The organism is Pseudomonas sp. stari2, assembly GCF_040760005.1.
Classification (GTDB): domain Bacteria; phylum Pseudomonadota; class Gammaproteobacteria; order Pseudomonadales; family Pseudomonadaceae; genus Aquipseudomonas.
In genome coordinates, this window is the sequence record NZ_CP099760.1 from 1,218,187 (window position 1) to 1,447,812 (window position 229,626).

At 60.4% G+C, this 229,626-nt stretch carries 209 protein-coding genes and 2 pseudogenes (2 of these 211 cut by a window edge); 117 read left to right on the forward strand and 94 right to left on the reverse strand.

Annotated features, from left to right (window positions below):
- The 3 genes from hisG to hisC all read left to right on the forward strand — a co-directional run.
- On the forward strand, window positions 1–444 hold the 3' portion of the coding sequence (gene hisG, locus NH234_RS05395) for an ATP phosphoribosyltransferase (RefSeq protein WP_007953554.1). 192 nt of this gene lie to the left of the window's left edge; the window shows 444 of its 636 coding nt (coding positions 193–636); its start codon lies off the left edge, out of view; the stop codon is at window positions 442–444.
- A 125-nt stretch (window positions 445–569) separates the two neighbouring features.
- Window positions 570–1,895 carry a histidinol dehydrogenase gene (gene hisD, locus NH234_RS05400; protein ID WP_367255870.1) on the forward strand — a complete coding sequence of 442 codons (1,326 nt, stop codon included), beginning with the start codon at window positions 570–572 and terminating at the stop codon, window positions 1,893–1,895.
- A 2-nt stretch (window positions 1,896–1,897) separates the two neighbouring features.
- A complete protein-coding gene (gene hisC, locus NH234_RS05405) occupies window positions 1,898–2,950 on the forward strand; it encodes a histidinol-phosphate transaminase (RefSeq protein ID WP_367255872.1) in 1,053 nt (350 codons plus the stop codon).
- A 48-nt stretch (window positions 2,951–2,998) separates the two neighbouring features.
- On the opposite strand, the gene NH234_RS05410 is transcribed toward hisC, so the two are convergent.
- The 3 genes from NH234_RS05410 to algW all read right to left on the reverse strand — a co-directional run bounded on the left by NH234_RS05410 (window position 2,999) and on the right by algW (window position 7,081).
- On the reverse strand, window positions 2,999–3,718 hold the full coding sequence (locus NH234_RS05410; protein WP_367255874.1) for a DUF4198 domain-containing protein: 720 nt from the start codon (window positions 3,716–3,718) through the stop codon (window positions 2,999–3,001).
- A 12-nt stretch (window positions 3,719–3,730) separates the two neighbouring features.
- The gene (locus NH234_RS05415) at window positions 3,731–5,836 is read right to left on the reverse strand and encodes a TonB-dependent siderophore receptor (protein ID WP_367255876.1); all 2,106 of its coding nucleotides are present in this window, start codon (window positions 5,834–5,836) and stop codon (window positions 3,731–3,733) included.
- An 87-nt stretch (window positions 5,837–5,923) separates the two neighbouring features.
- Window positions 5,924–7,081, reverse strand: a complete 1,158-nt coding sequence (gene algW / locus NH234_RS05420) for a Do family serine endopeptidase AlgW (protein ID WP_085729627.1) — start codon at window positions 7,079–7,081, stop codon at window positions 5,924–5,926.
- A 103-nt stretch (window positions 7,082–7,184) separates the two neighbouring features.
- Between algW and NH234_RS05425 the strand changes: the two genes are divergently transcribed.
- From NH234_RS05425 to cysN, 3 genes are all read left to right on the forward strand, one after another.
- Complete coding sequence (locus tag NH234_RS05425) at window positions 7,185–7,943, forward strand: Nif3-like dinuclear metal center hexameric protein (protein WP_085729628.1); 759 nt, start codon at window positions 7,185–7,187, stop codon at window positions 7,941–7,943.
- Window positions 7,944–8,092: 149 nt separating this feature from the next.
- Complete coding sequence (gene cysD, locus NH234_RS05430) at window positions 8,093–9,010, forward strand: sulfate adenylyltransferase subunit CysD (RefSeq protein WP_007953546.1); 918 nt, start codon at window positions 8,093–8,095, stop codon at window positions 9,008–9,010.
- 9 nt (window positions 9,011–9,019) lie between these two features.
- Window positions 9,020–10,918: a sulfate adenylyltransferase subunit CysN gene (cysN, locus tag NH234_RS05435; protein WP_367255879.1), complete on the forward strand. Its 1,899-nt coding sequence runs from the start codon at window positions 9,020–9,022 to the stop codon at window positions 10,916–10,918.
- A 479-nt stretch (window positions 10,919–11,397) separates the two neighbouring features.
- Here the strand turns inward: cysN and NH234_RS05440 are convergent, their stop codons facing one another.
- The 3 genes from NH234_RS05440 to NH234_RS05450 all read right to left on the reverse strand — a co-directional run bounded on the left by NH234_RS05440 (window position 11,398) and on the right by NH234_RS05450 (window position 14,795).
- On the reverse strand, window positions 11,398–12,303 hold the full coding sequence (locus tag NH234_RS05440) for an acyltransferase (RefSeq protein WP_367255881.1): 906 nt from the start codon (window positions 12,301–12,303) through the stop codon (window positions 11,398–11,400).
- 4 nt (window positions 12,304–12,307) lie between these two features.
- Window positions 12,308–14,407 carry a phosphate acetyltransferase gene (pta, locus tag NH234_RS05445; RefSeq protein ID WP_367255883.1) on the reverse strand — a complete coding sequence of 700 codons (2,100 nt, stop codon included), beginning with the start codon at window positions 14,405–14,407 and terminating at the stop codon, window positions 12,308–12,310.
- Window positions 14,408–14,468: 61 nt separating this feature from the next.
- The gene (locus NH234_RS05450; RefSeq protein ID WP_085729632.1) at window positions 14,469–14,795 is read right to left on the reverse strand and encodes a DUF3565 domain-containing protein; all 327 of its coding nucleotides are present in this window, start codon (window positions 14,793–14,795) and stop codon (window positions 14,469–14,471) included.
- Between NH234_RS05450 and NH234_RS05455 the strand changes: the two genes are divergently transcribed.
- From NH234_RS05455 to NH234_RS05465, 3 genes are all read left to right on the forward strand, one after another.
- A complete protein-coding gene (locus NH234_RS05455) occupies window positions 14,764–15,249 on the forward strand; it encodes a peptidylprolyl isomerase (protein WP_085711766.1) in 486 nt (161 codons plus the stop codon). The two genes, NH234_RS05450 and NH234_RS05455, sit on opposite strands and share 32 nt — an antisense overlap.
- 122 nt (window positions 15,250–15,371) lie before the next feature.
- On the forward strand, window positions 15,372–15,854 hold the full coding sequence (locus tag NH234_RS05460; RefSeq protein WP_367255886.1) for a glutathione peroxidase: 483 nt from the start codon (window positions 15,372–15,374) through the stop codon (window positions 15,852–15,854).
- Between the two features lie 157 nt (window positions 15,855–16,011).
- Window positions 16,012–17,115 carry an NADH:flavin oxidoreductase gene (locus tag NH234_RS05465; protein WP_085729634.1) on the forward strand — a complete coding sequence of 368 codons (1,104 nt, stop codon included), beginning with the start codon at window positions 16,012–16,014 and terminating at the stop codon, window positions 17,113–17,115.
- Here the strand turns inward: NH234_RS05465 and NH234_RS05470 are convergent.
- Window positions 17,084–18,304, reverse strand: a complete 1,221-nt coding sequence (locus tag NH234_RS05470; protein ID WP_085729635.1) for a glycosyltransferase family 1 protein — start codon at window positions 18,302–18,304, stop codon at window positions 17,084–17,086. The two genes, NH234_RS05465 and NH234_RS05470, sit on opposite strands and share 32 nt — an antisense overlap.
- Window positions 18,305–18,346: 42 nt before the next feature.
- Window positions 18,347–19,099, reverse strand: a complete 753-nt coding sequence (cysZ, locus tag NH234_RS05475) for a sulfate transporter CysZ (protein WP_085729636.1) — start codon at window positions 19,097–19,099, stop codon at window positions 18,347–18,349.
- 312 nt (window positions 19,100–19,411) lie between these two features.
- On the opposite strand from cysZ, the gene trxB reads away from it, so the two are divergent.
- Window positions 19,412–20,374, forward strand: a complete 963-nt coding sequence (gene trxB / locus NH234_RS05480) for a thioredoxin-disulfide reductase (RefSeq protein WP_085711762.1) — start codon at window positions 19,412–19,414, stop codon at window positions 20,372–20,374.
- A 62-nt stretch (window positions 20,375–20,436) separates the two neighbouring features.
- Here the strand turns inward: trxB and NH234_RS05485 are convergent, their stop codons facing one another.
- The 6 genes from NH234_RS05485 to NH234_RS05510 form a co-directional block, all read right to left on the reverse strand.
- On the reverse strand, window positions 20,437–20,775 hold the full coding sequence (locus NH234_RS05485) for a HopJ type III effector protein (RefSeq protein WP_367255889.1): 339 nt from the start codon (window positions 20,773–20,775) through the stop codon (window positions 20,437–20,439).
- Window positions 20,768–21,064: a DUF1244 domain-containing protein gene (locus tag NH234_RS05490; RefSeq protein ID WP_085729639.1), complete on the reverse strand. Its 297-nt coding sequence runs from the start codon at window positions 21,062–21,064 to the stop codon at window positions 20,768–20,770. The genes NH234_RS05485 and NH234_RS05490 overlap by 8 nt, the downstream gene beginning before the upstream one ends.
- A gap of 68 nt (window positions 21,065–21,132) precedes the next feature.
- A complete protein-coding gene (gene folX, locus NH234_RS05495; protein WP_085729640.1) occupies window positions 21,133–21,504 on the reverse strand; it encodes a dihydroneopterin triphosphate 2'-epimerase in 372 nt (123 codons plus the stop codon).
- A complete protein-coding gene (gene folE, locus NH234_RS05500; RefSeq protein ID WP_085729641.1) occupies window positions 21,505–22,065 on the reverse strand; it encodes a GTP cyclohydrolase I FolE in 561 nt (186 codons plus the stop codon). It lies immediately after the preceding gene.
- Window positions 22,066–22,086: 21 nt separating this feature from the next.
- Window positions 22,087–22,797, reverse strand: a complete 711-nt coding sequence (gene folM / locus NH234_RS05505; protein ID WP_085729642.1) for a dihydromonapterin reductase — start codon at window positions 22,795–22,797, stop codon at window positions 22,087–22,089.
- A 56-nt stretch (window positions 22,798–22,853) separates the two neighbouring features.
- A complete protein-coding gene (locus NH234_RS05510) occupies window positions 22,854–23,423 on the reverse strand; it encodes an antibiotic biosynthesis monooxygenase (protein WP_085729643.1) in 570 nt (189 codons plus the stop codon).
- A 219-nt stretch (window positions 23,424–23,642) separates the two neighbouring features.
- On the opposite strand from NH234_RS05510, the gene NH234_RS05515 reads away from it, so the two are divergent.
- A complete protein-coding gene (locus NH234_RS05515; protein WP_367255892.1) occupies window positions 23,643–24,602 on the forward strand; it encodes a MerR family transcriptional regulator in 960 nt (319 codons plus the stop codon).
- 3 nt (window positions 24,603–24,605) lie between these two features.
- Here NH234_RS05515 and NH234_RS05520 read toward each other — a convergent pair whose 3' ends face one another.
- Both NH234_RS05520 and NH234_RS05525 read right to left on the reverse strand, forming a co-directional pair.
- Window positions 24,606–25,211, reverse strand: coding sequence for a hypothetical protein (locus tag NH234_RS05520; protein WP_085729645.1), 606 nt, complete (start codon window positions 25,209–25,211; stop codon window positions 24,606–24,608).
- A 54-nt stretch (window positions 25,212–25,265) separates the two neighbouring features.
- Window positions 25,266–25,742, reverse strand: a complete 477-nt coding sequence (locus NH234_RS05525) for a PAS domain-containing protein (RefSeq protein ID WP_085729646.1) — start codon at window positions 25,740–25,742, stop codon at window positions 25,266–25,268.
- A gap of 153 nt (window positions 25,743–25,895) precedes the next feature.
- On the opposite strand from NH234_RS05525, the gene NH234_RS05530 reads away from it, so the two are divergent.
- A complete protein-coding gene (locus NH234_RS05530; RefSeq protein ID WP_367255894.1) occupies window positions 25,896–26,351 on the forward strand; it encodes a flavodoxin in 456 nt (151 codons plus the stop codon).
- On the opposite strand, the gene NH234_RS05535 is transcribed toward NH234_RS05530, so the two are convergent.
- A complete protein-coding gene (locus NH234_RS05535; RefSeq protein ID WP_085729648.1) occupies window positions 26,341–27,228 on the reverse strand; it encodes a LysR family transcriptional regulator in 888 nt (295 codons plus the stop codon). The two genes, NH234_RS05530 and NH234_RS05535, sit on opposite strands and share 11 nt — an antisense overlap.
- A gap of 95 nt (window positions 27,229–27,323) precedes the next feature.
- Between NH234_RS05535 and NH234_RS05540 the strand changes: the two genes are divergently transcribed.
- The 5 genes from NH234_RS05540 to NH234_RS05560 all read left to right on the forward strand — a co-directional run bounded on the left by NH234_RS05540 (window position 27,324) and on the right by NH234_RS05560 (window position 31,266).
- Window positions 27,324–27,710, forward strand: a complete 387-nt coding sequence (locus NH234_RS05540; RefSeq protein WP_085729649.1) for a CidA/LrgA family protein — start codon at window positions 27,324–27,326, stop codon at window positions 27,708–27,710.
- Window positions 27,700–28,386 carry an LrgB family protein gene (locus tag NH234_RS05545; RefSeq protein WP_085608099.1) on the forward strand — a complete coding sequence of 229 codons (687 nt, stop codon included), beginning with the start codon at window positions 27,700–27,702 and terminating at the stop codon, window positions 28,384–28,386. The genes NH234_RS05540 and NH234_RS05545 overlap by 11 nt, the downstream gene beginning before the upstream one ends.
- 131 nt (window positions 28,387–28,517) lie before the next feature.
- Complete coding sequence (locus NH234_RS05550; protein WP_085729651.1) at window positions 28,518–29,300, forward strand: class II aldolase/adducin family protein; 783 nt, start codon at window positions 28,518–28,520, stop codon at window positions 29,298–29,300.
- Complete coding sequence (locus NH234_RS05555; RefSeq protein WP_367255897.1) at window positions 29,300–30,202, forward strand: alpha/beta fold hydrolase; 903 nt, start codon at window positions 29,300–29,302, stop codon at window positions 30,200–30,202. Before NH234_RS05550 ends, NH234_RS05555 begins: the two co-directional genes overlap by 1 nt.
- A 152-nt stretch (window positions 30,203–30,354) precedes the next feature.
- A complete protein-coding gene (locus NH234_RS05560) occupies window positions 30,355–31,266 on the forward strand; it encodes an SDR family oxidoreductase (protein ID WP_085729653.1) in 912 nt (303 codons plus the stop codon).
- A 44-nt stretch (window positions 31,267–31,310) separates the two neighbouring features.
- Here NH234_RS05560 and NH234_RS05565 read toward each other — a convergent pair whose 3' ends face one another.
- The gene (locus NH234_RS05565; RefSeq protein WP_085729654.1) at window positions 31,311–31,568 is read right to left on the reverse strand and encodes an immunity protein; all 258 of its coding nucleotides are present in this window, start codon (window positions 31,566–31,568) and stop codon (window positions 31,311–31,313) included.
- Complete coding sequence (locus tag NH234_RS05570; protein WP_367255899.1) at window positions 31,565–33,802, reverse strand: S-type pyocin domain-containing protein; 2,238 nt, start codon at window positions 33,800–33,802, stop codon at window positions 31,565–31,567. The genes NH234_RS05565 and NH234_RS05570 overlap by 4 nt, the downstream gene beginning before the upstream one ends.
- Before the next feature lie 701 nt (window positions 33,803–34,503).
- Here NH234_RS05570 and NH234_RS05575 point away from each other — a divergent pair.
- The 4 genes from NH234_RS05575 to NH234_RS05590 all read left to right on the forward strand — a co-directional run bounded on the left by NH234_RS05575 (window position 34,504) and on the right by NH234_RS05590 (window position 42,918).
- On the forward strand, window positions 34,504–36,297 hold the full coding sequence (locus NH234_RS05575) for a DUF1302 domain-containing protein (RefSeq protein WP_085729656.1): 1,794 nt from the start codon (window positions 34,504–34,506) through the stop codon (window positions 36,295–36,297).
- A gap of 14 nt (window positions 36,298–36,311) precedes the next feature.
- Window positions 36,312–37,688 carry a DUF1329 domain-containing protein gene (locus NH234_RS05580; RefSeq protein ID WP_367255901.1) on the forward strand — a complete coding sequence of 459 codons (1,377 nt, stop codon included), beginning with the start codon at window positions 36,312–36,314 and terminating at the stop codon, window positions 37,686–37,688.
- A 139-nt stretch (window positions 37,689–37,827) separates the two neighbouring features.
- A complete protein-coding gene (locus tag NH234_RS05585) occupies window positions 37,828–40,374 on the forward strand; it encodes a LuxR C-terminal-related transcriptional regulator (RefSeq protein ID WP_367255903.1) in 2,547 nt (848 codons plus the stop codon).
- Window positions 40,375–40,524: 150 nt separating this feature from the next.
- Window positions 40,525–42,918 carry a DUF6543 domain-containing protein gene (locus NH234_RS05590; RefSeq protein WP_367255905.1) on the forward strand — a complete coding sequence of 798 codons (2,394 nt, stop codon included), beginning with the start codon at window positions 40,525–40,527 and terminating at the stop codon, window positions 42,916–42,918.
- 3 nt (window positions 42,919–42,921) lie between these two features.
- On the opposite strand, the gene NH234_RS05595 is transcribed toward NH234_RS05590, so the two are convergent.
- Window positions 42,922–43,716, reverse strand: a complete 795-nt coding sequence (locus tag NH234_RS05595) for an IclR family transcriptional regulator (RefSeq protein ID WP_085729660.1) — start codon at window positions 43,714–43,716, stop codon at window positions 42,922–42,924.
- 163 nt (window positions 43,717–43,879) lie between these two features.
- Here NH234_RS05595 and hmgA point away from each other — a divergent pair, with 163 nt between their 5' ends.
- The 4 genes from hmgA to NH234_RS05615 all read left to right on the forward strand — a co-directional run bounded on the left by hmgA (window position 43,880) and on the right by NH234_RS05615 (window position 48,613).
- Window positions 43,880–45,175 (forward strand): homogentisate 1,2-dioxygenase, encoded by a 1,296-nt coding sequence (gene hmgA / locus NH234_RS05600; protein ID WP_367255907.1) that lies wholly within the window; start codon window positions 43,880–43,882, stop codon window positions 45,173–45,175.
- Window positions 45,176–45,178: 3 nt separating this feature from the next.
- Window positions 45,179–46,483: a fumarylacetoacetase gene (fahA, locus tag NH234_RS05605; protein ID WP_085729662.1), complete on the forward strand. Its 1,305-nt coding sequence runs from the start codon at window positions 45,179–45,181 to the stop codon at window positions 46,481–46,483.
- A gap of 12 nt (window positions 46,484–46,495) precedes the next feature.
- Window positions 46,496–47,134: a maleylacetoacetate isomerase gene (gene maiA / locus NH234_RS05610; RefSeq protein ID WP_367255909.1), complete on the forward strand. Its 639-nt coding sequence runs from the start codon at window positions 46,496–46,498 to the stop codon at window positions 47,132–47,134.
- Between the two features lie 81 nt (window positions 47,135–47,215).
- Complete coding sequence (locus tag NH234_RS05615; protein WP_367255911.1) at window positions 47,216–48,613, forward strand: MFS transporter; 1,398 nt, start codon at window positions 47,216–47,218, stop codon at window positions 48,611–48,613.
- Here NH234_RS05615 and NH234_RS05620 read toward each other — a convergent pair.
- Complete coding sequence (locus NH234_RS05620; RefSeq protein ID WP_085729665.1) at window positions 48,537–49,340, reverse strand: transglutaminase family protein; 804 nt, start codon at window positions 49,338–49,340, stop codon at window positions 48,537–48,539. The two genes, NH234_RS05615 and NH234_RS05620, sit on opposite strands and share 77 nt — an antisense overlap.
- Window positions 49,341–49,525: 185 nt before the next feature.
- Between NH234_RS05620 and NH234_RS05625 the strand changes: the two genes are divergently transcribed.
- Window positions 49,526–50,545 carry a Glu/Leu/Phe/Val dehydrogenase dimerization domain-containing protein gene (locus NH234_RS05625; RefSeq protein WP_085711736.1) on the forward strand — a complete coding sequence of 340 codons (1,020 nt, stop codon included), beginning with the start codon at window positions 49,526–49,528 and terminating at the stop codon, window positions 50,543–50,545.
- Window positions 50,546–50,716: 171 nt separating this feature from the next.
- Here NH234_RS05625 and NH234_RS05630 read toward each other — a convergent pair.
- Window positions 50,717–50,956, reverse strand: a pseudogene (locus NH234_RS05630) (YebG family protein); the annotation flags it as partial.
- A gap of 293 nt (window positions 50,957–51,249) precedes the next feature.
- On the opposite strand from NH234_RS05630, the gene NH234_RS05635 reads away from it, so the two are divergent.
- Complete coding sequence (locus NH234_RS05635) at window positions 51,250–51,750, forward strand: phosphate-starvation-inducible PsiE family protein (protein WP_003221775.1); 501 nt, start codon at window positions 51,250–51,252, stop codon at window positions 51,748–51,750.
- On the opposite strand, the gene NH234_RS05640 is transcribed toward NH234_RS05635, so the two are convergent.
- The 3 genes from NH234_RS05640 to NH234_RS05650 form a co-directional block, all read right to left on the reverse strand.
- The gene (locus NH234_RS05640; protein WP_085729667.1) at window positions 51,747–52,064 is read right to left on the reverse strand and encodes a DUF3509 domain-containing protein; all 318 of its coding nucleotides are present in this window, start codon (window positions 52,062–52,064) and stop codon (window positions 51,747–51,749) included. The two genes, NH234_RS05635 and NH234_RS05640, sit on opposite strands and share 4 nt — an antisense overlap.
- A gap of 199 nt (window positions 52,065–52,263) precedes the next feature.
- Window positions 52,264–53,565, reverse strand: a complete 1,302-nt coding sequence (locus tag NH234_RS05645) for an HAAAP family serine/threonine permease (protein WP_367255914.1) — start codon at window positions 53,563–53,565, stop codon at window positions 52,264–52,266.
- Window positions 53,566–53,628: 63 nt separating this feature from the next.
- Window positions 53,629–55,005 (reverse strand): L-serine ammonia-lyase, encoded by a 1,377-nt coding sequence (locus tag NH234_RS05650; RefSeq protein ID WP_367255916.1) that lies wholly within the window; start codon window positions 55,003–55,005, stop codon window positions 53,629–53,631.
- Between the two features lie 135 nt (window positions 55,006–55,140).
- Between NH234_RS05650 and NH234_RS05655 the strand changes: the two genes are divergently transcribed.
- Window positions 55,141–56,088, forward strand: a complete 948-nt coding sequence (locus NH234_RS05655; RefSeq protein ID WP_085729670.1) for a LysR substrate-binding domain-containing protein — start codon at window positions 55,141–55,143, stop codon at window positions 56,086–56,088.
- A 200-nt stretch (window positions 56,089–56,288) separates the two neighbouring features.
- Window positions 56,289–56,696: an HPF/RaiA family ribosome-associated protein gene (locus tag NH234_RS05660; RefSeq protein WP_085711730.1), complete on the forward strand. Its 408-nt coding sequence runs from the start codon at window positions 56,289–56,291 to the stop codon at window positions 56,694–56,696.
- Window positions 56,697–56,828: 132 nt separating this feature from the next.
- On the opposite strand, the gene fecA is transcribed toward NH234_RS05660, so the two are convergent.
- The 3 genes from fecA to NH234_RS05675 form a co-directional block, all read right to left on the reverse strand.
- Window positions 56,829–59,162 carry a TonB-dependent Fe(3+) dicitrate receptor FecA gene (gene fecA / locus NH234_RS05665; RefSeq protein ID WP_367255919.1) on the reverse strand — a complete coding sequence of 778 codons (2,334 nt, stop codon included), beginning with the start codon at window positions 59,160–59,162 and terminating at the stop codon, window positions 56,829–56,831.
- Window positions 59,163–59,254: 92 nt separating this feature from the next.
- The gene (locus NH234_RS05670) at window positions 59,255–60,184 is read right to left on the reverse strand and encodes a DUF4880 domain-containing protein (RefSeq protein WP_367255921.1); all 930 of its coding nucleotides are present in this window, start codon (window positions 60,182–60,184) and stop codon (window positions 59,255–59,257) included.
- Entirely contained in the window at window positions 60,181–60,669 is a 489-nt protein-coding gene (locus NH234_RS05675) for a sigma-70 family RNA polymerase sigma factor (protein WP_085730110.1), read from the reverse strand. Before NH234_RS05675 ends, NH234_RS05670 begins: the two co-directional genes overlap by 4 nt.
- Window positions 60,670–60,845: 176 nt before the next feature.
- Between NH234_RS05675 and NH234_RS05680 the strand changes: the two genes are divergently transcribed.
- From NH234_RS05680 to NH234_RS05705, 6 genes are all read left to right on the forward strand, one after another.
- The gene (locus NH234_RS05680) at window positions 60,846–61,151 is read left to right on the forward strand and encodes a DUF3649 domain-containing protein (protein ID WP_085729673.1); all 306 of its coding nucleotides are present in this window, start codon (window positions 60,846–60,848) and stop codon (window positions 61,149–61,151) included.
- The gene (locus NH234_RS05685) at window positions 61,148–62,734 is read left to right on the forward strand and encodes a PepSY-associated TM helix domain-containing protein (RefSeq protein WP_367255923.1); all 1,587 of its coding nucleotides are present in this window, start codon (window positions 61,148–61,150) and stop codon (window positions 62,732–62,734) included. The genes NH234_RS05680 and NH234_RS05685 overlap by 4 nt, the downstream gene beginning before the upstream one ends.
- Window positions 62,734–63,057, forward strand: coding sequence for a DUF3325 domain-containing protein (locus NH234_RS05690; RefSeq protein WP_085729675.1), 324 nt, complete (start codon window positions 62,734–62,736; stop codon window positions 63,055–63,057). The genes NH234_RS05685 and NH234_RS05690 overlap by 1 nt, the downstream gene beginning before the upstream one ends.
- A 4-nt stretch (window positions 63,058–63,061) precedes the next feature.
- A complete protein-coding gene (locus NH234_RS05695) occupies window positions 63,062–63,628 on the forward strand; it encodes an RNA polymerase sigma factor (RefSeq protein WP_367255925.1) in 567 nt (188 codons plus the stop codon).
- Window positions 63,625–64,614 carry a FecR family protein gene (locus tag NH234_RS05700; RefSeq protein ID WP_085729677.1) on the forward strand — a complete coding sequence of 330 codons (990 nt, stop codon included), beginning with the start codon at window positions 63,625–63,627 and terminating at the stop codon, window positions 64,612–64,614. The genes NH234_RS05695 and NH234_RS05700 overlap by 4 nt, the downstream gene beginning before the upstream one ends.
- Window positions 64,615–64,717: 103 nt before the next feature.
- A complete protein-coding gene (locus NH234_RS05705) occupies window positions 64,718–67,147 on the forward strand; it encodes a TonB-dependent siderophore receptor (RefSeq protein ID WP_367255927.1) in 2,430 nt (809 codons plus the stop codon).
- Here the strand turns inward: NH234_RS05705 and NH234_RS05710 are convergent, their stop codons facing one another.
- Entirely contained in the window at window positions 67,148–68,023 is an 876-nt protein-coding gene (locus tag NH234_RS05710) for a helix-turn-helix domain-containing protein (RefSeq protein ID WP_367255929.1), read from the reverse strand. It abuts the gene before it with no gap.
- A 139-nt stretch (window positions 68,024–68,162) separates the two neighbouring features.
- On the opposite strand from NH234_RS05710, the gene NH234_RS05715 reads away from it, so the two are divergent.
- Window positions 68,163–69,065, forward strand: coding sequence for a DMT family transporter (locus tag NH234_RS05715; protein ID WP_367255931.1), 903 nt, complete (start codon window positions 68,163–68,165; stop codon window positions 69,063–69,065).
- Between the two features lie 20 nt (window positions 69,066–69,085).
- On the opposite strand, the gene NH234_RS05720 is transcribed toward NH234_RS05715, so the two are convergent.
- The 3 genes from NH234_RS05720 to NH234_RS05730 form a co-directional block, all read right to left on the reverse strand.
- Window positions 69,086–69,595 (reverse strand): DUF2165 family protein, encoded by a 510-nt coding sequence (locus NH234_RS05720; protein WP_085729681.1) that lies wholly within the window; start codon window positions 69,593–69,595, stop codon window positions 69,086–69,088.
- Window positions 69,596–69,731: 136 nt separating this feature from the next.
- The gene (locus NH234_RS05725; RefSeq protein ID WP_367255933.1) at window positions 69,732–70,706 is read right to left on the reverse strand and encodes a 2-hydroxyacid dehydrogenase; all 975 of its coding nucleotides are present in this window, start codon (window positions 70,704–70,706) and stop codon (window positions 69,732–69,734) included.
- 597 nt (window positions 70,707–71,303) lie between these two features.
- Window positions 71,304–72,272, reverse strand: coding sequence for a LysR family transcriptional regulator (locus NH234_RS05730; protein ID WP_085729683.1), 969 nt, complete (start codon window positions 72,270–72,272; stop codon window positions 71,304–71,306).
- 182 nt (window positions 72,273–72,454) lie between these two features.
- Here NH234_RS05730 and NH234_RS05735 point away from each other — a divergent pair, with 182 nt between their 5' ends.
- The 4 genes from NH234_RS05735 to NH234_RS05750 are packed head-to-tail and all read left to right on the forward strand — an operon-like array spanning window position 72,455 to window position 77,240.
- A complete protein-coding gene (locus NH234_RS05735) occupies window positions 72,455–73,966 on the forward strand; it encodes an efflux transporter outer membrane subunit (RefSeq protein WP_085729684.1) in 1,512 nt (503 codons plus the stop codon).
- A 10-nt stretch (window positions 73,967–73,976) separates the two neighbouring features.
- The gene (locus NH234_RS05740; protein WP_085729685.1) at window positions 73,977–76,169 is read left to right on the forward strand and encodes an FUSC family protein; all 2,193 of its coding nucleotides are present in this window, start codon (window positions 73,977–73,979) and stop codon (window positions 76,167–76,169) included.
- The gene (locus NH234_RS05745; protein WP_015096751.1) at window positions 76,159–76,359 is read left to right on the forward strand and encodes a DUF1656 domain-containing protein; all 201 of its coding nucleotides are present in this window, start codon (window positions 76,159–76,161) and stop codon (window positions 76,357–76,359) included. Before NH234_RS05740 ends, NH234_RS05745 begins: the two co-directional genes overlap by 11 nt.
- 17 nt (window positions 76,360–76,376) lie before the next feature.
- Entirely contained in the window at window positions 76,377–77,240 is an 864-nt protein-coding gene (locus NH234_RS05750) for an HlyD family secretion protein (protein ID WP_085729686.1), read from the forward strand.
- Window positions 77,241–77,284: 44 nt separating this feature from the next.
- Here the strand turns inward: NH234_RS05750 and NH234_RS05755 are convergent, their stop codons facing one another.
- Together NH234_RS05755 and NH234_RS05760 are read right to left on the reverse strand one after the other, a co-directional pair.
- A complete protein-coding gene (locus NH234_RS05755) occupies window positions 77,285–77,683 on the reverse strand; it encodes a nuclear transport factor 2 family protein (protein WP_367255937.1) in 399 nt (132 codons plus the stop codon).
- Window positions 77,680–79,050: an MFS transporter gene (locus tag NH234_RS05760; RefSeq protein ID WP_367255939.1), complete on the reverse strand. Its 1,371-nt coding sequence runs from the start codon at window positions 79,048–79,050 to the stop codon at window positions 77,680–77,682. The genes NH234_RS05755 and NH234_RS05760 overlap by 4 nt, the downstream gene beginning before the upstream one ends.
- A gap of 109 nt (window positions 79,051–79,159) precedes the next feature.
- Between NH234_RS05760 and NH234_RS05765 the strand changes: the two genes are divergently transcribed.
- Window positions 79,160–80,041: a LysR substrate-binding domain-containing protein gene (locus tag NH234_RS05765; protein ID WP_367255941.1), complete on the forward strand. Its 882-nt coding sequence runs from the start codon at window positions 79,160–79,162 to the stop codon at window positions 80,039–80,041.
- Window positions 80,042–80,048: 7 nt separating this feature from the next.
- Here NH234_RS05765 and NH234_RS05770 read toward each other — a convergent pair whose 3' ends face one another.
- The 15 genes from NH234_RS05770 to yaaA form a co-directional block, all read right to left on the reverse strand.
- Window positions 80,049–80,873 carry an SDR family oxidoreductase gene (locus NH234_RS05770; protein ID WP_367255943.1) on the reverse strand — a complete coding sequence of 275 codons (825 nt, stop codon included), beginning with the start codon at window positions 80,871–80,873 and terminating at the stop codon, window positions 80,049–80,051.
- Between the two features lie 35 nt (window positions 80,874–80,908).
- The gene (locus tag NH234_RS05775) at window positions 80,909–81,373 is read right to left on the reverse strand and encodes a multidrug transporter (RefSeq protein WP_085729691.1); all 465 of its coding nucleotides are present in this window, start codon (window positions 81,371–81,373) and stop codon (window positions 80,909–80,911) included.
- A gap of 135 nt (window positions 81,374–81,508) precedes the next feature.
- On the reverse strand, window positions 81,509–82,960 hold the full coding sequence (locus NH234_RS05780; protein ID WP_085729692.1) for a mannose-1-phosphate guanylyltransferase/mannose-6-phosphate isomerase: 1,452 nt from the start codon (window positions 82,958–82,960) through the stop codon (window positions 81,509–81,511).
- A gap of 106 nt (window positions 82,961–83,066) precedes the next feature.
- On the reverse strand, window positions 83,067–83,723 hold the full coding sequence (locus NH234_RS05785) for an alginate O-acetyltransferase AlgF (protein WP_085729693.1): 657 nt from the start codon (window positions 83,721–83,723) through the stop codon (window positions 83,067–83,069).
- A 14-nt stretch (window positions 83,724–83,737) separates the two neighbouring features.
- The gene (locus tag NH234_RS05790; RefSeq protein ID WP_367255945.1) at window positions 83,738–84,913 is read right to left on the reverse strand and encodes an alginate O-acetyltransferase; all 1,176 of its coding nucleotides are present in this window, start codon (window positions 84,911–84,913) and stop codon (window positions 83,738–83,740) included.
- 10 nt (window positions 84,914–84,923) lie between these two features.
- Window positions 84,924–86,489, reverse strand: a complete 1,566-nt coding sequence (locus tag NH234_RS05795; protein ID WP_367255947.1) for an MBOAT family protein — start codon at window positions 86,487–86,489, stop codon at window positions 84,924–84,926.
- 87 nt (window positions 86,490–86,576) lie between these two features.
- Window positions 86,577–87,701, reverse strand: a complete 1,125-nt coding sequence (locus NH234_RS05800; protein ID WP_367255949.1) for a mannuronate-specific alginate lyase — start codon at window positions 87,699–87,701, stop codon at window positions 86,577–86,579.
- A gap of 8 nt (window positions 87,702–87,709) precedes the next feature.
- Complete coding sequence (locus NH234_RS05805) at window positions 87,710–89,161, reverse strand: alginate O-acetyltransferase (protein ID WP_085729697.1); 1,452 nt, start codon at window positions 89,159–89,161, stop codon at window positions 87,710–87,712.
- Between the two features lie 10 nt (window positions 89,162–89,171).
- Window positions 89,172–90,758, reverse strand: coding sequence for a mannuronan 5-epimerase AlgG (gene algG / locus NH234_RS05810; protein ID WP_085729698.1), 1,587 nt, complete (start codon window positions 90,756–90,758; stop codon window positions 89,172–89,174).
- A gap of 26 nt (window positions 90,759–90,784) precedes the next feature.
- Window positions 90,785–92,266, reverse strand: coding sequence for an alginate export family protein (locus tag NH234_RS05815; protein WP_085729699.1), 1,482 nt, complete (start codon window positions 92,264–92,266; stop codon window positions 90,785–90,787).
- Window positions 92,263–93,669 (reverse strand): alginate biosynthesis TPR repeat lipoprotein AlgK, encoded by a 1,407-nt coding sequence (gene algK, locus NH234_RS05820; protein ID WP_367255952.1) that lies wholly within the window; start codon window positions 93,667–93,669, stop codon window positions 92,263–92,265. Before algK ends, NH234_RS05815 begins: the two co-directional genes overlap by 4 nt.
- Window positions 93,670–93,678: 9 nt before the next feature.
- Window positions 93,679–94,848, reverse strand: a complete 1,170-nt coding sequence (locus tag NH234_RS05825; protein WP_367255954.1) for a PilZ domain-containing protein — start codon at window positions 94,846–94,848, stop codon at window positions 93,679–93,681.
- Between the two features lie 35 nt (window positions 94,849–94,883).
- Window positions 94,884–96,365 (reverse strand): mannuronan synthase, encoded by a 1,482-nt coding sequence (gene alg8, locus NH234_RS05830; protein WP_367255956.1) that lies wholly within the window; start codon window positions 96,363–96,365, stop codon window positions 94,884–94,886.
- Window positions 96,366–96,448: 83 nt separating this feature from the next.
- The gene (locus tag NH234_RS05835; RefSeq protein ID WP_085729703.1) at window positions 96,449–97,765 is read right to left on the reverse strand and encodes a nucleotide sugar dehydrogenase; all 1,317 of its coding nucleotides are present in this window, start codon (window positions 97,763–97,765) and stop codon (window positions 96,449–96,451) included.
- A gap of 810 nt (window positions 97,766–98,575) precedes the next feature.
- A complete protein-coding gene (gene yaaA / locus NH234_RS05840; RefSeq protein WP_367255958.1) occupies window positions 98,576–99,355 on the reverse strand; it encodes a peroxide stress protein YaaA in 780 nt (259 codons plus the stop codon).
- Between the two features lie 139 nt (window positions 99,356–99,494).
- Between yaaA and NH234_RS05845 the strand changes: the two genes are divergently transcribed.
- From NH234_RS05845 to NH234_RS05870, 6 genes are all read left to right on the forward strand, one after another.
- Complete coding sequence (locus NH234_RS05845) at window positions 99,495–100,619, forward strand: polysaccharide deacetylase family protein (protein WP_085729705.1); 1,125 nt, start codon at window positions 99,495–99,497, stop codon at window positions 100,617–100,619.
- A 350-nt stretch (window positions 100,620–100,969) separates the two neighbouring features.
- Entirely contained in the window at window positions 100,970–102,364 is a 1,395-nt protein-coding gene (locus NH234_RS05850) for a PhoH family protein (protein ID WP_085729706.1), read from the forward strand.
- A gap of 101 nt (window positions 102,365–102,465) precedes the next feature.
- On the forward strand, window positions 102,466–102,939 hold the full coding sequence (gene moaC, locus NH234_RS05855; protein ID WP_007957321.1) for a cyclic pyranopterin monophosphate synthase MoaC: 474 nt from the start codon (window positions 102,466–102,468) through the stop codon (window positions 102,937–102,939).
- Window positions 102,936–103,178, forward strand: coding sequence for a molybdopterin converting factor subunit 1 (gene moaD, locus NH234_RS05860; RefSeq protein WP_085729707.1), 243 nt, complete (start codon window positions 102,936–102,938; stop codon window positions 103,176–103,178). Before moaC ends, moaD begins: the two co-directional genes overlap by 4 nt.
- A gap of 3 nt (window positions 103,179–103,181) precedes the next feature.
- A complete protein-coding gene (gene moaE / locus NH234_RS05865; protein ID WP_085729708.1) occupies window positions 103,182–103,634 on the forward strand; it encodes a molybdopterin synthase catalytic subunit MoaE in 453 nt (150 codons plus the stop codon).
- Window positions 103,635–103,816: 182 nt separating this feature from the next.
- A complete protein-coding gene (locus tag NH234_RS05870) occupies window positions 103,817–104,593 on the forward strand; it encodes an ABC transporter substrate-binding protein (RefSeq protein WP_085711691.1) in 777 nt (258 codons plus the stop codon).
- 41 nt (window positions 104,594–104,634) lie between these two features.
- On the opposite strand, the gene NH234_RS05875 is transcribed toward NH234_RS05870, so the two are convergent.
- The 5 genes from NH234_RS05875 to NH234_RS05895 all read right to left on the reverse strand — a co-directional run bounded on the left by NH234_RS05875 (window position 104,635) and on the right by NH234_RS05895 (window position 109,824).
- Complete coding sequence (locus tag NH234_RS05875; RefSeq protein ID WP_085729709.1) at window positions 104,635–105,276, reverse strand: PAS domain-containing protein; 642 nt, start codon at window positions 105,274–105,276, stop codon at window positions 104,635–104,637.
- Window positions 105,277–105,367: 91 nt separating this feature from the next.
- Window positions 105,368–106,495, reverse strand: coding sequence for an NAD(P)/FAD-dependent oxidoreductase (locus NH234_RS05880; protein ID WP_367255962.1), 1,128 nt, complete (start codon window positions 106,493–106,495; stop codon window positions 105,368–105,370).
- Between the two features lie 14 nt (window positions 106,496–106,509).
- On the reverse strand, window positions 106,510–107,454 hold the full coding sequence (locus NH234_RS05885) for an ornithine cyclodeaminase family protein (RefSeq protein ID WP_367255964.1): 945 nt from the start codon (window positions 107,452–107,454) through the stop codon (window positions 106,510–106,512).
- 124 nt (window positions 107,455–107,578) lie between these two features.
- Entirely contained in the window at window positions 107,579–109,057 is a 1,479-nt protein-coding gene (gene rhlB / locus NH234_RS05890; RefSeq protein ID WP_085729712.1) for an ATP-dependent RNA helicase RhlB, read from the reverse strand.
- A 110-nt stretch (window positions 109,058–109,167) separates the two neighbouring features.
- Window positions 109,168–109,824, reverse strand: a complete 657-nt coding sequence (locus NH234_RS05895) for an alpha/beta fold hydrolase (protein ID WP_085729713.1) — start codon at window positions 109,822–109,824, stop codon at window positions 109,168–109,170.
- 467 nt (window positions 109,825–110,291) lie between these two features.
- Between NH234_RS05895 and NH234_RS05900 the strand changes: the two genes are divergently transcribed.
- The 9 genes from NH234_RS05900 (at window position 110,292) to NH234_RS05940 (ending at window position 119,143) form a co-directional block, all read left to right on the forward strand.
- A complete protein-coding gene (locus NH234_RS05900) occupies window positions 110,292–111,323 on the forward strand; it encodes an amino acid ABC transporter substrate-binding protein (protein WP_085729714.1) in 1,032 nt (343 codons plus the stop codon).
- 65 nt (window positions 111,324–111,388) lie between these two features.
- Complete coding sequence (locus tag NH234_RS05905; protein WP_085729715.1) at window positions 111,389–112,570, forward strand: amino acid ABC transporter permease; 1,182 nt, start codon at window positions 111,389–111,391, stop codon at window positions 112,568–112,570.
- A 10-nt stretch (window positions 112,571–112,580) separates the two neighbouring features.
- Window positions 112,581–113,678 (forward strand): amino acid ABC transporter permease, encoded by a 1,098-nt coding sequence (locus tag NH234_RS05910; RefSeq protein ID WP_085729716.1) that lies wholly within the window; start codon window positions 112,581–112,583, stop codon window positions 113,676–113,678.
- 11 nt (window positions 113,679–113,689) lie between these two features.
- Window positions 113,690–114,454: an amino acid ABC transporter ATP-binding protein gene (locus NH234_RS05915; protein ID WP_003221897.1), complete on the forward strand. Its 765-nt coding sequence runs from the start codon at window positions 113,690–113,692 to the stop codon at window positions 114,452–114,454.
- A gap of 137 nt (window positions 114,455–114,591) precedes the next feature.
- Window positions 114,592–115,251 (forward strand): FadR/GntR family transcriptional regulator, encoded by a 660-nt coding sequence (locus NH234_RS05920; protein WP_085729717.1) that lies wholly within the window; start codon window positions 114,592–114,594, stop codon window positions 115,249–115,251.
- Window positions 115,241–116,545 carry a CynX/NimT family MFS transporter gene (locus NH234_RS05925; RefSeq protein ID WP_085729718.1) on the forward strand — a complete coding sequence of 435 codons (1,305 nt, stop codon included), beginning with the start codon at window positions 115,241–115,243 and terminating at the stop codon, window positions 116,543–116,545. The genes NH234_RS05920 and NH234_RS05925 overlap by 11 nt, the downstream gene beginning before the upstream one ends.
- 107 nt (window positions 116,546–116,652) lie before the next feature.
- On the forward strand, window positions 116,653–117,126 hold the full coding sequence (locus NH234_RS05930) for a nuclear transport factor 2 family protein (RefSeq protein ID WP_085729719.1): 474 nt from the start codon (window positions 116,653–116,655) through the stop codon (window positions 117,124–117,126).
- A gap of 39 nt (window positions 117,127–117,165) precedes the next feature.
- Window positions 117,166–117,468 carry a GIY-YIG nuclease family protein gene (locus NH234_RS05935; RefSeq protein WP_367255968.1) on the forward strand — a complete coding sequence of 101 codons (303 nt, stop codon included), beginning with the start codon at window positions 117,166–117,168 and terminating at the stop codon, window positions 117,466–117,468.
- Between the two features lie 739 nt (window positions 117,469–118,207).
- Entirely contained in the window at window positions 118,208–119,143 is a 936-nt protein-coding gene (locus NH234_RS05940; RefSeq protein ID WP_367255969.1) for a glutathione S-transferase N-terminal domain-containing protein, read from the forward strand.
- A 31-nt stretch (window positions 119,144–119,174) separates the two neighbouring features.
- Here the strand turns inward: NH234_RS05940 and NH234_RS05945 are convergent, their stop codons facing one another.
- Together NH234_RS05945 and yejK are read right to left on the reverse strand one after the other, a co-directional pair.
- Window positions 119,175–119,525, reverse strand: a complete 351-nt coding sequence (locus tag NH234_RS05945; RefSeq protein WP_085729721.1) for a glutaredoxin family protein — start codon at window positions 119,523–119,525, stop codon at window positions 119,175–119,177.
- The gene (gene yejK, locus NH234_RS05950; protein WP_007957356.1) at window positions 119,525–120,529 is read right to left on the reverse strand and encodes a nucleoid-associated protein YejK; all 1,005 of its coding nucleotides are present in this window, start codon (window positions 120,527–120,529) and stop codon (window positions 119,525–119,527) included. Before yejK ends, NH234_RS05945 begins: the two co-directional genes overlap by 1 nt.
- A gap of 396 nt (window positions 120,530–120,925) precedes the next feature.
- Here yejK and NH234_RS05955 point away from each other — a divergent pair, with 396 nt between their 5' ends.
- Window positions 120,926–121,207, forward strand: coding sequence for an HU family DNA-binding protein (locus NH234_RS05955; RefSeq protein WP_003221909.1), 282 nt, complete (start codon window positions 120,926–120,928; stop codon window positions 121,205–121,207).
- 123 nt (window positions 121,208–121,330) lie between these two features.
- On the opposite strand, the gene rlmF is transcribed toward NH234_RS05955, so the two are convergent.
- From rlmF to NH234_RS05980, 5 genes are all read right to left on the reverse strand, one after another.
- A complete protein-coding gene (gene rlmF, locus NH234_RS05960; protein WP_085729722.1) occupies window positions 121,331–122,353 on the reverse strand; it encodes a 23S rRNA (adenine(1618)-N(6))-methyltransferase RlmF in 1,023 nt (340 codons plus the stop codon).
- A 133-nt stretch (window positions 122,354–122,486) separates the two neighbouring features.
- Complete coding sequence (locus NH234_RS05965) at window positions 122,487–125,333, reverse strand: valine--tRNA ligase (RefSeq protein WP_085697239.1); 2,847 nt, start codon at window positions 125,331–125,333, stop codon at window positions 122,487–122,489.
- Window positions 125,334–125,467: 134 nt separating this feature from the next.
- Window positions 125,468–125,863 carry a DNA polymerase III subunit chi gene (locus NH234_RS05970; protein WP_085729724.1) on the reverse strand — a complete coding sequence of 132 codons (396 nt, stop codon included), beginning with the start codon at window positions 125,861–125,863 and terminating at the stop codon, window positions 125,468–125,470.
- Between the two features lie 8 nt (window positions 125,864–125,871).
- Window positions 125,872–126,300 (reverse strand): DNA polymerase III subunit chi, encoded by a 429-nt coding sequence (locus NH234_RS05975; RefSeq protein ID WP_085729725.1) that lies wholly within the window; start codon window positions 126,298–126,300, stop codon window positions 125,872–125,874.
- 60 nt (window positions 126,301–126,360) lie between these two features.
- A complete protein-coding gene (locus NH234_RS05980) occupies window positions 126,361–127,851 on the reverse strand; it encodes a leucyl aminopeptidase (protein WP_085729726.1) in 1,491 nt (496 codons plus the stop codon).
- Between the two features lie 308 nt (window positions 127,852–128,159).
- Here NH234_RS05980 and lptF point away from each other — a divergent pair, with 308 nt between their 5' ends.
- The 8 genes from lptF (at window position 128,160) to pdxJ (ending at window position 136,575) form a co-directional block, all read left to right on the forward strand.
- Window positions 128,160–129,281, forward strand: a complete 1,122-nt coding sequence (lptF, locus tag NH234_RS05985) for an LPS export ABC transporter permease LptF (RefSeq protein ID WP_085729727.1) — start codon at window positions 128,160–128,162, stop codon at window positions 129,279–129,281.
- Window positions 129,274–130,335, forward strand: coding sequence for an LPS export ABC transporter permease LptG (lptG, locus tag NH234_RS05990; RefSeq protein ID WP_085729728.1), 1,062 nt, complete (start codon window positions 129,274–129,276; stop codon window positions 130,333–130,335). The genes lptF and lptG overlap by 8 nt, the downstream gene beginning before the upstream one ends.
- Window positions 130,336–130,507: 172 nt before the next feature.
- Window positions 130,508–132,304: a translation elongation factor 4 gene (gene lepA / locus NH234_RS05995; RefSeq protein ID WP_085729729.1), complete on the forward strand. Its 1,797-nt coding sequence runs from the start codon at window positions 130,508–130,510 to the stop codon at window positions 132,302–132,304.
- A gap of 9 nt (window positions 132,305–132,313) precedes the next feature.
- On the forward strand, window positions 132,314–133,168 hold the full coding sequence (gene lepB / locus NH234_RS06000; RefSeq protein WP_065261873.1) for a signal peptidase I: 855 nt from the start codon (window positions 132,314–132,316) through the stop codon (window positions 133,166–133,168).
- 182 nt (window positions 133,169–133,350) lie between these two features.
- Window positions 133,351–134,040 carry a ribonuclease III gene (gene rnc, locus NH234_RS06005; RefSeq protein WP_085711665.1) on the forward strand — a complete coding sequence of 230 codons (690 nt, stop codon included), beginning with the start codon at window positions 133,351–133,353 and terminating at the stop codon, window positions 134,038–134,040.
- A complete protein-coding gene (gene era, locus NH234_RS06010) occupies window positions 134,033–134,935 on the forward strand; it encodes a GTPase Era (RefSeq protein WP_039769512.1) in 903 nt (300 codons plus the stop codon). The genes rnc and era overlap by 8 nt, the downstream gene beginning before the upstream one ends.
- Before the next feature lie 163 nt (window positions 134,936–135,098).
- Window positions 135,099–135,785, forward strand: a complete 687-nt coding sequence (recO, locus tag NH234_RS06015; protein ID WP_367255974.1) for a DNA repair protein RecO — start codon at window positions 135,099–135,101, stop codon at window positions 135,783–135,785.
- A gap of 46 nt (window positions 135,786–135,831) precedes the next feature.
- Window positions 135,832–136,575, forward strand: coding sequence for a pyridoxine 5'-phosphate synthase (gene pdxJ, locus NH234_RS06020; protein WP_007957371.1), 744 nt, complete (start codon window positions 135,832–135,834; stop codon window positions 136,573–136,575).
- 43 nt (window positions 136,576–136,618) lie between these two features.
- Here the strand turns inward: pdxJ and mltF are convergent, their stop codons facing one another.
- Window positions 136,619–138,079 carry a membrane-bound lytic murein transglycosylase MltF gene (gene mltF / locus NH234_RS06025; protein WP_085711664.1) on the reverse strand — a complete coding sequence of 487 codons (1,461 nt, stop codon included), beginning with the start codon at window positions 138,077–138,079 and terminating at the stop codon, window positions 136,619–136,621.
- Between the two features lie 285 nt (window positions 138,080–138,364).
- On the opposite strand from mltF, the gene purL reads away from it, so the two are divergent.
- A complete protein-coding gene (gene purL, locus NH234_RS06030) occupies window positions 138,365–142,261 on the forward strand; it encodes a phosphoribosylformylglycinamidine synthase (RefSeq protein ID WP_367255976.1) in 3,897 nt (1,298 codons plus the stop codon).
- Between the two features lie 5 nt (window positions 142,262–142,266).
- Window positions 142,267–142,578 carry a YqfO family protein gene (locus tag NH234_RS06035; protein ID WP_085729732.1) on the forward strand — a complete coding sequence of 104 codons (312 nt, stop codon included), beginning with the start codon at window positions 142,267–142,269 and terminating at the stop codon, window positions 142,576–142,578.
- Between the two features lie 400 nt (window positions 142,579–142,978).
- On the opposite strand, the gene nagE is transcribed toward NH234_RS06035, so the two are convergent.
- From nagE to NH234_RS06070, 7 genes are all read right to left on the reverse strand, one after another.
- Window positions 142,979–144,694: an N-acetylglucosamine-specific PTS transporter subunit IIBC gene (gene nagE, locus NH234_RS06040; protein WP_367255979.1), complete on the reverse strand. Its 1,716-nt coding sequence runs from the start codon at window positions 144,692–144,694 to the stop codon at window positions 142,979–142,981.
- A gap of 23 nt (window positions 144,695–144,717) precedes the next feature.
- Window positions 144,718–147,231 carry a phosphoenolpyruvate--protein phosphotransferase gene (ptsP, locus tag NH234_RS06045; RefSeq protein ID WP_085729734.1) on the reverse strand — a complete coding sequence of 838 codons (2,514 nt, stop codon included), beginning with the start codon at window positions 147,229–147,231 and terminating at the stop codon, window positions 144,718–144,720.
- Window positions 147,232–147,266: 35 nt separating this feature from the next.
- The gene (locus NH234_RS06050; RefSeq protein WP_367257128.1) at window positions 147,267–148,277 is read right to left on the reverse strand and encodes an SIS domain-containing protein; all 1,011 of its coding nucleotides are present in this window, start codon (window positions 148,275–148,277) and stop codon (window positions 147,267–147,269) included.
- Window positions 148,270–149,376, reverse strand: a complete 1,107-nt coding sequence (gene nagA / locus NH234_RS06055; RefSeq protein ID WP_085729736.1) for an N-acetylglucosamine-6-phosphate deacetylase — start codon at window positions 149,374–149,376, stop codon at window positions 148,270–148,272. Before nagA ends, NH234_RS06050 begins: the two co-directional genes overlap by 8 nt.
- Window positions 149,377–149,406: 30 nt before the next feature.
- Entirely contained in the window at window positions 149,407–150,138 is a 732-nt protein-coding gene (locus NH234_RS06060; protein ID WP_007954613.1) for a GntR family transcriptional regulator, read from the reverse strand.
- Window positions 150,139–150,468: 330 nt separating this feature from the next.
- Complete coding sequence (locus NH234_RS06065; protein WP_085729737.1) at window positions 150,469–150,984, reverse strand: L,D-transpeptidase family protein; 516 nt, start codon at window positions 150,982–150,984, stop codon at window positions 150,469–150,471.
- A 103-nt stretch (window positions 150,985–151,087) separates the two neighbouring features.
- Window positions 151,088–151,639, reverse strand: a complete 552-nt coding sequence (locus tag NH234_RS06070; RefSeq protein WP_367255982.1) for an NUDIX hydrolase — start codon at window positions 151,637–151,639, stop codon at window positions 151,088–151,090.
- A 147-nt stretch (window positions 151,640–151,786) separates the two neighbouring features.
- Here NH234_RS06070 and NH234_RS06075 point away from each other — a divergent pair, with 147 nt between their 5' ends.
- The 5 genes from NH234_RS06075 to purT all read left to right on the forward strand — a co-directional run bounded on the left by NH234_RS06075 (window position 151,787) and on the right by purT (window position 154,983).
- Window positions 151,787–152,386 (forward strand): CoA pyrophosphatase, encoded by a 600-nt coding sequence (locus tag NH234_RS06075; RefSeq protein WP_085729739.1) that lies wholly within the window; start codon window positions 151,787–151,789, stop codon window positions 152,384–152,386.
- A gap of 47 nt (window positions 152,387–152,433) precedes the next feature.
- The gene (locus NH234_RS06080) at window positions 152,434–152,958 is read left to right on the forward strand and encodes a gamma carbonic anhydrase family protein (protein WP_011332606.1); all 525 of its coding nucleotides are present in this window, start codon (window positions 152,434–152,436) and stop codon (window positions 152,956–152,958) included.
- Complete coding sequence (locus NH234_RS06085) at window positions 152,955–153,170, forward strand: DUF1289 domain-containing protein (RefSeq protein ID WP_085729740.1); 216 nt, start codon at window positions 152,955–152,957, stop codon at window positions 153,168–153,170. Before NH234_RS06080 ends, NH234_RS06085 begins: the two co-directional genes overlap by 4 nt.
- Window positions 153,171–153,233: 63 nt before the next feature.
- On the forward strand, window positions 153,234–153,701 hold the full coding sequence (locus NH234_RS06090; RefSeq protein ID WP_282317573.1) for a preQ0 transporter: 468 nt from the start codon (window positions 153,234–153,236) through the stop codon (window positions 153,699–153,701).
- Between the two features lie 100 nt (window positions 153,702–153,801).
- Window positions 153,802–154,983, forward strand: coding sequence for a formate-dependent phosphoribosylglycinamide formyltransferase (purT, locus tag NH234_RS06095; RefSeq protein WP_085729742.1), 1,182 nt, complete (start codon window positions 153,802–153,804; stop codon window positions 154,981–154,983).
- A gap of 46 nt (window positions 154,984–155,029) precedes the next feature.
- On the opposite strand, the gene NH234_RS06100 is transcribed toward purT, so the two are convergent.
- From NH234_RS06100 to NH234_RS06110, 3 genes are all read right to left on the reverse strand, one after another.
- Window positions 155,030–156,346, reverse strand: a complete 1,317-nt coding sequence (locus NH234_RS06100; protein WP_085729743.1) for an MFS transporter — start codon at window positions 156,344–156,346, stop codon at window positions 155,030–155,032.
- 235 nt (window positions 156,347–156,581) lie between these two features.
- On the reverse strand, window positions 156,582–157,823 hold the full coding sequence (locus NH234_RS06105) for a transporter associated domain-containing protein (RefSeq protein ID WP_367255985.1): 1,242 nt from the start codon (window positions 157,821–157,823) through the stop codon (window positions 156,582–156,584).
- Window positions 157,824–157,835: 12 nt separating this feature from the next.
- A complete protein-coding gene (locus NH234_RS06110; protein ID WP_085729746.1) occupies window positions 157,836–158,648 on the reverse strand; it encodes an inner membrane protein YpjD in 813 nt (270 codons plus the stop codon).
- A 209-nt stretch (window positions 158,649–158,857) separates the two neighbouring features.
- Between NH234_RS06110 and ffh the strand changes: the two genes are divergently transcribed.
- From ffh to NH234_RS06175, 13 genes are all read left to right on the forward strand, one after another.
- Window positions 158,858–160,234 carry a signal recognition particle protein gene (gene ffh / locus NH234_RS06115; RefSeq protein ID WP_085729747.1) on the forward strand — a complete coding sequence of 459 codons (1,377 nt, stop codon included), beginning with the start codon at window positions 158,858–158,860 and terminating at the stop codon, window positions 160,232–160,234.
- A 249-nt stretch (window positions 160,235–160,483) separates the two neighbouring features.
- Complete coding sequence (gene rpsP / locus NH234_RS06120) at window positions 160,484–160,735, forward strand: 30S ribosomal protein S16 (protein ID WP_003185073.1); 252 nt, start codon at window positions 160,484–160,486, stop codon at window positions 160,733–160,735.
- A 5-nt stretch (window positions 160,736–160,740) separates the two neighbouring features.
- Entirely contained in the window at window positions 160,741–161,277 is a 537-nt protein-coding gene (gene rimM / locus NH234_RS06125) for a ribosome maturation factor RimM (RefSeq protein ID WP_085688896.1), read from the forward strand.
- Window positions 161,278–161,279: 2 nt separating this feature from the next.
- A complete protein-coding gene (gene trmD, locus NH234_RS06130; protein WP_085688893.1) occupies window positions 161,280–162,032 on the forward strand; it encodes a tRNA (guanosine(37)-N1)-methyltransferase TrmD in 753 nt (250 codons plus the stop codon).
- Window positions 162,033–162,077: 45 nt separating this feature from the next.
- Window positions 162,078–162,428, forward strand: a complete 351-nt coding sequence (rplS, locus tag NH234_RS06135; protein ID WP_003175895.1) for a 50S ribosomal protein L19 — start codon at window positions 162,078–162,080, stop codon at window positions 162,426–162,428.
- 91 nt (window positions 162,429–162,519) lie between these two features.
- On the forward strand, window positions 162,520–162,933 hold the full coding sequence (locus tag NH234_RS06140) for an acyl-CoA thioesterase (protein WP_085729748.1): 414 nt from the start codon (window positions 162,520–162,522) through the stop codon (window positions 162,931–162,933).
- Window positions 162,934–162,995: 62 nt separating this feature from the next.
- Window positions 162,996–163,892, forward strand: a complete 897-nt coding sequence (xerD, locus tag NH234_RS06145) for a site-specific tyrosine recombinase XerD (protein ID WP_085729749.1) — start codon at window positions 162,996–162,998, stop codon at window positions 163,890–163,892.
- Between the two features lie 143 nt (window positions 163,893–164,035).
- Window positions 164,036–164,767, forward strand: a complete 732-nt coding sequence (dsbC, locus tag NH234_RS06150) for a bifunctional protein-disulfide isomerase/oxidoreductase DsbC (protein ID WP_085711641.1) — start codon at window positions 164,036–164,038, stop codon at window positions 164,765–164,767.
- A 131-nt stretch (window positions 164,768–164,898) separates the two neighbouring features.
- Entirely contained in the window at window positions 164,899–166,203 is a 1,305-nt protein-coding gene (locus NH234_RS06155) for a homoserine dehydrogenase (protein WP_011332618.1), read from the forward strand.
- 66 nt (window positions 166,204–166,269) lie between these two features.
- A complete protein-coding gene (gene thrC / locus NH234_RS06160; RefSeq protein WP_085729750.1) occupies window positions 166,270–167,679 on the forward strand; it encodes a threonine synthase in 1,410 nt (469 codons plus the stop codon).
- A 121-nt stretch (window positions 167,680–167,800) separates the two neighbouring features.
- The gene (locus tag NH234_RS06165; protein ID WP_085729751.1) at window positions 167,801–169,174 is read left to right on the forward strand and encodes a transporter substrate-binding domain-containing protein; all 1,374 of its coding nucleotides are present in this window, start codon (window positions 167,801–167,803) and stop codon (window positions 169,172–169,174) included.
- A gap of 118 nt (window positions 169,175–169,292) precedes the next feature.
- The gene (locus tag NH234_RS06170; protein ID WP_085729752.1) at window positions 169,293–169,700 is read left to right on the forward strand and encodes a response regulator; all 408 of its coding nucleotides are present in this window, start codon (window positions 169,293–169,295) and stop codon (window positions 169,698–169,700) included.
- Window positions 169,701–169,864: 164 nt separating this feature from the next.
- Window positions 169,865–170,146, forward strand: a complete 282-nt coding sequence (locus NH234_RS06175) for a DUF3509 domain-containing protein (protein WP_085729753.1) — start codon at window positions 169,865–169,867, stop codon at window positions 170,144–170,146.
- Between the two features lie 173 nt (window positions 170,147–170,319).
- On the opposite strand, the gene NH234_RS06180 is transcribed toward NH234_RS06175, so the two are convergent.
- Window positions 170,320–171,300, reverse strand: coding sequence for a TIGR02285 family protein (locus NH234_RS06180; protein ID WP_367255988.1), 981 nt, complete (start codon window positions 171,298–171,300; stop codon window positions 170,320–170,322).
- A complete protein-coding gene (locus tag NH234_RS06185) occupies window positions 171,227–172,426 on the reverse strand; it encodes a CaiB/BaiF CoA-transferase family protein (RefSeq protein ID WP_085729754.1) in 1,200 nt (399 codons plus the stop codon). Before NH234_RS06185 ends, NH234_RS06180 begins: the two co-directional genes overlap by 74 nt.
- 146 nt (window positions 172,427–172,572) lie before the next feature.
- Between NH234_RS06185 and NH234_RS06190 the strand changes: the two genes are divergently transcribed.
- The 4 genes from NH234_RS06190 to NH234_RS06205 all read left to right on the forward strand — a co-directional run bounded on the left by NH234_RS06190 (window position 172,573) and on the right by NH234_RS06205 (window position 176,851).
- Entirely contained in the window at window positions 172,573–173,115 is a 543-nt protein-coding gene (locus NH234_RS06190; RefSeq protein ID WP_011332624.1) for a YaeQ family protein, read from the forward strand.
- 54 nt (window positions 173,116–173,169) lie between these two features.
- Window positions 173,170–174,879, forward strand: coding sequence for a single-stranded-DNA-specific exonuclease RecJ (gene recJ / locus NH234_RS06195; protein WP_367255990.1), 1,710 nt, complete (start codon window positions 173,170–173,172; stop codon window positions 174,877–174,879).
- 240 nt (window positions 174,880–175,119) lie between these two features.
- Window positions 175,120–176,226: an NADH:flavin oxidoreductase/NADH oxidase gene (locus NH234_RS06200; RefSeq protein ID WP_367255991.1), complete on the forward strand. Its 1,107-nt coding sequence runs from the start codon at window positions 175,120–175,122 to the stop codon at window positions 176,224–176,226.
- A gap of 91 nt (window positions 176,227–176,317) precedes the next feature.
- Window positions 176,318–176,851: a GNAT family N-acetyltransferase gene (locus NH234_RS06205; RefSeq protein WP_085729757.1), complete on the forward strand. Its 534-nt coding sequence runs from the start codon at window positions 176,318–176,320 to the stop codon at window positions 176,849–176,851.
- A gap of 12 nt (window positions 176,852–176,863) precedes the next feature.
- On the opposite strand, the gene NH234_RS06210 is transcribed toward NH234_RS06205, so the two are convergent.
- Window positions 176,864–178,492 carry a glucan biosynthesis protein D gene (locus NH234_RS06210; RefSeq protein WP_085729758.1) on the reverse strand — a complete coding sequence of 543 codons (1,629 nt, stop codon included), beginning with the start codon at window positions 178,490–178,492 and terminating at the stop codon, window positions 176,864–176,866.
- Between the two features lie 402 nt (window positions 178,493–178,894).
- On the opposite strand from NH234_RS06210, the gene NH234_RS06215 reads away from it, so the two are divergent.
- Window positions 178,895–179,080, forward strand: coding sequence for a hypothetical protein (locus tag NH234_RS06215; RefSeq protein WP_007954656.1), 186 nt, complete (start codon window positions 178,895–178,897; stop codon window positions 179,078–179,080).
- 55 nt (window positions 179,081–179,135) lie between these two features.
- On the opposite strand, the gene NH234_RS06220 is transcribed toward NH234_RS06215, so the two are convergent.
- The 9 genes from NH234_RS06220 to NH234_RS06260 all read right to left on the reverse strand — a co-directional run bounded on the left by NH234_RS06220 (window position 179,136) and on the right by NH234_RS06260 (window position 189,967).
- Entirely contained in the window at window positions 179,136–179,621 is a 486-nt protein-coding gene (locus tag NH234_RS06220; RefSeq protein ID WP_367255993.1) for a Bro-N domain-containing protein, read from the reverse strand.
- Window positions 179,622–180,031: 410 nt separating this feature from the next.
- Window positions 180,032–181,516 (reverse strand): APC family permease, encoded by a 1,485-nt coding sequence (locus NH234_RS06225; RefSeq protein ID WP_367255994.1) that lies wholly within the window; start codon window positions 181,514–181,516, stop codon window positions 180,032–180,034.
- A gap of 145 nt (window positions 181,517–181,661) precedes the next feature.
- Window positions 181,662–183,086 (reverse strand): gamma-aminobutyraldehyde dehydrogenase, encoded by a 1,425-nt coding sequence (locus NH234_RS06230; RefSeq protein WP_085697285.1) that lies wholly within the window; start codon window positions 183,084–183,086, stop codon window positions 181,662–181,664.
- Between the two features lie 167 nt (window positions 183,087–183,253).
- On the reverse strand, window positions 183,254–184,063 hold the full coding sequence (locus NH234_RS06235) for an ABC transporter permease (RefSeq protein WP_007954663.1): 810 nt from the start codon (window positions 184,061–184,063) through the stop codon (window positions 183,254–183,256).
- Complete coding sequence (locus NH234_RS06240) at window positions 184,053–184,988, reverse strand: ABC transporter permease (RefSeq protein WP_007954664.1); 936 nt, start codon at window positions 184,986–184,988, stop codon at window positions 184,053–184,055. Before NH234_RS06240 ends, NH234_RS06235 begins: the two co-directional genes overlap by 11 nt.
- Before the next feature lies 1 nt (window position 184,989).
- The gene (locus NH234_RS06245; protein WP_367255995.1) at window positions 184,990–186,027 is read right to left on the reverse strand and encodes an ABC transporter ATP-binding protein; all 1,038 of its coding nucleotides are present in this window, start codon (window positions 186,025–186,027) and stop codon (window positions 184,990–184,992) included.
- A gap of 204 nt (window positions 186,028–186,231) precedes the next feature.
- Window positions 186,232–187,383: a putative ABC transporter substrate-binding protein YdcS gene (gene ydcS / locus NH234_RS06250; RefSeq protein ID WP_367255996.1), complete on the reverse strand. Its 1,152-nt coding sequence runs from the start codon at window positions 187,381–187,383 to the stop codon at window positions 186,232–186,234.
- An 82-nt stretch (window positions 187,384–187,465) separates the two neighbouring features.
- Window positions 187,466–188,953, reverse strand: coding sequence for a gamma-aminobutyraldehyde dehydrogenase (locus tag NH234_RS06255; protein ID WP_367255997.1), 1,488 nt, complete (start codon window positions 188,951–188,953; stop codon window positions 187,466–187,468).
- 99 nt (window positions 188,954–189,052) lie between these two features.
- Window positions 189,053–189,967, reverse strand: a complete 915-nt coding sequence (locus NH234_RS06260) for a LysR family transcriptional regulator (RefSeq protein WP_007954670.1) — start codon at window positions 189,965–189,967, stop codon at window positions 189,053–189,055.
- 176 nt (window positions 189,968–190,143) lie between these two features.
- Between NH234_RS06260 and NH234_RS06265 the strand changes: the two genes are divergently transcribed.
- From NH234_RS06265 to NH234_RS06345, 17 genes and pseudogenes are all read left to right on the forward strand, one after another.
- Entirely contained in the window at window positions 190,144–190,866 is a 723-nt protein-coding gene (locus NH234_RS06265) for a tellurite resistance TerB family protein (RefSeq protein ID WP_367255998.1), read from the forward strand.
- A 246-nt stretch (window positions 190,867–191,112) separates the two neighbouring features.
- On the forward strand, window positions 191,113–192,201 hold the full coding sequence (locus NH234_RS06270; RefSeq protein ID WP_367255999.1) for an acyltransferase family protein: 1,089 nt from the start codon (window positions 191,113–191,115) through the stop codon (window positions 192,199–192,201).
- Window positions 192,198–193,280, forward strand: coding sequence for an acyltransferase (locus tag NH234_RS06275; RefSeq protein WP_256575870.1), 1,083 nt, complete (start codon window positions 192,198–192,200; stop codon window positions 193,278–193,280). The genes NH234_RS06270 and NH234_RS06275 overlap by 4 nt, the downstream gene beginning before the upstream one ends.
- Before the next feature lie 233 nt (window positions 193,281–193,513).
- Window positions 193,514–195,136 (forward strand): methyl-accepting chemotaxis protein, encoded by a 1,623-nt coding sequence (locus NH234_RS06280; protein WP_085729770.1) that lies wholly within the window; start codon window positions 193,514–193,516, stop codon window positions 195,134–195,136.
- Complete coding sequence (locus NH234_RS06285; protein WP_367256000.1) at window positions 195,136–195,672, forward strand: chemotaxis protein CheW; 537 nt, start codon at window positions 195,136–195,138, stop codon at window positions 195,670–195,672. The genes NH234_RS06280 and NH234_RS06285 overlap by 1 nt, the downstream gene beginning before the upstream one ends.
- Window positions 195,669–196,946 carry a CheR family methyltransferase gene (locus tag NH234_RS06290; RefSeq protein WP_367256001.1) on the forward strand — a complete coding sequence of 426 codons (1,278 nt, stop codon included), beginning with the start codon at window positions 195,669–195,671 and terminating at the stop codon, window positions 196,944–196,946. Before NH234_RS06285 ends, NH234_RS06290 begins: the two co-directional genes overlap by 4 nt.
- Window positions 196,943–197,626 (forward strand): chemotaxis protein CheW, encoded by a 684-nt coding sequence (locus NH234_RS06295; RefSeq protein WP_085729773.1) that lies wholly within the window; start codon window positions 196,943–196,945, stop codon window positions 197,624–197,626. Before NH234_RS06290 ends, NH234_RS06295 begins: the two co-directional genes overlap by 4 nt.
- The gene (locus tag NH234_RS06300) at window positions 197,623–199,917 is read left to right on the forward strand and encodes a hybrid sensor histidine kinase/response regulator (protein WP_367256002.1); all 2,295 of its coding nucleotides are present in this window, start codon (window positions 197,623–197,625) and stop codon (window positions 199,915–199,917) included. Before NH234_RS06295 ends, NH234_RS06300 begins: the two co-directional genes overlap by 4 nt.
- Window positions 199,914–200,924 (forward strand): annotated as a pseudogene (locus NH234_RS06305) (chemotaxis response regulator protein-glutamate methylesterase). Before NH234_RS06300 ends, NH234_RS06305 begins: the two are co-directional and overlap by 4 nt.
- A gap of 48 nt (window positions 200,925–200,972) precedes the next feature.
- Window positions 200,973–201,974 carry a PleD family two-component system response regulator gene (locus tag NH234_RS06310; RefSeq protein ID WP_085712805.1) on the forward strand — a complete coding sequence of 334 codons (1,002 nt, stop codon included), beginning with the start codon at window positions 200,973–200,975 and terminating at the stop codon, window positions 201,972–201,974.
- 106 nt (window positions 201,975–202,080) lie between these two features.
- A protein-coding gene (gene prfB / locus NH234_RS06315) for a peptide chain release factor 2 (RefSeq protein ID WP_114881547.1) occupies window positions 202,081–203,176 on the forward strand; the annotation gives its coding sequence in 2 pieces (ribosomal slippage) (window positions 202,081–202,152 and window positions 202,154–203,176; 1,095 coding nt in all).
- 69 nt (window positions 203,177–203,245) lie between these two features.
- Window positions 203,246–204,748 (forward strand): lysine--tRNA ligase, encoded by a 1,503-nt coding sequence (gene lysS / locus NH234_RS06320; RefSeq protein WP_085729776.1) that lies wholly within the window; start codon window positions 203,246–203,248, stop codon window positions 204,746–204,748.
- Window positions 204,749–204,866: 118 nt separating this feature from the next.
- Window positions 204,867–205,571 (forward strand): TetR/AcrR family transcriptional regulator, encoded by a 705-nt coding sequence (locus tag NH234_RS06325; protein WP_085730112.1) that lies wholly within the window; start codon window positions 204,867–204,869, stop codon window positions 205,569–205,571.
- A 46-nt stretch (window positions 205,572–205,617) separates the two neighbouring features.
- The gene (locus NH234_RS06330; RefSeq protein WP_367256003.1) at window positions 205,618–206,178 is read left to right on the forward strand and encodes a hypothetical protein; all 561 of its coding nucleotides are present in this window, start codon (window positions 205,618–205,620) and stop codon (window positions 206,176–206,178) included.
- A 33-nt stretch (window positions 206,179–206,211) separates the two neighbouring features.
- Window positions 206,212–207,489, forward strand: coding sequence for a flavohemoglobin expression-modulating QEGLA motif protein (locus NH234_RS06335; protein WP_085729778.1), 1,278 nt, complete (start codon window positions 206,212–206,214; stop codon window positions 207,487–207,489).
- Between the two features lie 58 nt (window positions 207,490–207,547).
- Window positions 207,548–208,462, forward strand: a complete 915-nt coding sequence (locus NH234_RS06340; RefSeq protein WP_085729779.1) for an alpha/beta hydrolase — start codon at window positions 207,548–207,550, stop codon at window positions 208,460–208,462.
- Entirely contained in the window at window positions 208,459–208,788 is a 330-nt protein-coding gene (locus NH234_RS06345) for a hypothetical protein (protein WP_085697300.1), read from the forward strand. The genes NH234_RS06340 and NH234_RS06345 overlap by 4 nt, the downstream gene beginning before the upstream one ends.
- A 102-nt stretch (window positions 208,789–208,890) precedes the next feature.
- Here NH234_RS06345 and NH234_RS06350 read toward each other — a convergent pair whose 3' ends face one another.
- The 4 genes from NH234_RS06350 to NH234_RS06365 all read right to left on the reverse strand — a co-directional run bounded on the left by NH234_RS06350 (window position 208,891) and on the right by NH234_RS06365 (window position 212,472).
- Entirely contained in the window at window positions 208,891–210,342 is a 1,452-nt protein-coding gene (locus NH234_RS06350; protein ID WP_367256004.1) for a transposase, read from the reverse strand.
- Between the two features lie 171 nt (window positions 210,343–210,513).
- Entirely contained in the window at window positions 210,514–211,302 is a 789-nt protein-coding gene (locus NH234_RS06355) for an OmpA family protein (protein WP_085702562.1), read from the reverse strand.
- A 55-nt stretch (window positions 211,303–211,357) separates the two neighbouring features.
- Window positions 211,358–211,762 carry a DUF4398 domain-containing protein gene (locus tag NH234_RS06360; RefSeq protein ID WP_367256006.1) on the reverse strand — a complete coding sequence of 135 codons (405 nt, stop codon included), beginning with the start codon at window positions 211,760–211,762 and terminating at the stop codon, window positions 211,358–211,360.
- A gap of 365 nt (window positions 211,763–212,127) precedes the next feature.
- Complete coding sequence (locus tag NH234_RS06365; protein ID WP_085729780.1) at window positions 212,128–212,472, reverse strand: pilin assembly protein; 345 nt, start codon at window positions 212,470–212,472, stop codon at window positions 212,128–212,130.
- Between the two features lie 214 nt (window positions 212,473–212,686).
- Here NH234_RS06365 and ppc point away from each other — a divergent pair, with 214 nt between their 5' ends.
- The 6 genes from ppc (at window position 212,687) to NH234_RS06395 (ending at window position 219,243) form a co-directional block, all read left to right on the forward strand.
- Window positions 212,687–215,317, forward strand: a complete 2,631-nt coding sequence (ppc, locus tag NH234_RS06370) for a phosphoenolpyruvate carboxylase (RefSeq protein ID WP_367256008.1) — start codon at window positions 212,687–212,689, stop codon at window positions 215,315–215,317.
- 300 nt (window positions 215,318–215,617) lie between these two features.
- Complete coding sequence (gene adk / locus NH234_RS06375; RefSeq protein WP_096819653.1) at window positions 215,618–216,265, forward strand: adenylate kinase; 648 nt, start codon at window positions 215,618–215,620, stop codon at window positions 216,263–216,265.
- Between the two features lie 94 nt (window positions 216,266–216,359).
- A complete protein-coding gene (tsaB, locus tag NH234_RS06380; protein WP_367256009.1) occupies window positions 216,360–217,034 on the forward strand; it encodes a tRNA (adenosine(37)-N6)-threonylcarbamoyltransferase complex dimerization subunit type 1 TsaB in 675 nt (224 codons plus the stop codon).
- Window positions 217,035–217,207: 173 nt separating this feature from the next.
- Window positions 217,208–217,516 (forward strand): hypothetical protein, encoded by a 309-nt coding sequence (locus NH234_RS06385; RefSeq protein ID WP_085712814.1) that lies wholly within the window; start codon window positions 217,208–217,210, stop codon window positions 217,514–217,516.
- A complete protein-coding gene (locus tag NH234_RS06390; RefSeq protein WP_085729783.1) occupies window positions 217,516–218,376 on the forward strand; it encodes a DUF72 domain-containing protein in 861 nt (286 codons plus the stop codon). The genes NH234_RS06385 and NH234_RS06390 overlap by 1 nt, the downstream gene beginning before the upstream one ends.
- 30 nt (window positions 218,377–218,406) lie before the next feature.
- On the forward strand, window positions 218,407–219,243 hold the full coding sequence (locus tag NH234_RS06395) for an oxaloacetate decarboxylase (RefSeq protein ID WP_367256010.1): 837 nt from the start codon (window positions 218,407–218,409) through the stop codon (window positions 219,241–219,243).
- 12 nt (window positions 219,244–219,255) lie between these two features.
- Here the strand turns inward: NH234_RS06395 and NH234_RS06400 are convergent, their stop codons facing one another.
- Window positions 219,256–219,870, reverse strand: coding sequence for an energy transducer TonB (locus NH234_RS06400; protein ID WP_085729785.1), 615 nt, complete (start codon window positions 219,868–219,870; stop codon window positions 219,256–219,258).
- 96 nt (window positions 219,871–219,966) lie between these two features.
- Here NH234_RS06400 and NH234_RS06405 point away from each other — a divergent pair, with 96 nt between their 5' ends.
- Window positions 219,967–220,746 carry a class I SAM-dependent methyltransferase gene (locus NH234_RS06405; protein ID WP_170931586.1) on the forward strand — a complete coding sequence of 260 codons (780 nt, stop codon included), beginning with the start codon at window positions 219,967–219,969 and terminating at the stop codon, window positions 220,744–220,746.
- Between the two features lie 45 nt (window positions 220,747–220,791).
- Here NH234_RS06405 and NH234_RS06410 read toward each other — a convergent pair whose 3' ends face one another.
- Window positions 220,792–221,427 (reverse strand): TetR/AcrR family transcriptional regulator, encoded by a 636-nt coding sequence (locus NH234_RS06410; RefSeq protein ID WP_367256011.1) that lies wholly within the window; start codon window positions 221,425–221,427, stop codon window positions 220,792–220,794.
- A gap of 94 nt (window positions 221,428–221,521) precedes the next feature.
- Between NH234_RS06410 and NH234_RS06415 the strand changes: the two genes are divergently transcribed.
- The 3 genes from NH234_RS06415 (at window position 221,522) to NH234_RS06425 (ending at window position 227,640) form a co-directional block, all read left to right on the forward strand.
- On the forward strand, window positions 221,522–222,622 hold the full coding sequence (locus NH234_RS06415; protein ID WP_085729788.1) for an efflux RND transporter periplasmic adaptor subunit: 1,101 nt from the start codon (window positions 221,522–221,524) through the stop codon (window positions 222,620–222,622).
- Window positions 222,623–222,628: 6 nt separating this feature from the next.
- On the forward strand, window positions 222,629–225,697 hold the full coding sequence (locus tag NH234_RS06420) for an efflux RND transporter permease subunit (RefSeq protein ID WP_367256012.1): 3,069 nt from the start codon (window positions 222,629–222,631) through the stop codon (window positions 225,695–225,697).
- Between the two features lie 551 nt (window positions 225,698–226,248).
- Window positions 226,249–227,640, forward strand: a complete 1,392-nt coding sequence (locus tag NH234_RS06425) for a Fic family protein (RefSeq protein ID WP_367256013.1) — start codon at window positions 226,249–226,251, stop codon at window positions 227,638–227,640.
- Here NH234_RS06425 and NH234_RS06430 read toward each other — a convergent pair.
- The 4 genes from NH234_RS06430 to plsB all read right to left on the reverse strand — a co-directional run.
- Complete coding sequence (locus tag NH234_RS06430; protein WP_085729791.1) at window positions 227,637–228,326, reverse strand: DUF4197 domain-containing protein; 690 nt, start codon at window positions 228,324–228,326, stop codon at window positions 227,637–227,639. The two genes, NH234_RS06425 and NH234_RS06430, sit on opposite strands and share 4 nt — an antisense overlap.
- A 25-nt stretch (window positions 228,327–228,351) precedes the next feature.
- Window positions 228,352–228,750, reverse strand: a complete 399-nt coding sequence (locus tag NH234_RS06435) for a YbaY family lipoprotein (protein WP_085729792.1) — start codon at window positions 228,748–228,750, stop codon at window positions 228,352–228,354.
- A 45-nt stretch (window positions 228,751–228,795) separates the two neighbouring features.
- The gene (locus NH234_RS06440) at window positions 228,796–229,482 is read right to left on the reverse strand and encodes a hypothetical protein (RefSeq protein WP_367256015.1); all 687 of its coding nucleotides are present in this window, start codon (window positions 229,480–229,482) and stop codon (window positions 228,796–228,798) included.
- A gap of 92 nt (window positions 229,483–229,574) precedes the next feature.
- Window positions 229,575–229,626, reverse strand: partial view of a glycerol-3-phosphate 1-O-acyltransferase PlsB gene (gene plsB, locus NH234_RS06445; protein WP_367256017.1) — the final stretch only. The gene runs 2,447 nt beyond the window's last position; 52 of the gene's 2,499 nt are visible here — the last part of the coding sequence; its start codon lies beyond the right edge, outside the window; its stop codon occupies window positions 229,575–229,577.

Sequence of the window (229,626 nt, forward strand, 5' to 3'; positions counted from 1 at the left end):
GACCTCGGCGTTGCCGGTAAAGACGTGCTGATGGAATACACAGGACAAGGCCTGTACGAACCGCTGGATCTGCAGATTGCCCAGTGCAAACTGATGACCGCCGGCAAGGTCGGCGCGGTCGAGCCAAAGGGCCGTCTGCGCGTTGCCACCAAGTTCGTCAACGTTGCCAAGCGCTACTACGCCGAGCAGGGCCGTCAGGTCGACATCATCAAGCTTTATGGCTCGATGGAGCTGGCACCGCTGATCGGCCTGGCCGACAAGATCATCGACGTGGTCGACACCGGCAACACCCTGCGCGCCAACGGCCTGGAACCCCAGGAACTGATCGCCACGATCAGCTCGCGTCTGGTGGTCAATAAAGCTTCGATGAAAATGCAACACGCCCGAATCCAGGCGTTGATCGACACCCTGCGCAAGGCAGTGGAGTCTCGACACCGCGGCTGATGTACCTGCGCGACGTTAAGTCGCGCCCGTCTATCCGCCTCATAGCCAGAATCTCAGGTGCCCAAGCGGATCGAATGGTAATTTCGGGCGCCTGAGTTTTTTGCCATTCCTATGAGGCTCTCGCTATGACCGCACCGACTGCAATTCGCCGACTCAACGCTGCTGACCCGGATTTCGCGCAACATCTGGATCATCTGCTGAGCTGGGAAAGTGTGTCTGACGACTCGGTCAATCAGCGGGTGCTGGACATCATCAAGGCTGTGCGCGAGCGGGGTGACGCGGCACTGGTCGAGTTCACGCAGAAATTCGATGGCCTCGAAGTCGCCTCCATGGCAGACCTGATCCTGCCGCGCGAGCGTCTGGAACTGGCCCTGACCCGTATCACCGTGGCGCAACGCGAAGCGCTGGAAAAAGCTGCCGCTCGCGTTCGCAGCTATCACGAAAAACAGAAGCAGGACTCCTGGAGCTACACCGAAGCCGACGGCACGGTGCTGGGCCAGAAAGTCACGCCACTGGATCGTGCTGGTCTGTATGTGCCGGGCGGCAAGGCGTCGTACCCGTCGTCGGTGTTGATGAACGCGATTCCGGCCAAGGTCGCCGGCGTGACCGAAGTGGTCATGGTGGTGCCGACCCCGCGCGGTGAAGTCAACGAGCTGGTGCTGGCGGCGGCGTGCATCGCCGGCGTCGACCGGGTGTTCACGATCGGTGGCGCGCAAGCCGTTGCCGCATTGGCCTATGGCACCGAAAGCGTGCCGCAGGTGGACAAGGTCGTCGGCCCGGGCAACATCTACGTCGCCACTGCCAAGCGTCACGTGTTTGGTCAGGTCGGCATCGACATGATCGCCGGCCCGTCGGAAATCCTCGTGGTGTGCGATGGCCAGACCGATCCGGACTGGATCGCCATGGATCTGTTCTCTCAGGCCGAGCACGACGAAGACGCCCAGGCGATTCTGGTCAGCCCGGACGCCGAGTTCCTCGACAAGGTCGCCGCGAGCATCGATAAACTGCTGCCGACCATGGATCGCGCGACCATCATCGAAACCTCGATCAATGGCCGTGGCGCCCTGATCCAGGTGCGCGACATGGCCCAGGCCATCGAAGTTGCCAACCGCATTGCCCCGGAACACCTTGAACTGTCGGTCGCCGACCCGCAGGCCTGGCTGCCGCAGATCCGCCACGCCGGCGCGATCTTCATGGGGCGACACACCTCCGAAGCGCTGGGCGACTACTGCGCCGGTCCGAACCACGTGCTGCCGACCTCCGGCACTGCGCGTTTCTCCTCGCCGCTGGGCGTGTACGACTTCCAGAAACGCTCGTCGATCATCTTCTGCTCCGAGGCAGGTGCTTCGGAACTGGGCAAGACTGCATCGATCCTGGCCCGTGGTGAATCGCTGAGCGCTCACGCTCGCAGCGCTGAATACCGCATCAAAGACGAAGTGAAGGGGAACTGAAAATGAGTAAATTCTGGAGCCCGTTCGTCAAGGATCTAGTGCCTTATGTACCGGGTGAGCAGCCGAAATTGACCCGGCTGGTCAAACTCAACACCAACGAAAACCCGTATGGCCCGTCGCCAAAAGCCCTGGCGGCGATGCAGACCGAACTCAACGACAACCTGCGCCTGTACCCGGACCCCAACAGTGACCTGCTGAAGAACGCCGTCGCCAAGTATTACGGTGTGCAGAGCAACCAGGTGTTCCTCGGCAACGGTTCGGATGAAGTGCTGGCGCACATCTTTCACGGCCTGTTGCAACACGATCAGCCGATCCTGTTCCCGGACATCAGCTACAGCTTCTATCCGGTCTACTGCGGTCTCTACGGCATCACATTCGACGCGGTGCCGCTGGATGCGCAGTTCCAGATCAACCCGGCCGACTACGCCAAACCGAACGGCGGGATCATCTTCCCCAACCCGAACGCGCCGACCGGTTGCCTGCTGGCACTGGAAGCCGTCGAACAAATCCTCAAGGCCAGCCCGGATTCAGTGGTGGTGGTCGATGAGGCCTACATCGACTTCGGCGGCGAGACCGCGATCAGTCTGGTGGACCGTTATCCAAACCTGCTCGTGACCCAGACCTTGTCGAAGTCCCGTTCGCTGGCGGGCCTGCGGGTTGGTCTGGCGGTTGGCCATCCGGACCTGATCGAGGCGCTGGAGCGGATCAAGAACAGCTTCAACTCCTACCCGATCGATCGCATGGCGAACGTCGGCGCGGCGGCAGCGTTCGAGGATCGCGAGTACTTCGACAAGACCTGCGCACTGGTCATCGAGAGTCGCGAGTGGGTGGTTGCGCAGTTGCAGGCCAAAGGTTTTGAAGTGCTGCCGTCAGCGGCCAACTTCATCTTCGCCCGGCATCCGCAACACGATGCGGCGGGGCTGGCGGCCAAACTGCGTGAGCAGGGCGTGATCGTGCGCCACTTCAAGCAGGAGCGGATTGCCCAGTTCCTGCGGATCTCGATCGGCACGCCGGAACAGAATCAGGCGTTGATCGACGGTCTGGGCGAACTCTGAAACGACGCTGATCCCTGTGGGTTCAGTCCCGCAGGGATCAGCGCTGGTTTATTCGTGATGCGGCTCGCCAAGGAACGTCAACGAACTGAACAACCCTCTGCTGCTCACCTCTGCACTGTCCTTCACCGGCACTTCCACCTGCGCCGCAATCACATTCAATCCCTCATTACGCACCAGCACCTGAGCGCGGCCGTCCTTGTCGGTTTCAGTGCTCAAGGTATTCGGCGCGCTGCGGTAGTCACCGATCAACTTCACGCCCGCGGCCGGTTTGCCATCCAGCAACACCCGCACCGGCAATGATTTCCCCGGCCCGACGGTCAGCGGATCGACCTCCGGCAAAATCAGCAATTTGATCTGATCCAGTTTGGGCAACTTCGCTCCGGGCTGATAAATCGCCAGGCTGTACTTGAGGGTCTCGGTCGACTCGATGGCTCCCGGGACTTTGCTACGCCCCTCGTTGACCCATTTCTTGTCGGCGGTTTGCGACCACATGCCGTTGTTCAGGGCCACGGCCATCACCGCCGGCGGTTTCAACGGTTGCAGGCGGGCGTGATCTGCCAGGCGCTGCACACTGACGGGAATCATCTTGCCGCTCGCGTCAAAGGCCCACGCCCCGCTGACTTTCTGCGGTTTGAACGCATTGTCCTCGGCACCGTGGCCGTAGACGACTTCGATATTGCCGCGTCGTTGTTCGGTCCACAAACCATGGGCCGAGGCGTGAGTGGCGAACAGCGCGGCGATGAGCAGCAGGGATTTGCCGTAATGCATTGTGACGTCCTTTTACAGGTTGAGTGTCAGGCTGACCGTGAAATTGCGCGGCTCGCCGGGGTTGACCCAGTAGTTGCTGTACGAGCGCTCGTAATACTTTTCGTCGAACAGATTGTTCAGATTCAGTCCGAGAGTGACGGTGTCGCTGGCCTTGTAATGGGCCAGCAGGTCGACGGTGTGATAGGCCGGCAGCTCGAAATCGCTGCCGGACTCACCCGAGCGGTCACCGACGTAGGTGAACGCCGCGCCGATATCCGAGCCGCGCAAGCGGCCGTCCTGAAACTCGTAGACACCCAGCAGGCTGCCGCTGCGTTTGGCCACCCCGAGGATGCGGCTACCGGCAGGAATCGCGGCATCACCCTTGGTGACTTCGGCGTCGATCCAGGCGAAGGCGCCGATCACCCTGACGGCGTCGGTGACTTGCCCGGTGACTTGCAGATCGAAACCCCGGCTGCGGGCCTTGCCCATGGCGCGGCTGGTGTCGGTGCCCGGGTCGAGGGCGAGGACGTTTTCCTTGTCGATATGGAAGAAGGCGAGGGTGCTGCTTAACCGTTCGTCGAACAGCTCGTTCTTGATGCCGATTTCGTAACCCACACCTTCCTCCGGATCGAAGGATTTGCCAGCCGCATCGAGGCCGTTGTTCGGTTTGAATGAGGTCGAGGCGTTGGCGAACAGGCCGGTGTCCGGTGTCAGTTGATAGAGCAGGCCGGCACGTTGGGTGAGCGCATCGTGGGTCTGGCGGCTGGTGGTGTTGCGGCTGTGGTCATCGATGTTTTGGTCGAAATGCTCGAAGCGCGCACCGATCATCCCGCGCAGTTTTTCGCTGAAGACGATTTGATCCTGCAGGTTCAGCGCATGGCTTTCGACGTGTTCGAAGAAGTCTGTGCCGGAGCGTGCGCCGTTGGGTTTGGGCTGGCCGTACACCGGGTTATAGATATCGATGGCGTAAGGCCCGCCGGCGATGGTGGTGACGCGCTCGTTCTTGCGGAAGTTCTCATACTCGCTGCCGATCAGCAGTTCGTGCTGCCAGGTGCCGAGGTCGAACAGGCCGCGCAGTTCCAGCTGGGTGATGCTGTCGTGCCAGTTGGTATCGCGTTCGCGATAGCGGCGGTTGACTGTGTGGCCATCGGCATTCAAAGGACGGTTTTCGGAGGCGAATCCCCACAGTTTGCCTTCCTTGTAATGGCTGGCCAGGCGCAGTTTCCAGGCATCGCTGAGGTGGTGCTCAAGCGTGGCTTGCAGTCTGTTGTTGTGGTTGTCGATGTTGCCGTCGTTCGGCTCACCCAGGAATGTCGAGCGCGAGACGCCGCTCCATTTATTGTTTGGCGCAACGATGCCGCGGTCGAAGGTCGAGCTATGACGCACGAATTCGCTCTCCACCAGCAGGCTGGTGTCCGGGTTCAACCGCCAACTGAAAGAGGGGGCGACGAAGACCCGTTTGCTGTCGACGTGATCGCGAAAGCTGTTGTTGTCCTCGACCGCGAGGTTGATTCGCGACAGCACATCACCCTGATCATCCAGCGGCGTGTTGACGTCCAGCGCGGTGCGATAACGATCCCAACTGCCGGCACTGGTTTGCAGGGTGGTGAAGGCCTCGGGCTGCGGTTTCTTGGTGACGATGTTGACCGTGCCACCCGGATCGCCTCGGCCGTAAAGGCTGGCGGCCGGTCCTTTCAGCACTTCGATGCGCTCGATGTTGGCGGCGTCCGGTGTGCTCGGGTAACCACGGTTGGCGCTGAAGCCGTCCTGGTAAAACTCGGAGGTGGTGAAGCCGCGCACGCTGTATTCGTAAAGCGTCAGGCCGCCGAAGTTGTTTTGCTTTGAAACGCCACCGGCGAAATCCAGCGCGCGTTCGACGCTGGTGCTGCCCAGATCCTTGAGTACGCTGGCGGGCACCACGCTGATGGCCTGCGGAATATCGCGGATTGCGGTGTCGGTTTTGGTGGCGCTGGACGAGCGCGTGGCGCGGTAGCCATTGACCGGGCCAGTAGGGGATTCGTAATCGGAGGTGACGCTGATGGCGTCGAGTTCGAGCGTTTGCGGTTCATCGGCAAACACGGGATCGCCAAGCAGGCCAAGGGTCAGGCCGAGGAGAGAGGCCTTTTTTCGAGATGACATGTTATGTTGTTCCAATGTGCTAATTGAAACAATATAACATGCCTGTTGAGAATGTCTGTTATTCGCGCCAATGACGCGAACAAAGTCTTACTCTTCCTTTTCCTGTACCGGCGCTGGCGGCGGACGCAGGCCGATTTCAGCGGTCAGCTTCAACTCCTTGCCATTGCGCATCACCTGAATCGTGACCTTGTCGGTTGGCTTGATCCGCGCCACCTGGTTCATCGATTTGCGGCCATCGCCGGCCGGTTCGCCGTCGATGCTCAGAATCACGTCACCCAGTTGCAGGCCGGCCTTCTGTGCCGGACCGTCGCGGAAAATCCCCGCCACTACAATCCCCGGACGCCCGGACAGGCCAAACGACTCGGCCAGTTCCTGCGTCAGCGGTTGCACCTCGATCCCCAGCCAGCCACGAATTACCTGGCCGTGCTCGATGATCGATTTCATCACTTCCATCGCCAGTTTCACTGGAATCGCAAAACCGATCCCTTGCGAGCCGCCGGACTTGGAGAAGATCGCCGTGTTGATGCCGGTGAGGTTGCCGTTGGCGTCCACCAACGCGCCGCCGGAGTTGCCCGGGTTGATCGCCGCGTCGGTCTGGATGAAGTCTTCGTAGTTGTTCAGGCCCAGCTGGTTACGGCCGGTGGCACTGATGATGCCCATGGTCACGGTCTGGCCGACCCCGAACGGGTTGCCGATGGCGAGGGCCACGTCGCCGATGCGGATATTGTCGGAGCGACCGACGGTGATCGCCGGCAGATTTTTCAGATCGATCTTCAGGACCGCGAGGTCGGTTTCCGGGTCGCTGCCGATCACCCTGGCCAGGGTTTCACGACCGTCCTTGAGCGCCACGACAATCTGGTCGGCGCCGGTGGTAACGTGGTTGTTGGTCAGAATGTAGCCTTCCGGGCTCATGATCACGCCGGAGCCGAGACTCGACTCCATGCGTTTCTGCTTCGGTGAGTTATCACCGAAGAAGCGGCGGAACTGCGGATCCTCGAACAGCGGATGCGCCGGTTTGTTGATGACTTTGGTGGTGTAGAGGTTGACCACCGACGGCGCGGCAATGACCACCGCGTCGGCGTAGGACACCGGCCCCTGTTGCACGCTGGTGGTCTGCGGAGCCTGATGCAGGTTGACGTCGAGGCTCGGAAGCCCGACCCACTGCGGGTAACGCTGAATAATCAACAGAGCGATAAGCACACCGGCCAACAGCGGCCAGCCGAAAAAACGCAGCGCCTTGAGCATTAAGCACGTCCTGGAAAGGTTGCAGGCGGGGTCAGACCGCCCATAATGTCGCGCATTATACGAGGCCGCGCGTGCCTCTGAACGGGATTTTCAGGAGTCTTTCATGGCCGTTGCCCTCAGTACCCTGGTCGAAGAAGCCGACCGTTATCTCGGCAGTGCGAAAATTGCCGATTATTGCCCCAACGGCCTGCAGGTCGAGGGCCGTCCGCAGGTGATGCGCATCGTCAGCGGCGTCACCGCCAGTCAGGCGCTGCTCGATGCTGCCGTCGAGGCCGAAGCCGATCTGGTGCTGGTGCATCACGGTTATTTCTGGAAGGGCGAGAACCCGTGCATCACCGGCATGAAGCAGCGTCGTTTGAAGACCCTGCTCAAACACGACATCAGTCTGCTGGCCTATCACCTGCCGCTGGATCTGCACCTGGACGTCGGCAACAACGTGCAATTGGCCCGGCAGCTCGACATTACTGTTGAAGGGCCGCTGGATCCTGACAACCTGAAGATCGTTGGCCTGGTCGGTTCGCTGGACGAGCCGGTGACCGCACGCGATTTCGCCCGTCGTGTGCAGGAACGCATGGGCCGCGAGCCGCTGCTGATCGAAGGCAGCGCAATGATTCGTCGCGTCGGCTGGTGCACCGGCGGTGGTCAGGGCTACATCGACAATGCCATCGCTGCCGGCGTCGATCTGTTCCTCAGCGGTGAAGCCTCCGAGCAGACGTTCCACAGCGCCCGGGAAAACGACATCAGCTTTATTGCTGCCGGCCACCACGCCACCGAACGCTACGGCGTGCAGGCGCTGGGCGACTATCTGGCGAAGCGGTTTGCCCTTGAGCACATCTTCATCGACTGCCCGAATCCGATCTGACTTTCCCCTGAAAAACACCCGAACGAGCGGGCATATTCATATGCCCTTTCGATCTAGTTGGCGTCCTGATTAGAAGGGGGCGCTGTGCTAGGATTCCCCGCTCGAACACGGCCCGCTGGCCGTTCATAAGAAAGCTTTCGTGAGTAGCCATGGTCGACAAACTGACGCATCTGAAACAGCTGGAGGCGGAAAGCATCCACATCATCCGCGAGGTGGCCGCCGAGTTCGACAACCCGGTGATGCTGTACTCCATCGGTAAAGACTCCGCCGTGATGCTGCATCTGGCACGCAAGGCGTTCTTCCCGGGCAAACTGCCGTTTCCGGTGATGCACGTCGACACCCGCTGGAAATTCCAGGAGATGTACAAGTTCCGCGACAAGATGGTCGAAGAACTTGGTCTGGACCTGATCACCCACGTCAACCCGGATGGCGTTGCGCAGGGCATCAACCCGTTCACCCACGGCAGCGCCAAACACACCGACATCATGAAGACCGAGGGCCTGAAGCAGGCACTCGACAAGCATGGTTTCGACGCCGCGTTCGGCGGTGCCCGTCGCGATGAAGAGAAGTCCCGTGCCAAGGAGCGCGTCTACTCGTTCCGTGACAGCAAGCACCGCTGGGACCCGAAGAACCAGCGCCCGGAGCTGTGGAACGTCTACAACGGCAAGGTCAACAAGGGCGAATCCATCCGCGTATTCCCTTTGTCGAACTGGACCGAGCTGGATATCTGGCAGTACATCTACCTCGAAGGTATCCCGATCGTGCCGCTGTACTTCGCCGCCGAACGCGAAGTGATCGAGAAGAACGGCACGCTGATCATGATCGACGACGAGCGCATCCTCGAGCACCTGTCCGACGAGGACAAAGCGCGCATCGTCAAAAAGAAAGTGCGTTTCCGTACCCTTGGCTGCTACCCGTTGACGGGCGCGGTGGAGTCCGAGGCCGAAAGCCTGACGGACATCATTCAGGAAATGCTCCTGACGCGAACTTCCGAGCGCCAGGGCCGGGTCATCGACCACGATGGCGCAGGCTCGATGGAAGACAAGAAACGTCAGGGTTATTTCTAAGGGGTTGTCATGTCGCACGCATCTGATTTGATCAGCGAGGACATCCTCGCCTACCTGGGCCAGCACGAACGTAAAGAGCTGCTGCGCTTTTTGACCTGCGGTAACGTCGATGACGGCAAGAGCACCTTGATCGGGCGCCTGCTGCACGACTCGAAGATGATCTACGAAGATCACCTCGAAGCCATCACCCGCGATTCGAAGAAAGTCGGCACCACCGGTGACGACATCGACCTGGCGTTGCTGGTCGACGGCCTGCAGGCCGAGCGCGAGCAGGGCATCACCATCGATGTCGCGTACCGCTATTTCTCCACCGCCAAACGCAAATTCATCATTGCCGACACCCCTGGCCATGAGCAGTACACCCGCAACATGGCCACCGGTGCATCCACTTGTGACCTGGCGATTATCCTGGTCGACGCCCGTTACGGCGTGCAGACCCAGACCCGTCGCCACAGCTTTATCGCCTCGTTGCTGGGCATCAAGCACATCGTTGTCGCCATCAACAAGATGGACCTCAAGGGCTTCGATCAGGGCGTGTTCGAGTCGATCAAGGCCGACTACCTGAAGTTTGCCGAAGGCTTGAAGATGAAGCCGACGAGCATGCACTTCGTGCCGATGTCCGCTCTGAAGGGCGACAACGTGGTGAACAAGTCCGAGCGCTCGCCGTGGTACACCGGCCAGTCGCTGATGGAAATCCTCGAGACCGTGGAAGTGGCGGGCGACCGCAACTTCACCGATCTGCGTTTCCCGGTGCAGTACGTCAACCGGCCGAACCTGAACTTCCGCGGTTTCGCCGGCACCCTGGCCAGCGGCATCGTCAAGAAGGGCGACGAAGTCGTGGTCCTGCCGTCGGGCAAGAGCAGCCGCGTGAAATCCATCGTCACCTTCGAAGGTGAGCTGGAGCATGCAGGCCCGGGTCAGGCCGTGACTCTGACCATGGAAGACGAGATCGACATCTCCCGTGGCGACCTGCTGGTACACGCCGACAACGTACCGCCGGTGACCGACAGCTTCGAAGCGATGCTGGTATGGATGGCTGAAGAGCCGATGCTGCCGGGCAAGAAATACGACATCAAACGCGCCACCAGTTACGTGCCGGGGTCTATCGCCAGCATCGTCAACAAGGTCGACGTCAACACCCTCGAAGAAGGCCCGGCGAGCGCGTTGCAGCTCAACGAAATCGGCAAGGTGAAGATCGCGCTCGACGCGCCGATCGCCCTCGACGGTTATGACAGCAACCGCACCACTGGCGCGTTCATCATCATTGACCGTTTGACCAACGGCACCGTCGGCGCCGGCATGATCGTGGCTCAGCCAGTTTGCCATGGCACGGCCACCCACCATGGCAAACTGGCTCATGTAGCAACCGAAGAACGCGCCCAGCGTTTCGGTCAGCAACCGGCCACCGTGCTGTTCAGCGGCCTGTCCGGTGCTGGCAAGAGCACGCTGGCGTACGCGGTCGAGCGCAAGCTGTTCGACATGGGACGTGCGGTGTTTGTACTCGATGGCCAGAATCTGCGTCATGACCTCAACAAGGGTCTGCCGCAGGATCGTGCCGGTCGCACCGAGAACTGGCGTCGTGCTGCACACGTGGCGCGTCAGTTCAACGAAGCGGGTCTGCTGACGCTTGCTGCGTTTGTGGCGCCGAGTGCTGAAGGTCGTGAACAGGCCAAGGACCTGATCGGCAAGGAGCGTCTGCTGACGGTCTATGTCCAGGCTTCGCCGACTGTTTGCGCCGAGCGTGATCCGCAAGGGTTGTACGCGGCCGGTGGCGATAACATTCCGGGTGAGTCTTTCCCGTATGACGTGCCGCTGGATGCTGATCTGGTGATCGATACCCAGTCGCTGTCGCTGGAAGAGGGTGTGAAGCAAGTGCTGGATCTGCTGCGCAAGCGTGGCGCGATTTAAGCGTTAGCTGGAAATGAAAAACCCGCCGATGAGTGATTATCGGCGGGTTTTTTATTGGGTTGGTTGGGGTGAATATCCGTTTCTTCGGGTGTTGCGGCTGGCGGTTTCGCCCTTACGGCGAGTCACTTTTGACAAACGCCCGGAATGCCGGCCCAGCCAAAAGTAACCAAAAAGTCTTGCCCCAACGTTCGGCGCCTCGCTGTGGCTCGGCGTTCCTTCGCTCCGGGATTCATCCGGGGGCATCGCCTCCGGTTTGCTTCGCTGCACCTCCTCTCGATGCGTTTGGCTTCGCCAAACGGCGCTGCGCGCCCACCCCCGGATAAATCCCTCCACTCAGCCTTCCGATGGGGCCGGCACGTCAAAAGCGGTACTTGAGCTAACGCTCATCGTGTTGAGTGGTGGGAAGCGAGAAGCGAACTGCTTTTCTGTGGGAGCCGGCCTGACGGCCGGCCAGTTTCTGTCGGGGCTATCTCAAGGGATCAGCGTTGGTTCGGATATTCGCGATGCATCTGCTCCAGCAACGCATCCTTGTCCTGCCACAGCTGGTTGATCCAGCTCTGGAATTGCAGGCGGTATTCGCCGTCCTGGTCGTAGTTCTTGCCGATGAACTGCGGCGGGATTTTCAGTTCTTCAAAATGCACCACCACGTCCCGTACGTTACCGCACAGCAGATCCCAGAAGCCTGGACGCCCGCCCGGGTAGTGGATGGTCACGTTGACAATCGATTCCAGCTGTTCGCCCATTGCATCCAGCACGAAGGCAATGCCGCCGGCCTTGGGTTTGAGCAGGTATTTGAACGGTGATTGCTGCTGCGCGTGTTTGCCTTCGGTGAAGCGTGTGCCTTCGACAAAGTTGAAGATGCCTACCGGGTTGTTGCGGAATTTCGCGCAGGTCTTGCGGGTGGTTTCCAGGTCTTTGCCTTTCTTTTCCGGGTGCTTCTCCAGATAAGCTTTCGAGTAGCGCTTCATGAACGGAAAGCCCAGCGTCCACCACGCCAGACCGATGATCGGCACCCAGATCAGTTCCTGTTTGAGGAAGAATTTTAGCGGCTGAATTTTCCGGTTCAGCACGTATTGCAGCACCAGAATGTCGACCCAGCTCTGGTGGTTGCTGGTGATCAGGTACGAGTGTTGATAGTCCAGGCCTTGCATGCCGCTGAGGTGCCAGCGGGTGCGGCGGACCAGGTTCATCCAGCCTTTGTTGTTGCTGATCCAGGCTTCGTGGGTGTGGCTCATCAGCCAGCGCGAGGCACGGCGTGCGAGGTCGAACGGCAGCACTTTGATCAGGGCCACGAGAAACAGGAACGAGCACAGCAGAATCGTGTTCAGCGCCAACAGCAGCGCGGCGATCACGCCGCGCAAGGGGGCAGGGAGAAAGGCCAGCATTGAGTCAGATATCCAAAGGTCGGTTGGCAGCCTGAATCGCAGTCAGGGCAATGGTGTAGACGATGTCGTCGACCTGCGCGCCGCGCGGCAGGTCGTTCACCGGTTTGCGCAGGCCTTGCAGCATCGGGCCGAGGCTGACGCAATCGGCGCTGCGCTGCACGGCTTTGTGGGTGGTGTTGCCGGTGTTCAGATCGGGGAATACGAACACCGTGGCGCGACCGGCCACCTGGCTGTTCGGCGCCAGTTGCCGGGCCACGGTTTCGTTCGCAGCAGCGTCGTACTGCAACGGCCCGTCGATCAGCAGCGAGTGCTGTTGTTCGTGGGCGAGCTGGGTGGCTTCGCGGACTTTCTCGACTTCTTCGCCGGTGGCCGATTCGCCGCTGGAGTAGCTGATCATCGCCACGCGCGGGGTGATGCCGAACGCGGCGGCCGAGTCGGCGCTTTGCAGGGCGATCTCGGCCAGTTCACTGGCGCTCGGATGCGGGTTCATCACGCAGTCGCCGTAGACCAGCACTTCTTCGGGGAACAGCATGAAGAACACCGACGACACCAGCGTGCAGCCCGGCGCCGTCTTGATCAGTTGCAAGGCCGGGCGGATGGTGTTGGCGGTGGTGTTGATGATGCCGGAAACCAGTCCGTCGACTTCATCCAGCGCCAGCATCATGGTGCCGATCACCACGGTGTCTTCCAGTTGCTGCTCGGCCATCGGCGCGTTGAGGCTTTTGCTCTTGCGCAGGGCGACCATCGGTTCGACGTAGCGCTCGCGGATCAGGTCCGGATCGAGGATTTCCAGCCCCGGCGGCAGCACGATGCCTTGGGCCCGGGCGACGGCTTCGACGTCTGCCGGTTTGGCCAGCAACACACAACGGGCGATCCCGCGCTCCTGACAGATCGCCGCCGCTTGCACGGTGAAAGGCTCGCTGCCTTCGGGCAGGACTATGCGTTTGTTGGCGGCCTGCGCGCGTTGAATCAATTGATAGCGGAACACCGCTGGCGACAGGCGCATTTCCCGTGGCGTGCCGCAACGTTGGTGCAGCCAGTTGGCATCCAGATGACTGGCGACGAAATCGGTGATGATCTCCGCACGCTCGCGGTCATCGACGGGGATTTCCTTGTTCAGGCCGTTGAGCAGGTTGGCGGTGTCGTAGGAGCCGGTGCTCACCGACAACACCGGCAAACCGGCCTGCAATGCGCCACGGCACAGGTCCATGATGCGCGGATCCGGCAGGGTGTCGCTGGTCAGCAGCAAGCCGGCCAGCGGTACGCCGTTGATGGCCGCGAGGCTGACGGCGAGGATGATGTCGTCGCGGTCGCCGGGGGTCACCACCAGCACGCCGGGCTTGAGCAGATCCACGGTGTTGCGCATGGTGCGCGCGCAAATGATGGTCCTGGTCATGCGCCGGGTTTCGTAGTCGCCGGCGTTGAGCACCTGGGCGCCCATCAGGTCGGCGACGTCGCGGGTGCGCGGGGCGTTGAGTTCCGGCTGGAACGGAATGCAGCCGAGCAGACGGAAATCACCGCTGCGCAGCAACGGTGAGTGTTCTTTCAGGCGCGCGGCGAAGGCGTCCATGCTCTCGTCGGTCTTGACCTTGTTGAGGATCACGCCGAGGACTTTCGGGTCTTTCGGCCCACCGAACAGTTGTGCCTGCAACTCGACGCGGCCGGACAGTTCGGTCAGCACTTCGTTTTCCGGCGCCGAGACCAGAATCACCTCGGCATCCAGGCTCTTGGCCAGGTGCAGGTTGACCCGTGCGGCATAGCTGGCGCTGCGGGTCGGCACCATGCCTTCGACGACCAGCACGTCTTTGCCGATGGCTGCCTGCTGGTAGAGCGCGATGATTTCTTCGAGCAGCTCGTCGAGCTGACCGTCGCCGAGCATCCGCTCGACGTGAGCCAGGCCCAGTGGCTGCGGCGGCTTCAGGCCATGGGTGCGTGCCACCAATTCAGTGGAGCGCTCAGGGCCGGTGTCGCCCGGATGCGGCTGGGCAATCGGTTTGAAGAAGCCGACCTTCAGCCCGGCCCGTTCCAGCGTACGCACCAGCCCGAGGCTGATGGAGGTCAGACCCACACCAAAATCGGTGGGCGCGATAAAAAAAGTTTGCATGCGGATTCTCTAAGGGTGCATGGCAAGGGCGTTGGCCTATGGCTGGCCTTCCACCGATTTTTCAGGCGTCAAGGTTAGCGCTAACCGAGCCTTGTGCGCACCAACCGCAAGCAAAGGGTTGGCCTATTTTTTCAATACGTTGCGTTGCGTCCAGCACCCATGCCCGTGACTGCCACGGCGGCTGGTGACGCAGGTGCTGGGTGTGGCCGCAGGAAAGTTCGACCACCCAGTGACCGTCCTCGTCCTGATGGAAGCCTGTGATCGTCGAATCCCGTTTGTCAGGGTTGTGTTCGCTTTCGAGCGATTGCTTCGCTAAACTTGGCCTTTCTATATTCTTATGCAAAAGGTCTCGCCCCATGCTGATCGCCGCCAATAAGGCTGTCTCCATCGACTATACCCTGACCAACGACGCTGGTGAGGTCATCGACAGCTCCGCCGGCGGCGCTCCGCTGGTTTACCTGCATGGCGCAGGCAACATCATCCCGGGCCTGGAAAAAGCCCTGGAAGGCAAAGAAGTCGGCAACGAGCTGGAAGTTTCCGTTGAGCCGGAAGATGCCTATGGCGAGTACTCGGCCGAACTGGTCAGCACCCTGAGCCGCAGCATGTTCGAAGGCGTCGACGAGCTGGAAGTCGGCATGCAGTTTCACGCTTCGGCGCCGGACGGCCAGATGCAGATCGTCACCATTCGTGACCTGGACGGCGACGACGTCACCGTCGACGGCAACCATCCGCTGGCCGGTCAGCGCCTGAACTTCAAAGTGAAGGTCGTTGCCATCCGTGACGCCAGCCAGGAAGAAGTCGCTCATGGTCACGTCCATGGCGAAGGTGGCCATCACCACTGATTTTCTGCGCTAAGCTCAGAGAACTGGAGAGGCGCCCGAGGGCGCCTTTTTAGTCCGCGGCTGTCCTTGGTGGCCTCGCCAAGTGGCTGTTTCGAGTAGAACACGGGAATCTGGAGTTCGTCATGAGTGCTTTTCACGACCTTAAGTTGACAGCCCTGGATGGTCAGGAGCTACCGCTGGCACCCTTCAAGGGCCAAGTCGTGCTGGTGGTCAACGTCGCCTCCAAATGCGGCTTGACTCCACAGTACGCGGCGCTGGAAAACCTCTATCAGCAATACAAGGGCAAAGGCTTCAGCGTGCTGGGCCTGCCGTGCAACCAGTTTGCCGGCCAGGAACCGGGCAGCGAGCAGGAGATTCAGGAATTCTGCAGCCTCAACTATGGCGTGAGTTTTCCGTTGTCGAAGAAGCTCGAAGTCAACGGCCACGATCGCCATCAGCTCTACCGTCTGCTGGCGGGCGAGGGCGCCGAATTTCCCGGCGATATCACCTGGAATTTCGAGAAATTCCTGCTCGGCAAGGACGGTCGCGTTCTGGCGCGTTTCTCGCCGCGCACGGCGCCGGATGATCCTGCGGTGATTACGGCGATTGAAAGAGCCCTGAGCTGAAACGCGAAAATCGCAGCCATCGAGCTGCGATTTTTTTTGCCTGCCTTTTGACCCTTAATCATTCAGATCAATAGTGCTATGAGACTGTTGGTACTCCGCATATTATCGCCGTCATATGAATTCAATGCCCGCCGATTAATTTTTCGTGGAGCCTCCCATGCCTGTTCAAGCCTTGTTCAAACCGTTCCAGCTCGGTGCCCTCGAATTGCCGACCCGCGTGGTCATGGCGCCGATGACCCGTTCGTTCTCTCCGGGCGGCGTACCCAACTCCAAAGTGATCGAGTACTACCGTCGTCGCGCGGCGGCCGGCGTCGGCCTGATCATTACCGAAGGAACCACCGTCGGCCATCAGGCCTCCAACGGTTACCCGAATGTGCCGCAATTTTTCGGTGAGGCGGCACTGGCCGGCTGGAAGAAAGTCGTCGACGCGGTGCACGCCGAGGGCGGCAAGATTGTCCCGCAACTGTGGCACGTCGGCAGCGTTCGTCGTATCGGTACCGAGCCGGATGCCAGCGTCCCGGGTTATGGCCCGACCGAGAAACTCAAGGACGGTCAGGTCGTGGTACACGGCATGACCAAGCAGGACATCCAGGACGTGATCGCGGCCTTCGCTCAGGCTGCCAAAGATGCCCAGACCATCGGCATGGATGGTGTGGAAATCCACGGCGCCCACGGTTACCTGATCGACCAGTTCTTCTGGGAAGGCAGCAACCAGCGCACCGACGAATACGGCGGCAGCCTTGCCAACCGTTCGCGTTTCGCTATCGAACTGATCCAGGCCGTGCGCGCTGCAGTGGGCGAGGGCTTCCCGATCATCTTCCGTTTCTCGCAGTGGAAGCAGCAGGACTACACCGCACGTCTGGTGCAAACCCCGGAGGCGCTGGGCGAGTTTCTCAAGCCGTTGTCCGACGCTGGCGTGGACATTTTCCACTGCTCGACGCGCCGTTTCTGGGAGCCGGAATTCGATGGTTCCGAACTGAACCTGGCGGGCTGGACCCGCAAACTGACCGGCAAACCGACCATCACCGTCGGCAGCGTCGGCCTCGATGGCGAGTTCCTGCAGTTCATGGTCAACACCGACAAGGTGGCGCAACCAGCCAGCCTGGAAAAACTGCTGGAGCGTCTGAACAACGATGAGTTCGATCTGGTGGCAGTGGGCCGCGCGCTGCTGGTCGATCCGGACTGGGCGCAGAAAGTGCGTGAAGGCCGCGAGCAGGACATTCTGCCGTTCAGCCGTGAGGCGTTGATGACGCTGGTTTGATCGCAGTGGGGGGCTTGTCGCGCAGGTCGCGGCAAGCTCCCTGCAAATGCTGTTCAAACTGCTCGATGATCGCCGCCCAGCCTTGACGACTGGCATGCTGGCGGGCGTTCAATCTGACGCAGCGCAAGGTTTCATCTTCCTCCAGCAGCCACTGTGCTGCATCGCAAAACGCTTTTTCATCCCCCGGCATCGCCAGCACGCCGTTGTAGCCGTGGCGAATATGCTGCGCAGCCGCCGCCTGATCGTACGCCACCACGCCAAGACCCGAAGCCAGCGCCTCCAGCACGACGTTGCCGAACGTCTCGGTCATGCTCGGAAACAGGAACAGATCGCCGGACGCATAGTGCGCCGCCAATGCTTCGCCGCGTTGAGAGCCGCAGAAAATCGCGTCGGGCAATTCCTTTTCCAGTGCCACCCGTTGCGGTCCGTCTCCGACGATGATCAGTTTCAGATTGCGCTTTGGATAAGCACTGGTGAGCTTTTCGAAGCAGCGTTTGAGCAAGCCAAGGTTCTTTTCCGGCGCCAGGCGTCCTACGTGAATCACCGCGATGTCCTGCTCGCTCAGTCCCCATTGCTCACGCAGGGCGTTCAGGCGTTTGGTCGGGTGGAACAACTGGCTGTCTACCCCCCGTGACAGCAGCGCCAGACGATCGAAATGCCGCCGCTCCAGTTCCAGTCGCTGGCTGACACTTGGCACCAGGGTCAGCGCAGAACGATTGTGGAACCAGCGCAGATAATGAGTCAGTAAACGCGTCAGCAGGCCGAGACCGTACTGATTGGTGTACTGCTGGAAATTGGTGTGGAAGCCGCTGACCACGGCGATGCCCAGGCGACGTGCCGCGCGCAGTGCTGACAACCCGAGCGGGCCTTCGGTGGCGATGTACAGCACGTCCGGGCGCTGGTGTGTCCAGCGGCGCAGCAACTTGTGCATCGACGACTGACCCCACTGCAACCCCGGATAACCCGGGAGCGGCCAGCCCCGGCACAACAGCAGCGCATCGTCCTCAGTGCGATGCGGATCGTCCCCCTGACGCGGCCGCACCAGTTCCACCCTATGCCCGCGCGCGCGCAAGCCGTCGCACAAGCGGCCAAGGGTATTGGCCACGCCGTTGATTTCCGGTGGGAAGGTTTCGCTGATCAGGGTGATATGTAGAGCTGTCGTCATGGCCTCAGTGTCGGCTGAGGCCATGTCGCGCTTGTGACGTTCGGATGATGGATTTGTGACGCGCGCTCAGCGTTGCGTCACGAGGTTTTCAGCACCGCGCTCGCGTACCCAGAACAACGTTGCCCCGGCCACCGCCGCTGGCATCATCAGGATGTTCACCACCGGGATCAGCAGCGCCAGGTAGACGATCCCCCCGAAGCTCATGCTCTGCCAGCGCTTCTGGCGCAGCCAGGCAAGCATTTCGTTCCAGCCCAGTTTGTGGTTGTCCGCCGGATAGTCGATGTACTGGATCGCCATCATCCATACGCCGAACAGCAGCCACAGCGGAGCGGCGACAATGTTCACCATCGGGATGAACGACAGGATGAACAGGCCGATGGCCCGGGGCAGGAAGTAGCCCAGTTTGCGCATTTCCCGGGCGAGGGTGCGCGGGATCATCGCAATCAGTTCGCCCCAGCTGAAGGCCGGGAAATCGTCGCTGCCACGCACCACGACTTCGACTTTTTCCGCGAGAAAACCGTTGAACGGCGCCGCGATCACGTTAGCCAGCATAGTGAAGGTGAAAAACACCATCAACGCCACCAGCACCACGAACAATGGCCACAGGATGTAGCTCAGGAAGCTCAGCCAGTCGGGGAGCGACGGCATCAGCGAATCGACCCACAGGCTGAACTGGTGGCCGGCGAAATAGATCAATCCGACGAACAGCACCAGGTTGATCGCCAGCGGCAGCAGCACGAACAGGCGCAGTCCTGGACTGAGGACCAGTTTCAGGCCTTCGCGCAGGTATTGCGGGCCGGAGAGAACAGGGGCGGGCATAGGGTGCTCCGAGCAAGGGAAAACGCGCCGACCTTACCGGCTTTGCATAAGCTGGGAAAGCGCGGCAGCGGGATCGACATTCACTGTAACAAAGACGTCCATCTCGTCCGTGTGTCGGCATAGAGACCACCTATGAGCTGGATTGTTAAACCGTATTTCCTTAATCTTGCCCCCCTCGATACGCTGCACCCAACTTTTTACAGGACTGTCGAGCTCACGCCTTCCCCAAGGTTATCCACAGTCCTTTTTTATTCTCGCCGGCAGTCCGGCGTCCGCGCCTGATGTATTGGCCGGTCAACAGGAGACAGGTTCATGTCTGAAGTCCGTCATTCGCGAGTGATCATTCTCGGTTCCGGCCCTGCCGGTTACAGCGCTGCTGTCTACGCTGCCCGCGCCAACCTCAAGCCGCTGCTGATCACCGGCATGCAGGCCGGCGGTCAACTGACCACCACCACCGAAGTCGACAACTGGCCGGGCGACGTCCACGGTTTGACCGGTCCGGTGCTGATGGAGCGCATGCGCGAGCACGCCGAGCGTTTTGAAACCGAGATCGTCTTCGATCACATCAACGCCGTGGACTTCGCTTCCAAACCGTACAGCCTGACCGGCGACAGCGGCACCTACACCTGCGACGCCCTGATCATCGCCACCGGCGCCAGCGCTCGTTACCTGGGCCTGCCGTCGGAAGAGGCGTTCATGGGCAAAGGCGTTTCGGCCTGCGCGACGTGCGACGGTTTCTTCTATCGCAACAAACCGGTGGCCGTGGTCGGCGGCGGCAACACCGCTGTCGAAGAAGCCCTGTACCTGGCCAACATCGCCAGCAAGGTCACCCTGATCCACCGTCGCGAAACCTTCCGCGCCGAGAAGATCCTGATCGACAAGCTCAACGCCCGTGTGGCCGAAGGCAAGATCGAGCTGAAACTGAACGCGACCCTGGACGAAGTGCTGGGCGACAACATGGGCGTGACCGGTGCGCGTCTGAAGAACAACGACGGCAGCTTCGACGAAATCAAGGTCGACGGCGTGTTCATCGCGATCGGCCACACCCCGAACACCTCGCTGTTCGAAGGTCAGCTGGAGCTGAAAGACGGCTACCTCGTCGTTCAGGGCGGCCGTGAAGGCAACGCTACCGCGACCAGCGTCGAAGGCATCTTCGCCGCCGGCGACGTGGCCGACCACGTTTACCGCCAGGCCATCACCTCGGCCGGCGCCGGCTGCATGGCGGCACTGGACACTGAGCGTTATCTGGACGATCTGCAGAACGCTTCGTTCTAAGATCGCAGACATAAAAAACCGGCCAATGGCCGGTTTTTTTGTACCTGCGATTCGCTCGGAAATCAGCGGCGGGTCAGCGGTTGTGCTTCGAACTTCACACCGGCCAGACCGTGCTGGATCAGCGAACGGATATTGCCGTGGTCGCTGCCTTCAGGCGTTGCAACAACCGAACGGTAGTGCTCGCCGAACGCCAGCAGCGCTTCTTCATCGCTCAAGCCTTCCAGCAACGCCAGACCCAGCGTCTTGCACGAACCTTCGTTCTGCCCGGCCGCGTTTTCCAGGCCGCCGTTGTTGAACGCCTGAGGCTGGTAGTCGTAACCGGAGGCGACGAACGCCAGGGTGTCGGCAAAAACGTGTTCGCCGCTCTTGAGGCTGGCGCGCAGGGTGTTCAGATCACTCATTGGGTTTTCCTTTGGCGAACGCCGCTTGTTGTTCGGCGCTGGCTTCTTGCTGATATCGGGCTTTCCACTCGGCGTACGGCATGCCGTAAACCACTTCGCGTGCATCGTCGAGGCTGACGTCGATCTGGCGCTCGTCGGCGGCGGCTTTGTACCACTTGGACAGGCAATTGCGGCAGAACCCGGAGAGGTTCATCAGGTCGATGTTCTGCACATCCTTGCGGCTGTCCAGGTGGGCGACCAGCCGGCGGAAGGCGGCGGCTTCGAGTTCGAGGCGTTGTTGCTCGGTCATGGTGGGCTCTGTGCAGTCAAATCGTGGCGCGGATGATAAAAGTCTGACGCCCGGAGCGCCAGACACGTTCAGCGGCTGGCGGCGAGGGTGATCGACACCGATTCGGCAAAACGCAAGGCATGCGGCTTGTCGACTTCGACTTCGGCGTACAGCACCGATTCGTTGGCCATCACCAGATCCAGCAGCTCCTGGGTCAGGCGTTCGAGCAGCGCGAAACGGTTGCCTTCCACGTGGGCGATGATCGCCTTGGTGATCGTGCGGTAGTTCAGCGCGTGGTCGATGTCGTTGTCACGCACCGCTTCCTGCGCGGCGTACAGGATGGTCAGGTTGATCAGCACATCCTGCTTGTTGAGGATTTCCTCCTCGTTGATCCCGATAAAGGTGCGCAGGCGCAGATCCTTGACCCGGATGCGCGCCATTCCCGGTTGAAGTTGTGGCATTTACTTGCTCCGTCCAATCAATTGCAGGAACTCCTGGCGGGTGTTGCTCGACTCGCGGAAGGCGCCGAGCATGACCGAGGTGTTCATGGTCGAATTCTGTTTCTCGACACCGCGCATCATCATGCACATGTGCCGGGCTTCGATGACCACCGCGACACCGGCGGCATCGGTGACTTGCTGGACCGCCTCGGCGATCTGTCGGGTGAGGTTTTCCTGGATCTGCAGGCGGCGGGCGAACATGTCCACCAGCCGTGCGATCTTCGACAGTCCCAGTACCTTGCCCGTCGGAATATAAGCCACATGGGCCTTGCCGATGAAGGGCAGCAGGTGATGTTCGCACAACGAATAGAGCTCGATGTCGGCGACGATGATCATCTCGTCGGTGTCGGAGGCAAACAGCGCGCCATTGACGATTTCCTCGACGCTCTGTTCGTAGCCGTGACACAGGTACTGCATGGCCTTGGCCGCCCGCACCGGGGTGTCGAGCAATCCTTCGCGGTCAGGGTCTTCACCGAGACCGATCAGGATCTCGCGGTAACTCTCGGGCAGGGAACGGGTCATGGAGCATCCTCGCGGGGCGTATTACTTGACGTGCCGCCCGCCGTTGACGGTCAGGGTCGTGCCGGTGACGTAAGGGTTGTCGAGCAGATAACGCAGGCTCTGATAAATCACTTCGCTGCCGGGTTCGATGCCCAGTGCGGACTTGGCCAGCGCCTTGGCGCGGTACGCTGCGTCGTCGTCGGGATTGAACAATAGCAGGGCTGGCGCGATGCCGTTGACCTTGATTGAGGGCGCGTAGCGCGCGGCGAAGGACAGCGTGAGACTGTCGAGCCCGGCCTTGCTGGCGCAATAGCCGATGTGTTTGCTGCTGCCCTTGCGGGTGACGTCGTCGCTGATATGGATGATGTCGGCGGGGTTCGAGCGTTGCAGCAGGCCGGCGCAATGCAGGTTGATCAGGTACGGCGCCAGCATGTGAACGTTAAACATGCGGCAGAAGGCTTCGGCTTCGCCGTCGTCGGTTTCCGCCAGCCACTGTGAGGCATTGTGCACGATGGCGCGCAGGCTGTCGGTGTGGGTCTTCAGTTCGGTAATGAACGCGAGGATCGAGGCTTCGCTGGAAAAGTCCGCGTGCAGCCCGAGGGCGCCCAGATCCCGCAAAGCCTTCACTCCCGGTCGTTCGCTGCGATAGGTGAAGATCACTCGATGGCCGTCGTCCAGCAGACGCTGCGCACAATGCAGGCCGACCCGCTGGCCGGCGCCGGTGATGAGGATGGGAGCTGTGGGAAAAGTCATGTACGGCTCGCGTCGAAGTCAGAGCAAAAACTATAACAGCGACGCGAGCGACGGCTTCAGCGATTTTGCGTAGAGGGCGCGGCGGGCAGCGGGCGCGCAGGCGCCGGGTTGAGCCAGCCGGCCAGCAGGCGGGTCGACAGCGGAATGAAGAAGTAGACCATCAACGGGGTCAGGCACAGCGTGCTGACGAAGACCCTCGGCAACAGGCTCATTTCAGCGAGCAGCGGCCCCAGCACGAAATTGAACAGCAGCGACACCGGGAAGAACGCCAGCCAGATTGCCACGGCCTGTTTCCAGCGCTGGGGGCGATGACCGGCAGCGCCGAACCAGCCTTCAATGCCGCTGACCCGATGTTCCGTCGGGTGGGCAAACAGATCGCTGCCACGGGCCAGCCATGCGGTGCGCGATGCCGAGTGTTCCCAGGCATGCAGGGTCTGTTCGTCGACGAAGCGGAATATGATCTGGAATTCATCGTCGCCGGGAGGCGGGGCCAGTACGCCGGAGCCGAGGTAACCGGGGAAGTCGGTGGCCAGTTGTTCGCCTTCTCGCAACCAGGCGATCAGATCCTGATAACGACCATTGGTGACGCGACGCGCGACCATCAGCGTGACGGGGGAAGTAGACATTGTGTATCTCCGTATTGCATTGCGTCGCTCCGGGTAGGAGTTTCGCCTGACGCAGCGCCGGGTAGAGGGCTGCGTTTTTCGACAAGCAAGGATTATTCCTCATCTGCGTGACAAACCAGAGACTTTCGTCTCATTTCACCGCTTGAACCGCTCAATGGCATCCGGAGTAGAATGGGATCCACTACGCTCACACTCGCTAACGAGGACGTACCCGCGCAAATGCCTGTCATGACTGACGTTCGTCCTGCTTTCCCGGCCTCTGTTGCGCTGGAGCGCGAAGAGCTTTTCCCTATCCGCGAAGTAGCGCGGCTGACCGGCGTGAACCCGGTTACGCTGCGCGCCTGGGAGCGTCGCTACGGTTTGATCCAGCCGACACGCACCGAAAGTGGGCATCGTTTGTATTCGATGACCGATATCGAGCGCGTTCGCAGCATCGTCGACTGGATCGATCGGGGTGTCGCCGTGAGCAAGATCGGCAGGATTCTGGCCAAGACCGAGCCGATGAAAGTCCTGGCCCCGTTCATATCCGATGACAGTGTGCAGACGGACTACCTGCAGTGGCAGGAACAGGTTCGGCACGCGGTCGGTTCATTCGACGATCAGGCGCTGGATCAGCTCTACGGCCAGATTTTCTCCTCCTATGCATTGCCTGTAGTGTTTCAGGACATCCTGATGCCGTTATGGCTGCAAATGTTGCAGCGTCAGGACGCTTTCGGACAAACCAGCGAGTGGCTGTTCTTCGATGGTTTTCTGCGAGCGAAGGTGCTGCAGCGCATCGTCATGCTACGCGGCTCGCAACCGCGCAAGGTGATCGTCAGCGCACTGGCCGGTCAATGTCGTGAGCTTGAGTTACTGGTGGCGGCGCTGTTTCTCAGCGGCAATGACGCGGGTGTTCGTGTACTCACCACCGGCCAGCCGTTCGATGAACTGACGCTGGTGTGCGAAAAGACCAGGCCTCAGGCGCTGGTGCTGTTTTCCAATCATGCGCCGACTGCAGAGCTGCCACGACGTCTGAATCGTCTGGCCTTGAGTCTGGATTGTCAGTTGATGCTGGCGGGCGATGCCGCCGATCTGGCGCAGGACAGCCTCGCCGGATCAGCGGTCGGCTGCCTGGGCAATGAAGGATCGACCATGCGTCAACGCATGAATCGGTTTCTGGCGGGGACGCTGGATACCTGAGACTCAGGTGTGCATGGCAGGGTGGGTCAGACGATGCTGTTGCAGGATGAACTGGCGCAGACGCTCGGTTTCGTCGGCATCGCTCTGACTTAGCTCGTAAGCATAAAAGCCGCTTTCGGTTTCCCGCTCGAACGTCCCGCGCAGGGAAATCCGCTCGTAGCCCGACGGGCTGAACCACAAGGCAAAATGCTTCGGTGGTTTGGTCTTGTTGCGCACTTCCAGCAGCACACCCTTGTGCGAAACCTCGTGAACCCACAGCGTACCGGGCTGGCCCTTGGCATTTTCCAGTGCCACCGGCTCTTCCAGGGTCAGGCGCCATGGACGCACCATCGGTCCGTCTTCATAGATGCTCGGTACACCCAGGCGCAGGTGCAGGGCGTGGAACTCGTCTTCCACCAGATGCAACGGGAAGGTCATCTGCTGATTTTCGAAGTTGGCCTGGATGGTGACTTGTTCATGGGCCGCCAGGCGCGTGAGCAGGTCACGGATCTGCGAACCACCGTTGACCAGCAGGCTCGACGTCGCATCCCGCACATTGAGCTGCGGGTTGTGTTGCATGGTCTGGATAAAATCCAGCTCGTCCTGGGTCAGGAGGGTGTCGCGTTGCATGGCTAGCTCGAAATAAATAATTACAAAGTCATTGGTGATTGTAGTTAATGACACTTAGTTCGCTGTTTTGTTTGCGCCGTTCGTCGCTTTGATGGCCGCCAGTTCTGCCTCGAGTGCCGCGACTTGGGCTTCCAGCTGCGCCACCCGCTGCTGCGCCTTGACCTGAACGGTCACGTCCTTTTGCACGCCGACGAAGTACGTCTGTCCATCGTCAGCATTTTTTACCGTTGATAGCGACAGCTCGTTCCAGAACGGTGTGCCGTCCTTGCGATAGTTGCGCAGGATCTCGCGGCATGAGCCGCCGTTTCTCAATACGCCGCGAATCAATTCCAGACTGGGCTGATCGCGATCTCCGGCCTGCAGGAAACGGCAGTCCTGATAAAGAATTTCTTCACTGGTATAGCCAGTCAGTTTTTCGAAAGCAGGATTCACGTAAATCAGAATGTTGTCCTGATCGCCTTCCTTTTCCGCCACCACGATTCCATCGTTCGACGCGTTGATCACCATTTGCAGCAGGCTGGCATTGATCATCTTTGAATCCCTTCAGGGTTGTCGGTGGCAGGCATTCTAGAAGATCGATTGGCGCTGTCTACTGGCCATCAGCGCTTATCGAGAGCCAATCGCAACAGGGCGTCGCTGGCTGTTACTATCGCCGCTCTTTTTTTCAGTTTCAGGATCAGATTGATGAAAGTCGCCATCCTCTCCGGCTCGGTGTACGGCACGGCCGAAGAAGTCGCTCGCCACGCTCAGAGCCTGTTGAACGCCGCCGGTTTTGAAACCTTCTACAACTCGCGCGCCAGCCTCGCCGATCTCCAGACTTTCGGCCCCGAGGCCTTGCTCGCCGTGACTTCGACCACCGGCATGGGCGAGTTGCCGGACAACCTGCAACCGCTGTACTCGAGCATTCGCGACCAGTTGCCGGCGGCCTGGCGCGGTTTGCCCGGCGCAGTGATCGCCTTGGGCGACGCCAGTTACGGTGACACGTTCTGTGGCGGTGGCGAGCAGATGCGTGAATTGTTCAGTGAGCTGGGCGTGCGTGAAGTTCAGGACATGCTGCGTATTGACGCCAGCGAAAGCGTCACCCCGGAAACCGACGCGGAGCCATGGCTCGAGCAGTTGATCGCCACGCTCAAGGGCTGATCCCGCGCTCGCGCAGCAGTGCGAGCCAGGCCTGCGCAGCCTTTGACAGATAGGCGCCCCGGCGCCAGATGAACGCGATATCCCAGCGCAGATAGTCGGGCGCCTTCAAGGTCAGGCGAACCACGCCTGGCCGCACCAGACCGCGGGCCACCACGCTGGGCAGCAGCACCACGCCCTGCCCGGCGGCCACCAGTGCCGCAAGAAAATCCGCCTGACCGCTACGGCCACCTTCTTTCGGGGTGAAGCCCATCTGCTGGCACGCCTGAAGCAAACGATCGTTGAGTACGAAACTGCGCTGATACAAAAGGAACGGCGTCTCAGCCAGTTCCTCCAGACCGATTTCACCTTTTGCCGCCAACGGGTGATCCCGCGGCAGCAGCGCATCGAGCGGTTCATCGCAGAATGGCTGGAAGTCGAACTGTGGGTCTTTCGGCCGCAGACTGCCCCCCAGCTCCAGTTCACCACTCAATACCGCCTGTTCGATGTTTCGGCTGCCGCCTTCGAGTAACTGCACACTGATGTTCGGGTAACGCCGTCGGTATTCGGCGAACAGCCCGGCAAACAGTGCATCGCTGCCGAGCAAGGGCAAACCGAGTCGCAGTTCGCCGCGCGCCAGATGACTGAGGTCATCCAGTTCCGTAAGCAATTCATCGCGCAAACGCAGCATGCCTTCGGCCCGTTGCAGCACCACGCTGCCGGCGGCGGTCAGGCGCAATTGCGAACCCAGGCGATCGAGCAGCGGGGTGCCGAGGCTCTGTTCGAGCTGGGCGATCTGTTTGCTCACGGCGGACTGACTGATGTGCAGGGTTTTCGCCGCCTGGGTGAAACCACCCTGATGCATGACTTCGACGAAGCTTTTGAGCTGTTTGAATTCCATGGCCTGATTCCGGATTGGAATGGCTTTGAGTCTAACAATTCGCTTCGGAGATGACAGTCGGGTTCGTAAAATAGGCGCCTGAAAGGAGCCCACCGATGAAAGCCTCGACCCTCAAATACCTCTCTCGCCTGCTGGCCGAACTGGCCGTGCTGCTTGGTCTCTATCTGCTCGGCTGCCAGTTGGCTGCATGGCTGGCATGGCCGATCCCCGGCGGCGTGATCGGCATGGCGTTGCTACTGTTGGCTTTTGCGTTTGGCTGGGTCAAACCGGCGGCGCTGCAAATGGGCGCGGGACTGCTGATGGCCGAGATGCTGCTGTTCTTCATTCCGGCCCTGATGAGCCTGCTGGATTACGGCGCATTGCTGCGTAATGACGGCTGGCGAATTCTGCTGGTGATTGCGGCGAGTACGCTGATGGTGATGCTGGTGACGGCGTTCACCGTGGAACTGGCCGTGCGCCTGAGGCGGTCCCATGAAGTTTGAGCTGATGCCAATGTTCTGGCTGGCGTTCACGCTGCTGGCCTACCTGTTCAGTCGCTGGCTGTATCGCCGGACCGGTCGCTACGTGCTGTCGCCACTGATTCTGGTCCCCGCATTATTGCTGGCCCTCGCCGTGCCGCTGCATACCGCTTATGCGGAATACTCCAGCAATACCCACTGGCTGATGCTGGTGCTCGGCCCGGTCACCGTCGCTTTTGCGGTGCCGATCTGGCAACAGCGGCGTCTGCTGGTGCGTCACTGGTCAGCGTTGCTGCTGGGCATGCTCGCCGGCAGTGCTGCATCGATTGCCACTTCGTTCGGTCTCGCGAAAGCGCTGGCGCTGGACAGCTCGGTGACGCTGTCACTGGTGCCGCGCTCGATCACCACGCCGTTTGCCATGCCGCTGGCGCAGGATCTGGGTGGCGTACCTGAACTGACGGCGGTGTTCGTGATGTTCACCGGGGTGTTCGGCGCGATGCTGGGCGGGGTGTTGCTCAAGTGGCTGCCGCTGCGCAGTGCCCTGGCGCGCGGCGCCCTGTTTGGCGTTGGCGCTCATGGTGCGGGCGTCAGTCGCGCCCATGAAGTGGGGGGCGAAGAAGGTTCGGTGGCGGGGCTGGTCATGGTGCTCACCGGGCTGCTCAATCTGTTCGCCGCACCTTTGTTGGCGTCGTTGCTTTGACATGGATCCAAGCGGTTTGCGCAGCTGACCCGCTCAGTCATCAAGCTGGCTGCCAATGCAACTACGCGAAACCCCGGGGCTGACTAGACTGCTGACACCTGCCGAAAAAAACAAAAACAGAGGTGCATACAGTGAGCGTAGCCCCCGTCCCTTCCTCCTTGAATGTCAAAGATCAGGTCAGTGCCGCGGAGTGGCAGACCCGGGTCGATCTCGCCGCCTGCTATCGACTGGTCGCCCTGCATGGCTGGGACGATCTGATCTTCACCCACATTTCGGCCAAGGTGCCGGGCACCGAAGACTTCCTGATCAACCCGTTCGGCCTGATGTTCCATGAGATCACTGCGTCCAGCCTGGTGAAGGTCGATCAGGCCGGCAACAAACTCATGGACAGCCCCTACGAGATCAACCCCGCCGGTTACACCATTCACAGTGCCGTCCATGAAGTGCGCCATGACGTGGCCTGCGTGCTGCATACCCACACTGCTTCCGGCGTTGCGGTGTCGGCGCAGAAACAGGGGGTGTTGCCGATCAGTCAGCAATCGTTGTTCGTGTTGTCGAGCCTGGCCTTTCACGCTTATGAAGGCGTGGCACTCAATCACGAAGAGAAGGCCCGGTTGCAGGCCGACCTCGGCGAAAACAATTTCCTGATGCTGCACAACCACGGCTTGCTGACCTGCGGCGGCACCATCGCCGACACGTTCCTGATGATGTTCACTTTCCAGCGTGCCTGCGACATCCAGGTCATGGCGCAAACCGGCGGTGCCGAACTGATCGCCATCGAGCCGCAGATTCTGGCAGGCGCCAAGGCGATGATCGCCGGCGTCACCAAAAGTGCTCAAGGCATGGGTGGCGCGCTGGCCTGGCCGGCGTTGCTGCGCAAACTCGATAAACAAGACCCGGGGTATAAACTGTAATGCCTCTCGCCGAGATTCCTCTGAGTGCCTGGCGCAAACGCAGCCAGACGTTTGTCTTTCGTGGCCAGCCGATCCGTTACTGGACGGCCGGGCAGGGCGAGCCGCTGCTGCTGATCCACGGCTTCCCGACGGCCAGCTGGGACTGGCATTACCTGTGGCAGCCGCTGGCCCAGCGCTTTCGGGTGATCGCCTGCGACATGCTCGGTTTCGGCGACTCGGCCAAACCGTTGAACCACACCTACAGCCTGCTGGAACAGGCCGATCTGCAGCAGGCGTTGCTCGCGCATCTCCAGATCGAGCAACCGGTGCATATCCTCGCCCATGACTATGGCGACAGCGTTGCCCAGGAACTGCTGGCCCGGCATTACGAGGATCTGATCGAAGTTGCCAGTTGCGTGTTCCTCAACGGTGGTCTGTTTCCGGAAACCCATCGGCCATTGTTGACGCAAAAACTCTTGCTGAGTCCGTTGGGCTGGATGATCGGCCGCGCTTTTTCCCGCGATGCGCTGGTGAAGAGTTTTCATCAGATCTTCGGCCCGGACACCCGGCCGAGTGAAAGTGAAATGGATGATTTCTGGAGCCTGATCGAGTGCAATCGCGGCCCGCGCATCATGCACAAACTGATCACTTACATCCCCGAACGCCGGGTGCGGCGTGACCGTTGGGTGGCGGCAATGCAGCGCGGCGAGGTGCCGCTGCGGGTGATCGATGGCGAAGTCGATCCGATCTCCGGCGCTCATATGGTCGAGCGTTATCGCGAACTGATTCCCGACGCGGACACCGTGCTGTTGCCCGGCATCGGTCATTACCCGCAAAGCGAAGCGCCAGTGCAGGTGCTCAAGTACTACCTCGAATTTCGTGATCACTTCGTGTTGCCGCCGCGCAAAGTGGCGTGCTCCTGATCGACGGGCGGAGGCGCATTGCGCCTCTGGACCGTTTCATCATCCCCCAGCCTTATCGCGCACCATTCAGCCTCAGTCGTGTTCGTTGTGACCGCACGCGTCGTGCCTGACACTCAGGGACACTGTCCCTCAGGCCTGCTGGAGTTGCCCCGATGAATGAGTCTGTGCGTTTCGAAGATAAAGTCGTGATCGTCACCGGAGCCGGTGGTGGCCTGGGGCGCGCTCACGCTTTGCTGTTCGCCAAACAGGGCGCCAAAGTGCTGGTGAATGACCTCGGCGGCTCGACCCAGGGCGAAGGCGCCAACGCCTCGGCCGCCGACCGCGTGGTAGCGGAAATCCGTGAGGCCGGCGGCATCGCCGAGGCCAACCATGACTCGGTGACCGACGGCGACAAACTGGTGCAGAACGCCCTCGATGTATTCGGTCGCGTCGATGTGGTGGTCAACAACGCCGGCATCCTGCGGGACAAGACTTTCCACAAGATGGAGGATGCCGACTGGGATCTGGTCTATCGCGTCCACGTCGAAGGCGCCTACAAAGTGACCCGCGCCGCATGGCCACACCTGCGCGAGCAAAACTACGGGCGAGTAATCTTCACCGCCTCGACCTCGGGCATTTACGGCAACTTCGGCCAGTCCAACTACGGCATGGCCAAGCTGGGTCTCTACGGTTTGACCCGTACCCTGGCCATCGAAGGTCGCAAGAACAACATCCTGGTCAACGCCATCGCACCCACCGGCGGCACGCGCATGACCGAAGGCTTGATCCCGCCGCAAGTGTTCGAACAACTCAAACCGGAACTGGTCAGCCCGCTGGTGGTGTACCTGGCCAGCGAGCAATGCCAGGAAACCTCGGGCCTGTTCGAAGTCGGCGGCGGCTGGATGGGCAAGGTGCGCTGGGAGCGCAGCCTGGGCGCCGGGTTCGATCCGCGCGTGGGGTTCTCACCGGAAGATGTGGCGGCGCACTGGCAGCAGATTTGTGATTTCGAAGGGGCGGCGCATCCGAAGGACAACATCGAGGCGCTGAAGGAAATGATGGCGAATTTGCAGAAGTATTCGTTGTAGGTGGAGAGGGCCACCCAGTTGATACTGGGTGGCCCGTCGCTCTGCTAAGCGTATTTGTTGTTTGACATGAAATCAGGAGCTTTCCAGTTCGGGCCTTTGGTAGCGATTGGCCCATCACCATTGGCGAGCACGCCCTCCTCGAAAAGCCTGGCGTAGGTTTTCAGTAACTCACCATTTTCGATGACTTCGTATCGATACCGTCCAAACATTCGATCTAGCGACGGAATCGCGGAGCCGAGTGCGAAGACAGTCAGGACATCTTCTACCGTTTCATTTTTGACGATCTGTTCGATGATGCTCACTGCTTGCCTCCTTTTAACAAGTTTCTAAAAAACAATTCGTCTTGTTTGTCCGCAGCCGCTATGGCGTCTTTCGAATAGAGCAGTGACTCATTATCTTCCAGCTTGAAATCTTCCAATGTCGCAGTGTGTGCGTTGTTCCACATGGGAGATTCTCTGTCGGGTCGGAAGGCATCACTCAAGCCCAGCGCTCGAAACCGTTCAAGCTCCCTGTTTTCATGAGTGTAATAGCGTAGATCCGTATCCGTGAAAGCCAGCCGTCCGCTGAGAATTTCTTCTAATCGCTGGATCATCACGTCATTGGCATCTGATTGATCGAGGCGTGCGATATGCAGCTTCACCGCATCGATTCCGGCGCGACTTATGACCGCAGATCGCCAGTCCAGATCAAGTACTGGCCCGCCAGCTTGGTTCGGATTGAAAACGCGGCCACTGAATTTCCCTCTGACGAACGCCCCGTCATAAGGACTGCTGAAAACCACATACAGCGGCGGTATCCCCGACTCAATCGGAAAAACCGTGATAAACCCACCCAACTCATACCGATCCAGTTCAGGAAACGGATCAACCCGCCCCTCTGCAGGAACCACTTCAGCGCCGTCGTAAACCGGCAGTTCCGAATCGACCTGCGGTAAATCCGTCGAGGGATTCAGTGGATTGACCAATGGCGTCCAGGTCAGCGTGGGGCCGTTGGTGTCACTGGCGGTGGAAACATAGGTATTTGTGCGAGCGTCGAAGTGAGCAGCCCTGACGGGCACATTGGCGGGAACAGTCAGACCATCTGTGGTGACTACGACGAACTCGATTTTGTCGCCTATCGTCGACGAACCCAGCCTGACCGGCAGATCGACTTCCCCTCCAATGGCGGCCAACTGATACAGCTCATCGCTGCTCAAGTCGGGTGCCAGGTCTGACAGTGGAACGCTGGCAGAGTAAAGATCGCCGTTGCCCAGTTTCGAGGGCGCGAGCAAAGCGGCGAACCCGACGATCACCGGCGCCGCCGCTGTGGAGATGGCCGCCAGCGCCAGGGACACCGCCGTTCGCAGCGACGTTCTGAGTGCCAGCGTGGTTGCCGGGTTGTTGCCAAAAACACCGAGCGGCCCGGTAAAGGTCGGGCCGAATGCGGCCATCGATCCGGCATTGGCAAAGACGGGAGATTGTCCGCTCAGGGCGTTTTCTGCTTGCCGTCGGGCTTGCTCCCTGGCGGTCTTGCGCGCTTTTTTGCGGCGTCTTTTTTGTGCCTTTCGCAGCGCTTTCTGCTGTTTTTCCTGGCGTGTTTTTTCAGCCAGCAGTTGGCGCTCTTCCATGCGGCGCTGAGCATCGGCCTGCGCTTGCTGGCGTGCCTGTTCGGCAGCAATCTGTTGCGCGGCAGCGTCGGCGGCGATTTGCGCCTGCTCAGCAGCAAGCCGTTGTGCTTCAGCCAGCGCTGCAAGGCGCGCCTCTTCACGAGCCTGGATTTCCTCTTGTTCCTTTTGCTGCCGTGCCGCCTCTGCGAGTGCTTGCTGACGGTGTTGTTCGGCGGCAACTTGCTCTCGCTCGGCCACTACGCGTGCAGCTTGTGCCAGCGCTTCAAGTCGAGCTTGTTCATTGATCCGCGCCAGTTCGGCAGCGGCTCTCTGCGCTTGTTGCTCGGCGGCGATTCGCGCTTGGTCGTTGGCCTGAACGGTCGCCAGCCAGTTGAGTACATTGACTTGCTGCTGGTTGAGCAACTGCAACGATTGCGACAAGAGCCTCGCTTCGTGAGCAGCTCTGTATGAAAACGACCAGGTCTGAAAGGCAATGCCATCTGGCTTGAGAGGGCGCTCCATCGTTCGCGCCCGCGCAGTGAAATCGTTCAACGGCCGGTTCAGGGGATCGCTGCCATAAAACGTGTTGCCCAAGGCGGTCTGGCGATGGAACTCGGCAGTCTTGCGCGCCATCAGCGTATTGCGAACACCGAGCTCGCGAATGATTGCCTCGGCGGGTGGCAGAGGGTGAGTTGGAACTTCAAGTCTGGCGGCGGCAAGTTCATGTTCGAGGGTTTGTGCAAGTTGACTGGATCTGACCTGAAACTCCTGATCCAGCACTTGAGCGGTGCCTTTCACGATATGTACGTTGCCCGCAAACGCAGGCGGCCGTTGAAAGGCGCCGCTACTGCTGACATCAAATGTAGTTGCGGGTAACGGGTTGTAGCCGGGAGGCGCTGGTGCTGTCGTGTGGATAGCTTCGGTCAGCTCCCATGCAGGAGGCCTTTGCATATTCATATCCTTTTGAATGTGCGCTGTTTGAAAGTGATGAGTTGTTCTGCCATTAGAAGTTACAGGTGAACCGTCGGGCGCGGGTCCGAGAGTCCTGTAGGCAGTTACAGAAGAGTGCGGCAGAAAATTCGGTGATAAATAACGAATAGAAGTTGTTCGTTATTTAAATAAGGAAGTTTCCGAAAAGGATTCAGGAAGCATCTGACAGTGGCGAGGGGAGTGACAGATTGCTGACACGACGCGATAAACCATCGCCCATAAAAAAGGCCGCTGCAAACGCAGCGGCCAAGGTAAGACGTTGGATCAAGGAGCTACAAATCAACGTCAGTGAACACCGGGGGCGATGGATCGAAAACGCTTCAAACCATCAGAAATCGGTTGCCGACGACTCGGTCGCGGACTTTCTGCTTCGTGGCGGTCTGCCGTGAAAGCCCGCTCAGAATAAGGGCTTGAAGCCAAAGGAAAAATAGCGATTCCGGACATGCACTGTTACGGGGCATGTAACAGTGTCGCGTCCCGAGGCGGGCATCATCCGTTGAATTGATCATGGGTTATCCAGCCTGCCCATGCCTCGCGGCAAGCCCCGTTCCAGGCGGGGATTCATCCTTTCGAGCGACAGCGCGAATACCTCCTTGGTGCGCTTATCGTCCCCGTGCGGCGGCAGTAGGGTGGGGCCTTCTGTCACTCACCGGGGAAGACGCATGACAAAAACAACAATGCGCGCCATCTTCAAACCGCAGGCGCTGGCGGCTGCGGTCGCCTTGGGTTGCTGTGCCCAGGCCCATGCGGTCGATTTCAACATCGGCGAAATCGAAGGCACGTTCGACTCATCACTGTCGGTCGGCGCGAGCTGGGGCATGCGCGATGCGGACAAGTCGCTGGTCGGCACGGTCAATGGCGGTACGGGCCAGTCTTCGACCGGTGATGACGGGCGCTTGAACTTCAAGAAAGGCGAGACCTTTTCCAAGATCTTCAAGGGCATCCACGACCTTGAACTGAAGTACGGCGACACCGGTGTGTTCGTGCGCGGCAAGTACTGGTACGACTTCGAACTCAAGGACGAAGACCGCGAGTTCAAGCCCATCAGCGACAAGGGCCGAAAGGAAGGCGCCAAGTCTTCCGGCGGGCAGATTCTCGACGCGTTCGTCTATCACAACTACTCCATCGCCGATCTGCCGGGCACCGTGCGCGCCGGCAAACAGGTGGTGAGCTGGGGCGAAAGTACCTTCATCGGCAACTCGATCAACAGCATCAACCCGATCGACGTTTCGGCCTTCCGCCGGCCCGGTGCGGAGATCAAGGAAGGCCTGATTCCGGTAAACATGCTGTTCGGCTCGCAAAGCCTGACTGACAAGCTCTCGGTCGAAGGCTTCTACCAATTGGAGTGGGATCAGACTGTTCTCGACAACTGCGGCACCTTCTTCGGTGTCGACGTCGCGGCGGATGGTTGCAACAACGGTTACACCGTCGGCAGCCCGGCGATTGCTCCGCTGGCGCCGTTGGCCGCTGCCTTCGGGCAACCCATCCAGGTCACTCGCGAAGGCGTGGTCGTACCCCGGGGCGGTGACCGTGATGCGCGGGATTCCGGGCAGTGGGGTACGGCGTTGCGCTGGCTCGGCGACGATACCGAATATGGCCTCTATTTCCTGAACTACCACAGCCGTACGCCCACGGTTGGCACCACCACGGCCGGCCTGTCGACTCTGGCGGCATTGCCGGGGATGGTCAGCACTGCCAACCGCCTCGCTCCCGGCAGCGGTTCCGGGCTGGCGCAAAGCGTGATGCTCGGGCGTGGTCAGTACTACCTCGAATACCCCGAAGACATCCGTCTGTATGGCGCGAGTTTCGCCACCACATTGCCCACCGGCACGGCATGGACCGGTGAGCTCAGCTACCGGCCCAACGCTCCGGTGCAGGTCAACACCAACGACCTGACCCTGGCCTTGCTCAACCCGATCGCCGGCGGCGCGGCATCCCCGCTGACCACCTCGCCGGGCGCCGACAACAAGGGCTACCGGCGCAAGGAAGTGACGCAACTGCAGAGCACCCTCACGCACTTCTTCGATCAGGTGCTGGGTGCCGAACGCCTGACCGTGGTCGGTGAGGCTGCGGTGGTCCGGGTCGGTGGTCTGGAGTCGCGCAGCAAGCTGCGTTACGGCCGAGATTCGGTGTACGGCCAGTACGGATTCGGTGGCGACACTGGCGGTTTCGTCACCTCGACCTCCTGGGGTTACCGCGCCCGGGCCATCCTCGATTACGCCAACGTGATCGGTGGGATCAACCTCAAGCCCAACTTGTCCTGGTCCCATGACGTTTCCGGTTACGGTCCCAACGGGTTGTTCAACGAAGGCGCCAAGGCCATCAGCGTCGGGGTCGATGCCGACTACCGCAATACCTACACCGCGAGCCTCAGTTACACCGACTTTTTCGGCGGCGATTACAACGTTCTCACTGACCGTGACTTCGTGGCCCTGAGCTTCGGCGTGAACTTCTGATCTGCCCGAGAAGGATGAAATCAATGCGCAAGATGATTCTGCAATGCGGTGTCCTGGCCCTCAGTCTGCTGGCCGCCAACGTGATCGCGGCGGTGTCGCCTCAAGAGGCCGACAAGCTTGGCACCAGCCTGACGCCGCTGGGCGCCGAGAAGGCCGGTAACGCTGACGGTTCGATTCCAGCCTGGACCGGTGGCATCCCGAAAAACGCCGGGGCGGTGGACAGCAAGGGCTTTCTCGCCGACCCGTTCGCCAGCGAAAAACCACTGTTCACAATCACCGCGGCTAACGTCGACCAATACAAGGCCAAACTTTCCGAAGGCCAGGTGGCGATGTTCAAACGCTATCCGGATACCTACAAGATCCCGGTCTACCCGACCCACCGCACCGTTGCCGTGCCGCCGGAAATCTACGAATCGGCCAAGCGCAGCGCGTTGAACGTTACCTCGATCAACGACGGCAACGGCCTGGCCAATTTCACCGGCAATCGCTACTACGCCTTCCCGATTCCGAAGAACGGCGTCGAGGTGCTGTGGAACCACATCACCCGTTATCACGGCGGTAACCTGCGGCGGATCATCACACAGGTGACACCGCAGACCAACGGCAGCTACACACCGATCCGCTTCGAGGAAGAGATCGCCGTGCCGCAGTTGATGAAGGATCTGGACCCGCAGCAGGCGGCCAACGTGCTGACTTTTTTCAAGCAGTCGGTGACCGCGCCGGCGCGCCTTGCCGGCAACGTGTTGCTGGTGCACGAAACCCTCGATCAGGTGAAGGAGCCGCGTCTGGCCTGGATCTACAACGCCGGGCAGCGTCGGGTTCGCCGTGCGCCGCAGGTGGCGTATGACGGGCCGGGCACCGCCGCCGATGGCCTGCGTACTTCGGACAACTTCGACATGTTCTCCGGTGCACCGGATCGTTATGACTGGAAGCTGATCGGCAAGAAGGAGATGTACATTCCATACAACAGCTACAAACTCGACTCACCGAAGCTCAAGTACGACGACATCGTCAAGGCCGGGCACATCAATCAGGACCTGACCCGCTACGAACTGCACCGGGTCTGGGAAGTGATCGGCACGGTAAAACCGAGCGAGCGGCACATCTATGCCAAGCGCCACATGTACATCGACGAGGACAGCTGGCAAGTGGCGCTGGCCGATCACTACGACGGTCGCGGACAGTTGTGGCGGGTGGCCGAAGGGCATGCCCAGTACTACTACGATCACCAGGCCCAGGCCTACACGCTGGAAGCGCTCTACGACATCATCGCCGGTCGCTACATTGCATTGGGCATGAAGAACGAGGAGAAGCACAGCTTCGAATTCGGCTTCGAAGCCAAGGCGGCCGACTTCACACCTTCGGCCCTGCGCGCCGAGGGCGTCCGGTAAAGGGAGCGATACACTTGCGAGACAGAAGGCGACCGGCTGGTCGCCTTTTTTATGGGCAGCAATCAGCGTACTGAATACTCGTCAACAAGCATCGGGGAGAGGGCTAGGGTGAACGTACAACGATAAAAAGGCGCACCTGATGACCGCCATGACACCCCTTCTGGATCGACCGGATTTTCTCCCGAGACTGTCTCCCCATCACTTGCCCCGTCCGCGTCTTTGCGAGGCACTGCTCGAGTCCGCGGCACGGGTCCGACTGATCTGCGCGCCGGCCGGTTGCGGTAAAACCGCGCTGCTCACCGAATGCCTGCTGCAGGCCCCCGTCAATTGCACCGTCTGCTGGTTGCCGCTGGCAGGGGCTTCCTTGAGTGTCGGCGAATGTTGCGAACGGCTTGCGCGTGCGATGGGGCTGACAACCTGGGACGAGGCGTCGCTGCTGTATGAACTGGCGCGACGGTCTACTGCTACCTGGGTGCTGATCGACGATTACTGCCGATACCCGGAGCCGGCGCTGGATGCATTGCTCGACCGAATGCTGGCGGTCAGCAGTCCGGCTGTGACGTGGTGGATCGGCACTCGGCGCCGCCCGTCCTGCAACTGGCCGCGCCTGCTGCTCGACGATGCCTTGTACGAATGTGAAGGCACGGCGTTGGCGCTGACCCGGTACGAGATTGCACAAGTGTTGCGCCACTTGCCTCCCGCCCAGGCCGACAGCGTGGCCGGGCGCATCTTTCAGCGCAGCGCCGGTTGGTGCGCCGGAGTACGGATGCTGATGATGCAAAAATGCGACTGGTCGCAAAAGACCCTGCCGCAGCAACGCATGGACACCTTGCTGGATTACTTGCAACACGAACTGTTCAGCGGACTGAGTCCGGAGCTGGCCGAGGCCTGGCGGGTGCTGGCGCAATTGCCGCGCTTCAATGCCAGCCTTTGCGATCACCTGTTCGGTGCCGGGGACGGGGCGCAATGGATGCGTACTCTGCAAACGCTGGGATGCTTTATCGAACCCTGGCGAGGATCTCCGGACTGGTTGCAGGTATGTGCGCCGCTGTCGCGCTTGATGCGTGACGAACCCTGGCCTGCCGGACGTTCCTGGCATCGCCGGGCCTGTCAGTGGTTTGCCGCCGGACAGCATTGGAAATGCGCCTTTGAGCAGGCGTTGCTGGCCGAAGAGTACGAGGTTGCGGTGAGCTTGTTGCAACACTTCAGTTTCGAGCATCTGTTCGAGGAACAGACGGTCGTGCTGTTGCTGCGTCTTTATGAGCAACGCGGTGAAGAATTGCTGCTGGGCTCTGCGCAATTGGTCGGTTTGATCACGGCGGCGTTGCTGTTCGCCGGGCGTTTTGCGCAGGCGGCAGATTGCATCGGGCAACTGTCGCGTTTCTTGCCGCCACCGTCGGCTGGCCAGCAACGGCAATTGATCGCCCGCTGGCAGGCTCAGCAAGGCTGGCTGTTGCACCTGCAAGGACGGATGGAGGAGGCGCGTGAACATTTCGAGCAAGCCTTGATCGATCTGTCGCCGCAGGCCTGGACTGCGCGTCTGCTATGTCTCTCGGGCCGCACACAGCAGGCGTTGCTGTGCGGTGATCTGGAGTTGGCTCACTCGATCAATCGTGAAGCGCTTTGCCTGGCCCGGGCTGAAGGTTCTCTGTTGTTTGAAGCGTTGCTGGAACTTGATCACGCCCAGTTGCTGGAGCAGCGTGGTGGGGCCGCCCGGGCCGAAGAGTTGCTGGCCAATCTTTGCGAAATGCTCGACTCGTCCGTCGAGCGACCGACGCCACTGCTGGGGCGCATCGCCCTGCGCCGGGGGCGACTGGCATTGAGCATGGGGCAACCAGGCCGGGCAGCCGAGTTCTTTCAGCAAGGGCTCGACGACTGTCTGCGCAGCTTTGACAAGCGTGTGCTTTACGGTTTTCTTGGTCAGGCGCAACTGGCCGCCGATCAGGGGAATTACGCTTACGCCTTCATGCGACTGCGGGACGCCGAACGGTTGATGCAGCAGCGACAGATTCCGGACACGGTTTATCGCGGCGTCCTGTTGCAGGTCAGCAGCGAGTTCTGGTTGCAACAAGGACGACCCGAACTGGCTCACGAGGCGTTGAGCCGGGTGCTCAGACATTATCGTGGCCCATGTGCAAGGCAGGCACCGCCGGCGACGCTGGAGCTGATTCCGCGCATAGAGTGTTTGCTGATTCTGGCAGAGGCCCGGTTGCAGCAGGCGCAACAGCCAGTGGTGCGATTGCAGTCTTTGCTCGAGCAGGCTCACGCCAGCCGGATGATCGTGCTTGAGGCCGAGTTGCTGTTGGCGATGAGCGAGGTGGTCTCGCTGCTTGATGACCCGGAGTCGGCCCGCCAGTGCTTTGACAAGGGTCGTACATTAGCCAGTCAATTCAACCTGTCGCGATTGTTGATGAGGTTTGAGGAACAGGCGCCAGGCATTTATCCCGATTCGACACTGGACAAGCAACATCCAGATAATAATAACGATGAAAGTTCATTGAGTTTGCGTGAATCGCAGGTTTTGCGATTAATCGCGTCGGGAAGTTCAAATCAGCAAATAGCGGACAAGTTATTCATCTCATTGCACACAGTTAAAACTCATGTCAGGCGAATTCATGCAAAGTTGGGCGTGGAACGCCGGACTCATGCGGTGGCGCGTGCAAGAGTTCTGGGTTTGTGCGTTTGACGGTTGTGGTTTTTTGTAAAAACATAGTGCGCCGGAATGGATCCAAATTATTTGTGATGATTGTCGGGTGTGTTCGTTTTTTTATCTTGGTTAGTTTATAGGCGGTCAAGCCGAAGCCTGTCTTGCTTTATAACTTCCAAGGGTATTTAAATGAATGTTGCATTGAATGAAAAACTTCTGTCGGAGAGCTATCCAGCCTGGCTGGAACGGTTGGGACAGACGGAAAGGAGAACTTATCTCGAACAAAGTAGGGTGTCCGAACTCAGCGACACCAGACTTCAGGACTTGTTGGCACCTTATACCTCTTTGAAAGACTATGCCCGTCATGTGGTGAGAGAGGTTCTGCAACTTGAGTTCGGACGTGAATTCGACGCCGATGAAATCCAGTGCAGTTGCCGATACACCTTCAGTGTGGGGAATCGGCAAGTCGTTCAGGAGGATACCCGATCGCTGACTGAGCAATTCATTATAGGTCTGCATGAAGAGGAACAGAGGGGGGAGATCTCCATTAAAGGCCGGGATCTTCCTTCAAGCCTGAACCAACAATGGCTGGAGGACATACTCGTTCGTGATGTTCGCTCGGTCTACGGTGCCGAACTCGGCAAATTGTACCAACGTGCTGATGTTATTGACGCCATGAAGAACGCGCTGCGTGAAAAACTCCTGTTAAGCGCATTGGCAGCTCGATATCAGGGCCACATCAGCAAAGACGATTATCTCTCGAGCGTTCAGCGTGCCGTAATGGGGGACAATGCCTTTGTGATAGATGGCATTCGCATAATCGAAGATACGCGACCATTGTCTCAGATGCTGGTCATCGGGGCTCGCAAGGGTAATGGCGAACCATTGTTTCTTTATGCACCTGACTCTCCCGGCGGTCAGACCTGGTACGAATGCCGCAGCTTGCGCCAGGTCGATATCACAGTGATCGACTGGACAAGGGAGCAGGCGGGGCGCGATTTCATTGCTTCCCGCGCTCATGCCTTGAACCGTCGTCAGATTGTGGGCTTTCTGAAAAAGCTCGAGAAAATGCCCAGTCTCTGGAGAGGCATAATTTCGGCATCGACACCGCACATGGCCGACGAGGCCTTGAACGGCATCGTTGAAAATGCTCGTGCCTGGCGGATTTCCGAAGAAGAAAGCCTGCGCCCCTATGGATATCGAACAGCGTCCATAGATCAACGCCAGAGCTATGCCCGCATCAATTGCGAACTCAAGGCATTGCAGACGCTGATGGTGCGTGAAGGCGGTTTTGTCACGTATGAGCGGTTCTGCTTTGATCTGATCAAGGAGCGCGTCGAGCAGGTGCTACTCGAGAAAGGAGAACAGATCACGATCAATCCCGACCGGATTTTCGTTGACGTCAGCCCGCAAGTGCAGATGACACTGACGGAGTTGATCATCACCGAAACCCATTTTTATGCAAACGATGCAGGTTCCCCCTGGAGTTATCCCCGATTCACATTGGCGCATGATCATCTGCCTGTGATGAATCTGGATATCCGCCATATTGCCAGTTGGTCACGAACACTACGCCCGGGTGAAAAATACATTGCAATGCTGCATGAGAAATACCTCGATCCTGACCATGCCGAAGGTGCTCTCAAACGTCTGATCCACAAACAAGTCGCGCGTCGCCATATGCAGATCGGCATTTTGCAGGAGCGCTTTCACGGACGTCTGAGGGCCGCGCAATTCGATCAGCTCATGCGGATTGTTGATGCCAGCGAAAACGTCGATACCCGCCCGTTGTTCTCCATTGGGTTCGAAGAGCCCGGGTTGTTCCAGTTCGAGATAAGGGATCGACCGGTAGTGGGAAACTTTGTTTTTCGCTGGGTGACAGCAGGGCAGGTCGAGAGTTATCTCTTCACTCCGGATGCACCCGACGGTCGTTCGATCCGGCCGTTTTCGGAGTTCGTTTCGGCCGTCAAGACACTTGAGCTTGGGCAGTATTTTTACGAGCGGGTGATGTACAAGGATCAGAAAGTTGTCGGAACCTATATCACCGATCTTGAACAACTGGAAAATTTCACTCAGATGCCGGTTGTTCAGCCGTATGCCCGAGCCACGGACTTCAGTGGTGATTTCGATGGTTTGATCCAGCGGACCATTTCCGATGTCGACGAGAAAACAGAAAGCCTCAATGAGATCATTTTCAAACTGGTCTTCAAAGCGGTGGAAGCAGCGGCTACGGCGATCAGCATAGTCATTCCGCCTGTGGGTATTGCGGTGAGTGTAGCGTTGCTGACAAAAAACCTTTGGGAGGCCGCCGAAGCTTACAAGGATGGCGATCGTGTGACGGCGCAAGTCCATATTTTCTGGGCATTGGTCGAACTGGCTTCGCTGGGCAAGGCCGGTTATAGCCGTCTGGCTCCAACGAAAACGCAGAAGGATCTCATCGGGTTGCTGGGTGATGTCTATACCATCGAGAAATTCTTCTCTCAGGCGACCGGACAGCAGAGACTGCCGTTGCAGGCGCTGGCGATCATTCAGTCAGTTCTCGATGATCCGGATTCCTTCGCCAGCAGGACCTACCTCAGGTAACGGTCAGTCCGACTTGTTCTCGGGTTGATACCCCATCCGCCAACTCACGGCCCGCGTCACCGCCAGCAACCGTTGCGCCGCCGGGCCGTTTTCGTCGGCGTGGAACAACGAAGTCGGGCCGACGATGGTCAACACCGCCTCGATCTGCCCGAGGGCGTTGAACACCGGCGCCGACAGGGCATCGACGCCGGGCATCAGCAAGCCGTGTACATGATGCAGACCGCGTTCGCGGATCTGTTCGCACAGCACTGCATAGGCTTTTTCGTCGGCCAATGGGTGAGCGCCAACAGCGATTTCCTGTTCGCGCAATTCGTCGGTTTCCCGGTGCGGCAGGTACGCGCCGAAGACCAGACCGGTGGATGAACTGAGCAGCGGTAATACCGAGCCAAGTTGTGTCACTACGGTCACCGCGCGCACCGCCGGCTCGATGTGTACAACGGTCGCGCCCTGATTGCCCCACACCGCCAGGAAACAGGTTTCGTTGAGCTCGTCGCGCAGTTCGGCCAGGGGCAGGGCGGCGACTTTCAGCACGTCCATACTGTTGAGTGCCGCCAGGCCAACGCGCAGCGCTTCACGGCCGAGGCCGTAATGGTTGGTGGCGGTGTTCTGCTCGGCGAAGCCGCTGGCGATCAATGCCTGCAGATAACGATGAACCTTGCTTGCCGGCATCTGCACATGTTCGGCCAGACGCGACAGCGAAGTGGACGGCGACAACTCGGCCAGGGCCTTGAGGATGTCGGTGCCGACCTCGGCGGAGCGGACTTTCTGTTTGCCGTTGCTGTCGCTGGTTTTTTCCATGGTGCTGCCGTGTCCCGGAACGAATGGGCGTCTTTATAGCTTGACGCTGGATAGCGAGCAAATTACGTTATGCGTAATTGAATTACGATAAAAATAACCCCGGCGTGCCAAGACCTCCGATCCAGAGCGTCCGGCCATGCCGACTCCCTGTTCAGGAGGCTCCATGAACCTCGATTCAGCCCTGGCTTACCAGTCCGGTTTCGGCAACGAATTCAGCTCCGAAGCGTTGCCCGGCGCACTGCCCGTCGGCCAGAACTCCCCGCAGAAAGCCCCGTACGGTCTCTACACCGAACTGTTCTCCGGCACCGCGTTCACCATGACCCGCAGCGAAGCGCGGCGTACCTGGATGTACCGGATCCAGCCGTCGGCCAATCACCCGGCCTTCGTCAAACTGGAGCGGCAACTGGCAGGCGGTCCGTTGGGTGAAGTGACCCCCAATCGCCTGCGCTGGAACCCGCTGGACATCCCGGCCGAACCCACCGATTTCATCGATGGTCTGGTGAGCATGGCGGCCAACTCCGCTGCCGAAAAACCGGCCGGCATCAGCATCTATCACTATTGCGCCAACCGTTCGATGGAACGCGTTTTCTTCAACGCCGACGGCGAGCTGCTGCTGGTGCCGCAACTGGGTCGCCTGCGCATCGTCACCGAACTGGGTGTGCTGGAAGTGGCGCCGCTGGAAATCGCCGTGCTGCCACGGGGTTTGAAATTCCGCGTCGAACTGCTCGATCCGCAAGCGCGCGGCTACGTCGCCGAGAACCATGGCGCGCCGCTGCGCCTGCCGGACCTGGGGCCGATCGGCAGCAATGGTCTGGCCAATCCGCGAGACTTTCTGACCCCGGTCGCCGCCTACGAAAACCTGCAACAACCGACCACGCTGGTGCAGAAATTCCTTGGCCAGCTGTGGGGCACCGAACTCAATCATTCGCCGCTGAACGTGGTCGCCTGGCACGGCAACAACGTGCCGTACAAATATGACCTGCGCCGCTTCAACACCATCGGCACCGTCAGTTTCGATCACCCGGACCCGTCGATCTTCACCGTGCTGACCTCGCCGACCAGCGTCCACGGCCTGGCCAACCTCGAGTTCGTGATCTTCCCGCCGCGCTGGATGGTGGCCGAGAACACCTTCCGTCCGCCGTGGTTCCACCGCAACCTGATGAACGAATTCATGGGCCTGATCCAGGGCGAGTACGACGCCAAGGCCGAAGGTTTTGTGCCCGGCGGCGCATCTCTGCACAGCTGCATGAGCGCCCACGGCCCGGACGGCGAGACCTGCACCAAAGCCATCAACGCGGACCTGAAGCCGGCGAAGATCGACAACACCATGGCGTTCATGTTCGAGACCAGCCAGGTGCTGCGCCCAAGCCGCTTCGCCCTCGACTGCCCGCAACTGCAATCCACTTACGACGCCTGCTGGGCCACGCTGCCCGCCACGTTCGACCCGACCCGGAGATAACCCATGACTCAGAATTCCATCACCCGCAGTTGGGTCGCTTCGGCCAACGGCCACACCGATTTCCCGTTGCAGAACCTTCCGCTGGGTGTGTTCAGCCTCAACGGCTCGGCGCCGCGCGCGGGCGTGGCGATTGGCGAACATATCTTTGATCTGCAAGTGGCGCTGGAGGCGGGGCTGTTCGACGGCGCCGCGCGTAGGGCGGTCGAAGCCATGCACGGCGGTCAGTTGAACGCCTTCTTCGAACTCGGCCGCGATGCCCGCGTTGCGTTGCGTGAACGCCTGCTGGAGCTGTTCAGCGAAGGCAGCACTCATCGCGGCAACATCGAAGCCCAGGGTGCAAAACTGCTGCCATTGGCCGCCGATTGCCAACTGCATCTGCCGGCGCGTATCAGTGACTACACGGACTTCTACGTCGGCATCGAGCACGCGCAGAACGTCGGCAAACTGTTCCGCCCGGACAACCCGCTACTGCCGAACTACAAACACGTGCCGATCGGTTACCACGGTCGTGCCTCCACCGTGCGTGCTTCCGGCACCGATGTGCGCCGTCCGAAAGGCCAGACCTTGCCGGCCGGTGCGACTGAGCCGACTTTCGGCCCGTGCGCGCGTCTGGACTATGAGCTGGAGCTGGGCATCTGGATCGGGCAGGGCAACGAGATGGGCGAGCCGATTGCCATTGGCGATGCAGCCGAACACATTGCCGGTTTCTGCTTGCTCAACGACTGGTCGGCCCGTGATATCCAGGCTTGGGAATATCAGCCGCTCGGCCCGTTCCTGTCCAAGAGCTTCATCACCAGCGTCTCGCCATGGGTGGTGACTGCCGAAGCGCTGGCGCCATTCCGCATCGCGCAACCGCCGCGCCCGGAAGGTGATCCGCAGCCATTGCCGTACCTGTTCGACAAGCGCGATCAGGATGGCGGTGGCTTCGACATCGAACTGGAAGTGCTGCTGCTCACCGAGAAAATGCGCGAGCAAAACCTGCCGGCCCATCGCCTGACCCTGAGCAACACCCGCTACATGTACTGGACCGTTGCACAAATGGTCGCGCACCACAGCGTCAACGGTTGCCAGTTGCAGGCAGGTGACCTGTTCGGTTCGGGCACTTTGTCTGGCCCTGAAAGCGGCCAGTTCGGCAGCCTGCTGGAAATTACCGAGGGCGGTAAAAAGCCGATCGAGCTGGCGTCCGGCGAAGTGCGCAAATTCCTCGAAGATGGCGACGAAATCATCCTGCGCGCTCGCTGCGCCCGCGAAGGTTTTGCCTCGATCGGTTTCGGCGAATGCCGTGGCACCGTGCTGGCGGCACGCTGACAGGAGCGGGTCATGGAACTCTATACCTATTACCGTTCCACCTCGTCGTACCGGGTGCGGATCGCGCTGGCGCTCAAGGGCCTCGACTATCAGGCGTTGCCGGTCAATCTGATCGCAGCGCCCGGTGGCGAACATCGGCAACCGGCGTATCTGGCGATCAATCCTCAGGGCCGGGTACCGGCGCTGCGCACTGACGAAGGCAAGTTGCTGATCCAGTCGCCGGCGATCATCGAGTACCTGGAAGAGCGTTATCCACAGGTGCCGTTGCTGCCCGAAGACCTCGTTGCCCGTGCCCAGGTGCGCGGTGTGGCGGCGGTGATTGGCTGCGACGTGCATCCGCTGCACAACGTCAGCGTGCTCAATCGCCTGCGCGGGTTGGGGCATGACGAGTCGCAGGTCAACGAGTGGATCGGCCACTGGATCAGTCAGGGGCTGGCGACGGTGGAGCAATTGATCGGCGATAGCGGTTTCTGTTTTGGCGAGTGGCCCTGTGTGGCTGACGTGTACCTGATTCCGCAGTTGTACGCGGCCGAGCGGTTCAGTGTTTCGCTGGAGGCGTATCCACGGATCCGTCGGGTGGCCGCGTTGGCCGCTGAACATCCGGCGTTTATCGCGGCGCATCCGGCGAACCAGCCGGACACGCCGAAGTAGCATTTGATGGCGCCCGTGCAAGGCTCGGGCGCCATTCCGGTTACCCGCAAAAAATCATAAAAACAAAACAGGTACCTTGCGATGCACAACCAGATTGCCAGCTTCCGGGCGGCACTCGACGCCCGTCCTGTGTCCCGCTTTCAGTGGTTGCTCCTGATTCTTCTCGCCTTGCTGCTGGTCACCGACGGCTACGACACCCAGGTGCTCGGTTACGTGGTGCCTGCGCTGGCGCAGGACTGGGGCCTGGAGAAATCGGCGTTCGGCCCGGTGTTCAGCGCCAACCTGCTCGGCCTGACGCTAGGCTCGCTCGCCGTGACGCCGCTGGCCGACCGCTTCGGTGTGCGGCGGATTCTGCTCGCCTGCGTACTGATCTACGCCAGCCTCACCGTGCTGATGGTGTTCGCCGACTCCCTGAATACTCTGATGATCGCGCGCTTCATTTGCGGCATCGGCATGGGCGGCGCGATGCCCAGCGCCATGGCGTTGATGTCGGAGTATTCCCCGCCACGCCTGCGCACGCTGATGGTGACGCTGGCGGCGTGCGGTTTCTCTTTCGGCGGGGCGGCGGGTGGTTTTGTCGCGGCCGGTTTTATCGACCGTTTTGGCTGGCAAGCGGTGTTCCTCGCCGGTGGTGTCACGCCGTTGCTGCTGTTTCCGTTTCTCTGGTGGATGCTGCCGGAATCCTTGCCGCGTCTTCTACGTGATGCGCCGCCCTATGCGCGCCTGCGCAAGGTCACCGCACGCATGCTGCCGGAGTGGCAACCGCCCGCCGCATCGGTCGAGCAGAACGAACGCGAGCAGGGCAGCAAGCTGACCGTGGTGGAATTGTTCCGCAACGGTTATGCGCGTCCGACCTTGCTGATCTGGGCAACCTTTTTTGTCAGCCTGATCCTGCTGTATTTCATGATCAGTTGGCTGCCGTCGCTGCTGCTGGAAAGTGGCTTGCAACTCAATGAGGCGAACCTGGTGACGTCGATGTTCCTGTTCGCCGGTACGCTGGGGGCGATCTGCATGGCGTGGTTCGCTGATCGGTTGAAAAGCAAAGTGCGTCTGCTGTCCGGTGTGCTGGCCGGTGCAGCGCTGTGCACCATTCTGTTGGGCCTGAATCACGACAACCCGCGTTATCTGGTGGCCTGTGTTTTCGCGGCGGGGTTCTGCATCATCGGCGGCCAACTGACTCTGAATGCCTTCGCCAGCAATTTCTATCCGGCCCACGTGCGCGCCACCGGTACCGGTTGGGCGTTGGGAGTGGGGCGTTTCGGCTCGATTCTCGGGCCGCTGTTCGGCAGCCTGTTGCTGGCGATGCATATTCCGGTGGAGCAGATTTTCTTCTTCTGCGCGATTCCGGCGGTGATCGCGGCGTTGCTGATCATTCAGGTGCGTTCGCCAGTTACTGCGCCGTTCAGTGGACAACCGCGTTCGGCGGCAGATGCCCCAGCCGCTCCGTCAGGCGAAGTCGCTGAATCGGGTCGTCACTGAGCAACAGCGCGTGCTCCAGATCGAAACGCTCGGCGTTCGGGCAATCGAGGCGCTGGTACAGACTGGCCCGGGCCAGGTAATCGGCGGCGCTGGCGTTACCCAGTTCGAGTACGCGCTCGGCATCAATCAGCGCCGCGATGAAATCGTCGTGGGTCAGGTGCAACTGGCGCAGGTTGCGTGACAGACGCTGAAGCATCTGCACCGGCTCGGCAGTCAGCAGGTGGTCGGCGTTGAGTTTCATTTGATGGCCGTACTGGCGATGCAACAGTTCGCGGCAATCGTTCGGATACAGGCGCCGTCCGCCGCACGGATCGAGCAGGTGATCGGCTCCGGGCACCTTCAGCAGGAAATGCCCGGGGAAGTTCACGCCAACCAGCGGGATCTCCAGACCACGGGCCAGTTCCAGGGCGATCAGTGCCAGCGCCAGCGGCTGGCCGCGTTTGGTCTGCATGACTTTGTGCACCATCGCGGCCTGCGGACGCAGCGGTACGAAATCATCCTGGGCAAAACCGAGGTCGGTCATGCGCCGCAGCAACGGTTGCGCCAGCTCGCTGACCGGAAGCAACGGCAAGCCATAACTGACTCGCTGCTGCAGTTCCTTGAATTCCTGCAACAGCGCTTCGGGATCGGCTTGTTTGTCGTGTTCGGCGGCCATCCACAACGCGGCTTCGAACAGCGCGGGCGGTGAACGGTGCAGACAATCGAAGAAACGTTGGCGCGGACTCATCTAAATCTCCGGGGCATGCCTCGTTTTAGCCCCGTCTTTGCCATTCGTCCAGTGTCGGGGCCGCTCTGCCATCGGGTTATGCCGCAACACATTGGTCGCTGTCGGGCCTTATTCCCGTGCGCTTCAGCAATTTTTGGGCGCAAGCCTATACTGGCGACTACCAGAAGTGATTCGGGAGCCTGCCGATGTTCGCTCTCATGCAAAGCACTCGCCTGGAATCGCTGCACCTTAGCGTTGATCCGGTCTCCGGATTGAAGGCGGTCATTGCCATCCATAACAGTCGCCTCGGGCCAGCCCTGGGCGGATGTCGCTATCTTGCCTATCCGAATGACGAGTCCGCCGTCGCGGACGCCATACGCCTGGCTCAGGGTATGAGCTACAAGGCCGCGCTGGCCGGTCTGGCCCAGGGCGGCGGCGTGGCCGTGATCGTGCGGCCGGCCCATGTGGAAAACCGTGGCGCGCTGTTCGAAGCATTCGGTCGTTGCATCGATCAACTCGACGGCCGCTACATCACCGCCATCGACAGCGGCACTTCGGTGGCGGACATGGACTGCATCGCCCAGCAGACCCAGCACGTCACCAGTACCACCTCGGCCGGCGACCCGGCACCGCACGCGGCAATGGGCGTGTTCACCGGGATTCGCGCCACGGCCATGGCGCGGTTGGGCAGCGACAACCTCGAAGGTTTGCGCGTGGCGATTCAGGGGCTGGGCAATGTCGGTTACGCACTGGCCGAACAGCTGCATGCCGCTGGCGCCGAACTGCTGGTCAGCGATATCGACCACGGCAAGGTGCAACTGGCGATGGAACAGCTCAACGCTCATCCGATTGCCAACGACGCCTTGCTCAGCACACCGTGCGACATCCTTGCGCCGTGCGGCCTGGGCGGTGTGCTCAACAGCCACACCGTCACCCAGTTGCGCTGCTCGGCGGTGGCGGGGTCGGCCAACAATCAACTGACGCATCTGGATGTGGCCGATCAGCTGGAACGGCGCGGCATCCTGTATGCGCCGGATTACGTGATCAATGCCGGTGGCTTGATCTACGTATCCCTCAAGCACCGTGGCGAAGAACTGACGACCATCACCGCGCATCTGTCGAAAATCAGTTCGCGACTGACCGAAGTGTTTGCCCACGCCCAGGCAGAAAAACGTTCGCCGGCGCGGGTGGCGGATGAACTGGCGGAGAAAGTGTTGTACCGCTGAGGTTTGTCTTGGCATGAAAAAGCCCCTGAGTCTTGCAACTCAGGGGCTATTCAATTCAGGTGTCGATTACTTCGCAGTTTTCGCCGCCTTGGCAGGTTTGGCTGGCGTTTCTACCGGTTCGGCCGCGTCTGCCGTCTCGGTCGCCACAACCGGCGCAGCAGGTGCGTTGATCAGCTCCGACAGGGCATCAGGCTGGCTCTTGAACGCCCGGGCGAACACATCGCGGTTCTTCGCCATGAAGATCCCGACTTCTTCCACTTGCTGCTCGCTCAACGAAGGAACGGCTTTTTCCAGCACTTCGGCCAACAGTTCGGCCAGTTCGAGCATTTTGTCATGACGGTCAGCTTCGGCTTTATCCATGAACAAGCGCTCCAGATCTCGGCTGCTGCGGTATACCACTTCGACGGCCATTCACCACCTCACATGCCTTCACATTAAGTTGTCTTTGCGACTACTGTATCTATATACAGCGAAAAGAATAAGCGAATCCCTGCGCTTTGGGTAGTGGCTTTTTAATGTAGACCGGATTCGGATTTTTTCAGCCCGACGGTTATGTACAGGTGCGACCAAACGCCACGGCGCGGGTTTCGCGGCGCCTCGCCATGATGGCGTGGCCTCTTTTCTGCATGCATATGAGTACGTGTGCAATAACCGTCACGTCCAATGCGCAACATCCGCTCGAACCGGGCTAAGGAACCTTCATCGTGAAAATCAACTGGGCCGAGAAACTGCGGCAAAACGTGCATCAACTGGCCGAGTCCCTGGGCAACCTGTTCGTCGAGACTTTCCACTACCTGGCGCTGTTCGCCATTGGTGCGGTGACTGCCTGGGCGGCGGTGATGGAATTTCTCGGGATGCTCGAGGAAGGGCACATCAAGATCGATGACATTCTGTTGCTGTTCATCTATCTGGAACTGGGGGCGATGGTCGGGATTTATTTCAAGACCAATCACATGCCGGTGCGCTTCCTGATCTATGTGGCGATCACCGCACTGACGCGGTTGCTGATCTCCAACGTCTCGCACCACAACCCGCCAGACATGGGCATCATCTACCTGTGCGGCGGGATTCTGTTGCTGGCGTTTTCGATCCTGGTGGTACGTTACGCCTCGTCGCAATTCCCTTCGGTGAAAATCGAGAAGCCGCAACGCAAGCTCGGTGCGGGCTCCGGTGAACACCCTGAGATCGAGAAAGGCGAGCTCTAAAGACCGATTGACGGCCGGTGCTGCCCCTTGATCTGGCGCGGTGGCGGGGTGAGCCCGTCGCCGCGGGTCATGGCCTCCAGGATCGCCATGGCGCTGTGGCCTTGTTCGATGGCGATGCCGAACTGAATGCTTTGTACCAGCCGTTTCAAGCGCTTGGGATCGTTGCGCTGTTCGGCGCTGATCATCCGTTTGGCGACGATCCGGCCGCTGTTGGAGAGGGTCAGCATGATGCTGCCGTCGAGGCCCTGAATGCTCAGGTTGATCTGATAGTCCGGCGCAAAAGCATCGGTAATGATCTGAAAAGGATTGTCCATGATGCGTCACCGCCTGATTGAACGTGCAGTTGTTGACCGGCCTTGATCGGGTTGGTTCGCCAAACCTGACCGTCGGCCCTTCCGTGGTCCTGTGTACTTCAGCGATGTAGCAAGGGACATGCCGGGAATATTGTCGAACAATGAAACCGGCCAAAAAGAAGGCGAGCCCATGGCTCGCCTTCTTTGTTTGCGGCCCGTTTCAGGGCAGAACCGAATAGATGATCGCCGACAGTGCAATCAGGCCGATCAGCACCACGAACACGTTGGATACCTGGCCCGAATACTGGCGCAAGGATGGCACGCGGCGGATCGCGTACATCGGCATCAGGAACAACAGGCAGGCAATCACCGGCCCGCCGAGGGTTTCGATCATGCCGAGGATGCTCGGGTTGAAAGTCGCCACGGCCCAGCAACTGAGGATCATGAACAGCGCGGTCGCACGGTTCAGCCAGCTCGCCGACACCACCCGGCCACGACCCCGCAGGCTTTTGACGATCATGCCCTGGAAGCCTTCGCTGGCGCCGATGTAGTGGCCGAGGAAGGATTTGGTGATCGCCACCAGCGCAATCAGCGGCGCGGCGTAAGCGATGACCGGGGTCTGGAAGTGGTTGGCCAGGTACGACAGGATCGAAATGTTCTGCGCCTTGGCCGCTGCCAGATCCGCCGGCGACAGCGCCAGCACGCAACTGAAGCAGAAGAACATCACCGTGACGACCATCATGCCGTGAGCCATGGCGAGAATGCCGCTGCTCTTGCGCTCGGCCTGATCGCCATAGCGCTGTTTCTGGTCGACGGCGAACGCGGAAATGATCGGCGAATGGTTGAACGAGAACACCATCACCGGGATCGCCAGCCACAGGGTTTTAATGAACACCGACATTTGCATTGGTTCCTGGGTGCTGGCGAAGAATGCACCGTTCCAGTTCGGAATCAGGCTGATGCCGAGCAGCAGCAACGCGGCGACGAACGGATACACCAGCACGCTCATGGCTTTGACGATCACGCTCTGACCGCAACGCACGATGGCCATCAGGCTGAGGATCAGCGCCAGCGACAGCACCGCGCGCGGCGGCGGGGCGATGTGCAACTGGTGTTCGAGGAAGCTGGTCAGGGTGTTGGTCAGCGCCACGCTGTACACCAGCAGGATCGGGAAGATCGCGAAAAAATACAGCAGCGTGATCAGTTTGCCGGCGCCAATGCCGAAGTGTTCTTCCACCACTTCGGTGATGTCACCGGAGCGGCCCGACAGCACGAAGCGGGTCAGGCCCCGGTGCGCAAAGAAGGTCATCGGGAACGCCAGCAACGCCAGGATCAGCAACGGCCAGAAGCCGCCGACACCGGCGTTGATCGGCAGGAACAGTGTACCGGCACCGATGGCCGTGCCGTACAGGCCGAGCATCCAGGTGGTGTCGAATTTGCTCCAGCCCTTGTGGGCGGTTTCGTCATTGCGTGTGCGGTCTACAGCAGGATTTTCGGCAGCAGGTGTACGTACATCGGTCATCGTTTTTGCCTCGTTATTATTCTTGCTCGGGCTCACGTGTTACGGGCAGTCAGGGAGCGCTCCTCAGCACTCCACCCAGCTCACGGCCAGGCCGCCCCGTGAAGTCTCTTTGTATTTGTCATGCATGTCGGCGCCGGTGTCGCGCATGGTGCGGATGACCCGGTCGAGGGAAATGAAGTGTTTGCCGTCGCCGCGCAGGGCCATTTGTGTGGCGTTGATCGCCTTCACCGCAGCGATGGCGTTGCGCTCGATGCACGGCACCTGCACGAGCCCGCCGACTGGGTCGCAGGTCAGGCCGAGGTTGTGTTCCAGGCCGATTTCGGCGGCGTTTTCCAGTTGTTCCGGGGTGGCGCCGAGCACATCGGCGAGCCCCGCAGCGGCCATCGCACAGGCAGAGCCGACTTCGCCCTGGCAGCCGACTTCGGCGCCGGAGATCGAAGCGTTTTTCTTGCACAGGATGCCGACCGCTGCCGCGCCCAGAAAGAACGCAACCACGTCATCGTCGGACGCGTCCGGATTGAATTTCATGTAGTAGTGCAGGACGGCCGGAATGATCCCGGCGGCACCGTTGGTCGGCGCGGTGACCATGCGCCCGCCGGCGGCGTTTTCTTCGTTGACGGCGAGGGCGAACAGGTTGACCCACTCCATCGCCGACAGGGTCGAACTGATGACGTTCGGCTTACCGATTTCCAGCAGGCTGCGGTGCAATTTCGCCGCACGACGCGGAACATTCAGACCGCCAGGCAGGACGCCTTCGTGACGCAGGCCCTGCTCGACGCACTCGCGCATCACCGACCAGATATGCAGCAGGCCCTGACGGATCTCGGCGTCGCTGCGCCAGGCCCGTTCGTTGGCCATCATCAGTTCGGACACCCGCAGGTTGTGCTGCTTGCACAGCGCCAGCAGTTCGACAGCGCTGGAGAATTCGTAAGGCAACTCGACGTCGCCGGTCGGCGCTACGCCAGATTCGGCTTCGGCCGCTTCGATGATGAAACCGCCGCCGACCGAGTAGTACGTTTGCTCGAACAGTTGCCCGGATGCACCGAAGGCTGTCAGCGACATGGCGTTCGGGTGGTAGGGCAGGCTCTCGTCCAGCAACAGGAGATCGTGCTGCCAGTTGAAGGCAATCGAGCGTTCACCGACCAGAGACAGTTGACCCGTTTCGCGCAGTTGCTGGATGCGTGGCTCGATGGTCGACGGATCGATGCTGTCTGGCCATTCGCCCATCAGACCCATGACCGTCGCGCGGTCAGTGGCATGGCCGACGCCGGTGGCGGAAAGCGAGCCGTACAAACGGATTTCCACCCGCTGCACATCGAGCAGCAAATGTTGATCGATCAGGGCCTGGGCGAAGGTCGCGGCGGCGCGCATCGGGCCGACGGTGTGGGAACTGGACGGACCGATGCCGACTTTGAATAGATCGAAAACACTGATAGCCATGCTAAAGCCTTACAAGCAATGGAGTAGGAATCGCCGCCATTTTTTGTAGGACAAGCGCAATGTCGGCGATACTGCCTACCTCGCTTCAACGTGACTAACGAAACTTCCTAAGTAAGCCTTTAGCAGGACTAAACAATGAGTCGTCAATTGCATGCCCAGACTTACGTCTGGCTGCAGGTGTTTTCCTGTGCCGCGCGGCACCTGTCATTCACCCGGTGTGCCGAAGAATTGCACATCACCCCGGGGGCGGTGAGTCAGCAAATCCGACAGCTGGAAGAGCGTCTGGGTTTTCGCCTGTTTCACCGTCGTGCCCGGGGCGTGGAGTTGAGCGCGGAAGGGCAGCGACTGGCGATCACGGTCAACGAGGCTTACGGCAGCATCGATGCTGAGTTACGTCGTCTGGATGCGGGGATGATCAGCGGGATTCTGAGGGTACGCTCGATTCCCTCATTCCTCAGCAAATGGCTGACCCCGCGTCTGCCGCGCCTGCAACAGCGTTACCCGGACATCCAGCTGCGGCTGGTGGCCGAAGACAGCAGCGTGCCGTTGCATGAAGGGGATTTCGACCTGGCCATCGATCTTAACGACGGCAGCTATCCGGGCCTGTTATCCACAGCCCTGCTCGACGAGCAGATTTTCCCGGTGTGTGCGCCGAGCCTGTTGCGCGGACGGCCGCCGTTGCACGGGCCGGCGGATCTTGTGCATTTCCCGTTGCTGCACGACATCACGGCCTGGCGGGGCAGTTATGAATACGCGGAGTGGGAGTTTTATCTCAACGCCATCGGTTTCGATGGTGCCGACGTACGGCGCGGGCACACGTTCAATCGCAACCATTTGACCATCGAAGCGGCGATTGCCGGGATGGGGGTGGCGATTGCTCGGCGCACACTGCTTAACGATGAGTTGGAGCGGGGGACTTTGATCGTGCCGTTCGGAATTTCGGTGCCCAATCACAAGCGCTATGTATTGCTCTATGCGCCGGGTGCGCTGAGCCATCCGGGCGTGCGCGCGGTGCATGACTGGCTGGTGGAAGAAGCGGGGATTTTCCGCAGCCTGCACCCGTTAAGTGATGGCCAATTGTGAGCAGATTTTTCAGAGCGACGGGGCGATGCAACTCCCGACCTTACCAGCGCTTCACTCGGTTGTCCGGCTTTTTTTGCGTATGAATATTTATCTTTTTTCAGGGGTTGAAATGTTCGTCACACGGGCCGATTGTTGTAATCAAGAGGTCACGAAATCCTGTTCAAGGCCTCTTGCGAGCTAGCTGAAATAAGGGATGAACTATGCAAATCCAAGTCAACAGCGACAACCATATTCAAAGCAGCAAACGACTGGAGGAGTGGGTACGAACCACAATTGAGAGCACGCTCGACCGTTATGAGGAAGACCTGACCCGTGTCGAAGTCCATCTGAGCGACGAGAACGGTGACAAACCGGGTCCCCATGATTTGCGCTGCCAACTGGAGGCGCGGCCAAAAGGCCATCAACCGATTTCCGTCACCCACAAAGCCGATTCGCTGGAACAGGCGATCGATGGTGCAGCCGAAAAACTGGAGCACGCGCTGGAGCACCTGTTTGGCAAACTGCGCGGAAAACCGCGAGCCGCTGTGGTGCCGTTCGAAAGAAAGGCGAATGACCGGTTGCTGGAGGAAGAGTTTCTGGAAAACGAACAGGCAGCGATCAACAGTTGATGCGCTGATTTTATAAGTCACCCAATGAGAACGGGCCTGCGATTGCAGGCCCGTTTCGTTTTATTGGGGGGGGTGATCGGCTCGTATATGAAACCCCTTTCCCTTCGGGAGAGGGCCGGGTGCATTTAGATATCAGAAGGCAACGGATGTCTGCACATACACCGTGCGCGGCTCACCGACATACTTGCCCTTGTTGTTGTCATCGAACGAGCGAGTGAAGTATTGGGTGTTGAAGATGTTCTTCACCCCCACTGCTACGTTCAGGTCCGACAGCTGCGGGCCGAAGTCATAACCGGCGCGGCTGCTGAACAGCATGTAGCCCGGGATCTTGCCGGTGCTGCCGTCGGCGCTTTCCTTCGAGGTGTTGGCGTTGTCGGCGAACTGGTCGCTCTGGAAGCTGCTGTCCAGATTCAGTTTCCACGGCCCTTCGGTGTAACCGACGCCGATCGTGCCTTTGTGTTTCGACGAGAACGGCACACGATTGCCCTTGTTCGGACCGTCCTCGCGGATGGTCGCGTCGACATAGGCATAAGTGGCGTAGACATCGAAGCCGGCCAGTGCCGGACTCAAGTCATCCAGCGCGTAATTGACGCTGGTCTCGATGCCTTGATGGCGGGTTTCGCCACGGGCGATTACCGAATCGTTGGTCTGGTTGCTTTCGTACTGGTTGTCGAAGTTGATCAGGAACGCGCCGATTTCCGCGCGCAGCGCACCGTTGTCGTAACGGGTGCCGAGTTCCCAGGTGCGGGCCTTCTCCGGTTTCACTTCGCCGCTGCTTACGCGGTTGGGCATCTGGCTGTATTGCACGCTGCCGAACGAACCTTCGGTGTTGGCGTACAGGTTCCAGGTGTCGGTCAGGTGATACAGCACGTTCAACGCCGGCAGTGCGGTGTTGTAGTCGCCCTTGTATTTGACGTTGGTCAGGTTGTTGGTCTGCTGCGATTCGATCATCTCGTAGCGCACGCCCGGTGTGATCGTCCACTTGCCGATGTCGATCCGGTCATCGACGAAGAACGCATTGGCCTCGGTGCCGCCACGAGTGTCGCGGTCGTTGCGGCTGTTGGTGGTCGGGAATTCGTTGCTGGCGATCGATGTGCGATAGCGCAACTCGTGGCCGGCCTCGTTGATGTAGCGATAGCCGACACCGACTTCATGGCTGGTCGGGCCGATGTCGAAGCCTTGGGCGAAACGGGTTTCCAGACCGCGAACCCAGTATTCGCGTGGTGACAGCGACAGGAACGTGCCCTGATCCAGATAACCGCTGCGCAGGGTCTTGGTGAAGAAGGTGTTGGCGGTGAATTCGCGGCGATCTTCCTGGTAGCGATAGCCGAAGTTGAACATCGTGCGACGGCCCCAGAACTGGTCTTTCGGCCGGGTCGACTGATACGGGTCGGCATCGTAATCGGCGACATTCAGGCCACCGGGCATGTCGGCCTTGCCTTCGTAATACTGGGCCATGGCGTTGAAACTGTTGGCTTCGTCGAGCTGGTATTTGCCCTTGAGGATCAGGTCGTCGATTTCCGTGTCGCTGTGTTCGCGCCAGTCGCCACCGCGCGTGCCGGAATACAGTATCGCACCGCCCAGTCCGTTCTCGTTGGTGCCGCCGGCCAGCAGGTTGGCGCTGGTCTTGAAGCCGTCATGGCTGGACGATGGACTGGTTTCGGTCTGGAATCCGCCCTTGACGGTCGGCTCGTCCGGAATCGCCCGGGTCACAAAGTTGACCACGCCGCCGACGTTTTGCGGGCCGTAACGCACGGCGCCGCCACCTCGCACGACGTCCACCGCGTCCATGTTGCCCATGCTGATCGGTGCGAACGACAACTGTGGTTGACCGTAAGGCGCGAACGGCACCGGAATGCCGTCCATCAAAACGGTCGAACGTGCGGCCAGGCGCGGGTTGAGGCCGCGTATGCCGAAGTTCAGCGCCATGTCGTGGCTGCCGGTGCCGTTGTTTTCCGGGGCGTTGACACCGGGAATACGATTGAGCACGTCACGGGCCTGGGTTGCGCCCTGGCGTTCGAATTCTTCGCGACGGATCACGTCACGAGCGCCGGGATGTTCAAAAACGTTGACCTGAGCGGCTTCACCCAGCCAGTCGCCAACCACTTTCGAGGTGTCCAGCTCCAGCGCCGTATCGCTCGATGGTTGGAGGCTGAACGCATTGCCGCCTTCGGCGCGGGCTTGCAGGCCGGTGCCTTGGAGCAGCGCGTTCAGACCTTGTTCCGCTGTGTAGTTGCCTTCCAGCCCACGGCTTTTCACACCGCTGGTGACCTGCGAGCCAAACGAGATCAGCACACCAGCCTCACGGCCGAACTGGTTGAGGGCGTTTTCCAGCGGCGACGGGGCGATGTGGTAAGCCTTGGTGTCGGCGGCCTGCGCAAAGGGCAGGGCGCTGAAGCTCAGACTGGCGCCGAGGACGAGATTGCACAGGGTTCGGGCCAGCGGCGTGAGGCGGTTGGAGTGCATGGAAGACGGTCCTGAGAAGGTTGAATCAAGGGGGGGCTTTCCTTCTCTGTCACGCCAGATCTGAAAAACGGCTCATTTATTTTTGCGGTTGATCAAACCTTGGCTTCGACCGTCACCCAGTAACGGGTAAAGCGTTTCACTTTTACCGGCAGGCTGATTTCCAGCAGATCGAGAATCCGCTCGCTGTCGTCCAGTGGATAAGTCCCGGAGATCAACAAGTCAGCCACTTTCGCATCGCAATTGAGCTGCCCGCGACGATAGCGGCCGAGTTCGTCGAGGAAGTCACCCAGGCGCATGTGCGCGGCCACCAGCATGCCGTCGGCCCAGGCGCCGCTGTTGGCGTCCAGCGGTTCGGCTTCGCCGACAGAGGTGGCGCTGAAACTCAATTGCCGTGCGACCGGCAGCAACATCGGAGCGCGATCCTGTGTGCTCAACTCGACTCGACCCTCAAACAACGCAACCTGCGTGCGGTCGGCAAACTGCCGAACATTGATCCGCGCCCCTCGAGTTTTCAGCAGGCATTGGGCGGTTTGCACTTCGAAGGATTGAGTGGCGGTCAGCAGCATTTCGCCTTCGAGCAGACGGATCAGACCGTCACCGCTGACATCCGCCGCACTCGCGGTGTTGAGTTGCAACTGGCCTCCTGCGCCAAGCGAAATCTTGCGCCGCTGACCGATCGGGCTGCGGTATTCGGCCAGCAGTGACGGCAACGGATTGTGCTCGCGCATTCCCCAGGTAACTGCCGAGCCGGCGCCGAGAATCAGCAACAACTTCAGCGCCTGACGCCGGCTATTGGACTTCGGCGCGTTCAACGCGGCATGGGCCAGAGGCGATGACAATCCGCGCAACCGCGAATTGACCCGCTGAATGTGTTCCCAGGCGCGGCGATGTTCGCTGTGGGCGTCGATCCATTGTTGCCAGGCTTGTTGCTGGCGCGGATTCAACGGGCCCTGCTGCATTTCCAGCAGCCAGTGCACCGCCTGCTCGGCGACCTGTGCGGAAAAATCCATCGGCGGGTTCACAGGGCGAAGTAGCAGCGCATTGCCGCTTTGTTCAGATGACGTTTGACCGTGGCCACGGAGATGCCCAGTTCAGCGGCAATCTGCGGGTACGTCAGGCCATCGACCTGTGCCAGCAGAAATGCACGTTTGACCGCACGCGGCAGACCGTCGAGCAACTGATCCAGCTCCATCAGGGTTTGAAGGATGATCGCTTTCTCTTCTTCCGAAGGCGCGACCACTTCCGGCATCTGCGCGAGGGTGTCGAGGTAGGCGCGCTCCAGATCCTGGCGACGGTAATGGTTGAACAGCACGCGCTTGGCCAGGGTGGTGAGAAACGCCCGGGGCTCGATGATCACCGGTGGTTCTCGTGCGGTCAGCACCCGGATGAACGTGTCCTGGGCCAGATCGGCGGCGCTGTCCGGGCAGCCGAGTTTGCGCCGCAGCCAGCCGGTGAGCCAGCTGTGATGGGCCTGATACAGCGATTCGACGGGATGGGCGGACGACAACGGCATCACTCCGGGCGCATGCGGGATGCGTTAGAGAACAAGAATGGTTCGCATTGTAGGGTTGCGAATGCATGCCGGCAATCAGACTCTTTTGCGTATGAGAATATTTATCATTAATATCGCATGCCTGTCGTCTCGGTCAGTTTCCCGGACGTTAACCGTTTCAGGGTCGAAACATGAAAGCCAAACCCGCCGCACTCCCTATGTCCTATCGTCTGGCCGTCACTTCGCGGGTACTCGCGGCGGTGTTTGGTGGCTATCTGGTCGCGGCGCTGGCCAGTGTCACGCTGACCCTGTGGTTGCCGCTGAACCGCGCCGAAGCGGTCATCACCGGCATGACCGTCTCGTTCCTCGTCTATCTGGTAGCCGTGCTCTGGTGCTTCGCCTGCCGCAGCGCTTGGGCAGCGTGGGTCGGCTTGCTGGTGCCGAGCGTCATTCTGGCGACGATCTCCGGCGCCGCTCGGGGTCTGGGTTACGCATGAAAGAAGGTTTTCGCCAGGCGATGGCCTGGCTGCACACCTGGACCGGACTGGTCTTCGGTTGGCTGCTGTTCGCGATTTTCCTGACCGGGACGCTGGCCTATTTCAAGGACGAGACCAATCACTGGATGCAGCCGGAAATCCCGTCACGCCCGCTCAATGCCGAATCGAGCCTGACGCTGGCGCAAGCCTACCTGCAACAGCGTGCGGCCGACGCGCCGAGTTGGCAGATCACACTTCCCGATGCGCGCGAGCCCAGGGTCTCTGTAGGTTGGCAAGCCCCTGGCAAACCCGGCGCGCGCGGCCGATTCACCGAAAAAATCCTCGACGCCCAGACCGGTGCCGAAGTGCCTGTGCGCAAAAGCTTCGGCGGCGAATTCTTCTACCGCTTCCACTTCCAGCTGCAAATGCCTTATCCATGGGGCCGCTGGCTGGCGACCAGTGCCGCGATGGTGATGTTCATCGCGCTGATTACCGGCATCATCACCCACAAGAAAATCTTCAAGGACTTCTTCACCTTCCGTCCGCGCAAAGGCCAGCGCACCTGGCTCGACGGGCACAACGCGGTGGGTGTGCTGGTGCTGCCCTTTCACCTGATGATCACCTACAGCAGCCTGGTGATCTTCATGGCGATGGTTATGCCGGCGAGCCTTTTGGCGTCCTACGGCAACGATCGCAGTGCGTTTTACGACGAAGTGTTTCCCGAAGCGCCGACCCCGAAGCGTGCAGGCGTACCCTCCACGTTGCCGGTGATGGCGCCGTTGCTGGCACGTGCGAGCGAGCACTGGGGCGGCGGACATGCAGCGCGGGTGACCGTGAACAATCCCGGCGACGCCAATGCCTCGGTGCAGGTGTCGCGTGCCAGCTCCGACAAGATCACCTACGAATACGGCAGCGACGTGACCTTCAACGCCGTGACCGGGCAAATCCTCGGTGCGACCCCGGCCAAACCGCTGCCGATGACGATTGCTGGCAGTTTCTATGGTCTGCACATCGGCCACTTTGCCGGCCCGATGCTGCGTTGGCTGTATTTCATTTGCGGCTTGGCCGGCACGGCAATGATCGGTACCGGACTGGTGATCTGGCTTGGCAAACGTCAGCTCAAACATGCCAAGACCGGGGTCATGCCGTTCGAGTTGCGGCTGGTCGAAGTGCTGAACATCGCCAGCATGGTCGGGCTGGTCAGTGCGGTTGCGGCGTTCTTCTGGGCCAACCGTCTGTTGCCACTGAGCCTCGACGGCCGGGCCAATTGGGAAGTGAACGCGTTCTTCATCGCTTGGGGTTTGAGCATCGTGCATGCGTTGCTCCGGCCCGGTCGCAAAGCCTGGGTCGAGCAATTGACGCTGGCAGCATTGCTGTTCACCACGGTGCCGTTGCTCAACGCATTGACCACCTCGCATCACCTCGGCGTGACGTTGAAACAGGGTGACTGGGCATTGGCCGGTTTCGACCTGACCTGCCTCGGCGCCGGTCTGTTTCTGGCGTGGGCTGCCTGGAAAATGCAGTGTGCAGACCACGCCGTTCGAGTGAAAAAAACACCTCGCGAAACACCCCGGCCGATCACGCTTGAGCAGGGGACCCACTGATGCTGCTGGCGTTGTTGCTGTGCTACGCCGGATTCATGTCGCTGTGTCTGTCGATGCCGCGGCATCACGACGAGCTGCTGGGCCACAAGTCTTCCACCCGACGCGCAAAAAGTCTGAAATTCGCCGGTTGGTTGCTGCTGTGCCTTTCACTCTGGGTCGCCGTGGCTGCCAACGGCTGGGGGTTCGGGCTGGTCGACTGGTTCGCTGTGTTGATGTTCAGCGCATTGGTGCTGGTGCTGCTGATGCCTTATCGACCGAAACTGGCATTGGTGCTGGCGGCGTTGAGTCTGTTGGCAACGCCGGTCGCCGCATGGGTATGGTGATGCAATGCTGATCGGTCACCCCCCTGAATCCCGCGACGACGAACCGAGTGGTGCGCGTGCACATTTTCTTCAGGTGTTCCTCTCGCAGCGTCCGCAGATGGAAGCGTTGGTGAACCGCCGCGTCGGTTGCCGGGCGACGGCAGCAGACCTGGTGCAGGATCTGTTCTTGCGATTCTGGCGCCGGCCGCTCGTTCAGGTGGAAGAACTCAGCACTTATCTTCTGCGCTGTGCCGGCAACATCGCCATCGATCATTTGCGCAGCGAAGGTGCGCGGGTGCGGGTCAACGAAGGCTGGCAGCCGGATGAGCCGGACAGCAGTGCCAGCGAACCGCAGGCGGCGCTCGAAGCGGGCAACGATTTGCGCCACGTCGAAGCGGCTTTGCGTGCGTTGCCCGAACGCACGCGGCAGATCTTTTTGCTCAATCGCATCCACGGGCGCAAGTACGCCGAAATCGCCAAGGCCATGGGCCTGTCCCAAAGCGCTGTGGAAAAACATATGATGCGCGCCCTCGAGGCCTGCAAGGCCAGCCTGCGCGAACCCGCGCCACGCCTGCCAGGGAAAGCACCGTGAACAACACCGACCACGTCATCCCGACGCCCGCTCAGGAGCAGGCTGCTTTCGCCTGGCTGAGCCTGCTGCACGACCGCCCGAGCACCGGTGATCAAGTGACTTTCAGCCAGTGGCTGCACGCTGACCCGGCCCACGCCGAGGCATACGCCCAGGCGCAAGTTGTATGGGAAATGAGCGAGGGACCGGCCCGCACTCTAGCCGATGAAGAAGCGTTCGCCCTGCAGGGCTATTTGAATGCGATGGACCGGCCGCGCCGTCCGCAGATTCGACGTTGGGCCGGAGCGCTGGCAATGGCGGCCTGTCTGTTGTTGATGGTCAGCCTCGGCACCGGTTGGCAGCCGCAGCGCTGGATCGATGATCTGGGCGCCGATTACGTTTCGGCACCCGGTGAAATCCGCACCGTGACCTTGGCCGATCAGTCCCTGGTCACACTGGACGCCGACAGCGCCATCGCCGTGGATTTCAGTCATGGCGAACGGCATGTTCAGGTACGTCGGGGCGCCGGTTTTTTCAGCGTGACCCACACCGGCGAGCCGTTCGTGGTCGAGGCCGAAAAGGGCCAGGCGCGGGTGCTTGGTACGCAGTTCGAAGTACGTCTGCAACCGCATGGCACACAAGTCACCGTTCTGTCCGGGCGCGTCGGTGTGACGGCGGCGCGTGATGCCGAACAGCAGGTTCTCACCGCCGGCCAGCAAGTGGCATATGGCAAAGGCATCGCGGAAAAACTGCACGCCGTGGACAGCGAAGCGCAACTGGCCTGGCGTCAAGGTTGGCTGACTTACTACAAGTCGACACTGGCCGATGTGGTGCAGGATCTGCGGCGTTATTACCCCGGACGGATCGTGTTGCTCAACGACGAACTGGGCGCGCGAAAGGTCAGCGGCAGCTTTCCGAGCAAGGATCCACAAGCCGTGTTGACCTCGCTGCAAGGGGTATTGGGATTCGAGCAGCATGAAGTGTTGGGCAAGCTGATCATCCTGCGCTGAAAATATTTTCAAAATGTGATGAGGTAAATCCCGACGCCATCCGTGTAGTGACTGAAACTGCGAGTCATTCGCATCCGTTGCGGTTCTACACAGGTCATGAGCAATGAAGTCCAGGGCAAAATCGGGTTCGGTCAAACAATGGTTCGGTGCCTCGGCGCTGAGTTTTGCGGCGCTGGCGTTGCTGCCGATGAGCGTGGCGCAGGCCGCTGAAAGCAACAGCAGCCAGCCACAGAAACAGTTCAGTTTTTCCCTGGCCGCCAAACCGCTGCCGCAAGCCTTGAGCGACTTCAGTCGCGTGACCGGCCAGAGCGTGGTCTACACCGTCGAAGCGCCGTACGGCCTCGACGCGCCAGCGGTCAACGGGCAGATGAGCGCCGAACAGGCGCTGCAACGATTGCTCACCGGTTCCGGCCTGACCTTCCGCCGCACCGACAGCCATACCCTGGCCCTCGAACCGCAACCGACCGCAGGCGCGTTGAACCTCGGCGCGACGAACATCACCTCGGTCATGGATCAGCCGATGAGTTACCAGCCACCGGAAACCAGTTCGGTGATGCGCTCCTCGGCCTCGCTTCAGGAAATCCCGCAGACCGTCAACGTGATCCCGGCCCAGGTCATTCGCGACCAGGCACCGCGCAATCTCGATGATGCGCTGGCCAACGTCAGCGGCATCACTCAGGGCAACACGTTGGGCAGCACCCAGGATTCGGTGATGACCCGTGGCTTCGGCGACAACCGCAACGGCTCGATCATGCGCGACAGCATGCCGGTGGTGCAGGGCCGTGGCATGAACGCCACCGTGGATCGCGTCGAAGTGCTCAAGGGCCCGGCCTCGCTGCTGTACGGGATTCAGGACCCGGGCGGCGTGGTCAACATGGTCAGCAAGAAGCCTGAACTGACCCAGTACAACGCCTTGACGTTGCGTGGCTCGACCTACGGCGACGGCAAGAACGGCAGCGGTGGTTCCTTCGACAGCACCGGTGCGCTGGGGGACTCCGATCTGGCGTATCGCATGGTGCTGGACCATGAAGACGAAGATTACTGGCGCAACTTCGGTACCCACCGCGAAAGTCTGATTGCGCCGTCGCTGGCCTGGTACGGCGAGCGCACCAAGCTGTTGTTCGCGTATGAGCATCGGGAATTCCTGACGCCGTTCGACCGTGGCACCCTGATCGATCCGCGCACCAACCATCCGCTGGACATCTCGCGCAACGAACGTCTAGACGAGAAATTCAACGACATGGAAGGGCGCTCGGACCTCTATCACTTTGAGGCCGACCACGAACTCAACGACGACTGGAAAGCCCATTTCGGCTACAGCTGGAACCGCGAGACCTATGACGCCAGTCAGGTCCGTGTGACGGCCATCGACACCAAGAAAGGCACCCTGACTCGCAGCATGGATGGCACTCAGGGCGCGATCAGCACCGACCGTTTCACCACCGCCAGCCTCGAAGGCAAGGTCAACGTGCTGGGCATGCAGCATGACCTGGTGTTCGGCGTCGACGACGAGTACCGCAAGATCTACCGCGCCGACCTGATCCGCCAGAAAAGCCTGAGCACTTTCAGCTACGTCAATCCGGTGTACGGCCGTGAAGTCGCCGGCACCACCGTCAGCCCGGCGGACAGTGCACAGACCGATCTGCTGCGCAGTGATTCGGTGTTCCTGCAGGACTCGATTCACCTCAACGACCAGTGGATTCTGGTGGCCGGTGGGCGCTTCCAGGAGTACGACCAGTACGCCGGCAAAGGCGTGCCGTTCAAGGCCAATACCGACAACAACGGTCAGAAGTGGGTGCCGCGTGCGGGCCTGGTGTATCGCTACACCGACGCGTTGTCGTTCTACGGCAGCTACACCGAGTCGTTCAAACCGAACTCGACCATCGCCCCGTTGAGCGGCAGCAGCACCGTGCTCGACGGCAGCATCGCGCCGGAAGAAGCCAAGTCTTGGGAGCTGGGTGCACGCCTCGACATTCCGGGCCGTGTTACCGGCAACATTGCCTTGTTCGACATCAAGAAACGCAACGTGCTGGTGGCCAACGCCGAAGGCCCGACCACGATCTACAGCGCTGCCGGTGAAGTGCGTTCCCGTGGTCTGGAAATGGACCTGACCGGCCAACTCAGCGATCGCTGGAGCATGATCGGCAGCTACGCCTATACCGACGCCGAGGTCACGGAAGATCCGGACTACAAAGGCAACAAGCTGCAAAACGTGGCGAAGAATAGCGGCTCGCTGTCGGCGGTCTACGACTTCGGCAGCGTAATCGGCGGCGACCAACTTCGGGTCGGCGCCGGCGCGCGATATGTCGGCGAGCGAGCGGGTAACGCGGTGAATGATTTCGAGCTGCCGAGCTACACGGTGGCCGATGCGTTCGCCACGTACGACACCAAACTCGAAGGGCAGAAGGTCAAGTTCCAGCTCAACGTGAAGAACCTGTTCGACCGCACTTACTACACTTCGGCGGCCAGCCGGTTCTTCGTGTCGATGGGCGATTCGCGGCAGATTTCTTTGTCGAGCACGCTGGAGTTCTGATCAGCGCAAAAACGCCTGGCGATAGTCGCCGGGCGTTCCACCCAGCACCTGGCGAAAGCGGTTGGTGAAGTGGCTGGCACTGGCAAATCCGCACGCCAGGGCAATCTCACCCAACGGCAACGCTGTGCCCCGCAACAACTCCCGCGCCCGGCTCAAACGCCGCGCCAGCACATATTGATGTGGCGGCAAGCCGAAGCTCACCCGGAACATCCGCGCAAAGTGGTATTCCGACAACGCACATAACCCCGCCAGTTGCCCGAGGCTGATCGGCTCGGCCAGTTGGTTGTCGATGAACTCCACCAGTTGCCGGCGCTGGTGCGGTGCCAATCCACCTTTCAGACGCAAGCCCTGACGCACGCCGACCTGGCTCAACAGAGTATGGCTGATCAATTCGTGGGCCAGGCTGCTGGTCAGCAAGCGCTCGGCAGGCTCGTCCCAGTTCAAGGTCAGTAGCTGGCGAAACCGTTGGGCCTGCTGCGGATCTTCAAGAAAAGTCTGTTCGCGCAGCTGCATTTCCCGAGGCTCGCGATCCAGCAGCGTGACGCAGCCCAGGGCAAATTGTTCGGCACTGAAATACAGGTGAGCGAGGCGAATGTCGCCGTTGATGACCCAACCCGATTCGTGATCGGCCGGCAGGATGCACAGCTTGTCCGGGCCGCCCTTGTGGCCGGGCTCGCCACGGCGAAAGGTGCCGGTGCCGCCGACGATGTAGCAGGAGAGGGTGTGATGGCTCGGCGCTTCGTACTCCTGCGCGTCGTGATGATTGGTCCACAAGGCAGCGGACAGGCCGTCACCCAACTCGGCGCTGTGCACGAGGCGTGCATTGGGCGAGTTGTTGAGGGCTTGGAAGACTTGCAAGGTATCGATGGCGGCCATGATCGGTTCTCTTCAACGCCTTGCATCCTACTCCCTGGGTTTCGCGCTGCCAGCCTGTGGCCCGACAAAAGCGCAAGTTTATGCAAGCGCGGGTAGATGGCGTGGGCGGACACTGAAACCCAATCGAGGAGTGTCTGCCATGAACCTGTCGTTGTATTTGTTGACCGTGCTGATCTGGGGCACGACCTGGATCGCCCTGAAGTGGCAATTGGGCGTGGTGGCGATTCCGGTGTCGATCGTCTATCGCTTCGGTCTCGCCGCACTGGTGCTGTTTGCGCTGTTGTTGCTCAGCCGTCGCCTGCAACCAATGAACCGGCGCGGGCATTTGATCTGCGTGGCGCAGGGCTTGTGCCTGTTCTGCGTCAATTTCATGTGTTTCCTGACCGCCAGTCAGTGGATTCCCAGCGGTCTGGTGGCGGTGGTTTTTTCCACCGCGACCTTGTGGAACGCCCTGAATGCGCGGGTGTTCTTCGGTCAACGCATCGCGCGCAATGTGTTGATGGGTGGGGCGCTGGGGCTGGGTGGTCTGGGCCTGTTGTTCTGGCCGGAGCTGGCGGGGCATCACGCCACTCCCCAAACCCTGCTCGGCCTCGGCCTGGCGCTCTGCGGCACCCTGTGCTTTTCGGCGGGCAACATGTTATCGAGCCTGCAACAGAAGGCCGGCTTCAAACCGCTGACCACCAATGCCTGGGGCATGGCCTACGGCGCGGCGATGCTGTCGGTGTGGTGCCTGGCCAAAGGCATTCCGTTCGAGATGGAATGGACGTCGCGCTACATTGGCGCACTGCTGTACCTGGTCATCCCGGGTTCGGTGATCGGCTTCACCGCGTACCTGACCCTGGTCGGTCGTATGGGCCCGGAACGCGCAGCGTATTGCACGGTGCTGTTCCCGGTGGTGGCGTTGAACGTTTCGGCGTTTGCCGAAGGCTACCAGTGGACGGCGCCGGCGTTGGCGGGGTTGGTGCTGGTGATGCTGGGCAATGTGCTGGTGTTTCGCAAACCCCGCGCACCGATACTGCCGACTCAAGGCAAACTGGCCTGATGCGCATGAGCGCTGAATGTTCAGCGCTCAACTTTCATGACGATGTAAATCAATAACGGAAATATGAAATCGACAATGTGCCGGGCCCAGTCCTTGGCATTCCATGTTTGCGAAGTGTCCATGTCGAACCATTCAACACCGATGGTTTGCAGGCCGACGTAATATACAAACATGGCGATCATCAAGCCAATGAGCGAGAGTTTCTTGGCTTCGTGGAACGCTTCGGCTGAATCGTTGATTTTCTGATAGAGATGATAAGTGCCCAGCAGGCAGCAAACGGTGTAAATTACCTCCAACGTAATGATCAGCCAGTATATGCGGTGGTGCAGCATGGGTGAGGTGATTGCCCGATATCGTATGTTTTCGTTGATCTGGGTTGTGTCCATGCTGAGGATGTGCCCGACATATTCATAGTTTGACGAATAGTCGGTGAAGTTACTGTGCATCACGAGAAGACCGAAGAAGCTGATATAAGCCATGAGTATGACTTTGCTGTAGCGGACAAGTTGATCGGTGGTCAGGCTTTTCAAAGTTGATGTTCTCCAGAAAGTTTTAATTTCTGGAGAGTCTATAGCGACAGTGTCTGTTTCGTTGTTCAGTTCAATTGCAAGTTATGTGTGCCGGATAAATGATCGGGCAAGTGCCGTACAGCACTTGCCCGATTTTTTATACGCGCCAGACCTGTGGGTTGACCAGATCCTGCGGCCGCTCACCAAGCAGGGCGCTGCGCAGATTGGCCAGCGCGCGATTGGCCATGGCTTCGCGGGTTTCATTCGTGGCCGAGCCAATGTGCGGCAGGGTTACGGCATTTTTCAGCTGGAACAGCGGCGATTCGGCCAGCGGTTCTTTCTCGTAGACGTCGAGACCGGCGCCGCGAATGCGGTGGTTCTGCAATGCTTCGATCAATGCCGGTTCGTCGACCACCGGACCGCGGGAGATATTCACCAGAATCGCGCTCGGCTTCATCAGCGCCAGTTCGCGATGGCTGATCAGATGACGGGTCTTGTCGCTGAGCGGCACTACCAGGCAGACGAAGTCGGCTTCGGCCAACAGTTGGTCAAGGCTGCGGAACTGTGCGCCGAGTTCCTGTTCCAGTTCGGTCTTGCGGCTGTTGCCGCTGTAGAGGATCGGCATGTTGAAACCGAAACGTCCGCGACGCGCGACGGCGGCGCCGATGTTGCCCATGCCGACGATGCCCAAGGTCTTGCCGTGCACGTCGCAACCGAACAGCGGTGCGCCGACGCTGGCCTGCCATTGGCCGGCCTTGGTCCAGGCGTCCAGTTCGGCGACGCGGCGGGCGCTGCTCATGATCAGCGCGAAGGCCAGGTCGGCGGTGCTTTCGGTGAGGACGTCCGGGGTGTTGGTGAGCATGATCCCGCGTTCGTTGAAGTAGGCGAGGTCATAGTTGTCGTAGCCGACGGAGACGCTGGAGACCACTTCGAGTTTTGCGGCGTTTTCCAGTTGGGCCTTGCCGAGTTTGCGACCGACGCCGATCAGGCCGTGGGCGTGGGGCAGGGCTTCGTTGAACTGGGCGTTGACGTCGCCGTTTTTTGGGTTGGGGACGATGACTTCGAAGTCCTGTTGCAGGCGTTCGATCATGGGCGGGGTGATGCGGCTGAAGGCCAGGACTGTTTTTTTCATTGGCTTTGGGCTCGGCTTTGGACTTGATGCTAAGCAAGCTAACATTTTCTGTTTGGGGTTGTCTTGGCGGCCTCTGGGCCGACCAGGCTTTTGGGGCTTTGGGGGTATATCCGTTGCTTCGGGTGCTGCGGCTGGCGGTTTCGCTCTTACAGCGACTCCCTTTGGCAAACGCCCCAAAGGAAGCAAAGGTCTGGGCCCCGGCGTTCGGCACCTCGCCTAGGCTCGGTGTTCCTTCGTTCCGGGACTCATCCGGGGGCACCGCCTCCGGTTTGCTTCGCTGCACCTCCTCTCGGTTTGTTCGGCTTCGCCAAACGGCGCTTCGCGCCCACCCCCGGATGAATCCCTCCACTCAGCCTGCCGAAGGGGCCAGCACGTCAAAAGCGGTACTCGAGCTAACGCTCATTGTGTTGAGTGGTGGAAAGCCAAAGCCAAAGCCAAAGCAGGTGCGGGATGTGGGCTTTTTAAGACCCGAATTCACCTCGGTATGTCACGTCGGCGTACCTCTCCCAAACAGCTCGGTCAGTTCCCTCTCCTCGGGGAGAGGGTTAGGGTGAGGGGTGGCGCTCTCAACATCACACCAATTTCAGGAGGACCAACTCAATTCGCCACCCGAACCCCCGCCAGACTCCCACTCATCTCATAAGCCGCCAATTCCGCCTGATGCCCCGCCAGAATCTCCGGCAACGACCCACGAAGGTACTCGACCCAGGTCTTGATCTTCGCATCCAGATATTGCCGCGACGGGTAGATCGCATACAGGTTCAGCTCCTGCGAACGGTAGTTCGGCATCACTCTTACCAACGAGCCATTGCGCAAGCCTTCAATGGCGGCGTACACCGGCAACACGCCGACCCCCATCCCACTGGTGATCGCGGTTTTCATCGCGTCGGCGGAGTTCACCAGGAACGGTGAGCTGTTGATGGTGACCATTTCCTGGCCGTCCGGGCCGTCGAAGGCCCATTTTTCCAGGGGGATCACCGGGCTCACCAGGCGCAGGCAGGCGTGGTTCAGCAGGTCGCTGGGTTTTTGTGCGCAGCCGTTGGCTTTCACGTAGGCCGGGGAGGCGCAGACGATGCTGTAGGTGATGCCCAGGCGTTGCGAGACGAAGCCCGAGTCCGGCAACTCGCGAGCGAGGACGATGGACACGTCGTACCCTTCGTCGAGCAGGTCCGGCACGCGGTTGGCCATGGTCAGGTCGAAGGTCACATCCGGGTGGGTCTTGCGGTAGCGGGCGATGGCGTCGATCACGAAGTGCTGGCCGATACCGGTCATGGTATGCACTTTCAATTGTCCGGCCGGGCGCGCGTGGGCTTCGCTGGCTTCGGCTTCGGCCTCTTCGACGTAGGCGAGTATCTGCTCGCAGCGCAGCAGGTAGCGCTTGCCGGCTTCGGTGAGCGCGATGCGCCGCGTCGTGCGGTTCAGCAGGCGGGTTTGCAGGTGGGCCTCAAGGTTGGAGACCGCGCGCGAGACGTTGGCGGTGGTGGTGTCGAGTTGCACGGCGGCGGCGGTGAAGCTACCCGCTTCGGCAACACAACTGAAGGCGCGCATGTTTTGCAATGTGTCCATGGGGTGCTCTCAAGGGAGATGGCAAATTGTGACACGAAGTTTCAGGGGCTGAGACCCCCGACCAAGGGATTATCTCGTTAACCGTAACAAAGATTCGCAGAAAACCCAGCTTATCGCCGTTCAGGGCGCCCCCTAGAATTGCGCCCACCTCGAAACATCTCCCACCTCAGGAATTCGCAGCAGTGCCGCGTCGCATCAACAGAGCGCTTTTGCCGCTCAGTGTTCTGGCTATTTCGTTAGGTCTCAGCGGCTGCATCGGAACCGGAGGCATTGCCCCGCAGGGCAAGGCTCTGGAGGCCAATGAACTGGCCACCGACGAGGCCATCGCCCACGCCGCCCGTGACGCAAACTGGCCCACCGCCCAATGGTGGCAAGCCTATGGCGACCCGCAACTCGATCATTGGATCGACCTTGCCGTGCAAGGCAGCCCGACCCTGGCGATGGCCGCCGCGCGAGTGCGTCAGGCCCGGTCCATGGCCGGTGTCGCCGAAGCCGCCGAGTCGTTGCAGATCAACGGCGAGTCGACCCTCAAGCGCCACAACTGGCCGACCGACCAGTTCTACGGCCCCGGTGAGCTGGCCAATACCACGACTTGGGACAACAACGCCGCGCTGGGTTTCAGTTACGCCCTCGACCTCTGGGGTCGTGAAAGCAACAGCACCGAGCGGGCGGTCGATCTGGCGCACATGAGCGCTGCCGAGGCGCGTCAGGCGCAGCTTGAGTTGCAGAACAACATCGTGCGCGCCTACATCGAGCTCTCGCTGCATTACGCCCAGCGCGACATCGTCGCGGCGACACTCAAGCAGCAACAGCAGATTCTCGAGCTGGCGCAAAAACGCCTGAACGGCGGAATCGGCACGCACTTCGAAGTCAGTCAGGCTGAAACCCCGCTGCCGGAAACCCATCGGCAACTGGATGCGCTGGACGAGGAAATCGCCCTGAGCCGCAACCAGATCGCCGCGCTGGCCGGCAAAGGCCCGGGCGCCGGTGCGCAATTGCAGCGTCCGACACTGTCGCTTGGCGCGGCGCTGAAGTTGCCGTCGGCACTGCCTGCCGAGCTGCTTGGCCAGCGTCCGGACGTAGTCGCCAGTCGCTGGCAAGTGGCGGCGCAGGCGCGCGGGATCGATGTCGCGCATGCCGGGTTCTACCCGAACGTCGATCTGGTCGGCAGCCTCGGCTACATGGCCACCGGCGGCGGGGCGCTGGAGTTCCTGACCGGCAAGAAGCTCAACTACAACGTCGGGCCGGCGATCTCGCTGCCGATCTTCGACGGCGGGCGACTGCGTGCCGAACTCGGTGAGGCCTCGGCGGGTTATGACATCGCCGTCGCGCATTACAACCAGACCCTGGTCAATGCGCTGAAGAACATCTCCGACCAGTTGATCCGCCGTGAGTCTATGGACAAGCAGCAGACATTCGCTGCCGAGTCCGTGGCTACCGCGCAGAAGACTTACGACATCGCGATGATCGCTTATCAGCGCGGGCTCACCGATTACCTCAACGTGCTCAACGCCCAGACCCTGCTGTTCAAACAGCAACAGGTTCAGCAGCAAGTGCAGGCGGCGCGCTTGAGCGCCCATGCGGAACTGGTGACGGCATTGGGTGGCGGTCTTGGCGCGGGTAAGGACGTGCCGACTGCCGAGCAGACCGCCGCACCGAAAACCCCGGCCCTTCTTCAAGCCCTCGACCACTGAGCAAGCCTTAATGACTCCCTTGCCCGCACCTTTGCGCTGGCTCTACTCCCTGGAATGGCGCCGGGGCTTTTTCGACTGGGCGCGCAGCGACGGCGTGACCTGGGTCTACATCTTCAAGGTGTTGATTGCCGCATTCCTGACCCTGTGGCTGGCGATGCGCCTGGAACTGCCGCAACCGCGCACGGCGATGATCACCGTGTTCATCGTCATGCAGCCGCAGAGCGGTCAGGTGTTCGCCAAGAGCTTCTATCGTTTCCTCGGCACCCTGGCCGGGTCGGCGATGATGGTCACGCTGATTTCGCTATTCGCCCAGAACACTGAACTGTTCCTCGGCTCGCTGGCGATCTGGGTCGGTATCTGCTCGGCCGGCGCCGCCCGTTGCCGCAACTTCCGCGCCTACGGTTTTGTGCTGGCCGGGTATACGGCGGCGATGGTCGGCCTGCCGGCGCTCGCCCATCCCGATGGCGCGTTCATGGCAGCGGTGTGGCGGGTGCTGGAGATTTCGCTGGGGATTCTCTGCTCGACGCTGGTCAGCGCCGCGATCCTGCCGCAAACCGCCAGCGCGGCGATGCGCAACGCCTTGTATCAGCGCTTCGGCGTGTTCGCCCTGTTCGTCACCGACGGCTTGCGCGGGCGCAGCAAACCGGAGTCGTTCGAGGCCAGCAACGTGCGCTTTATCGCCGAAGCGGTGGGGCTGGAAGGGCTGCGCAGCGTGACCGTGTTCGAAGACCCGCACATGCGTCGGCGCAACGGTCGCCTCAGTCGCCTGAACAGCGAGTTCATGGGCGTCACCACCCGTTTCAACGCCTTGCATCAGTTGCTCGAACGCTTGCGCCGCAACGGTGCCGATCATGTGGAAGCGGCGATCAAACCGGGTCTGCAGGATCTGGCCGAAGTACTCGACGGTTTCAGCGGTCGCGCCCTGACCAGCCCGGATGCGGCGCGTCTGGTGCTGGCGCTGACGGCTTACAAGGAAGGCTTGCCGACGCGGGTGCGCAGTCTGCGGGCGGCCTTCCAAGAGAGCGATCCGAGCGACGCCGAGCTGCTGGATTTCCACACGGCGTATGAACTGCTTTATCGCTTCGTCGATGACCTGCACAGTTATGCACAGACCCACGCTTCGCTGGCCGATCACAGCCACGAACGCGAGCGCTGGGACGAGCCGTTCACCCCGCAGACCAGTTGGTGGGCCGCAGCGGCTTCGGGGATTCGTGCCGCGTTCATTCTGGTCGTGCTCGGCAGTTACTGGGTCGCCACCGCGTGGCCGAGCGGTGCGACCATGACCCTGATCGCTGCCGCCACCGTGGGCCTTTCCGCCGCCACGCCGAACCCGAAACGCATGGCGTTTCAAATGGCGTGCGGCACGTTCCTCGGGGCGTTGATCGGCTTCGTCGAAATGTTTTTCATCTTCCCGTGGATCGATGGTTTCCCGCTGCTGTGCGTGATGCTTGCGCCGGTGATCGTGCTCGGCTCGTTCCTCACTTCGCGGCCGCAATACGCCGGTGTCGGTCTTGGCTTGCTGATCTTTTTCAGCACCGGTTCGGTGCCGGACAACCTGACCATCTACAACCCCTACACCTTCATCAACGACTACATCGCCATGGTCATGGGCATGCTGGTCTGCGCGGCGGCGGGGGCGATCATTCTGCCGCCGAACAGCCGCTGGTTGTGGCAGCGTCTGGAACAGGATTTGCGCGGGCAAGTGGTTTACGCGATCAGCGGCAAACTCAAGGGGTTGGCGTCGAGTTTCGAAAGCCGTACCCGCGACTTGATGCATCAGGCTTACGGTCTGGCGGCCGGTCAGCCGCTGGTGCAGAAAAACCTGCTGCGCTGGATGTTCGTGGTGCTGGAAGTCGGCCACGCGATCATCGAGCTGCGCAAGGAACAGGCGATCCTGCCGGTGCATCCGGCCTATGCCGAATCGCAGCCATGGCGCCAGGCAATCCGGGTCATGGGGCGCTCGCTGGTGCGCCTGTTCCTGCAACCGAATTCGAGCAATCTGGAACGTGCGCTGGTGGCGGTCGATCACGCGATCAGCCGGGTCGCCGCCACTGACGAACCGTTCGCGCCGCACTTCGATACCTCGGCCCTGCGGCGGGTGAAAAGCTACCTGCACTTCATCCGCACCTCATTGCTCGACCCGCAATCGCCCCTTGCTGCCTACGCCATCGCCAAGCCCGAAGGACTTGCCCATGCCTCGTGAAATCGCCTTCCACGGCGTGTACATGCCGACCATGACCCTGATGTTTTTCATCGCCGCGGCACTGGCCTGGGCGCTGGATCGGTTCTTGTCCGGGTTCGATCTGTACCGCTTCTTCTGGCACCCGGCGCTGCTGCGCCTGAGCCTGTTTACCTGTCTGTTCGGCGCGATGGCGCTGACTGTCTACCGTTGAGTCTGAGAATTGTCCCGATGAAAAAGTTTTTCAGCCTGCTCGCGACCCTGCTGGTGCTGGCCCTGGCGCTGTGGATCGGCCGCACGTTGTGGGAGCACTACATGAACACCCCGTGGACCCGCGACGGTCGGGTGCGCGCCGATATCATCAACGTCGCCGCCGACGTCACCGGTGAAGTGGTGGATGTGCCGGTACGCGACAACCAGTTGGTGAAGAAAGGTGATCTGCTGATGCAGATCGACCCCGAGCATTACCGCCTCGCGGTGAAACAGGCGCAGTCACTGGTGGCTTCGCGCAAGGCCACCTGGGAGATGCGCAAGGTCAACGCCCATCGCCGCGCCGACCTCGACAATCTGGTGATCTCCAAGGAAAACCGCGACGACGCCAGCAACATCGCCGACTCCGCACTGGCCGATTACCAACAGGCCCAGGCGCAACTGGAAGCCGCTGAACTCAACCTCAAACGCACCGAAGTGCGGGCGGCGGTGGACGGCTACGTGACCAACCTCAACGTTCATCGCGGCGACTACGCCCGTATCGGCGAAGCGAAAATGGCCGTGGTCGACATGAATTCTTTTTGGGTCTACGGATTTTTCGAAGAAACCAAACTGCCTCACGTGCGGGTCGGTGATAAAGCTGACATGCAGCTGATGAGCGGCGAAGTCCTTAAGGGCCACGTGGAGAGCATTTCCCGCGGCATCTACGACCGTGACAACCCGGAAAGCCGCGAGCTGATCGCCGACGTGAACCCGACGTTCAACTGGGTGCGCCTGGCGCAACGGGTGCCGGTGCGGATTCACATCGATGAAGTGCCGGAGGGTGTGCTGCTGGCGGCGGGGATTACCTGCACCGTTGTTGTGAAACAGGAAACTGTCGAGTAATTCGTTGGCGAGGGGGCAGGCTCCCTCGCCATGACCGGGCGGTGTCAGTCTTGGTAAAACGTCTCATGCAGATGCCGCCAGATCACCCGTCCGGATTCGGTTTTTTCAAACACCACGGTTGAACGCCGATCCGTGTGCAATTCACTTGCGTCGGTCTGCTGCTCGCGGTAACTCACCGTTGCACCGTGTTCATGCAAGGCAATCCCTTGAAGCTCGTCGAGTTCGATCCTGAACCCGCTCTTCTTCCCGCCCGCCATTTGAAACAGCGCACGCAACGCCTCGAAATCCAGCACACGTCCCAGCGGCGTCACCATGGAAAACCGTGGCGAAAAACGTGTCAGCAATCGTTCCAGCGCAGCTTCTTCTTCCTCCACCGCAAACCATCGTTCGATGGCCTCGTGGGCCTGGATCACTTCGTCAAAGTAGTCGGTGTAGTCAGTCATGTGGATGTTTCCTGAAGGGGAGGTGAGTTCAGCAGGGCGAACACTTTCGTGGAGTCAAAACGCAGCACGGCGACCATCGGCAACAGCGTCAGCAACGCGGCGGCGAGAAAGCAGTATTTGAAACCGTTGGGGCCCAGTGCGCCCAGCAATGAGCTGAGCAGCGCCGCGCCGAGGCAGAAACCGAGCTGACGGTTGATGTTCCACAGGGCGCTGGAGTGGCCCATTTTGTCTGGCGTGATGCCGACAAACGCCAGGGTCTGCGCGGTGACGCTGCACAGACTGCCGCCCAGTCCCATCAGGGCATAGGCAAGGATCAACGGGCTGCTGGCGGGTTGGTCGATCTGCATCAGCACGACAATGCCCAGGCATTGCAGCAGCATCCCGGCGATCAGCAACGGCTTGGGGCCGATCCGGTTGAAGCTGCGTTTGCCCAACATGATCGCCACGCCTGAAGCCGCCGCCCAGGACAGCATCAGCGCTCCGGTGTGTGCTGCACCGAAACCGAGATCGTGCAGATACAACACGGCGATCATGTTGGTGCCGGTAAAGATGCCGGGCACGAACAGATAGATCAGCATCGCCAGGCGTAACGAGGGGTTCTTGATGAGTTGCAGGTCAAGGACCGCCCCGGGTTTGTCCCAGCCATCACGCAGGTATATCCACAGGGTTATGGCGCTGAGCAAAAGGACACCGCCCGCGAGTCGACGGGTTTCGGGGGCGCTCGCCAGACTGACGGCCATCAACAACAGACTCAGGGTCGACACGGCCAACAGAAGGCCACGTGCGTCCAGTGCCGGGCGTTCGCTCGTTATTTGATCCGCTTTCAACCAGAGCAGGCCCAATCCGAAAGCCAAGAGCGCCACCGGCAGGTTCAGGTAGAAAATCCAGCGCCACGACAACGCTTCTACGATCAAACCGCCCGCCGCCGGTGACAGGGCCGGCACCATCAGCGCTACCAGCAAAACCACACCAGTGAAATGCGCGCGCTGTGTCGCTGGAAACTCTCGATAAGCCAGCGCCTGACCGACCGGCAGCAACAACCCGCCACCCAGTCCTTGCAGCAGTCGCCAGCCGATCAGGCTTTCAATCGAACTCGCCTGAGCGACGAGCCCGGAGGCGATCCCGAACATCAGCAACGAACCGAGGATCAGCCGCCGCTCGCCGATCCTTGCCGCCAGCCACACGCTCATCGGAATGATCAGCGTCAGCCCGAGCATGTAGGCGTTGGTGATCCACGCCAGTTGCGTCACCGAGGCCTGCAATTGCGCGGCAATGTCCGGGTAGGCAATGCTGGCGGCGAACATGTTCAGCAGGTCGAGGGCGAACCCCAACAGATACACCAGCGCGACTTTCGAGCGATAGGCCATGGCAGCTTCCCTGTGATGAAGCGTGCAGGGTAGGGCGCTGGCGGCGATAGAAATACGCTGGTTTGGCTGCTAGTTTGTCAAAATTATTTTGACAGTGAGCGTAGGGAACATGGTCAGTCTGGATCGATTCGATACCTTCAAAGCCGTGGTCGAGGCTGGCTCGCTGACCGCCGCCGCCGATACGCTGGGGCAGACGCGGGCGGTAGTGAGCTTCAACCTCAAGCGGCTGGAAGAAGAGCTGGGCGTCACCTTGCTCACACGCAATACCCGACAACTGGCCCTGACCGATGCTGGTGAGCGTTTTTACCGACGCTGTCTGCGCACGCTGGACGAAGCGCGGCTGGCCATCGAGGAAGCACGTTCGGAGCACTCGCAGCTCAAGGGCACATTGCGCATCACCACGACCGTGGAGTTCGCGCTGGCTCAAGTGGTGCCGGCGCTGGAAGTGTTTCGACAACAGCAGCCGCAACTGAACATTCACTTGTCCACGTCCTCGACCCACGCCGATCTGATCTCCGAACGCTTTGACATGGCGATCCGCCTGGGACGCATGCACGACTCCAATCTTCGCGCGGTGCGGTTGTCGACGTTCGAAGTGTTTGCCGTGGCGGCGCCGGGGTTGGTTGAGCGATTTTCGCCGGTCAACACGCTGGCGGTGCTGGAGTCGATGCCAACGCTGGGACATGGGCGTGTGCCGGAAATGACGGTCAACGACCCGGCCGGCACCGAGCATATCTACCAGTCAAAACCGGGAACCACCGCTATCGTCGCCGACAATTCCGCGACCCTGCGTGCGTTTGCACTGACCGGGCAAGGCGTGGCAATTCTGCCGCAGTGGTTGATTCAGGAAGACCTGGACGCCGGGCGGTTACAGCGCTTGTTGCCGGATTTCCGCTTCGCCCAACAAGGCGTGTATGCGCTGTATCCGGACACCCGGCACCTGCCGCTGAAGGTGCGGGCGTTCATTGATTTCATGAAAGGGTGGGGCTGACTCGATCTCAGAGTTGCCCACGCAAGCCGAAGCGCTTCATCAACGTCGATTCCAACAACCCTTTCGGCAACAGCGTCGCCAGCAACGGCAACGCCCGGCTGCCATTGCCGATGCGGATCAGCCGTGGCGGCTTGCTTTGCTGCACAGCCTTGAGCAACTCGGCGGCAAAGTCGCTGGCCGGCGTTGGTTTGTCCTGGGACGCCTTGGCCCGCGCCCGGATGCCTTCGCGCAGTGGAAACCACGGCGATTGTTCGTTGATCAGTTGTTCGGCTTCATGCCCGGCATTCTTGGCGAAGCTCGATTGAATCGCCCCCGGCTGCACTTCCATCACGCGAATCCCGAACGGTGCCAGCTCCATGCGCAAGGCATCGCTCAACGCATGCACCGCCGCTTTCGACGCGCAATAGGCACCGGCGAACGGCGTGACGAGTACTCCGGAAACACTGCCGACGTTCACCACCAGACCTTTGGCCCGGCGCAGTACCGGGAACAGCACACGGGTCACGCCGACAATCGAAAACACGTTGGTTTCGAACTGGCGCTGCATGGCCGCCACGCCGCCGTCGAGCAGCGGGCCCATGGCGCCGTAACCGGCATTGTTGATCAGCACGTCGAGGCCGCCGTGTTGCTGGTTGATACGCTCGGCGAGTTGCTCCAGCGCTGCGTTGTCATTGACGTCGAGCTGCACGGCCGTGAACCCGGCAGCGGCGAGTGCCGCGACGTCTTCAGCCTTGCGCGCACTGGCCCAGACCTCAAAGCCAGCCGACTTGAACTCATCTGCAAGAGCGCGGCCGATGCCGCTGGAACAACCGGTAATCAACGCAACGGGCATGGCGCATTCCTTGTGCAAAGTGTGAGGGGAGGGGATCAGTCGGAGAAACTACCCTGCAATCGCTCGGCGCGAAACTCCAGGGTTTGCGGGCGATAACCGGGACGCAGCGGCGGCATCGGCAAGCAGTCCTCCCAATTGCCGCCTGCCTGCAGTTCGCCGGGGCCGCGATAGCGTGGGGCGGCGTATTGATTGTCGGCCAGATTCACCGTGTCGCCCGGCGCGTACGCTGCGATGCGCCAGCGCAGTTCGGTCAAAGGCACGTCGTTGCCATTGTTCATCTTCAGCTGCAACGGGCGATCCGCCGGGCATTTCTCAGGTGCGTACGTGATGCGCAACTCAAGCCGCGCCAGTTGTTTTATCTCGCGGTTGTCCAGCCACACCACCCACATCGCCACCAGCCCGAGGCCGACCGCGGCCGCCATGGACACCGGCAAGGCCTTGGCCGGATAGCGCAACAGCAGGATCAGCCAGGTGATGACCAGCAAGACACCGATGAACATGTCGCGAAACCTCGTGGGAAGGGAAGGTTCATCCTACCTAAGCCTGGACGAGGTTGGCGAAAAAAAAGCCCCCGCCCAGCCTGCTGCGGATAGGGGACGCAGCGGGCTGGACGGGGGCTTTTAATTACAGAGCGATCACTGCGCGATGGTTTTCACCGACACGCCGCGTTCGATCGGGGTCGAGCGACCGTAGATATCTTCGAAGCGCTCGATATCGTCTTCACCCAGGTACGAACCCGACTGCACTTCGATGATTTCCAGCGGGATCTTGCCCGGATTGCGCAGGCGATGGACCGAGGCGATCGGGATGTAGGTCGACTGGTTTTCAGTGAGCAGAAACACGTTCTCGTCGCAGGTCACTTCGGCGGTGCCGCTGACCACGATCCAGTGTTCGGCGCGGTGGTGGTGCATCTGCAGCGACAGGCATGCGCCCGGTTTGACCGAGATGTGCTTGACCTGGAAGCGGCCGCCCATGTCCACCGAGTCGTAAGAGCCCCACGGACGGTAGACCTCGCAGTGGTTCTGGGTTTCGCTGCGGCCCTGCTCGTTGAGGGTGTTGACCATCTGCTTGACGCCTTGGACCTTGTCCTTGTGGGCAATCATCATGGCGTCCTTGGTTTCGACCACGACGATGTTTTCCAGACCGATCACCGACACCAGTTTGCCGTTGCCGTGGATCATGCAGTTCTTGCTGTCCTGGATGACCACATCGCCTTTGCTGACGTTGCCATTGGCGTCCTTCTCGTTGACTTCCCACAGCGACGACCAGCAACCGACATCGCTCCAGCCGGCAGTCAGCGGCACCACGCAGGCGCGCTGGGTTTTTTCCATCACGGAATAGTCGATGGAGTTGTCCGGGCAGCAGGCGAAGGTAGCTTCGTCGAGGGTGATGGTGTCCGGGTCCTGAGTGCTGCGCTCGAGGGTCAGCAGGCAGGTGTCGTAGATGTCCGGATCGTGTTTTTTCAGCTCTTCGAGGAAGCGGCTGGCGCGAAACAGGAACATGCCGCTGTTCCAGTAGTAACCGCCGGACTCGACGTATTCGGTGGCGCGTTTGACGTCGGGTTTTTCCACGAAGTGCGAGACGCGGCTGACGCCTTCCGGCAACAGCGAATCGCCAGTGGACTTGATGTAGCCGTAACCGGTTTCCGGTTTGGTGGCGGGCACGCCGAACAGCACCATCTCGCCGTTTTCTGCCGCCACGGTGGCCAGGGCCAGCGCACGTTGCAGGGCTTTCTGGTCTTCGAGAACGTGGTCGGCCGGCAGTACCAGCATCAATTCGTCGCGACCTTCATTGACCAGCATCATCGCGGTCAGCGCCACGGCCGGTGCGGTGTTGCGACCGAACGGTTCCATCAGGATCCGCTGGGTTTCGAGATTGAGGTTGGCCAACTGTTCGTTGACGATAAAGCGGTGATCCTTGTTGCAGACCACGATCGGGGTGTCCATGCCTTCGAACACCAGACGCTCGAGGGTTTGCTGGAACAGCGTGTGTTCGCCGGTAAGAGCGAGGAATTGCTTGGGAAACTGCTTGCGCGAAAGCGGCCAAAGACGTGAACCGCTACCACCTGACAAGATCACCGGAATCATATTGTTTACTCCATAAAGTCGATTGGGTCAGAGCCACGAACGTTGTGTCGTTTCACTCTTGTTGTTATTCCGTACCGGGCAGCGACGGCTGCCCGGTTTCATGTGCTTAGCGGGTCGATACCGGGCGTTTCACCCAGACCGGCGACAGGTTGCTGCCGTTGCCGGTGACGTACAGCACCGCGGCTTCACCGCGCTCCAGGGCGACCGGTTTCACGTCGCCGACTTTCGTTGCGCCGTCGTACAGCGCCAGGCTGACTTTCACCGGGTTGATTTCACGTTCGCCACGGCCCTTGGCGGCCACGTTCGGCACCACATCGGTCTTGCCGTCGGCGGTCTTCAGGGTCAGCGGCTTGTCGCTGAGGTTCTGCACGCGCACCAGGGATTTCTGTTTGTTCTTGAACGGCGGTTCTTCGATCAGTTGCGGCGCGCCGGAGGCGTTGTTGACCAGGGTGTAGTAATGGTCACCGGCGAGTTTCACCGGCAGGGTCTGGCTGCCGACCTTGGCGCTGTAGTCGCCGCCCGGCATGAAACTGAAGTCGCTGCTGGCCAGCGGCGCGACGTCGCTCAGATTGGTGCTGCCAATGGTGGCGCTGACTTCAGCGTTGCTGGCGTTGTAGATGCGTACGAAGGTCGAGCCTTTCGGTGCGGTCGGGCCGTAGAGCGCAGCGTCGCCACCGGCGAACGCCTGGACCGACAGCACGCTCAGACCCGCAACCAGAGCAATGCGTTTGGCGAGACGACGAGGAGTTGTAGTGAAAGTCATGGTGTACCTCTCTTTCAGTTTTGCGCCCGATCGGGCGTCTCGGATTTAGTGTTTATTGCTACGTTTTGTTGGCGCGCGCCGGCTTGTTTAAGCTCTGCGACCCACTGCGGGTCGGCGTCGCCGATTTCGTTGTTCACAGGCAGATATCGTTCAGGAAACTCCCAGATCAGCACCTGTGGCGGGCTGTTCTTGAAGTCATCGCTTTTCAGGTAGCTGAGCATCGGCAGGATCGGGCCGTGGCCGTCTTCGGCGTAGTTGACGACGTCGCTGTGCAGCGCTTGCTTGAGCGCACCGACGAAGTTCCAGTTGGGGTTGGCGCTGTAGCTAGTGCCGATCAGCGCGACCGGCACTTCGCTGTTGGCGAACAGTGCGTCGTCACCGGCAGATTGCTCGGTGGCGGCCACGGTGTTGCGCTTTTGCAGCGGCTCCTTGGCCGGCATCAGGTTTTCGAACAGCGGATCCAGCGGCAGGAACAGACGCAGGTCGCCCTTGTGCGTGACCTTCTCCGTCGGGGTAGTGACGAAGCGCTGCGGCTCGCCGCTGAGCGGGAACTTGTCGGCGATGGTCTTGGCCAGGGTGTTGGCGGCGATTTCCGCACCTTCCGGGGTCCAGTGGGTGTCCGTGCGCAAGAACACTTGCTGACCGTTCTGCTTGGCTTTTTGCAGCGGACCGAGCAGGTCGGGGGCGAGGATCTTGTCCGCCGCGACACGGGCATGGAAGTCCTGATACAGGTTGGCGTGGATGCTCGCCGGTTTCACTTCACCCAAGTGTTCCGGGTACAGGCGGACCTTGGCCGGGACGATCGCCATCACCAGTTTCACGCCTTTCTCTTTCAGGGTCTGGCGCACGCCTTCGACCAGCGCATAGTTGCCTTGAAGGTTCAGCTCTTCGTTGACGATCGGGTTGAATTCCTCATCGCTGTACAACCACTGATCGCGACCGAGCACCACGCCCGGACGACCTTCGTTGAACAGTTTGAAATCCAGCGCGGCCCAAAGATTGGTGCCCAGGCGCTTGATCGGGAATTCATCGTCGTAGTGGGTTTCCACGGCTTTGGTCCAGCGGCCGTTGAGCACCGTCGCATCGGCGTTGGTGCTGAAGCCGAAGAAGCTGCGCACCGACCACAGACCAAGCACCAGCAGGGTCACCAGAAACAGCGCGATATAGAAGATGCGTAATGAGCGGGTCATGTCAGATCCCTCAGAACTGGAAGTAAAGGAACGGCGAGAAGCTTTGCGCCGAGAGTTTGAGAATCGAGGCGATGAACAGCAGCAGGATCAGCCCGCGCATCACGTAGCGCGACCAGTCCGCCGTCCAGTACGCCGGTTGCACCTGGGCGTCGACGCCGACGGTGTAGCCAGGCTCGTGGATGCTCGCCGGGTTTTCGCCAGGCGCTGCCTTGATCAGGCCCGGTTGCGCACCGGCAGGGCCGTCGCTTTCGATGTTGACCGCAGGTTTGGTCTTTACCGGAGGCTGGTTGGTGTACAGATCACGCAGGCCGAAGAACGCCAGCGTCACGTAAGCCACCACCAGAGTTGCGACTTGCAGACCGGTGAGGCTGGCCTGGTTGAGTTCCGACAGCGACCAGTCGCCGAAGCTGAACATGGCGCCGTACATGCGACCGGCAACGTGCAGGTTTTCTGCGCGGAAGATCACCCAGCCCATGACCACCAGCAGGAAAGTCAGCGCCCAGCGGATCGGGTTGAGGCTGCGCGGCGAAGTGTTGAGACCGAGCATTTTCTCGATCGCCAGCCACATGCCGTGCCACGCACCCCAGACGATGTAGGTGATGTTCGCGCCGTGCCACAGACCACCGAGCAGCATGGTCAGGAACAGGTTGCGATAGGTCATCAGCGTACCTTTGCGATTGCCGCCGAGGGTGATGTAGAGATAGTCACGCAGCCAGGTCGACAAGCTGATGTGCCAGCGGCGCCAGAACTCGGTGATCGACTGGCTGATGTACGGCTGCTTGAAGTTTTCCATGAAGCGGAAACCCATCATCAGGCCCAGGCCGATGGCCATGTCGCTGTAACCGGAGAAGTCGAAATACAGCTGCGCGGTGTAGGCCAACGCGCCGAGCCAGGCATCGCCCGTGGTCGGGTTTTGCAGGGCGAAGCAATGGTCGGCGACCACGGCAAGGGTGTCGGCGATGAAGACCTTTTTGATGAAACCCTGCATGAACCGCGTGCAGCCCTCGGAGAATTTGTCGAGGGTGTGGGTGCGGTTGTTGAACTGGTCTGCCAGGTCACGGAAACGCAGCACGGGACCGGCGATCAGGTGCGGGAAGATCGCCACGAACGCTGCGAAGTCGATCAGGTTGCGGGTGGCCGGGGTGTCGCCACGGTAGACGTCGATGATGTAGCTGATTGACTCGAAGATGTAGAACGAGATCCCGATCGGCAACAGCACGTGGGTCAGGATGAACGGCTCGAGACCGAACGAGGTCATGATCGCGTTGATGCTGTCCACGCCGAAGTTGGCGTACTTGAAGTAGCCGAGGATGCACAGGTCCACCGCCACGCCGAGCAGCAGCCAGCGCTGGGCCGGTTTGGTGCGCACGCCGGCGGCGCCGACTTTCAGGCCGATCCAGTAGTTCCACAGCGTGACACCGGCGAACAGCGCCAGGAAGTCCACCCGCCACCACGCGTAGAACACGTAGCTGGCGATCAGCAGCAGCAGGTTGCGATAGCGTTGCCCGCTCAGGTAGTACAAGCCGAGAAAGATCGGCAAGAACAGAAACAGGAACACGTTGGATGAAAATACCATCCCGATCTCTCCATGTTTGAACCAACAGTCAAGGGCCAAAGCCCCCCCAACCCCCCCGTGGAATTGGAGGGGTGAAACGATCAGCGATCAACTGCCCTTGTTGCCCTTCTCATGGGAGGGGTCGTAGACCTTGGTCAGATCTCCACCGAGGCGGAAGGTCTTGAACGGCTGCATCCCGTGCTTCTTCTCCAGCACATCCGGCGAACAGGTGTAGAGCGTGCAGAACGGCTCAAGCCAGGCGAATTTCATGTCCTCTTTCAAATCGGTCATGTCCTGTTTCTTGCCGTTCTTTGCTTCGAACTGATCCGGGTCTTTCACCCCGGCCAGCACCCGGTCACCCAGGCGTTTCAGCGCGCCATTGTTTTCCTGACGCAGATCCACACCATTGACCTGGGCGAAACTGGCAATCATCGCCAGCGGCGGCAGGGCGTAGTTGTGGTAGGCGAGGGCGCGTTGCTGGCGCTTGAGTTCGTTCGGCAGGTAGCCGTCGGCGTCGATCTGATTGGCGCCGATCTTGTATTCCTTGACCGCCCAGTCGAACAGGTCGCGGCGGTTGGTAGCGATGGATGTCGCCATTACCGACCAGGCGGCCCAGTACGAGTGGTTGTTGGTTTTTTCCAGCGGCAGGTTGTCCCAGTCGCTGACCACCTGATCGGCCAATTTGCTGAACCAGGCCTCGATCAACTGCGCTTCCTGCTGGTGCTGGGCCAGCGGATGGGAGTCGGAGAACTTCAGGCGAATGTACGACGAGGCCATGCTGCCCAGCGCCCATTTGCGCATCGACTTGCCGGTGTGGTTGAAGTCCTTCGACATCAATGCATCCGCCCGGGCCCAATTAACCAGCCAGTTCAGTGTGCAATCGAGCTGTTCCGGGCGACCGTCGCGCATGAACTGCATGACGCGCTTGGCGGTGCCGCGCTCCAGGGTGGTGATGTCTTTGGTGGTGTCGCGGAAGGCTTTTTCCGACTGCACGTTCAGCGTCGCGCGGGCCTTGTCCGAGCCTTCGTATTTGCTGCGAAATTGCAGCGGCCCGGTGTACGGCGTCGGCATCGCGTCGCAGCCTTCGCTCTTGTCGCCGGTCTTGAATTTATCCACGGCGGCGAAGTAGCCCTGAGGCGGACGCAGTGGCGCGGCGGCCTGAGTGGCCCCGGCGAATATCGCCAAGGTCAGCAGGGATGGCGCAAGCAGATGTTTGATCGTTCGGTTTCGCATGGCAGACCTCATTGCCCGACCTGAGCGGTTTGTTGCCCAGCGCCCGGGAATACGTTGCGTTTGCAGATTTTCGCTTCGACTTTCTGTGGCGCGGTGCCCGCATCCGGGCCCTGGACTTCGACGGCCAGCAGGTTCTGCGAGGCCCAGTCTTCGTCCGTGCGCAACTCAAAGGCGAAACGACCGTCGGTGTCGGAGGTTTCCGGTTTCTCGATCTTGATGTCCTCGTGGCGACCGTTCATGTACCAGAGGGTGGCTTGCAGTTTTTTCACCGAGGGGTCGGCGAAGCGGATGTCGACCTGATGGCCGCTGTTCTGCAGGTTCAGGTTCTTGCTGTTGACCAGCAGTTCCTGTTTGCCGCCGGGCTTGAGCGTGGTGCTGGCGGACATCTGGGTTTCCTTGCCTTCGCAACCGTTATCCAGCAGCGCCATCATCTGGCGGTAGATGGTTTCCTGGTCGAGGCGATACAGCGGCGAGAATTCCCAGATGAGAATTTTCGGCGGAGTTTTCTGGAATTCGTCGCTGCCCAGGTACTGCAACATCGATCCTTCCAGACCGCCGCCGGGGAAGGCGACGTTGAGAATGTCGGCGCCGATGGCTTCTTCGAGGAAACCGGCGAAGTTGTAGTTCTTGCCGCTATGCGAAGTGCCGACCAGGGTGATCTGCGGATTCCCGGAATCGCCGAACAGATCGCCGTCACCGGCTTCGCCTTTCGGCTCAGTGGTGAACTGGTCCATGTACTGGATCGCGTAACTGGTACCGCACAATTGCCCGGCCATGTTGTGCAGGGTGCCGGTCTTGCCCATGCGCCCCGAACGTTTGGTCTCGAATTCACGCTTGGGAATGTCGGCGAAGGCCGGAATCTGCTTGACCTTTTCGGCGACGATTTTCGCCGTGCGCTGCGCACCGTACGGCGTCCAGTGCTGGTCGCCACGGAAATAGAAGTCGTGGGCGGGCAGGGTGTCGGGCAGCGATTCGTTGGTCAGCGGCGACAGATCCGGCACCACGTAACCCATCTGCGCGAACCGGCCGAGCATGGTCTTGTAGTTGCCCAGCGCTTTCTCGTAATCGAACGCGGCTTTTTCCGCCGGGTTGAGCTTGTTGCGGTTCACCAGGCCACGGGTTGGCTGGTAAACGATCACCAGTTCGACGCCCTTGGCCTTGAACGCATCGTGCAACTGTTGCAGGCGTTTGTAGCCGGCCGGGGTAGTGTTGAACTCGGTACGCAGGTCTTCCTGGGTCCGGAACAACCAGTCGCCCTGGGCCTGCACCAGCGTGGTGAAGTTCTGCTGGTAACGCGTGGTGTAGTTCTTTGCGTCATGGGCGGCGGGGCACAGGCTGCAGCAAGGTTCGGCCGTGAATTTCGGCGGCTGGACTTCATCTGCGCGGGCGCCATTGCTGGCCGCCAGAATGCCCACGGTCAGGGCCGACAGGCTGAGTAATTTGATCAGGTGTGGGTGCATAAAATTATCCTCAGTCCCGCATTTCGGTCTGGCGTTCGACGGGGTCGATCAGCACGGCTTTCTGCTGGCGCACCAGCAGATCGAGAATTTCATCCTGGCGATCACCAAGGACGCCGTTGAAGCTGATGCCGCTGGATTTGGTCGGCGCCAGCATCGACACGCGGTACAGCTCGACGCTCAGCGGCGAGTCGATGGCCATCGGGCCGCTGCCGTTGGCCGCCAGTTCGCCGCCGACCACGATCAGCGAAACCTGGGCGTCGAACGGGTCGAGCTTGATGTCGCGGTCGGTGTCGGTCAGGTCCTTGATGTGGCCGTAGACGCCGGTCAGGCCGTTGGCCATGGCGATGTTTTCGTAAAGGCGGATGTTCACGCTGTTACGAATGCGGATGCCGTGGCGCTTGTTGCTGATGACTTTGTTGCCCCACAGCAGGTTGTCGGCGGACTCGTAGAGCGTGATGCCATCGGTGTGGTTCTTGTAGATCTCGTTGTAGGCGACGATGTTGTTCACGCTGTTACGGTCGATCACCAGCCCGGAGAGGTGGTTGTCGAAGCTCTTGTTGTTGAAGATGAAGCTGTCGTTCACCTCACGGGAAATGATGATCCCGTGCTTCTTCTTCGTCCCGTGGACGGTGTTCTCGGCAATGATCAGGCCGTGGGAACGGTCGTGGGGGTCGATACCGTAGACGATGTTGTCCTTGTAGGTGTTGCCCTTGACCACGAAGTCGCGGGTCTCGTAGCAGTAGAAGCCGTACCACATGTCCGAGAACTCGGAACCGACGATCCAGCCGGTCGGCTCGGGACGCTTGAGCACCTTGGCCATGTTCGGTGTGTACTGGGAAATACTCACGCCGTAGGACTTACTGTTGGCGTAGCCGAAGCTGGCCATCTTGCTGTTGACGATGTAGGTCTCGGTGCCGCCCCAGGCCAGCAGGAACGGGCGGAATTCCTTCGGCGAACGGAAGGTCGCCGGACCGTTGTCCTTCTCGCGCCAGCCGGTGACCTTGGTGTCACGCACGAACAACTGGCCGTCGTTGACCAGGAACGAACCGGCCTCCTGGGACAGGCGCAATTCCTGGGTCTGGCCGTCGATTTCGAGGATGCCTTTGCGGCCCACGACGATTGGCAACTTGGCCAGGTATACGCCCGGCGAGGTTTCGCTGAAGTACTGCTTGGGCAGTTTCTGCGCCAGCTCCTTCAGGTTCATGTAACCGTCGTCGACGAAGATCGCCTGCGGGATGCCGTGCTGACGCACCACCCATTCGGCCATCTTGTTGTCGCCGCCGATGAAGTCCTTCAGGGCGTCTTCCTGCATCATCCGGCGCACGCTGATCTTGCCCGGTTTGCTGCGCACGATTTTCGCGGCAGCGGCCTCGGCGGTGAAGCCGGAGAGGTCGGGCAGTTTCGGCTTGGCCAGCTCCAGCGCTTCAGTTGGTGCGCTGCTGACGGTGTAGGTCTTGGCCTGTTGCAGCTCCTTGGCGATGGTGACCGGCTTGCCTGGCTGAGAGGCCGCCGGTTCGACCGTGGCGAAGGCGCCAGTCGAGGCCAGCAACATTGCGCCGGCCAACAGGCTGAGCGAGCCTTTCCTTGGGTTGTTCATGTCGGGCACTCCCTTCGCGGTTTGCATCAGAAGCGCCAGATCACGTCGATGAACGCGCGGTGCATGTACGAGTCGACCTGGCTGCCATAGGCGTCACCCGGCTTGAACACGCCGCCACGCAAACGCACCAGCGCCGAAGGCTCGTCGATCGACTGGCTCAACGCCGCCGGTAGCAGGCCTTGCTTGAAGTACTTGGTGACCACCAGATCCATTTCCTGGCCCAGATCCTTGTTGCCGTCCTGCAGGGGCAGCGAGGTGCTGGAGAGGATTGCGCCGGTCACGTCGTCGGTGTTGTTTTCCACAGCGTTGATGCCGTTGCTGCCCACCGGTTTGTTGCCGTCCACGCGCCAGAACTTGTGGTAGATCAGGCTGGCGTCGTACTGGTCGTTGAGCATCCAGGAACCGAACAAAGTGGCGGTCTGCATGTTGTTCATTTCGCCACGGAACGCTTCACCGAAACGGTGAACCCGCGAGCGCGTACCGGTGTAGTTCGAGCGGTTGCTTTCCAGGCCGTTCTGTTGGTAATCGGCGCTGGCGCGGGCATAAGCCGCACCGACTTGCCATTGCGGATCGAGGCGCAGGCGCACGCCGATGTCGGTGGCCCAGCCGTTGATGTCTTCGCTGCGTTTGGCTTGTGCCGGACGGCTGCCATCGGCGTTCAGCGGGTTGACCGTGTCGCGGTCGCCGCTCATGCCGGTGATGCTGCCCCAATAGTTGACGGTGTTGGTGTTGCGCCAGTTGTAGGCGTCGCTGTCGGCGGTCAGGCCGAGCCAGCTGATGTCGCCGTTCTGGGTTTTGTCGAGGGTGTCGCGGGGCACGCCCGGTTCGGCGTAATCGAGTTTGCCGTTATCGTGGGTGTGATGGCCGCGAATGCCAACCCAGTTGCCCGGTGTCCACTGATACGCCGCATCGGCGTAAGCATGCAGGCGATCCTTGTCTTTCGGCGCCAGCTCTTTCAGGTCGGTGCGGTATTCGCTGAAACGTTCGGCGACACCGGCGTTGGCGCGCAGCAGGGTGGTGTCGAAGGTCCAGTTCAGCGCTTCGATATTGGTGTCGCGCCACTGGCCGTCGTCGTTGCGCAGGCGCTGGCGACCGAACTTGAGGATTTCGCCGGGGTAAGGCGTCAGGCCGCTGTAGCCGACCCAGAACTCACGCATCGCCAGGTAGTTCTTCTTGGTCTTGCGATCACCGCTGTCGGTGGTTTCGGTACCGTCGGACTGTTGCAGGGTGTCGGTCTCGATGATGTCGGTCGAGGTCACGGCCTGGCCCATGGCGTAGGCGCTCCACGCGCCGCTTTCGCCGTAGATCCACGGACGCAGGTCGAGGCCGACACCGTTGACGTCGCCGCCGGGCGCGGTGCCGAGATCGCGGTCGTCTTCGGACTGGCCGGTGATTTTCACTTCGAGGCCGAAGTTCTTGGTTTCAGTGATCGCGGCCAGTGTCGGGCAAGACCAGATCAGCGCGAACGAAAGGCCAATGCCGGCCTTCACGAATGGATTCAACTTCATAATTTTTCCTCGCCGTCTTCTTCTTGCAGGGCGTGCAGTTGCAGCGTGTTCTGATTCAGGGCACCACGGCTGGCCTGTTCCTGTTGCAACAGGCGCTGGGCTTCGGCCAGGCGCTCGGGCGGCAATTGCGCCGCGAGGGTGGTCGCCAGTTCATCGGCTTGCGGCGTGTTCTGGGCCTTGGCCAACTGGCTGAACACATAGGCATTGAGTGGGTCAGGCCGGGTGCCCTTGCCTTGGGAAAACAGCTGGGCGATGGCGAAGTCGGCGCTGTTCTGGCCGTTGCGCGCAGCGGTCAGCAGATGGTCGAGAGCCTTTTGCGGATAGACCTTGCCCAGGTAGCCGCGGCGGTAGATCTGGCCGAGGTAGTAGTCAGCGGCAACTTCGCGGCCAACGGCTTTCTGGAAATGCTCCTCGGCGACTTTCGCGTCGGCCGGCACCAGTTTGCCTTCGTAGTAGAGCTTGCCCAGCAACAGCTCGGCGCGGGGCTGATCGGCGGCGCGGCCGTTGTCCAGGTACTTCATCATCTGATCGACATCGCCCAGTTCCGGGAAGTCGTAGAGCAGTTGCGCCAGCGTCACCCACGAGGCCGGGTAGCCCGGAGCGATCGGTTCGAGCAGCGATTGCGCAGTCTTTTCGTCGGTCTTGCCGAGGGTCGAATCGGCGAGCACACGGGCAACGGAGTCCACGCGCTGGGCCGTGACGCTGCCACGGCTGTAACTGGCCTGCAGTTGCTTGATCAGCTCGGCCTGCTGGTCCGGTTGGGCACGTTTCTGATAGACCGTGGCCAGTTCGACGTAGCAGATGTCGGTGGTGTGCAACGCGGCCTTGCAGATCTTTTCCACGTCATCCAGATGCTGGTCGTAAGTGCCCTGGGTGCGATACAGCAGCACCTGCGCCAGACCCGCTTCCGGGTAACCGGATTTGCGCCACTGATCGATCTGCTGCTGGGCGTTGATGTTCGGGAAACTGTGCGGGTATTGCAGGTACAGCATCGCCAGCGGGATCAACGTATTGCCTTCGCCATTGGCGGCGGCTTTCTTCAGCAGGGTTTCGGCTTCGTGATGCTCGGCTTCGGTGGAGCCGGGCTTGGCCACCAGCAAACGACCGAGTCGGGCCTGGGCGCGCGGCGACACATCAGCGGCTGCGCGATAGGTCGCCTCGGCCTGTTTGATCTGCGCAGGGTCGCGACTGTCGACCTGGATGTCGGCGAGACCAACCTGAGCTTCGCTGTAACCCAGATCGGCCAGCGCACGGTAGTTCTGCGCGGCGGTCGCGGTGTCACCGCGCTTCAGCGCTTCGTTGGCCAGACGTTGGTCGGGCAGGCCGGCGCAACCGGCCAGGGCAATTGCCATGGCCAGGGTCAGCGGAACCGGCAGGATTCTGATAGGGCTCGTCACGGGCATGTCCTCGACTTAAAGACCGGCAGCCATGGCTTTGTCGATCAACCAGTTCAGGTTCGGACCACGGTCGCTGTTCACTTCCACCGGGCGGCCGGCGAAGCTGCTGTCCAGCGGCTCGTCGGGCTGGATCTGTACGCGGATGTCGGAGGACAGGTCGGCGCTTTTCAGACTGGTGCTGCTGACGATCTTGCCGGTGCGGGTCTTGTCTTCGCCGGCAATCTGGAAGCTCACCGGTGTACCCGGGCGCACGTCGCCGAACTGGCGATAGGAGAAGCGTGCATCGACGGTGGCCTGGGTGTTGCGTGGTACCAGGGTGAAGATCACGTCGCCCTTGCTCGCGTACTGACCGTCAGCCACCAGTTGCTGGGCAACGGTGCAATCGCACGGCGAGGTCAGGGTGCCGGTCATTTGCTTGCCGAACAGTTCTTCAACCTTGGCCGGTTGCAGTTGATCTTCGTCCAGATGGCCCTTGAGCACGTCGAGCATGCTGGTGCTGAAAGTCGCCAGCGGTGCGCCTTTGGCGGCAACGCCGTCGGATTTCACCAGGCTCTGCACGGTGCCGTCGCGCGGCATGGTGATGTTCATGCCCGGCACGCTGACCAGACCGGCCTGGGCATGGCTGACGAAGTACATGCTGTACACCGATTTGAAAACGAAACCCGCTGCCACGAGGCCGATCGCGAAAATGCCGGCGCTGAAGGTCACGGCTTTCAGGCGCCCGAACGGGGTCATGCCGTGGCCGCTGTCCTTGGTTTTGCGCGCCTTGGTGAAATTGTCGCGCTGCAGGGTCGCCAGCACTTCGCCGATGCTGACGATGTCGCCGGCCAGGTGCGAAGTAATCAGGTGGCGCAGGGTGGAAATGTCCTGCGGTTCGAGGTTCTGGAACTGGCAGCCGGCGCGGCCGGTCTGGCGATCGTAGGAACGCACTTGCAGTTCCACGTCCATGGCGATGCCGAGGTTGTCGATGACGAATTGCAGACGTGCCTTGCGCACCTCGCCAATGGTCAGCGGCAACTGACCGGCATTGAACGCCAGACCACCGGCAGACAGATCGATGACTCGTGCTTCGACCGGTGTCCGGTCGGGACCGAAGAATCGCAGCTTGGCCGGGATTTTCACCCGGGCGTGCTGGCGCTGGGCTTCGGATTCATGCACTACGTTGGCGTTGACGGCGGTATTCATAGGGGCGATTTCCTTGTTAATTCAAGAGGGGCGGGTCAGACCATCATCAGCAGCACGGCGACGAAAATGCTGCCGGCGGAGAAGGTCATGGTCCGAGACGACCAGGTGTTGAACCAACGTTGAAAGCTGGCGAGGTCACGGGTCAGGGAAGTGGGCTGGCGAGTCCAGGATTGTTGGTCGAGGCGGAAGAACACGTAGATCTTCACCAGCGCGCCGACGATCTGGTTGTAATAGAGAATCACCGGGTAGGCTGGGCCGATACGGTGGCCGGAGCACGACAGCAGCAGTGTCAGAATCAGGCGGGTGATGCCGATCCACAGCAGGTACGCGAGGATGAACGCGCCGCCGTATTTGAAGCTGGCGATGATCGCGACGGTCAGGCCCAGCAGTGAGGTCCACATCGATACGCGTTGGTCGAACAGCACTACTGAGGTGAAGGCGCCGAGGCGTTTCACACCCAGGCCCAGGGCTCGCGAGTTCTGCCGCAGGTTGTTGCCGTACCAGCGAAACATCAGTTTGCGACTGGCCTTGATGAAGCTTTTTTCCGGCGGGTGTTCAACGGTGTTGATTGCGGCGTCCGGCACGTAGAAGGTGTCGTAGCCCAGGCGCATCAGGCTGAACCAGCTCGACTTGTCGTCGCCGGTCAAAAACTTGAAACGGCCCAGACGCCAGTGTTGCAGCGAGTCGCTTTCGACGTCGGCGATAAATTCCGGGTTGGTGACCACGGTGGCGCGGAACACCGACATGCGCCCAGTCATGGTCAGCACGCGCTTGGACAGGGCCATCGAGCACATGTTGATGTGGCGCTGGGCGAAACGCAGCTTGTGCCATTCGCTCATGATGTAGCCGCCGCGCACTTCACAGAATTCGTTGGTGGTCAGGCCGCCGACGTTGCCGAACAGCTGGAACCACGGCACGGTCTTGCGCACGGTGCCTTCACCGAGCACGGTGTCGCCGTCGATCACGGCGACCACGGCGCGGTCGTCGGGCAGGTGGCGGGAGATCGCGCGAAAACCATAAGCCAGGCCGTCGCGTTTACCGGTGCCGGGAATGCGCACGAAGTCGAGCTTCACGCGCTCTGGCGGATTCATCCGCGTCCACAGCGCCTTGACCAGCAGTTCATCGGACATTTCGACGATGGAGCAGACCACGGTGGTCGGCAGTTCGCAGTCGATGGCTTCGCGGATCACCGAGCTGTAGACCTGTGCGGTGGTCAACGCGTCGATGCGGAAACTGGTGACCATCAGAAACACATGGGACGGGTCCGCCGCTTTACCCAGCTTGCGCACTTTGCGTCGCAGGTGTGGGTAGACGATGTAGAGAAAAATCATGCCGCGCACAAAGTGCGTGGCACCCATCGAATAGCGCCAGATACCCACGGCGCCAATCAGGAAAATGAAGTCTTTCGACTCGGAGTCGAACGTGGACGTAGGCAGCATCAGGGCCAGGCCCATCAGCAGGCTCAGAAACAAAAGCCAGCCGGCGGATTGCAGAAAAAAATGTTTGAGCTTGGACATGACCGTCATCCGAAGGTGATGGGGGCTTCAAGCCGCCTGCCGATTCACGGCGTGCGGCTTGAAGCTCGAAGCGTGCTGCTGCGTTACCAGCAGATACCTTCGGTGCGGGAGCCGGCATCGGTGGTTTTGGCCATGAAACCGACCAGGTCGATGACCTGTTTACCGTGCGGTGCCTGCTGGGCCAGCGCGCGGAACTTCTCATCGCGGTTGCCGAGGATGATCACGTCGGAGTTGTCGATCACCGAGTCGAAGTCCGCATTGAGCAGGGACGAAACGTGGGGAATCTTCGACTCGATGTAGTCCTTGTTCGCGCCGTGGACACGGGCGTACTGAACGTTGCTGTCGTAGATGCTCAGGTCGTAACCCTTGCCGATCAGCATCTCGGCCAGTTCCACCAGCGGGCTTTCGCGCAGGTCGTCGGTACCGGCCTTGAAGCTCAGGCCGAGCAGCGCGACTTTGCGTTTGTCGTGGCTTTCAACGATGTCGAAGGCGTTCTGCACTTGCGATTCGTTGCTGCGCATCAGCGAGTTGAGCAGCGGCGCCTCCACATCCAGCGAGCCGGCGCGGTAGGTCAGGGCACGCACGTCTTTCGGCAGGCACGAGCCGCCGAAGGCAAAGCCCGGACGCATGTAGTACTGGGACAGGTTGAGGGTCTTGTCCTGGCAGACCACGTCCATCACTTCGCGGCCATCGACGCCCACTGCTTTGGCGATGTTGCCGATTTCGTTGGCGAAGGTCACTTTGGTCGCGTGCCAGACGTTGCAGGTGTACTTGATCATCTCGGCGACGGCGATGTCCTTGCGGATGATCGGTGCGTCGAGTTCTTCGTACAGCGATTGCAGAACGTCACCCGAGGCCTTGTCGAACTCGCCGATGACGGTCATCGGTGGCAGGTCGTAGTCGGCGATCGCGGTGGATTCACGCAGGAACTCTGGGTTCACGGCTACACCGAAATCAACGCCAGCTTTTTTGCCGGAGCAGTCTTCGAGGATCGGAATCACCACGTTGGCGACGGTGCCCGGCAGCACCGTGCTGCGCACGACGATGGTGTGACGGGTGGATTTTTCACGCAGGACAAAACCGATCTCGCGGCATACCGCTTCGATGTAGTTCAGTTCCAGGTCGCCGTTCTTTTTGCTCGGCGTGCCGACGCAAATCATCGACAAATCGGTGTCACGAATCGCCTCGGCGAAATTGGTCGTACCGCGCAGACGGCCGGTCTCGATCCCTTGCGCCAGCAACTCGCCCAGGCCCGGTTCGACAATGGGGGATTTGCCAGCATTGATCATGTCGATCTTGTCTTTGGCAACATCGACGCCAACCACGTCATGGCCCCGTGCAGACAGGCAACCGGCACACACTGCGCCGACGTAACCCAAACCAAATATGCTGATGCGCATCGCAATTACCTCTGTATATATCAGGCCGTTAGAAGGCCGGAGTTAATGGTGTTCAGCGGTCTTAGTGCACTCGAAAGTGTGACTTGCAGGCGTCACAATGCCGTGTGCAGGCATACTAAGTTTCGAGTGTCTAAATAAGTGCACTCAAGATGTGCGCAACCAGGCCTTATTGTTGTGACATGCCCTGTTATGCAGCGGATCCTCTGGCAAGAGGACTCTTGTGCAATCTTGTATTGCGCGCCCGATGTCAGGCGCAGGCCTGTAGATCGGGCGGTTGGGTGCTCAGGCGAGCACGTTTATAAGGGCGCGGCCTTGGCCTTGTAGGGGATATTGATGGTGCGTATCTCCTGTCCTTCGCTAGTTGTCCAGAGTTGTTGTCCATTCAGGCAAGTTGCTGTGACAACTTGGTTACATGGTTTTGATCTCTGCGTAAGTTATCTCGTACATATTCGGCGAGAATCGTTACCGGTGGTATGAGCTATGCATTTGGACATAGTTCCTGTCCGCTCATCGCGAAATCTGAAATTTTTTGAAATATTGAGAAAGATGGCACTGCTCTCATATTGATAGCACTTTCCATTTCGCCCTTTATTGATAGGTAGATAATCGCGTTAGATGGTTTTGTGCCACTACCCGGAAAAATTTCAGGTGCCACTACTGAAAAAAATGACAACTGTCGAGTGAAAGAAAAGATAGAAATGGGGGTGATGTTTTTATGGCGCCAATAAGTCGGCGAAAAGGCGGGAGGTTTTTTTGACGTCGTGCGAGGTGCACGACTCTTTATATAAAGAGTCGTGCAATGGGCATGCTTTATTCGGGGGCGTGATCGCGCAGAAACACCAGATTGTCCGGTTTCGATTGTTCGGCGCTGTAGCGATAACCCTGCACATCGAACTGTTTGAGGGCCGCCGGATCGTTGATGCGTTCCTGGATGACGAAGCGGCTCATAAGGCCTCGAGCCTTTTTGGCGTAAAAACTGATGATCTTGTACTGGCCGTTTTTCAGGTCCTTGAACTCGGTGTTGATGATCCGCGCGTTCAGGGCCGTGCGCTTGACCGCCGAGAAGTACTCGTTGGACGCCAGGTTCAGCAGCACGTCATCGCCCTGGTCGGCCAGCGCTTCGTTCAGCCATTCGCTGATGCGCGTGCCCCAGAACGCGTACAAGTCCTTGCCGCGGACATTGGCCAGTTTGGTGCCCATTTCCAGGCGATATGGCTGCATCAGGTCGAGCGGGCGCAGCAGGCCGTAGAGGCCGGAGAGCATGCGCAGGTGCTGTTGCGCGTAGTCAAAATCGGCTTCGCTGAACGACTGGGCATCGAGTCCGGTGTAGACGTCGCCCTTGAAGGCCAGCAGCGCCTGTTTGGCGTTCTCGGGAGTGAACGCCGGCGTCCAGCTGCCGAAACGCGCGGCGTTGAGGCCACCGATCTTGTCGGAGACGTGCATCAGTTCGCTGATCTGTGCAGGCGTCAGCTCACGCAACTGTTGGATCAGCTCTTGGGAATGGTCGAGGTATTGCGGCTGGGTGAAGCGCTGGGTCGCCGGCGGTGTTTCGTAATCGAGGGTCTTGGCGGGGGAAATCACCATCAGCATGAAGTCGTCTCCTTTAATCGTGGGGGCGATTCTAGGGGGTTGAGGCGGATGACTCCAGCTATCGAGTCCATAGGTGATCGGCGGTTTGCGGGCCGGATCGGCTATAGTGCCGCGCGGGTTTTGTTATGGAGACACCCCCTTGCGCATTGTTCTTTTATTTACTGTGTGGTTGTTGAGCTTCGGGGCCGTTGCGGCGCCGGGCGATATTGCCACGCTCGATCGCAGCACCTGGCCGGAGAAACTCGACAACCCGACCCTGTTCGACGTCGCCTCGCGGGCGGAAATCCTGATGTTCGCCCGGGGCCTGCTGGGCAGCGAAGCGCTGGATGAGGCCGCGCTGGCTCAGCGTCTGGGGCTGCGCACGGTCAATCTGGAGGCGATCAACAACCTGCGCGCTCGCCTGTGGCAACGGCTGCTGACCAACTACAACTTCGCCCAGCAGAGTTGCGATCAGGACGCCTCGTTCTGCTTCCTCGTCGAAGACCTGCCGACCCTGCGCGAGCAGGCGACCAAGTTCGTGGTCAGCGACGAAAGCTATTACACCAAGTGGGCAGAGCCGAGCCGGATCTTTCATCTGCAGTATCTGGATGAACTGATGCGCAAGGCGGCGCTGTCGCCGCAGACCACCAGCGAAGTCGATCATTTCGGCGACTACGAGCGCAACGGCGACGAGATGCACGACCGGTTGTTCCTGTTGAGTTTCGACAGCGCCGCGAACCTTCAGCCGGACAATACCCACTGGATCGCCGATTACCTGCGCAAATCCAGTCTGAGCGGCACCTTCTTTTTGCTGGGCAAGGATGTGCAGGCGCGACTGGCGGATCGCTCGGTGAATAACCTGCAAGCGGAATTCTCGAAACTCTGCGTGGGGGTTCAGGGCTGGGAGTTCCGCTCCCACAGCCACTGGCAGGACTGGCAGGACTCGGTACGCCGCAGCAGCGATCTGGTGAAGAACAAGCTGCCGGAAAACTACGTGCCGTTGTTCCGCCCACCGGATGGCCAGCGCCGCAGTGATGCCGGCAGTTTCTTGCGCAATCAGGGCCTGCAAGTGGCGTTGTGGGACATCGATGCCCAGGACGGCGCCGGCAAGCTCAAGGGCAATCCCAGCGCGCAGCGGGTGCTGACCCTGATGCTGTTGTGGCGGCATGGGGTGATCAATTTCAACATGAAGCAGGACGCGGTGAAGACCGCGTTGCCTTGGCTGATCACGCAAACCGCGCAAAGCGGCATCGGCTGGGAAGACTGTCAGGACGCTTTTCGCTGACAAACGGCAAGAGCCCGGAAACATTGGGCTTGAGGTGAGTTTTTTGCAGGATTCGATGCAGGCGGACTTCCGACTCTAACGGGGGCGCGGCGGTCCGCCAAGGGCTTTTCGTCACTTTGCAAAATAAACTTCAAAAAAGCGTCAAAGTGCTTTTTTCTGTCACGGGTTTTGGAGTATTACGAAGTCAGACAGCCGAAACCTGCAACACAGGTGGCGTCTTCCAAGACCCATTTTGTGTGCAATTCACCTGCTATTCCGAACAAAAGCTTCGCAGGTGGATTCGGCAGTCACTTCGAGGCGCAGTACCGTCCAGGTATTGCGTCGAATGGCTCCCACAAAGGTGACCGAGTATGGATGATCACGGACGTAGCCCTTCCTCCAACCAGCCAATCCTTTATGTACTCGATACCAACGTACTGATTCACGATCCAAACGCCCTGCTGAATTTCGAAGAACACCACGTCGCGATCCCGATGACCGTGCTTGAAGAGCTGGACAAGCTCAAGAGCGGGCATCACAGCGTGGCCGCTGAATGCCGCCAGGCCATCCGGCTGATCGACAAGACGCTGGGCGATGCCTCGCCCGAAGACGTCGAGCAAGGGGTGCCGATCCAGCGCGGAAAGAGCGGGCCGAAGGGGTTGCTGTCAATTCTGATGAGCAAACAGGCCGAATCGAACCTGATTCTGCCCGAGCACCTGAACGACAACAAAATCATCAACCAGTTGATCGATCTGCACACCCGCGATCCGAAGAAACCGGTGGTGCTGGTCACCAAAGACATCAACATGCGCCTCAAGGCGCGAGCCTGCGGGATCGACGCCGAGGACTACAGCACCGACCAACTGGTCGATGACGTGTCCCTGTTGCCCAACGGCTACCACAACATGACCGGCTCCTTCTGGGACCGCGTGAGCAAGGTCGAAACCCGTCAGGACCATGGCCGCACCTGGCACCAGGTGCAACTGATCGACAACCTGCCGGCCGTGCACATCAACGAGTTCATCATCGATGAGCAGGGCTTTGTCGGCTGGATCAAGGAGATTGAAGAAGACCGTCTGCTGATCCTCGATCTGCACCAGGAACCGCTGCTGCATCAAGAGGCCTGGGGCCTCAAGCCCCGTGACATCTATCAGAGCCTGGCGCTGTACGCCTTGCTCGACCCAGACATTCATCTGGTCAACCTGTCCGGCGCCGCCGGTTCCGGCAAGACCATCCTGGCGCTGGCCGCTGCGATCGAGCAGACCATGGTCAGCAAGCGTTATCGCCGCATCATCGCCACCCGCAGCGTGCAGGGCCTGGACCAGGAAATCGGCTTCCTGCCCGGCACCGAAGCGGAAAAAATGGAGCCTTGGCTGGGCGCCATCACCGACAACCTCGAAGCCTTGCACATGGATGACGAAAACACCCATGGCAGCGTCGACTACATCCTCAGCAAAGTGCCGTTGCAGTTCAAATCGCTCAACTACATTCGCGGGCGCAGCTTCCAGCAGAGCCTGATCCTGATCGACGAATGCCAGAACCTCACGCCGCACCAGATGAAAACCATCATCACCCGGGCCGGCGCCGGTTCCAAAGTGGTGTGCCTGGGCAACCTGGCACAGATCGACACCCCTTACCTGTCCGCGACCAGTTCCGGGCTGACTTACCTGACCGAACGTTTCAAAGACTTCCCCAACGGTGTGCACATCACCCTGCAAGGGGTGCCTCGCTCGATTCTGGCCGAATACGCCGAATCGCACCTGTAACCGCCAAATGGAACCGGACGACTGCAAAGTCGCCCGGTTTTTTGTGTGCGAAATTCTGACCCTCAGGTTTACAATCGACGCTCCTGATCAGGAGTAATCCCGTGCTGACTCATCTCGATTCCCAAGGTCGCGCCAACATGGTCGACGTCACCGAAAAAGCCGTGACGTTCCGCGAGGCGACGGCCCAAGCGCTGGTGCGCATGCTGCCCGACACCCTGCAGATGATCGTCAGCGGCGGCCATCCCAAGGGCGACGTGTTCGCCGTGGCGCGCATCGCCGGCATTCAGGCGGCGAAGAAAACCAGTGACCTGATTCCCTTGTGCCATCCGTTGATGCTGACCGGCGTCAAGGTTGAGCTCAGCGCCGAAGGCGACGACGCGGTGCGCATCGTGGCTCGCTGCAAGCTGTCCGGGCAGACTGGCGTCGAGATGGAGGCGTTGACCGCCGCCAGCGTCGCCGCGCTGACGATCTACGACATGTGCAAGGCCGTGGATCGCGGCATGACCATCGAAAGCGTGCGCCTGCTGGAGAAAGTCGGCGGCAAGAGCGGGCATTTCCAGGCGGAGCAGCCATGAACCTGACCGTGAAGTTTTTTGCCCGTTACCGCGAGGCGCTGGGCGTGGATTCGGTAAAGGTCGAAGGTGAATTCGCGACGGTGGAAGACGTACGCGCCTTGCTCGCCAAGCGTGACGGCGCCGAGGTGCTGAGCGAACAGAACTTGATGTGTGCGCGCAACGAAGACCTGTGCCAGCTCGACGAGCCGGTGGTCGATGGCGACGAAGTAGCGTTTTTCCCCACCGTGACCGGAGGCTGAGGCATGGCGATTCGTGTGCAGTCCACGGCGTTCGATCCCGGTGCTGAAGTCAACGCGATGCACGCGGCCAATGTCGGCGTCGGCGCGGTGGTGAGTTTTGTCGGCTACGTGCGCGACTTCAACGATGGCCTCGATGTTGCCGGAATGTTTCTGGAGCACTATCCGGGCATGACCGAAAAGGCCCTGGGCAAGATCGCCGTCGAGGCCGAACAGCGCTGGCCGCTGTTGAAGCTGGAAGTACTGCACCGCATCGGCGCGCTGGAGCCGGGTGAGCCGATCGTGTTCGTCGGCGCCGCCAGTGCCCATCGTCAGGCGGCATTCGACGCCTGCGCCTTCGTCATGGATTACCTGAAAACCCGCGCGCCGTTCTGGAAGAAAGAGAACACCAGCGACGGCTCGCGCTGGGTCGAAGGTCGTGACAGCGACCATGCCGCTGCGGATCGCTGGAAGCAGTAAATCCTCTCCTCAGTCAATCTCCCCTCGACTCCCGACCATCGGCTGACGCCGATGGCGTTTGTCCAATTGACGATTTGTACGTAAAAGTCCAGTATGGATTTACAAGTACAAATAAAGCTTTTCCCTGTTTCAGCTCTTTCTTCTGTCTTGCCAAACCAACAACAACCCGCGAGAGAACGAACATGAAGAAACTCCCCCTCATCACCGGTCTGGCGCTGAGCCTGTTGGCGTGCAGCAGCGTGTTTGCCGCCGAGAAAACCCTGCGCATCGGTATTGAAGCGGCCTATCCGCCGTTCGCCTCAAAGACCGACCAAGGTGAAATCGTCGGCTTCGACTACGACATCGGCAACGCCCTGTGCGCGCAGATGCAGGTCAAGTGCGTGTGGGTCGAGGGCGAGTTCGACGGTCTGATTCCTTCCCTGAAAGTGAAGAAAATCGACATGGCGCTGTCGTCCATGACCATCAATGAAGACCGCAAGAAGTCCGTGGACTTCACCCACAAGTACTATTTCACCTCGTCGCGGCTCGTAATGAAGGAAGGCGCGACGGTTGATGACCAATACGCCAGCCTCAAGGGCAAGACCGTCGGCGTGCAACGTGCGACCACCACCGATCGTTACGCCACGGAGGTGTTCGAGCCCAAGGGCATCAACGTCAAGCGCTATGGCAACAACGAAGAAATCTACATGGACCTGGCGGCCGGGCGTCTCGACGCGATTTTTGCAGACACCATTCCGCTGACCGACTTCCTGTCGATGCCTCGGGGCAAGGGTTACGCGTTTGTCGGACCGGAACTGAAAGATCCGAAGTACGTGGGCGAGGGTGCCGGGATCGCGGTGCGCAAGGGCAACACCGAACTGGTCAGCCAGTTGAACACCGCCATCGACGGCATTCGCGCCAGTGGCGAGTATCAGAAAATTTCCGAGAAGTACTTCAAGTCGGACATCTACGGCGACTGAGTTTCAAAAATGTGCAGCCTGCCATCGCAGGCTGCACGGCTTCAGCCCTTCAATTCCTTCAAATGCTTGTACACCGTCGCCCGCCCCATGTTCAGCACATTGGCCACATAGTTTGAGGCGCTCTTGCCCTTGAACGCGCCTTCGGCGTGCAGCGCCAGCACCAGTTCGCGTTTGTGATCGCGGGTCAGCAGGTTCAAGCTCAGTTGCCGCTCGCGCAGCCAGGCGTGCAGGAAGGTGTTGATCCGTTCCTGCCAGTCATCGCGAAACAGCGAGTCCGGTTGCGGAATCAGTTTGCTCGGCGAGAGGAACAGGTCGAGCGCAGCCTTGGCGTTCTCGAACAGCGAAATATTCAGGTTGATGCACAGCACTGCCAGCGGATGCCCTTCGCTGTCGCGCAGCACGGTGCTCAGGCTGCGAATCTTCTGGCCGTCCCAATTGAGCTTTTCGTACGGGCCGATGTTCCGTTCGCTGACGTCGTCGCTGAGCATGTCTTCCAGCGACGACTCGTCGCCGATCACCCTTTTCGAGAGGTTGTTGGCGATGTAGTCGACCTTTTGCGTGCGCAGGTCATGCAGCACCACTTCAGCATGTGGAAAGAACAGCGTAGCGATGGCATCGGCGATGGCGTGGTAGTTATCCAGGGCGGCGTCATTCAGCTCGGGCGTGTGTTCGGGGGCGGTCATAACTGTGGAGCTCCAGGCAACGTCAACGCCCCCGTGGTCCGGGGGCGTTGCGAGTGTGCCGCAATCCGTTGGGCGCGTCATCCGGGGGCGGTCAGGCCAGGCGGGCGGGGGAGAGCATCGCGGCGGACAGACCGAACTGCTTGAGGTGCTCGGGCAACGACTCACCGCGCACCAGCGCCGCGCTGGCCTGGCCCATCGCCGGCGAAGTCTGTATACCGTAACCGCCTTGGGCCGCGACCCAGAACAGCCCCGGCACCTGCGGATCGAACCCGGACAGCAAATCACCGTCGGCGACGAAACTGCGCAGGCCCGCCCAGGTGCGGGTCGGGCGGCGGATGGTCAGGGTCGTCGCTTCTTCGATCTGGTAGATGCCCATGGCGATGTCCAGTTCTTCTGGCTGCACGTCGTGCGGCTCGACCGGGTCGGCGTTGGCAGGCGAGCCGAGGAACATGCCGGCGTCGGGCTTCATGTAGAACGACTCGTCGAGGCTGACCAGCATCGGCCAGTGGTGAATGTCGACGCCTTCTGGGCCGGCGAAGATAAACGCCGCGCGGCGCTTCGGTTGCAGGCCCAGGGGCCGGGCGCCGGCCAGGGCACCGATTTTGTCAGCCCAGGCGCCTGCGGCGTTGATCACAATGGGTGCGCTGAAAGTCTGGCCGTTGGTCTGGACTTGCCAGACGCCGTCGGCATCTTGGTTCAGTCCGAGCACTTCGCAATCGGTCAGGACTTGCCCATTGTTGCGACGGATGCCGCGCAGATAGCCTTGGTGCAGCGCATCGGTGTCGATGTCGCTGGCGGTCGGGTCGTAGATCGCACCGTGGACTTTTTCCCGGCGCAAGATCGGCAGCCGCACGCACGCTTCTTCCGCGCTGAGCAGTTGCATCTCCGGCACGGTGGCCTTGGCGCTGAGGTACTGATTGTTCAGCTCGGCGGCGTCGCCGGTGAAGTCCACGGTCATTTCGCCGCGCGGGGTGAGCAGCGGGTGTTCACAGAAACCACTGGGCGGGTTATCGAAAAATGCCCGGCTGGCCTGGGTCAGTGCCCGAACCTGCGGGGTGCCATAAGCAGCGGTGAACAGTGCGGCGGAGCGCCCGGTGGAGTGATAGGCGGGATGCGATTCGCGCTCCAGCACCACGACCTTGCCATGTTGCGACAGCCAGTAACCGGTGGACGCGCCGGCAATCCCGCCGCCGATGATGATGAAATCTGCATGACTCATGAAAATCTCCGGTGTCAGCGCTGCAATTGATAAACGGCGTTGGCCAGGGCGATGTCTTCAAGGCCCAGACCGATGGAGCGGAAGAACACGTGACGGTTGTAATCCGGACGCTGCACTTTTTCGCTGAGCAGGTCCGCGAGGTCACCGATGATCGCGCTGTTGTCCCAGCCATGTTGTTCGGTGGCGATCAGCATCTCGCCGGCCGAACCCGGCGTGGTCAGACGATAGTCGCAGAACACCTGCATGTCGTTGAGGCTCTGCGGCGGCACTTCGTGCGCGCGTGGGGCATTGGTGCTGATCGAGGTGATCAGCGCCTGTTTGCTCAAGGTCGCCGGGTCGATCACAGGTCCTGCGGACGAGGTGCAGAGCATGATCACATCGGCTTCGGCGATGGCGGCTTCGCGGCTGCAGGCGATGCTCACCCGTGGATCGAGGGCTTGCAGTTGGCGGGCGGTCGCCGCGTCTTCGCTCAGGGTGGGCGAATACACGTTGATGCTCTGCCATTCACGCGACGTTTTGACGTAGTGCAGATGCGCCTGAGCGACCTTGCCGCTGCCGATGATTGCCAGACGGGAGGCGTTCAAGAGGGCGAGGGCGTCGACGGCGACAGCTGTGGTTGCCGCCGTGCGGGCGGTGGTCAGTTCGCCGGCATCGCAAAGTAGCAATGGCTGACCGGTTTGCATCGACATCAACAGCGTCCATGCCGTCACCAGCGGGCCTTGTTCGCGAACGATGTATGGCGAGGTCTTGACCCCGTACACGCCATCTTCAGCCAATACGCCCAGATAGTTGATGAAGTCCCCGGCGCCCTGGGGAAATTCCACCAGTTGCTGCGCCGGTTGCACCGCATGCCCGGCCGCCAGATCGCGGAACAGCTTGCGCAGGATCTGCGGCACATCGATCCGGGCCAGAAGCTCGCGGGCCTGGGTTTGATCAATCACGTACGGCGTGCTGGACATGTCGGACTCCGGAGACTGGTTATAAACTAATTTGTCCATTATGGACTTTTAGTTTTATTGAACAATATCCGGGCGAAAAAAAAGCGCAGTCCGTTGCCGGCTGCGCTTCTCTTTATAGCGTCGCTTACTGTGGACGCTTGCGCTCAACCGCCCGCAACAGATGGGTCGGTGGCGTTTCGCAGCTGATCTTGCGACCGAGTTTTTCTTCGATGGACGGCAACTGATAGGAGTCGTCTTCACCGGCGAAGCTGATCGACACGCCATCGGCACCAGCCCGACCGGTACGACCGATGCGGTGCACGTAGTCGTCCGGGACTTCCGGCAGGGTGAAGTTGATCACGTGGCTGATACCGTCGATGTGGATGCCGCGACCGGCCACGTCAGTGGCCACCAGCACGCGGATCTTGCCTTCGCGGAAGCCTTCCAGCGTCTTGATCCTTTTGTGCTGCGGCACGTCGCCGGACAGTTGCGCGGCGTTGATGCCGTCGCGCACCAGGCGTTCCTCGATGCGCCGCACTTCATCCTTGCGGTTGGCGAACACAATGACCCGCTCCCAGCCGTTGTCGTTGACCAGGTTGAAGAGCAGTTTGTATTTGTCGGCACCGGCCACCGCGTAGATGTGCTGTTCGACGTTCTCGTTGGCCACATTGGTGACTTCGATTTCGACGATCGCAGGATCGGTGGTCCACTGCTTGGCGAGGTTCATCACGTCATCGGTGAAGGTTGCGGAGAACAGCAGGGTCTGGCGTTCGCTTTTCGGCGGGGTTTGGCGAATGATCTGCCGTACCTGCGGGATGAAGCCCATGTCGAGCATGCGGTCGGCTTCGTCCAGCACCATCACTTCGACCATGTCCAGGTGCACGTCGCCGCGCTGGTTGAAGTCGAGCAGACGGCCCGGGGTTGCGACGAGGATGTCGCAGTGGCGGGCTTCGAGGTGCTTGAGCTGCTTGTCGAAATCCATGCCGCCGACGAACGTCATGACGTTGAGGCCGGTGTACTTGGTCAGGTCTGCGGCGTCCTTGGCAATCTGCACCACCAGCTCACGGGTCGGCGCGATGATCAGCGCCCGTGGCTCGCCCATGTAGCGCTCTTTCGGCGGCGGGGTCTGCAACAGCTGGGTGATGATCGAAATCAGGAACGCGGCGGTCTTGCCGGTGCCGGTCTGGGCGCGGCCGATGGCGTCTTTGCCGGCGAGGGTGAAACCCAGCACCTGGGCCTGGATCGGCGTGCAATACGGGAAACCCAGGTCGTGGATGGCGTGCATCAGTTCCGGGGCGAGTTTGAAATCGTGGAAACGGGTCTTGCCTTCCTGTGGCTCGACGACGAAATCTTCGAGTTTCCAGGGAATGACCGGCGCCTTGGGCTTCGGTTCGCGGCGTGGCTTGGCAGGTTTGGGTGTTTCGCTGCGGGTGCTTTCTGAAGCGGGAGCTGAAACAGCAGCGGGTGCCGGTTCGCGTTTCGGTGTGGCTACAGGAGCCTGGCGGTCCGCCGGTTTGGCATCGCTGCGATGACCGGGGGCATGCGACGGCGCACTGGGAGCTGGCGCGAGCTGCTCAGCCTCGCTTTTTCCGAACATCTTCTTGAGTGCTTTGAGCACGGTCATCTCATCAATTGGTTAAGGAATGTACGCCGGCCAGTGTAATGCAAGAAACGGGCGCGGCGTAGTGGGATGATCAAAGGGGCCCGACCACTTGAAAATCGAGCCCCGAACGATCAGCGCAGGCGTTCGCTCAGCCACACGCCGATGTCGCGAATTTCTTCGGGTAACACTTCGTGCTCCATTGGGTATTCCTGCCATGTCACGGTGACACCATGGGCCTTGAGGTACTCATACGCCGTGCGGCCCATGGAGTTCTGCACCACGTTGTCGAACTGGCCGTGCAGCGCCAGCACCGGAATCCGTTGCTGGCTGGCGGACAGCTCCAGTTCGTCGTTGAAGGTCGGCGCGTAGGTCGACAACGCCAGCACGCCACCCAACGGTCCCTGCCATTTCAGAAAAGCGGTGTGATAGACCACGGCACCGCCCTGGGAAAAGCCGGCGAGGAAAATCCGCGAAGCGTCTATTCCGCTGGCGCGCTGTTGTTCGATCAATTCGATGACGTGGTCGGCGGACGCTTCAAGCTCATCCCGGTCGATGGCCCGAGCCGGGCTCATGGCCTTGATGTCGTACCAGCTCGGCATGGCATAACCGCCATTTATTGTCACCGGGCGGGTCGGTGCCTGGGGCAAAACGAAGCGCGTGCTCAGCAGGCTTTCCTGCAAGGCCTCGGCCACCGGCAGAAAGTCGTAGCGGTCGGCGCCGAGGCCGTGCAGCCAGATCACGCAGGCGTCGGCTGCCTTAACAGGCTGAAGAATCAAGGGCTCGGTCATGGCTGCTCCAAAAATGTGCGGGCGCTCTCATTAAGTGCGTGATTGGGGTGCGCGCCCGGTTGATCCGTTAAGAAGATGTCGCAAGGCTACAAGTTTTGCTATTGACCTGTCGCTCAATCGCTTCAGCGAGCGGTGTGGTACGGGCTTTGCTATGAGGTAGTCGTGCAATCGATCTCGCGCCTGGCGGTAACACTATCAGTGAACGCTTGGCGACGGGATAGCAAAGAATCCGGTGATGGATGTTCGCCAATGGCCGCAACGGGCTTAGCGAACGTGAAAGGGCTACCGCCCGTTCGGCCGAATGGTGAGAAGTGAGTTGTCCATGATGTGGATTTTCTCCTACTAGACTCATAGCGAAGGTCCTGCGTCGGTTGACCCTATAAAAAGCCAACACGGGTCAACAACGCCTCAAAAGGGTGCGACTGGACTCAAGCTCCGACACAACAAGAGCAAAACTGGAGGTTTGAATGAAGATGTTGAAATCCACGCTGGCGATCGTGACTGCTGCTGCAGTACTGGGTGTCAGCGGGTTCGCTCAGGCGGGTGCAACCCTGGATGCGGTACAGAAGAAAGGTTTCGTGCAGTGTGGCGTCAGCGACGGTCTGCCAGGCTTCTCCGTACCGGATTCGACCGGCAAGATTCTCGGCATCGACGCCGACGTCTGCCGTGCCGTGGCCGCTGCCGTGTTCGGCGATGCGACCAAGGTCAAGTTCAGTCAATTGAACGCCAAGGAGCGCTTCACCGCGCTGCAGTCCGGCGAGATCGACATCCTGTCGCGCAACACCACCATGACCAGCTCCCGTGACGCAGGCATGGGCCTGAAATTCCCAGGCTTCATCACTTACTACGACGGCGTGGGCTTCCTGGCCAACAACAAGCTGGGCGTGAAGAGTGCCAAGGAACTGGACGGCGCAACCATCTGCATTCAGGCCGGTACCACTACCGAGCTGAACGTCTCCGACTACTTCCGCGCCAATGGCCTGAAGTACACCCCGATCACTTTCGACACCTCCGATGAAAGCGCCAAGTCGCTGGAGTCCGGTCGTTGCGATGTGCTGACCTCCGACAAGTCCCAGCTGTTCGCCCAGCGCAGCAAGCTGGCTTCGCCGAAGGACTACGTGGTTCTGCCGGAAACCATTTCCAAGGAACCTCTGGGCCCGGTCGTGCGTAACGGCGACGACGAGTGGCTGGCCATCGTTCGCTGGGTTGGCTACGCGCTGCTCAACGCTGAAGAAGCCGGTATCACTTCGAAAAACGTACTCGAAGAAGCCAAGTCCACCAAGAACCCGGACGTTGCACGTCTGCTGGGTGCTGACGGCGAGTACGGCAAGGACCTGAAACTGCCGAAGGACTGGGTGGTGAAAATCGTTTCCCAGGTGGGTAACTACGGCGAAATCTTCGAGAAAAACCTCGGCAAGAGCACTCCGCTGGAAATCGACCGTGGCCTGAACGCGCTGTGGAACAACGGCGGCATTCAGTACGCACCACCAGTGCGCTAATGGTTCTATCACCCGGCGGGCCAACCGCCGGGTGATGTTCTGTTCCATTTCTTGCGGGGCACTTCATGCAAAATTCAATCGGCGCACCAAAGCAGAGGTTCAGCCTCAGCGATCCGCGTGTGCGTGCGTGGCTATTCCAGATCATCACCGTCGTGGCGGTGGTCGCCATGGGCTGGTATCTGTTCGACAACACCCAGACCAACCTGCAGCACCGGGGCATCACGTCCGGGTTCAGCTTTCTGGAGCGCAGTGCCGGGTTCGGCATCGCTCAACACCTGATCTCCTACACCGAAGCGGACAGCTATGCCCGCGTGTTCGTGATCGGCCTGCTCAACACCTTGCTGGTGACCTTCATTGGCGTGATCCTGGCGACTTTGCTGGGTTTCATCATCGGTGTGGCGCGGCTGTCGCCGAACTGGATCATCAGCAAGCTGGCGACCGTGTATGTGGAAGTCTTCCGCAACATTCCGCCGCTGCTGCAAATCCTTTTCTGGTATTTCGCGGTGTTCCTCACCATGCCGGGGCCGCGTAACAGTCACAACTTCGGCGACACTTTCTTCGTCAGCAGCCGTGGCCTGAACATGCCGGCCGCGCAGATGGCCGACGGCTTCTGGGCGTTCGTGGTCAGCATCGTGGTGGCTATCGTTGCGATCGTGCTGATGAGCCGCTGGGCCACCAAGCGTTTCGAGGAAACCGGCGAGCCGTTCCACAAGTTCTGGGTCGGCCTGGCAATGTTCCTGGTGATCCCGACGCTGTGCGCGCTGATCTTCGGCGCGCCACTGCACTGGGAAATGCCGAAGCTGCAAGGCTTCAACTTCGTCGGCGGCTGGGTGCTGATCCCGGAACTGCTGGCCCTGACCCTGGCCCTGACCGTGTACACCGCGGCGTTCATCGCCGAGATCGTGCGTTCGGGGATCAAGTCGGTCAGCCACGGTCAGACCGAAGCGGCCCGTTCGCTCGGCCTGCGCAACGGTCCGACCTTGCGCAAGGTGATCATTCCGCAAGCGCTGCGCGTGATCATTCCACCGCTGACCAGCCAATACCTGAACCTGGCGAAGAACTCCTCGCTGGCGGCCGGTATCGGTTACCCGGAAATGGTTTCGCTGTTCGCCGGCACCGTGCTGAACCAGACCGGTCAGGCGATCGAAGTCATTGCCATCACCATGAGCGTGTACCTGGCGATCAGTATCAGCATTTCCCTGCTGATGAACTGGTACAACAAGCGCATTGCGCTGATCGAGCGGTAAGGAATAGCGCATGAGTACTCATACTTTCAAACCCGACATGCCACCGCCGGCCAAGGTCTTCGGCCCGATGGCGTGGATACGCGCGAACATGTTCTCCAGCTGGCTCAACACCCTGTTGACCCTGTTTGCGTTCTACCTGATCTACCTGGTGATTCCGCCACTGCTCAGCTGGGCGATCTTCGATGCCAACTGGGTCGGCACTACCCGCGCCGACTGCACCAAGGCGGGCGCTTGCTGGGTGTTCATCGAACAGCGTTTCGGCCAGTTCATGTACGGCTACTACCCGGCGGATCTGCGCTGGCGCGTGGACCTGACCGTGTGGCTGGCGGTCATCGGTGTGGCGCCGCTGTTCATCAAACGCGTGCCGCGTAAAGCGGTGTACGGGCTGAGCTTCCTGGTGATCTATCCGATCGTTGCCTGGTGCCTGCTGCATGGCGGCGTGTTTGGCCTGAGCGCCGTTGCCACGAGCCAGTGGGGCGGCCTGATGCTGACCCTGGTGATCGCCACCGTCGGTATCGCCGGCGCGTTGCCGCTGGGGATCATGCTGGCGCTGGGACGACGCTCGAACATGCCGGCCATTCGTGTGGTCTGCGTGACGTTCATCGAGTTCTGGCGCGGCGTGCCGCTGATCACCGTGCTGTTCATGTCGTCGGTGATGCTGCCGCTGTTCCTGCCTGAAGGCATGAACTTCGACAAGCTGCTGCGGGCACTTATCGGCGTGATCCTGTTCCAGTCGGCCTACGTCGCCGAAGTGGTACGCGGCGGTCTGCAAGCGATCCCCAAAGGTCAGTACGAAGCCGCTGCCGCCATGGGCCTCGGTTACTGGCGCGCCATGGGCCTGGTGATTCTGCCACAAGCCCTGAAACTGGTGATTCCCGGCATCGTCAACACCTTCATCGCGCTGTTCAAGGACACCAGCCTGGTGATCATCATCGGCCTCTTTGACCTGCTCAACAGCGTCAAGCAAGCCGCTGCCGATCCGAAATGGCTGGGCATGGCCACCGAAGGCTACGTGTTCGCCGCCCTGGTGTTCTGGATTTTCTGTTTTGGTATGTCGCGCTATTCCATGCATCTGGAACGCAAGCTCGACACTGGCCACAAGCGTTAGGAGTTTTTTCGATGAGCGAAGCAATCAAAAAGCCAGTGGGCCCTGAAGGCATCATTCAGATGCAGGGCGTGAACAAGTGGTACGGCCAGTTCCACGTGCTGAAAGACATCAACCTCAACGTCAAGCAGGGCGAGCGTATCGTGCTGTGCGGCCCGTCGGGTTCCGGCAAGTCCACCACCATCCGCTGCCTGAACCGTCTGGAAGAACACCAGCAGGGCCGCATCGTTGTCGATGGCGTGGAGCTGACCAACGACCTCAAGCAGATCGAAGCGATCCGCCGTGAAGTCGGCATGGTGTTCCAGCACTTCAACCTGTTCCCGCACCTGACCATTCTGCAGAACTGCACGTTGGCGCCGATGTGGGTGCGCAAGATGCCCAAGCGCAAGGCCGAGGAAATCGCCATGCACTATCTGGAGCGCGTACGTATTCCGGAGCAGGCGCACAAGTTCCCGGGACAATTGTCCGGCGGTCAGCAACAGCGTGTGGCGATTGCCCGCGCGCTGTGCATGAAACCGAAAATCATGCTGTTCGACGAACCGACCTCGGCACTCGACCCAGAGATGGTGAAGGAGGTTCTCGACACCATGATCGGCCTGGCCGAAGACGGCATGACCATGCTTTGCGTGACCCACGAAATGGGCTTCGCCCGCACTGTGGCCAACCGGGTAATCTTCATGGACAAGGGCGAAATCGTCGAGCAGGCGGCACCGAACGACTTTTTCGACAATCCGCAGAATGATCGGACCAAGTTGTTCCTGAGTCAGATTCTGCATTGATCCGATTCAGGCATTGAAATAAACCCGGACTCAGTTCCGGGTTTATTTTTGCCCGGATTTTACCGATTGCCCTGTTTAAAAAATCTGACTACCCTGTCAGCAAATTCATCCCATGATTGGATGACAGGGCGAATTACATGTCTGAAAACTCTTTATTGATCAAACGATCCCTGGTCGATCAGGCCCTGGATCAATTGCGCCAGCGCATCACCGACGGCACGTGGCAGGTCGGACAGCGTTTGCCGACTGAACCCGAGCTGTGCGCTGAGCTCGGCATCAGCCGCAATACCGTGCGCGAGGCGATGCGGGTATTGGCGTTCTCCGGGCTGATCGAAATCCGTCAGGGTGACGGCAGTTACTTGCGGGCGGTGGTCGACCCGATGGACACGCTCAAGGCGCTGTCCAAATGCTCACTGGATCAGGCCCGGGAAACCCGGCACATCCTTGAGGTCGAGGCCATCGGCCTGGCGGCGTTGCGTCGTACCGATGAGGATCTGGCGGGCCTGCGCGAGGCGCTTGGTGTTGCCGGCAGCCACTATCACGGCGATCTCGACAGCTACATCGCCTGTGACCTGGTGTTTCACCGTCGTCTGGTGGACGCCGCGCACAATCCAACCCTCAGCGAGCTGTATCGCTATTTCTCCAGCATCGTCGGTGCGCAATTGCGCCAGACCCTGAACATCGTCCCTCGTCGACAGGAAGTCTTCGATTTGCACATCGCCCTGTTCGAAGCCGTCGAACAGCGTGATCCGGAACGGGCCAAAGCCCTGTCGAGGCAACTGATCAATGAACCCTGAAACCGAGAAAACCATGTCCCGCCCTGAAGCCATCAACGCCCCGAAGCGCACCGCCGAACTGGAGGAGTTGCTGATCGATGCCGAGGCTGACGATGAACAGGTGCAACAAAGCCATCCGCTGGTGCGCCGTCCGTGGCTGTTGCTGCTGGGGCTGATTCTGGTGGCGTTGAACCTGCGCCCGGCGTTGTCGAGCATGGCGCCGCTGCTCAGTGAAGTCTCGAAAAGCCTCGGCTTGTCCGCCGCTCAGGCAGGCTTGCTGACGACGTTGCCGGTGCTGTGTCTTGGCCTGTTCGCCCCGCTGGCTCCGGTGCTGGCGCGGCGTTTCGGTGCCGAGCGGGTGGTGCTGGGGATTCTTCTGACACTGGCCGGCGGCATCATCCTGCGCAGCAACTTCGGTGAAATCGGTCTGTTCGCCGGCAGCATTCTGGGTGGTGCGAGTATCGGCATCATCGGCGTCTTGCTGCCCGGTATCGTCAAACGCGACTTCGCCAAACACGCCGGCACCATGACCGGTGTCTACACCATGGCCCTGTGCCTGGGTGCGGCGATGGCGGCGGGCTCAAGCGTGCCCTTGAGCGAGCACTTCGATCATAGCTGGGCCATGGGGTTGGGGTTCTGGGTCATTCCAGCGCTGGTCGCGGCGGTGTTCTGGCTGCCGCAAATTGGCCAGAAGCACGGTGCACACAATGTTGCGTATCGAGTGCGCGGGCTGCTGCGTGATCCGCTGGCCTGGCAGGTGACCTTGTACATGGGCCTGCAATCGTCGCTGGCCTACATCGTGTTCGGCTGGTTGCCGTCGATCCTCATCGGTCGCGGGCTGACACCGACCCAGGCCGGCCTGGTGCTGTCCGGTTCGGTGATCATTCAGCTCGCCAGCTCCCTGGCAGCACCGTGGCTGGCCACACGCGGCAAGGACCAGCGACTGGCGATCGTGGTAGTGATGGCGCTGACCCTCGGCGGACTGTTCGGTTGCCTCTTTGCGCCGATCGAAGGCCTGTGGGGCTGGGCGATCCTGCTGGGGCTGGGGCAGGGTGGTACGTTCAGCCTGGCGCTGACTCTGATCGTGCTGCGCTCGCGGGATTCTCACGTCGCGGCGAACCTGTCGAGCATGTCCCAGGGCTTCGGCTACACCCTTGCATCCATGGGTCCGTTCGCGGTCGGCGTAGTGCATGACTGGACCGGTGGCTGGAACGCCGTGGGCTGGATCTTCGGCATCGTCGGTGCGGGTGCGATCCTCGCCGGCCTCGGTGCCGGGCGCGCGTTGTACGTGCAGGTAGTAAGCGAAAAGGTCTGATACGCACACACTGTCGGTATTCGGTATTCGGAATGCGAATGCCGATAGTGTTTCGGGCGTTTGCGGATTATCGTGCTGGCAATCTGTACCTTTCCTGGAGATTGCCCATGAGTGAAGAAGCCCACAGCGCGTTGATCACCCGTTTCTATCAGGCTTTCCAACGCCTCGACGCCGAGGCCATGGCCGCCTGCTACACCGACGACGTGGTGTTCAGCGACCCGGCCTTCGGCGAGCTGCGCGGGCGCGATGCCGGCGACATGTGGCGCATGCTCACCACGCGGGCCAAGGACTTCTCCCTGACCTTCGACAACGTCCGCGCCGACGAGCGCAGCGGCGGCGCCCACTGGGTAGCGACCTACCTGTTCAGCCAGACCGGCAACGTCGTGATCAACGACATCCAGGCACGCTTCGTCTTCCGCGACGGCAAGATCTGTGAACACCGCGACCACTTCGACCTGTGGCGCTGGTCCCGTCAGGCGCTGGGTTTCAAGGGGCTGCTGTTGGGCTGGACGCCGCTGGTGCGCAACGCCGTCCGCGCCCAGGCGCTGAAAGGGCTGAAGGCATTTCAGGCAAGTCGCTGATAAGATCGCGACCTGTTTTCCTTACGCCTGAATTGTCCCGTGACCAGCCTCAGCGAAAATCCTCTCGATGCCGACGTTCCAGTGAGCAAATCCTGGTTCGTCTACCTCGTACGCGCCGCCAACGGTTCGCTGTACTGCGGGATCAGCGATGATCCCGTGCGCCGCTTTGCCAAGCACCAGAGTGGCAAGGGCGCGCGATTCTTTCTCTCGAGCCCGGCGATGGCGCTGGTTTATACCGAGCGTTGCCGTGACAAGAGTGATGCGTTGCGCCAGGAGCGGTTGATCAAGAAACTCAGGAAGAGTGCGAAGGAGTGTCTGGTGGCGTCTTATCGGTCTGATTGATCAGGTGCGAACGATAGAAACCCCTGCACATCGAAGCGGCGCTTTCAGGCAAACGACAGGCGAAAAAAAACCGCCTTTGCGGGGCGGTTTTTCTGTAAACCTCGGTTTGCGGCCGGATTTACTGATCTCACAGGAGATATTGACGTAGCCCGAGAGTATTCCTCTTTGCTTCACTGAGCAAGCCTGGAGACACGCCTACCCAAAAAACTCAATTTTGAGTTTATTTGTTTAAGCGAAGGTTCAGAAACCCGATTACGATCCGTCTGCTCACATGACAGTGCAACCAATGAGGTCTGGCCGATCGGCGTAACGGTTTCATGCCCTCTGACACGGAGTTGCTCCCGTGCCGAAATGATTTTTCAGGGGGTATCACAACCGGCCGCCTCACAGTGGATATTGACGTGTCTTCCGAAGGCGTACGTGGTCCGGTAAGCACGCTGGAGGTTTGGCCCCCAACCGGAGGCCAAAACGTATGAAGCTTTTGCTGCGTACTCTGAGCCTCGTATGGAGGTCGTTCAAAGCGTTTCGCTTTTACGAGTTCCTGCGAGATCACTTCGATGACCTGATGTAAGGTCATTGATGTGGGGAAACCGTCTTGGCTTCGGCTGAGGCGGTTTTTTTCGAGAACTTTCGAGTGCCTTATCAACCTGACTGATCGGTTCCCATCAGCCGGATTCGTAGGCTGCGAACGAATTGCGCGCTAAGCTGCTGGTTCACTTCCTGTGCGGCGGAGCCGAGCATGTCCGAGTTGATCCTCCATCATTACCCGACCTCTCCATTCGCCGAAAAGGCCCGGCTGCTGCTGGGTTTCAAGGGCTTGTCCTGGCGTTCGGTGCACATCTCGCCGGTGATGCCCAAGCCTGACCTGACTGCCCTGACCGGTGGTTACCGCAAGACCCCGGTGCTGCAGATTGGCGCCGATATCTATTGCGACACCGCGCTGATCGCCCGTCGTCTGGAGCAGGAAAAGGCCCAGCCTTCGTTCTTCCCGGAAGGGCAGGAAATGATCGCCGCCAGTTTCGCCACCTGGGCCGATTCTGTGGTGTTCCAGCACGCAGTGAGCCTGGTGTTTCAGCCGGAATCGGTGGCAGTGCGTTTCGGCAAGTTGCCGCCGGAAGCCATCAAGGCGTTCCTCGCCGATCGTGCCGGACTGTTCAGCGGTGGCAGCGCGACCAAGTTGCCAGCCGAACAGGCCAAACATCAATGGCCAACCATCATGGCGCGCCTGGAACAGCAGCTGCAGCGTGAAGACGGGGACTTCCTGCTCGGTGAGCCGTCGATAGCCGACTTTGCCATGGCGCATCCGCTGTGGTTCCTCAAGGCAACTCATGTAACCGCACCGTTGGTGGATGACTATCCGGCGGTGTCCGCGTGGCTCGGGCGGGTGCTGGGCTTCGGTCATGGTGCAGCCAGTGCGATGAGCTCCGAAGAGGCGCTGGAGATTGCGCGCGATTCGACGCCGGCGGCGTTGCCTGATGAGCATTTTGTCGACCCGAACGGATTCGAAGCGGGCCAGCAGGTTGTGATCGCGGCCACTGACTACGGTGTTGATCCGGTTGCCGGGGAGCTGGTATTTGCCGGTCGTGAAGAGCTGATCCTGCGCCGTGAAGACGAACGCGGTGGCGTGGTGCATGTGCACTTCCCGCGGTTCGGTTTCCGAATCGAGAAACGCTGAAACAAACGAGGGAGCCGATTGGCTCCCTCGTTCATTTCAGTGCGGCGAGAATGTCGTCCGGATCAAACCCGCGAATCAACGTGCCATTGACGTCGATCAGCGGGATTCCGCGTCCGCCCAGCGCTTCGTACGCCTTGCGCGCCTCGGCGTCCTTCTCAATGTCGAATTCCTTGAACGGAATGCCTTTCTGATCGAGAAAACGCTTGGTCTGCTTGCAGTAGCCGCACCAGTCGGTGGTGTACAGCACCACTTTGGCGTTGGCGCGGACCTGCTCGGACGCCATCTGCGATGGGTTGAACACCCGTTCGATCTTGCCCCAGTTCTGGTAGACCACGACCACCAGCAACACCAGCGCAACCTTCTTCAGCACATTGCCGAGCATCAGTTACGGCGCTTCAACTGGTCGGTGAGCGAGGTGGGCAAACCTTTGATGACCAGGGTGCCGGCCTCTTCGTCGTATTCGATCTTCGAGCCCAGCAAGTGCGCCTCGAAGCTGATCGACAGGCCTTCGGCGCGGCCGGTGAAACGACGGAACTGGTTGAGCGTGCGCTTGTCTGCCGGGATCTCCGGCGACAGGCCGTAATCCTTGTTACGGATGTGATCGTAGAACGCTTTCGGACGTTCTTCGTCGATCAGCTCCGACAGTTCTTCCAGGCCCATCGGTTCGCCGAGCTTGGCCTGGCTGCTGGCGTAGTCGACCAGGGTCTTGGTTTTCTCGCGGGCGGAATCTTCCGGCAGGTCTTCGCTCTCGACGAAGTCGCTGAAGGCCTTGAGCAGCGTGCGGGTCTCGCCCGGACCGTCGACGCCTTCCTGGCAACCGATGAAGTCACGGAAGTATTCCGAGACTTTCTTGCCGTTCTTGCCCTTGATGAACGAGATGTACTGCTTGGACTGCTTGTTGTTCTGCCACTCGGAGACGTTGATCCGCGCTGCCAGGTGCAATTGGCCGAGGTCGAGGTGGCGCGACGGGGTCACGTCCAGTTGATCGGTCACCGCCACGCCTTCGCTGTGGTGCAGCAGGGCGATGGCCAGGTAATCGGTCATGCCTTGCTGGTAGTGGGCGAACAGCACGTGGCCGCCCACCGACAGGTTCGACTCTTCCATCAGCTTTTGCAGGTGCTCGACCGCGACTTTGCTGAACGCGGTGAAGTCCTTGCCGCCCTCCATGTATTCCTTCAGCCAGCCGCTGAACGGGAATGCACCGGACTCCGGATGGAACAAGCCCCAGGCTTTGCCCTGTTTGGCGTTATAGCTCTCGTTGAGGTCGGCGAGCATGTTTTCGATGGCGGCGGACTCGGCCAGTTCAGAGTCACGGGCGTGCAGGACTGCGGGCGTGCCATCGGGTTTTTTGTCGATCAGGTGGACGATGCAATGACGGATCGGCATGGGCTTCTCGGCAAGTGAAAGGGAGGAGGGCGGGCTCCCCCGAAAAAGCGCTCAGTGTACCGCAACCACTGGTTTTGGCGCGGGTTGAAGGGCAATTCGGGGTCATGGGGCGGCGCGTATGCATTTATTTACCGATTTAGCGCAATAAACCTGACCATTTGGCTAGCTAGAGGCGGATATTTCCTTGTCTCTGTGCTAGTTTTGCCCGGTCTTACGCGTAGTCACTGCGTTAAGCGTGCATTCAGCATTTGTCAGGTCGAACCAAACCCTGATTTCGGCATCTATAACCCCGACTCGTCGTGGTTATCGCCGAGGGTGCCAGATCCAGAAGATCGGGCTCGATGGCTGACACTGCACTCTGCAATCCATATGAATTTGATAGGGAAGGAACACTACATGGCTCTTACTAAAGACCAACTGATCGCCGACATCGCTGAAGCTATCGACGCGCCGAAAACCACCGCGCGTAACGCTCTGGACCAACTGGGCCAAATCGTTGCTGATCAGCTGGAAAATGGCGGCGAAATCACCTTGCCAGGTATCGGCAAGCTGAAAGTGACCGAGCGTCCTGCCCGCACTGGCCGTAACCCATCGACTGGCGCTGCCATCGAAATCCCTGCCAAGAAAGTGATCAAGCTGGTTGTGGCCAAAGGCCTGACCGACGCTGTGAACAAGTAAGACGCAGCGATAAAAAAAACCGTGCGCCGGAGTGATCCGGGCACGGTTTTTTTGTGCCTGCCGATTGTGTTTCAGCAGTAGTGGCGGCTGCTTGCGATCAAGCGCCGCCTCAGGTGAAACGTATTACTTGCGAACCCAGCGTTCACGCCGCCAGATCTGCTGCTCGGACTTGGTCTGGAAGGTCCAGGCGACGAAGCGGCTCTGCTTCTGCCCCTGGGACATTTCCACCACCTGGCTTTCCAGCGCGCCGGCCTTTTTCAGCGCGGTTTCGATGGCAGGCAGGTTCGAGGCTTTCGAGACCAAGGTGCTGAACCACAACACCTTGTGTGCAAGGTTCGCACTTTCGGCGATCAGTTGCGTCACGAAACGCGCCTCGCCACCTTCACACCACAGCTCGGCCGACTGGCCGCCGAAGTTCAGCACCGGCAGCTTGCGCTTCGGATCAGCCTTGCCCAAGGCGCGCCATTTACGCTCGCTGCCCTTGGTGGCTTCCTCCATCGACGCGTGGAACGGCGGGTTACACATGGTCAGATCAAAGCGCTCACCGGGCTCCAGCAGGCCGATCAGGATGTGCTTGCGGTTTTCCTGCTGGCGCAGCTGGATGACCTTGTTCAGGTTGTTGGACTGGACGATGGCCCTGGCGGCGGCCACGGCGGTCGGATCGATCTCCGAGCCGAGGAAGTGCCAGCGGTATTCGCTGTTACCGATCAGCGGATACACGCAGTTGGCGCCCATGCCGATATCCAGCACATTGACGATGGCGCCGCGCGGAACCACGCCATCGTTGTTGCTGGCCAGCAGGTCAGCCAGGAAGTGGATGTAGTCGGCGCGGCCCGGCACCGGCGGGCACAGATAATCGGCCGGGATGTCCCAATGCTGGATGCCGTAGAACGACTTGAGCAACGCCCGGTTGAACACACGCACCGCATCGGGACTGGCGAAGTCGATGCTTTCCTTGCCGTACGGGTTGGTGATCACGAACTTCGCCAGTTCCGGCGTGGTCTTGATCAGCGCCGGGAAGTCGTAACGACCCTGATGGCGATTGCGCGGGTGCAGGCTGGCTTCTTTACGCGGTTCCACGGGTTTGGCCGGGGTGGCGGAGTCAGGCTTCTTGCGCGCAGGTTTCGGTGTACGTGGGGCGTTCATGGGCGTGGTCGATTCGGGTAGGGCTGAAAGTGGCGGCTATTGTCCCACAGGGCGCTGCGTTGTTGGCCGGAAAAGTGCCGGGCACAAAAAAGGGAGGCCGTTGCGGGCCTCCCTTTTTCAGTGCGATTTGCCGTTACAGGCTGGCAATCCGCGCGTGCTGCTCGGCCAGCTTGGCCAGAGCCTGTTCGGCTTCGGCCAGTTTGGCGCGTTCCTTCTCGATGACTTCGGCCGGAGCCTTGTCAACGAAACCGGCGTTGGACAGCTTGCCGCCAACCCGCTGGACTTCGCCCTGCAGACGCAGGATTTCCTTGTCCAGACGCGCCAGCTCGGCGTTCTTGTCGATCAGGCCGGCCATCGGCACCAGCACTTCCATCTCGCCAACCAGCGCGGTGGCAGACAGCGGCGCTTCTTCGCCGGCCGCCAGCACGGTGATCGATTCCAGACGCGCCAGCTTCTTCAGCAGCGCTTCGTTTTCGGTCAGGCGGCGTTGATCTTCGGCGGTGACGTTTTTCAAATAGATCGGCAGCGGTTTGCCCGGGCCGATGTTCATTTCGCCACGGATGTTGCGTGTGCCGAGCATCAGGCCCTTGAGCCACTCGATGTCGTCTTCGGCCGCCGGATCGATGCGCTCTTCGTTGGCCACCGGCCAGGGTTGCAGCATGATCGTCTTGCCCTGAATGCCGGCCAGCGGCGCGATGCGCTGCCAGATTTCTTCAGTGATGAATGGCATGAACGGATGCGCCAGACGCAGCGCCACTTCCAGTACGCGAACCAGCGTGCGGCGGGTACCGCGCTGACGCTCGACCGGCGCGTTTTCGTCCCACAGCACAGGCTTGGACAGTTCCAGGTACCAGTCGCAGTACTGGTTCCAGATGAACTCGTACAGCGCTTGCGCCGCCAGGTCGAAACGGAACTGATCCAGTTGACGGGTCACTTCGGCTTCGGTGCGTTGCAACTGCGAGATGATCCAGCGGTCCGCCAGCGACAGCTCATAGGCTTCGCCGTTCTGGCCGCAGTCTTCGCCCTTGTCCAGAACATAGCGCGCAGCGTTCCAGATCTTGTTGCAGAAGTTGCGATAGCCTTCGACGCGGCCCATGTCGAACTTGATGTCACGACCGGTGGACGCCAGCGAGCAGAAGGTGAAGCGCAGGGCGTCGGTGCCGTAGCTGGCGATGCCGTCGGCGAACTCTTCGCGGGTCTGCTTCTCGATCTTCTTCGCCAGTTTCGGTTGCATCAGACCGGAAGTGCGTTTCTGCACCAGGGTTTCGAGCTCGATACCGTCGATGATGTCCAGCGGGTCCAGGACGTTGCCCTTGGACTTGGACATCTTCTGGCCCTGGCCATCACGCACCAGACCGTGCACGTAAACGGTCTTGAACGGAACCTGCGGCGTGCCGTCCTCGTTCTTGATCAGGTGCATCGTCAGCATGATCATCCGGGCGACCCAGAAGAAAATGATGTCGAAACCGGTGACCAGTACGTCGGTGGAGTGGAATTTCTTCAGGAACTCGGTCTTTTCCGGCCAGCCCAGGGTAGAGAAGGTCCACAGGCCCGAACTGAACCAGGTGTCGAGCACGTCGTTGTCCTGTTGCAGCGCAACGTCCGGGCCGAGGTTGTGCTTGGCGCGCACTTCGGCTTCGTCGCGACCAACGTAGACCTTGCCCGACTCGTCGTACCAGGCCGGAATCCGGTGGCCCCACCACAGCTGACGGCTGATGCACCAGTCCTGGATGTCGCGCATCCACGAGAAGTACATGTTTTCGTACTGCTTCGGCACGAACTGGATACGGCCGTCTTCAACGGCAGCAATCGCAGGCTCGGCCAGCGGTTTGGTGGACACGTACCACTGGTCGGTCAGCCACGGTTCGATGACGGTGCCGGAGCGGTCGCCTTTCGGCACTTTCAGGTTGTGATCGTCGACACTGACCAGCAGGCCGGCGGCGTCGAACGCGGCCACGATCTGCTTGCGCGCTTCGAAACGCTCGAGACCGGCGTACTCGGCCGGAATCTTGCCGTCGATGCTGTCGTTCAGCGTGCCGTCGAGGTTGAACACCTGAGCCGCAGGCAGCACGTTGGCGTTCTTGTCGAAGATGTTCAGCAGCGGCAGGTTGTGGCGCTTGCCGACTTCGTAGTCGTTGAAATCGTGGGCCGGGGTGATTTTCACGCAACCGGTGCCGAATTCAGGATCGCAGTAATCGTCGGCGATGATCGGGATGCGGCGGCCGACCAGCGGCAGCTCGACAAATTTGCCGATCAGGGCTTTGTAGCGCTCGTCGTTCGGGTTCACCGCAACGGCGGAGTCGCCGAGCATGGTTTCCGGACGGGTGGTCGCGACGATCAGGAAATCGTTGCCTTCAGCGGTTTTCGCGCCGTCGGCCAGCGGGTACTTCAGGTTCCACAGGAAACCTTTCTCGTCGTGGTTTTCCACTTCGAGGTCGGAAATCGCCGTGTGCAACTTGGTGTCCCAGTTGACCAGACGCTTGCCGCGATAGATCAGACCGTCTTCGTGCAGGCGCACGAACGCTTCCTTAACGGCTTCAGAGAGGCCGTCGTCCATGGTGAAGCGCTCGCGGCTCCAGTCCACGGACGAGCCGAGGCGGCGGATCTGACGGCTGATATTGCCGCCGGACTGATCCTTCCACTCCCAGACTTTCTCGAGGAATTTTTCCCGGCCCAGATCGTGGCGATTCTGGCCTTGGGCTTCGAGTTGACGTTCCACCAGCATCTGCGTGGCGATACCGGCATGGTCGGTGCCCGGCTGCCACAGGGTGTTGCGACCCTGCATGCGGCGGAAACGGATCAGGGCGTCCATGATCGCGTTGTTGAATCCGTGACCCATGTGCAGGCTGCCGGTGACGTTCGGCGGCGGGATCATGATGGTGTAGGAGTCGCCCGCGCCTTGCGGGGCGAAGTAGTTCTCGGACTCCCAGGTGTTGTACCAGGAAGTTTCAATGGCGTGCGGCTGGTAGGTCTTATCCATGCGCGGCGGGACCCTATTGGCATTTATTCAGGAAAAGCCGGGAAGTATAGCGGGGCATGGGGCGCAGGGCGAGCGGGGCGGGCCGGGTGGAGATCTAAAAGTGGGAGCGACCGTGCGACGGCTCCCACCGTCGATTATTCGTACTGGCTCAGAAGCCGTTCCATCCGCGCCTCGAGGCGACGTTTGATTTCATTTTCAATGTGCGGGGCGAAGTCGTCGATCACGTCTTGCATGATCAATTGCGCGGCGGCGCGCAGTTCGCTGTCCAGGTGCAATAGGGCGTCGGGGCCTTTATCCACAGGTGCGGCGGGCGCGGTGGCGGGTTTCGCGACGGGGGCTGGCGGCGGTTCGACGGCCGGTGGCTCAGTGGCGACCGAGTCGAACAGCATCGGAATCTGTTCCTGTTCGCCATCATCGACCGTGTCGGTCAAAAGCGGCGGTTGCAGGTTGTCATCGCCGAGCAACTGGCGGATCGACTCGAGGTCATCCAGCAGGTGTGCGGGTTTTTGCAGCGGTTTTGGAGTGTCCATCGGCGTACTCAGAGTCGCTGTAAACGGTGGTCTTGCAGAGGATAGCCCTGTTCCCGGTAGAAACGGAAACTCTCCCGCGCAGCCGCACGGATCACCGGATCTTCCACCACCACTTCTGCCAATCGGGCGAACTTGTTGGCGAAGGCCGGGACTTTCAGGTCGAGGTTGACGAGCAAATCCTGATGCTGGCCGCAGTCATTACCCAATCCGAGCACGATCAAACCTTCCGGTTCGCTCTCGGCCGGGCCATGAGGCACGAAGGTTTCGCCCTTGAATGCCCACAGTCGCGCATCGAGATCATCACGCTGGGCGGCGTCGCTGCAATGCAGGTAAATGCGGTGGCCCATGCGCCAGGCTTTTTCGGTGAGCTTGCAGGCAAAATCCAGGCGCGCCGAAGGATCGGCACTGGGCAGGATGTAGAAGTCGACTTTGGTCATTGCGGTTCCTGAGCTGCAAGCAGCGCCCCTCGCAAGAGGCGTCGCTCGCAGTCATCGGTTTCAGGCTTTGGCGCGATCCAGCAGGTACTGGGTCAGCAGGGGAACCGGACGGCCGGTGGCGCCCTTGTCCTTGCCGCCGCTGGTCCATGCGGTGCCCGCGATGTCCAGATGCGCCCAGTTCAGGTTCTTGGTGAAGCGCGACAGGAAGCACGCAGCAGTAATGGTGCCGGCCTTCGGCCCGCCAATGTTGGCGATGTCGGCGAACGGGCTGTCCAGTTGCTCCTGGTACTCATCGAACAGCGGCAGTTGCCAGGCGCGGTCGTCGGCAGCCTTGCCGGCGCTCAGCAGTTGCTCGATCAGTTCGTCGTTGTTGCCCAGCAGGCCCGACGTGTGGGCGCCCAGAGCAACGACGCAGGCGCCGGTCAGGGTGGCGATGTCGATCACTGCTTGCGGCTTGAAGCGCTCGGAGTAGGTCAGGGCGTCGCACAGTACCAGACGGCCTTCGGCGTCGGTGTTGAGGATTTCCACGGTCTGGCCGCTCATGGTGGTCACGATGTCGCCCGGACGCGAAGCGGTGCCGCTCGGCATGTTTTCGGCGCAGGCCAGGATGCACACCAGGTTGATCGGCAGCTTCAGTTCCAGCACGGCACGCAGGGTACCGAACACGCTGGCGGCGCCGCCCATGTCGTACTTCATCTCGTCCATGCCGGCGCCCGGTTTCAGGCTGATGCCGCCGGTGTCGAAGGTGATGCCTTTACCGACCAGCGCGTACGGTTTTTCGGACTTCTTGCCACCGTTGTATTGCATGACGATCAGGCGCGGCGGCTGGGCGCTGCCCTGGCCGACGGCGTAGAACGAGCCCATGCCCAGGGATTTGATCTTCTTCTCGTCGAGGACTTCGACTTTCAGATCCTTGAACTCTTTGCCGAGGTTCTTGGCCTGTTCGCCGAGGAACGTCGGGTGGCAGATGTTCGGCGGCAGGTTGCCCAGGTTACGGGTGAACGCCATGCCGTTGGCGATCGCGTTGGCGTGGTTCACGGCGCGTTGCACTTCAGCCTGAGCGGCCTTGATGGTCAGCAGGGTGATTTTCTTCAGCGCGCGCGGTTCGGCTTTCTGGCTCTTGAACTGGTCGAAGGTGTATTCGCCATCGACCAGGGTTTCGGCCAGCAGGCGGGTCTTGCCGTAGCTGTCGCGGCCCTTGACGATGATTTCATCCAGCGCCAGCACGGCATCGCTGCCACCCAGCCCCTTCAGGGTGTTGAGGATGCCGGCAACGATCTTGCGGAACGGGCGGTCGCCCAGTTCTTCATCCTTGCCCACGCCGACCAGCAGCACGCGCTCGGCTTTCAGGTTTGGCAGGCTGTGCAGCAACAGGCTCTGACCGACCTTGCCGGCCAGATCGCCACGCTTGAGCACGGCGCTGATGGCGCCGCCGCTCAGTTCGTCGACCTGCCTGGCCGCGACGCCGAGTTTGCGGCCTTCGCCGACGGCAACCACCAGGGTGGCGGTTTTCAACGTTTCTGGGCTAACGCTTTTTACAACCAGTTCCATGTCCGGATCCCTGAATGAATGGTCAACACGCAGGCGTTCGACGGTGTTCGCCGTCGCCTGCTTATAGAGAGAAGAGGCGCAGGCCAGTGCCTGCGACAGAGGCGGCAGTTTGAACCTCGCTCACCGCGCCTGACAACCCTCGGTTGTTCGATCTTCAACGGATTGCACGCTTGCGTGAGTGTGCGCAGTGACAGGCGCCCTCAATCACAGGATAATGCCGCATCTTTTTTCGACGGCTCTGCCTTGCGGGCCTGTCGATACGTTTGCTTGTTTGGCCGCCTTAGCCTGACAACCCTGGAGTGTCTGGTTTGATCGTCTTCCGTTATCTGTCCCGCGAAGTCCTGTTGACCCTGAGTGCGGTAAGCGCCGTGCTGCTGGTCATCATCATGAGCGGTCGCTTCATCAAATACCTTGCCCAGGCCGCTGCGGGCCAGCTCGATCCGGGATCGCTGTTCCTGATCATGGGCTACCGTCTGCCGGGCTTCATGCAGTTGATCCTGCCGCTGGGCCTGTTCCTCGGGATCCTGCTGGCGTACGGCCGGTTGTATCTCGAAAGCGAAATGACCGTGCTGTCGGCCACTGGCATGAGCCAGCAGCGCCTGTTCCGCATGACGCTGTTCCCGGCCACGCTGGTTGCACTGGTGGTTGCCTGGCTGAGCCTGAGCCTCGCCCCGCAAGGCGCCAATCAGTTCCAGCTGCTGCTGAACAAGCAGGACGCCCTGACCGAATTCGACACCCTTGAGCCCGGCCGCTTCCAGGCATTGCGCGACGGCACCCGGGTGACCTACACCGAAAACCTGAGCGACGACCGGGTCAACCTGGGCAGCGTGTTCATCTCGCAGAAAAACCTCGGTGCCAATCAGGCGGATCGCGGGATTTCCGTGCTGGTGGCCGAAAAAGGACGGCAGGAAATCCGTCCTGACGGCAATCGCTATCTGATCCTGCACAATGGCTACCGCTACGACGGCAGCCCGGGTCTGGCCAACTACCGTGCCATTCATTACGAAACCTATGGCGTACTGTTGCCCAAGCCCGATGTCAGCGAGGAAGTCACCGACCGTGACGCCATGCCGACGTCGACCTTGATGGCCAGCGATGACATCCGCGCCAAGACCGAACTGCAATGGCGCCTGTCGCTGCCGCTGCTGGTATTTATCGTGACCCTGATGGCGGTGCCGCTGTCGCGGGTCAATCCGCGCCAAGGGCGCTTCCTCAAGCTGCTGCCGGCGATTCTTCTTTATATGGCTTACCTGACCATCCTGATTGCCGCTCGCGGCGCCCTCGAAAAAGGCAAGATCCCGGCGAGTCTGGGGCTGTGGTGGGTACACGGGATCTTCCTGGTCATCGGTATCGGCCTGCTGTACTGGGAACCGCTGCGCCTGAAAATGGCCAGCCGTCGCAGCGCTGCGCTGGAGGTGGCTCGTGGTTAAACTCGACCGCTACATCGGCAGCAGCGTGTTCATGGCGATCATCGCCGTGCTGGCGATCATCCTTGGTCTGGCTACGCTGTTCGCCTTCATCGACGAAATGGGCGATGTCAGCGATACCTACACGCTGGTCGACGTACTGAGCTTTGTCGCGCTGACCGCACCGCGCCGGCTCTATGACATGTTGCCGATGGCGGCGCTGATCGGTTGCCTGATCGGCCTCGGCAGCCTGGCGAGCAGCAGCGAGCTGACCGTGATGCGTGCGGCGGGTGTGTCCATCGGGCGCATCGTCTGGGCCGTCATGAAGCCAATGCTGGTGCTGATGCTGGCTGGCGTGCTGATTGGCGAATACGTTGCTCCGGCCACCGAGAGCATCGCTCAGGCCAACCGTTCGCTGGCGCAAGGCAGTGGCGACGCGCAGAGCGCCAAACACGGTATGTGGCACCGTCAGGGCGACGAGTTCATCCATATCAACGCCGTTCAGCCCGATGGTTTGTTGTATGGCGTGACCCGCTATCACTTCGACAAGGAGCGTCACCTGTTGAGCTCCAGCTTCGCCAAGCGCGCCGATTTCGATGGCAAACGCTGGCAGCTCACCGATATCACCACCACGTTGTTTCACGAACGCAGCACCGAAGTCGTCAACACGCCGACTGAAGACTGGGATGTTTCCATCAGTCCGGAGCTGTTGAATACCGTGGTCATGGCGCCGGAAGCGCTGTCGATCAGCGGCCTGTGGGGTTATATCCATTACTTGGCGGATCAGGGGCTGAGCAATGGCCGTTACTGGCTGGCGTTTTGGGTCAAGGTGTTGCAGCCGCTGGTGACCGCTGCGCTGGTGCTGATGGCGATTTCCTTCATTTTCGGCCCGCTGCGCTCGGTGACCCTCGGTCAGCGGGTGTTCACCGGTGTGCTGGTGGGGTTCACCTTCCGCATCGTCCAGGATCTGCTCGGTCCATCCAGTTTGGTGTTCGGTTTCTCGCCGCTGTTCGCGGTGCTGGTGCCGGCCGGCGTCTGTGCGCTGGCGGGTGTCTGGTTGCTGCGTCGAGCCGGTTGATGAACAAGGTTTCACCCTTGCTCCAGCCTTGAAAACGCCCCGGTCGCAAGATCGGGGCGTTTTTGCATGCAATCCGGGTGACAGGCGAACGTGACGCTTGCGCCGTGTATCAGGTACAATTCCCGGCTATTTTTCGGCGGGCCAAGCCTGCAGCCTTTTTGAGTGTTGATCCGTGAGTGATTTGAGTCATATCCGCAATTTCTCCATCATCGCCCACATTGACCATGGCAAGTCGACGCTGGCTGACCGTTTCATCCAGATGTGCGGTGGCCTGGCCGAGCGTGAAATGGAAGCCCAGGTACTGGATTCCATGGAGCTGGAGCGCGAACGCGGGATCACCATCAAGGCCCACAGCGTTACCCTCTATTACAAGGCCAAAGACGGCGTTACCTATCAACTGAACTTCATTGACACCCCGGGCCACGTCGACTTCACCTACGAAGTCAGCCGTTCCCTGGCCGCGTGTGAAGGTGCCTTGCTGGTGGTTGACGCGGGGCAGGGCGTTGAAGCCCAGTCCGTGGCCAACTGCTACACCGCCATCGAGCAGGGCCTCGAGGTCATGCCGGTACTGAACAAGATCGACCTGCCGCAGGCCGAGCCTGACCGCGTCAAGGACGAGATCGAGAAGATCATCGGCATCGACGCCACCGACGCCGTTACCTGCAGCGCCAAGACGGGCCTGGGTGTCGACGAAGTACTCGAGCGTCTGGTCGCCACCATTCCTGCGCCGACCGGCAACATCGAAGATCCGCTGCAAGCGTTGATCATCGACTCCTGGTTCGACAACTACCTGGGCGTTGTCTCCCTGGTACGCGTGCGTCATGGCCGCGTGAAGAAGGGCGACAAGATCCTGGTGAAGTCCACCGGCAAGGTGCACCTGGTCGACAGCGTCGGCGTGTTCAACCCGAAACACACCGCCACCGCTGACCTGAAGGCCGGCGAAGTGGGCTTCATCATCGCCAGCATCAAGGACATTCACGGTGCGCCGGTCGGTGACACCCTGACCCTGAGCTCGACGCCGGATGTTCCGGTACTGCCAGGCTTCAAACGCATCCAGCCACAGGTTTACGCCGGTCTGTTCCCGGTCAGTTCCGACGACTTCGAGGATTTCCGCGAAGCGCTGCAGAAACTGACCCTGAACGACTCGTCGCTGCAGTACACCCCGGAAAGCTCCGACGCCCTGGGCTTCGGTTTCCGTTGCGGCTTCCTCGGCATGCTGCACATGGAAATCATCCAGGAGCGCCTGGAGCGCGAATACGACCTGGACCTGATCACCACGGCGCCGACAGTAATCTTCGAACTGGTGCTGAAAACCGGTGAAACGATTTACGTCGACAACCCGTCGAAGCTGCCGGACGTCTCGTCGATCGAAGACATGCGCGAGCCGATCGTGCGGGCCAACATCCTGGTACCGCAAGAGCACTTGGGCAACGTTATCACTCTGTGCATCGAAAAACGCGGTGTTCAGGTCGACATGCTGTTCCTCGGCAACCAGGTCCAGGTGACCTACGACCTGCCGATGAACGAAGTGGTCCTCGACTTCTTCGACCGTCTGAAATCCACCAGCCGCGGCTATGCTTCGCTGGACTACCATTTCGATCGTTACCAATCGGCTAATCTGGTGAAACTGGACGTGCTGATCAACGGCGACAAGGTCGATGCCCTGGCGTTGATCGTGCACCGTGATAATTCGCACTTCAAAGGTCGCCAGTTGACCGAGAAGATGAAAGAACTGATTCCTCGTCAGATGTTCGACGTGGCCATCCAGGCTGCCATTGGCGGTCAGATCGTCGCCCGGACAACCGTCAAGGCACTCAGAAAGAACGTATTGGCCAAATGCTACGGCGGTGACGTCAGTCGTAAGAAGAAACTGCTCGAGAAGCAAAAGGCCGGTAAGAAACGCATGAAGCAGGTCGGCAACGTGGAAATTCCACAAGAAGCCTTCCTGGCTGTGCTCAGGTTGGAATAGTCAGGTCCTATGTCACTAAATTTCCCGCTGTTGCTGGTTATCGCCGTGTTCGTCTGCGGCCTGTTGGCGTTGCTCGATCTGTTGATCCTGGCACCGCGTCGGCGCGCCGCCATCGCTTCCTATCAGGGCAGCGTCAGCCAGCCCGATGTGCTGGTGGTGGAGAAGCTTAACAAGGAACCGCTGCTGGTCGAATACGGCAAGTCGTTCTTCCCGGTGCTGTTCATCGTGCTGGTGCTGCGTTCGTTTCTGGTGGAACCGTTCCAGATTCCGTCCGGCTCGATGAAACCGACCCTGGACGTCGGCGACTTCATTCTGGTGAACAAGTTTTCTTACGGGATCCGCCTGCCGGTGATCGACAAGAAAGTCATCGAAGTCGGTGATCCGCAACGCGGCGATGTGATGGTGTTCCGCTACCCGAGCGACCCGAACGTCAACTACATCAAGCGTGTAGTTGGCCTGCCGGGCGACACGGTGCGTTACACCGCCGACAAACGTCTGTTCGTCAATGGCGAGTCGATTGCCGAGCAACTGGTCGGCTCCGAGCCGGGCACCCTCGGCAGCGCGGAACTCTACAAGGAAAAACTCGGCGCCGCCGAGCACCTGATCCGCAAGGAAATGAGCCGCTACCGCGCCACGCCGGACCATACCTGGACCGTGCCGGCCGGGCACTACTTCATGATGGGTGACAACCGCGACAACTCGAACGACAGTCGCTACTGGGATGATCCGAACATTCCCAAGGATCTGCTGGGCATGGTTCCCGACCAGAACATCGTCGGCAAGGCCTTCGCGGTCTGGATGAGCTGGCCGGAACCGAAACTCAGCCACCTGCCGAATTTCTCGCGGGTCGGCCTGATCAAGTAAACAATCACGGCGCTGTTGACCACAGCGCCGAATGCATTTCTGGCGTCGGCACAACCGGCTCCGGGGCATGAAGCCACGATATTCAGGACGTCATTTTTGAACACAGCGTTAATTGTCCCAGGCCTGCGCCGTATCCCGGCGATGGCGGTGGAATCCAGCCACGAACTCAGCGTGGTCAAACCGTGAGCGTTTCTCTCAGCCGTCTCGAGCGTCAGCTCGGTTACACCTTCAAGGACCAGGAACTGATGGTCCTGGCCCTCACGCACCGCAGTTTTGCCGGACGCAACAACGAGCGTCTGGAGTTCCTCGGCGATGCGATCCTCAACTTTGTCGCCGGCGAGGCCCTCTTCGAGCGCTTCCCGCTGGCGCGCGAAGGCCAGTTGTCGCGCTTGCGTGCGCGTCTGGTGAAAGGCGAGACCCTGGCGGTATTGGCCCGTGGTTTCGATCTGGGCGAATACCTGCGCCTGGGTTCCGGTGAGCTGAAAAGCGGCGGTTTCCGTCGCGAGTCGATTCTGGCCGATGCTCTGGAGGCGCTGATCGGCGCGATCTACCTCGATGCCGGCATGGAAGTCGCCCGCGAGCGCGTCCTGGCCTGGCTGGCCGGCGAATTCGAAGGTCTGACGCTGGTCGACACCAACAAGGATCCGAAGACCCGCCTGCAGGAATTCCTGCAATCGCGCGGTTGCGAGCTGCCACGCTACGAAGTCGTGGATATCCAGGGCGAGCCGCACTGCCGTACCTTCTTCGTCGAGTGCGAAGTTGTCCTATTGAATGAAAAAAGCCGGGGTCAGGGTGTGAGCCGTCGCATTGCCGAACAGGTAGCGGCCGCCGCAGCACTGATTGCCCTGGGTGTGGAGAATGGCAATGACTGATACAAACGCAACTCGCTGTGGCTACGTTGCCATCGTCGGCCGTCCGAACGTGGGCAAGTCCACGCTGCTGAACCACATCCTCGGCCAGAAGCTCGCGATCACCTCGCGCAAGCCGCAGACCACTCGCCACAACATGCTTGGGATCAAGACCGAGGGCGACGTGCAGGCGATCTACGTCGACACCCCGGGCATGCACAAGGGTGGCGAAAAGGCCCTGAACCGTTACATGAACAAGACCGCTTCGGCGGCGTTGAAAGACGTCGACGTGGTGATCTTCGTGGTCGACCGCACCAAGTGGACCGAAGAAGATCAGATGGTGCTGGAGCGCGTGCAGTACGTAACCGGCCCGCTGATCGTCGCGCTGAACAAGACCGACCGCATCGAGGACAAGGCCGAGCTGATGCCGCATCTGTCCTGGTTGCAGGAACAGCTGCCGAATGCGCAGATCATTCCGATCTCCGCGCAACACGGGCACAACCTTGATGCCCTTGAAAAAGTAATCGCTGACCATCTGCCGGAAAACGATCACTTCTTCCCGGAAGACCAGATCACCGACCGCAGCAGCCGCTTCCTCGCAGCCGAACTGGTTCGCGAGAAGATCATGCGCCAGCTCGGCGCCGAGCTGCCGTACCAGATCACCGTGGAAATCGAAGAGTTCAAGCAGCAGGGCGCGACTCTGCACATCCATGCGTTGATTCTCGTCGAGCGTGACGGCCAGAAGAAAATCATCATTGGCGACAAGGGCGAGCGCATCAAGCGCATCGGCACCGAGGCGCGCAAGGACATGGAGCTGCTGTTCGACTCCAAGATCATGCTCAACCTGTGGGTGAAGGTGAAGGGCGGCTGGTCCGACGACGAACGTGCGCTGCGTTCGCTGGGTTACGGCGACCTGTAAAGCGTCTGGCATTACATCGATCCATTGTGGGAGCGAGCGTGCTCGCGAAGACGATGTAACATTCAGCATTGATGTTGATTGTTGCACCGCTTTCGCGAGCCAGCTCGCTCCCACATTGGTTTTGGGTGATGAGTAAAACCGCGTTTCCCTCAACGAGAAATCCATGTCTCAAACGCCTCCCGCCCAACCCGCCTACGTCCTGCATTCGCGCGCCTACCGCGAAACGAGTGCCCTGGTGGACTTCCTCACGCCACAAGGTCGGCTGCGTGCGGTGTTGCGCAGCGCGCGGGGCAAGGCAGGAACACTGGCGCGACCATTCGTGCCGCTGGAAGTGGAGTTTCGCGGCAAGGGCGAGTTGAAGAATGTCGGGCGCATGGAGAGTGTTGGTAACGCGACGTGGATGGTCGGCGAAGCCCTGTTCAGCGGTCTCTACCTCAACGAGTTGCTGATCCGCCTGCTGCCGGCCGAAGATCCGCATCCCGCAGTGTTCGATCATTACGCCGCCACGCTGCTGGCCCTCGCCGAAGGCCGGCCCCTGGAACCGCTGCTGCGCTCCTTCGAATGGCGCCTGCTCGACGACCTCGGTTATGGCTTCTCCCTGAGCACCGATATCAATGACGAGCCCATCGCTGCGGACGGCCTCTATCGCTTGCAGGTGGATGCCGGACTCGAGCGGGTCTATCTGCTGCAGCCGGGCCTGTTCAACGGCACCGAGCTGCTTGCCATGGCCGAAGCCGACTGGTCAGCCCCCGGCGCGTTGTCCGCCGCCAAACGCTTGATGCGTCAGGCATTGGCCGTGCATCTGGGCGGACGTCCTCTCGTAAGTCGCGAACTGTTTCGCAAACCGTAGCCCCGTGTATGCTGTGCGCCGAATCTTTCCCTTCAGGAGCGCATCCGTGACCACCAGCAATCGCATTCTTCTTGGCGTGAACATCGACCACGTCGCCACCCTGCGTCAGGCTCGGGGCACGCGCTATCCGGATCCGGTCAAGGCTGCGCTGGACGCGGAAGAGGCGGGCGCCGACGGCATCACCGTGCACCTGCGCGAGGACCGTCGCCACATTCAGGAGCGCGATGTGCTGCTGCTCAAGGATGTGCTGCAAACCCGCATGAACTTCGAAATGGGCGTCACCGAAGAAATGATGGCGTTCGCCGAGCGCATCCGTCCGGCCCACATTTGTCTGGTGCCGGAGACGCGTCAGGAGCTGACTACCGAAGGTGGTCTGGACGTGGCGGGGCAGGAAGAGCGGATCAGAGCTGCAGTCGAGCGTCTGTCGAAGATCGGCAGCGAAGTGTCGCTGTTCATCGACGCTGACGAGCGGCAGATTGCAGCCTCGAAACGAGTCGGCGCACCGGCCATCGAATTGCACACCGGGCGTTATGCCGATGCGGAAACACCGACCGAAGTGGCTGAAGAGCTAAAGCGCGTAGCGGACGGCGTGGCATTTGGTCTGGCCCAAGGCCTGATCGTCAATGCCGGTCACGGTCTGCACTACCACAACGTTGAAGCCGTGGCCGCGATCAAGGGCATCAACGAACTGAATATCGGTCACGCGCTGGTGGCGCATGCCTTGTTCGTCGGCTTCAAGTCGGCAGTGTCGGAGATGAAGGCGCTGATCCTGGCGGCTGCAAAAGCCTAAGCGTCAACGCAGATCCTGTGGGAGTTCGCTCCCACAGTGCTTATCAGAGCGGCGGGTTTTCCTGCGCCGGCTTGGATTTGTCGATCCCCGGCACATGCAGATTGCCTTCGGCGACCTGATCGCCTTCAAGCTGCGGCTGGGTCACCCAGGTCAGGATGTCGTAGTAGCGACGGATGTTCGCCACGAAATGCACCGGTTCGCCGCCACGGGCGTAGCCATAGCGAGTCTTGCTGTACCACTGCTTCTGCGACAGGCGCGGCAGCATCTTCTTTACATCCAGCCATTTGTCCGGGTTCAGGCCTTCCCGGGACGCCAGTTTGCGCGCGTCATCCAGATGGCCGCTGCCAACGTTATAGGCGGCCAGTGCAAACCACGTACGGTCCGGCTCCTGGATCGAATCGTCGAGCTGATCCTTCATATAAGCCAGGTACTTGGCGCCGCCCATGATGCTCTGCTTCGGATCGAGGCGATTGGACACGCCCATGGCCTGGGCGGTGTTCTGGGTCAGCATCATCAGACCGCGCACGCCGGTCTTCGAGGTGACGGCCGGTTGCCACAGCGACTCCTGATAGCCGATGGCTGCAAGCAGGCGCCAGTCGACTTTCTCTTTCTTGGCGTAAGTCTTGAAGTGCTGTTCGTATTTGGGTAGCCGCTGCTGCAAATGCTGGGCAAAGGTCGTGGCGCCCATGTACCCGAGGACGTCGACGTGGCCGTAGTAGCGGTCCTTCAGGCGTTGCAGGGTGCCGTTCTTCTGTACCTTGTCCAGATAGCTGTTGATCTCGTTGAGCAGGCTGTTGTCTTCGCCGGCGGCCACCGCCCAGCTCTGGCTGCGCGCATCGCCGAGGTCGAAGGCGACGCGGATGTTGGTGAAGTACACCTGGTTCATCGCCACTTCGTTGGAGTCGACCAGCGTCAGGTCGATCTGGCCTTCATCGACCATGCGCAACAGGTCGACCACCTCGACGGCGTCGGACTCTTCGTACTCGATCCCGGGATATTTCTGTTTCAGCTCGGCGAGCTGGTCGGCGTGGGTGCTGCCCTTGAGCACCATGATCTTCTTGCCGACCAGCTCACTGGCGTCGGTCGGCCGGGACTGGCCGTTGCGATAGATGATCTGCGGGGTGACTTCGAGGTAGGAATGGGAGAACCGCACCTGCTTCTTGCGCTGTTCGCTGCTGACCAGGCCGGCGGCGGCCAGTACCGGGCCGTTGGGTTTGCCGATCTGATCGAACAGATCGTCGAGGTTGTCGGCGGTCTCGATCTTCAGTTCCACCCCCAAATCGTCGGCAAAGCGCTTCACCAGCTCGTATTCGAAGCCGGTCTCGCCGCTGCGATCCTGAAAGTAGGTGGCGGGGCTGTTACGGGTGATCACCCGCAGCACACCATCCTCCTTTACGCGCTCGAGTGTGTTGGGTTTATCAACACAGCCACTGAGCATCAGGAAGAGTCCGGTAGCGATCAGCCATTTGGCGTACCGCGGACGCAAAGCCGTTGGGGAAAACATGTGCGCAGTATACGCAAAGCGCAACGGGCGCCATATCTCGACAGTGGAGGGGTAGTCTGCTAGCGATTGGAAAAGCGCTCGCAACCCCGCAGGAATGGGGCCGGACAGCATTTTGTGACAGAAAAAATAAGCGGCTGTCCCGCAGGCTCTAAATCTGACTTCAGAGGCAGAAACACAGATTGAGGTCCGAGTGCAACCGTGCGTAGCGTTTCGGGTGATGTTGAGGGCGGTTTAGGCTAGAATGCACGGCCTCAAAGCACACCCCTTCCCGAGGCTGTCCCGAAGATGTTGATCCTGCGCGGCGCTCCTGCCCTTTCTGCCTTTCGCCACAGCAAACTCCTTGAGCAACTGAGCCAGAAGGTTCCAGCTGTCAGTGGCCTGTATGCTGAATTCGCTCACTTCGCCGAAGTCACCGGCGTCCTGACCGGCGACGAACAGCAGGTGCTTGCGCGCCTTCTGAAGTACGGTCCAAGCGTTCCGGTTCAAGAGCCGACCGGTCGTCTGTTCCTGGTGTTGCCGCGTTTCGGCACCATCTCGCCATGGTCGAGCAAGGCCAGCGACATCGCCCGCAACTGCGGCCTGAGCAAGATCCAGCGTCTGGAGCGCGGCATTGCGTTCTACGTGGCCGGTCAGTTCAGCGAAACCGAAGCGCAGCAGATTGCAGACGTACTGCATGACCGCATGACCCAGATCGTTCTGGGCAACCTCGAACAGGCCGCCGGTCTGTTCAGCCACGCCGAACCGAAGCCGCTGACCGCCATCGACATCCTCGGCGGTGGCCGCGCCGCGCTGGAGAAGGCCAACGTCGAGCTGGGCCTGGCCCTGGCCGAAGACGAGATCGATTACCTGGTCAACGCCTTCAACGGTCTCAAGCGCAACCCGCACGACATCGAACTGATGATGTTCGCCCAGGCCAACTCCGAGCACTGCCGCCACAAAATCTTCAACGCCAGTTGGGATATTGATGGCGAGAGCCAGGAAAAAAGCCTGTTCGGCATGATCAAAAATACCTATCAGATGCACAGCGAAGGCGTGCTGTCCGCTTACAAGGACAACGCTTCGGTGATCGTCGGCAACGTCGCCGGCCGCTTCTTCCCGGATCCGGAAACCCGCCAGTACGGCGCGGTGCAGGAGCCGGTGCACATCCTGATGAAGGTTGAAACCCACAACCACCCGACCGCGATCGCTCCATTCCCGGGCGCGTCCACCGGTTCCGGCGGCGAGATCCGCGACGAAGGTGCAACCGGTCGTGGCGCCAAGCCGAAGGCTGGCCTGACCGGTTTCACCGTATCGAACCTGCAGATCCCGGGCTTCGAACAGCCGTGGGAAGTGCCGTACGGCAAGCCTGAGCGCATCGTCAACGCGCTGGACATCATGATCGAAGGCCCGCTGGGCGGCGCCGCGTTCAACAACGAATTCGGTCGTCCGGCCCTGACCGGCTACTTCCGTACCTTCGAACAGTCGATCACCACTCCTCACGGTGATGAAGTTCGCGGTTACCACAAGCCGATCATGCTCGCTGGCGGCATGGGTAACATCCGTGAAGAGCACGTCAAGAAAGGCGAGATCGTCGTCGGCTCCAAGCTGATCGTCCTCGGCGGCCCGGCGATGCTGATCGGTCTGGGCGGCGGCGCTGCCTCCTCCATGGCCACCGGCACCAGCTCGGCGGATCTGGACTTTGCTTCCGTGCAGCGTGAAAACCCTGAAATGGAACGTCGCTGCCAGGAAGTCATCGACCGTTGCTGGCAGTTGGGCGACAAGAACCCGATCAGCTTCATCCACGACGTGGGTGCTGGCGGTCTGTCCAACGCCTTCCCGGAACTGGTCAACGACGGCGACCGCGGTGGCCGTTTCGAACTGCGCAACATTCCAAACGACGAGCCGGGCATGGCCCCGCACGAAATCTGGTCCAACGAATCCCAGGAACGTTACGTTCTGGCAGTCGGCCCGGCCGACTTCGAGCGCTTCAAGGCGATCTGCGAACGTGAGCGTTGCCCGTTTGCCGTCGTCGGTGAAGCCACCGCCGAGCCGCAACTGACCGTGACCGACAGCCACTTCGGCAACAACCCGGTGGACATGCCACTGGAAGTGTTGCTGGGCAAGGCACCGCGCATGCACCGTTCGGTGGTTCGCGAAGCCGAGCTGGGTGATGATTTCGATCCGTCGAACCTCGACATCGCCGATTCCATCGAGCGCGTCCTGCATCACCCGGCCGTGGCGAGCAAAAGCTTCCTGATCACCATCGGCGACCGCACCATCACCGGCCTCGTGGCCCGTGACCAGATGGTCGGCCCATGGCAGGTTCCGGTGGCCGACGTTGCCGTCACCGCCACCAGTTTCGACGTCTACACCGGTGAAGCGATGGCAATGGGCGAGCGCACTCCGCTGGCACTGCTGGACGCTCCGGCGTCGGGGCGCATGGCCATCGGCGAAACCCTGACCAACATTGCTGCCTCGCGCATCAACAAGCTCTCCGACATCAAACTGTCGGCGAACTGGATGTCCGCCGCCGGCCACCCGGGCGAAGACGCGCGTCTGTACGACACCGTGAAAGCGGTCGGCATGGAACTGTGTCCTGAGCTGGGCCTGACCATTCCGGTGGGCAAGGACTCCATGTCCATGGCTACCCGCTGGAACGACAACGGCGAAGACAAGACCGTCACTTCGCCGATGTCCCTGATCGTGACCGGTTTCGCGCCAGTGGCTGACATCCGTCAGACCCTGACCCCGGAACTGCGCATGGACAAGGGCACCACCGACCTGATCCTGATCGACCTCGGTCGCGGCCAGAACCGCATGGGCGCCTCGATCCTCGCGCAGGTTCACGGCAAACTCGGCAAGCAGGCTCCGGACGTCGACGACGCCGAAGACCTGAAAGCGTTCTTCGCCGTGATCCAGGGCCTCAACGCTGACGGTCACCTGCTGGCGTACCACGACCGTTCCGACGGTGGTCTGCTGACTTCCGTGGTGGAAATGGCCTTCGCCGGCCACTGCGGTCTGAGCCTGAACCTGGACAGCGTTGCTGAATCCTCGGCAGAAATCGCCGCCATCCTGTTCAACGAAGAGCTGGGTGCCGTGATCCAGGTTCGCCAGGACGCCACCCCGGACATCCTCGCCCAATTCAGCGCTGCCGGTCTGGGCGACTGCGTGTCGGTGATCGGTCAGCCGATCAACAACGGCCAGATCAACATCACCTTCAACGGTGACACCGTGTTCGAAGGCCAGCGTCGTCTGCTGCAGCGTCAGTGGGCCGAGACCAGCTACCAGATCCAGCGTCTGCGCGACAACGCCGACTGCGCCCAGCAGGAATTCGACGTCCTGCTGGAAGAAGACAACCCGGGCCTGAGCGTCAAGCTGAGCTACGACGTCAACCAGGACATCGCTGCGCCTTACATCAAGAAAGGCATTCGCCCACAGGTTGCCGTGCTGCGTGAGCAGGGCGTCAACGGTCAGGTGGAAATGGCAGCCGCGTTCGACCGCGCCGGTTTCAACGCGATCGACGTGCACATGAGCGACATTCTGGCCGGCCGTGTCGACCTGAACGAGTTCAAAGGTCTGGTGGCCTGCGGTGGTTTCTCCTACGGCGACGTTCTCGGCGCCGGTGAAGGCTGGGCCAAATCCGCACTGTTCAACAGCCGTGCCCGCGATGCGTTCCAGGGCTTCTTCGAACGTAACGACAGCTTCACCCTCGGCGTGTGCAACGGTTGCCAGATGATGTCCAACCTGCACGAGCTGATCCCGGGCAGCGAGTTCTGGCCGCACTTCGTGCGCAACCGCTCCGAGCAGTTCGAAGCACGCGTGGCGATGGTGCAGATCCAGGAATCGAACTCGATCTTCCTGCAGGGCATGGCCGGTTCGCGCATGCCGATCGCCATCGCTCACGGTGAAGGCCATGCCGAATTCGAAAGCGAAGAGGCACTGCTCGAAGCCGACCTGTCCGGTTGCGTGGCGATGCGTTTCGTCGACAACCACGGCAAGGTCACCGAAGCCTACCCGGCCAACCCGAACGGTTCGCCGCGCGGGATCACCGGCCTCACCAGCCGCGACGGTCGCGTGACGATCATGATGCCGCACCCGGAACGTGTGTTCCGTGCCGTGCAGAACTCGTGGCGTTCGGAGGACTGGAACGAAGACGCTCCTTGGATGCGTATGTTCCGTAATGCTCGTGTGTGGGTGAACTAAGCGCTGTGTACAAGCTCGCGTTTTTTGTTCCCGACAGCCATGTCGAGGTGGTCAAAGATGCTGTATTCGCTGCCGGTGGCGGGCGGATCGGTGACTATGACCACTGTGCGTGGCAGGTGCTTGGATCTGGTCAGTTTCGGCCTCTGGACGGCAGTCAGCCGTTCATTGGTCAGGCGGGGCAGGTTGAGCGGGTCGAGGAGTGGAAGGTTGAGCTTGTGGTTGGTGATGAGTTGATTCGCGCGGTAGTGGCTGCTCTTAAGTTGAGCCATCCATACGAAACGCCGGCTTATGAAGTGTGGCGACTGGAGGATTTTTGATCTTCCTTGGCTGCTGAAATGAAAACCCGCTGAGAGTGATTTCAGCGGGTTTTTTGGTTTTTTGGGGGGTGGGATTGAGTGAATATCCGTTTCTTCGGGTGTTGCTGCTGGCGGTTTCGCCCTTACGGCGAGTCACTTTTTTCAAACGCCAAAAAAGTAACCAAAAACGCTGGGCCCCTGCGTTCGGCACCTCGCTTTGGCTCGGTGTTCCTTCGTTCCGGGATTCATCCGGGGGCATCGCCTACGGTTTGCTTCGCTGCACCTCCTCTCGATGCATGCGGCTTCGCCGCACGGTCGCTGCGCTCCCACCCCCGGATGAATCCCTCCACTCAGCCTTCCGATGGGGCCAAAAGATCGAGAGCCTTACTTGAGCTAACGCTCATCGTGTTGAGTGGTGGATTTAAACCTTCGCACTCACTTCACTCCGATTAACCAACCCCTCAAGCGCGGCACTCAAGCTCTGCGCCCGCTCGCCCACCAGCAAGTGCCATACGCCATCTTCCAGTGCGCTCACACCCAGACATCCAAGCTCTTTCAATCGGCTTTCCGACAGCGACTTGCCATCGGCCAGTTGCAGGCGGATCCGGCTCATGGCGATGCAGTCCAGTTGCAGCACGTTGTCGCTACCACCCAGGGCGGTCAGCCATTGCTGTGCCAGCGGTGCAGCGACTGCAACCGGTTCACTGGTTTCGATGACAGCGACAGGAGCAGCTACTACGGCACGCCCCAACGCCGGCATCGCCAGTCGAATCTCATCGGCAATGCTGTCGGCCATCGGCCCGACAACCACCTGCAAACTCCCACCCTTGCCCGGACGCACAACGGCCATTGCGCCCAGCGCTTTCAAATCGGCATCAGAGGCTTTGTTGCGGTCGACCATTTCCAGTCGCAGACGTGTGGTGCATGCGCCAACTGTCACCAGATTCTCCGCACCACCGAGTGCCTTTATGTAAGCGCCGGCACGTTCGTTCTCGGTCAGAACCGCTTTGTCGGCGGTGGCAACGTCTTCACGCCCCGGTGTCTTCAGGTTGAAGCGGCGAATACAGAAATCGAACACCGCGTAATAGATGACCGCATAGGCCAGGCCCACCGGAATCACCAGCCAGCCATTGGTGGACTTGCCCCAGCCCAGCACCATGTCGATGAAGCCGCCGGAGAAGGTGAAGCCCAGATGAATGTTCAGCGCGTTGGTGATTGCCATCGACAGGCCGGTCAGCAGCGCATGCACCAGATACAGCAGCGGTGCGAGGAACATGAAGGCGAATTCGATGGGTTCGGTGACGCCGGTCAGGAATGAAGTCAGGGCCATCGACAGGAAGATCCCGCCCATCACTTTGCGTCGTTCCGGCAGGGCGTTGCGGTACATCGCCAGGCACGCGGCTGGCAGACCGAAGATCATCATCGGGAACATGCCGGTCATGAACTGGCCGCCCTTCGGATCGCCGGCGAAGTAGCGTGACAGATCACCCGTGACCAAGGCTCCGGTGGTCGGGTCGGTGAAGTTGCCGAACACGAACCACGCCATGTTGTTGAGGATGTGGTGCAGTCCGGTGACGATCAGCAAGCGGTTGAACACACCGAAGACGAAGGCGCCGAAGCTGCCGCTTTCCATCATCAGGCTGCCGAAGCTGTTGATGCCGTGCTGGATCGGCGGCCAGATGTAGCCGAACACCACGCCCAGACCGACCGCCGCAAAACCGGTGACGATCGGCACGAAGCGCCGGCCACCGAAGAACGCGAGGTACTCCGGCAGCTTGATGTCCTTGAAGCGGTTGTACAGCGCGCCGGCCATCAGCCCGCTGACGATCCCGGCGAGCATGCCCATGTTGATGCTCGCATCGAGCACCTTGAGCGTGGAGATCATCACCAGGTAACCGATCACCCCGGCGAGGCCGGCGGTGCCGTTGTTGTCCTTGGCGAAGCCGACCGCGATACCGATGGCGAAGATCATCGCCAGGTTGGCGAAGATCACCTGGCCGGCGTCGTGGATGATCGCGATGTTCAGGAGGTCGGTGTCGCCCAGGCGCAGCAACAGGCCGGCGATCGGCAGGATCGCGATCGGTAGCATCAGCGCACGGCCGAGGCGTTGCAGGCCTTCGATGAAGAGTTGGTGCATGGCGTTTGTCCTTGTTGTTTTTGTTAGCGCAGAGGCCAATGTTGATGACAGGCATGACGCACTGCGGCGGCGCTGCTCAGCTTGAGCAAGTCCCGGGCGAGGCGTTGGCATTCGGCTTCGTGCAACTGGCGCACGCGATCCTTGATTTCACCAATTTGTACCGGGCTCACTGACAGTTCGGTCACGCCCAGACCGATTAACACCGGCGTCGCCAGCGGATCGGAAGCCAGGGCGCCGCACACGCCGACCCAACGCTTGTGCACCGCCGCACCTTCGCAGGTCATGGCGATCAGTCGCAGCAGCGCCGGGTGCAAGGCATCGACCCGAGCGGCGAGGCCCGCGTGGTCGCGGTCCATGGCCAGGGTGTATTGCGACAGGTCGTTGGTGCCGATGGACAGGAAGTCCGCATGCTCGGCCAGTTGATCGGCCTGCAACGCCGCGGCCGGGACTTCGATCATCACGCCGATTTCCGGTCGTTGATTGATGCCCAGTTCCAGGCACAGCGCATCGACCCGTTGGCGGATGTGCAGCAGTTCGTCGACTTCGGTGACCATCGGCAGCAGGATCCGGCAGCGCTGCAGCGGGCTGACTTGCAGCAGGGCGCGCAGTTGCTGATCGAGGATTTCCGGACGGGCCTGGGCCAGACGAATACCGCGCAGGCCGAGCACCGGGTTGGCTTCCACGGGTAGTGGCAGGTAATCGAGCTGTTTGTCGCCACCGACATCGATAGTGCGGATGATCACCGACTTGTCGCCCATGGCATCGATCACCGCTTGATAGGCGGCGCGCTGCTCTTCGACGTCCGGTGCGGTGTGGCGATCGACGAACAAAAACTCGGTACGCAACAGGCCGACGCCGTCGGCACCGTTGGCAAGCGCATCCGCCGCTTCGTGGCTGGAGGCGACGTTGGCGACCACTTCGATGGATACGCCGTTGCGGGTTTCAGCCGGGAGATGGGCCTGGGCTTGCTGGGCTTCGCGACGTTGTTGGCGGTCGATTTGCGCTTGTTGGACTTCGGCCAGACGATCGGCATTCGGCGTCAGTTCGAGGCGTCCGCCGTCGGCATCGAGCACCACCGATTGGCCTTGAGTTTGATCAAGCAGCGCCGAGCCCAGTGCAACCATGCACGGCAGGCCTTTACCCCGGGCCAGAATCGCCACGTGGGAAGTTGCGCCACCTTCGGCCATGCACAAGCCGGCGACGCCTTGCGCACTCAGTTGCAGCAGATCCGACGGCGTCAGTTCGTGAGCGGCGACGATGGCGCCGGCCGGCACTTCGTAATGCCAGGCTTCGCCGAGCAATGCGCGCAGCACCCGTTGTTTCAAGTCGCGCAGATCGTTGGCGCGTTCGGCCAGGAGCGGGCTGCCGGTGTTTTGCAGCACTTCGCATTGCACTTCGATGGATTGGCTCCAGGCGTAGGTCGCTGCGGTGCCGGTTTCGATCGATTGCTGCGCGGCGTCGAGCAGGGCCGGGTCTTCCAGCAGCGCCAGATGCGCGGCAAAGATCGCTTCTTCGTCGGCATTGCGCTGTTTTTTCGCCTGGGCGAGGGTGCCGTTGATTTCGCTGCGAACCTGATTCAGTGCTGCGTCGAGGATCTGCAATTGGTGCTCGGGCTGATGATTGCCAGCGTCTGCCGGCAGGCTGATCGCGTTCAAGCGAAACAGCGGCCCGCCGACCAGACCCGGTGCAGCGCAAACACCGTGCAACACGCCAGCCTCGGCCGGACGATTGCGTGGCGCGGCAGCAACCGGTGCAGCGGCGTGATGATCCTCCGGCAGGGCGGTGGCCAGTGCAGTGAGCAAGGCTTGCAACGCCGCTTGCGCGTCGGAACCCTGGCAACTCACTTGCACTTCGTCCTGCTCACCAATCGCCAGGCCCATCAAGCCGATGAGGCTGTTGCACGGCGCCGATTTACCGGCGAAATGCAGCTGCGACTGGCTTTTGAACCCTTGCGCAGTCTGGCGGATCAACGCCGCCGGACGTGCATGCAGACCACCGCGATGGGCGACCCGCACGTGACCGTGAACTTCCGGCCCGCCGAGTTCTTCTGTGTTCGCCGCTGCACTGTGACGAGCGACGATGTGCAGCAGCGGCTCGCCGACCTTCACCGTTTTCAGGGTGATGGGGCGCGCCTGGAAATCCTGGCTGTTGGTCAGGATCAACAGGCTGACCAGGCTTTTGCACTGGAGGCCGACCTTGTCCAGGTCATAGCGCAGCAGCGGCTGGCCACTGCTGACCCGCGCTCCTTCCTTGACCAGCATCGAGAAACCTTCGCCCTGCAACTCGACGGTATCGAGCCCCAGGTGCAGGAGGATTTCCGCGCCGTTGTCGGCTCGCACGGTCAGGGCGTGGCCGGTGCGGGCGACATGGATCACCACGCCAGCGCACGGTGAATACAGGGTGTCGTTCAGCGGATCTATGGCAATGCCGTCGCCCATCGCACCGCTGGCGAACACCGCGTCCGGAACTTTGGCGAGCGTGAGCACCGGGCCGCTGAGCGGGGCGCTTAAAGTCAGCTCTTTATTGTTGTTGTGCATGGCTCGGTCTCATCAGGAAAACGTTCGGTTCGGACTCAGTGCGTACGGGTGACTTTGCTCAGGTGGCGCGGCTGATCCGGGTCCATGCCACGGGCCACGGCCAGGTTGGCGGCCATCACGTAGAAACTCTGGATCGCCAGAATCGGATCAAGCGCCGGGTGTTCAGCACGGCTCAGGGTCAGGTTGCGTTCGAGCACATCGTCCGGCGCCGCCAGCAATACACGGGCACCACGCTGACGCATTTCCGCCGCCAGACTCAGCAGGCCGGCCTGCTCGGCGCCGCGCGGGGCAAACACCAGCAGAGGGTAGTTTTCGTCGATCAGCGCCATCGGGCCGTGACGGACTTCGGCGCTGCTGAAGGCTTCGGCCTGGATGGCTGAGGTTTCCTTGAATTTCAGCGCGGCTTCCTGGGCAATGGCAAAGCCGGCGCCACGGCCGATTACCATCAACCGTTCGCAATCGCGCAGGGCATCGATGGCCGGGCTCCAGTCCTGTTGCGCGGCGTCGCGCAAGCCTTCGGGCAGGGCGTTGTGTGCCTCCAGCAATTCACTGTCTTCTTTCCAGTGCGCGATCAAGCGGGCGCTGGCGCTGAGGGTGGCGATGAAGCTCTTGGTCGCGGCGACGCTGCTTTCAGTACCGGCCAGCAGCGGCAGGCTGAATTCGCATGCGGCCTCCAGCGGCGAATCGGCAGCATTGACCATCGACACGCTGAGGGCGCCGCGCTTGCGCAGCAGACGCAGGCTGTTGACCAGATCCGGGCTCTGGCCCGACTGGGAAAACGCGAACGCGACCTGACCGCTGACTTTCAACGGCGCCTGTTGCATGGTCACCACCGACATCGGCAGCGACGCCACCGGAATCCCCAGTTGCTGCATGGTCAGGTAGGCGAAGTAGCTCGCTGCGTGGTCGGAACTGCCACGGGCGACGGTCATCGCCACTTGCGGTGGCTGACGGCGCAGGCGCCCGGCGATCTCGATCATCGAGCCATCGAGCTGTTGCAGTTGCGCTTGCACGGCCTCGAACGAGGACAGCGCCTCCTCAAGCATTTTTGAAGTCAATGTCTTCTCCTTCGACCATGACGGCGGTCAGTGTGAGTGAGCGATCCAGCCGCACGCAGTCGGCCCAGGCGCCCGGTTGCAGGCGCCCGCGTTCGGTGATGCCGAGGTAGTCGGCGGGGAATTGCGAAAGACGTTGCGAGGCCTCGGCGATCGGCAGGCCGATCTTCACCAGATTGCGCAGTGCCTGATCCATGGTCAGGGTGCTGCCGGCCAGCGTGCCGTCCGGCAGGCGCACGCCGCCCAGGCATTTGGTGACGGTGTGGCTGCCGAGCTTGTACTCGCCGTCGGGCATGCCGGCGGCGGCGGTCGAATCGGTGACGCAATACAGGCACGGGATCGAGCGCAGGGCCACGCGGATCGCGCCGGGGTGCACATGCAATAAGTCCGGGATCAACTCGGCAAACTTGGCGTGGGCGAGGGCGGCGCCGACGATGCCCGGCTCGCGGTGATGCAGCGGGCTCATGGCGTTGTACAAATGCGTGAAACTGGTGGCGCCGGCTTCGAGTGCGGCGACACCTTCCTCGTAACTGCCAAGGGTGTGGCCGATCTGCATGCGGATGCCACGGCGGCTCAGTTCGCGAATCAAGCCGTCATGGCCGGCGATTTCCGGGGCGATAGTGATCACCCGGATCGGCGCCAGTGCCAGATACTCTTCAACTTCGGCCATCAGCGCGGTGTGGGCGAAGTTCGGTTGGGCGCCCAGTTTGCCGGGGTTGATGTACGGCCCTTCGAGGTGAACGCCGAGGACCCGGGCGGCACCTTTCGGACGCTGTTCGCAGAACTCGCCGACATCCTTGAGCACGCTGGAAATCTCGGCACTTGGCGCGGTCATCGTGGTGGCGAGCAGCGAGGTGGTGCCGAAGCGCACGTGGGTCTTTGTGATGGTTTCGAAAGCGCTGGTGCCTTCCATGATGTCTTTGCCGCCACCGCCGTGAACGTGCAGGTCGATGAAACCCGGCAGCAGGTAAGGCAGGTCGTTGTCCGCCGGATCGCAAGGCACGCCTTCGATCGACACGACTCTGCCGTGTTCGTGGATCAGCCGGCCGCGAATCCAGCCGTCAGCGGTGAGGATGTTGTCTTCGGACATTTCGCTTCTCTCGTTTGGCCTGGCTGCTGATCAGCGGCGAAGCTCTGCAACAAAGTCGTAGTAATCGTTGCGGCAATAGGTGTCGGTGACTTCGATCGGCGTGTTGTCTTCCAGGTAGCCGACCCGGGTCATCAACAGCATCGCGGTGCCGGGGGCGATGCCGACCAGTGCGGCGAACTCGTCCGAGGCGTTGATCGCCTGGATGTGCTGCAAGGCGCGCACGATCGGTTTGCCGATGCTGTCGAGGTGTTCGTAGAGGGAATCCCCCACCACTTGTGGCTTGGGCATGATCGAGGCGGGCAGGGTGCTCATCTCGATGGCCATCACGGTGTCGTCGGCCTTGCGCAGGCGTTTCATGCGCGCAACCTTGTCGTTCGGCGACAGGCCGAGGCGGATCAGTTCTTCGTGGGTGGGCAGGGTGATTTCGCGCTCCAGCCATTGTGAGCTGGGCACGAACCCCTTGAGACGGAGCATTTCGCTGAAGCCCGACAGGCGCGACAGCGGTTGTTCAAGGCGTGGGGTGATGAAGGTGCCGGAACCTTGCAGGCGGCGAATCAAGCCTTGATCGAGCAGGACTTCCAGCGCCTTGCGCGCGGTGACCCGGGAAATCCCCAGCATCTCGCTGAGATTGCGCTCCGACGGCATCGCCTGTTCGGCTTTCCACTGCCCGGCATGAATCGCCGCTTCCAGGTTGCGCGCCAGTTGCAGGTACAGCGGCGTCGGCTGGGAGTCGTCAGGGCGCAGGGCGTGGAGATCGTTCATGCAGGCACTTCCGGAGCTGATATTGGATTGTTGTCGCTCGCTGTTTCGGCGAAAACTAATACCACTTGAATACCATGTCAACGCAACGGAAATGCCTCTGGTCCTTTGAAATCGGGTGTTTAAGGGCGGGTGGTTTCAAGTGGTATTAGAGGTGGGGGCTGGAACGCAAAAGATCGCAGTCTGCGGCAGTTCCGGCGGGTGAAAGTGGTATCACCGTTCAGGCGTTGCCGCAGGCTGCGATCTTTTGCATTTATTTTTTTGCGGGCGACCAATGGTCAGGGGAAAGGGCCGCTTCGCGGCCCGGAGAAAGCAGGTGCCCTGGTGACAGAATCAGGGGCGGATTTCGATCATCGTGCCGTCCGGCACCAGGTTCCAGACTTCGCGCATGTCGACGTTGCGCATGGCGATGCAGCCGTCGGTCCAGTCCAGGGTGTGGAACAGGTTTTCCGGGTTGTCTGCGGAATCCGGCGTGCCGTGGATCATGATCATGCCACCAGGCTCGACGCCTTCGCGGCGGGCGCGGGCGGAGTCGCTGATGTTCGGGTAGGAGATGTGCATCGACAGGTTGAATTTGTCGCTGGTCTTGCGCCAGTCGATCCAATAGAAACCTTCAGGTGTGCGTTTATCGCCTTCAATCAGTTTCGGGCCTTTCTTCGCGCCCTTGCCCAGGGAAATGCGATAGCTCTTGAGCGGTTTGCCGTCGGCGATCAGCTGCAGTTGATGAGCCGATTTGAGCACCAGTATTTTTTCGATGAGCGGGGTGTTCGAAGGCGTCACGGTGGTCACGAACGACGCTTGGGAGACGGTGACGAACGACAGGCAAAACAGGGCAAGCAACCAGCGCATTGAAACGATTCCCCAGAAGGTGATGCAGATAATTTATTTATAGATCTTATGCAGGCGCTGTCGCGGGCTGCGCACGCGGGTTATCGGCCGGCTGGCGCTGAAATCAAGTGATGGTCGGTTGAGCGAGCGGCGGGATTGATTCCGAGCGAACCGGGTAAGTCTCGGCGCGGCGGTCAGCGAAGAAGCATTCTAAGGTACGGCCCACTGTGCGGAAAGCCAGCTCGTCCCATGGAATCTGCGCTTCGTCGAACAGTTGCACTTCGAGGCTTTCGGGACCGGCGGAAAAGTCCAGGTCTGCGAGCTCGGCGCGAAAGAACACATGCACCTGACTGATGTGCGGCACGTCGATCAGGGTGTAGATGCTCAGGTTGCGCACCCGGGCGCAGGCTTCTTCGGCGGTTTCGCGGATGGCGGCCTGCTCGATGGTCTCGCCGTTCTCCATGAACCCGGCGGGCAGCGTCCAGTAACCGAGGCGTGGTTCGATGGCACGACGGCAGAGCAGGACTTTGCTGCCCCAGGTCGCCACACAGCCGGCCACGATATTGGGGTTCTGGTAGTGAATGGTCTGACAGCTGTCGCAGACAAATCGCAGCCGCGAGTCGCCTTCGGGAATACGCTGGTTCACCGGGTTGCCGCACTGGCTGCAAAATTTCATGCTGGAGTTCCTGAATGCTGCGCCTATCTTGGCGTGCAGCGGTGTCAGTCGGCAAGTTGTCGTTTCGCGACATGTCCCTTGTTCGGGGCTTGGGCGGTCGCATTGATTGGTGCATGATGCAGGACAAGGCACAGATCGAGAACACTTATGCTGGACGAGCTACTGCACCGGGTAAGCAATCACACGCCGCGCACGCTGGAGACCGACACGCGTTTCCCCGAGGCCGCTGTCCTGGTGCCGATTACTCGCAGTGACGAGCCCGAACTTGTTCTCACCCTGCGCGCCAGCGGGCTCTCGACTCACGGCGGCGAAGTCGCCTTCCCCGGTGGACGACGGGATCCGGAAGACCCGGACCTGACTTTCACCGCCCTGCGTGAAGCCGAAGAGGAAATCGGCCTGCCGCCAGGCCTGGTCGAAGTGATCGGCCCGCTCAGCCCATTGATCTCCCTGCATGGCATCAAAGTCACGCCCTATGTCGGGGTGATTCCCGACTTCGTCGAATATCAGGCCAACGATGCCGAGATCGCTGCGGTGTTCAGTGTGCCGCTTGAGTTTTTCCGCAAGGATCCGCGCGAACACACCCACCGCATCGACTATCAGGGTCGCAGTTGGTACGTGCCGAGCTATCGATACGGCGAATACAAGATCTGGGGGCTGACGGCGATCATGATCGTCGAGTTGATCAACCTGCTCTATGACGCCAAAATCAGCCTGCATCAGCCGCCGAAAAGCTTTATCAACACCTGAAGCCATCGTTCGAATAGCCAGCCATCGTGAGCCCTGAGGAAAACAAGATGAAATACCGCCTGGGCGACGCCCGTGTCGAAACCCATCCGCAGAGTTGGGTCGCCCCCAACGCCGTGCTGGTGGGCAAGGTCAGACTGGAAGAAGGCGCCAACGTCTGGTTCAACGCCGTACTGCGCGGCGACAATGAACTGATCCTGATCGGCAAGAACAGCAATGTGCAGGACGGCACGGTGATGCACACCGACATGGGCTACCCGCTGACCATCGGCACCGGCGTGACCATCGGCCACAACGCCATGCTTCACGGCTGTACGGTTGGCGACTACAGCCTGATCGGCATCAACGCCGTCATCCTCAACGGCGCTAAGATCGGCAAGAACTGCATCATTGGCGCCAATTCGCTGATTGGCGAAGGCAAGGAAATTCCTGACGGTTCGCTGGTGATGGGCTCGCCGGGCAAGGTGGTGCGCGAACTGACCGAGCAACAGAAGAAGATGCTCGAAGCCAGCGCCGCGCACTATGTGCATAACTCACAGCGCTATGCGCGCGATCTGGTCGAGCAGGAAGAATGAATACGGTTGAGCGGCCGGTGGCCTCGCCCTGCGTGAATATTTGCGCGCTGGACGATGACGATATTTGCACCGGTTGCCAGCGCACGGTCGAGGAGATTACGCGCTGGAGCCGGATGACCAACGATGAGCGGCGGGTGGTGCTGGGGTTGTGTCATGAGCGGGCGAAGTCTAGTGGGCTGGTCTGGATGATCGGCAAAACGCCTGGGCAATAGCGATTTGATTGGCGTCATCGAAGGGCTGAAGTAACCTGTGCGCCAAATTGACAGGTCACGCCCATGATTTTCCTCATCGCTTACATCAGCAGTGTCGTGCTGATCAACTTCGCCTTCTCTACTGCGCCGCACCTGGACATCATCTGGTCGGCCTGGGGCGGGCTGGTGTTCGTGTTGCGCGACATGGTGCAGATCCGTTTCGGCCACGGCGCGATTGTAGCGATGCTGGCGGCGCTGGTGCTGTCCTATGTCACCTCCGATCCGTCGATTGCGATGGCCAGTGCCACGGCATTTGCAGTGTCCGAGTGCATCGACTGGCTGGTATTCAGCATCACCAGACGCCCGCTGCGTGACCGCTTGTGGATCAGCTCGGCGCTGAGCATTCCCCTTGATACCTTCATCTTCTTCGGCATGATCGACCTGCTGACACCGCCGGTGATCATCACCGCCCTGGCCTCGAAGTTCGCCGGTGTGACTGCGGTTTGGCTGATCATGGCCTGGCGCGAACGCAAACAGGCTGTCGCCGGCTGAAGCCAAACCCTCAGGTTCATGTAAAATGCCGCGCTTTCTCCCCATGGAAAGCGCGTCTGGCGTTGCTTTCCTCGATGATCCGCTTCTTTGAGGACCTGAGATGACCCGTATCGGAACTCCATTGTCGCCGACCGCGACCCGCGTATTGCTGTGTGGCTGTGGTGAGTTGGGCAAGGAAGTGGTGATCGAGCTGCAGCGCCTGGGCGTTGAAGTGATCGCCGTTGACCGTTACGCCAATGCGCCGGCCATGCAGGTTGCCCATCGCAGCCACGTGATCAACATGCTCGACGGCGCAGCCCTGCGTGCGGTGATCGAAGCCGAGAAGCCGCACTTCATCGTGCCGGAAATCGAAGCCATCGCCACCGCCACGCTGGTGGAGTTGGAGTCCGAAGGCTTCACCGTGATCCCGACCGCTCGCGCCGCTCAACTGACCATGAACCGCGAAGGCATCCGTCGTCTGGCAGCCGAAGAGCTGGACCTGCCGACTTCGCCGTACCACTTCGCCGACACCTTCGAGGACTACAGCAAAGCCGTTGAGGACCTGGGCTTCCCATGCGTTGTCAAACCGGTGATGAGCTCGTCGGGCAAGGGCCAGAGCCTGCTGCGCAGCGTCGATGACGTGCAGAAAGCCTGGGATTACGCGCAAGAGGGCGGTCGCGCCGGTAAAGGACGGGTGATCATCGAAGGCTTCATCGATTTCGACTACGAAATCACCCTGCTGACCGTTCGTCATATCGGCGGCACCACGTTCTGTGCGCCGGTCGGTCACCGTCAGGAGAAGGGCGACTACCAGGAGTCCTGGCAGCCACAAGCCATGAGCCCGATCGCACTGGCTGAATCCGAGCGCGTTGCCAAAGCGGTAACTGAAGCCTTGGGTGGCCGCGGCCTGTTCGGCGTCGAGCTGTTCATCAAGGGTGATCAGGTGTGGTTCAGCGAAGTGTCGCCGCGCCCGCATGACACCGGTCTGGTGACCCTGATTTCCCAGGACCTGTCGCAATTCGCCCTGCACGCGCGCGCAATCCTTGGCTTGCCTGTGCCGCTGATCCGTCAGTTCGGCCCATCGGCTTCGGCGGTGATTCTGGTGGAAGGTCAGTCGACCCAGACCGCATTCGCCAATCTCGGCGCTGCACTGAGCGAACCGGATACCGCGCTGCGTCTGTTCGGCAAGCCTGAGGTCAATGGCCAGCGTCGCATGGGCGTGGCCCTTGCGCGTGACGAGTCGATTGAAGCGGCTCGTGCCAAGGCGACCCGTGCTTCTCAGGCGGTCGTTGTGGAGCTGTAATCTCGCTATCTGATCGCTCCCGCCCGTGCGGGAGCGATCATTGCGCCTACGACACCTGATTCAGGTCGTTATGGCGCGTTTCCTTCAGGCACAGCACAGCGATCAAGCTGAGCGCTGCGGCCGCAGACACATACCCGCCTACGTAACTCAAACCACCCATCGCTACCAGTTTCTGCGCAAAGAACGGCGCCGCCGAGGCTCCAACGATGCCGCCGAGGTTGTAGGCCGCCGACGCGCCGGTATACCGGACGTGCGTCGGAAACAGTTCCGGCAGCAGTGCACCCATCGGGGCAAATGTCACGCCCATCAGGAACAGCTCTATGCACAGGAACAGTGCCACGCCCCAGGTCGAACCCTGAGTCAGTAACGGCTCCATCAGAAATCCGGAAAGAATTGCCAGTACACCGCCGACGATCAGCACCGGTTTGCGCCCGTAACGATCGCTGGCCCAGGCTGACAATGGCGTGGCGGCCGCCATGAACAACACCGCGAAGCACAGCAGCCCGAGGAATGTCTCGCGGCTGTAGCCCAGCGTCGACACGCCGTAGCTCAGGGAAAACACAGTCGAGATGTAGAACAGTGCATAGCAAACCACCATGGCGGCGGCCCCCAGCAGCGTCGGCGCCCAGTATTGGCTGAACAGCTCGACCAGCGGCACCTTCACCCGTTCTTGACGGGCGATGGCGTTGGCGAATACCGGGGTTTCATGCAACTTGAGGCGCACATACAGCCCGACCATCACCAGTACCGCACTGAGCAGGAACGGAATCCGCCAGCCCCAACTGCGAAACTGTTCATCATTGAGCGTCATGGCCAGGGTCAGGAACAGGCCGTTGGCCGCCAGAAAACCGATCGAAGGGCCCAGCTGCGGGAACATGCCGAACCAGGCTCGCTTGCCCTTCGGAGCGTTTTCGGTGGCCAGCAGCGCCGCGCCGCCCCACTCACCCCCCAATCCCAGGCCCTGGCCGAAGCGCAGCACACATAATAGGATCGGTGCCCATGCCCCGATGCTGTCGTAACCCGGCAGCACGCCGATCAGGGTGGTGCAGACGCCCATCAGCAAAAGCGAAGCCACCAGTGTCGATTTGCGTCCGATACGGTCACCGAAGTGGCCGAACAGTGCCGAGCCCAGCGGGCGAGCGAGGAAAGCGATACCGAAAGTGAGGAATGCCGAGAGCATCTGCGCCGTGCCGGATGTCTGCGGAAAGAACACCGGCCCGATCACCAGTGCAGCGGCGGTGGCGTAGACGTAGAAGTCGTAGAACTCGATGGCCGTGCCGATGAAGCTCGCCGTAGCCACGCGGGTGGCGGAGTTGGTCGGTTGGGCAGGCGCGGTGTCGCTATAAGCGGTACTGGTTGTCATGCGGTGATCCCTGACAGTCATGAGCTCCGTTGGAGCGAATTATTATGGTCGAACACCCAGGGATGTGGGATAGGGCGCGAGCGCTGTTTCAGGTAGGAACAGTCGTCGGTGTGATGCGGAAAGCGGCGATGAACTGGCCGGAACCTTTGGGGTGCGGGGTAAGCACGGGGTTCGGCGGGGCTTGGGTAAGCACCGCGATTATAGGAAGGTGGCTAACGATTGAACAAGGGGCGAGCTAGCGGACGGGCGTGAGCGCCGGTGCCGAGCTGGTGTGCCAGATGAGCACTTTGCTCACGCGGTTTTCCTCGGTTTCGAGGATCTCCAGGCGATAGCGCCCGATCTTCAGGCAGACCGCGCTTTCCGGAATGGTTTCCAGTGCTTCGGTCACCAGGCCGTTGAGAGTCCGGGGGCCGTCGCTGGGCAGGTGCCAACCCAGGCATTTGTTCAGCTCGCGGATCGAGGCGGCGCCGTCGATCACCATGCGGCCATCGGCTTGCGGGTGGATGTGCGGGTTGTCGAGACTGTGCTGGCTTTCGAATTCGCCGACGATTTCTTCGAGAATGTCCTCCAGCGTGACAATCCCCAGCACTTCGCCGTACTCGTCCACCACCATGCCCAGCCGACGCTGCTGCTTGTGGAAGTTCAGCAGTTGCAGCTGCAGAGGCGTGCTTTCCGGGACGAAATACGGCTCATAGCTGGCGGCGAGGAGCGCCTCGCGGGTCAGGGCGTGATTGTCCAGCAGGTGGCGGATCTGCCGGGTATTGAGAACGGCCTCGACCTGGTTGATGTCGCTGTGGAAAACCGGCAGGCGCGTGCGCTTGTTGTGGCGCAATTGCTCGATGATTTCTTCGATCGGGTCATCAAGATTGATGCCGTCGACATCACTGCGAGGCACCAGGATGTCGTTGACCGTGATGTTGTCCAGCGCATGGATGCCGGAAACGGGGTGCGGGCGAAGCGGGTGTTCCGGGTCGTCATGGCGATCGGCTGAGACGTCGTCTTCGCTCTGCTGTACGACCTGAGGTTTGCGCACCAGTGGACGCAACAGCAAACCACTGATGCTGCTCAGCAGCCATGCGAGCGGGTAGATCACTTTCAGCGGCACAGCCAGCAACGAATTGCCGAAGGACAGCACGGCGTCCGGATAACGTTGGGCGAGGGTGCGCGGGAAATAGTCGGCAAACACCAGCAAGACGGCGCCGGCACCCAGAGTGGCTGCCCATGGACCGTTTTCTTCACAGAGGAAAATCGCCAGCAACGTGGCAAGCACCACGGCGAGGGCGCGGCACAGGGTGTTGCACAGGATCAGGCTGTTGAGCGGGAAGCTCAGCTTTGCCAGTGGTTTGTCACTGGCACGCGACGCGGTGCGTTGCGCCAGCAGATGCTGTTGCGCGACTTCGATGGCGGTAAACAATCCCGACCAGAGAATCAGCAGGACAAATACCGCGAGCATCGGCCCTATGGGCAAACCGTCCATTTTTGCCGCCCGTCAGATGTGCAGGATGTATTCACGGACCAGTTTGCTGCCGAAATACGCCAACATCAGCAGGCAGAAACCGGCGAGGGTCCAGCGGATCGCTTTGTGGCCGCGCCAGCCCAGGCGGTTGCGGCCCCACAGCAGCACGCTGAACACGATCCAGGCAAGGCAAGCCAGCAGGGTCTTGTGCACGAGGTGCTGGGCAAACAGGTTCTCGACGAACAGCCAGCCGGAAATCAGCGACAGCGACAGCAGCGTCCAGCCTGCCCAGAGGAAGCCGAACAGCAGGCTTTCCATGGTTTGCAGCGGCGGGAAGTTCTTGATCAGCCCGGATGGGTGCTTGTTCTTGAGCTGGTGATCCTGCACCAGCAGCAGCAACGCCTGGAACACGGCGATGGTGAACATGCCGTAGGCGAGGATCGACAGCAGGATATGCGCGAGGATGCCCGGCTCTTCGTCGATGATCTGCACGGTACCGGTCGGCGCGAACTGCGCCAGCAATACGGTGATCGCACCCAGCGGGAACAGCAGGATCAGCAGGTTTTCCACCGGGATCCGAGAGCAGGCCAGCAGGGTCAGGGCGATGACCGCTGCGGCAATCAGGCTCGAAGCACTGAAGAAGTCCAGGCCCAGACCGATCGGTGTCAGCAGATGAGTCAGCAGGCTGGCACTGTGGGCCAGCACGGCGAACACGCCAAGCGTGACCAGCAGGCGCTTGTTGGCCTTGGCGCCAGTGGCCAGGCGGGTGCCCTGATAGAGGGTCGCAGCGGCATATAGAAGGGCGGCGGCGAGGGTGGTCAGCAAACTCGGTGACAAGGGGAGCATAAATCCTGTTAGGCAAGCCCGAAAGGCGCTGAGTTTGGCATAGAACCGCCATGGCACGAAAGACCGGCAAGCTGACAGCGAGGTGTCCGCCAGCCGCAGTCTTCGCTATAATCCGCGACCTGCCCACGCCGCAGGCTCGCCGAGCACATGTTGATTCCGGTCTGGGCCGCCATTATCCCGGTCTACACAGGGCCTGAAAGGATCGCGCAATGTTTGAAAACTTAACCGAACGTCTCTCGCAGACGCTGCGCCATGTCACCGGCAAGGCGAAGCTGACCGAAGACAACATCAAAGACACCCTGCGCGAAGTGCGCATGGCGTTGCTCGAAGCCGACGTCGCCCTGCCGGTGGTCAAGGACTTCGTCAACTCGGTCAAGGAGCGCGCTGTCGGCACCGAGGTGTCGCGCAGCCTGACGCCGGGTCAGGCGTTCGTGAAGATCGTCCAGGCCGAACTCGAAACCCTGATGGGCGCGGCCAACGAAGATTTGAACCTGAGTGCCGTGCCGCCAGCCGTCGTATTGATGGCCGGTCTGCAGGGGGCCGGTAAAACCACTACCGCCGGCAAGCTGGCGCGCTTCCTTAAAGAGCGCAAGAAGAAGTCGGTCATGGTCGTGTCGGCGGACGTCTATCGTCCTGCCGCTATCAAACAGCTGGAAACCCTGGCCAACGACATCGGCGTGACGTTCTTCCCGTCCGACCTGAGCCAGAAACCGGTCGACATCGCCAACGCGGCTATTAAAGAAGCAAAACTGAAATTCATCGACGTGGTCATCGTCGATACCGCCGGTCGTCTGCACATCGATGAAGAGATGATGGGCGAGATCAAGGCGCTGCACGCCGCGATCAACCCGGTCGAAACCCTGTTCGTGGTCGACGCCATGACCGGTCAGGACGCCGCCAACACGGCCAAGGCCTTTGGCGATGCACTGCCGCTGACCGGTGTGATCCTGACCAAGGTCGACGGTGACGCCCGTGGGGGTGCCGCGCTGTCCGTTCGTGCCATCACCGGCAAACCGATCAAGTTCATCGGTATGGGCGAGAAGACCGAGGCCCTCGATCCGTTCCACCCTGAGCGTATCGCTTCGCGAATCCTCGGCATGGGCGACGTGCTCAGCCTGATCGAACAGGCTGAAGCGACCCTCGACAAGGACAAGGCCGACAAGCTGGCCAAGAAGCTGAAGAAGGGCAAGGGCTTCGACCTCGAAGACTTCCGCGATCAGCTGCAACAGATGAAGAACATGGGCGGCCTCGGCGGCCTCATGGACAAGCTGCCGAGCATCGGTGGTGTGAACCTGTCGCAGATGGGCAATGCCCAGAACGCCGCAGAGAAGCAATTCAAACAGATGGAAGCCATCATCAACTCCATGACCCCGGCCGAGCGCCGCGACCCTGAGCTGATCAGCGGTTCGCGCAAGCGCCGGATCGCCATGGGTTCCGGCACCCAGGTGCAGGACATCGGTCGCTTGATCAAGCAGCACAAGCAGATGCAGAAGATGATGAAGAAATTCTCCGCCAAGGGCGGAATGGCGAAAATGATGCGCGGCATGGGCGGTATGTTGCCCGGCGGCGGCATGCCAAAGATGTAAAGCCTTCGCCGGTCGTCGCACCGGCGCAGACCCTGCAAGGACGCAGGATCAACAGCAAACCCGCATTCGGCGGGAGCTGACCGGCCGTTTTAAGCGACGGCTCTATATGCAAATCTGCACGGCCTGCCATAGGCGCCGGAAAAAGTCATTTGCAAAAGTCCGGATATTCCTTAGAATATGCGGCCTTTCGGGCACCCATGCCCGCTGTGCATTTAGATTTGCAGCACCGACTACAGGAACGATGTTCACATGCTAACAATCCGTCTTGCCCTTGGCGGCTCCAAAAAGCGCCCGTTTTACCACCTGACCGTAACCGACTCGCGTAACCCGCGTGACGGCTCCCACAAAGAACAGGTTGGTTTCTTCAACCCTGTTGCCCGTGGTCAGGAAATCCGTCTGTCCGTGAACCAAGAGCGCGTAGCCTACTGGCTGAGCGTTGGTGCACAGCCTTCTGAGCGTGTTGCTCAGTTGCTGAAGGAATCGGCTAAGGCTGCGGCCTGAGCAATATGAACGCGACGCCTGCTGTTGCCGATGATTTGATCGTTATTGGCAAAATTTATTCTGTTCACGGCGTTCGCGGCGAAGTGAAGGTTTATTCCTTTACTGATCCGACTGAAAACCTGTTGCAGTACAAAACCTGGACGCTCAAGCGCGAAGGCAATGTCAAACAGGTCGAGCTGGTCAGTGGACGCGGGAGCGACAAGTTCCTGGTCGCAAAGCTCAAGGGTCTTGATGATCGTGAAGAAGCTCGTCTTCTGGCCGGTTACGAGATCTGCGTGCCACGCAATCTGTTCGCTGAATTGACCGAAGGCGAGTACTACTGGTACCAGCTGGAGGGTCTGAAGGTCATCGATACGCTTGGGCAATTGCTCGGGAAAATCGATCATCTTCTGGAAACCGGCGCCAATGATGTAATGGTAGTCAAGCCTTGCGCTGGCAGCCTGGATGATCGCGAACGCCTGTTGCCCTATACGGAGCAATGCGTGTTGGCAGTCGACCTCGCAGCGGGCGAGATGAAGGTGGATTGGGACGCGGACTTCTAAGCGTGGCTAACTTGCGCGTAGAAGTGATCAGTTTGTTTCCCGAGATGTTTTCCGCCATCGGCGACTACGGCATCACCAGTCGAGCGGTCAAACAGGGGCTCTTGCAGCTGACCTGTTGGAATCCGCGGGATTACACGACGGATCGGCATCACACTGTGGACGATCGCCCGTTTGGCGGTGGTCCGGGCATGGTGATGAAGATCAAGCCCCTGGAAGATGCTCTGGTTCAGGCCAAGGCAGCAGCCGGGGAGGCGGCGAAGGTGATTTACCTGTCCCCCCAAGGCCGTCAACTGACTCAGTCGGCGGTACGCGAACTGGCTAAATCGGATGCATTGATCCTGATTGCCGGTCGCTATGAAGGCATTGACGAGCGTTTTATTGATGCTCATGTCGATGAAGAGTGGTCGATTGGTGACTATGTGTTGTCTGGCGGCGAGCTGCCGGCCATGGTCATGATCGATGCGGTTACACGACTGCTGCCCGGAGCTTTAGGGCATGCGGATTCCGCTGAGGAAGATTCCTTTACGGATGGTCTGCTGGATTGCCCGCACTACACCCGACCTGAGGTGTATGCGGATCAGCGTGTTCCCGACGTGTTGCTGAGTGGCAATCACGCGCATATCCGGCGTTGGCGTTTACAGCAGTCCCTCGGAAGGACCTATGAACGACGCGCCGATCTTCTGGAAAGCCGCTCGCTTTCTGGAGAAGAGAAGAAGCTGCTCGAGGAATACATCCGCGAGCGGGACGATAGTTAACAACGTATCGATGGTAGATCAGACGATTTACCTTAGGAGCACAGCATGACCAACAAAATCATCCTTGCACTCGAAGCAGAGCAGATGACCAAAGAAATCCCTACCTTTGCCCCAGGCGACACCATTGTCGTTCAGGTGAAAGTGAAGGAAGGCGATCGTTCCCGTCTGCAAGCGTTCGAAGGCGTTGTAATCGCCAAGCGTAACCGCGGCGTGAACAGTGCGTTCACCGTTCGTAAAATCTCCAACGGTGTTGGCGTAGAACGTACTTTCCAGACCTACTCCCCGCAGATCGACAGCATGGCTGTCAAGCGTCGCGGTGACGTACGTAAAGCCAAGCTGTACTACCTGCGCGACCTGTCGGGTAAAGCAGCTCGCATCAAGGAAAAACTGGCTTAAGTCCAGCTTCCGATGCAGAAGAAAGCAGCCTACGGGCTGCTTTTTTGTTGCCTGCAATTTATCCACCGCACTATTGCTTCAGGCCGTATCCATGACATCTCGTGAACAAGAAATCGAACGTCGCACCGAACTCTCGGTGACCCGCGTGACCAAAGCGGTTTTCCCGCCGACCACCAACCATCACAACACGCTGTTCGGCGGCACTGCGCTCGCCTGGATGGACGAAGTATCCTTCATCACCGCCACCCGGTTCTGCCGTTTGCCGCTGGTGACTGTGTCGACCGATCGTATCGATTTCAAGCACGCGATCCCGGCAGGTTCCATCGTCGAACTGGTCGGGCGGGTGATCAAGGTCGGCAACACCAGCCTCAAGGTCGAGGTGGAAGTGTTCGTTGAAAGCATGAGCTGCGACGGGCGCGAAAAGGCGATTCACGGGCAGTTCAGCTTTGTCGCGATTGACGACGACAAGCGCCCGGTGCCGGTTCTGCCTGGTTTTGCCGCCTGATGGTTCCGTGAGCGGGCGGGCTATGAAAGACTGTCCGCCATCTCTGCCTTGCCTGAGCTTTTATGCCCGCCATCGACCACCCGCTGATTGACCAGTTTCTCGACGCCCTCTGGTTGGAAAAAGGTCTTTCCGACAATACCCGCGACGCCTATCGCAGTGATCTCGCACTGTTCAACGGTTGGTTGCAGGAGAAAAATCTCGAGCTGATCAATGCCGGTCGCGAGCTGATCCTCGATCACTTGGCCTGGCGTCTGGAACAGAACTACAAACCGCGATCCACTGCGAGATTCCTCTCGGGCGTACGTGGCTTTTATCGCTACCTGCTGCGGGAAAAACTGATTTCGGTTGATCCGACCTTGCGCGTTGATATGCCGCAACTCGGTAGGCCATTGCCCAAATCCCTGTCGGAAGCTGACGTTGAAGCCTTGCTGAAGGCGCCAGATCTGAGCGAAGCCATCGGCCAGCGTGACCGTGCCATGCTTGAAGTCCTTTATGCCTGCGGCTTGCGGGTGACCGAGTTGATCAGCCTGACCCTGGAACAGGTCAACCTGCGTCAGGGCGTGTTGCGGGTGATGGGCAAGGGCAGCAAGGAGCGGTTGGTGCCGATGGGCGAGGAAGCGATTGTCTGGGTCGAGCGCTACCTGCGCGATGGTCGCGGCGAGCTGCTGGGCGGGCGCCCCAGCGATGTGCTGTTTCCCAGCCAGCGCGGCGAGCAGATGACTCGCCAGACTTTCTGGCACCGCATCAAGCATCAGGCCAAGGTCGCCGGCATCGGCAAATCGCTCTCACCCCATACGCTGCGTCACGCCTTCGCCACGCACCTGCTCAACCATGGCGCCGATTTGCGGGTGGTGCAGATGTTGTTGGGCCACAGCGACCTGTCGACCACACAGATCTACACTCACGTCGCCCGGGCGCGGTTGCAGGATCTGCATGCCAAACATCACCCTCGAGGCTGAGCGCAGCCTGTCTTGCGACAGGCGCATTCGGTCACGCGAACCTTATGTGGTAGGCTTTGCCGGTTTGCACGATGGACGGTTATGACCCGGTGTTCCGGCACGGGCGTTCTGATCGTTCCATTTGTCCGCCTTCAGGAGTTCTCATGCGTCTGACCCAGATTTTCGCCGCCGCAGCCATTGCGTTGGTCAGCACCTTTGCCGTCGCCGATGATGCGGCCGACAAAGCCATCCGCCAGAGCCTGGAAAACCTCCAGCTCGATGTGCCGGTGGACACCATCACTGCCAGCCCGCTGCCAGGCCTGTACGAAGTCAAGCTCAAGGGCAGTCGCGTGCTCTACGCCAGCGCCGACGGCCAGTACATCGTTCAGGGCTACATGTTCCAACTCAAGGACGGCAAACCGGTCAACCTGACCGAGAAGACCGAACGCTTGGGCATTTCCAAACTGATCAACGGGATTCCGGTCGCCGAGACCGTGGTTTACCCGGCCGTGGGCGAGACCAAGTCGCACATCACCGTGTTCACCGACACCACGTGCCCGTACTGCCACAAGCTGCACGCCGAAGTGCCGGAGCTGAACAAGCGTGGCATCGAAGTGCGCTACGTGGCGTTCCCGCGTCAGGGCCTGGGCTCGCCGGGTGACGAGCAACTGCAAGCCGTGTGGTGCTCGAAAGACAAGAAAGCGGCCATGGACAAAATGGTCGATGGCAAGGAAATCAAGGCCGCCAAGTGCGAGAACCCGGTTTCCAAACAGTTCGCCCTCGGTCAGTCGATCGGCGTGAACGGCACGCCGGCCATCGTTTTGGCTGACGGACAAGTCATTCCGGGCTACCAGCCTGCGCCACAAGTCGCCAAACTGGCGCTGGGCGCGAAGTAATTCGCATCGTCGTGCCAAGGCGTGACGAGCGTGGCCCGGCGGCAACATGGCCGGGCCATCAATAGAGAGCCGCGATTGCGCGGTTGTTTTCACGGCCGGCCTCGCGTCGGCCGTTTTATGGGGAGTTCACAGTGAAACCGGTCAAAGTAGGCATCTGTGGGTTAGGGACCGTCGGTGGCGGTACCTTCAACGTACTTCAGCGCAACGCCGAGGAAATTGCTCGTCGTGCCGGGCGTGGAATCGAAGTGGCACAAATTGCCATGCGCACGCCAAAGCCTCAGTTCCAGACGACCGGTATTGCGATTACCAACGATGTCTTCGAAGTGGCCACGAACCCTGAGATCGACATCGTCATAGAGCTGATGGGCGGCTACACCGTTGCCCGCGAGCTGGTACTCAAGGCCATCGAGAATGGCAAGCATGTGGTCACCGCGAACAAGGCTCTGATTGCCGTTCACGGTAATGAAATTTTCGCCAAGGCACGCGAGAAGGGCGTGATCGTGGCGTTCGAAGCGGCGGTCGCCGGCGGCATTCCGGTGATCAAGGCGATCCGTGAAGGCCTGTCCGCCAACCGTATCAACTGGGTGGCCGGGATCATCAACGGCACCGGCAACTTCATCCTCACCGAGATGCGCGAGAAGGGACGCACCTTCGAAGACGTGCTGGCTGAAGCACAAGCACTGGGCTACGCCGAAGCCGATCCGACCTTCGACGTCGAAGGCATCGACGCGGCGCACAAGCTGACGATCCTGGCGTCCATCGCGTTCGGTGTTCCGCTGCAGTTCGACAAGGCCTACACCGAAGGCATCACCAAGCTGACCACCGCCGACGTGAACTACGCCGAAGCGCTGGGCTACCGCATCAAGCACCTGGGTGTGGCACGCAGCACCGCCGCCGGTATCGAGCTGCGTGTACACCCGACGCTGATCCCGGCCGATCGCCTGATCGCCAACGTCAACGGTGTGATGAACGCGGTGATGGTCAACGGTGACGCTGCCGGTTCGACCCTGTTCTACGGCGCTGGCGCCGGCATGGAGCCGACCGCGTCGTCGGTAATCGCCGATCTGGTGGACGTGGTTCGCGCCATGACCTCCGACCCGGAAAACCGCGTGCCGCACCTGGCCTTCCAGCCGGACTCGCTGTCGGCCCATCCGATCCTGCCGATCGAAGCCTGCGAAAGCGCCTACTACCTGCGCATTCAGGCCAAGGACCACCCGGGCGTACTCGCTCAGGTGGCGAGCATCCTCTCGGAGCGCGGCATCAACATCGAGTCGATCATGCAGAAGGAAGTCGAGGAACACGACGGCCTGGTGCCGATGATCCTGCTGACCCATCGCGTGCTGGAGCAGCACATCAACGATGCGATCGCCGCCCTCGAAGCCTTGGCGGGCGTGGTCGGTCCGGTTGTGCGGATCCGCGTCGAGCACTTGAACTAAGTTGATCTCCTTCACAGGGCCCGCCTGCGGGCCCTGCGTTGCGAACACTGTCCATTGGAGTCAGTCATGCGTTACATCAGTACCCGCGGCCAGGCACCGGCCCTGAATTTCGAAGACGTCCTGCTGGCCGGTCTCGCCACCGACGGCGGTCTGTACGTCCCGGAAAACCTGCCACGCTTCACCCAGGAAGAAATCGCTTCCTGGGCCGGCCTGCCGTATCACGAGCTGGCTTTCCGGGTCATGCGCCCATTCGTCACCGGCAGCATTCCGGACGCCGATTTTAAAAAGATTCTTGAAGAAACCTACGGTGTGTTCGCCCACAACGCCGTTGCGCCGCTGCGTCAGCTGAACGGCAACGAATGGGTGCTGGAGCTGTTCCACGGCCCGACCCTGGCGTTCAAGGACTTCGCCCTGCAACTGCTCGGTCGCTTGCTCGACTACGTGCTGGAAAAACGCGGCGAGCGCGTGGTCATCGTCGGTGCCACCTCCGGTGACACCGGTTCGGCCGCCATCGAAGGCTGCAAGCACTGCGAAAACGTCGACATTTTCATCCTGCACCCGCACAACCGTGTGTCTGAAGTGCAGCGTCGGCAGATGACCACCATCCTCGGTGAAAACATCCACAACATCGCCATCGAAGGCAACTTCGACGACTGCCAGGAAATGGTCAAGGCCAGCTTCGCCGACCAGAGCTTCCTCAAGGGCACGCGCCTGGTGGCGGTGAACTCGATCAACTGGGCGCGGATCATGGCCCAGATCGTTTACTACTTCCACGCAGCGCTGCAATTGGGCGGCCCGGCGCGTTCGGTGTCGTTCTCGGTGCCGACGGGCAACTTCGGCGACATCTTCGCCGGTTACCTGGCACGCAACATGGGCCTGCCGATCAACCAGTTGATCGTCGCCACCAACCGCAACGACATCCTGCACCGCTTCATGAGCGGCAACCAGTACGTCAAGGAAACCCTGCACGCCACCTTGTCGCCGTCGATGGACATCATGGTCTCGTCGAACTTCGAACGCCTGCTGTTCGACCTGCACGGTCGCAACGGCGCAGCGATTGCCGGTCTGATGGATTCGTTCAAGCAGGGCGGCGGTTTCAGTGTCGAACAGGAACGCTGGACCGAGGCGCGCAAACTGTTCGACTCGCTGGCCGTGGACGATGCGCAAACCTGCGAAACCATTGCCGAAGTCTTCGAACAGACCGGTGAGGTACTCGATCCGCACACGGCCATCGGTGTGAAAGCCGCACGCGAATGCCGTCGCAGTCTGGATATCCCGATGGTGATCCTGGGCACGGCGCATCCGGTCAAATTCCCGGATGCAGTGGAAAAAGCCGGCGTAGGAAAAGCTCTCGAACTACCTGCACATCTTTCTGATTTGTTTGAGAGAGAAGAACGCTGCACAGTTCTGGCAAACGAGCTGAAAGCCGTGCAGGCCTTTGTCAGCCAGCATGGCAATCGTGGCAAGCCACTTTAAGCCCTGAAAGCTGTCACATTTTGAAGCCCGTCTCCTGACGGGCTTTCTTGTTTTTGCATGCCACACTGCTCGGGTTTTCGCCCACGAAGGACGGGTGATCCGATCACGAAGGAAAGTGGCAATGTTGTTTTATCGAGGACTGAAGCCAGCGCTGGTCTGGTTGTTTTTTTGGGGCCTGTGGGGATTCATGCAAGGGGTTTGTGCTGCGCAACTGGCCATGCGGACTGACGCGTCGAAACTGGAAATCCCGGCCGTTGAACTTAATGCCGAGGAGCAGCAATGGATTCGCGACAATCCCCGCGTCATTGTCGCTTCGCTGCAATATCCGTTGTATCTGTTCCAGGATGAGCGCGGCCAATGGAGCGGTTTGAACGACGACTTGCTCAAGCGTATCAGCGTAATGACCGGGCTGCAGTTCGTGCATCAGGAGTCGTTTTCCACTCATCACATGCTTGAGCAGTTGCAGAGCGGAGTGGCTGACATCAGCACGACGCTTGCGGTAAACGAGGAGCGTAAGGCGTTTCTGGATTTCAGTCATGCATTTGGAGGCGCTGGCTGGGTGTTTGTCTGGCGTGCGGGAGAGCCAGCCTTTCAGTCGCTCGCCGAACTGGAAAATCGGGTGTTGGTACTGCCGGCCAGGCATGCGCTGGAGGGCAGTATTCGGCGCGAGTATCCGTCGATCACAATTCTCTCGGTCAAAACGCACGCCGAAGCTCGGGCGCTGGTCGAGAGCGGTGAAGCCTATGCCACGATCGAAAACGAGATCGGTGCGCAGCTGTTTCCATCAGGCTTGCTCAGGGTCGGTGGTCTCGTCGAGGGTAAGTGGGAGGCGGATCATCTGGCGGTGCGCAAGGGCCTGCCTGAGTTGCGCAGTATTCTCAACAAGGCCCTTGGAGCCTTCTCGGCTGCCGAATTGCGCGCCATGCGCTTGAAGTGGCTGGAGGGTGTTTCACCGGCACCGGCCCCGTCGTTCGGGGCGCGAGTGATCAAATGGGGATGTTGGGGAATGGGCGCACTCGGGGTATTCGGACTGCTTTCGCTGCTATGGAATCGCCGGCTGGCCGCCGAGATAAAACAGCGACGGGAAGCCGAAAAGATCCAGGGCGATCAATTGGCCTTTCAGCATGCACTGATCGATGCAATGCCTGACCCGGTATTTGTACGTGATCTGCTGGGAAGGTTGATCATGTGCAATCGCAGCTATGAAGAGGCGCTCGGCGTGCGTCTCGAGCAGGTGCAGGGGCGGACTCTGTATGAGGTCGACGCACTTCCACAGACCACCGCACTCATGTTGCATGACGAATTCATGATGCAGTTGCGTACACGCAGGACACGCTTTAGCAAACGACAATTGTTGTTCAAGAGCGGTTCACGGCACATCTATCAGTGGACGGTGCCTTTTTACGGTGTAGATGGGAAGTTGCGCGGCTTGTTGGGTGGCTGGACTGATATCACCCAGCGGCGGACTGAGAGCGGGTGCCGATGTCCGCAGTGAAGATCGGAAATATCCTATAAAACGTGACTACTTTTCTGATGGGAGGCTTAGGACGACTGCCCTAGAGTGACAAACCACTGCGGCGAGAAACCGCGATTGTCGTTCCAGAGGTCGTCCAATGCGCTCGCTCAAAATCCTGCTTCTCGAACCCAACCCGTTCCAATTGATGGCGTTGCACCAGATGCTCAACGCCATCGGTATATATGACGTGTTGACCGCGCCTTCGCTGAGCGCGGCAAAGCGTTCGCTGGTACGCCGTGGGACTGTCGATATCGCCATATGCAATCCGCAGCTCAAGGGCGGCGACGGGTTGGCACTGATCAGGCATCTGGTGGCCCGGCAGGAAGCGCGTGCGCTGATTCTCTTGGGGGTAGTGGTGCCCGGCGTATTGGCTGACCTGGAATCTTTGCTGCGCGATGACGGAATGAAGCTACTGGGGCGACTGCACACGCCGGTCTCGGCGGTACTGATGCGCAATCTGCTCGACAGCTACCTGTCGCCCCCCCGACGTCCGGTCATTGCCTGAGGCCATTGGTTATTTTCTGTCATCTTCGCCATGCATGCTCAGAACAGGTCGGTGACGTTCCGGGAGGGGCCGCCGACAGGCAGAACTTTCTTCTCGGGTCGGTGGTCATTTACTGTGGACACGCCCCAGACACTGTGTTTTCGGACTATTGAGTGGAGATCGAGATGGAAAGTATCAGTCTATTGCTCGGTGAGGCTCTGAGCCCGTATCAGGTAACGCTGACCCCTCGCGGTCTGCAGGGTGAATGCCTGGTGACACTGAAGAACGGCAGTGGCGCCATCATGGTGGAGCGCGAATTCAATCGGGCGCAATTGAGTGACAAGCGCCAACTGACAGATGTGGTCGACGGTTTGCATCGCGACATCCTGATCGCCGAAGGCCGGCTGGAGCCTTGTGTGATTGCTGCGTTGCGCAACGCTGCCCGCGACAAGCACCCGGGTCTCTGAAACTGATTTGTCTTTTGTGGGAACCTTCCTGCACCCGGGTCAGTCAGACCCCATAACAGCAGGATCAAGCATTGTGCTCCGGTGCTTGTCGCTTGCTGCTACGGGTCTTTGATACAGACCACGTTTAACCCCGAGTCGTCTCCCCACTTCTCGGGGTTTCTTTTGTCCGGGATTTACTGCGTGGCCTGCTGCTGGAAGAAGATCCGCGTCTGCTCCAGATAGTCCTGACGCCTTTCAGGGTCCAGCCAGTCGGCGTAGAGCAGGTCGAGATGTTCGTGGGGCAGGGTACGCAACAGTTGATCGATTTCACGGATCGCCTGTCGGCCCTGAGTGGTGTCGGTGCAGCCGACGTGGCCCGAAATGTACTTGCCTGACCCGCGAATCGGGTAAAACTCCAGCTCGTCTTCAGCGATCTGTGCCTGACGGGCCTGATAACGGATTTCCGGCCAGTAACCCAGCACTACCTGCAATCGCCCGAGCCGCTGCATTGACAGCAGACTGCTTAACGCGTCATTCCCGTAATGCGGTGTCAGCGCGCCGCCCGGAGCCTGTCGGAGCAGGCCGTCGATGTATTCGCCATAACTGCGCTCGGCCACCACGCCGACTTTCTTGTCGCTGTTGGCCAGGAATGCGGACATATCGACTTCACCGTCGGAAATGAACGGCGCCAGCACTTCGCGATCTTTCTGACGAACCACCAGGCCATTGCTGACCGCCCGAAATGCGGGGATGGAGAACGCGATCCACTGCGCGCGCTCCTTGTTCCAGATCAGCGAAGGATCACAGGCGAACGGGTGTTCATGGAGCATCTGGATGCCGCGGGCGCGGTTGACCCGCATCAAGGTGTGTTCGTATTGCGGCATGCCGGCAATCAGCATCGGCATAAGTTGATCGATGACGCCCTGGCCCTTTTTCGGACCTTCGAAAATGGTCAGCGGCGGCAGGTCGCGCAGCAGCCAGATCAGCGTCGGCTTCGCTTGCGCCCAGGCTGGCAGCACCAGCAGAAAAAGCAGGCCGAACAACCGCCACGTCCACCAGTGGTGGGCGCGGTTGGAAGCAGAGGCCGGTCGGCGCTTCAGCTCAGATGACTCCGTCTTCGCGCAACCGGGCGATCTGCTTCTCGTCGTAGCCAAGATCGTGGAGTACCTGCGCATTGTGTTCACCGAGCTGCGGTCCGACCCATTCGGACGTGCCGGGTGTTTCAGAGAGTTTCGGCACGATGCCCGGCATCTTGAAGGGTTTGCCGTCCGGCAGTTTGGCCTGCAGGAACATTTCCCGGGCCAGGTACTGCGGATCGTTGAACATGTCTTCGGCGCTGAAGATCCGGCTGGCCGGGACTTCGGCCTGATTCAGCAGATCAAGCACGGTTTGCAGCGGCAGCGAATTGACCCACCGATCGATCACGCCGTACAACTCGTCACGTCGGCTGTCGCGCCCGTCATTGCTTGCCAGCGCCGGGTCATTGGCCAGATCTTCACGGCCGATGATCAGCATGAAACGCTTGAAGATTGCATCGCCATTGGCGCCGATCTGCACGTGTTTTCCGTCGGCGCTGGTGTGGATCGAGGAGGGCGTGATACCCGGCATGATGTTGCCGGTGCGTTCACGAATGAAGCCGAACACATCGAACTCCGGCACCATGCTTTCCATCATCGCGAAGATCGCTTCGTACAGCGCGACATCGACCACTTGGCCGAGGCCGCCGTTGACCTCGCGATGACGCAGGGCCATCAACGCGCCGATCACACCCCACAACGCGGCAATCGAATCACCGATGGAAATCCCGGTACGCACCGGCGGGCGGTCTTCGAAACCGGTGATGTAGCGCAGGCCGCCCATGGATTCGCCGACTGCGCCGAACCCAGGCTGATCCTTCATCGGCCCGGTCTGGCCGAAGCCGGACAGGCGCACCATCACCAGTTTGGGGTTGAGGGCGTGCAAGGTTTCCCAGCTCAGGCCGAGTTTTTCCAGGACGCCGGGGCGGAAGTTCTCGATCAGGATGTCGGCTTCACCCAGCAGCTTTTTCAGGATCGCCAGGCCGTCGGGGTGTTTCAGGTTCAGCGTCAGGGACTTTTTGTTGCGTGCCTGGACGAACCACCACAACGAGGTGCCTTCATATAACTTGCGCCATTTGCGCAACGGATCACCGCCGTCTGGCGATTCGATCTTGATCACTTCGGCACCGAACTCGCCGCAAATGCGCGAGGCAAACGGCCCGGCAATCAAAGTACCCAATTCAATGACTTTCAGACCGCTGAGCGGTTTGTTGGCGAACGGCATGCGAGATCCTGTAGGACAAGGCTGAGCAGATACAGCGTTTTAACATAGCCGGCTGTCAGTCGCGCAAGGTTGATCGCCATCAATTCGTGGATTGCCTACAGCATCGGTTAGACTTGCCGACTTTCCTCGTATCAAGAAGCCCGTTCATGGCCCAGCCGTCCACCACCTACAAATTCGAACTGAACCTCACCGATCTCGACCGCAGCGTCTACGAGAATGTGAAGCAGACCATCGCCCGTCACCCTTCGGAAACCGAAGAACGCATGACCGTGCGCCTGTTGGCCTACGCGCTCTGGTACAACGAGCAACTGTCGTTCGGTCGTGGTCTGTCGGACGTGGATGAACCTGCGCTGTGGGAAAAGAGCCTGGATGACCGTGTCCTGCACTGGATCGAAGTCGGCCAACCCGACGCCGATCGCCTGACCTGGTGTTCCCGTCGCACCGAACGCACCAGCCTGCTGGCCTATGGCAGCCTGCGCGTCTGGGAAGGCAAGGTGATCCCGGCGATCAAAAACCTGAAGAACGTCAACATTGCTGCCGTTCCGCAGGAAGTGCTGGAAACCCTTGCCAAGGACATGCCCCGCGTCATCAAGTGGGACGTGATGATCAGTGAGGGCACGATCTTCGTCACCGACGACCGTGGTCAGCACGAAGTCCAGCTGACCTGGCTGCAAGGCGAGCGCGGTTAAGTCCGCGCTACTCCTGAAAAATCCTACGTACCCAAGAGAAGCTCCTGTCACCCCATGCGTATCGATCCTCGTCCGTTGCCCGCCACTCTGCCGTTTCTCGGTGATCTGCCACCGCTACTGACCCGCCTGTACGCGGCACGGGGCGTGCAGTCCGAGGCGGAGCTGGACAAGAGCCTGGTGCGGCTGATTCCGTTCCAGCAGCTCAAAGGAATCGATGCGGCGGTGGATCTGCTGGTGACGGCGCTGGAGCAGCGTCAGCGGATCCTGATCGTCGGTGACTTCGACGCCGACGGCGCGACCGCCAGCACCGTAGGCGTGCTTGGCTTGCGCCTGCTGGGTGCGACGCACGTCGACTATCTGGTGCCGAACCGCTTTGAATACGGCTACGGCCTGACTCCGGAAATCGTCGAAGTCGCGATGACCCGCGAGCCGCAACTGTTGATCACCGTCGACAACGGTATTTCCAGCGTTGAAGGTGTGGCGGCCGCGAAGCGTCACGGCCTGAAGGTTTTGATCACCGACCACCACTTGCCCGGCGATGAACTGCCGCAAGCCGATGCACTGGTCAACCCGAACCAGCCGGGTTGCGAGTTCCCGAGCAAGGCTCTGGCTGGGGTCGGGGTGATTTTCTACGTATTGATGGCCTTGCGCGCGCGTCTGCGCAGCCTCGGCTGGTACGAGAGCAAGCCACAACCGAACATCGGCGAACTGTTGGATCTGGTGGCGCTGGGCAGCGTTGCCGACGTGGTGCCGCTGGATGCCAACAACCGGATTCTGGTGCATCAGGGCCTGGAACGAATTCGTGCCGGACGTGCGCGGCCGGGGATCAAGGCGATCCTGGAAGTAGCCAAGCGTGAAGCTTCGCGTATTACTTCCACCGATCTCGGTTTCATCGTCGGCCCGCGTCTGAATGCGGCGGGGCGTCTGGATGACATGAGCCTCGGGATTGAGTGCCTGCTGACTCAAAATACCGAACTGGCCCGGGAAATGGCCGCGCAACTGGACGGCATGAACCAGGATCGCAAATCCATCGAGCAGGGCATGCAGCGTGAGGCACTTGCCCAGCTCAAGGACTTGCCGGTCGAGTCGATGCCGTTCGGGTTGTGTCTGTTCGATCCGGAATGGCACCAGGGTGTGATCGGTATTCTGGCTTCGCGGATGAAGGAGCGTTATTTCCGCCCGACCATCGCCTTCGCCGATGCTGGTGACGGATTGCTCAAGGGCTCTGGACGCTCGGTGCAGGGCTTCCATATTCGCGATGCGCTGAGTGTCGTGGCAGCGCAGCACCCGGACCTGATCAGCAAGTATGGCGGCCACGCCATGGCGGCCGGTCTGACCTTGCCGCAGGAGAATTTTCCGTTGTTCGCCGAGGCATTTGACGCCGAAGTGCGTAGGCAGCTTCGCGAAGAAGACCTCACCGGGCGCCTGCTGTCGGATGGCACGCTGGCAGTCGAGGAGTTTCATCTGGAACTGGCCCGCGCCCTGCGCCACGCCGGACCCTGGGGGCAGCATTTTCCGGAGCCGTTGTTTCACGGCGTGTTTCAGTTGGTCGAGCAGCGAGTGGTCGGTGAGCGGCACCTGAAAGTGGTGCTGAAAACCGAATGTGGATCGGTGAAGCTCGATGGCATTGCCTTCGGCATCGATCGCGATATCTGGCCGAACCCGACGATCAAATGGGTTGAACTGGCCTACAAGCTCGATCTCAACGAGTTTCGCGGCAATGAAACCGTGCAATTGATGATTGCTCACATCGAACCGCGTTGACACTTTCGCGAGCTTGCTCCGGGCGGCGTTCCGACGAAAGCGGACTTACACACTCACAGAATCACTCTGAACCCTCCCTCATCCCCGGATGTCGACTAGGCTCTAAGCACTGCTTGATTGGCCTTGTGACGTCTTGTCGAATTTTTTGCCCGCGGGGGCGGGTGCTGCACCTTTTTCCTGTCACTCGTCGACTTTTCAAACAGAACCCTGGAGCCTGCCCACTGATTTGAGAGGTGCCCCATGAGTCTGCTGCTTGAACCCTTTACCCTTCGCCAACTGACCCTGCCTAACCGCATCGCCGTATCGCCCATGTGCCAGTATTCCAGCGTCGATGGCCTGGCCAACGACTGGCACCTGGTGCATCTCGGCAGCCGGGCAGTGGGGGGCGCGGGCCTGGTATTTACCGAAGCCACGGCGATCACGGCCGACGGGCGGATCACCGCCGAAGACCTGGGCCTGTGGAACGATGAACAGATTGCACCGCTGCAACGCATCACCCGATTCATCAGTGCGCAGGGCGCCGTGGCCGGCATTCAACTGGCCCACGCCGGGCGCAAGGCCAGCACCCATCGGCCGTGGATCGGCAAGCATGGCAGCGTCAAACCGGAGGATGGTGGCTGGACGCCGGTCGGGCCGTCGCCGATTGCCTTTGATCCGCAACACACCCAACCCAAACAACTCGATGAGAGCCAGATCGCCCAGGTCATTCAGGACTTCGTGGCCGCCGCCGAACGTGCGTTGGCAGCCGGTTTCAGCGTGGTTGAGGTGCATGCGGCGCACGGTTATCTGCTGCACCAGTTTCTCTCACCGCTGAGTAATCAGCGCCGTGATCAATACGGTGGTTCGTTTGAAAACCGTATTCGTCTGGTGCTACAGGTGACCGAGGCGGTGCGTGCAGTCTGGCCGGAAGAGCTACCGGTGTTTGTGCGTCTGTCGGCCACTGATTGGGTCGAAGACGGCTGGAACCCGGATGAAACCGTGGAACTGGCCCGGCGTCTGAAAACCTTGGGCGCCGACCTGATCGACGTGTCCTCGGGGGGCACGGCGGCCAACGCTGAAATCCCCGTTGGACCGGGTTATCAGACGCGCTTCGCCGAGCGGGTGCGCAAGGAGTCGGGCATCGCCACCGGCACCGTGGGAATGATTACCGAGCCGGCCCAGGCCGAGCACATCCTGCGTACTTGTCAGGCCGACATTATCTTCCTCGCGCGTGAGCTGCTACGTGACCCTTATTGGCCGTTGCATGCCGACGACGATCTGGGCGGACGCAAAGCGGTGTGGCCGGCGCAGTATCAACGGGCGACCCATCGGGATCAGCCGATTCACGAGTCTGATTTGCGGGATTGATTCCGACCTGCCGCAAAGCCTATAAAACCCGCCATTGAACTGGCGGTTTTTTTCTTGCCTGTCGTTTGGAATTGCAAAGGCATGGACCGCAATGTTGATCGAACGAGCGCTGACTGAATCGGACTTGCCACTGCTGGCGCTGATCGACCGCAGTGAGTTGGTCGAGGAGTGCTATCGCTTAGAAAACGGTGAGCTGATTCTGTATCCGGCGCGTTTTGACATGCGCGGCTGGCCCGAAGGGGAGGCGGAGGAGAATGCGCGGGTATTGGAAAAATGCTGGCGCAGCGGCGGGTGGCTACACGGACTTTTCGATGGCGAAACACTGGTGGCTGCGGTGGTTGTGGATAACCGGGTTATTCACAATCAGGGCCTGAACATGCGGCAGTTGAAGTTTCTGCACATCAGCCGTTCCTGGCGCGGGCAGGGATTGGGCGGGCGGTTGTTTGCCTTGGCGTGCGCCCATGGCCGGGAGATCGGCGCCGAGGCGTTGTATGTCTCGGCGACCGAGTCGCGCAATACCGTGGAGTTCTATCAGCGCCAGGGTTGCCGGTTGCTGAAACAACCGGATCCCGAACTGTTTGATCTGGAACCCCACGATATCCACCTGTACTGCCCGTTGGCCTGACGGTTCAAAGCATCAAGGGTACTTGCGCTTGTCCGGTGCCGGCGGGAAGTACTGGTACAACCAGGTCTCACTCAATGTGCGGTCGTTGGTGCGGATGAACAACCGCAGTTCCACCGGCTCCACGCTGTCGTTGGTCGGGTACCAGTCGAACAGGATCCGGTAACCCTTGATGTCCTCCAGCACGAGCACGCTGAAGTCCTGCACCTTGCCGTTGGAGCAAGTGACCACCGGTTCGATCCCGGTGCCCTGCGGCAGGCGATCCAGGCCGCCACCGGTGAAGTCCACGGCAAAACGACGGGCCCAGACTGGCGGATAATGCTCACCCGGTGCCCAGCCTTCGACGAATCCACCCATGCCGGAACGGGTTGCATGCACTCGCGCCAGCGGCGTGCCGACCGGCGGCAGGGCGCTCCAGTAGAGCTTGTAGCCGTAGTTCAGCGAGTCCCCGGCCGCTACCGGTTTCTTCGGCGTCCAGAACGCAACGATGTTGTCGAGGGTTTCGCCGGTCGTAGGAATTTCCAGCAGGTCGATAGAGCCTTCGCCCCACGCGGTTGTAGGTTCTACCCACAGGCTCGGACGCTTGCTGTACCAGTCCACAGTGTCCTGATAGTTGGCGAATTCGTGGTCGGTCTGCACCAGACCGAAACCTTTCGGGTCGGTGTCGGCGAAGGCGTTGAACTGAAGGGTGGCCGGGTTGTTCAGCGGGCGGCAGATCCACTCGCCGTTGCCGCGCCACATGGCCAGACGATCCGAGTCATGGATCTGCGGGTGGATGGTGTCGCACATCCGGCGCTCGTGGGTGCCGCAACTGAACATGCTGGTCATCGGCGCGATGCCCAATTGCTCGATGGCGGTGCGGGCATTGATGTGGGCGTCGATCTCCATCACCACGCGCTCGGCCTGGCAATCGATGTCGAAGCGATAGGCGCCGGTCGCGCTCGGCGAGTCGAGCAGGGCGTAGACCACGAAACGGGTCGCGTTCTGATCCGGGGTCTCGAACCAGAACTTGGTGAAGTCAGGGAATTCTTCGCGTTTTTTGGCGTAGGTGTCGACGGCCAGGCCACGGGCGGAGAGGCCATATTGGCCAGTGGCATCCACCGCGCGGAAGTAGCTGGCGCCGAGGAACGACACCACGTCATGCCGATCCAGTTCCGGCGCCTTGAACAGCTTGAAGCCGGCAAAACCCAGGTCGCCCTTGAGCTGCTGAGTGTCGACCGAGGTGTTTTCATAGTTGAACAGCTGAGGGCGGAAATGCACCTCGCGGGCCGTGCGGGTCTTCGGATCGACGCTGTACATGCGCACCGGCTGACGGAAACCCATGCCAACGTGGAAGAACTGCACATCGAGCTGACCCTTGTTCTCCTTCCACAGCGAATGCTCGCCGTCGTAGCGGATCGCGTTGAAGTTCTGCGGGGTCATGGTCGCCAGGGTCGGCGGCAGCACCTGTTTGGTGTCCTGATACGCGTTGCCGGCCAGTTGTTTGGCCTGGCGCTTCAGCGTTTCAAAGTCGAAGGCCTGGGCTTCACCGTCGGCGGCACCGCCAGAGGCGGCCCAGGCGCGAGAGGCCAGCAGGCCTGTGGCCGATAGGCCGGTATAAGCCGCAATGGCCATGGACGCTTTGAGCAAATTCCTGCGGTGCATAGATACAACCTGTCGTGGACAATCCCGCGCCGTTCCTGGCACGTACTGGATCAGAAATTACGGTTCGGACAAGCCTTCGGCCAAACGCTACGGACTAGTAACAGATGCGCGCTAGCTTAATCCGTTCGCTGATTTTGCAAAATTCCCTGATAGCACGGCGCTAGCCTCTCAATGAAACAAGACGTTACGGTTACTTATCCCACAGCCTTTTCTGATTTATAGGGCATATCTGCTTTTTTCGACTAATTACTCTAAAAACAGCTTTTCAGCGCCGATTTAATTTCTATTCTATGGGCATCGCCGGTCACGACCCATCCGACCGGCAGGGCTCAAATCGCTGCTTAAGGAGCAGGGCGATGCGGTTTTCGAAAATTTCTGACGTACTGGAAAAGGACATCGTCCATGACAAAAGGACAAGGCATCACCGAAATGTTGGGCATCTTTCCCTGCCTCACCAACGTCCGGCGAAGACGCCGGCTCAGTCCTGATGAGCTGAAACTGGTGGAGCGTTACCGGGAGTTGTCGGAAAGCGACCGGATTGCGATGCGGTATCTGGTGGATGCGATGAGGAGTGTTTCGCGGTTTTGAAGTAAAAAACCAAAGGGGCGGACTGTGAAGTCCGCCCCTTTTTCATTCTTGAGGTTTACCGGGGACGCTGTGCCAGCATCAACTCAGGCATGTCCCGCCATTTCACCCAGGCCTGTTGTTGCCAGTGGAGCAGCGGCACGGTGACGCCAGCCCAATGCACGGAGCTCAGGCTCGGGCAGGTTTCCGCTGTTGCTGAGCTGGTTTCCCGCAGGATGGGAATCACCTCATTGCTCAGCCATTGGCGCAGGTTGCGGTTTTCCGGGATGAAATGGTGAACCAGCAGCGCGTACATGCCGGATTCGCTGACCATTGGCGTCTCGACAACTTTGCCGTACTTGCGCAGGCGGACGGTGCGGCGTTGGTCGGGGTCGAGTTTGAGCGTGACGCGTGGGTTCAAAGGATGGCCCATCATGCGGCCCAGATCCTGAGAGCAGAACCAGGCTTGGTGATCGAGCAGGAGAGCGTGGAGGAAGCGGTTGTGGCGGGTGAAAACCGTAGGGATAAAGTGCGTCTGGGTCTCAGGTGAATTTTGCGCGTGCATAGTCAATTTCTACTCCATGTTGAAATGAGAGCCGCCACTAATCCTTCGACAGATTTGGGTGGCGAACCGCGCGGCGTTCGAAGTCGGAACATTCTCGATCAACATGGAAGCCGAGAGGCCCGCGCCACACGGTCCGCCATAACGCTAATCCGAAAGGCAAAAAAAGCCTCGGTTTCTATGGAGGACGCAGTTGCGCCATGTTGATGATGTACCGGCTTCGACCCCGGGCCGCTGATTGGGCAGCGACGGGATAAAGCCTATCGGTCAGGCGCTAGCGGCGCCAAGTCTACTCTGCCGACGCCACTCGTAGGAAAGGGGACTTAATGCTGAGGGTTCGTTCCGCAGGAAACGAGCAACTGACGCTGAAAGAAATCAGCCCCGAAATTTTGATAAGTCCGGGGCTGTTTTTCTTAGCGACTCACCTTCCAGGCATCCCCAGCCGGCGCCTTCCCATGGTCATACGGCTTGCCGATCCACATGTAAATCAACCCCAACCCAATCACGATCGCCGTGCTCAGCACCATCGCGTAGTTGATGTACCACGCGGCATCCGGCGTGCGGGGCCAGGCCATGTTGATGATTGCGCCGACGCCGTACACCAGCGCGCCGATGTTCACCGGCCAGCCCCAGGCGCCGAGGGTGAATTTGCCGCTGGGTTTCCAGCCTTTGCTGCGGGCGTACAGGGCGGCGAAGACGATCATCTGGAACGCGAGGTAAATGCCGATGGCGGCGAAGCTGACGATGGTGGCCACGGCGTCTTGCAGGAAGAAGCCGAGGGCGATGATCAGGCCGGGCAGTACGCCGGACACGAACAACGCAGCGACCGGAACCTGGGTCGTAGGAGAAATCTTTTTCAGCAGTCGGCTGCCGATGACCATTTCATCGCGGGCGTAGGAATACAGCAGACGACTCGCCGCCGCTTGCAGGCTGATGACGCAAGAGATGAAGGAAATCATCACCACGCCCATCACCACTTTCGAACCGACCGGGCCGAAGGCGTTGTTGAGGATGGTGGTGACCGGATCCTTGTCGGTGCCGTTGATCACCGCTTGCATGTCCGGCACGGCGAGAATCAGCGCCAGGCAAGCGAACATCGCTGCGATGCCGCCGATGTAGATGGTCATGCGCATGGCCACCGGGATTTTCTTGCTCGGGTTCGGAGTTTCTTCGGCCACGTCGCCGCAGGCCTCGAAGCCGTAATAAAGGAACATCCCCGCCAACGAAGCGGTGAGGAAGGCCGGCAGGTAGGAGCCGTCGACGCTGATATCGAAGGTGTTGAACAGCACGCTGATCGGCTGGTGACGCTCGAAAATCAGCAGGTACACGCCGACGATCACCGCACCCACCAATTCGCAGAGGAAGCCGAACATGGCGATCCGCGCCAGCACTTGGGTGCCGCTGAGGTTGACCAGTGTGGCGAACAGCGTCAGCACCAGGGCGATGACGATGTTGGTGTTGTTGCTCGGCTCAAAACCCAGCATGGCGGCGAGGTACGGGCCGGCGCCGACCGCAACGGCGGCGATGGTTACGCACAGGGCGATGGAGTAGATCCAGCCGACCATCCATGCCCATTTCTTGCCCACCAGACGCCGCGCCCAAGGGTAGACACCGCCGGAAATCGGGAACTGCGACACCACTTCGCCGAAGATCAGGCACACCAGCAATTGGCCGCAACCGACCAGCAAGTAGGCCCAGAACATCGGAGGCCCGCCGGCCGCCAGACACAGGCCGAACAGGGTATAAACCCCAACGACCGGTGACAGATACGTGAAGCCCAAGGCGAAGTTTTCCCACAGGCTCATGCTGCGGTTGAAGTTGGACGTGTAGCCCAGTTGGCGCAGTTGTTCGGCATCGCTGTCGGCAACGGCGGCTGAGAGCTCGGGTGATGCACTCATGTGTGTTTGCTCCGTGAAATCGGCAGATTTCGGATGGCCGAAACCGTGGCGGGGCTTGGTGAGCGCCGCCCGGATCGGTAGTTATTGTTTTGAATGCCTGGTGGTGCGGATAACCGGCTTCTGCCATGAAACCGGGGGGATGCCTTTAGTGCTTGAACATCACATGCCGAACCGTGGTGTAGTCCTCCAGCCCGTACATGGACATGTCCTTGCCGTAACCGGACAGTTTCTGACCGCCATGGGGCATTTCGCTGACGAGCATGAAGTGGGTATTCACCCAAGTGCAGCCGTACTGCAACCGTGCGGACAGGCGATGGGCGCGTCCTACATCCGCCGTCCACACCGAGGACGCCAGGCCGTAGTCCGAATCGTTGGCCCATTCCAGCGCCTGGGCTTCATCGGTGAATTGAGTCACCGACACCACCGGCCCGAACACTTCGCGGCGGACGATTTCGTCGTCCTGCTGGGCGTCGGCCAGCACCGTCGGTTCGAAGAAGAAACCATTGCCTTCGACAGCCTTGCCGCCGGTGATCAAGCGAATGTGAGGTTGCGCCACGGCGCGCTCGACAAACCCGGCCACGCGGTCGCGATGCTGGGCGGTGATCAGCGGCCCCAGCTCGGTCGACGGATCATCCTGCAAGCCATACTTGATGCTGCTGACCGCCGCGCCGAGCTTCTCGACGAACTTGTCGTAAATGCCTTGCTGCGCATAGATCCGGCACGCAGCGGTGCAATCCTGGCCGGCGTTGTAAAAGCCGAAAGTACGAATGCCTTCGACGGCGGCATCGATATCGGCGTCGTCGAAGATGATCACCGGAGCCTTGCCGCCCAGTTCCATGTGCATGCGTTTGACGCTGTCGGCGGTGCTGGAAATGATGTTCGAGCCGGTCGCTATGGAGCCGGTCAGCGAGACCATGCGCACTTTCGGATGGGTCACCAACGGGCTGCCCACGCTCGGCCCACGACCAAACACCAGATTGAGTACACCGGCCGGGAAAATATCCGACGCCAGTTCGGCTAGACGCAACGCGGTCAGCGGGGTTTGTTCCGACGGCTTGAGCACCACGGTATTACCGGCGGCGAGGGCCGGGGCGATTTTCCAAGCGACCATCATCAGCGGGTAGTTCCACGGCGCGATAGAAGCGATCACGCCCACCGGGTCGCGGCGGATCATCGAGGTGTGGCCGGGCAGGTATTCGCCACCGGCCGAACCGCTCATGCAACGGCTGGCGCCGGCGAAGAAACGGAAAACGTCGGCAATCGCCGGAATCTCGTCGTTCAGCGCAGCGCTGTAGGGTTTGCCGCAGTTGTCGGATTCCAGTTTCGCCAGTTCTTCGCCGTGGGCTTCGATGGCGTCGGCGAGTTTGAGCAACAACAGCGAACGGTCTTTCGGCGTGGTCTGCGACCATTCGGCGAAGGCACTGTCGGCGGCGCGCACGGCGGCATCGACCTGGGCCTCGGTGGCCTCGTTGATTTCCACCAGCACTTCGCCACGCGCCGGGTTGAGCACCGGTTGCGCCGGGCCTTCGCCGTTGACCAGTTGGCCGTTGATCAAGAGTTTGGTTTGCATGTTGTTGTCCTCTTTGCAGCCATCGTTATTTTTCAGAAGAAACCGAAAATCCTGTGGGAGCGAGCTTGCTCGCGAAAGCGGTGTGCCAGTCGACATCAATGTTGGATGTCATGGCCTCTTCGCGAGCAAGCTCGCTCCCACAGGGGAAAGTGGTGTCTGTTATGAGTTCATTTGCCGCCGCTGCCGGCCACGCTCTCGCCACCACGGGTCAGGTAGTAGGCGCCGAGGATCGGCAGCATGGTCACCAGCATCACGAGCATCGCCACGACGTTGGTCACCGGCACGTCCCGTGGGCGGCTCAACTGATTGAGCAACCACAGCGGCAAGGTGCGTTCATGCCCGGCGGTGAAAGTGGTGACGATGATTTCGTCGAACGACAGCGCAAACGCGAGCATGCCGCCGGCGAGCAGCGCCGAGCCGAGATTCGGCAGGATGATGTAGCGGAAGGTCTGCCAACCGTCGGCGCCGAGATCCATCGACGCTTCGATCAGGCTGTGTGAGGTGCGGCGCAAGCGGGCGATGACGTTGTTGTAGACGATCACCACGCAGAAGGTCGCGTGACCAACGATGATGGTGAACATCCCCGGCTCGATCCCCAGTGTCTTGAAGGTCGCCAGCAGCGCAATCCCGGTGATGATCCCCGGCAACGCAATCGGCAGGATCAGCATCAGCGAAATGCCTTGTTTGCCGAAGAAGTCCCGGCGGTACAACGCCGCTGAAGCGAGGGTGCCGAGCACCATGGCAATCAGCGTGGCGATGGCCGCGATCTGCAGCGACAACTTGATCGCTTCAAGCACGTCCGGCCGCGAAAACGCCACGCTGAACCAGTGCAGCGTGAAGCCTTTCGGTGGAAAGCTGAACGCCGCGTCTTCGGTGTTGAAGGCGTAGAGGAAGATGATCAGGATCGGGAAGTGCAGAAACACCAACCCGCCCCAGGCTGCGATGCGCAAGCCTATTGAAGCCTTTTCAGAGTGCATCGAAGGCCCCCAGACGTTTGACGATGGACAGGTAAATGGCGATCAGCACGATCGGCACCAGCGTGAACGCCGCAGCCATCGGCATGTTGCCGATCGCGCCTTGCTGCGCGTAGACCATGCTGCCGACGAAGTAGCCCGGCGGGCCCACCAGTTGCGGCACGATGAAGTCGCCCAAGGTCAGCGAGAACGTGAAGATCGAACCGGCAGCAATCCCCGGCACCGACAGCGGCAGAATCACCTGCATGAAGGTCTGGCGAGGCTTGGCCCCGAGGTCGGCGGAGGCTTGCAGCAACGACGGCGGCAGGCGCTCCAGCGAGGCCTGGATCGGCAGGATCATGAACGGCAGCCAGATGTAGACGAACACCATGAACCGCCCCAGATGCGAGGTCGACAAGGTGCTGCCGCCGACCCCGGGAATCCCCAGAATGAACTGCAGCACCGGCTCCAGCCCCAGGTGCTGAACGAACCATTGCGCCACGCCGCCCTTGGCCAGCAGCAGCGTCCAGGCGTAGGCCTTGACGATGTAGCTGGCCCACATCGGCATCATCACCGCGATGTAGAAAAACGCCTTGGTCTTGCCGGTGGTGTAGCGCGCCATGTAGTAGGCAATCGGGAACGCGACGATGGCGCTGGCGATCGACACCACGACGGCCATGCTCAGGGTGCGCAGAATGATGTCGAAGTTCGACGGCTGAAACAGCGCGGCGAAGTTGGCCAGGGTCAGGTCAGGCGTGACTGCCATGGTGAAGTCGTCGAAGGTGTAGAAACCTTGCCACAACAGCACCAGCAACGAGCCCAGATAGATCGCGCCGAACCACAGCAGCGGCGGCACCAGCAGCATCGACAGGTACAGGTTCGGCTTGCGATAGAGCAGGTTGGAAAACCTGCGCAACGGCGCCGATTGAGGGAGGGCGAGGGCGGTCATGTCACACCCCGCTCGCAACGGTGTCGTGCAGCGCAATCATCGCTTCCCGCGCCCAGCGAGCGCTGATGCGCTGGCCGGTCTGGTGCTGCGCACTGCTGTCGATCCATTGATTGTTGGCCTGGCTGATGCTCAGGGTCTGGCCGTTTTCCAGCTTCAGTTCGTAGCGCGTGGCGCTGCCCTGATACTGGATGTCGTGCAGCAGACCGCTGACTTCGATTTCATGGCTGGCCAGCGGGCCTTCGGCGAAACGCACGTGTTCCGGGCGGATCGAAAACGGCTGCGGATGGCCGCTGAGCTGGCGCGCCAGATCACCGCGAATCACGTTCGAGGTGCCGACGAATTCGGCGACGAAGGTCGTGGTGGGTTTCATGTACAGAGTGCGCGGCGTGTCGACCTGTTCGATGCGACCCTTGTTGAACACGGCCACGCGGTCGGACATCGACAGCGCTTCAGTCTGATCGTGGGTGACGAAGATGAAGGTGATGCCGAGCTGGCGTTGCAGCTTCTTCAGTTCGCTCTGCATCTGTTCGCGCAGCTTCAAGTCGAGAGCGCCCAACGGCTCGTCGAGCAACAGCACTCGCGGGCGATTGACCAACGCGCGGGCGAGGGCGACACGCTGGCGCTGACCGCCGGACAACTGCACCGGTTTGCGTGCGCCGTAGCCGCCGAGGGCGACCATGTCCAACGCCTCTTCGGCACGCTTGTGGCGCTCGTTCTTGTTCACGCCTTTGACTTTCAAACCGTAGGCGACGTTGTCCAGCACGTTCATGTGCGGGAACAGCGCGTAATCCTGAAACACGGTATTTACGTCGCGTTGATACGGCGGCAGACCGGCGGCTTCGGCGCCGTGAATGCGGATCGAGCCTGCGCTCGGTTGTTCGAACCCGGCGATCAGGCGCAGGCACGTGGTCTTGCCCGAGCCGGAAGGGCCGAGCATGGAAAAGAACTCGCCGTCCTGGATGTCGATGGAAACCCGGTCAACGGCCTTCACCTCGCCGAACTGCCGGGAAACGTTGGTGAACTGGACTGCAAGCGTCATGGTGCGGTGCTCCAAAAAGGCGAGGGCCGTCGCAGCGGCCCTTCCTGGACTTCTGAAAAACAGTGTTCGAATTGATCGTTCCCACGCTCTGCGTGGGAACGCTGCCCGTGACGCTCTGCGTCAGCTCATGCGAATGGACGCGGAGCGTTCCCACGCAGACGGTTCGACGCCTCGACGTGGGAACGATCGGGCTGGAGCGGCGTGTCAGCGGCCGCCCATAATCGCAATGTAGTCCTGCGTCCACCGGCTGTACGGCACAAACTTCCCACCCTCGGCCTGCGGGGTTTTCCAGAAAGCGATCTTGTCGAACTGATCGAATCCGTTGGTCTTGCAGCCTTCAGCCCCGAGCAACTCACTGCCCTGGCAAGCCGCCGGAACCGCCGGCAACGAACCAAACCACGCTGCCACGTCACCCTGGACTTTTGGCTGCAGCGACCAGTCCATCCACTTGTAGGCGCAGTTCGGGTGCTTGGCCTCGGCGTGCAGCATGGTGGTGTCGGCCCAACCGGTGGCGCCTTCTTTCGGCACGGTGGAGGCGATCGGCTGTTTATCGTTGATCAGGCCGTTAACCTGATAAGGCCAGGCGCTGGACGCGACCACGCCTTCGTTCTTGAAGTCGCTCATTTGCACGGTGGTGTCGTGCCAGTAGCGGTGGATCAGCTTCTGCTGGGCGCGCAACAGTTCCAGCACAGCCTTGTACTGATCTTCAGTCAGTTGGTACGGATCCTTGATCCCCAGCTCAGGCTTGGTGGATTTCAGATAGAGCGCTGCGTCGGCGATGTAGATCGGGCCGTCGTAGGCCTGCACGCGGCCCTTGTTCAGCTTGCCGTCGGGCAGGTTCTGTTCCTCGAACACCACATTCCAGCTGGTCGGCGCGGTCTTGAACACATTGGTGTTGTACATCAACACGTTCGGGCCCCACTGGTACGGGGTGCCGTAGGTCTGTTTGTTGACCACGTACCACGGCGCGTCTTTCAGGCGTGGATCGAGGGATTTCCAGTTCGGGATCAACGCGGTGTTGATCGGTTGCACACGCTTGCCGACGATCAGCCGCAGCGAGGCATCGCCCGACGCAGTCACCAGGTCGTAACCGCCCTTTGCCATCAGGCTGACCATTTCATCGGAGGTGGCGGCGGTTTTCACATTGACCTTGCAGCCGGTTTCCTTCTCGAAACCGGTCACCCAGTCGTAGGCCTTGTCGCTTTCACCGCGTTCGATGTAACCAGGCCAGGCGACGATATCCAGCTGACCTTCGCCGGCGCCGACGGCTTTCAGCGGTTCGGCGGCCTGCAGGCTGGCGCTGGCCAGCAGGGCCGTGGTGATTGCACTGAACAGTGCGGTCTTGTGCACGAACATGGTGAACCCTCTTCTTTAAATTATGGTCGGGGCAGTTGTGAACGCGGTGGAGCATGCCGTCAGCGGCTTGTTATTAGCGTAGTCAGAGATGCTGGCCGTGGCGGGCCATGATGTGCCGCACCACGCTGTAGTCCTGTAGCGAATCGCTGGATAAGTCTTTGCCGTAACCGGAGCGTTTCAGCCCGCCGTGGGGCATTTCGCTGACCAGCATGAAATGGCTGTTGATCCAGGTGCAGCCGTATTGCAGACGCGCGGCGACCTGCATCGCCTTGTCCAGATTCTGGGTCCAGACCGACGAGGCGAGGCCGTATTCCGAGTCGTTGGCCCAGTCCACCGCTTGCGCCAGTTCGTCGAAGCGGGTCACGGTCACCACCGGGCCGAACACTTCGCGCTGGACGATTTCATCGCTCTGTTTGCAACCGGCCAGCAGCGTCGGTTGATAGAAAAAACCGGCACCCGAATGCACCGCTGCGCCTGTGACCCGCTCGATATGCGGCTGACCGAGGGCGCGTTCGACGAAGCTGGCCACGCGATCGCGCTGGCGCGTACTGATAAGCGGGCCGATTTCGTTGTCGGCGTCACGCTTGCCGGCGAAACGCAGGTTGCTGACCGCTGCGCCAAGTTCAGCCACCAATTTGTCGTGAATCCCGGCCTGGGCGTAGATCCGGCAAGCCGCCGTGCAATCCTGCCCGGCGTTGTAATAACCATAAGTGCGCACGCCTTCGACCACCGCTTTAATGTCGGCATCGTTGCAGACGATTACCGGAGCCTTGCCGCCGAGTTCGAGGTGCGTGCGTTTGAGGGTTTTGGCGGCGGCCTGGAGGATTTTCTGGCCGGTCACGATATCGCCGGTCAGCGAAACCATTCGTACTTTCGGGTGGCCGACCAGATGACTGCCGACGCCTTCTCCGCCACCGCAGACAATGTTGATCACCCCGCGCGGCAGGATTTCTGCCAGTGCTGGCGCCAGTGCCAGGATCGACAGCGGCGTGTGCTCGGACGGCTTGAACACCAGCGTATTGCCCGCAGCGAGGGCCGGGGCGATCTTCCACGCGGCCATCATGATCGGGTAGTTCCACGGCGCAATCGAGGCGACGACGCCAATCGGATCGCGGCGCACCATGCTGGTGTAGCCCGGCACGTATTCGCCGCTGAGCTGGCCGGTCTGACAGCGCACCGCGCCGGCGAAAAAGCGGAATACATCGACGGTCGCGGTCAAATCGTCCTGCCGCGCCAGATGCAGCGGCTTGCCGCAGTTCAGGGCTTCGAGTCGGGCGAGGTGGTCGGCATGTTTCTCGACGGCGTTGGCGATTTCCAGCAGCAGGTTGGAGCGTTGTTGCGGGGTGGTGCGCGACCACTCGGCAAAGGCGCGGTGGGCGGCGAGGATGGCGGCTTCGACTTGTTCGGTGCTGGCTTCGGCGATCTGGGTCAGGACTTCGCCAGTGGCCGGGTTGAGGATCGGTTCGACAAAACCCTGCCCGGCGACCAGTTCGCCGTCGATCAGCAACGCGGTATGCATGTGGGTCTGCGCGCCAGCCATTTTCCGTGATCTCTTTTCTTGTATGGCCATGTTGCTCCCTGTTCCGGGAGCCGACCGTCTTATAGATGCAGCAAGACTAGTGCGCGGCTCCGGGGTCGACAAATTCTAAATACTGAAGGTGGCATTCGATTAAATAGATGGCTTGCGTCCGCCGTGAGGCTGCTCGCGGGCCACGGTCAGGAACGGATCGACCAGCGCTGGGCGAGCAGTGCCACGACGCCAGGCCAGACCGACGTCGAGGGTCTGGTTGAGGTCGGCAATTGGCCGCGCTTCGATGATGTCGCCTTCCAGCGACCATGGGCGGTAAGTCATGTCGGGCTGGATCGAAACGCCGAGACCCGCTGCCACCAGACTTCGCACTGCCTCGGTGGACGCGGTTCTGAGGGTGATCTTCGGTTGCAGCCCGGCGCCGCGCCACAGGCGTTGGGCATTGCGATCCATCTCGTCGACGTTCAGCTGAATCAACGGCTCCCGGGCAACATCGGCGAGGTTGATGCTGTCGTGTTCCAGCAGCGGATGCTGGGCCGGCAGCCACAAACGGTGCGGCGAGTGTGTCAGCACTTCGGTCTGCAAGGCATGGCGGTCTTCGAGGTTGGAGAGGATCAGTACCCCGACATCGATCTCGCCGCTGACCAGCAGATGCTCGATGTACGGCCGTTCGTCCTCCATCACCCGTATCTCGACGTTGGGATAGGCGCGCTGGAAACGGGTCAGCAAATCCGCCAGGTAATAACCGGCCACCAGGCTGGTTACGCCGACAATCAACTGCCCCGCGACCTGATCGGTGCTTTGCTGCAGGCTGCGTTTGGCGTTGTCCACGGTGGCCAGAATCAGGTGCGCCTGGCGCAGGAACTGGTGGCCCTGATGGGTAAGGGTCATGCCCTTGGCGTGGCGGTTGAACAGGCTGACGCCGATTTCTTCCTCCAGTTGCTGGATGGCCAGGGTCAGGGTCGATTGGGAAATGAACGCGGTTTGCGCGGCGGCGGAGATCGAGCCGGTCTCGGCCACGGCGATGAAATGGCGGATCTGACGCAAGGTCATCATGGAAGGTTTACCCGGTGGGCGGTTTTTATAGATTGCCTCGAGTGTATATCTATTTTCACGAATGACCGCTGCGGGCCAGGCAACATCTGGAAGCACACTCGCGGCCAAGCGCGGGGCACTTTCGAACTAGGCTGAGGGCCTTATTGATCCGGATAACCCCTGTTTGGAGACGGAACATGAACACCCGTGGATTGCTCGATCAACTCCTCAAGTCCGGCCAGGAACTGCTGCAGAACAAGGCGGGCGGGGCGCAGAACAAACCGGCTGCCGGTGGTTTGGGCGGCTTGCTGGGCGGATCTTCCAGTAACGGCGCACTCGGCGGCTTGCTGTCAGGCGCAGGCGGCGGTGCCCTGGCGGCCGGCGCCATGGGCCTGCTGCTGGGCAGTAAAAAGGCCCGCAAGGTTGGCGGTAAAGTCGCCCTCTACGGCGGCCTCGCCGCACTGGGCGTGATCGCCTACAAAGCCTACGGCAACTGGAATGCCCAGAAAGGCACGGCCCCGCAAAGCGAACCGCAAACCCTGGATCGCTTGCCACCGGCGCAAGTCGAACAACACAGCCAGGCCATCCTCAAGGCCCTGGTTGCCGCTGCCAAAGCCGACGGCCACATCGACGACCGCGAACGCCAATTGATCGAAGGCGAATTCACCAAGCTCGACAACGATCAGGAACTCAAACACTGGCTCCACGCCGAACTCAACAAACCCCTCGACCCCACCGATGTCGCCCGCGCAGCGAGCACGCCGGAGATGGCGGCCGAGATGTACGTGGCGAGCGTGATGATGGTGGATGAGGAGAACTTCATGGAGAAGAGCTATCTGGACGAACTGGCGCGGCAGCTCGGGCTTGAGCCGGGGTTGAAGATCGAGCTGGAAAAGCAGGTGCGGCAAACGGTCCTGTAACTTTCCAGGTCGTCATAGCGTCGAGGTCAATGTCGACAAGCCATTGGCCTCTGCGAATGCAATGCTCGTTGGTTGCTCAAGGGTTGCGACTGTTGTGCCAGGACCGGGTTTTTGCACTATGAACCAGAACCTGTGGTCACGAGGTGAATCCTCAGTTTAACTTCCGTCGCTTTTTTGCGCTCATCAGGTAACATGCCAACTCAGTTAACGGAGCAATTCTTCATTGGAGAGGGAATCTTCAAATACATGATTAGCACCAATAGATTGATTTACCTCGACTCTGTTCGAGCGCTGGCAGCATTGGCAGTCGTCATTTCTCACTATATTGAAAGAACGCCACTGTTCAGTTGGGTGATTTTTGATTACTTCCGCCCTGGGCAGTTCGGTGTTGTGGTGTTTTTCATGATCAGTGGCTTCGTGATTCCGTTCAGTTTCAAGGAAGGTCCTGGAAAAACAAGACGCTTCATACTTTCAAGATTCTTCAGGCTGTACCCGGCCTATTGGTTCTCGATAATACTGGCCTGCTTCGCGATTACCTGCTTTGTCCAGGGTGAACTGGCTATGGGAAGAGTGTTGGCGAATATCACCATGGTTCAAACGATGATGGGTTATTCCAACCTGTTCGGCGTGTATTGGACCTTATTTGTAGAGCTGGTTTTTTACGCGCTGTGCGTTGCCCTGTGCTGGATGGGGTTGCTGGGGCATCTCAAGGTTCGGTTCTGGTTAGCGATAACATTGCTGGTGCTTTCGCTGGTGGGGGCTGCGAGCAGGTATTATTATTCGGTCCCGGCCCCTGTCGGAATATTGTCATCACTTTCATTGATGTTGTTCGGAGGGGTGTGGCGGAACTATCTGATCGATCACGAGCCGATGGCAAAAAAATACAGTGTCATCTGGATTATTGTATTTGTTATTGCATTTCCGATAATTGCGTTGTTGGCCTACGATGTTGATCAAGGTCTGGGAGAAAATGCCTGGAACTATACAGGCAGCTATTTTTCTGCACTGGTGTTCTTTATGGTGACCACGACTGTATTGAAACTGGACAATCGGGTGCTTGTTTTCTTGGGGGCGATCAGCTATTCGATCTATTTGATCCATCCATTCTTCCTGGAGTTGGCTGACTCGACGGTTAACTTGCAGGACGGTTTCGATTTTTCTGTTTTTATTCTTTATTGCTTGGGTACGCTTGTCCTCTCGACGCTTTGTTACTTCCTGATCGAGAAACGTTCCATAGGGTTAGGGAGGCGTATCAATGCTGCCCTGGATGCGCGGTTCGCGAGAAAGAGTGCCAGCAATGGAGCCAACTTGTCGTCGGCGGAGATGAGCGCTTGAGCCCATTGAAAACATTATCCTTCGCCGGACAGCATCGACTGATGCATCTGGATGCCTTGAGGGGCATCGCGGCGATGCTGGTCGTGGTTGCTCACTTCATCGAGAGAACACCGCTCAAGGACACATTGTTCTTCACCTACGTGAACCTTGGGCAAGTCGGGGTGGTGATTTTCTTTCTGCTCAGCGGGATGGTCATCCCCTACAGCCTGAAGGAGGGGCGGCGTGCGCTGACGGCTTTCGCTGTTTCGAGGTTTTTCAGGTTGTACCCGGCCTACTGGTTTTCCATCCTGCTGGCAGTCCTGAGCTCGCACTGGTTTCTGTCGACCGAGGTTCCGCTGGCGACGCTGCTGATCAACATGACGATGTTCCAGGCGATCCTCAAGACCCCGGATCTATTCGGCGTCTACTGGACGCTGATCATCGAAATGCTCTTCTATATCGCCTGCGCAGCGTTGTTTGGCGTGGGGCTGCTGGGGCGTGTCAGCGTGCGTTTCACGGCAGCGGTCGGGTTGTTGGTGCTGGCATTGATCTTCGCCATTGCCCGGTTCTACCTGGCGAAGAAAATCCCCGTAGCACTGCCCTTGTGCCTGTCGATCATGTTCTTCGGCAGTTTTTGGCGGGAGGCCAGTCTGGGTCAGGCCAGCTCGCAGGTGCGCCGTTTCATCTGGTGTTGGGTCGCGCTGTTCATTGTGTTGCTGCCGTTCATTTGCGTGCTGGCTTATAACATCGGCTATGGGCACAACGAGAATCCGTACGCCTATCTGCTGAGCTATCTGGCGGGAATGGCTTTCGCCATGACCACCAGCCTGTATATGCGCAATACCATCAGAAGCCTGACATGGCTGGGCACTGTCAGTTATTCGGTGTATCTGGTGCATCCGTTCTTTCTGGAGTGGGCTGCTCATATCACCAACCTGCAGGCTGGATTCAGCGTGTGGGTGTTTCTGATCTACGTGCTGGCGACACTCACTCTGGCCGGCGTCAGTTACTCACTGCTGGAGAAACCCTGCGTCACTCTGGGGCGAGCCATCAATTCACGATTGCAGGGTTCTTTGAAAAACACGCGACCTGCGGTGTGAGGCGGCCGCACTGAAGCAGGCAATGAGGCGAAGGATTTGTCGGGAATGTCCAATCCATCGCCCCTTTTTGCCATTGCGCCACTGGCACCCCGCCTACCGATTCCTTGAAAGTCCTTATCCAGAGCCTATCCCGTTTACCATCGGAAGACCTGAGCGCGGCAAACCGTCTTATAAATGAAACACCGCCCTCAGCTATACTCCCCCGCATTTCGACCTGGCCCCGAGGACTGACTGTGAAGAACTGGACGTTGCGCCAACGCATTTTGGCGAGCTTTGCGGTGATTATCGCCATCATGTTGCTGATGGTGGTCGTCTCTTACTCTCGGCTGCTGAAGATTGAAGCCAGTGAAAACAGCGTCCGTGACGACGCGATTCCCGGCGTCTATTACAGCTCGATGATTCGTGGCGCCTGGGTCGACAGTTACCTGCAAACCCAGGAACTGCTGGGGCTCAAGGAGGGGCAGGGCGTCAGCAGTGAAGATGCGGCGGACTACCAGTCCTTCGAGAAACGTCTTCAGGAGCAGATGGCCAACTACCGCAACACCGTGAGCACCGACGAGGACCGGATCGAGTTCGCCGCGTTTGAAAAGGATCACGACAACTACATGAAGATCCAGGACGCCGTGCTGGATCTGCACAAGCGCAATCTGGAAGCCGATGCGGTCAAGCTGTTCAACGAAAAACTGACCCCGGCCTGGGTCGGCGGGCGCATGAAACTCAACGACATCATCGGCGAGAACAAGAAAGTCGCCGACCAGGCCATGGCCAACATCGACGACGCGGTGGCGGCAGCCAAGGTCAGCATGTTCGTCTCGCTGCTGGTGGCCGTGCTGGCCGCCGGATTCTGCGGTCTGCTACTGATGCGCGCAATCATGGCGCCGATGAATCGCATCGTAGAGATCCTCGAAATCATGCGCACCGGTGACCTCAGCAGCCGCTTGAACCTCGAGCGCAAGGATGAGTTCGGCGCGGTGGAAACCGGCTTCAACGACATGATGACCGAGCTCACCTCGCTGGTGTCCCAGGCCCAGCGCTCGTCGGTGCAGGTCACCACGTCGGTGACCGAGATCGCCGCCACCTCCAAACAACAGCAGGCCACCGCCACCGAAACCGCCGCGACCACCACCGAAATCGGCGCGACGTCCCGCGAGATCGCGGCGACCTCCCGCGACCTCGTGCGCACCATGACCGAAGTGTCCACCGCTGCCGATCAGGCCTCGGTGCTGGCCGGTTCCGGGCAGCAAGGCCTGGCGCGCATGGAAGACACAATGCATTCGGTGATGGGCGCGGCGGATCTGGTGAACGCCAAACTGGCGATCCTCAACGAGAAGGCCGGCAACATCAATCAGGTGGTGGTGACCATCGTCAAGGTCGCCGACCAGACCAACCTGCTGTCCCTGAACGCCGCGATCGAAGCGGAGAAGGCCGGCGAGTACGGTCGCGGTTTTGCCGTAGTCGCCACCGAAGTCCGACGTCTGGCGGATCAGACGGCTGTTGCAACTTATGACATCGAACAGATGGTCCGCGAGATCCAGTCGGCGGTGTCCGCCGGGGTGATGGGCATGGACAAGTTCTCCGAAGAAGTGCGTCGCGGCATGGCCGAAGTGCAGCAGGTCGGCGAGCAGCTGTCGCAGATCATTCATCAGGTGCAGGCGCTGGCGCCGCGAGTGTTGATGGTCAACGAAGGCATGCAGGCCCAGGCCACCGGTGCCGAGCAGATCAATCACGCGCTGGTGCAACTGGGTGATGCCAGCAGCCAGACGGTCGAGTCGTTGCGTCAGGCCAGTTTCGCCATCGACGAACTGAGCCAGGTGGCCGTGGGCCTGCGCAGCGGCGTTTCGCGATTCAAAGTCTGATGAGCGAAATCATCGCCAAACGCAGCGCTGCACCGGTGGCGAAGCAGGCGTTGTTCCTGCTGTTTCGCATCGGCAACGAACGCTACGCTCTGCGCGCAACGGAAGTGGCGGAGGTGCTGCCACGCCTGCCGCTGAAACCGATTGCCCGGGCGCCGCACTGGGTGGCGGGGGTGTTCGCCTATCGCGGCTCGGTGGTGCCGGTGATCGACCTCAGTGCCCTGACGTTCGGCCAGCCTGCCGAAGCGCGTACCAGCACGCGACTGGTGCTGGTGCATTACCGCGCCGACGATTCGCAACCCTCGCAATGGCTCGGCCTGATTCTCGAACAGGCCACCGACACCCTGCGTTGCAACCCGGATGATTTCCAGCCGTACGGCCTCGACAATCGTCAGGCGCCGTACCTGGGTCCGGTGCGCGAAGACGCTCGCGGCCTGGTGCAATGGGTTCGAGTCAATGATCTGTTGGACGAGTCGGTGCGCCCGCTGTTGTTCCCGACGCCGCCGCTGGATCCGGCGCGGCTTGAGGAGCAGCCATGAGCAGCGACCAGCGCTTCTTCGATTTCCTCAAGGAACGCATCGGTCTCGATGTTGCTTCGGTAGGGCCGGCGATCATCGAGCGAGCGGTGCGCCAGCGCATCATCCTGTCGCAGATGGTCACGGCCGATGAATATTGGCAAACGCTGCAAGGTTCGCGGGACGAACAGCAAGCGCTGATCGAGGCAGTGATCGTCCCCGAGACGTGGTTTTTCCGTTACCCGGAATCCTTCGCCACCTTGGGCAAACTGGCGCGCAAACGCCTGGCCGAACTGAACAACATGCGGGCGCTGCGCATCCTCAGCTTGCCGTGTTCCACCGGTGAAGAACCTTATTCGATTGCCATGGCGTTACTCGATGCGGGCCTCAAGCCCCATCAGTTCAAGGTTGATGGCATGGACGTCAGCCCTCTGTCGGTGGACAAGGCGCGGCGGGCGCTGTACGGCAAGAATTCGTTTCGCGGCCAGGAACTGGCGTTTCGCGAACTGCATTTCATGCCGGAGGACGAAGGCTATCGCCTGAATGAAAACGTGCGTGAACAGGTGCGTTTGCAGGTCGGCAATGTGCTGGATCCGACGCTGCTGGCCAGCGAGCCACCGTTCGATTTCGTGTTCTGCCGCAACCTGCTGATCTATTTCGATCAGCCGACCCAGCAACAGGTGTTTGCCGTACTCAAGCGCCTGACCCATGTCGATGGCGTGCTGTTTATCGGCCCTGCCGAGGGCAGTCTGCTCGGACGGTTGGGCATGCGTTCGATCGGGATTCCACAGTCTTTCGCGTTCAGTCGCCACAGCGATCCGCAACCCGCGCCGTTGCCAATGCCGGTTGCCATCCCGACGCCTTTGCCCGTGCGCCAGCCGGTGCGCAGCACGCCACCGCCGCCCGTGCGCAACCGGCCGTTTGCCGCTGTGACACCGTTGCCCGCCACCGTCAAAAGCCCGAATCCCGACGCCACGACCTTGCTGGCCAATATCGCCGCCCTGGCCAACGAAGGCAAAAGTGCCGAGGCCCGCGTTGCGTGCGAACAGTATCTGCGCAGCCATGAGCCGGTGGCTCAGGTTTTTTACTGGTTAGGCCTGCTCAGCGACGTCGCCGGCAGTGCTCTCGAAGCTCAGGGTTTTTACCGCAAGGCCTTGTACCTCGAACCGCAACACGCCGAAGCTTTGATGCACCTGGCCGGGTTGCTGCAGGCCCAGGGCGACACGGCCGGTGCCAGACGATTGCAGGAGCGCGCCGCCCGCAGCGGCCGCACCGCCGACAGTGAGCGTAAACGATGATCCCGTCCGACACCTTGAACGTCACCCACGAAGACGCCCGGGCCATCGACGATTGCTGGAATCGCATCGGCATCCACGGCGACAAGTCCTGCCCGCTGTTGGAAGAACACATTCACTGCCGCAATTGCGCGGTGTATTCCGCCGCCGCCACACGGCTGCTCGACCGCTATGCGTTGCAGCAGGACGAACGCGATCCGGTGGCGATCCAGGTCGAGACCGAGCTGAAAACCCGTTCGCTGCTGATGTTCCGCCTCGGCGAAGAATGGCTCGGTCTGGCCACCCACAGTCTGGTGGAGGTCGCGCCGTTGCAGGCGATTCACTCTCTGCCGCACCAGCGCTCCCGGGCCTTGCTCGGCGTGGCGAACGTGCGTGGGGCGCTGGTGGCGTGCCTGTCACTGGTCGAACTGCTCGATCTCGACGGTAGCGCCACCCCGGCGACCGGTGCGCGGATCATGCCGCGCATGCTGATCATCGCGGCCAAGGGCGGGCCGGTGGTGGTGCCGGTGGACGAAGTCGACGGGATTCACGCCATCGACGAACGAATCCTCGATGCAGCGTCGCGTTCCGGGGCGCAGGCCAGTGCCAAATACACCCGAGGCGTGTTGCCTTTCAAAGGTCGCAGCCTGCGTTGGCTGGATGAAGAACAGCTGTTGTCCGCCGTCTCCCGGAGCCTCACATGACCCCCGAGCAAATGCGCGACGCCTCCCTGCTGGAGCTGTTCAGCCTTGAAGCCGAAGCCCAGACCCAGGTCTTGAGTGCCGGGCTGCTGGCGCTGGAACGCAATCCGACCCAGGCCGATCAGCTTGAGTCGTGCATGCGTGCGGCGCACTCGTTGAAAGGTGCGGCGCGGATCGTCGGCATCGACAGCGGCGTCAGCGTTGCCCACGTGATGGAGGATTGTCTGGTCAGCGCGCAAGAAGGGCGGCTGTTCCTGCGCCCGGAGCATATCGACGCGCTGTTGCAGGGCACCGATTTGCTGATGCGCATCGCCACCCCGGCCAATGGCCCGCAACCAGCGGACATCGAGGCCTACGTGACATTGATGGGTGGTTTGCTCGATCCGGCGGCTCCGGCCGTGGTTGTCACCGCTCCGAGCGCGCCACCGATGGCCGAGTTGCAGCTTCAGCCACCGCCAGTGGTTGAGCCGACGCCCGTTGAAATCCCCGTCGAGGTAGTCGAGCCAGAGCCTGCGCCACGCAAGAGCAAACGCACTGCCGAAGGTGGCGAGCGGGTGCTGCGGGTCACCGCCGAACGTCTGAACAGCCTGCTCGATCTGTCGAGCAAATCCCTGGTGGAAACCCAGCGTCTCAAACCGCACCTGGCCACGATGCAGCGCCTCAAGCGCATGCAGAACAACGGTCTGCGGGCGCTGGAAAGTCTCAACGTGCATCTCAAGGAACATGCCCTGAGCCTTGAAGCTCAAGAGGCGCTGGAAGATGCGCGGCGACTGCTCGCTGAGTCCCAACAATTGCTGGCGGAAAAAAACGCCGAACTCGACGAGTTTGCCTGGCAAGCGAGCCAGCGCGCGCAAGTGCTCTATGACACCGCGCTGGCCTGCCGCATGCGGCCGTTCGCCGATGTGCTGTCCGGTCAGGTGCGGATGGTGCGCGACCTCGGTCGCAGCCTCGGCAAGCAGGTGCGGCTGGAGATCGAGGGCGAGAAAACCCAGGTTGACCGCGACGTGCTGGAGAAACTCGAAGCCCCGTTGACTCACCTGCTGCGCAACGCGGTCGATCATGGCATCGAAACACCGGAAGAACGCCTGCTCAAAGGCAAGCCCGAGGAAGGGTTGATCCGTCTCCGGGCCTCGCATCAGGCCGGCCTGCTGGTGCTGGAGTTAAGCGATGACGGCAACGGAGTGGATCTGGAAAAGGTCCGCCGCAGCATCGTCGAACGTCAGTTGTCACCGGTCGAAACCGCCGCTCAACTGAGTGAAGAAGAGCTGCTGACCTTCCTGTTCCTGCCGGGTTTCAGTCTGCGGGACAAAGTTACCGAGGTGTCCGGTCGGGGCGTCGGCCTCGATGCCGTTCAGCATATGGTCCGCCAGTTGCGCGGCGCGGTGGTGCTGGAGCAGAGGGCGGGTGAGGGCAGTCGCTTCCACCTCGAAGTCCCGCTGACCCTGTCGGTGGTGCGCAGTCTGGTGGTGGAAGTCGGCGACGAGGCCTACGCGTTCCCGCTGGCGCACATCGAGCGCATGTGCGACCTGGCGCCGGACGACATCGTGCAGGTCGAAGGCCGCCAGCATTTCTGGCACGAAGGTCGACATGTCGGGCTGGTTGCGGCCAGTCAGTTATTGCAGCGTCCGGCCAGCCAGAACAGCGGCGACACCTTGAAAGTCGTGGTGATCCGCGAGCGCGATGCGATCTACGGCGTGGCGGTCGAACGCTTCATCGGCGAGCGCACGCTGGTGGTGCTGCCGCTGGACGAGCGGCTGGGCAAGGTGCAGGACATTTCCGCCGGGGCCTTGCTCGATGATGGTTCGGTGGTGTTGATCGTCGATGTCGAAGACATGCTGCGCTCGGTGGACAAGTTGCTGAACACCGGGCGCCTTGAGCGTATCGCCCGCCATGGCAATCAGGCCGCAGAGGCCACGCGCAAACGGATTCTGGTGGTTGATGACTCGCTGACGGTACGCGAGTTGCAACGCAAGTTGCTGCTCAATCGTGGCTACGACGTCGCCGTCGCGGTAGACGGCATGGACGGCTGGAACGCGTTGCGCTCCGAGGATTTCGACTTGCTGATCACCGACATCGACATGCCGCGCATGGACGGCATCGAACTGGTGACGCTGCTGCGCCGCGACAATCGCCTGCAATCGCTGCCGGTGATGGTGGTGTCCTACAAGGATCGCGAAGAAGATCGGCGCCGTGGACTGGATGCCGGGGCGGACTATTATCTGGCCAAGGCCAGTTTTCATGACGATGCCCTGCTCGACGCAGTGGTTGAGCTCATCGGAGGAGCGCGGGCATGAAGATCGCAATCGTCAACGACATGCCCCTGGCGGTGGAGGCCCTGCGCCGGGCGCTGGCTTTCGAGCCGGCGCATCAGGTGGTGTGGGTTGCCAACAATGGCGCCGAAGCGGTGCGCCTGTGCGCGGAGAACACTCCGGACCTGATCCTCATGGACCTGATCATGCCGGTAATGGATGGTGTCGAGGCCACCCGTCGAATCATGGCCGAGAGCCCCTGTGCCATCGTCATTGTCACGGTCGACCGCCAGCAGAACGTGCACCGGGTGTTCGAAGCCATGGGCCACGGAGCGCTGGACGTAGTCGACACCCCGGCCCTCGGCGCCGGCAATGCCCAACAGGCGGCCGCGCCACTGTTGCGCAAGATTCTGAATATCGGCTGGCTGATCGGCGAGAAAACCGCTCGCGCCCGCCCGGCCCAGACAATGCCGCGCAGTTCGGCGTCGCGCCAGCGGCTGGTGGCGATCGGCTCGTCAGCGGGTGGGCCGGCGGCGCTGGAAGTCTTGCTCAAGGGCCTGCCGCGCAATTTTTCCGCGGCCATCGTGCTGGTGCAGCATGTCGATCAGGTGTTCGCCGCCGGCATGGCCGAATGGCTGGCCAGCGCCAGCGGCCTGGACGTGCGCCTGGCCCGGGAAGGCGAGCCGCCGCAGGCTGGCGCAGTGTTGCTGGCCGGCACCAATCATCACATCCGATTACTCAAGAACGGCACGCTGGCCTACACCGCCGAGCCGGTCAACGAGATCTACCGCCCCTCGATCGATGTGTTTTTCGAAAGCGTCGCCAACTACTGGAACGGTGACGCAGTAGGGGTTTTATTGACGGGGATGGGACGCGACGGGGCGCAAGGGCTTAAGCTCATGCGCCAACAGGGTTATCTGACCATCGCGCAGGACCAGCAAAGCAGTGCGGTGTACGGCATGCCCTAGGCAGCCGCGGCCATCGATGCAGCCGTAGAAATCCGTCCACTGGAAAAGATAGCGCCACGATTGCTGGAGATTTTCCCCAAATGAACACGTCCATCCGCAATCCTGGCCCCCGCAGCACTCAGGTGACCGCCCATGAATGACTTACAGATCGATGACATCAAAACCGACGAGAACGCCGCCATGGTGTTGTTGGTGGACGATCAGGCGATGATTGGCGAGGCCGTGCGCCGTGGGCTGTCGAATGAAGAGAACATCGACTTCCACTTCTGCTCCGACCCGCATCAGGCCGTGGCCCACGCAGTGCGGATCAAACCAACCGTCATCCTGCAGGATCTGGTGATGCCCGGCCTCGACGGCCTGAGCCTGGTGCGCGAATACCGCAATCACCCGGCGACCAAGGACATCCCGATCATCGTCCTGTCGACCAAGGAGGATCCGCTGATCAAGAGCGCGGCGTTCTCCGCCGGGGCCAACGATTACCTGGTGAAACTGCCGGACAACATCGAACTGGTGGCGCGCATCCGTTATCACTCGCGCTCCTACATGACCCTGCTGCAACGGGACGCGGCCTATCGCGCGTTGCGGGTCAGCCAGCAGCAATTGCTCGACACCAACCTGGTGCTGCAGCGGCTGATGAACTCCGACGGCCTGACCGGGCTGTCCAATCGCCGGCACTTCGACGAGTACCTGGAGCTGGAGTGGCGCCGCTCGCTGCGTGACCAGAGCCAGTTGTCGCTGCTGATGATCGACGTCGATTACTTCAAGTCCTACAACGACACCTTCGGCCACGTCGAAGGCGACGAGGCCCTGCGCAAGGTCGCTACGGCGATCCGCGAGGCCAGCGCCCGCCCATCCGACCTGCCGGCGCGTTATGGCGGCGAAGAGTTTGCGCTGGTGCTGCCCAATACCTCGCCGGGCGGGGCACGACTGGTGGCGGAGAAGCTGCGCCAGACCGTGGCGGCGCTGAAGATTCCGCACAATGCTCCGGCCGAGGGGGCGAGCCTGACTATCAGCATCGGCCTGGCAACCATGGTGCCGGAGGCGGGCAGCGACTGCCGGTTGCTGATCTCGGCGGCGGACCGTGGCCTGTATCTGGCGAAGAACAACGGGCGCAACCAGGTGGGGATCGAATGAACCATCGGGTTCATTCGCCTCAAGAGCCGCCAGACGGGCTGCCGTGACAGCTTGATTACGTTATACTCGCCGGCTTTCAAAAGTTCGCCAACGAGTGCTGCCCGTCATGGAAATCAATCCGATCCTGAACACCATCAAGGACCTGTCCGAGCGCTCCGAATCTATTCGGGGGTATCTTTGACTACGATCAAAAGCATGAGCGTCTGATCGAAGTCAATCGCGAGCTTGAAGATCCTGCAGTCTGGAACAAACCTGAATACGCCCAGGAACTGGGCCGCGAGCGCTCGGCGCTGGCGCAGATCGTCGACACCCTGGACGAGCTGGCCACCGGCCTGGCCGATTCCCGCGAGCTGCTCGACATGGCCGTGGAAGAGAACGACGAAGGCGCCGTGAACGACGTCGTCGAAGTCCTTCAAGGTCTCGAAGAATCCCTGGCCAAACTGGAATTCCGTCGCATGTTCAGCGGCGAAATGGACCCGAACAACGCCTACCTGGACATCCAGGCCGGTTCCGGCGGCACCGAAGCCCAGGACTGGGCCAACATCCTGCTGCGCATGTACCTGCGCTGGGCCGACAAACGCGGTTTCGACGCGACCATCATGGAGCTGTCGGCCGGTGAAGTTGCCGGTATCAAAGGTGCGACCGTGCACATCAAGGGTGAATACGCCTTTGGCTGGCTGCGTACCGAGATCGGTGTGCACCGTCTGGTGCGCAAGAGCCCGTTCGACTCCGGCAACCGCCGCCACACCTCGTTCTCCGCTGTTTTCGTCTCGCCAGAGATCGACGACAAGGTGGAAATCGAAATCAACCCGGCAGACCTGCGGATCGACACCTATCGTTCCTCCGGTGCCGGTGGTCAGCACGTAAACACCACCGACTCGGCCGTACGTATCACCCACGTACCGACCAACACCGTGGTCAGCTGCCAGAACGAACGTTCCCAGCACGCCAACAAGGACACCGCCATGAAAATGCTGCGGGCCAAGTTGTACGAGCAGGAAATGCAGAAGCGCAACGCGGCGTCCCAGGCGCTGGAAGACACCAAGTCGGATATCGGCTGGGGTCACCAGATCCGTTCGTACGTGCTCGATGCCTCGCGGATCAAGGATCTGCGCACCAACATCGAACGCAGTGACTGCGACAAGGTGCTCGACGGCGACATCGACGAATACCTGGAAGCCAGCCTGAAATCGGGGCTGTAAGCTTTCACCCGACCTCAAGTCCCCCGTCCTCGGCGGGGGCAACGAACCTGTGATGGAAAATTTAAAGACATGAGCGACCAACAACTCGATTCGCAAGCCCTGCAACAGGAAGAAAACTCCCTGATCGCCCTGCGCAAGGAAAAGCTTGCTGCCGAGCGCGCCAAGGGCAATGCCTTCCCGAACGACTTCCGCCGCGACAACTACTGCGAAGCACTGCAGAAACAGTACGCGGACAAGACCAAGGAAGAGCTTGCAGAGGCTGCGATCCCGGTCAAGGTTGCAGGTCGCATCATGCTCAACCGTGGCTCGTTCATGGTGATCCAGGACATGACCGGTCGCATCCAGGTCTACGTCAACCGCAAGACCCTGTCCGAAGAAACCCTGGCCGCGGTGAAAACCTGGGACATGGGCGACATCATCGCCGCCGAAGGCACCCTGGCCCGTTCCGGCAAGGGCGACCTGTACGTCGAGATGACCAGCGTGCGCCTGCTGACCAAATCCCTGCGCCCGCTGCCGGACAAGCACCACGGCCTGACCGACACCGAACAGCGCTACCGTCAGCGTTACGTTGACCTGATCGTCAACGAAGACGTGCGTCAGACTTTCCGCGTGCGTTCGCAAGTGATCGCGCACATCCGCAGCTTCCTGATGAAGCGCGACTTCCTCGAAGTCGAAACGCCGATGCTGCAAACCATCCCTGGTGGCGCCGCCGCCAAGCCGTTCGAAACCCACCACAACGCGCTGGACATGGAAATGTTCCTGCGTATCGCGCCAGAGCTGTACCTCAAGCGTCTGGTGGTTGGCGGCTTCGAAAAAGTGTTCGAGATCAACCGCAACTTCCGTAACGAAGGTGTTTCGACTCGTCACAACCCTGAATTCACCATGTTGGAGTTCTACCAGGCTTACGCCGACTACGAAGACAACATGGACCTGACCGAAGAACTGTTCCGCGAACTGGCGCAACTGGTTCTGGGCAGCACCGACGTGCCGTACGGCGACAAGGTGTTCCACTTCGGCGAGCCGTTCGTGCGCCTGTCGGTGTTCGACTCGATCCTCAAGTACAACCCTGAGCTGACCGCCGATGACCTGAACGACATCGACAAGGCTCGCGCCATCGCCAAGAAGGCCGGCGCCAAGGTGCTGGGCTTCGAAGGTCTGGGCAAGCTGCAGGTGATGATTTTCGAAGAGCTGGTCGAGCACAAGCTTGAGCAGCCGCACTTCATTACCCAGTACCCGTTCGAAGTGTCGCCGCTGGCCCGTCGCAACGACGACAACCCGAACGTCACCGATCGCTTCGAGCTGTTCATCGGTGGCCGTGAAATCGCCAACGCCTACTCCGAGCTCAACGACGCGGAAGACCAGGCCGAGCGTTTCATGGCGCAGGTGGCTGACAAGGACGCCGGCGACGACGAAGCCATGCACTACGACGCCGACTTCGTTCGCGCGCTGGAGTACGGCATGCCGCCAACCGCCGGCGAAGGTATCGGTATCGACCGTCTGGTGATGTTGCTGACCAACTCGCCGTCGATCCGCGACGTGATCCTGTTCCCGCACATGCGGCCGCAAGCGTAAGTGTTTCAATAAAAAAGCCGCCTGAAATGGGCGGCTTTTTATTGCCTGTCTGGTACAAACGTATCAAATGGTTACTTTTGAAAAAAACAACAGAGGAAGTCCTGTCGTGATCGGTGCAATGGCTCAAGAGGGTGCAGCGGATATCGCCACTGCGGTCGCTGAAAGTGTTCAGTACCAGGGTCGCAAGGCCAGCCGACAGGGCAGCGAGCAGCGTCGGCAGGACATTCTCGATGCGGCGATGCGCATTGTCGTGCGCGACGGCGTGCGAGCCGTGCGCCACCGTGCGGTGGCGGCCGAAGCCGGTGTGCCGTTGTCGGCGACCACCTATTACTTCAAGGACATCGATGACCTGCTCACCGATACCTTTGCCCAGTACGTCGAACGCAGCGCGGCCTACATGGCCAAGCTGTGGATCAACAACGAAGGCCTGCTGCGCGAGATGGTGGTCAGCGGCGATGGCAGCCCGGAGTCGCGTTCGCAGCTGGCTGACGACATCGCCCGGTTGATGGCTGATTACGTGCACCGGCAACTGGTCAACCGCCGCGAGCATTTGATGGCCGAACAGGCGTTCCGCCAGGAGGCACTGCTCAACCCGCGACTGGCGGAACTGGTGCGTTCCCATCAGCAGATTCTATTGCAGGGCACCTGCCAGTTGTTCCAGGTATTGGGCTCCCGCGAGCCGCAGCAGGATGCCAAGGTGTTGACGGCGATTATCGGACGGATGGAATATCAGGGCCTGCTCAACGACGCCGAGCCTTTGGCCGAAGAGGACATGCTCGGCATTCTGACGCGCTATATGCATCTGGTACTCGCGTCGGTGTAACGCTCCCACAGGTCCGGTGGCGAGTTCGGTTCATAGGGAGTGTTGAATGAAAGCCTGGCGTAGCGCGTTGATCGCGCTGTCGTTCCTGCTGCTCAGCGGTTGTCTGGTGACCTTCAAGGATCCGCTGCCCGCCCGTGAGCCGGCGCCCAAGGGCCTGCTCGGCGAATGGGCAAGCACCAATGCCTGGGGCGAGCCGATGACTCTGGAGCTGACGCGCCTGGGCAATGACCGCTATCAGGCGGTCGCCTGGTTCAAGGCCCGTCCCCACGAGCGGGAAGCCTACCCGTTTACCGTGTCGCGTCATGGCAATCGCTGGTATCTGTCGGCGAAGGTGCCGGCGCAGTATGGCGGGCACTTCACCATCGCCGGATTCGAGATTACCGATAAGCACGAACTGGTGATCTACAACCTCGACCTCGAACAGATCAACCAGGCCATCGCCCAGAAAACCCTCGACGGCCAGGGTTTCCAGACCGATGACGGCGAGGGCGTGCAAGTCGACAGCGCTCTCGAAAAGGTCTTTGCTTACCTCGACGACCCGGCCAACTCCGACGTTTTCGTCGAAGCGGCGCGCTATCAGCATCAGGCCAAAGCCAACGCTAAATAATTCAGTTCGTCACGTTTTCTACAGGAGTTTCGGGTGGACGATTACCAGCAGACGATACGCACGCTGTCCGATCGCATTGTGCTGGCACAGACGCCGATCCGCGTGCTCGACGCGGTCAAGTGGGACGAGAACATTCGCAAGGGTTTCCTCAAGGCCAAGGGCAAGGAATTGCCGGCGGTGGATCGCGACTACTACCTCAACCGGCCGCTGTCCTTCGACTCAAGCAGGGTCAAGCTGGAATTCCAGAACATCGAGCGCGACATCACCCGTCAGCTCGGTCAGTTCAACCCGGTCGGCCAGATCATGCGGCGCATGTGCAAGGAATACCGGATGGTGGTGCGCATGCTCGAAGCGCGCGGCACCGAAGATTTCGGCCTGATTTCCCAGGAACTGTATGGCGCCGCGTCCGATGCATTCCACGCCGGTGACCCGACGCTGGCCGACCTCGGCCTGATGATGTCGGACTACCTGAACAACATCGACGGCCGTGGCGACTTGAAGGACGAACCGAAGATCCTCACCGCCAAGGATGCCGTGCACTTGCTGCAAACCCGTCTGAACAAAGTGTTCGGCGAGGCCGAGGAAACCATCCGCGTGTTTGAGTCCGACGGGATCGTCGCCGACGCGGCAGCGGGCGCCGACTACATCAAAATCCGCACCGACGCGATGTTCAACGACCGCGACGTGCGCGCTTTGGAAGTCCACGAAGGCCTGGTGCACGTTGGCACCACGCTCAACGGTCTGAACCAGCCGATCTGCACCTTCCTGTCCAAGGGCCCGCCCTCGTCGACCGTGACTCAGGAAGGTCTGGCGATCCTGATGGAAATCATCACCTTCGCCTCCTACCCGAGCCGCCTGCGCAAACTGACCAACCGCACCCGCGCCATTCACATGGTGGAGGAGGGCGCGGACTTCCTGCAGATCTTCGAGTTCTTCCGCGAGCAGGGCTTCGAGATGGCGGAAAGCTACGGCAACGCCAGTCGGGTTTTCCGTGGATCGACGCCGACCGGTCTGCCATTCACCAAAGACTTGTCCTACCTCAAGGGCTTCATCATGGTTTACAACTACATTCAGTTGGCCGTGCGCAAGGGCAAGCTCGAGCAGGTTCCGCTGTTGTTCTGCGGCAAGACCACGCTTGAGGACATGCGAACCCTGCGTCAGCTGGTGGACGAAGGCCTGGTGGTGCCGCCCAAGTACCTGCCGGAGCAGTTCCGTGACATGAATGCGTTGTCGGCGTGGATGTGCTTCTCCAACTTCCTCAACCACTTGAGCCTGGACCGGATCGAGGCGGATTACTCCAACATCCTGTAGGCCCATTGATCATTCCCGCGCTGCGCGCGGGAATCCGAACCTTGCGAGGTTTCACCGGATGAGACTCCTCGGCATCCTCTGCCTGCTCCTGACCCTCGGCGGTTGCAGTTCTTTGCTGTTCTACCCCGAGCCGGGCCAGATATTCACCCCGGAGAAGGCCAAACTTGAATACCGCACCGTCACCCTGACCACCGCCGACGGCCTCAAGTTGAACGCGTGGTGGCTGCCGGCCAAACCCGGCGTCGAGGTCAAGGGCACGGTACTGCACCTGCACGGTAACGGCGGCAACCTGCCGATGCACCTGGGTGGCAGTTGGTGGTTGCCGAAAAACGGTTATCAAGTGTTGTTGGTGGACTATCGCGGTTACGGTCTGTCCGAGGGCGAGCCGAGCCTGCCGGCGATCTATAAGGACATCGACGCGGCGTTCGCCTGGCTGGACAAGGCGCCGGAAGTCAAAGGCAAACCGTTGATCCTGCTCGGTCAAAGTCTCGGGGGGGCGATGGCGGTGCATTGGTTGGTGCAACATCCGGAAAGACAAAAACAGCTCAAGGCTTTTGTGCTCGACGGGGTTCCGGCCAGTTACCGCAGCGTCGGTCAATACGCCCTCAGCACCTCATGGATGACCTGGCCATTCCAGGTTCCGCTGTCGTGGCTGGTGCCGGACAGCGACAGTGCGATCAACTCGATGCCGCAGCTCAAAGGCGTACCGAAACTGATCTTCCACAGCATCGACGATCCGCTGGTGCCTCTTTCCAACGGCATCCGCCTGTATCAAGCTGCGCCGCCACCGCGCGTGCTGCAGCTGACCCGGGGCGGGCATGTGCAGACCTTCGGCGACCCGGTGTGGCGCCAGGTGATGCTGCGCTACCTCGACGACCCCGAGCATTTCAACGGCTTGCGCCGCCTCGGCGAGATCCCGAATTATCCGACACCTCCGAATTCTGAAGACGAACCACCAGAGAGTCCGCAATGACTGAAGAACGCAACGCCATCCCGCTGATCATCACCGGTATCTGCAGCATCCTCGGCACCGTCGGTGCCCTGTGGTGGTATGGCTACCTGCACTTCGCCAAACCCGAGGATGCGTTGCTGCTCAACGAATTCACCATGCTCAAGACCATTCCCGGCGAAGACTACAAAGTCTCCCTGGAGCCAGCGGCGCAAGTGGCGCAGTGCATTGATGGGGTGTTGGTGTTGTTTGATACCGAGCAAAAGGGGCTGACTGGCGTGCTGGTCAACGACCGCAAGAAAGCCGTGCGGTGCATGGGGCAGGAGACGCCGCAGAAGCTGGCGCAGTAAAACAGGGTCTGTACGGGCGCCTTCCCTTTTTCAGATGAAAAATCAGGAGGCGCCCGTGTTTTTACAATGCTGCTTACAAAGAACAGTTGGCGAATTGGAAGCTCAAGGGGCTACGTCAAAAGATCCTATTCTTGGTGGTGCAAAGGTACTGCTTACCTGATGATATATAACTGAAATATATTTCCCTGGTGATAAATGAGGGAAGTTAGTTTTCCAGTTACCTAGCGCATCAGCGATGACTGTTAGTTCATGAGAGGTATTTTCACCGCTTTTTTGGTAGGAGATCTTTGTTGTTGCGCCAGGAATACCCTTCCCTGAGAAATTAATCGGATTTGGAGCAGCTGGCCCCTCTAAGGCCGGGGATGTAATTTTGGGTAACGGAAGTGGTGATGTGCATTTAGGCGCCGTCTCATGATTTACAGCGACGGCAATTGTCGCACCCTGCGAATCTGCACTACATGTTGTAACGGTGATACCTACCCCTGGATCTCTTAGAGTCTTGCCGGGGAGTAATGTCGGATCATCCGTCGTGGCTGTTTCCGGTGTGCCATCGAGCTGGGTGTTTAAAACTGTGCCCCCCATCGTGGTGTATCTCACCCAAACGCCGTTTACCCGGTTATCGGTTGCAGGAAAATTATCGAATGGAGTGGGTTTTCGGTATTCCAAAGCCAATTGTGCCGGAGTGGTTTCAGGTCGATTGATGAGATAAAGCTGAGGTCCGGCATCGCCCAGTTTTGCCAAGCGATAAAGACCGCTGCGTTCGATGACTGCCACCTGTGAGTTGTCCAGCCATCCCGAGTACCACCGATTGTTGGCGGGATAGAGGGTTCCACCCCCAGAGACAGAGTCACCACTGTCGCCATAGCCAATCACCGCACACTCAATGGGGGCCATTTCCAGTGGGGCTAATACGGTATCGCCGTGTTTTGGGCACTTGATGTAGGTGCTTCCATGGCTGTATCCAAGATTGTGCCCGAATTCATGCTTGTAAACGTGAGGGCCTCCCGATTGTCCATATACACCAATGAATTTCCCGGGTGTCCAGGCTGAAGCTGACCCGCCACAGTCAATTACGCTGATGCGGTAATCGTAGTTATTAGCGTCCAGTCCATGCGCCTGCGCGGCTTTTATCCCCTCTGAATCTGCCAGGTTAATCGGCATTGGTGCCGAGTCTCCGGGTTTGAATGTGCATAGTTCAGGGCGAGGGCCGGATGTATGCTCAATGATCTGTCCGGTGAGTGTGAGCTTTCCGTTCGAGGCTGCGTGAATGTAAGCCGGCAGTGCGTTGGGATCCGTAGAAACTGTATGTTGCCTGATCAATGGAAAATCCAGAGCGTCGCCATCCTGCCAATGGGTTACGGTGACCAGTAGTGTTTTGGTTCCCACTACCGGACGCTGATTGACTTCCGGTTCAGGCAATGGAACCTCATTTGGGATGGAATCTCGTTCGTCATACCCAAAATCATTTGCAGTTGAGGCGTTCGATGGTGGTGCTACGCAGCCTGCAACGAGCATGGCTGCACACAGTGTTGTCAGAAAGGCCCGAGTTCGCATGGTAACGCTCCTTGATTTCCAGCATTTGGTTTGGAGCTAAAGTGTTACGCGCACTCATTTGTTTCGCCTACTGTTATAAATGACAGGTCAAGACGAGTGGTAGTCAATCTCCGCTGCAAAAAAAAGCCCCGTCGGAGCAGATCCGGCGGGGCTTTCATGTTGCTTCGCGAATTATTTGGCGCTAACCGCCGAACGCGGCATCACTGGCTGGTTGTCGTTGGAAATGGTCACTTCCACCCGACGGTTCATTGCACGGCCCGAAACGCTGCCGTTATCCGCCACCGGGTATTCCTTGCCATAGCCCTGAGTCACGATGCGCGACGGATCGACGCCCATCTTGATCAGTGCGACCTGTACGGAAGTGGCACGACGCTCGGACAACGACTGGTTGTAGTTCGCCGAACCGGTGCTGTCGGTATAACCCTCGACGATCACTTTGCGATCAGGGTTTTCCTGAAGGAACTGCGCCAGTTTATTGATGTTCACCAGACCGCTGGATTTCAGATCGGCCTTGTTGGTGGCGAACAGCACGTCACCGAAGGTCACCAGCGTACCGCGATCGGTCTGTTTGGCGTTGAGGCTGTCCTGAAGCTGTTTGATCTGCTGATCGCGAGCGTCCAGACGGGCCTGGGCACGTTGGGCGGCGGCGTTCTTCAGGTTGTTTTCAGCAGTACGCAGGGCGATGGTCTGCTTGGCTACTTCCACGCGCTGGTTGGTCAGGTAGGCCAGTTGGTCGACCTTGCGCTGATCTTCCTTGTCCAGATAAGCCTTGTCGGCCTTGTCCAGATAATCACTGGCGTCCTTGGTTTCCAGCGCCGCGACTTTGCTGGCCTGCGGGTTGGCCTGCAGACCGGCGTAGTTGGTGCGCGCCTGTTCCAGATTCGGGTTCGGCGGTGTCGAGCAGGCAGCCAGGGCAACGCTTGCGGCCAGAAGAGCGGGGATCATCAGTTGTTTACGCATAATCGTTCGTCCTTTCTATCGATAAGAGTTTCAGCCTTGCGATCGGGATGCGCGCTTACTGCACAGTGCGCTGACTTTCCTGACGCAGTTCCTGAACACCTTTCTGGGAATCCTTCAGAGCCTGTTCGGCTTTCATCGCCTGAGCCTTGCGTTCGGCAACCCGGGCATCCCACTCGGCTTGTTCGGCGAGCGTGCGGGCTTCGTCATACTTCTTGTCGTGCATGGCGATTTCGGCTTGTTTGAGCTTGTCCTGAGCCTGCTTCATTTCCACGGCGGCGAATTCGGTTCCGCCGGCGCTGACCGCGCTGCTGACCGCCGATTGAGTCACTGCGTATTGCTCGGTCGGTGGATTGCCGGCGCAACCGGCCAGCACGAAGCTGGTGCCGATGGCCAGGGCGGCCAGTTTCAGACCGCGCAGGTGGGAGAACGAGGTTTGGGTCTTCATGGTCTTCAACTCCATTGGTTAACTCCTTGGAAGCTTCGAAATCCATCCTGGTAGCGGAGCCGCAACCGTCATGTTCAAGTGCGTTTTGAAACGCTCGTTCCAGGCTTGGTTACCTGTTCCGACCGAAGGCATTTTTTAAAAGTTCAGAAAAGATGGCCCATCGCCAAAAAATATTTTGACCGAATGGACAGGGCTCTAAACCGGGAACTTTGGCGGGGAAGAGTGGTACGCGCGGGCGAAAAATGGCGCAAAAGCGGAGGGGGAACAAAGTCCATGTGGGAGCTGGCTTGCCAGCGATGAGGTCACCCAATTCAACACATTTGCGGCTGAACCAGCGCCATCGAGGGCAAGCCATTTTCCACAGTTTGAAGTGTCAGAGATCAGTGTTTTTGCTTGCCGGCAGCCGTCGACAGGTCCTGCAGATGCCGCCGCGACAACGCGAGAAAACGCGGCGTCGGGCCAACGTCTTCATACAGCGGATCACCTTCCTCGTCGGTGGCAACCACGGTCGAACCTTTCACGTACGGCAGGCTCGCCTCGAACTCTTCAAGCGCCGCGCCGATCAGTTCGCCTAGCAGTTCTTCGGCATGGCGCTTGGGGTACATCTCGGCAATCGCCGCCAGCCGTGCGGCAGCTTCCACATCCAGATGAATCGTGTAGCCGGTATCGGTCAGGCGACCCTTGGCGGTTTCTTCCCAATGCTGGGCGAGTTCACGGATTTTCATAATGACCTCATGTCGCACCTGCTCGTGGCAGGTCTGGGTGAGTATCCGCCGTCAGCCGGCGGCAAGCCGTTGTGCGGCTTACTGTTGAGACTAGCTTCAGGGCGCAAGGTTTAAAGTCCCTTCGTCGTCTGCTTGTAAGAAGCGTCCCAGAGCGGCACTCTCTGTTCATCCACTCACTTGCGATCCGTCACCGATTACTGCTGGAGAGATGCTGATGACCGATATTGATGCACGCTTGCGCGAAGACGTTCACCTGCTCGGTGAACTGTTGGGCAACACCATCCGTGACCAGTACGGCGAGGCGTTTCTCGACAAGATCGAGCAGATTCGCAAGGGCGCCAAGGCCGATCGGCGCGGCTCGATGGACGCCGAACTCAGCGCCAGCCTCAATCAATTGAGCGAAGACGAGCTGCTGCCGGTGGCGCGGGCCTTCAACCAGTTTCTCAACCTGGCGAACATCGCCGAGCAGTACCAGCTCATTCATCGCCGCGAAGAGTCGCAAGCCGCACCGTTCGAGTCCCGCGTACTGCCGGAATTGCTCGCCCGTTTGCGTGAGGAAGGGCACAGCGCCGACTCCCTCGCCCGGCAGTTATCGCGACTGGAAATCGAACTGGTGCTGACCGCGCATCCGACCGAAGTGGCCCGGCGCACGCTGATCCAGAAGTACGACGCGATCGCTGCGCAACTGGCCGCTCAGGATCACCGCGATTTGACCAGTGCTGAACGCCAGCAGATCCACAACACATTGCAACGCTTGATCGCCGAAGCCTGGCACACCGAAGAAATCCGCCGAACCCGGCCGACTCCGGTGGACGAAGCCAAGTGGGGATTTGCGGTGATCGAGCATTCGCTGTGGCAAGCGATTCCCAACCATATGCGCAAGGCCGATCAGGCGCTTTTCGCCGCCACTGGCCTGCGTTTGCCGCTGGAAGCTGCGCCGATCCGATTTGCTTCGTGGATGGGTGGCGACCGCGACGGCAACCCGAACGTGACCGCTGCCGTGACCCGCGAAGTGCTGTTGCTGGCGCGCTGGATGGCGGCGGATCTGTACCTGCGTGACGTCGATCACCTGGCGGCCGAACTGTCGATGCAGCAGGCCAGCGATGCGCTCAAGGCCAAGGCCGGTGACAGCGCCGAACCCTATCGCGCGGTGCTCAAGCAATTGCGCGAACGCCTGCGCGCTACGCGCAACTGGGCCCATGCCTCCTTGACCGCAACTACCCCGGCACCGGCCGATGTGTTGCACAACAACCGCGACCTGCTCGATCCGCTGGAGCTGTGCTATCACTCGCTGCACGAATGCGGTATGGGCGTGATCGCCGACGGACCGTTGCTCGATTGCCTGCGCCGCGCGGTGACCTTCGGTCTGTTCCTGGTGCGCCTCGATGTGCGTCAGGATTCGTCGCGACACACCGCCGCCATGACCGAAATCACCGATTACCTCGGCCTCGGTCGCTATGAAGACTGGGATGAAGAACAGCGCATCAGCTTCCTGACCCGTGAACTGCAAAATCGTCGGCCGTTGCTGCCGGCGCATTTCAAACCCTCGGCCGACACCGCCGAAGTGCTCGCCACCTGCAAGGAAATCGCCGCCGCGCCGGGGGCTTCGCTGGGTTCCTATGTGATCTCCATGGCCGGCGCTGCCTCCGATGTGCTGGCGGTGCAACTGCTGCTGAAGGACTCTGGTGTGCTGCGGCCGATGCGCGTGGTGCCGCTGTTCGAAACTCTTGCCGACCTCGACAACGCCGGCCCGGTGATCGAGCGCCTGTTGCTGCTGCCGGGTTACCGCGCACGTCTGCAAGGTCCGCAGGAAGTGATGATCGGTTATTCCGACTCGGCCAAGGACGCCGGCACCACTGCAGCGGCCTGGGCGCAATACCGGGCTCAGGAGCGACTGGTGGAAATATGTCGCGAGCAGCAAGTCGAACTGCTGCTGTTCCACGGTCGCGGTGGCACCGTGGGCCGTGGCGGCGGCCCGGCTCACGCGGCGATTCTGTCGCAGCCGCCGGGTTCGGTGGCAGGGCGGTTCCGCACCACCGAGCAGGGGGAAATGATTCGATTCAAATTCGGCCTGCCGGACATCGCCGAGCAAAACCTCAATCTCTATCTGGCTGCCGTGCTCGAAGCGACTTTGCTGCCACCGCCGCCACCGACGCCCGAATGGCGGCATTTGATGGATGAACTGGCTGCTGATGGTGTCAGCGCCTACCGTGCCGTCGTGCGGGAAAATCCGCAGTTCGTGGAGTATTTTCGCCAGTCGACGCCGGAGCAGGAGTTGGGGCGTTTGCCGTTGGGCAGCCGTCCGGCCAAGCGCCGCGCCGGTGGCATCGAAAGCCTGCGGGCGATTCCGTGGATCTTCGGCTGGACCCAGACGCGCTTGATGCTGCCTGCGTGGCTGGGTTGGGAAACCGCGTTGAGCAAGGCGCTGGAGCGCGGCGAAGGCGAATTGCTGGGGCAGATGCGCGAGCAGTGGCCGTTTTTCCGAACTCGCATCGACATGCTGGAGATGGTGCTGGCCAAGGCAGATGCCGACATTGCGCTGTCCTACGACGAGCGACTGGTTGAGTCGGACTTGTTACCTTTGGGTGCGCACTTACGCGACCTATTGTCGCAGGCATGTTCCGTGGTCCTCGGCCTGACCGGTCAGTCGCAGCTGCTGGCACATAGCCCGGACACCCTCGAATTCATCCGTCTGCGCAACACCTATCTCGACCCGCTGCATCTGTTGCAGGCCGAACTGCTGGCGCGCTCGCGGCAGCAGAATGTCGAGCAGGGCAGCCCGGTAGAACAGGCGTTGCTGGTGTCTGTGGCGGGGATTGCCGCCGGTTTGCGAAATACCGGCTAAGGTTTTCTGCGTGGGGCGGGGCACCCGGGGCAAACGTCGGGTGCCGTTTATCGAGCGTGGGAAAAATGCGGGCAAGCGACAGTTAATGATGGGGTTGCGACTTGGGGGACCGCGTCGCAAGGTCGCGGCAGGCGCGGGTTTCTCCGACTTTTGGCGTCTTGTGTGGGCGCAGCCTGCTGTGTATCTTGGTCAGCCTCTGGCCGTTTGGGCGGTCACGACCCTATTTTCAGGATTTCGCCCCATGAGGCGAATCCGTTGTTTTGCAAAAGCTTTTTATAAAAAAATTGAGGAGCACATCTAATGCGCGTCATTCTGCTGGGAGCTCCCGGGGCCGGTAAAGGTACTCAGGCTAAGTTCATCACCGAGAAATTCGGCATCCCGCAAATCTCCACCGGCGACATGCTGCGAGCTGCGGTCAAGGCCGGCACTCCGCTGGGCGTTCAAGCCAAGAGCATCATGGATGCCGGCGGCCTGGTGTCGGATGACCTGATCATCGCACTGGTCAAGGACCGCATCGCTCAGGCTGACTGCGCCAACGGTTTCCTGTTCGACGGTTTCCCGCGCACCATTCCTCAGGCTGAAGCGCTGGTGACTGCCGGTGTCGAGCTGGATGCCGTGGTTGAAATCGCTGTTGAAGACGAAGAGATCGTTCAGCGTATCGCCGGCCGTCGTGTTCACGAGGCCAGCGGCCGTGTGTACCACATCGTCTACAACCCGCCGAAGATTGCCGGCAAAGACGACATCACCGGTGAAGAGCTGGTGCAGCGCAAGGACGACACCGAAGAAACCGTGCGTCATCGCCTGTCGGTCTACCACTCGCAGACCAAGCCGCTGGTGGACTTCTACCAGAAGCTGTCGGCTGCCAACGGCAAGCCGAAGTACAGCCACATCCCGGGCGTCGGTTCGGTTGAGGCGATCACCGCCAAGGTTCTTGAAGCACTGAGCTGAAAAACCTGATCCGCTGCATCATCCACGGCCCGCTTGCGGGCCGTAGTTGTTTATACTGGCGCACTTTTTCCCCACCTGATTTACGGACACATCGATGAGCACCTTGCTGGCCCTGGACACCGCGACTGAAGCTTGCTCCGTTGCCTTGCTGCATGACGGCAAGGTCACGAGCCATTACGAGGTGATCCCGCGCCTGCACGCGCAGAAACTGCTGCCGATGATCCAGCAACTGCTGGCCGACGCCGGCACCACGCTGCAAGCGGTGGACGCGATCGCGTTCGGTCGTGGCCCGGGCGCGTTCACCGGTGTGCGCATCGCCATCGGTGTGGTGCAAGGCCTGGCGTTTGCCCTGGATCGTCCGGTGTTGCCGGTATCGAACCTGGCAGTGCTGGCGCAACGGGCTTATCGCGAGCACGGCGTGAGCCAGGTCGCGGCGGCGATCGATGCGCGCATGGATGAAGTGTATTGGGGCTGCTATCGCGAGACGGCCGGGGAGATGCGGCTGGTCGGCGTCGAAGCTGTGTTGCCGCCGGAAGTCGCCGCGCTGCCGGACGATGCGACTGGCGACTGGTTCGGTGCCGGCACCGGTTGGGGCTACGGCGAGCGCATCGCGGTCAATCTGATCGGTTCCGACGCAACCATGCTGCCCCATGCCGAAGACCTGCTGACGTTGGCCCGCTTCGCTTGGGCGCGCGGTGAGTCGATCCCGGCAGACGACGCTCAGCCGGTTTACCTGCGCGATAAAGTGGCCACCCCGAAATCCCGCTGAAGACAATCTCCCTGTGGCACTCGCCACAGGGTCCCGCCAGCTCCTGCCAATCGTCAGTTTCCAACGCCCCGCTTTAAACCTTTTGTCTTTTATGTGTTCTAGTTATCACTCGGCGATTTGCTAAGTCGGTCAGGTGCCGCTAAATTGCCATCATCGATACCGAGCATGACTTTATGCGTATAGACGGCGTTTCCACTCATTCCTACCCCATCAAGCGCAAGCCTCGCAAAGGCAATCCGGCGCTGGATGAATCCGTCGAGGATATTGAAGGCGAGCTGGAATTCCCCACCGAAGCGCAACTGGCTGCCCGCGCCGCCAAGGCCTCTGCGCAACGCCTGAGCAATCTGCCCGCCCGCCAACAAGACATGATTTATCACCGTGCGATGAAGAAAAGCGTGGCCATGGCCCTGGCCAGCTACCTGAGCACCGCCGGTTTTGTCGATTGGGACGCAGACGTGCTGGGCCTCGATCTGTACATCTGATGGATCTGCCTTACTACCTCGGTTGCCCGTCCTGGAGTGAAAACGCCTGGCGCGAGTATCTGTATCCGGCAGACGCCAAGACCTCCGATTTCCTCGGTCTGTATTCGCAAGTGTTCAACGCCGTGGAAGGCAACACGACTTTCTACGCCAGCCCTTCGCCGGCCACCGTGGCGCGCTGGGCCGAGGTCATGCCCGAACACTTTCGTTTCACCGCCAAATTCCCCGGCGATATCAGCCACGGCGGTGACCTGCGCGATCAACTGACCGCCACCGAAACCTTCATTCAATTGCTCAGCCCGCTCGGCGAACGTGTATCGCCACTGTGGCTGCAACTGTCGAAAAGCTTCACTCCGCAACGCTTGCCAGAACTCGCAGCCTTCATCGACGCGTTTGATCGACCGCTGGCGGTGGAAGTGCGCCATGAGCAGTTCTTCGCCAAGGGCGAGAGTGAACGCCTGCTCAATCGCCTGTTGCTGGATCGCGGCGTTGAGCGCATCTGCCTCGATCCGCGCGCGTTGTTCAGTTGTCTGTCCACCGAGTCTTCGGTGATCCACGCGCAATCGAAAAAGCCCCGCGTGCCAACCCGTCCGGCAGCGTTCACCCAATTCCCGCAGGTGCGCTTCATCGGCCATCCCGAGCTTGAGGCCAACGATCCGTTTCTGGTGCCGTGGGTGGCGAAGATTGCCGAGTGGATCGAAGAGGGCCGTACGCCGTACATCTTCCTGCACACCGCCGATAACATCCTGGCAGCAAAGCTTGCGCAGCGTTTTCACGCACAGCTGATGCAACGTTTGCCTGGCCTGCCACCGCTGCCTGAGCTATACAGAGAACCCGCCGCGGAGCAACTTGGCTTGCTCTGAGGCGATTTTTTTCTGCCCAGGAGCCTGCCGATGGACGCCCAAGCCCGCAAAGAACAAGTCCGTAAAGCCGAAGCCTTCAAAGCCCTGCATGAACGTCCAGGGATATTCGTGATTCCCAATCCGTGGGATGCAGGTTCCGCGAAGATGCTTGCCAGCCTGGGTTATCAGGCGCTGGCGACCACCAGTGCCGGTTATGCGTTTTCCCAGGGTAAGCCCGATGGTGCCCTTGGCCTCGAAGAAACCTTGAACAACGTCCGGGCGATTGCTGCCGCCACGGATTTGCCGGTGGCGGTGGATCTGGAAAACGGTTTTGCCGACGCTCCGGCCGAGTCCGCGCAAAGTCTGCTGCGAGCGGCCGAAGCTGGCGCAGTGGGTGGTTCCATAGAAGATGCCACAGGGCGCCCGGACGCACCTGTCTACTGTTTCGAACATGCCGTGGCGCGGATTGAAGCCGCAGTAGCAGCGGTGCGCACGTTGCCTTTTCGCTTCACCCTGACGGCCCGTGCGGAAAACTACCTGCACGGCAATCCGGATATCAACGACACCATTCGCCGCCTGCAGGCGTTCGCCGAAGCTGGCGCCGATGTGCTCTACGCTCCGGGTCTGAGGACAGCTGAAGAGGTACTGGCGGTGGTGCGCGCAGTCGCGCCGAAACCGGTCAACGTGTTGATGTCCGGTGGCCTGAAACTGACCGTGCAGCAACTGGAAGAAATGGGTGTGAAACGCATCAGTACCGGCTCGGCGCTGGCGCTGGCGGCGTTTGGTGAGTTCTTTCGGGCTGCTGAAGAAATTCAGCAATCGGGCACGTTCGGCTTCACTTCGCGTTCGATGCCGTACGCGAAGGCCAATCAGTTTTTCAAGGGCTGAAGCAGAAGGGAATCAGGCGGCGATGCGCAGGTTCTGCTGAACGATCGGGCGCACCCAGCCGTTATCGAAGTCCAGGGCTTTCTGCTGTTCGACGATTTCTTCCGGCGGGAACGGTGGGTAAGGCTGCAGCAGATCCAGGTCGAACTCGGCAATCGGCAGGTACAGCGGCTTTTTCTGCGGGGCAGGGCCCGGTTCCGGAATTGGCTGACCGTTGTTGATCACGACCGGACGAACCCAACTGCTGTCGAAATCCTGCTGCTTTTGCTGAGTCTTGATTGCTTCCGGCGGGAACGGAGGATACGGCTCGGCCAGGTTCATATCGATTTCGGCAATCGGCAGGAACAGCGGCTCAGGCGGGCGAACCGGGGTTTCCACCACGTTGCATTCGCGCTGGTCGATGATGTGGGCGTGCAGTTCGCTGCCGACAGTCGGTTCTTCAGGGCTTTCGAGATCGACCGGCGGGAAGGTGCCACAGGCCGGCACCACATCACTCGATTGTTCGGCCAGGGCCTGGGCAAAGAAATCCTGCCACAGGTGGCTGACGCCGCCCAATGCTTGAGTGTTATGACGGCTGAAATCGCCTGTGGGCGAAATGTAGCCAATCGATGTGGGAAGAATGCCTGACATTTTTTTCGGTCGACGCTCAGCTCTGGCAAAATGCGCGTTGATTGGGTTATCGGCGGATTTTGCCGATCCTTAACTTTTTTGAGCGTGTTTTCCATGATTGAGCAACCCGCGGCCTGCCGCATCCATGTCGAAGCCCTCGGCCCGACGTTCGAAGCGCAGGCCGAGCAGTGGGCGCAGCGCCTGAACCTGCCGTTACAGGTGGCCGACGGCGAGTTCGCCTTGCAGGTCGGCGAGCAGGGTTTGCAACTGCAACAGCTTGGGCCGGATGCGCCGGGGCCGGTGCGGGTCGACTTCGTCGAAGGTGGCGCGGCCCATCGCCGGCTCTACGGCGGTGGCAGCGGGCAGATGATCGCCAAGGCGGTCGGTATCGCCCAAGGCGTGCGTCCGCGGGTGCTGGATGCCACGGCGGGGCTGGGCAAGGATGCGTTCGTGCTGGCGAGCCTGGGCTGCGAGATGAGCTTGATCGAGCGTCAGCCGCTGATCGGCGCGTTGCTTGAGGATGGTCTGGCCCGCGCGGCGGAAGATTTCGACGTGGCACCGATCGTGGCGCGGATGACGCTGCTCAAGGGCAACTCGATTGACGTGATGCGCAACTGGGAAGGCGAGCCACCGCAGGTGATCTACCTCGACCCGATGTTTCCGCACCGTGAGAAAACCGCCCTGGTGAAGAAGGAAATGCGCCTGTTCCGCCCGCTGGTGGGCGATGACCCGGATGCACCGGCCTTGCTGGAAGCGGCGTTGGCGCTGGCCACGCACCGGGTGGTGGTCAAGCGCCCGCGCAAGGCTCCGTGCATCGAAGGGCCGAAGCCGAGCCATGCGCTGGATGGCAAATCCAGTCGCTATGACATCTACCCGAAGAAAGCGCTCAAGGCCTGATCCGTCACACAAGAAAATCCCACGCATGGCGTGGGATTTTTGTTTTCAAGGGCGATAGGCGCGCATGAATAACTCGACCACTTCCTGCACATGGCTTTCCGCCGCCTCTCCGGTCAGTGGTTCACCGCAGCCATACAGCAACCGGAAATTCCCCGCGCCCTTGATCAGGCAGAAGAAGTGTTCGGCGGCGTTGTGCGGGTTGTGGATGCGCAGCGCGCCAGTCTCATCGATCCGCCGCAAAAGCCGCTCCATGCCTTGCACCATGCGCTGCGGGCCGGCCTCGAAGAAGATCAGCGACAGCTTCGGATCCTGGCTGCCCAGCGCCATGATCAGGCGATGCAGGTTCACCGATTCATCGCTGTTGATCAGGTGATGAAAGCCTCTGGCAATGTTCAGCAACACATTTTCCACCGCGATGCCGTCCGGCAATTCGAAGAACAGCGGTGGCAATTGCTCCTCGCATTTGGCAACGACAGCGGCGGAAAACAGCGTCTCCTTGTCATTGAAATGGCTGTAGACCGTCAGCTTCGACACGCCAGCCTCGGCGGCCACCGCGTCCATGCTGGTGTTGGCATAGCCATGACTCAGGAACAGGATTTTCGCCGCTTCGAGAATCGCCTGGCGCTTGGCCGGATCCTTCGGGCGGCCGGGGCCGTTTGGAGCTGAAAGATTGTTCGACATTCTTCGCTTTTAATACTGGACTGGTGAGTTTGCTATTAATAACATACCGGCCAGTATAATTATTCCAAGCCTCCTTAGCGAAAGGTCCTTCACCATGTTCCGCCATGCGTTGTCCTTTGCGGTGCCAGTCAGTCTGGCGTTTTTATTGTCGGCATGTGGCAAGGAAGAGGTGACGCCAGTCAGCGTGCGACCGGCCATGGTGGTACAGCCAGAGCCTTCGGCGCAGGCGATGGAAAGTTATCCGGGCGAGGTGCGAGCCCGCTATGAACCCGATCTGGCGTTCCGCATCGGCGGCAAAGTCAGCCGACGACTGGTCGAGGAAGGCCAGCGCGTGAAGGCCGATCAGCCCTTGGCCGAACTCGATCCGCAGGACGTACGCCTGCAGCTGGAAGCCACCCGCGCCCAGGTCACTGCCGCCGAAGCCAATCTGAATCTGGTGCGCGCCGAGCGTGATCGCTACAAGACCCTGATGGAACGGCAGATGGTCAGCCGCTCGGCCTACGACAATGCCGAAAACCTCTACCGCTCCGGCGAAGCCCGCCTCAAACAGATCAAAGCCGAATTCAACGTCTCGACCAATCAGGCCAGTTATGCCGTGCTGCGTGCGCCTCAGGACGGTGTAGTCGCCAAGCGTTCAGTCGAAGTCGGGCAAGTGGTCGCCGCCGGGCAGACTGTTTTCACCCTCGCCACCGATGGCGAACGTGAAGTGCTGATCAGCCTGCCGGAGCAGAGCTTTGGCCGCTTCAAGGTCGGCCAGCCAGTGTCGGTTGAGTTGTGGACTCAACAGAACCAGCGCTTCGCCGGGCGGATCCGCGAGCTGTCGCCGGCCGCCGATCCGAAATCCCGCACCTTTGCCGCCCGCATCGCCTTCACCGCCGGCAAAGTGCCTGTCGAACTCGGCCAGAGCGCCCGAGTATTCGTGCAGACCGCTGATGTGATCCCGCTGTCGGTGCCGCTCTCGGCCCTGACCGCCGAAAACGGCGCGACCTATGTCTGGGTCGTCAGCGCCAACAACACCTTGAAAAAGACGCCCGTGCGTATCGGCCCGTTCGGCGAGAAAACCGTGCCGGTGCTCGAAGGCCTCAACGCCAGCGACTGGGTCGTGGCCGCCGGCGTGCATGTGCTGCTGGAAGGGCAGCAGGTGCGTCCCGTGGATCGCTCCAACCGTGTGGTCAATCTGGCGGACAAGGAGTAAGGCCCGATGCGCTTCAACCTTTCCGAATGGGCGCTGCGTAATCGCCAGATCGTACTGTTCCTGATGCTTTTGCTGGCCATCGTCGGCGCATTGTCCTACACCAAACTCGGACAGAGCGAAGACCCGCCGTTCACCTTCAAGGCCATGGTCATACAAACCCGATGGCCGGGCGCCACTGCGCAGGAAGTTTCGCGTCAGGTCACCGAGCGCATTGAAAAGAAATTGATGGAAACCGGCGAGTACGAACGCATCGTCTCGTTCTCCCGCCCCGGTGAATCCCAGGTCACGTTCATAGCCCGCGACTCGATGCATTCGGTGGAAATTCCGGACCTCTGGTACCAGGTGCGCAAGAAGGTCAGCGATATCCGCCAGACCTTGCCACCGGGGATTCAGGGCCCCTTTTTCAACGATGAATTCGGTACCACGTTCGGCAATATCTATGCGCTGACCGGCGACGGTTTCGACTACGCTGTGCTCAAGGATTACGCCGACCGCATCCAGATCCAGCTGCAGCGGGTCAAGGACGTGGGCAAGGTCGATCTACTCGGGCTGCAGGACGAGAAGATCTGGGTCGAGCTGTCCAACGTCAAACTCGCCACCCTCGGCTTGCCATTGGCAGCGGTTCAGCAGGCTCTGGAGGAACAGAACGCAGTATCCACCGCCGGATTCTTCGAAACCGGCAGCGAGCGATTGCAGCTACGGGTCTCGGGGAATTTTCAGACAGTCGACGAGATCAGGAACTTCCCGATCCGGGTCGGTGATCGTATGTTCCGTATCTCCGATGTCGCTGACGTGCGGCGTGGTTTCAACGATCCGCCGGCGCCGCGCATGCGCTTCATGGGCGAAGACGCGATCGGACTTGCGGTGGCGATGAAGGACGGCGGCGACATTCTGGTGCTGGGCAAAGCCCTGGAAACCGAATTCTCCCGCCTACAGAAAAACCTCCCGGCCGGCATGCAACTGCGCAAGGTTTCCGATCAGCCTGCGGCGGTGAAAAGCGGTGTCGGCGAGTTCGTCCAGGTGCTGGTCGAAGCGCTGGCCATCGTGTTGCTGGTGAGCTTCTTCTCCCTTGGCGTGCGCACCGGCATGGTGGTGGCGCTGACCATTCCGCTGGTGCTGGCGATGACCTTCGCCTGCATGTATTACCTCGGCATCGGCCTGCACAAGATTTCCCTCGGTGCGCTGGTGCTGGCGCTGGGCTTGCTGGTGGACGACGCGATCATCGCCGTGGAAATGATGGCGATCAAAATGGAGCAGGGCTTCGACCGGATCAAGGCGGCCAGTTACGCCTGGACCAGCACCGCATTCCCGATGCTCACCGGCACGTTGATCACCGCCGCCGGCTTCCTGCCGATTGCCACCGCGCAGTCCGGCACCGGTGAATACACCCGCTCGATTTTCCAGGTCGTCACCATTGCGTTGCTCGCTTCGTGGGTGGCGGCGGTGATGTTTGTGCCGTACCTCGGGGAAAAACTCCTGCCGGACCTGGCGAAAATTCACGCGGCCAAACACGGCAGTGGTGACGGTCATCCGGACCCTTATGCCACACCGTTTTATCAGCGGGTTCGACGTCTGGTGGAATGGTGCGTGCGTCGGCGCAAGACGGTGATCGTGCTGACGGTGGGGCTGTTCGTCGCCTCGGTGATGCTGTTCAAGTTCGTCCCGCAGCAGTTCTTCCCGGCCTCCAACCGACTGGAGTTGATGGTTGATCTGAAACTGGCCGAAGGGGCTTCGCTGGCCAACACCACTGCCGAGGTCAAGCGACTGGAGGCGATGCTCAAGGATCATGCCGGCATCGACAACTATGTGGCCTACGTCGGTACCGGCTCGCCGCGTTTCTACCTGCCGCTGGATCAACAGCTGCCGGCGGCCAGCTTCGCCCAGTTCGTCGTGTTGGCGAAAACCATCGAGGAACGCGAAGCCCTGCGCACCTGGCTGATCGATACCTTGAACGAACAATTCCCGGCCCTGCGGTCGCGGGTTACGCGACTGGAGAACGGCCCGCCGGTTGGCTATCCGGTGCAGTTCCGTGTTACGGGGGAGCATATCGAGGAGGTCCGCGCTCTGGCCCGGAAAGTCGCGGCCAAGGTGCGTGAGAACCCACATGTCGTGAATGTGCATCTGGATTGGGAAGAGCCGAGCAAGGTTGTGTACCTGAACATCGATCAAGACCGCGCCCGGGCCCTGGGGGTGAGCACTGCGAACCTGGCGAAATTCCTCCAGAGCTCGCTGACCGGCTCCAGCGTCAGCCAGTACCGCGAGGACAACGAACTGATCGAAATCCTTCTGCGCGGCACCGTGCATGAACGCACGGAATTGACCCTGCTGCCGAGCCTGGCGGTGCCGACCGACAATGGCCGCAGCGTGGCGCTTTCGCAGATTGCAACGCTGGAATATGGCTTCGAGGAAGGCATCATCTGGCACCGCAATCGCCTGCCGACCGTCACCGTGCGCGCCGATATCTATGGCAAGGAGCAACCGGCGACGCTGGTGAAACAGATTCAGCCGACGCTCGATCCGATTCGTGCCGAATTACCTGACGGTTATCTGCTGGATGTCGGCGGTACGGTAGAAGACTCCGAACGCGGGCAGAAGTCAGTGAATGCAGGCGTGCCGATGTTCATTGTCGTGGTGCTGACGTTGCTGATGGTGCAGTTGCGCAGTTTCTCACGCACGGCGATGGTGTTTCTGACGGCGCCGCTGGGTTTGATCGGCGTCACGCTGTTTCTGCTGGTGTTCCGTCAGCCGTTCGGGTTTGTGGCGATGCTCGGGACGATTGCGCTGTCGGGGATGATCATGCGCAACTCGGTGATTCTGGTGGATCAGATCGAGCAGGATATTACGGCGGGGCTCAAGCCCTGGCAGGCGATCATTGAGGCGACGGTGCGCCGGTTCCGGCCGATTGTGTTGACGGCGCTGGCGGCGGTGCTGGCGATGATTCCGTTGTCGCGCAGTGTGTTTTTCGGGCCGATGGCGGTGGCGATCATGGGCGGGTTGATTGTGGCGACGGCTCTGACGCTTTTGTTTTTGCCGGCGTTGTATGCGGCTTGGTTCCGGGTGCGTAAGGAGGCTTGATTTGGTTTGGTGAGCGTGGCGGCCTTCGGGCCGACCAGGCTCTGGGTGTTCTTTGTGAATATCCGTTGCTTCGGGTGTTGCCGCTGGCGGTTCCGCTCTTACAGCGGCTCACTTTTCCAAACGCCGAAAAGTAAGCAAAAGGCTTGGCCCCTGCGTTCGGCCCCTCGCTTTGGCTCGGTGTTCCTTCGCTCCGGGATTCATCCGGGGGCATCGCCTCCGGTTTGCTTCGCTGCACCTCCTCTCGATGTGTTCGACTTCGTCGAACGGCGCTTCGCGCCTACCCCCGGATAAATCCCTACACTCAGCCTGCCGATGGGGCCGGCACGTCAAAAGCTTTACTCGAGCTAACGCTCATTGTGTTTGAGTGGCTATGGGCTATGGGCTATGGGCTATGGGCTATGGGCTATGGGCTATGGGCTATGGGCTATGGGCTATGGGCTATGGGCTGCGGTGTCTCCTACAGCTTTTTCAGAATTCTCTGATATTGAGGTCGTCTGGTCTGGGGTGTTGTACTCGGTCATCTGTGTTTATGAGTGATCGAGAGGTTTTTTGTGAAGAAGCCGCCAGTGTTTAAAGGACGGACCGATCCGGTGTTCGACCTATTGGCGCGGGCGCCGCACAAGCAGCATCTGGTGGATTATCTGGCGCTGCTCAAGCCTCTCGATGATCGGGGGCGTTATTTGCCTTTCGAGGATTTGCGCTATCGCTGGGCGCCGAGGCTGGACGCTCGTTTGTGTTGGGCGCTGGTGAAGAGGGCGAGGGCTGCGCAGTACATCAATCTCCTGCCATTGGGTGAGCCGCCGCAGTGGGGCAAGTACTTGCTGACACCCTCGGTACGGAAAACCCTTTCGGCCGTCGATCTGCAGACGACTTCCGCTTCGCTGGAATGCATGACCGGGCAGATTGGCGAACGGTCGCATTTCAGTTATTTGCTCAATGATCTGATCGAAGACGAAGTGATCGCCAGCAGCCAGTTGGAAGGTGCGGCAACGACCACGCGGGTTGCCAAGGACATGCTCAAGTATCAACGGCAGCCGCGCACGCCGGATGAGCGCATGGTCATGGGCAATTACAGGATGATGAATTTCGCCTGGGAAAACCGTTATCAACCCTTGAGCGTCGACTTGATCGCGGCAATGCATCGGGTGGGCGTTGAGGGGATCGATGACGCGCAATACAGTCCCGGTTTTTTCAGGACGAACGATGAAGTGGTGGTACAGGACGGCGAGGGCAATACGGTGCATACACCGCCGCCCGCTGTCGGGCTGGTGATGCGTTTGCAGAGGCTCGTGCGCTGGATCAATCAGCCACTCGGTTCACCTCAAGAAAAGGACTACCTGCACCCGTTGATCAAGGCGATTACGCTGCATTTCTCTCTGGGCTACGAACATCCGTTTCGCGATGGTAACGGACGGGTTGCGAGGGCGTTGTTCTACTGGTTCATGTTCAATCACGAGTTTTCGGCATTTCGCTACATTGCGATCAGTCCTTTGCTGCGCAATGCGCCGGTGAAGTACGGGCGGTCGTATTTGCATAGCGAGGCCGATGAGCTGGATCTGACGTATTTCATCGAGTTTCAGTGTTCGGTGATTCAGCGTGCAGTCAGTCGCTTCACGGATGTCTACCGTAAAAGCCTGGCGTACACGGAAGACCTTGAGCGCTGGCTGATGGCGTCGGTTTTTTTCGAGCGGCTGACGCAAAGGCAGCGGGCGCTGTATCAGGCGGCCAAGAGCGGAGTGGCGAAGGAATTTACGGCGAGCAACGTGAGGGAACACTTGGGTTGTTCTTGCAGCACCGCGATGTCAGCCCTGAATGGACTGGTCGAGTTGCAGGTCTTCGAGAAAAGGAAAATGGGCAGCGAGTGGGTGTTCTTTTTACGCAGTCCAGCCAGTGTGTTGAAGCACGGGAGCGAGTTGTCTCGCTCCCGTGCAGCGTCGGCCTAGAGGCTGCCAAACACCTTCTTCGCCAGACTCGTCGCCGCAGCGGCCGGGTTCTTGCGGATGGTTTCTTCCTGTTTGCCGATCATCTCGAACAGGCCGTTCAGCGCTTGTTCGGTCACGTAGCTTTCGATGTTGGCGCTCTTCGCATCGACCACCCCGAAGGTCGCAGCCTGGCCGGCGAATGAGTTGTACTTCTGCGCCACGCCTACCTTGTCGGTCGCCTGTTTGACGATCGGCAGGAACTTGGTGCGGATCTGTTCGCGGCTGGATTTGTCCAGGTATCGGGTGGCGGAGTCGTTGCCGCCGCTGAGGATGCCTTTGGCGTCTTCCACGCTCATTTTCTTCACGGCGTCGACGAGGATCGGCTGGGCTTGGGTCACGGCGGTTTCCGCGGCCTTGTTCATGGCGGTTTCCAGTTCCTCGACCTGGGCGCCCATGCCGAAGGCTTTCATCTTGCCGGCGACTTTGCCGAGTTTGCCCGGCAGTTCGATCTTCACGTCAGGGTTGTTGCTGAAGCCGCCCGGGGTGCCGAGTTGTTTGACGGCCAGTTGCGCGCCCTGGGTCAGGGCATCCTTGAGGCCGCCGGTGGCGTCGCCTTGCGACAGGTCGCTGAGGGACAGGGCCAGTGCGCTGGCGGAGATCATCAGGCCCGCGCACAGGCCGGCGAAGCGAAGGGTAGGGCGGAGCATGAAGGCTTCCTTATTCATAGGTGCGTTAGCGGGCAGCGTCGACGCGTATCTTCAGCGGCTGCGGATCCTTGCCATCGAGCTGCACGGCATGGTTTTCGGTGGTGATGAACATCAGCTCGCCGTTGACTTCGATGCGTGCGCTGACCGAGTAGCGGTGGCCGGGTTTGACCTGGGCCGGATCGTAGCTCAAATGGAACGGCAGCGGGACTTGTCCCTTGATCGGGCCTTTCTGTTCATCGAGCACGACAGCCGGCGCATCGGCCAGCGAAATGTCCTGCAGGCTCACGCTGAGTGTCGCGCTCGGTGGCAGAGCGATGCGCTGCAGGTAGAACACTTCGCCGTCGAGGCTCACTTTGCCGCTCGGTGTGGTGGACTGGCAGGCGCTCAACAAGGTGGCGGCGGCGAGAAGAGAAAGTTTTTTCATGGGGACCTCAAAAGACTTGGGCGCCAGAGGGGCGCCCAGAGAAATCTAGCGGATTTTGGAAAGTGAGTCAGTGAACAAACGTAACGGTTCATTCAGCCACTGATCGATGACCCGCAACAGGCGTGATCGGGGCGGATGTGTCGCTGGTACAAGTTCGATACCTTCAGGAAATACGGACAGCCGTTGGTGATACCTGTTTTCTATCCCCGTCAGTACATACCGTTTGCCCGGCAGCACATGCTCCGGATCATATTCAAGATAAAACGAAGTGGCAGTTCTCTCATCGTGAGAGACGCGCGCGAGTTCGACATCGGGACTTTCGTTTTCATGCAGGCTGATGGTGATTGCCTGTTCGGGGGGAATCATTTCGGGTTCCTGCACTTCAACGTACAAGTAACCGACTGGACTCAAATGCAGCGTCTGGCGGTGGGGGAACTGATGAACAATGACGAAGTGATCCTGTTCCAGCAACAAGGGCTGCCCGTTATGAAACAGCTGGATGGTGACGCGGTATTTGACGCTCCCATCGCTATATCGATGGGGAAACCTGAAATTCCACTGGCCGTCGACAATGGCGGGATGTTTCCAGTGTTTGATGCTTAACGTTTGCCAGGTATTGATCACCTGTACGTCTACAACGGTTTCATTATCTCCGTCGAGAGGGGCACTGAACTCTGGTGGAAGGCTGAACGTTACGGTGATGTTATGAGGAGGCTCGTTTAATAAGCTCATATCGATTTCCTTATCGATTAAAAAGAACCCATTAATTCATAAAACAACTAGCCGGAATACGATCCGGTCTTCCGGTTAGTTGTCCTCAAGTTTCAGGAACTCGGCGAGGTTGCAGTTTCCGCCGCATCCTCACTGCGATGTAGC

Bases quoted from the DNA above. Each gene is read 5' to 3' on its own strand.
- hisD (WP_367255870.1), top strand. From the start codon at position 570: ATGACCGCACCGACTGCAATTCGCCGACTCAACGCTGCTGACCCGGAT.
- hisC (WP_367255872.1), top strand. From the start codon at position 1,898: ATGAGTAAATTCTGGAGCCCGTTCGTCAAGGATCTAGTGCCTTATGTA.
- NH234_RS05410 (WP_367255874.1), bottom strand. From the start codon at position 3,718: ATGCATTACGGCAAATCCCTGCTGCTCATCGCCGCGCTGTTCGCCACT.
- NH234_RS05415 (WP_367255876.1), bottom strand. From the start codon at position 5,836: ATGTCATCTCGAAAAAAGGCCTCTCTCCTCGGCCTGACCCTTGGCCTG.
- algW (WP_085729627.1), bottom strand. From the start codon at position 7,081: ATGCTCAAGGCGCTGCGTTTTTTCGGCTGGCCGCTGTTGGCCGGTGTG.
- NH234_RS05425 (WP_085729628.1), top strand. From the start codon at position 7,185: ATGGCCGTTGCCCTCAGTACCCTGGTCGAAGAAGCCGACCGTTATCTC.
- cysD (WP_007953546.1), top strand. From the start codon at position 8,093: ATGGTCGACAAACTGACGCATCTGAAACAGCTGGAGGCGGAAAGCATC.
- cysN (WP_367255879.1), top strand. From the start codon at position 9,020: ATGTCGCACGCATCTGATTTGATCAGCGAGGACATCCTCGCCTACCTG.
- NH234_RS05440 (WP_367255881.1), bottom strand. From the start codon at position 12,303: ATGCTGGCCTTTCTCCCTGCCCCCTTGCGCGGCGTGATCGCCGCGCTG.
- pta (WP_367255883.1), bottom strand. From the start codon at position 14,407: ATGCAAACTTTTTTTATCGCGCCCACCGATTTTGGTGTGGGTCTGACC.
- NH234_RS05455 (WP_085711766.1), top strand. From the start codon at position 14,764: ATGCTGATCGCCGCCAATAAGGCTGTCTCCATCGACTATACCCTGACC.
- NH234_RS05450 (WP_085729632.1), bottom strand. From the start codon at position 14,795: ATGGAGACAGCCTTATTGGCGGCGATCAGCATGGGGCGAGACCTTTTG.
- NH234_RS05460 (WP_367255886.1), top strand. From the start codon at position 15,372: ATGAGTGCTTTTCACGACCTTAAGTTGACAGCCCTGGATGGTCAGGAG.
- NH234_RS05465 (WP_085729634.1), top strand. From the start codon at position 16,012: ATGCCTGTTCAAGCCTTGTTCAAACCGTTCCAGCTCGGTGCCCTCGAA.
- NH234_RS05470 (WP_085729635.1), bottom strand. From the start codon at position 18,304: ATGGCCTCAGCCGACACTGAGGCCATGACGACAGCTCTACATATCACC.
- cysZ (WP_085729636.1), bottom strand. From the start codon at position 19,099: ATGCCCGCCCCTGTTCTCTCCGGCCCGCAATACCTGCGCGAAGGCCTG.
- trxB (WP_085711762.1), top strand. From the start codon at position 19,412: ATGTCTGAAGTCCGTCATTCGCGAGTGATCATTCTCGGTTCCGGCCCT.
- NH234_RS05485 (WP_367255889.1), bottom strand. From the start codon at position 20,775: ATGAGTGATCTGAACACCCTGCGCGCCAGCCTCAAGAGCGGCGAACAC.
- NH234_RS05490 (WP_085729639.1), bottom strand. From the start codon at position 21,064: ATGACCGAGCAACAACGCCTCGAACTCGAAGCCGCCGCCTTCCGCCGG.
- folX (WP_085729640.1), bottom strand. From the start codon at position 21,504: ATGCCACAACTTCAACCGGGAATGGCGCGCATCCGGGTCAAGGATCTG.
- folE (WP_085729641.1), bottom strand. From the start codon at position 22,065: ATGACCCGTTCCCTGCCCGAGAGTTACCGCGAGATCCTGATCGGTCTC.
- folM (WP_085729642.1), bottom strand. From the start codon at position 22,797: ATGACTTTTCCCACAGCTCCCATCCTCATCACCGGCGCCGGCCAGCGG.
- NH234_RS05510 (WP_085729643.1), bottom strand. From the start codon at position 23,423: ATGTCTACTTCCCCCGTCACGCTGATGGTCGCGCGTCGCGTCACCAAT.
- NH234_RS05515 (WP_367255892.1), top strand. From the start codon at position 23,643: ATGCCTGTCATGACTGACGTTCGTCCTGCTTTCCCGGCCTCTGTTGCG.
- NH234_RS05520 (WP_085729645.1), bottom strand. From the start codon at position 25,211: ATGCAACGCGACACCCTCCTGACCCAGGACGAGCTGGATTTTATCCAG.
- NH234_RS05525 (WP_085729646.1), bottom strand. From the start codon at position 25,742: ATGATCAATGCCAGCCTGCTGCAAATGGTGATCAACGCGTCGAACGAT.
- NH234_RS05530 (WP_367255894.1), top strand. From the start codon at position 25,896: ATGAAAGTCGCCATCCTCTCCGGCTCGGTGTACGGCACGGCCGAAGAA.
- NH234_RS05535 (WP_085729648.1), bottom strand. From the start codon at position 27,228: ATGGAATTCAAACAGCTCAAAAGCTTCGTCGAAGTCATGCATCAGGGT.
- NH234_RS05540 (WP_085729649.1), top strand. From the start codon at position 27,324: ATGAAAGCCTCGACCCTCAAATACCTCTCTCGCCTGCTGGCCGAACTG.
- NH234_RS05545 (WP_085608099.1), top strand. From the start codon at position 27,700: ATGAAGTTTGAGCTGATGCCAATGTTCTGGCTGGCGTTCACGCTGCTG.
- NH234_RS05555 (WP_367255897.1), top strand. From the start codon at position 29,300: ATGCCTCTCGCCGAGATTCCTCTGAGTGCCTGGCGCAAACGCAGCCAG.
- NH234_RS05560 (WP_085729653.1), top strand. From the start codon at position 30,355: ATGAATGAGTCTGTGCGTTTCGAAGATAAAGTCGTGATCGTCACCGGA.
- NH234_RS05570 (WP_367255899.1), bottom strand. From the start codon at position 33,802: ATGCAAAGGCCTCCTGCATGGGAGCTGACCGAAGCTATCCACACGACA.
- NH234_RS05575 (WP_085729656.1), top strand. From the start codon at position 34,504: ATGACAAAAACAACAATGCGCGCCATCTTCAAACCGCAGGCGCTGGCG.
- NH234_RS05580 (WP_367255901.1), top strand. From the start codon at position 36,312: ATGAAATCAATGCGCAAGATGATTCTGCAATGCGGTGTCCTGGCCCTC.
- NH234_RS05585 (WP_367255903.1), top strand. From the start codon at position 37,828: ATGACCGCCATGACACCCCTTCTGGATCGACCGGATTTTCTCCCGAGA.
- NH234_RS05590 (WP_367255905.1), top strand. From the start codon at position 40,525: ATGAATGTTGCATTGAATGAAAAACTTCTGTCGGAGAGCTATCCAGCC.
- NH234_RS05595 (WP_085729660.1), bottom strand. From the start codon at position 43,716: ATGGAAAAAACCAGCGACAGCAACGGCAAACAGAAAGTCCGCTCCGCC.
- hmgA (WP_367255907.1), top strand. From the start codon at position 43,880: ATGAACCTCGATTCAGCCCTGGCTTACCAGTCCGGTTTCGGCAACGAA.
- fahA (WP_085729662.1), top strand. From the start codon at position 45,179: ATGACTCAGAATTCCATCACCCGCAGTTGGGTCGCTTCGGCCAACGGC.
- maiA (WP_367255909.1), top strand. From the start codon at position 46,496: ATGGAACTCTATACCTATTACCGTTCCACCTCGTCGTACCGGGTGCGG.
- NH234_RS05615 (WP_367255911.1), top strand. From the start codon at position 47,216: ATGCACAACCAGATTGCCAGCTTCCGGGCGGCACTCGACGCCCGTCCT.
- NH234_RS05620 (WP_085729665.1), bottom strand. From the start codon at position 49,340: ATGAGTCCGCGCCAACGTTTCTTCGATTGTCTGCACCGTTCACCGCCC.
- NH234_RS05625 (WP_085711736.1), top strand. From the start codon at position 49,526: ATGTTCGCTCTCATGCAAAGCACTCGCCTGGAATCGCTGCACCTTAGC.
- NH234_RS05640 (WP_085729667.1), bottom strand. From the start codon at position 52,064: ATGGACAATCCTTTTCAGATCATTACCGATGCTTTTGCGCCGGACTAT.
- NH234_RS05645 (WP_367255914.1), bottom strand. From the start codon at position 53,565: ATGACCGATGTACGTACACCTGCTGCCGAAAATCCTGCTGTAGACCGC.
- NH234_RS05650 (WP_367255916.1), bottom strand. From the start codon at position 55,005: ATGGCTATCAGTGTTTTCGATCTATTCAAAGTCGGCATCGGTCCGTCC.
- NH234_RS05655 (WP_085729670.1), top strand. From the start codon at position 55,141: ATGAGTCGTCAATTGCATGCCCAGACTTACGTCTGGCTGCAGGTGTTT.
- NH234_RS05660 (WP_085711730.1), top strand. From the start codon at position 56,289: ATGCAAATCCAAGTCAACAGCGACAACCATATTCAAAGCAGCAAACGA.
- fecA (WP_367255919.1), bottom strand. From the start codon at position 59,162: ATGCACTCCAACCGCCTCACGCCGCTGGCCCGAACCCTGTGCAATCTC.
- NH234_RS05680 (WP_085729673.1), top strand. From the start codon at position 60,846: ATGAAAGCCAAACCCGCCGCACTCCCTATGTCCTATCGTCTGGCCGTC.
- NH234_RS05685 (WP_367255923.1), top strand. From the start codon at position 61,148: ATGAAAGAAGGTTTTCGCCAGGCGATGGCCTGGCTGCACACCTGGACC.
- NH234_RS05690 (WP_085729675.1), top strand. From the start codon at position 62,734: ATGCTGCTGGCGTTGTTGCTGTGCTACGCCGGATTCATGTCGCTGTGT.
- NH234_RS05695 (WP_367255925.1), top strand. From the start codon at position 63,062: ATGCTGATCGGTCACCCCCCTGAATCCCGCGACGACGAACCGAGTGGT.
- NH234_RS05705 (WP_367255927.1), top strand. From the start codon at position 64,718: ATGAAGTCCAGGGCAAAATCGGGTTCGGTCAAACAATGGTTCGGTGCC.
- NH234_RS05710 (WP_367255929.1), bottom strand. From the start codon at position 68,023: ATGGCCGCCATCGATACCTTGCAAGTCTTCCAAGCCCTCAACAACTCG.
- NH234_RS05715 (WP_367255931.1), top strand. From the start codon at position 68,163: ATGAACCTGTCGTTGTATTTGTTGACCGTGCTGATCTGGGGCACGACC.
- NH234_RS05725 (WP_367255933.1), bottom strand. From the start codon at position 70,706: ATGAAAAAAACAGTCCTGGCCTTCAGCCGCATCACCCCGCCCATGATC.
- NH234_RS05730 (WP_085729683.1), bottom strand. From the start codon at position 72,272: ATGGACACATTGCAAAACATGCGCGCCTTCAGTTGTGTTGCCGAAGCG.
- NH234_RS05740 (WP_085729685.1), top strand. From the start codon at position 73,977: ATGACTCCCTTGCCCGCACCTTTGCGCTGGCTCTACTCCCTGGAATGG.
- NH234_RS05745 (WP_015096751.1), top strand. From the start codon at position 76,159: ATGCCTCGTGAAATCGCCTTCCACGGCGTGTACATGCCGACCATGACC.
- NH234_RS05750 (WP_085729686.1), top strand. From the start codon at position 76,377: ATGAAAAAGTTTTTCAGCCTGCTCGCGACCCTGCTGGTGCTGGCCCTG.
- NH234_RS05755 (WP_367255937.1), bottom strand. From the start codon at position 77,683: ATGACTGACTACACCGACTACTTTGACGAAGTGATCCAGGCCCACGAG.
- NH234_RS05760 (WP_367255939.1), bottom strand. From the start codon at position 79,050: ATGGCCTATCGCTCGAAAGTCGCGCTGGTGTATCTGTTGGGGTTCGCC.
- NH234_RS05765 (WP_367255941.1), top strand. From the start codon at position 79,160: ATGGTCAGTCTGGATCGATTCGATACCTTCAAAGCCGTGGTCGAGGCT.
- NH234_RS05770 (WP_367255943.1), bottom strand. From the start codon at position 80,873: ATGCCCGTTGCGTTGATTACCGGTTGTTCCAGCGGCATCGGCCGCGCT.
- NH234_RS05775 (WP_085729691.1), bottom strand. From the start codon at position 81,373: ATGTTCATCGGTGTCTTGCTGGTCATCACCTGGCTGATCCTGCTGTTG.
- NH234_RS05780 (WP_085729692.1), bottom strand. From the start codon at position 82,960: ATGATTCCGGTGATCTTGTCAGGTGGTAGCGGTTCACGTCTTTGGCCG.
- NH234_RS05785 (WP_085729693.1), bottom strand. From the start codon at position 83,723: ATGACTTTCACTACAACTCCTCGTCGTCTCGCCAAACGCATTGCTCTG.
- NH234_RS05790 (WP_367255945.1), bottom strand. From the start codon at position 84,913: ATGACCCGCTCATTACGCATCTTCTATATCGCGCTGTTTCTGGTGACC.
- NH234_RS05795 (WP_367255947.1), bottom strand. From the start codon at position 86,489: ATGGTATTTTCATCCAACGTGTTCCTGTTTCTGTTCTTGCCGATCTTT.
- NH234_RS05800 (WP_367255949.1), bottom strand. From the start codon at position 87,701: ATGCGAAACCGAACGATCAAACATCTGCTTGCGCCATCCCTGCTGACC.
- NH234_RS05805 (WP_085729697.1), bottom strand. From the start codon at position 89,161: ATGCACCCACACCTGATCAAATTACTCAGCCTGTCGGCCCTGACCGTG.
- algG (WP_085729698.1), bottom strand. From the start codon at position 90,758: ATGAACAACCCAAGGAAAGGCTCGCTCAGCCTGTTGGCCGGCGCAATG.
- NH234_RS05815 (WP_085729699.1), bottom strand. From the start codon at position 92,266: ATGAAGTTGAATCCATTCGTGAAGGCCGGCATTGGCCTTTCGTTCGCG.
- algK (WP_367255952.1), bottom strand. From the start codon at position 93,669: ATGCCCGTGACGAGCCCTATCAGAATCCTGCCGGTTCCGCTGACCCTG.
- NH234_RS05825 (WP_367255954.1), bottom strand. From the start codon at position 94,848: ATGAATACCGCCGTCAACGCCAACGTAGTGCATGAATCCGAAGCCCAG.
- alg8 (WP_367255956.1), bottom strand. From the start codon at position 96,365: ATGTCCAAGCTCAAACATTTTTTTCTGCAATCCGCCGGCTGGCTTTTG.
- NH234_RS05835 (WP_085729703.1), bottom strand. From the start codon at position 97,765: ATGCGCATCAGCATATTTGGTTTGGGTTACGTCGGCGCAGTGTGTGCC.
- yaaA (WP_367255958.1), bottom strand. From the start codon at position 99,355: ATGCTGATGGTGATTTCCCCCGCCAAGACCCTCGATTACGAAACACCG.
- NH234_RS05850 (WP_085729706.1), top strand. From the start codon at position 100,970: ATGGATGATCACGGACGTAGCCCTTCCTCCAACCAGCCAATCCTTTAT.
- moaD (WP_085729707.1), top strand. From the start codon at position 102,936: ATGAACCTGACCGTGAAGTTTTTTGCCCGTTACCGCGAGGCGCTGGGC.
- moaE (WP_085729708.1), top strand. From the start codon at position 103,182: ATGGCGATTCGTGTGCAGTCCACGGCGTTCGATCCCGGTGCTGAAGTC.
- NH234_RS05870 (WP_085711691.1), top strand. From the start codon at position 103,817: ATGAAGAAACTCCCCCTCATCACCGGTCTGGCGCTGAGCCTGTTGGCG.
- NH234_RS05875 (WP_085729709.1), bottom strand. From the start codon at position 105,276: ATGACCGCCCCCGAACACACGCCCGAGCTGAATGACGCCGCCCTGGAT.
- NH234_RS05880 (WP_367255962.1), bottom strand. From the start codon at position 106,495: ATGAGTCATGCAGATTTCATCATCATCGGCGGCGGGATTGCCGGCGCG.
- NH234_RS05885 (WP_367255964.1), bottom strand. From the start codon at position 107,454: ATGTCCAGCACGCCGTACGTGATTGATCAAACCCAGGCCCGCGAGCTT.
- rhlB (WP_085729712.1), bottom strand. From the start codon at position 109,057: ATGACCGTGCTCAAAGCACTCAAGAAGATGTTCGGAAAAAGCGAGGCT.
- NH234_RS05895 (WP_085729713.1), bottom strand. From the start codon at position 109,824: ATGACCGAGCCCTTGATTCTTCAGCCTGTTAAGGCAGCCGACGCCTGC.
- NH234_RS05900 (WP_085729714.1), top strand. From the start codon at position 110,292: ATGAAGATGTTGAAATCCACGCTGGCGATCGTGACTGCTGCTGCAGTA.
- NH234_RS05905 (WP_085729715.1), top strand. From the start codon at position 111,389: ATGCAAAATTCAATCGGCGCACCAAAGCAGAGGTTCAGCCTCAGCGAT.
- NH234_RS05910 (WP_085729716.1), top strand. From the start codon at position 112,581: ATGAGTACTCATACTTTCAAACCCGACATGCCACCGCCGGCCAAGGTC.
- NH234_RS05915 (WP_003221897.1), top strand. From the start codon at position 113,690: ATGAGCGAAGCAATCAAAAAGCCAGTGGGCCCTGAAGGCATCATTCAG.
- NH234_RS05920 (WP_085729717.1), top strand. From the start codon at position 114,592: ATGTCTGAAAACTCTTTATTGATCAAACGATCCCTGGTCGATCAGGCC.
- NH234_RS05925 (WP_085729718.1), top strand. From the start codon at position 115,241: ATGAACCCTGAAACCGAGAAAACCATGTCCCGCCCTGAAGCCATCAAC.
- NH234_RS05930 (WP_085729719.1), top strand. From the start codon at position 116,653: ATGAGTGAAGAAGCCCACAGCGCGTTGATCACCCGTTTCTATCAGGCT.
- NH234_RS05940 (WP_367255969.1), top strand. From the start codon at position 118,208: ATGTCCGAGTTGATCCTCCATCATTACCCGACCTCTCCATTCGCCGAA.
- NH234_RS05945 (WP_085729721.1), bottom strand. From the start codon at position 119,525: ATGCTCGGCAATGTGCTGAAGAAGGTTGCGCTGGTGTTGCTGGTGGTC.
- yejK (WP_007957356.1), bottom strand. From the start codon at position 120,529: ATGCCGATCCGTCATTGCATCGTCCACCTGATCGACAAAAAACCCGAT.
- NH234_RS05955 (WP_003221909.1), top strand. From the start codon at position 120,926: ATGGCTCTTACTAAAGACCAACTGATCGCCGACATCGCTGAAGCTATC.
- rlmF (WP_085729722.1), bottom strand. From the start codon at position 122,353: ATGAACGCCCCACGTACACCGAAACCTGCGCGCAAGAAGCCTGACTCC.
- NH234_RS05965 (WP_085697239.1), bottom strand. From the start codon at position 125,333: ATGGATAAGACCTACCAGCCGCACGCCATTGAAACTTCCTGGTACAAC.
- NH234_RS05970 (WP_085729724.1), bottom strand. From the start codon at position 125,863: ATGGACACTCCAAAACCGCTGCAAAAACCCGCACACCTGCTGGATGAC.
- NH234_RS05975 (WP_085729725.1), bottom strand. From the start codon at position 126,300: ATGACCAAAGTCGACTTCTACATCCTGCCCAGTGCCGATCCTTCGGCG.
- NH234_RS05980 (WP_085729726.1), bottom strand. From the start codon at position 127,851: ATGGAACTGGTTGTAAAAAGCGTTAGCCCAGAAACGTTGAAAACCGCC.
- lepB (WP_065261873.1), top strand. From the start codon at position 132,314: ATGTCACTAAATTTCCCGCTGTTGCTGGTTATCGCCGTGTTCGTCTGC.
- era (WP_039769512.1), top strand. From the start codon at position 134,033: ATGACTGATACAAACGCAACTCGCTGTGGCTACGTTGCCATCGTCGGC.
- recO (WP_367255974.1), top strand. From the start codon at position 135,099: ATGTCTCAAACGCCTCCCGCCCAACCCGCCTACGTCCTGCATTCGCGC.
- mltF (WP_085711664.1), bottom strand. From the start codon at position 138,079: ATGTTTTCCCCAACGGCTTTGCGTCCGCGGTACGCCAAATGGCTGATC.
- purL (WP_367255976.1), top strand. From the start codon at position 138,365: ATGTTGATCCTGCGCGGCGCTCCTGCCCTTTCTGCCTTTCGCCACAGC.
- nagE (WP_367255979.1), bottom strand. From the start codon at position 144,694: ATGCACCAACTCTTCATCGAAGGCCTGCAACGCCTCGGCCGTGCGCTG.
- ptsP (WP_085729734.1), bottom strand. From the start codon at position 147,231: ATGCACAACAACAATAAAGAGCTGACTTTAAGCGCCCCGCTCAGCGGC.
- NH234_RS06050 (WP_367257128.1), bottom strand. From the start codon at position 148,277: ATGCTTGAGGAGGCGCTGTCCTCGTTCGAGGCCGTGCAAGCGCAACTG.
- nagA (WP_085729736.1), bottom strand. From the start codon at position 149,376: ATGTCCGAAGACAACATCCTCACCGCTGACGGCTGGATTCGCGGCCGG.
- NH234_RS06060 (WP_007954613.1), bottom strand. From the start codon at position 150,138: ATGAACGATCTCCACGCCCTGCGCCCTGACGACTCCCAGCCGACGCCG.
- NH234_RS06065 (WP_085729737.1), bottom strand. From the start codon at position 150,984: ATGCGCTGGTTGCTTGCCCTGTTTTGCCTGTCGTTCGTCACCGTCTCC.
- NH234_RS06070 (WP_367255982.1), bottom strand. From the start codon at position 151,639: ATGAAATTTTGCAGCCAGTGCGGCAACCCGGTGAACCAGCGTATTCCC.
- NH234_RS06075 (WP_085729739.1), top strand. From the start codon at position 151,787: ATGCTGGACGAGCTACTGCACCGGGTAAGCAATCACACGCCGCGCACG.
- NH234_RS06080 (WP_011332606.1), top strand. From the start codon at position 152,434: ATGAAATACCGCCTGGGCGACGCCCGTGTCGAAACCCATCCGCAGAGT.
- NH234_RS06085 (WP_085729740.1), top strand. From the start codon at position 152,955: ATGAATACGGTTGAGCGGCCGGTGGCCTCGCCCTGCGTGAATATTTGC.
- NH234_RS06090 (WP_282317573.1), top strand. From the start codon at position 153,234: ATGATTTTCCTCATCGCTTACATCAGCAGTGTCGTGCTGATCAACTTC.
- purT (WP_085729742.1), top strand. From the start codon at position 153,802: ATGACCCGTATCGGAACTCCATTGTCGCCGACCGCGACCCGCGTATTG.
- NH234_RS06100 (WP_085729743.1), bottom strand. From the start codon at position 156,346: ATGACAACCAGTACCGCTTATAGCGACACCGCGCCTGCCCAACCGACC.
- NH234_RS06105 (WP_367255985.1), bottom strand. From the start codon at position 157,823: ATGGACGGTTTGCCCATAGGGCCGATGCTCGCGGTATTTGTCCTGCTG.
- NH234_RS06110 (WP_085729746.1), bottom strand. From the start codon at position 158,648: ATGCTCCCCTTGTCACCGAGTTTGCTGACCACCCTCGCCGCCGCCCTT.
- ffh (WP_085729747.1), top strand. From the start codon at position 158,858: ATGTTTGAAAACTTAACCGAACGTCTCTCGCAGACGCTGCGCCATGTC.
- rpsP (WP_003185073.1), top strand. From the start codon at position 160,484: ATGCTAACAATCCGTCTTGCCCTTGGCGGCTCCAAAAAGCGCCCGTTT.
- rimM (WP_085688896.1), top strand. From the start codon at position 160,741: ATGAACGCGACGCCTGCTGTTGCCGATGATTTGATCGTTATTGGCAAA.
- rplS (WP_003175895.1), top strand. From the start codon at position 162,078: ATGACCAACAAAATCATCCTTGCACTCGAAGCAGAGCAGATGACCAAA.
- NH234_RS06140 (WP_085729748.1), top strand. From the start codon at position 162,520: ATGACATCTCGTGAACAAGAAATCGAACGTCGCACCGAACTCTCGGTG.
- xerD (WP_085729749.1), top strand. From the start codon at position 162,996: ATGCCCGCCATCGACCACCCGCTGATTGACCAGTTTCTCGACGCCCTC.
- dsbC (WP_085711641.1), top strand. From the start codon at position 164,036: ATGCGTCTGACCCAGATTTTCGCCGCCGCAGCCATTGCGTTGGTCAGC.
- thrC (WP_085729750.1), top strand. From the start codon at position 166,270: ATGCGTTACATCAGTACCCGCGGCCAGGCACCGGCCCTGAATTTCGAA.
- NH234_RS06165 (WP_085729751.1), top strand. From the start codon at position 167,801: ATGTTGTTTTATCGAGGACTGAAGCCAGCGCTGGTCTGGTTGTTTTTT.
- NH234_RS06170 (WP_085729752.1), top strand. From the start codon at position 169,293: ATGCGCTCGCTCAAAATCCTGCTTCTCGAACCCAACCCGTTCCAATTG.
- NH234_RS06175 (WP_085729753.1), top strand. From the start codon at position 169,865: ATGGAAAGTATCAGTCTATTGCTCGGTGAGGCTCTGAGCCCGTATCAG.
- NH234_RS06180 (WP_367255988.1), bottom strand. From the start codon at position 171,300: ATGCGCAGGTACTCCACGATCTTGGCTACGACGAGAAGCAGATCGCCC.
- NH234_RS06185 (WP_085729754.1), bottom strand. From the start codon at position 172,426: ATGCCGTTCGCCAACAAACCGCTCAGCGGTCTGAAAGTCATTGAATTG.
- NH234_RS06190 (WP_011332624.1), top strand. From the start codon at position 172,573: ATGGCCCAGCCGTCCACCACCTACAAATTCGAACTGAACCTCACCGAT.
- recJ (WP_367255990.1), top strand. From the start codon at position 173,170: ATGCGTATCGATCCTCGTCCGTTGCCCGCCACTCTGCCGTTTCTCGGT.
- NH234_RS06200 (WP_367255991.1), top strand. From the start codon at position 175,120: ATGAGTCTGCTGCTTGAACCCTTTACCCTTCGCCAACTGACCCTGCCT.
- NH234_RS06205 (WP_085729757.1), top strand. From the start codon at position 176,318: ATGTTGATCGAACGAGCGCTGACTGAATCGGACTTGCCACTGCTGGCG.
- NH234_RS06210 (WP_085729758.1), bottom strand. From the start codon at position 178,492: ATGCACCGCAGGAATTTGCTCAAAGCGTCCATGGCCATTGCGGCTTAT.
- NH234_RS06215 (WP_007954656.1), top strand. From the start codon at position 178,895: ATGACAAAAGGACAAGGCATCACCGAAATGTTGGGCATCTTTCCCTGC.
- NH234_RS06220 (WP_367255993.1), bottom strand. From the start codon at position 179,621: ATGCACGCGCAAAATTCACCTGAGACCCAGACGCACTTTATCCCTACG.
- NH234_RS06225 (WP_367255994.1), bottom strand. From the start codon at position 181,516: ATGAGTGCATCACCCGAGCTCTCAGCCGCCGTTGCCGACAGCGATGCC.
- NH234_RS06230 (WP_085697285.1), bottom strand. From the start codon at position 183,086: ATGCAAACCAAACTCTTGATCAACGGCCAACTGGTCAACGGCGAAGGC.
- NH234_RS06235 (WP_007954663.1), bottom strand. From the start codon at position 184,063: ATGCACTCTGAAAAGGCTTCAATAGGCTTGCGCATCGCAGCCTGGGGC.
- NH234_RS06240 (WP_007954664.1), bottom strand. From the start codon at position 184,988: ATGACCGCCCTCGCCCTCCCTCAATCGGCGCCGTTGCGCAGGTTTTCC.
- NH234_RS06245 (WP_367255995.1), bottom strand. From the start codon at position 186,027: ATGACGCTTGCAGTCCAGTTCACCAACGTTTCCCGGCAGTTCGGCGAG.
- ydcS (WP_367255996.1), bottom strand. From the start codon at position 187,383: ATGTTCGTGCACAAGACCGCACTGTTCAGTGCAATCACCACGGCCCTG.
- NH234_RS06255 (WP_367255997.1), bottom strand. From the start codon at position 188,953: ATGGCCATACAAGAAAAGAGATCACGGAAAATGGCTGGCGCGCAGACC.
- NH234_RS06260 (WP_007954670.1), bottom strand. From the start codon at position 189,967: ATGATGACCTTGCGTCAGATCCGCCATTTCATCGCCGTGGCCGAGACC.
- NH234_RS06265 (WP_367255998.1), top strand. From the start codon at position 190,144: ATGAACACCCGTGGATTGCTCGATCAACTCCTCAAGTCCGGCCAGGAA.
- NH234_RS06270 (WP_367255999.1), top strand. From the start codon at position 191,113: ATGATTAGCACCAATAGATTGATTTACCTCGACTCTGTTCGAGCGCTG.
- NH234_RS06285 (WP_367256000.1), top strand. From the start codon at position 195,136: ATGAGCGAAATCATCGCCAAACGCAGCGCTGCACCGGTGGCGAAGCAG.
- NH234_RS06290 (WP_367256001.1), top strand. From the start codon at position 195,669: ATGAGCAGCGACCAGCGCTTCTTCGATTTCCTCAAGGAACGCATCGGT.
- NH234_RS06295 (WP_085729773.1), top strand. From the start codon at position 196,943: ATGATCCCGTCCGACACCTTGAACGTCACCCACGAAGACGCCCGGGCC.
- NH234_RS06300 (WP_367256002.1), top strand. From the start codon at position 197,623: ATGACCCCCGAGCAAATGCGCGACGCCTCCCTGCTGGAGCTGTTCAGC.
- NH234_RS06310 (WP_085712805.1), top strand. From the start codon at position 200,973: ATGAATGACTTACAGATCGATGACATCAAAACCGACGAGAACGCCGCC.
- lysS (WP_085729776.1), top strand. From the start codon at position 203,246: ATGAGCGACCAACAACTCGATTCGCAAGCCCTGCAACAGGAAGAAAAC.
- NH234_RS06325 (WP_085730112.1), top strand. From the start codon at position 204,867: ATGGCTCAAGAGGGTGCAGCGGATATCGCCACTGCGGTCGCTGAAAGT.
- NH234_RS06330 (WP_367256003.1), top strand. From the start codon at position 205,618: ATGAAAGCCTGGCGTAGCGCGTTGATCGCGCTGTCGTTCCTGCTGCTC.
- NH234_RS06340 (WP_085729779.1), top strand. From the start codon at position 207,548: ATGAGACTCCTCGGCATCCTCTGCCTGCTCCTGACCCTCGGCGGTTGC.
- NH234_RS06345 (WP_085697300.1), top strand. From the start codon at position 208,459: ATGACTGAAGAACGCAACGCCATCCCGCTGATCATCACCGGTATCTGC.
- NH234_RS06350 (WP_367256004.1), bottom strand. From the start codon at position 210,342: ATGCGAACTCGGGCCTTTCTGACAACACTGTGTGCAGCCATGCTCGTT.
- NH234_RS06355 (WP_085702562.1), bottom strand. From the start codon at position 211,302: ATGCGTAAACAACTGATGATCCCCGCTCTTCTGGCCGCAAGCGTTGCC.
- NH234_RS06360 (WP_367256006.1), bottom strand. From the start codon at position 211,762: ATGGAGTTGAAGACCATGAAGACCCAAACCTCGTTCTCCCACCTGCGC.
- NH234_RS06365 (WP_085729780.1), bottom strand. From the start codon at position 212,472: ATGAAAATCCGTGAACTCGCCCAGCATTGGGAAGAAACCGCCAAGGGT.
- ppc (WP_367256008.1), top strand. From the start codon at position 212,687: ATGACCGATATTGATGCACGCTTGCGCGAAGACGTTCACCTGCTCGGT.
- adk (WP_096819653.1), top strand. From the start codon at position 215,618: ATGCGCGTCATTCTGCTGGGAGCTCCCGGGGCCGGTAAAGGTACTCAG.
- tsaB (WP_367256009.1), top strand. From the start codon at position 216,360: ATGAGCACCTTGCTGGCCCTGGACACCGCGACTGAAGCTTGCTCCGTT.
- NH234_RS06385 (WP_085712814.1), top strand. From the start codon at position 217,208: ATGCGTATAGACGGCGTTTCCACTCATTCCTACCCCATCAAGCGCAAG.
- NH234_RS06390 (WP_085729783.1), top strand. From the start codon at position 217,516: ATGGATCTGCCTTACTACCTCGGTTGCCCGTCCTGGAGTGAAAACGCC.
- NH234_RS06395 (WP_367256010.1), top strand. From the start codon at position 218,407: ATGGACGCCCAAGCCCGCAAAGAACAAGTCCGTAAAGCCGAAGCCTTC.
- NH234_RS06400 (WP_085729785.1), bottom strand. From the start codon at position 219,870: ATGTCAGGCATTCTTCCCACATCGATTGGCTACATTTCGCCCACAGGC.
- NH234_RS06410 (WP_367256011.1), bottom strand. From the start codon at position 221,427: ATGTCGAACAATCTTTCAGCTCCAAACGGCCCCGGCCGCCCGAAGGAT.
- NH234_RS06415 (WP_085729788.1), top strand. From the start codon at position 221,522: ATGTTCCGCCATGCGTTGTCCTTTGCGGTGCCAGTCAGTCTGGCGTTT.
- NH234_RS06420 (WP_367256012.1), top strand. From the start codon at position 222,629: ATGCGCTTCAACCTTTCCGAATGGGCGCTGCGTAATCGCCAGATCGTA.
- NH234_RS06430 (WP_085729791.1), bottom strand. From the start codon at position 228,326: ATGCTCCGCCCTACCCTTCGCTTCGCCGGCCTGTGCGCGGGCCTGATG.
- NH234_RS06435 (WP_085729792.1), bottom strand. From the start codon at position 228,750: ATGAAAAAACTTTCTCTTCTCGCCGCCGCCACCTTGTTGAGCGCCTGC.
- NH234_RS06440 (WP_367256015.1), bottom strand. From the start codon at position 229,482: ATGAGCTTATTAAACGAGCCTCCTCATAACATCACCGTAACGTTCAGC.